The sequence below is a fragment of the Bacillus sp. FSL M7-1345 genome (assembly GCF_038006985.1).
GTDB lineage: Bacteria > Bacillota > Bacilli > Bacillales > Bacillaceae_G > Bacillus_A > Bacillus_A cereus_U.
Window position 1 is genome coordinate 2785045 of sequence record NZ_JBBOWG010000001.1, and the last position, 230686, is coordinate 3015730.

The following is a 230686-nucleotide window of genomic DNA, read 5'->3' on the forward strand; positions in this document are numbered from 1 at the left end:
TAAAGCAATCGTTAAATCCTCTGACGTATCCTTAAAAGGGTTTTTAGTATAATCTGGGGTAATAATTTGATAACACTCTTCATAGTTACATAAACTAAAAACAGACCATCCAACTTGTATTGAAAATCCATCTGCTAATTTATCTTCTACTTTAGATAACAAATTAAATAAGGTTTCTACTTGAAAACTTAAAGGTTCTTCTACTTTAGCTTTTATATTTTTATTACCTATATTTTTAATCATTGTTTTCAAATAAACGTTCCCCACTTCTATTGAATTTCCTCACTCAATCTCTATTCCTCAACTCGCCTTAAATAAACCTAGCAGCAGGATGACTTTCGCTATTAACACGAATAAAATTCCTAATATTAAAACTCTTCTTCCCATGATTCTTTTGCATCTATTAACCTTTGTGATAAAAATTCATAAAAGTTCTTTGCGGTATTGTAGTCATCAAGTCTCCCTTGTCTATTCCAGGCTATTATTGGACACTCATTATTTTCCATATTACTAACATCTAAACAATACGCATATTCCCCAGCATCTTCAATAACTACTAAATTCTCACTCATTTCTAAATCCCTATAACTCTCCGTTACAATAACAACAGAAGCTATATTCGACTTACCAACTCCTAAAATATCAACGCCAAATAATCCACCGGAACCATATGTATTTAAAAACCACTTATAGCTATCTGGTAATTCTACACCTAGCCTATTTTGAACAACATAAATTTGACTTTCATTTACTCCGCCTGTAAAGTCGTCTATTTCCTTATGTGCTTTAATAAAATTTGTTAATTCCTCTTTATTCATTAACTACTACTCCTTATTTTGCAGCTTCTATTTACATTCCCGTTATAAAAATCCATTAACTTACCTTCACATAAGCATTTCACTTCACATAGAAACTCATAACAAAATATGTACATCGTTTCAAATATCGTTTTCCTTTTATATCACGTCAAAGTTTATCTTTAACCTTCTCTTCTTTATCATAAGCATCTCCAAGTGATTCAAAATTTGTTTTTAGCCAATACCAATATTGCCCTTGATTGTTAATGAGGTTTTTAAGTAAATCAGTAAATGAATTTGCGATAATTTTTGACTCTCCAACTATACCGTGTCGATCGAAGAAACTATCATAACATCTACCTAATCTCTCTTCACTTAAATCTATCGTTACATACCCATCCATACGATCATTACCTATAATATACCAATTTGATGAAATATCCTCCGCACATAACTCTCCTATAATTATAGGATTAGCTAAAACAAACTCCTCTGGCTTCACAATATGAATAGCGTATTCCTCATTTTCAAATAAAATAAGCCCTCCACAAAGACTATAAAATTCTTTTACATCACTTGGAAGCATATGCTTATCCTTATCAAATTCCGGGAATTTTGTAGGCTCATGAACCCGACAATTTGGTAATGTTTTTATTATTTCAATCAACCGCTTCATACTATATTTATATTCTCCTTCCATTTATTTAATTATTTCGAAATTTATTCACACATATCCCTCTGCTACTCTCCATTCCTTAAAACAGCAGTATGTAGGTCACAATTTTCATAAAAGGTTTTTACTTTCTTCTCATTAATTTTATTCCAAGGTTTTTTTGTAAATTAGACCACTTATCACAATAATAATTTTCCATTATTTATACGACTTTCCTTTAATATCACAAATAACACACCCTTTTTCATTAGCCTCGTCACTAATTTTTTGAGGAACTGTTTTTGTGTACAGAGATTTCCAAATTCAATTCTCCCTTTAGTTGATCACCTTTTAAAGCCAATATTTCTTCTCTATTGTAATCAACTATTGCCAAGAAATACTCTTCAAAATTCTCAAACCTATCTATTTTTTCTCCTGCAAACCAAATTATCTCACCTGGTCTACGTGAATTTGGTAAACATAAAACAAATAAGTCCTTATCCAATTCAGAGACCGCTATTGGTAATAACTCCTGTCTTAAAACACCATTTTCTTTTAAAACATCGTCATCAATTACTGTTAATAACATTTGAGCGTGATCCATTATAGCGGATTTCTTCAGTTGTTCTATACTAAATAAGTCCACAGTTTGATAAAAACCTTTCCAACCATTAGCATGTTGTAGAAAATCTCGATATATTAAATCAAGTTTATAACCCAATTCTTGTTCAAGAGCATACACATACTCTTCGCTTGCTCCTACTTCAGGAAAGTGATGTGGCCATATTTGCTCTACATCTTGTTTCATTAACTCTTGCTTCACTAAAACCAAAGTTGCTATCTTATCTTTCCAGTTAATCATCTTTTAGTCCTCCTCTACAAATTTAAGTTCAGTAGGTTTATAACCCATTATTTATCTATTAGCCCACCCATCAAGATTTAACCAACTATGAGGATTCAGTTTTCCCATCTAAGTTGTATTAAACACAAGACCAATATGCTCTTTATATGATTTTTCGTTTTCCGGAAAATTTTCAACACTCTACTTAAATTACATAGCCGTATGCAAATACAAAAATAGTGACAGTCTGATTCCACAAACTACCACTATTTATAACCTCTTACTTCATTAAATTCTATACACTCTTGATGTACTGGTTATTGAACTTCCTCTACATCGACACTCTCTATCTTCACTTCATACATATTTGGGATATTTGCTTCTTTTGGTACCCATGCATAATAATTTTGATCATTCTCCAAAATAAATTGAATTAACTTTGTTTCTGATCCATTCCAGAAATTTTTAAGATTATCAATGTAGTCCTCTAAATCCTCTTTATAATCCAATTGTAATATATAATCTCTTACCGTCAAGGCAAACACAATTAAACTTCCTAATAGATTTTTTTGCTCATTTTCTTCTTCATACTCTTGTGGTAAGTACCACACTTGACCTATTCCTATCGTTTTTTTGTATTTCTCATAAAAACTACTATCATCCATATTCTTATAATCATGTATTAATTCATTGACCAATGAATGCCATTTTGGAGGAATAATATTTTCCAATGCAGGATTATTTTCAATTCCTTTTACTATTTCTTCATTTTCTTCTGTCTCATCTTCATAGTGATATTCACTTTGGTCTATATGCTTAAATTTCATTTCATTTTTATAATGTGCCAAATCATATGGATAATGGTTATTATCTTTTAAACTTGTATCATCAAGTTCGAGTATCTTTACTAGTGCAGCTGTCTCAAAGCTCCAGTACCCTACATATCCAGGTTCTTTATGCGCATTTTTCCATTCATAATCATAATGGCCTTTAAACCATTCTTTCTCCATATACGTTTGTAATCTTTTAGATGCTTCTTTTTTATCTGTTTGTGCAAGTTCTATAAATTCTCTCGTTTTTGCATATGGATTTTCTTTAAAATAAACATTCGTCATTTTTGTGTATCCGATATCACTAGCGCATAAGAGGAAATCGATTACTGCATCATTCACATTTTTTTTATCAACTATCTTTTTTAATCTTTCTATATTTTTTTTATCCGTTTCTAACAAAATTCCTAAAGAAATTATCCAAAGCATATATATATAACCCACTTTGCTAGTCCCTGTATGCTCTAAATCATCCATTGCATTATAAAAATATACTTCCATTGTGCTAATGTCTTCTCCTAAAGAATACATTGCTCTAATGTCGTTCATCTCATGTATAAAATTCCTTAAATATCTTCCTTCTATAATACTTATATTATCTTTAGGCTTTCTTTGTATACCATTCTTTTCATCTTCTTCTAAACTTCTAATCTCCTCTCTATTATCTTCAATAAACTTTTTATGGAGTTCTATTCCTTTTTTACATTTTTCTTCTATGCACAATTGATCTCTCATTCTATTTAATTCCTCCTAGCTTCTAAATTATGGCCATTCTCCAATGTTGTTTCCTTCTTCATCTAACCTATATGTTTTTACGTTTCCACTACTATCGACTTTTGATAATACTCTTTCAACTTCACTATCTTCCAATGCATTCGCAATCTTTTCTGCTAATACTTCATCTCCATCAACAGCTTTCAATATTCTACTTTTTCCAGTTTCAGAACCGTTCAACCAATCATTTGACATTTGTGGTCCATCTTTAGTTTTCCCTAATTTTGAACTACCAAACTTCGCTTCATCAATAACATATTTAATATTTGAATTTGGATTTGCATTTTCGTATAATCCATCAATCCCTTTTACTATTTTATCATTTATGCTTGATGGTGTACTTTTGCCGACTAGTTTCAAATCAAATCCAGCATCTTTTAAACTTTGATTATTCAATAAATTGTCACTAGATTTTATTTCACCATAATTACCTTTTTGCTTATTTGTAGCTGTTTTCGCATCAAAATTATCTACATTTGTATTTTTGCTACTGCTAGGTTTACCATTACCACCATCTTTAGACTTCGCAAACTTATAATAAGCTTCTATCAATTCACCTTGAGGTATTTTGGTTATGATAGTTCCACCAACACTAGAGAATGCATAGGAAGCCTCTCTCTTAAATGATTGTAACATTTCAAGCGTAGGCTTCAATTCTTTTGCTAGTGTTACTGCATTAGCAAATGTACTTACTCCACTTGATGCTTTTGCTCCTTTTGCGATATGGCCTACTTTATTTAGTGCCTTATCGCCTAATATTGTGGTAGCTATTTGTGTTAATCCATAGGTAGTCAATTCTGTACGACTCTCTGCATCTCCCTCTATCATATCTCGTTTTATTTTATTTGAAAATGCATGCCACATATTTTTTGCAGTTTCATCCAAATGGAAAAGTGCATAGGTTACATTAATAAAAGTTCCTATGTCCATATTACTTAAAGCTATTGCGGACTCGATTTCATCACCAACAGCTTTCCCAGAGCCTCTTTTAATAGCTTCCCACATCTTTTTCACTGTTTCAAACGTGCCAACTATACTGTCTGCCGCATCGTCCCAAGCATTTCTAACCGGAGATTTCTCCTCAATTATGTTATTTGTTTCTATATCCCTAATTGACTGGCCGTTTTTTCGGGCTGTTTCTTCTATAATCCCCTGAATAGAACTCACCCAATCCATATTCAACCCTTGTGTACTAAACGTCCCACTCACAGGACTAAATCCTTTCCCGCTTTGCACTTCAGCGAGTCCGGCTGTGATGCTAGCTGCTAATTGGAGGGCGGTGCTGTAATTGTTGCTGGACGAATGATTGAATTCATATAGACGCTCTAGTTTTTCTTCTAGTTTTTTTCTCATTGCAACTAAGACCGCAACAATTGCGTCTACTCCAGGCATTGGTGTAAGTACTTCTATTGCTTCTATACTTGCAATTGATTGATTGATTTCTTGTATTTGTTGTCTTATTTCATGTTCGATCACATCTGTCGAAGCAACTTTTGCTTGGAACTCACTTGGAAATGCCTCATTTTGGCGAATTAATTCTTCACATAAACATATGATTCCTTGCGCTAATGGCCGAAATGTTTGAACAAGGTAGGCTTTTGCACTACTGTATGTTTGTCCTTGTAATACTGTATCTATCGCAAATGCATCAATAGATTGAATGGCTTGTTCCATACTTTGAATCGTAGCATTACATATAGCGTTCATACTTTGAGTTTGACTTTGCACTTCTCCCAAATACATGTTTAAACTCATGTATTGGCCTCCCTTTGTAGTTGCTGCTGTTCATAGGAAAGGTCGTTTTCTTTCTCACTGAGATGCGGTTTTTCTTTAAGCAACGTCTCTTTTTCGTTTTCTAATTCGAATGTAAGTTTTCTTTCATACTGTCCGATCTCTTGCCGCATATTCGTAAAAAGGCGGAATACTTCTTTGTCACCATGCCAAGTTTCTAGTATTCGGTTAAATAAACGATTGCTTCGATTTTTCCATTCATGAAAACTAGCCTCAGCTCGTTCTTGATTTTGCAGCTCAATTCGGTTTTCATTTTGTTCTTCAAATATATTTCGTAATTTTTGATTACATTGACTTATTCTCGTTTCAATTTCTTGACTCATCTTTTCTCCCTACCTTTTCCCCTTTACGTAGGCTGTTACATTATTGAAAAGTCTTTTGAAGTCCGGTATCCATTTTCTCAAATTCATTTGCTACGGAATGGATATTATCAATCGTCTGTTGAAAAGCAGCGCAAAATTGTTTCGTAATGTGTAAATTTTGCTGATTTGCTTCTTGTGCTTTGAAGTTCACAGATAGTGTAGTACGCGTTGCCTTATTTATAGTGCGACTAGTAGCACTTTGCATTCTATCTGAAGCATTTCTCATTTTCGTTGCAAGTTGCGTTGCCGTATGCAAATTACTTTGAAATTCTCCCATCACTTACTCCCCTCTACCTTTTATTTTCTAGAAAATTATACCATGGAAAAATATCCTAATAAACTGAATGTTCGAATTTAACATTCAATTCACCACTGTCATTGAAGATAAGAGCAAAACTTCTATTTCAACATAACTGTACCGAAATTAGATTCTACTTATACAAAAAAAATGACCTCAGCTTTTTGGTCTTACCCCTGTCAAGTAGACAGTAATAGATTAGGTGCCTTTTCATTAAGCAGCCTTAGTTCCAAATTCAATAGGACTAAGGTTGTTTAATCTTTTTTGAAATCTTTTGTTATTGTAATAGCTTATATATCTTTTAGTGGCCTTAAAAACTTCTGCCTTTTCATAAAAGGTATGTCTATAAAAGCATTCTGCCTTAAAATGACTAAAAAAGCTCTCTATACATGCATTATCGTAACAATTTCCCTTCCTAGACATACTCACAGTTATTTTGTGCTTTTTAAGTAATTGGTTATATTTTTTTGACGTATACTGATAACCTCGGTCGCTATGTAATACTGTTTCGCAGGCTTTTCTTTTTCTTAAGGCTTTATTGACTGTATCTGTAACTAATTTTAAATTGTTGTATTCGCTCATTTGGTAGGCCACAACTTCGTTATTGTAAAGATCTAGTATCACTGAAAGATATATGCGCTTATTATTAAAGGTAAGATAAGTTATATCTGTAACCCATTTTTCATTTGGTCTTGTAGTTGAAAACTCTCTGTTTAACAGATTTTCCGACACGACGCATTGTTCTTTTAAACCAAAATGCCGCCACTTTTTCTTTCGAATCTTAGCTTGTAGCCCCATTCTCCTCATTAAACGATATACTCTTTTGTGATTTACCTGTAAACCATAATACTTTTTGAGCCATATACAAATTCTTCGGTAACCATAGCTGCCATTTATATCTGGATCTCGTTCGCATTCTCCTATTTTAGACATGATAAATTGGTCCTCTTTCATCTTTTCAGAGGGATTGTTGATTCTTTTTTTCCACTTATAATATCCACTTCTTGAAACACCTGCAATTTCACAAAGCAATACAATTGAAAAATTTTGTTTTAAGGTATGAATGACCTCATATTCTACTGATTTACTTTTTTTGATCTCATCCCCCTTTTCGTATCTAATAGCTTTTTTAAGTATGCATTTTCCGCTTCTAATCGTTGTATTCTAGCATCTTGACTTATTTCATTTGTTTGTTTAGATCTTCCACGTTTTTCTTGTAGGCCCAGAATACCCTCATTTTTATATTTTTTAATCCATCTATCTACAACTGAATATGTAACTCCTAATTCCTTTCCAATTAGCTTACTTCCAATTCCTCTATGTAAGTACAATTCAATAGCTTTCATTTTAAAATCAATTGAAAAAGTTCTTCTAATTTTCCCCATAAAAAATCCCCTCCATAATAAACAGTAAAGTAACTTTCTTTCAACTGTCTACTATAAGGGGATCATATCATTTTGCTAAAGTCATCTTTTTCACCATATTATTTTACTAACGTTCCATTATAAGCTTTTATATCAAGCGGAGCAGTTAAAAATTGTGCTGCTTTACTAACGAAAGATGTGAAGTGTTCACTCGTATTATGACTCGCAACTGCTTCTTCATCTTTCCATACTTCTACCATCGTATAAACATTTTCTTTTTCTGTATCTTTATATAAGTCATAAGATACATTTCCACTTTCTTCTCTTGAACCATGGATGAGTGGCTGAATTTGTTCTAAAAATGATTGTTGTTTTTCTGGATTCACTTGAAATATTGCGTGAATAATAATCATGGTGTTTCCCCTCTCATATCTCACTTATTTCTATTTGTATAAAATTACTTCCACTCAGCAACTTTTTCAATTGGAAGACGTACTGATGGATAACCACTGTCAGCAGCTTTTCCGATTGAAATTAACATAACTGGTACGTGGCGTTCTTTATCTAATCCGAATGCTTCTGCGATTTGGTCTTTTTCAAATCCACCAATTGGGCAAGTGTCATAACCGTGAGCACGAGCTGCTAGCATAAATTGCATTGCTACAAGACCACCATCAATTAAAACAGTATCTTTCATTACTTCTGGCGTAACCATTGAGAAGTAACCTGAAAGTTTTTGCATTTGATCTTCTTTTACTTCAGCTGGCATTAAACCACGCTCTACTGCTGTACCGTAAATTTCTTCTGCGTTATCAAAGTTGTTTAAGTCACCAAATACAGCGATCATTGCTGAAGATGTTTCTACTTGAGATTGATTGAATTTCGCAAGTGGCGCAAGTGTTGCTTTTGCTTCGTCACTTTCAATAACTAAGAATCTCCATGGTTGCATGTTTACAGAAGATGGTGCAAGTGTTGCTTCTGTAAGAATTTCAGTCATCTCTTCTTTACTAATTTTCACTGAAGGATCGTACTTACGAATTGAACGACGTCCTGTTAAAATTTCGTTAAAATCATTTGTTTTTACTGAGTTAGTCATAGTTGTATTCTCCCTTTTTTAAAGTTCTTTTATATTTTCTTGAATGCGGTCTAACATCGTTAAAAGATTGTCGCGCTCTTCTTCACTTAATCCTTTAAATGCTGAAGTAGCGAAACGCTCTTTTTCCTCTTGATACACTTGAATTTTATTTCGCCCCTCTTCTGTAAGAGAAACTAACGTAATTCTGTTATCATCTGGATTTTTACGTCTTGTAATCATTCCGTTTGCTTCCAGCTGTTTTAAATGCCTCGTAATCGCGGCATTATCAATATTCACTTCTTGCTGAAGTGCTTTTTGACTAATTTCATCTACTTCATATAACTGAAGTATAAGCTCTAGTCTAGATTGACTCATACCCGTACAACCTTCAAACTTCGAACTTACTTCTTTATTGAGGAAGTGTAATTTATATAAAATTATTGCTTCTTTTGAGCATGAACTTGTCAAATTACCCCTCCTTTACATCCAAACCAAAAACGTTTGATGCATCAATAGTTGATATGTCAATTAATATAATCTATATCGATTTATAATGCAAGCATTTTGTTTTTCCTGTTTATTTTTTTAATGTTCGCCTATTAATATTTTTCAAAAACAAGGGACTTTATCACATTACAAAAAATGTTAATTGCATTATAATAGTACTAATTTAAGTGACTGGAGAGTGATCGTAATGCGGCAATACACAAATAGAAATGAGGAAATAAAAATGGAAAATGAAATGAGGATATTTATATATGACAACAATAAATATAGGGATTGTCGCGCACGTAGATGCTGGCAAGACGAGTTTGACTGAGCGTATTCTTTATGAAACGAATGTGATTAAAGAAGTTGGCCGAGTAGATAGTGGTAATACGCAAACTGACTCAATGGAATTAGAAAGACAACGCGGAATTACAATTAAAGCATCTGTCGTTTCTTTCTTTATTGATGATTTAAAAGTAAATGTCATTGATACACCTGGACACGCTGATTTTATCGCTGAAGTGGAACGATCATTCCGCGTTTTAGACGGTGCCATTTTAGTTATATCTGCCGTTGAAGGTGTGCAAGCACAAACGAAGATTTTAATGCGAACACTACAGAAACTAAACATACCGACTGTTTTATTTGTAAATAAAATAGACCGTAGTGGCGCAAATACTGAAAAAGTTGTGAAACAAATAAAAGCAATTCTTTCAAAGGATGCATTCCCCTTCTACTCTGTAGAGAACGAAGGAACAAAGGAAGCTCGTATTATTGAATATAAGTCATATGACGATTGTATTGAACGATTAGCACCATATAAGGAATCATTGCTTGCATCATATGTAAATAACGAAATAGTACCGGACGCACTATTAAGAAAAGAACTCGAAAAGCAAATACAGCAAGCAAATGTGTTTCCTATCTTTTTTGGTTCAGCAATGACAGGTATTGGAGTAACTGAATTACTTGAAAATATTTCAGCCTTAATTCCAGCTACTAAATCGGCACAAGATGAAACATTATCCAGTGTTGTTTTTAAAATTGAACGCGAATCTTCTGGGGAAAAGATTGCTTATGTAAGAGTTTTTTCTGGTTTTTTACACGTTAGAAAATATGTTGATATTCAGCGCAGTGAGTCTCTGTCACATAAAGAAAAGATTAAAAAAATGTGCATATTTCATAATGGAAATGCAGTTCAAGCTTCTACTGTTCAAAGTGGAGAGTTTTGCAAAGTGTGGGGACTTACGAATGTTAAAATTGGTGATATTATCGGTGAACGGACAGATTATATTAAAGACATTTACTTTGCCGAACCGCAAATGGAAGCAGCAATCGAGGCAGTTCCTAAAGAGCAAATTCATGATTTATATGCTGCACTTATGGAACTATGCGAAGAAGATCCACTCATTAAAGTGTGGAAAGACGATGTTCATAATGAACTATACATTCGCCTTTTCGGTGAAGTACAAAAAGAAGTTATCGAAACAACACTTTATGAAAAATACAATTTACAAGTTACTTTTTCAAATACGCGAGTTGTATGTATTGAAAAACCAATTGGCATAGGGAATAGCGTTGAAGTAATGAGTGAAAAAGAGAATCCTTTTTACGCAACAATCGGCTTCAAAGTGGAACGTGGTGTGCTTAACTCTGGTATTACGTATAACTTAGGCGTTGAACTTGGATCACTACCTTTAGCATTTCATAAAGCGATTGAAGATACAGTATTTCAAACGTTAAAACAAGGTTTATTTGGATGGGAAGTTACTGATATTATCGTCACGTTAACACATACTGGTTATGCAAGCCCTGTTACAACAGCGAGTGACTTTAGAAACTTAACACCGCTCGTATTAATGGCTGCTTTAAAGCAAGCTGAAACATGTGTATATGAACCATTAAACGAATTTGAATTAACTGTTCCAGAGCACGCAATTAGTACCGCAATGTATAAACTAGCTGCCATTCCAGCAACTTTCGCAGAGCCTATATTCTATAATGACTCTTACCATTTAACAGGATCATTACCTGTTGCGAAAACAGAGAATTTTAAACGAATGCTCCATTCATTTACTGAAGGAGAAGGTATCTTTATAACAAAGCCAACTGGTTTCACAAAACTGATGGCTCCCTTCCCTACTCGAAAACGTGTTGACTTTAATCCGTTGAATCGGAAGGATTATTTGCTTCATGTTTTGAAGGCTTATTAAATTAAAAAAGAGGTGCAATTCGCGCCTCTTTTTGCATGTATTGAAAACTTAAATTAGTTTGTCCTCACAACTTCTTTAAGTCTCTCTATTACTTTCGCTATAGCTTCAATCGAATTTTCTGTTTCAAATTCCCCAACATTTAAAGAATGGTTTGCATTTTTGACAATTTCAATCTTTAACTTGGATTGTTCTAATTGATCCATTTGATTTGCATTGTATTGATGATCTTTGTCTCCAATAACTAATAGCCCTTCATGATGACTATGTAAGATGGAATCAAAAATCGCATCAAACGTCAGTAAAGGTGTAAGTAATATCATCTTTGACTGTACGTATTCTTCTCTCTTCATTAAATCATTCGCAATTGGGATTGTTCCGAGTGATTTTCCTAAAAACATCGAATTGCTATATTGCCCACTTTTTAGCACTTCAATAATGACAGGATTAATATCATCCATCATTACTTTCGTTATTTCTTCCATTGGTTTTTCCATTAATTGTCCATCGTAGGAATAATGAATATGTACTACATCTATTTTATTTTCAAGCATAAGCATCGTTGCATAATAGAATAACGGTTTATCATAATTGTAGCCTGAACCTGAGAACATAAAACAAATTGTATTAGCACCTTTTTCGATATGTGTGTAACGAATGACTTTATCATCTATATGTATCTCTTTTTTAGTCCCCTTCACCGTTTTCCCCTCCGAATACGTTTACTTTTGTAAAACGATATGTTCTGTATGAACTGATACATCCTTTACTTTATCTTTTATAAATGCCGGCTGTAAGTTATATGCATGTAATTCTTCTACTGGTACCCACTTAAACATATATGTTCTACCCTCTTCATTCAGAATATATTGGTCGGCTCCATTCGCGGGTAATTCATGCAGCTCTACTTCATAGTAAAAGCTAATTTCATGAAACTTTCGCTCAGAAAGTGTAAAGAAATTTTCTACTGACCATATTAACCTCTTTACTTCAATTGGAACAGCTAGTTCTTCTGCAAGCTCTCGTTTTAACGCATCTTCACTATTTTCTAGCATTTTCACTCTTCCGCCTGGTACATACCAAAAATCTTCACCGTCACCTTGCAGAATGAGTATTTTATTATCCTGTTTACAAATTGCTCCGACGCGGTAATTAAAACATGTTTCCTCTACTTTAAACGTAAGATCCACACCGATTTCCCCCTATATTTTATTTAAATATTGAATCATTACAAAACTATTATGTATGTGCTGTACAAATAAGATTACTAAATTTTTCTATTCCATTCAATAATTTTCGAACTTTCCAAAAACTACACTCGCCTTTTTGTCATTACAGGTATTTATACATATGATACAATCACAATGCACACTAGAAAAGCAATATGGGGGTACGAATGGAAACGTTATTAATCCAGCAAAATGAAAAATCAAATAAGTTTTGGAAAATCGTTGTGAAAGATAAAGATTATGTTGTGTTTTACGGAAAAATCGGCACAGCTGGTAGTATAAAAGCGAAAGAGTTTGAAGCAGAAGAAGAATGTATAAAAGAAGCTAACAGACTAGTTGCTTCCAAACGTAAAAAAGGATATACAGACCCTCTCCTAGGAGAAGAGTACATAAAAGAAAAAACGATAACAGAAGAAGAATTTTGGGAACTGCTCGCTCGTGCGAAAACGAAAGGCGAAGATCAAGAAGAACAAATAGAATGGCTTACCTCTCACCTTGCTAAACGTACAGTACATGAAATTGTAGCTTTTGATACGCATATGCATCGTATTTTAAAAGATTCCTATACTTCTCGTTTATGGGGAGCGGCCTATATTATTATGGGTGGTTGTTCGGATGATTCTTTTGATTACTTCCGTGGATGGTTATTGTTCCAAGGAAAAGAAGTTTATGAAGCGTGTATTGAAGATCCAGAACTGTTAATTCCTGTATTAGAAAATTTGAGTGAGTATGACGTACCAAATATTGAAGAACTTTCTTTATACTTCGGTTACACTGTATATGTAGAAAAAACCGGGGATGAAGATGATACTTACTTTACACTTTATCATGTCTTATCTAATCAAGAATTCGACGAGATAGATATTGAGTTTGACTGGAATGAAGATGACGAAGAAGGATTGAAAAAGATGTTTCCTAGACTGTGGGAGATGTACGGGGAAGAACCGATTGAGTGGTAGATTTACATACGAAAAACGCCTTGTTTCTTTAGTAACAAGGCGTTTTTTCTTCATACTATGTTTAAATTGTTATCTTTCCACTCCCCCACCACTTCATAAAAGTTTTTAAGGAAGGAGCAAACCACGTCCTACTATCATTTTCATGATTCCATACATATATATCATCTCTTTGCACTATTCCATTCAAAATGGAATAGCCAAACAAATCACCATTTCCGCCATCAGCAAAAAATAATAAACAGTCAAAAGGCATGTACAAATCCTTGAATACAACTGTATTTCTCATATTCATATTTTCCGTTTTAATTCTTGAAGCATCCCAAATAAAGTCCCCATATTCACCTTCTATACCGTTTGTTTCCTGTAATAAATGTGATAAATCATTCGGTAACTCCACGTGCAAATATTTTTGTACTTCAGTAAGTTCATCCTTCGTAGCTGGATTTTTCAATCTTAAGTCTAAAGAAATACTTCGAATGATATTTTTCCACATAACCTTTTATCCTTCCTATAGTCCCTCATGTTCAATCAAGTTTATACCAATAATCAAATTGGGTATGCACTTGAATCACATATGTTATCGTCTCTGGATCACTAGGTTGCTTTTCCTTCTTTATAGCTCTAATATCATATTCACTTACATAACGAATTCCTCCCATTTTATCTCGGTAATAATTTCCTTTATCAGTTTCTATTTCCACACTATCCTCAAAAAAGTATATCTGAATTTCTACACCGACCACGTTAGAATTAGGATATTTTAACTTTCCTATTTTTTGATAGAATGAGATTACTTCTGCCCTCGATTGCTTCGTTTCTATAACTCGATTCGCTACTACTTCCCAATAACCGCCATTTGCTAATTCAATCCAATTCTTCTCATCCACCTCATAATCCTTAATTGCTTTACTATCCAATGGCATCGGCAATTGAAAAAATTCAGAAGAAAAGGAACGAGAGATATACCACGTACTATTTCTTACGAGAATGACAGTTAGCAAGAGGATTATAACCGTTAAAATTATCGTCCTTTTTCTAACCTTTTTTAATTGATCTATCATATTTCTCTCCATCCCTATTATCTATAAAAACTATCCATTCCACTTTTCTAACAATTCTTTCTCCCTTTCAACTGAAATACCTGCTTTTAATTCCCATTCGTCCATACTCTTCATCCAGTCATGCACGTCTGTAACAGTATCTTCTAATCTTCTAAAAATAAGCCCCTCTTTAACTGCGCTCTCTATATTAATAGAGAATCCACCTTTCCACGGATCTGTTTCACCTTCTAATGCAAAAGTTTCGGGAAGCCATAATGGCATCTCTGTCCAAGGCTGCACTTTATGTTCCTTCATAAATGATTCATCTACCCAAATGAATTCAGCATCGCTATTCGTAACTTCTTTACACGTATTTAATAACTCTTCCATCGTCAATTCATCTTTCGGACCCGTTACATTAAATGTACCTACTTTATTATTTTCTGCCATTTTTAGTCCAAAGCTTGCAACATCTTTTATATCAACGAACTGTACTGGGCGGTCTTTCCTTCCTGGCACTAACACTTTTCCGCCCTTTGCTACGCGCTGAATCCAGTATGGAAGCCGATCTGTATAATCAAACATTCCTGAAAGAAGTCCTGCTCTTACGTGTAAAACGCGACCTGGCCAATACTTCTCTGCCTCTTTTTCACATAATACTTTAAGCGCACCATAATGCTCGTAAGGCGATATTTCACCATTCTCTACAGCCTTTATCTGATCACTCGTCGGTTCGGGTTGTAATATATAGTCTTCTTTTATGTGATGAGGGATCCAATCTTTATATACGGAAATGCTTGAGATAAATATATAGTGTTCAATATTATCTTTTATCACTTCCCCTATTTTCTTAATGTGATGCGGAGAAAATCCACACGTATCCACTACAACATCCCATTTTCGATTTTCTAAACTTGATACATCGCCATTTCTATCTCCAACTAACTGCTCTACTTCAGGAAAAATTTCTTTATTAGTTCCGCGATTGAATAATGTAACTTCATGTCCTCTCTTTAAAGCCTCTTCTACGAAAGCTCTTCCTAAAAATCGTGTACCACCTAGTATTAGAATCTTCATGTTTTTCCTCCATTCATCATTAAAAATCTTTTCTTTAGTTTAACGATTTTTTATTGTGAAAAGTTACGGGTGAATGATTTATTTTCCCACTACACTTTCAAATCCATATACTAAAAAGAAACCATTTTAAAAAGTTTATCCTCATGGTTTCTTAAATAATAAGTAATTGTAGTTATATATACCTTAGCTGAATGGTTCACATTCATGCTGTTCTTTAGTTCTTTAATTCTTTAATTCTTTAACCCCGCACAACTTCCCCATCAACTAACTCAATAATTCTATTACACTGATTCGCTACTTCAATATCATGCGTTACAATAATACTCGTTCTTCATTGAGTTGCATACGAATTTCAAGACAGGAATTTACCACCCACAGTGGAACCCGAAGTACGGTGAATCGAAACCTGTTCCGGTAAAAGAACGGAAGGTTTTTATTACCGATGTCAAGATTGGAAACGAGCAGGTCTACCAGGATACGGTGATTAAAGATGATTCCTCAAAAAAGGAAAAACAGGCATCCGGAATAAGTAAGTGATGCAGAAGATTTGCGATTTTAACACAAACTTATTAATTTCATGAAGAGTATAATGATATAAAAAGTAAAACGGGTCATTTTAATTATCCTAAATGAACTTCCATTCCCCTTAACAAATCAATCTCAACAACGAAAAAATAAGTCCGATGCAAAAGCATCGAACTTATTTTTTAAACTTGATAGCTAATAGGTATGAATTAAAATTAATATGAAGTCCAGCCGCCGTCTACAGAAATCACTTGTCCGTTTACGAAACTAGCTTCGTCTGAACCTAAGAAGATAGCCAGTTGTGCAACTTCTTCTGGTTGTCCAGCACGTGGATTAATTGCCATACCTAATGCTTGGCGGCTCGCACCAAATTCGCTCACATTTGTCATTGTAGAAGCAATGTTTGTTATGACTGCTCCAGGAGCGATACCGTTACAACGGATGTTGTTGTTCGCATACATAAAGGCAGTGTTTTTTGTTAGGCCAACGACCGCATGTTTAGATGCTGTGTAAGCGGCACCAGCACGTGCACCATATAATCCACCTGCAGAAATATTATTGACGATCGTACCGTGTCCTTGTTCCAAGAATAGATTCACTGCAATACGCATTGTTTTCATTACAGATACTGTATTCACAGAGAAAACCTTCTCCCAGCGTTCGTCTGAAACTTCACCAACAGGCTCCATTCCATCCATGATACCTGCATTATTAACAAGAATATCTAATTTCCCATAAGCTTGTTTTGTTTCATCGAAAAGACGTTGGACATCTTCATCGGAGGTAACGTTTGTTTGAACAGCAATGGCCTCTGCACCTGTAGCTTTAATTCCTTGTACTACATGTTGAGCCCCTTCTAAGTTTAAGTCTGATACAACGACTTTTGCTCCTTCTTTTGCATAACCTTCTGCAATTGCTTTCCCCATGCCTGACGCAGCACCAGTGACAATTGCTACTTTACCTTTTAATCTCATCTGAAACGGCCCCCTTTGTCTTTTATTGCACAGTTGTTCAATAAAAATTATAATAATATAAAAGAACGCTTACAATGAGCAAAAAAACGATAAATGTTCAATAATTAACAAATCGTATGAAATGTGTTCAATAAGAGGTGAAAAAAATGATGCGTACAGATATGCGTATTGTGAAAACAAAAGAGGCGTTACATAACGCATTGTTAGAATTATTAAATGAAAAAACTTTAGAAGTCATCTCCATCTCGGAAATTTGCAGAAAGGCAAAAATAAATCGTGGTACATTTTACTTGCATTATAAACAAGTAGAAGATTTATTTGAGGAGTATTTTAAAGAAATTACAACAGATTTGACACGTTCTTATCAAGAACCTTATCGCTACGTATCAGTATTGAAAACTAGTAAATTAGATCCTTCTACAATTCGGATTTTTCATCATATCGAAAAATATAAAACTTTCTATAGAATTGTTTTTTCCAAAAAGGTTCCTTTAATGTACTATTATTTATTTTTTGAGGAAATAAAGCATTTGTTACTTCAAGATAAAGAGGCTTTGCTTAAAGAAAGAGTGAACCATTCACTTTATTGTTCCTACCAAGCGAATGCAATTATTGGCATCATTATTGAGTGGTATCAAAATGATTTTTCTTATAGTACCAGTTATTTAAATGATCAACTTGTTCAATTTTTAAATATGGGAGTAGACGGTTAATTTAAAACAAAATTGTTTTATGAAATTTTTCATTCCGTCTATTTTCATTTCATATATAATTAAAATATCGGATATTCGATTAACAACTTATATATACTTAGGTAGGTGAACAATATTAATAGAAGCATAGTTTATCATTCAACATTATGTATTTATTGTCTCACATCGATTGTATATATCATCTTGCTGAACATAGAAAATGGTCGTAATTATTTGGGATTTACGATGGTTGTTCCGCTTTTAGCAGTTATTTTGTATCAAAAATTATATAAGAAACAAAAAATAGTTCATACATTGGGAATTTCACGTCCAAAAATAAAAACACTAATCTTCTCCATTTTATTTCCACTACTTCTAGGACTATGTCTCCATTTTTATTTTTATATTTATGATATTAAGTTCTTATATAATCATTGGAATGAATTAGGATTTCTCTTACTCGTTGGTCTTACAGTCGGATCTTTATCTGCATTATTAGAAGAGATTATATGGCGCGGAAATTTTCATTACTATTTACGAAAAAAATATTCATTCATACACACAGCTATTATTACAGCTTTTCTCTGGTCTTTATGGCATATACCAGTAGCAATCTTTTATAAAAATTATGAGTTTTGGTTTGTAGGAATATTAAGTTATTTCTCGTTATTATTCATGTTATCTATAATTTTGACGTACACGAGAGAGTATGGTCATTCTGTAGTACCACCCGCAATTTTACATGGTATGTTTAATGTATTTTATTTAACAGATGGATTGCAAAACAAGTGGGATGCCAGCCTAATAGAATTTATTAAATTTATCTTGCTAGCAATTGTGCTCGGCATGATGTACCTTATACCTCGAAAAGTTAAAGGATAGTTAACAATTACAGAAAAAAGGTATCACGGGGATGTTTTATTTTTCACTACAATTTCTAAGTTCCCTCTTTCGCATCTTTTAATTTTTCATTTTTAATTCCTAATGTAGCGAGAGCTAAAAAAGAAACCCTTTTGAAAAATTAATCAAAAGGGTTTCTTTTTATATTAACTTTTCATTTTATTAAAAGAGATATAAATAAATTATACTACTCTATTGTAATGCTCCAATCACCATCTGCTTTTACCGCAAAGCTATACATCCCTGAATTCTTGAAAACTTGAGAAGATGACCCTTCATACGTACCAATTTTATTTACTAACAAATTCTGATCGTTCACTTTAATAATAAAATTCCTTGAACCTGTATGTTTTAATTTAACAATGTGGTTTCCACTTGGAACATCGATGAAAACTACGTCATCACCATGACCATTAATCGTACCTGGAACCTTTTCAGATACAGGTGGTGTTTCTTGTGTTACAGTAGCATTCCAGTTGCTACTTGATTTTACTTCTAAATAATATTCTCCACTTACCGGAATAGCAGTAGATACTTTTCCTGAATAATTTCCGATAGTGTTTACTAGCAATTCTATCGTATTACCACTACTATCTTTTAGATGTACAATAAAGTTTCTTGAACCCGTATTATTAAAATCAAAGAATACTAATCCTGAATTTAGTTGCATTTTATTTGTGACTGAGTCTCCAGAACCTTCCATTTTATTCTTTTTACTTTCATATAATTCCTTTAATTGCTTATTCGCTTCTTCATTTGCAATTCTTTTTTCTTCGTTCATCCTATTTTCTTCATCTTTAATGAAATTCCCTAATAATTCTTGATTATTTAATGTTTCAACTTTAATTACTTCCTTTGCATTTAATACTACTGCTACAATTTGTCCCTCTTTAGTATCAAATGTGTATAATCCAGCTGGATTATAGTTATTATAATTTCGTACTTTTATTTTACTCTCTTCTTTTTTATCATCAAATTCCTTAGTACTCATACCAGTAATAAACAAAGATTTTATTTCTTCTGTACTATACTCTTTATATATAGGCTCTTTATCTTTCTTTACTTCATCCGACGAAGTTACTTCTTCTTTTTTTGAATCCTCTTCACTTGTCGTTTTCTCACTTACTTTCGATTCATTTACCGTAAAAGTGTCCTTTTTCGGAACAAATACAATACAAATGAATGCAACTGAAAAACATCCGAGACATGCTACAATTGCTTTCATTCTTTTTTGCCAGTCCATTCTCTTATGAAATCTAACAATGAATAACCCACTGATTATCATTCCTAATACTAATAAAAACATAAAAATACCATACATACCTAAATACCTTCCTTTTCCCTTCTTACAACAAAACACCCTATTTATTCATGCGGAAAATGCACATACCTTTCTCCATTCCAGCTATGATATTAACATATTATACTTATACATGAAATGTTTTTATTATACAAATATAATTATATTTGCATTAACAGCTAAACTAGTAGGCTAGAATTAGTAGCAAATATACAAAATAAACAAAAAAGGATTTTTTAAATTTTAATTTTCAAATAAACTTTAGTAAAAGAAAAAATCCTCCTGCAGTGTAGGAGGATTTTTAAAGTTAACTATAGGCATCGCTTAATTAATTCCCATATATCCTTCGCTTCATGTACAATTTCTGATGCAATCGCCACCACCAATTCCTTCTCCGGTATACAACAAATCACATTCCCGCCATCGCCCATGGCACAATATGAAAAGATACCATCTTCTTCTCGTAACCACCATAAGTACCCATATAGATTTTCGTTCATTATTGTCGATTCTTTTACCCATGATTTTGAAAGAATTTGCTTTCCACCATAAATACCTTTATTCAAATACAATCGTCCAAACTTAGCCATATCTCTAGCTGTTAATGTAAGTCCCCATCCGCCTGCCGAAATACCGTTTGGATCGTGTACCCATCCTTTCACATCTTTTCCGAATAAGTCATGGAATCCAAATGCTTTCATATTGTAGTTTGGAATTTCTCTCATACCGATAGGCTGAAATAGATGGTCGTTCGCAAATTCACGAGCACTTTTCCCTGTTACACTCGTAATAATTGCTGATAGTAAATGAGCTCCTGCAGATGAATATTTAAAAGTTCCAACTTGCCCGCCGTTCCCAATTCTATTAAGTGTATACTGCACCCAATCCTTTTGTGTGCATAATTCTTCTAACGGTTCCTGCCAGTCCACATAAGGATATGGAGCTGTCATTGTAAGTAGATGCCGAACTGTTACTTCAGATTCCTTAAGATTATATTCAGGAAAAAACTCTATTACTTTTTGATTAACACTTTTGATATATCCTTTATCTATACACATCCCAATTAACGCAGAAATAATCGTTTTTGTGACCGATGCCACATGAAATGTATCATCTAGACCGTAACCATTATAATAATTTTCAAAAGTAACATTACCTTTTTGCATTACTAACATACCATTAATATTTTTATATTCTTCTTTTACAACACAATCTAACTGTTCAGCCGTTTTCATTGCTCTTCCCCCTTAATCTATGATTAAAAAGGTTCGATAGGTACATATATATCGACTATATGTTTATTTTCCGGGTGCTGCCTTGGATCATTTCTATATACTTCAAAAGGATACGAATCTCTCGGTTTATATCCGCTATTCGGGAGCCATTCACCATATAAAAAGTTCCATGCTCCTTTGTATTCATCTTGGAATATTTCAAAGTGGCCTACTGCATATTTCCCTGATGGTATTGTCATTAGTCCCACTTCACTATTTCCTTCTTCTACTCCATTTGGAATTGTTATGCATAGACTTGTTCTTAAATGATAGTCCTCAGTAAACTCATGATGATCATGATAAATTGTTAATATCTTCGTATCCTCAAATACATGATAGTTTTGCTCCGCTGCGTAATGAAATAGCTTTCCTATCATTTTTGGAAAATCTATAGCTAAATCCTTATATGTACCTACGTGTCTTATGTATGCGACGTTTACTTTGTCCGCTGTTACAATTTCGACCTCTCCTCGAACCTTCTTACACTCATTGTATTGAGAACCTTCGCTAACGTCTTTGCAATTCTTGCTATTGTGATTTCTATAGTGAGACGGACTTACTCCGTACTGACTTTTAAATGTCCGGGAGAAAACTGCTGAATCCGTAAAACCATAATGATAAGCAATATCTGTAACCGTCATATCCATACGATATGTAAGTAAATGTGTTGCCCTCTCTAATTTCAAACGATTCACATACCGAGATAACGGCTCTTCCATCATCCCTTTAAAAATTCTATGAAAATGAAATTTTGAAAAGCCTGCAACATTCGCTAAATCTTCAATGGAAAGCGAATCATTTATATTTGATTCTATATAGTCTTGCACTTTATAAATACGTCGTAAATACTCATTTCTACTTTGAGAACTCTCCATGTTCTTTCCTCCTCACAACAAAAAGGCTAACTTCACGTTAGCCTACTTTACACATGTTTTAAAAATAAAACTCTACTCCCGCCGTTCCCATCATAATTTGTATGTACGGATACACCTTCTATTTCATCATCCCCAGCTTCAATTTCAAAGCCAATTTCTTGATGAAATTGTATCGATTTTTTATTAACTGGTGACGTGATTGCTTTTACAACTTTACGGTTATTTGCACGAGCGACATCGAAGAAATAAGAATATAACGTTGATGCAATTCCTTTTCTTCTAAACTTCGGATTTACACCAATAAAGTGAACGTATGCTTCATCTTTATGCGTTTGTGAAAAAAATCCACATAAGAAACCTAACATTTCTCCCTCTTCTTCAATGATAAAACTTGTTTCTTGAAAGTGGACAAAAAACAACTTCGGCAACATGTCAGCCATATTTCTTCCGCCCCACCAATCATTTAAAACAGAATGAATCTTTACATAATCTTCCCCTTGAATGTTTCTTACTCGCATGTATTCTCCCTCTCACTCACTTCATTTTTTCATAGATTTTAATGACCGTTTCTACTAAAAGAATGAATACCCATATTCCGCAAAATACAAGAATAGATTGGAATATAGACCCTAGTATGATAATACCAACTACACCTGTACCTGACCCTGAAAATGATACCTCACCAAACCCTGGATCATGTATAAGCGAGCCAGCAGAAAAGGCCATTAAAATAGACCCTATTAAATAAATAACACTCATTATTTTTAATATCTTTATAGAAAGATACGAAGTTTGTTCTTTCTCCACTTGTGATAATTCGATTTCCCCGCTCGCAATTCCTTTTTGCAGACAATCTTCGCATAAAAATTCTTCATTCATTTTTTTACCACCATGTATTGTCCCTGTTATTTCTTTACACCTTGAACATTTTCGATTTATCATTTTGTTATCACTCCAATCAACTATGATTATCTTAATATAATTCAACATTTACCTTATTATCCCTTTTATGTATTTTATAGAGAAAGGTCGTGTTTTATGATTTCGAAACTCACATTTGGTTCTAAAATAACTACTGTTCAGTATGTATTATGGCCGAGCTGTTATGCGGTTATTTTTGATCCAACTACTTCAAACATAGCTATCATTCAAAAAGGAGAACGTTATTTTTTACCAGGTGGCGGTATGGAAGGTAATGAAACAAAAGAAGAATGTTTGCATCGTGAATTACTCGAGGAATTAGGATGGACAATTGAAATCGAACAGTATATCGGTAATGCAGCGCGATATTTTTATGTGGAAAAGGAAGATACATATTATTTAAACGATGGGTTCTTTTACATTGCGAACATGGTACATAAGCAAACCGAAAATTGTGAGGAGGATCATATTTTAAGGTGGATGTCTCCATCGCTTGCTATAGAACATTTACTTCACGATCATCAAAAATGGGCTGTTGAACAAGCGCTTTTATCGCATAAACAAAAAGGATCTCCTTCTACTTGAAAGAGATCCTTCTCACTATTAACTTGCTTTTTTTAAATTGAAAGCTGGCTTCTTCACTCCGCCTTTTTTTACAACATATAATCCGATGAAGATAATAAACCCGCCAACTAATTGCATCATGTTGATTTGCTCTCCAATTGTTACAGCCGCAAAGATAACTGCGAACAATGGTACGAGATACATATAAACCATTACTTTCGTTGAGCCGATTTTACTAATACCGACATACCACATTGCAAGTCCGAAAATTGTCGCAAAGACGATTGAATATGCTAGAGAACCCCAGCTTGGCATATCTACTGGCCACGTTAATGTATTTATGTTGAATAAACAATATACAACGAGTGGTACAATTCCAATTAAAGTAGACCATGATGTGACTCTCATTGCGGAGTATTTTGTAATAAGAGGTTGCGCTAAAATTGGATACCATCCCCACGCAACTGCTGCGACTAATCCAATTACATTTCCGAGCCACGCATACTCATAAGTTGCTCCTCCTGAATGCCCTGTTAATAAAACGAATGCTGCGCCAACAAAGGCTACTATTGAACCAATTTGTACTTTCATCGAAAAACGTTCTTGTTTGTGCAATACTGCTAATATCCCTGTAAATATAGGTGACATCGCAATTAATAATGAGGCGTTCGTTGCTGAAGTATATTTCACAGATAGCATAAACATCGTTTGATACATTGTCGTACCAACGATACCGACTGCTAATAGTCGTAACCAATCTTTTCTTTCAATACGTAATGAGCGTTCCATTAAAAATGTAATAAGTAATAATACCGGTGATGCTACTAAAAATCGTAAACTATTAAATTGAATGGATGACATAAATGCCACGCCATACTTTCCAATTGTATAATTTGCTCCCCATACTAACGCTACTGATACTAGGAGCCATTCCATTTGCCATCGTTTCATCCGAATCTCCCCTTCCCTATTTAGCATAGTAAAATTGGCTGGATATAACACCGTCCAATTGGCTGTTTTTTTACCCAGCCAATTTGTTATACTTGATGTAGTTAAGAGATGCGGAGGCGTTTTTATGGAATGGAAGCTAGATAACGACAGCAAAATCCCAATTTATCAGCAAGTTGTTGACTTTATTGAAAGACGCATTACATATGGAGAGCTTCCCCCAGGTAGCTTCCTCCCTTCAGAACGGAAATTAGCTACGCAGTTAAATGTAAACCGAAGTACGGTAACGACTGCTTATAATGAGCTACGTGCTATGGGAATTGTAGAAAGTACGACTGGTAAAGGTACACGTGTGAGTACACATATGTGGGGTGTTTCTCCAACATTAACGCCGAACTGGAGAGGTTTCGTAGAAGGCGGGACTTTCTTACCAAATTTACCGTTACTTCGCCATATTCGGGCAGAAGTACAGCAAAATGAAAACATTATAGATTTCGCAAACGGAGAGCTCGGTTGTAACCTCTATCCTCACGATCAACTACAAATGATTTTACGAGAACAACCGTTAACACAATCATTAAGTTACGATCATCCCCAGGGGTATCTCCCGCTAAGACAAGCGGTGGTAAAATATATGAAGGATTATTTAAAAATTGAAGCGACCGAACAGTCGATTATGATTACATCTGGCGCGCAGCAAGCACTTCACCTTATTGTACAATGTTTATTAAATCCAGGTGATGCAGTCGCTTTCGAAAGTCCTTCTCACTGCTATTCATTACCGCTATTCCAATCAGCAGGTATTCGTATTTTCCCTTTGCCTGTCGATGAACACGGTATTAATCCAGACGATGTGCAAGAGTTATATAGAAAGCATCGTATTAAAATGATCTTTTTAAATCCAAATTTCCAAAATCCTACTGGAACGATGCTGCATCCAAATCGGAGAAAAAAACTGCTATCACTTTGTGCGGACTTACGAATTGCAATCGTTGAAGATGATCCGTCTAGTTTACTTACGCTAGAAAATAAACAACCTTGCCCTACTTTGAAATCAATTGATGAAAATGGAACTGTCATTTATGTACATTCTTTATCAAAAATGATTGCGCCAGGGTTACGAGTTGGTTGGCTTGTCGCCCCGCAGTCTGTAGTCGAGCGATTATCAGACGCGCGTCACCAAATGGAATTAGGAATGAGTATATTCCCGCAGTGGCTTATGCAGCAATTTTTCGAAACTGTACCATTTCAGTCTCATATAGTTCCTTTACGAAAACAACTAGCAGAAAAAAGAGACATTATCGTCCGTGCCCTAAACGAACAACTTCACGATAAAATCTCTTTTTCCAATCCGACCGGTGGTATATACATATGGGGGAAATTAAACGAACCGATAAACGAAAAACAACTCATTATGCAAAGCTTAAAACAAGAAATCGCCTTTATGCCAGGTAGTATTTTCGGCGCGAAAGATGGTTATATACGTTTGTCTTATGGAAAAGTAAATATTGATCAAATTGAGGAAGGTATTTCTCGTTTGCGTGAGGCTATTTTGGTTTGTGAAAAATAACATGAGGTAAAGAGATCTCGTTTGACAAAAGATAAATCTACCATTATTATCAACACGAACCTATTTATAGGAGTGATTACAATGAAAATTTACGTTGATGCAGATGCTTGTCCTGTAAAAGATGTGATTATTTTTGAAGCTACGAATGCCGAAATCCCTGTTACGCTCGTTACTAGCTTTTCTCATTATTCTAATGCCCAGCAGCCAAAAGGTGTGGAAACAATTTATGTTGATTCCGGAGCAGATGCTGCGGATTACCGGATTATGCAGTTAGCAAAAAAAGAAGATTTAATCGTTACGCAAGATTACGGTCTTGCTTCGCTCGCTTTAGCAAAAGGCTGTATCGTTCTACACCATAAAGGCTATAAGTATACGAATGAAAACATTGACCAACTATTACAAACACGTTATTTAAGTGCAATGGTTCGAAAAAACGGCAAGCGTACAAAGGGGCCAAAACCATTTACAGCAGAAGATAGAGAGAAATTTAGAGAGCTGTTTAAAAAAGAGATCTCACTCTAGAAATGAACATTCTATTTGTAGGGAAAACTTAGCAAAGAAAAGAAGAGAATATCCAAATGAACATTCTCTTCTTGAGGTTTACCCGTTTAAAAAGAAGGTAAATTATCTAAGTTATTTTCTTTCATACCATCAGGTTCACTACGTATAATATCCCTGCCATACTTATGAAATACATCCACATGAGCTAACTTTCCTGATTTTGCTTCACTAAGAGCAGTAATATAATCTAACTCTCTCCCGCTACTTGTTTTAAAAGCAATTAAATCCCCATCATCATTTTTACGAACTGCAACTATTTGTTCTGCCCCTGAATCGACTTCCTGGGCTACTTCCAATTGAGCCTGCTCTTCTCCTTGATGTAAGTAATCATTATAAACTTTTTGAAAGTCTTTTTTATCCAATAAACTCACCTCCAAAACATTTTATTAGTATGTTTGGAAGGTAGTGGTTTTATGTACTTCTTCCATCAAGTTCACAAAAATACACTCCCTCAAAGAGATAACCCGAATCATAATTTTTTCAATCTAATACAAATTCATTTTAGAATCCTATAGAGTATCTCTCAATTTAAGCTTAATTAAAGTGTTAATATTTTCCTGATAATATTATAATTTATTTATATCGAAAAAAAATATGAAATGGAGAATGATTATGTTGAATATAGATATTAATCGTTTAACTGATATTTGTTTAGACTATCAGCAGTCTAGATTTTATGTTACTAGAATACCTAAAGATTTCTTATCAATTGCAAATACACGTTTTTCTATACCAACAGATGACCAAATTATCGCTTTTTTAAGTTGTAATTTGTTTGGATCAGGAAAATATGGCGTTTACTTTACAAGTTCAGGTCTATACTGGAAAAATTGGCTGTTAGGTAAAGGAAATATAAAATGGGATCAATTAAATAAAGTGCAACAAATTGAAATTGATAAAGATAGCTTTTTATCTTTTAATGCACAAAAAAGCTTTAATATTAACGGAAGTGATTATCCTCCGCTGTTATTTAAAGAATTACTTATAACTCTTACAAATTCATTCCAAAATTCAAAGCAAAATGATATACATCCAGTTATAAAAGTTGATGAGATAAAATCAATCTGTTCTTTGTTTGAGACGTACGATGAATTATTAGAACCTGATAATGGATTATTTGTAGACACTCATATTTCACACAAAAAATCAAAGGAAATTGGGGCACGATACATTGTTTCAAAAGAAGAAGAAATCATTGCTTTTTTAGATACATCTGTCCTTGGTAATTTGAGTAAAGGATCCGATGGAGTATTAATTTGTCAATCAGGTATATATTTTAGAGAAACTTTTGTACACTTGTATTTTCCATGGCATGTCTTTAGGAATATCCCTATTACTTTGACTTCAAATGAATTAGAAATCGGAAAAGGAAACATATTTCATCTTCAACATGCTAGAATGCCTAGTCAAGAGATTCTATTATTCATCAAGAATTTAAAACAATATGTTAATACTTTATATGAAGAAAATCCGCAACTACATATGTAATAAACTAGTTATTACATATAATTTTTTACATAGTTGAGTCTAAAATTCCAATTCAACTAAAAAACGATCATTTTTGTAGGGAAGCCACAGCAATGATCGTTTTCTAAATCTTATTCTTTGCTAAAATACTCATTTATGATGGAATCGGGTGATGAACCCCACGCTCTAATTCGAAGACATTTTTTAATATCTACGTAATTTTTTCAAAGTCTCCAATATATCATCTGTAAAGGCCGTACTACCCTCTGTCTCTAAAACTCTGAAATATAAACTTCTTAAGAAAGCTCTAATATTTTGTACTAAAATATCATGCTGGGGATGCGGAATGTCTTCAACAATTGCTATACTATGTAGCCAGTTGCTCCATTCTTCTTCAGTTAAAAGATTTTGGTTCCGTAACGACATAATTGGCGTTACTAATCTCTCATCCTCAAAGTGTATGTATACGTAGTCATTCATACGAACCTTCTGACGAACGGCAGCAAGGATTGCATATGAAAACTCACGATTTCGTATTGTACGTGCTAAAGCATCTAGTGCATCAGCCGCATGTGCAGTTGAGTGTGCCCAACCTTTTCCTTCTACGTAACCCCTTACATCTTCTTCTAAATAGACATATTCCAGCACTTGTTCTGCTACACTGTACAGTTGTTCTTCAGATAGCAATGGTTCTCTTTCATGAACAGATAATATAAGTGGTGGAATTAATACGGAGAACGCACGTTTAAAAACAGAGTCTGTTCCCTTTTCACCAATTTTATAAAATAAATAATCAGGACTAATTGCTTGTAACATTAATCCTCGTAATTCTTTTTGTCTAAACACATCATTTGTAATCCATGTGTGAAGTGTACTATAAATTAATTCATCACGTAATTCAGCATCAGGTGATCCGATATAATCTAGCATCCACTGTGCATATGGATATGCATCTACATCTTCTGGTACAGCATAATTATTATTTTTAATTTGTTGTAGTTCTTCTTTTAGTTCTTGTACTTCTGTCATTATATTTCCTGTCCCCTTTTAAAGATTTTTTTATATTTCCCCTTTTACCTTATCTCCCTGCAATTCATTTCATAAAATTAAGTAGATTTCTAAAATCGTTTTCACTAAGTACCTATCCTTCTATGAAATTGATTCAATTATATAAAATTTCTCTCGAGAAATAAAAGGAAATACATTGGAACACCAAAGCTTCTCATTTTGTTTACATGCATTTCATGTAAGTTTAGGTTATAAAATAAATTATGTTTTTTCATTTGTATTCAAACGTAGTTACAATCAAAATTTGAATCATTTTAGAACTTGTTTAATAAATTCTGTTTTAGCTTTTGTGTGCGCTTCTCTATCTTGGTTAAATCTTTTAGCTAACTCTTGCTTAAGAATTGAATACTCATAAACTAATTGTGGATTTTCTTGTAAACGTTTACGAAATAAAAGTTGTTGCTCCCATCGCTCATTTCCTTTAACCATCAAATGCAGATGAGCTACACGCCTATTATTCTTAACCTTCACAAAGAACCTTCTCCAAGGTCTTTCATCTAATTCAGGGCTTACATAATGCCAATCATATATAGTCAATTCAGCTGCAATATCTATTACTCTATCAAATGAGTCTGTTTCAGCCATTAGATCAATTATAGGTTTTGCAGGTAAACCAGGTATGGATGTACTTCCTATATGTATTACCTTACTTATACCGAGAGGAGTAAGCAGTTCATAAAGTTGCTGTTCTTCACATCTTCCTTTATCTTGCCAATCAGGATTTGCATTAACTATCTCTACTGACTCATTCGCCCATAAAGGCCAATCATTTGGATTATTTTTTTTATCCATCCAAAACATCTCCTTTCACAAATTATAACACTATTTTTTATGTTGAAATTCCATATTTATAGAGACAAATTATTTCAATTCATTATTTTAACTCATTCAAAACTGCAATAACTTTTATTACATCTATATTTGGTAGAGTTTAAACCATAGATAGCTACACCTTTTCTACCTTATTATTCTGCTATATAAACGATTTTATATTCCTTTAAATACAACTACCGGTTCATCAAAATTATTATTCTGAAATACAACATCCGCACACTCTTTCGGATTATGCTCATCTATATACATCTTACAAGCTTCATGATACCTGTTCAAAAATATTTTCTCGGCTTCTTCATAACTTCCAAACGCTTCGGTTTCTCGCTTTGCACCACGTTTTCTCGCAATCTCGAAATCAGTATCTACAAAAATTTTATAATCAAATAGATGCTCAATGTCTTTTTTCAATAGAAATGTTCCATCTACTATTAGCACCATATTTGACAAGGTCACTAGCGGCTCATTATGTACAGAGACATCCGTTATTAAGTTATGAGAAATCGTTTCATACTGTAAATTCCCGCTAGGTCCTAAAGGCTTTAATAATCTTTCTTTGAAAGCTGTATAATCGTGTGCATCTTCGTAATACCCTCTTGCTGATTCTTTACCTTGTGTATAGCGAATTGCTCTCGGGTTATGAAAATCATCAATGCTTGCACGTGTTACTGGTACTCCGCACTGTTTCAATTCCTCCGCTAGTTCATTTGCAAATGTTGTCTTTCCTGAGGCTGTAATACCACTCACTCCAACTCTTATTGGATGAGTTAAGTTTAACGTTAAAATATGATTAGCAATTTCTTTCATTCGTTTTTGGCGATGCACGATATGACCTCCTCATTTTTGTTTACATAACAAAATTATGATAAATAAAAATGTCGCTACTTGTCGGTATATTTTTATTGATATACATATTCCTTATTTCCCTTTAAACCCTCGATATAAAGCAGTCCGTAACTCTTGCTTGTATTCCTCAATTTCTGGCATATCGAGCTCTTCTGCTAATCGAATTGCTAATTCAATATCATACGGTACACGTACGAGTTGAATGGAAAAGCTCGCTGCTTCCTTTTCATTGTAAGTTCCTTCAAAGATTAAATAGGATGCTTGTGTAATCTCAAGAGGGTTTCCTACGCTACCAGCATTACATAACGTTTTCCCTCTAAAATTTTGAACATACGCTTGGTGAACGTCACCGTAGCAAACGACATCTGGTTTTCTTTCCCCTTCTATATTTTCCGTCAAATCGCTATTTTCGAACATACTAACACGCTCTTCTCTTGAAGCGTGTGGTTGAATTCTTTCATACAAACTTCTCGGTGAAGCGTGGAACATACGAATGAGTTTCCCGCTCATATAAAACTCGATGGAAAATGGTAAACTCCTTAAATATTCATTTTGTTCTTCTGACAGTTGTTTTTGATGCCATTTTAACGCTTCAAATTCAGTTGGCTTTGTAATGAAATCATCCCAGTTCCCCATTACAACTCCTTCACATTCTTTACGAATGATTTCAATCACTTCGCTAGAATGAGGACCTTTTCCTACTAAATCTCCAAGACAAATAATGCGTTCGATTCCTCTTAATTTAATATCTTGCAGTACTGATTCTAAAGCCGGAATATTACCATGAATATCTGAAATTATCGCTATTTTATCCAAATGAACCCCTCCGTTATTTATTGTTTATTATATCCATATGATATGATTGATACCATTTCGGAATATAGGATAAAAAATGATTATGGTCTTCTAAAATTCGGTTTAATCTCTCCTTCATATCATCTACTAAATGCGGTGTGCTTCGGTTCGTCCACACAATATCCGCCGGGAATGTCATCGCTGCATACAATGAGTACAGTTTCCAAAAATAGAGCGACGGATCACCTCCGCAATAACCGTGAACTTGTCCAACCGCAAATGGTTTGCTTATTCTTGTAGTAAAAATCGCTACATTATAAAAATCGTGTATTGGATCGCCAAAATCATATCCACCAAAATCGATAACGATAAATTCATTATTATGAATCATACTATTTGCTGGATGGAAGTCATCGTGTAAAAAGGTGATTGGACGATTTTTCAATAAATCTTTATGATTTTTTACAAAGGTTAATACGGGCTTCAAATCCAGAAAGTTCACCTCATAATCTGCTAATGCTTCTATATATCTTTCGTACTTATTCCATCTAATTGTTTCCCATTTATTACTTGCACTTTCTCTTTCAATTGAGTGAATCCTCTTTAGTACTTCTCCTGCTTTTCTTCCTGCATTATACTGTTCTTCCGCCGATAGCTTACTTAAGCCCTCTTCACCATTTACACCTCGGGTCCATTCAAATACTTGAACACATTTATTTAATTCCTCAAGTTTTATGAAATGAATTAACTTCGGCGTTGGAATATGTAATGATTCTAATTGTTTCATATACGTATATTCTTCTTGTTTTCGTTCAAAGTTAACAGCATCACATACTTTTATAAAATACGTTACTCTGTTTTCTAATTCCACTTTATATTTCTCTTCATGTGAAAACCCTTTTGAAATAACTGTACATTTTACAATTCGAGGCCACCCTAGTTTTCTCTCTATCTCTCTTAACATTTCTTCCACAAAACTCACCTCTATTAATATACGTACATACTACCTAACACTTCATACTCTCGTTTATTTTTCCCTTTAAATTCCACTGCAAATGGATTTTCACCATTCTTATTCAAATGTTCTAGCACTAGACCTCCCCCTACTGGTTCACAAAACTGCACACTAATACCACCAAACAATACACTTTGACACTCCGCATTCCATTCTTCATTTTTCATGACTGAGCTTGCAGTTAGCTCCATTACTTCTTCCCATTTCCGCACTGTTTCTCGAACATTTTTCACTGCGTAATGAATCGTTTCAATTTGTTGTACTTTGTTTTTATGTTCAGTGATTGTTCCTATGTTACGTAAATCGTTTCTTCTTTCTTCGTCCGTTTCATTCCATTGTATAAAGAAAGGTAATTTCGGTCCGTTCTCTTCTTGCTTTACAAATAACATTTTCCATTCTAAAAGACGGCCATCTTTCCTCATACGTTTTCCTTCAAATGGTCCTATCGTATGTAAGCCGTGCTTGTTAAGCTTAACTGCTAGTTCTTCAATTTCATCTGTTCGAATTGCGATTTGTAGCATCCCTTCTCCATTTTGCAATTTAACAACCGTTTCCTGTACTAATGGATTTTCTGCTTCTTTCGCTTTTTCTTCATGCTTAACTGCTAAAAATTCTATATATGATAAATCAAAGTAACATAAACTATTCCAAGTCCCCCAGTTTGTATGCTCACCGCCTAACGCAGTATGAAAACCTAGTGCCTGCATTTGTTTTGTCGCCTCCTCAGGCGTACAATGAACTGCGTGAACGAGATGATCAAATGTTAACATTTTCTTTCTCCCCTTTCTCTCCATCCTTTTATTGTATATTTTCTTTTTATTTCATTCAATTCAAAAAAATTTAAAACCTAGTTGATTTATATGATTAATATGTATTATAATAAAACAAATTTAAATATTGCTGATTGGAAAAACCAAAGGCACTTTTCTCATACGGGAAAAGTGCCTTTTTATTTATTATTACAGGGGGATTATTTATGCAGAAATTAATTATCTTTGCTATTATCGGATTTTTCGCTCAATTGATTGATGGAGCACTTGGAATGGCGTACGGGGTAACGTCTTCCTCTTTATTATTAATGTTTGGTATCGCACCGGCTGTTGCATCTGCATCGGTTCATTTAGCTGAAGTCGTTACAACTGCGGCTTCTGGTGCATCTCACATCCGATTTGGAAACGTTGATAAATATACAGTTTCCAGACTTACATTACCTGGAGCAATTGGTGCATTTGTTGGGGCATGTTTTTTAAGTAATTTACCTGGCGATGTAATTAAACCGTATATTTCCTTATTTTTATTTACTTTAGGGGTTTATATTTTATTACGATTCATCATTCAAAAACAAATTGTCACTTCGAATAAGCGTATGTCTGCTAAACAACTTGTACCGCTCGGTCTGTTCGCTGGATTCGTTGATTCAACTGGCGGTGGTGGCTGGGGACCTATTACGACACCTGTTCTTCTTGCAAAAGGAAATGATGCTAGAAAAGTTATTGGATCTGTAGATACGAGCGAATTTCCTGTTTCACTCGCTGCAACAATCGGCTTTTTCATCTCACTTGGTTGGGAACAAATAAGCTGGGTTTGGGTATTTGCCCTAATGCTCGGTGGTATTGTTGCCGCACCAATCGCAGCATGGTTAGTACGCATCGTTCCTTCGCATTTACTTGGCGTACTCGTTGGTGGACTTATTATCTTTACGAATATACGTACATTACTTACATCATTTAAAGTTGATCCAACTATTATTACACTTTCTTACGTTGCAGTTGGTCTCGTCGTTATCATTTCCCTTTTCATCGCTGTCCGTAATCACTCAAATCGTTCTAACACATCGACAGTTGGTTATCCGAAAGATCAAAAACAAATGCTACCGTAATTACGCAAAATACCGCCCGATTTACTTCGAGCGGTATTCTTTATTTTTCAATCTTCCAATTTATCATTGTTTCAGTACTATTTACTCTTTTCATATGTAATTTCTCTAATACACGAATAGAGCTATAGTTATCAAGGAGTGTCTCCGCTATAATCGTTTCCACTTCTCCTGTTTGAAAAGCCCATTTCATTAATTCACTAACTGCTTCTGTTGCATACCCTTTATTCCAATATTTCTCAATAAATCCGTAACCAATTTCTACTGTATGTTGCTCGTTCGGTTTCCCTTTAAATCCTATATCACCTAGAACAACATCATCCTCTTTCCGAATAACATACCACGCGCCCCACGGTAATAAAGCCGCATCTTGTTTCACATTTTCTATATGCCCTAAAATATGCGGGCCACTATTGTATCCTTGATTATTCGCAATTTGAACCCATTCTTCCGCACATGGGATAATATGTAATCTTTCAGTTTCTAATTTCATAACGACGTCCCCTTTTCAATTAAACAATACTTCAATTTTACTATAAATATATAGAATATTCATTCTTTTTCGTATACATATATATTTATTCTTTGAAACAAAATAAAAAACTAATCCCCTTTTGATATTTATGTCGAATTATATTTCCTGAATTTTCTTTTAATTTTAAAGGGTTTTTCAATATTTTTTGCGAAACATTTGTATAACAATTTTTTCTTTGCTTATTGTTACATAACAGTAGGTTCGGGTGGAGTTTTGCAAGCGTTTCCTATACAATAACCGATAATTTTTGACTTTTCCTAACAAAATCCCTTGCAATATATTCAGAAAATCATTACAATTGCCATATATTAAAAATCATAGCAATATATAAATCCTCATCAATCCGATGAGGTAGAGGTTGCGACTTTTAAAAGTAAAATGGACGAGACACAGCGAATGTCACTGACTCCGTTTGAAAGGAAAAGTTGCCGAAGTTTATATTTCTTCTCTGGAAATATGAGCTGGGGCTGTCTCCGAAAGGAACAGAACTGTCACGTTTACAAAATTACCGTGTAAACGTGGTGTGCTATCTTAACGGAAGGGTATGATGGGGTGGTTATTTGTGAAACGTTCCGCCTAATTCCTTTGGCGGTTTTTTGTATTTTTCTCCCCCGCTCCTTCCTAACCTACAAGAAAAGGAGTGTTGAACATGAATAGCGCAACAAATCAATCTACCTCTAAAACGCAAACTACACAAGGACAAGGTGAATTAAAACGTGGATTAAAATCTCGTCACCTTACGATGATTTCTCTCGGTGGTACAATCGGTACCGGACTATTTCTTGCTAGCGGTGGTGTTATCCATTCCGCTGGTCCTGGCGGTGCATTAATCGCATACGCTGCAATTGGAATTATGGTTTATTTCTTAATGACAAGCTTAGCAGAACTCGCGGCTTACATGCCTGTTACTGGATCTTTTAGTACTTATGCAACAAAATTTGTTGATCCATCACTTGGTTTTGCACTTGGATGGAACTATTGGTATAACTGGGCGATTACGATTGCAGCTGAACTAGCGGCCGTAACATTAATTATGAAATTTTGGTTCCCAGATACCCCTTCTCTTATTTGGAGTGGACTTTGTTTAGCTATTATTTTTCTCTTAAACTATTTATCTGTTAAAGGTTTTGGTGAATCTGAATATTGGTTCGCACTTATTAAAGTAGTTACTATTATTATCTTTTTAATTGTCGGTTTTATGATGATTTTTGGAATTATGGGCGGCGAATCTGTCGGCTTTAAAAACTTCACTGTTGCAGATGCACCATTTAATGGCGGCATCATGGCAATTATCGGTGTATTTATGGCTGCTGGTTTCTCATTCCAAGGAACTGAATTATTAGGAGTAGCTGCTGGTGAAACTGCTGATCCAGAACGCAATATTCCAAAAGCAATTCGTTCTATCTTTTGGCGTATTTTATTATTCTACATTTTAGCAATTCTCGTTATCGGTTTATTAATTCCTTATACGACTGAAAGCCTTGCAGCGAGTGATGTTACAGTAAGTCCATTTACACTTGTATTTGAAAAAGCGGGCGTTGCCTTCGCTGCTTCTGTTATGAACGCTGTTATTTTAACTGCAGTTCTATCTGCTGGTAACTCTGGAATGTATGCATCAACTCGTATGCTTTGGGATTTAGCTCGCCAAGGAAAAGCACCAAAGTTCTTAGGCAAATTAGATAGCCGCGGTGTACCTGTTAACGCATTAATCGCAACATCAGTAGTTGGTAGCGTCGCTTTCATCGCTTCTTTATTCGGTGACGGTGTTGTATACATTTGGTTATTAAATGCTTCTGGGATGTCAGGATTTATTGCTTGGGTAGGGATTGCTATTAGTCATTACCGTTTCCGTAAAGCTTATATTGCACAAGGGAAAGATTTAAAAGATTTACCATATCAAGCGAAATGGTTCCCGTTCGGTCCAATCTTTGCATTTACACTTTGTGTTATCGTTATTTTAGGTCAAAACTACGGAGCATTTACGGGAGCAGCTATCGACTGGAACGGTGTACTTGTTTCTTACATCGGTTTACCACTCTTCTTAGTACTATGGTTAGGTTATAAATTTATTAAGAAAACGAAAGTCATTCCACTTGATAAATGTGAACTGAAATAGAATAAAATATAGTAAAACGAGCAAACAAATTTGTTTGCTCGTTTTTTCATTACAATTCATCTCCCTTCCCTATTGCCACTGTTTTTGCAATAATAGAGGAAATATAAATAAAGGTTGGGATTACATGAACATTCGTATTACTGATGAAGCAATAGCAGCTATACATAGACTAGAACGTGAAGACAAAAAGATTATTCGCATTAGAGGAACAATGACAAACTCTTGCAGCATTTTCGTTGATGTTGATTTAATTTGGGATACATATAATACGGATGATGTTGTATATGAAGATGAACAGCTTATTGTACAAATGGACTCATTCACAAAAGACTACACTGGTGATACGGTGAAACTTGATTATAAGACGACAGGTTTTAGTATAACGACTCCTAGTGAGACGTTGGTGTATGGGTTGTCGATTAAAAAATAAAAATTGTTTTTATCTGACCAATGAGGTGAAAAAATGGGTAAATACGTTCCATTAAAATTTTTATTCAATAAAGAATTAGCAGAAAAAATGGCTGATTCTATTTGTAAACACGAGTCTAATTTCTCTAAAAAAAACTTTGTAGATTCTGTAACATGTAAAGTTGAAAATTTAGAGTTAAAGCAACGTGTCGAAGTAATAGCAGATGAATTACACAATGCATTACAAAAAGATTTTAATGAAGCAATACATATATTACTGAAAACATTAGGACCAGAAAACACAACAGAAGTAGGCACATTTACAAACGGATACATGTACATGCCTATCGCAAAATACGTTGAAAAATATGGACTTAACGATTTTGACTCCTCATTCAACGCAATGTATGAAATAACTAAAAGAAATACTGCTGAATATGCCATTCGTCCTTATCTTGAAAAATACCATGAAGAAACCTTAGACATATTACAACAGTGGTTACGTGACGAAAACAGCCACATTAGGAGATTAGTTTCAGAAGGTACTAGACCAAGACTTCCTTGGGCAAAAAAAATAGGAGCTCTGAAAGGTGACTTCAGAAATAATTTAAAGCTTCTTGAGCCATTAATGAATGACCCTTCTAAGTATGTTCAAAAATCAGTAGCCAATCACATTAATGATATTACGAAAGAAGATAACGAACTCGTTTTTCAATGGTTGCAACAATTACTCGATAAAAACCATCCTGTTAATCCTTGGATTATGAAACATGGATTAAGAACGATGATAAAAAATGGCACTTTACCAAAAGATTTTTGTTTTTAAGTATTTTAAACAAAAACGCTTATACTTCAAAAATGAAGTATAAGCGTTTTTTCCTTTTGAATAAAGCAATTATAAACGTAAAAAGTGCTTTAAAATTCTTCTTTATACCTTTATTTTACTAGCTCTTCTATGTTATTATTTTTCTTGATTTTTTCTGATGATAGCCAGAGTGAATAACTTGTTCCATCCTTGTTCCTTAAAAATATGTTAAACTCCTTATTGTATAGTTCTTCTTTAAGAATAGTGACTACCTTTCTCAAATCCTCTATTACATATGAATCATTTCTATATTTTATCTCACTGTCATTGAAAACTAAAGTCAATTCATACTCTAGACAATTGCCGTCTTTCGGGTGTGAACAAGTAATATCTTCAATTCCAAAACGATCATTTTGAATTTCATTTAACCTTTCGCCTACTTTTGTTTCAGTTTGAATCAAATATGTCCAATAACCGCTTACGGTGTTTTTCATTGTCAAAAGCAGTTCTTCTTTCGTTATAGCTTTTTGCACATTATAAAAAGGTAAGCCTATAGATTCACCATTATAATCCTCAATTTCAAGTTTTGTTATCTTTCTATTACTCTTCTGAATGAATTGGATTAGAGCATATAAACGATCTAATTCTTTTGATTCAAATTGACTGTAATCAATCTTGTCACTCGTTTTTAAAGTTAATAATAACTTATCAGTTGGTTTCTCCTCTATATAATCATCATCCACTATATATTGAAAAACATTTTTATTTTCAGGTTCCACGTAACCTAATTTTTCAATTTCTTCTAGCATTGGTTTAAATTCCTTATATTCCTCATATGTTTTTTTCCCGTATTGATATTCATCACCTTTTATTGTTGAATATAAGATGCCATCTACCTCTACTCTAAATTGAATATTTTTGTTATTTTTCGCTTGAACAGTATGGTATGTATGTCCCATATTCCCTTCATGTATAGCACCCCAATCTGTTACAACCACATCAATTCCGTGCTTTTTTTTCACATATTTTTTCACCTGATCTTCATCTTCATAATTACAACCACTTAAACATAAGAAACACAACACTAGCAACATTACATTTTTCATTCTTTTCATCTAGCCCCTTACCCTTTTTTCCTAAAAATAAAATATTCCATATATAAACAATACTAAATTATCGAATGTTTTCAAACAATTAAAACGTTTTTATATTCAGTTTATATATCTATTTCTTGTATTAATAAAAATATCCCCATAGATAAGTACATCCAAAGGGATAAAACGGTTCCACTTTTTTATAAACAGTACGACTTTATTGTTATGTAACAGAAATGTGAAATATCATATTTCACAAAATATCTTGGCAAAATGCAGTTTCACTGTATAACCCCATCCAAAATTTGATCGTACTTTCACCTTCCCTAATAACTTCAAAGGATTTTCACTCGATACTCCCGAATATATAAATAACCATTCTCGCAAGGAGCTAATTTATATGAATCTATTCGAACACGAAACATAAAACCGTTCCACTTTAATAAGAGGTCCTCCCTTTTTCTTTTCTTACTATATCATTTATTAACGAAATAGGAGGACAACAATATGAAACGTGATCCATTATTTTCAGCACTATTAGAAAGTGCAAAGACTAACTTTAGCGGCTGGGATTTTTCTTTCATTTCAGAAACTGGCCGTATGAATAGCGAGCCCCTATCATGGTCATACGGTAGCACTGCTTTCCAGCTTATGCAACGTGCAAAATCAATGCTAGATATGGGGACTGGTGGCGGAGAGTTTTTATCTATGTTACAACCGTTCCCGTCAACTATTTATGCGACTGAGGGCTATGCTCCGAATGTCCCAATTGCACGAAAGAAATTAGAACCTTTAGGAGTTATAGTCGTAGAAGTGACTGATGATACTGCTTTACCATTTCAAGATGGTCAGTTTGATTTAATTGTGAATCAACATGAATCCTATTCTGCTTCTGAAGTGAAAAGAAGTCTTTCCATCAATGGAACATTTCTTACACAACAAGTCGGTGGTCTTGATTGTGCGGAACTTAATGAGCAGTTTGGCACACCGCTGAATAGCGAATTTTCAAGTTGGTCACTCAAAACGGCATGTAGTGAATTAGAACAAAATGGATTTACTATTTTAGAAGCGAAAGAAGAATTCCCTCTTCAGCGTTTTTATGATGTCGGTGCTGTTGTCTATTACTTACAAGCAATTCCGTGGCAAATTCCTGATTTTACAGTAGAAAGCTATAATGAGGAATTGTATCGCATACATGAAATCATCTTGCAAAAAGGATATTTTGATGTGAAGCAACATCGTTTTATTATAAAAGCGAATTATGTAGAGTAAAACTTGAATTAGCATTCCTTGCAAAAAAGCCAAATTCTTTATTGGAATTTGGCTTTTTCTTAGTATTTTAACGCATCTTATCCTATTGAGAAATGAGATGTTTTTCATATCGTTTTTTCGTATCATCTTCTGCCAAAACAGCAGTTGTGTACTCAATAATATTCCGATTATCATACGTAAATATATGATCTAAATTGTTGTCCTCTTTTAATAATATCGGTAAATATCTTTGCAAATTGCTAACTACACCTCTATTATCACCATCTAATATCCAATCAATTGACTTCCATTCTAATATACCTTCATCAGTGCTTACTGGCGTATCAATATGTACTTCATCACGTAAATCAGCAAGGAATACATACATTCCCTCTCTATCCTGAGGCTCGTCTTTAACTTTAAAAATAACATTCCCTTTATACGTTGCACTATGAAGCTCTATACCCGTTTCCTCAAACGTTTCTCTAATTATTCCTTCATATGGCGTTTCATTATCCTCGATTTTCCCTCCAACGCCATTCCACATTCCCATTGTTGGCTTTTTGTTTCTATTTAAAAGGAGTATGTTATCCCCTTTTCTAATGAAGCATATTGTGTACTTATACATATCGTCATATCCTTTCTATTTCCTAACCGTTAACTTGAAAATATCATCCTCTTTATAGGAGCACCTGCGGATTAAAAGTTACTTCTAATTCATTGATTGTTTTTTGATGAAAATAAAATAAAAATACTAAACTAGTCTAGTATTTTCATTTTCGAAAAAGGATAATATATAAATTCCACCTTGCCAATAACGTTATCTTCTTCAATATAACCTAAACCATTTCGACTATCCTTACTATGTTCACGATTGTCTCCCATTACAAATAACTTATTTGGCGGAATCTTTGTCTTTTGAAAGTTGTAAAACACTTGTGTATTATCATATAAATCTTTATTTATATAAGGTTCATCTTGCTTTTTGTCATTTACGTATACTGTTCCATTCGTTATGTTAATTACGTCACCAGGAAGTCCTATTACGCGTTTCACATAATATTTCGACTCATCCTCTTCCTTAATAATGACGATTTCTCCGTGCTGTAAGCTAGAAAAATGTACAGCGGCTTTATTTACAAATACGTAGTCTTCTTCATGTAAAGTTGGCTGCATTGATTTTCCTTCCACTTTACATAGAGTGAAAGACTGGTACGTTACTACTAGGACAAATATAAATAGTATGTACTTTCCCCAACCTCTCTTAATCTTCTCTTTCATATCCATTCCCACCTTATCAAAACACTTTTCAACTCAAAAATATATCACTGCACAATATGCTTTCATTTGCGCAGTGATATACTACAATTTGAAGTTTTTTACTGTTCCTTACTCGGCTATTGTGCTACTGGGACTGGACTTGCACCCGATCTCTGCGTTTTTAAGTCAAAATATGCATCCAAAACCTCTTTACCAATTGCAGAATTAATACCTGATTTATCATTATTTACCCATGGCACAACAACAGAAAAAGCAACTTCCGGATCAGCATCATATGGCGCATACCCGGCGAGAGTTAAATTATAACATTTTTTTCGATAGTTGTTTTCATCTCTTCCAATATCACTTTCTCCACCGTACACTGTTTCTGCTGTTCCTGTTTTCCCAGCCGGTTTATAAGGTAATCCTTTAAAAGTTCCAGTACCTGTCCCATCAGCCTCTTGGAAAACCCTTCTAAATCCTTCTTTCACATGATTTATATATGACAGATCCATATCCACTCGATTTAACACAACTGGTTCCATCGATTGCATAACTTTCCCGACTTCCTCTGGTCTATTCGGTTGCTCTCTAATTTCTTGTACAATTTGTGGTTTCATTCGGTAACCACCATTTGCAATCGTTGACATATATTGAGCAAGCTGCAGCGGCGTATATGTATCATATTGCCCAATCGCATAATCAAGTAAAAAACCAGGTATATTATCGGTTCTACCCATTTGACCAATCGATTCATTTGGAAGGTCAATACCAGTTGGCACTCCTAGACCAAATTGTCTAAAATAATAGCGCATTTTATTAAACGCTTCTTGTTTAATATCTAGCGGATTGTTTGGTACATAATCAATCCCCGCAATCTTTAACGCCGTATTAAACATGTAGACATTGGATGAAACTTGCAATGCTCTTAAATCATCAATATCTCCAAAGTCTTTCCAAGATTTCTTCGGCTTCAAACTTCCTTTAAAGTACATTGGTGCATCAAAGAAATGCGTATATGGCTTAATCGCTCCTGTTTGATATCCCGCTAATACCGTAGCTCCTTTCACCGTCGATCCTAACTCATAAGAGCTTATCATCGTTCCTAAAGCGTAGTCTTCTATTTGCATCCCGCCGTCTTTATTTACAATTTTTTTTCCTGCTAATGATAGAATTTGACCATTTTTCGGATTCATCATAACGACGAATGCACGATCCATCATCGGTTCAGAAGAATGAAATGCCCTTAAATTCCTTTCAAGACTTTCCTCCACTTTCTTCTGTAAATCCATATCAACTGTTAACATTAAATTATTTCCACTTTTTCCTTTTGTCACTTTTTCAGTTCGAATAATATTTCCAGCTTTATCAGTAATATTTTTAGACTGTTCTTTCGTTCCATGTAACATATCTTCGTATTGTTTTTCGATGTAACTCTTACCAATACGATCATTTCTGTTATAATCTCGTACTAAATAATAGTCTAATTGCTCCCTTGGTAATCCCTCATTCTCAGTAGAAACACTACCAAGTACAGAACGTAGTATTTTATCATTTGGATATTCTCGCTCCCAATCCACAGTCGTATCTACGCCTGGCAAGATTGATAATCTTTCACTCACTACTGCATATTCATTTTGACTTACATCTTTTTTGACGATTTGTGGCGTCATTTTATATCCCGCATTCATTTTGCTTTTAATTGCTAGTACTTCTATATCCTCTTTCGAAAGCTCGTTTAATTCTTCTTGTGTAATTCTTTCTCGTCTCAACTCTTCTACTTTCTTATCTAAGTCTTTCCCTTCTATTTCCTGCTTCCTAAATTTACTCTCATCTTCTTTTGTTACTTTTGTTGCTGCGCGTTTTTCATTTAACTGCATCCAAAAGTCTTTTTTATCTGTCTCTGTTAACTTGTCCATATCTTCTTGCGGCATTTCAATGAGCTTCGCTAAATTTCTTGCCACTATTAAAACCTCTTTTGAGTCCACTCCTTTCATCTTCGTATATGTAACAGTTCGTAACGGTTTATTATTTACAATAACTTTCCCTTCCCGATCAAACATCTTCCCTCTCGGAACTGGAGTACTCACCGTTACATCTTCCTTTTTATTCACTTCATTTCGATACGTTTCTCCGTCAATGATTTGTACTTTACCTAATTGAATAATAATAGCTGAAAATAAAAGAAACACGATAAAAAATAGTACATTTAACCGAAACGGAATATGAGTCTTTTTCTTTTTCGACTGTTTCTGCTTCTCCTTTTTCTGTCTCATTTTGCTCCCTCGCTTCATTCTATTAACATTTCTCTACATAAAACATACGTTCACTACAGTGCAATCAAATACATCATTATGTATCAAATTTAATTTTATGATATATATAGAATTTTATATTAATTACAAAAGAAATAAAAGATTTAATTTTCAGTTTTTGTATTTTATATCCTATTTATTACCATTCCCCTTAATACGCAATAACATGAATGATATTCAAAAAGAAAGAGATTATAAAACTGGTTTTTCATACCATTCGTTTACATTTCTTTGTATACTAAAGAAATGAATCAATAAAAGACATTACGAAGGAGCAAATGAAAATGCCTGATTCGTTTACAATACATACTAATACGTCACATTGTTTAAACTTTATGATTTATATTCAAAATATTTATCTCAATCAAAAAGAGAACAAAGGGAATTTACGGTTTCCTTACATAGCAAGAAAATTAAATTTTTCTAATGATTTTGAAGCAAATTTCACAGAATTATGGCATACACTTCGCAAACAAATTGCTAATGGGAGCTATGATTTACAGATTTTCCATGAGGAGAATCATATATTTTATGAGAAGCTTTTTGACATCCATTTATGTAATGAAGAATCATTCAAAGAATTGATATGTAGTTTTAAAGTATGGTGGACTAGCATAGCAGGTCAGCTTTCACTAGAACATTCTGTAAGTGAGTATAGTGAGCAACTTTATAATGACTTAGTTTTATATCTTAAGCAAAATCAAATAGAACCTTTACACCAGCTACATATTAGCTTACTTTATGATGATTGTGTATTCGTTAAAGAAAATATTACTTCTTACTCTGCCATTTTACCTACCAAACACTTTTTTATAAATTATAGAGATGTGGTTACTACATTATCGACATGTTTTCAGGTGACTTAAAACAGCGATTCCTCAAATAAAAAACTGAAGTGGTCTCAATACACCTCAGTTTTTTTACGAAAAGATCAATTTATTTAATTGAAGATAATCCTTCAACAAATTCACCAATCTTTTGTCGAAAAACAAAATCAAAGTTATATTCCTGTCCTGTTAATTCTTCATTTACTAAAATCGTTGTTGCTGCTATTTCCCTCTTTGCGATTTCTGGGAATGACGCGACAGGCTGTACTTTGAGTGACGTCCCCATTACGAGAAGTACATCTGTTTCATATAAACGTTTGATCGCATTTTGATATTGAGGTAACGTATCTCCGTATAAAACAACATCTGGATTTAGTATGAAATTACACTTCTCACAACGCGGCACTTCATGATCAATCATATATTGTAAATCATATCCCGTTTTACACTTTGGACAATGCGCTGTTTGCAGTGTTCCGTGTAAATCAATTACATGTTTACTACCACCTACTTGATGTAAACCATCAATATTTTGCGTTAAAATCGTTATGTCTTTCCCTTGTTCTTCTAGTTCCGCTAAAAAGCGATGCCCACGATTTGGTTTATATTGATGAAACGTATTAATTTGAAAGATTTCTTTATAATGCTTCCAAAACTCTTTCGGATTTCTATTATAATAGCCTCTCGACAAATACATCTCTACATTCGCATCAGCATATAATCCATTTGCTGAACGAAAATCAGGGATTCCACTTTCCGTACTTGCACCAGCACCTGTTAACACTGTAATTTTCTTCGCTTTTTCTAATATCGAACGTACTTCTTCAAATTGCTGCACAAAAATCACCTCTATGTATTTTCCTATACTTATTATACCAGTTGTTTACAGTAGGTGTTGTACAATTCGGTTTACTTACTACGTTGCATTATCTAAACCCAAACCAATTTAATGGTGTAAGAAAGTTATCTTGGGATCAACCATCCTACACTATCACTTCTCATATTGCAAAGGATGGTAGAGAGTTTATTCATCCGCAAAAAAATAGAAGGTTAACCGTTCTAGAATGCTTAAGATTAATGAGTGTTCCAGATACATACGTTATTCCGCCTCATATACCATTAAGTCAACAATATACACTTGTTGGTAATCGCCGTAGCATTCTTAGTAGCTAAAGCACTCTCACAATCAATTCTGGATTGTTTAGAGGTAGATTCAGTGAAAGGTGTGTCTAATGAGTAAATGACGATTTTTTCAATTCATTTAGAAAGCAGCCAGAAGGCTGCTTTTCTTCATCGATGGGCTTAGATAGTTATGGACTACTGGGAGCCTCTTAAGTTATACTTGTATAATATAAAAAATTAATAAGGGGTAATATTAACATTATGAAAGAAAAAAACGAACTTGTTCAAAATATTCCTCAAACAGGATTTTTTGGGCATCCAAAAGGATTATTCTCTTTATTCTTCACTGAGTTTTGGGAAAGGTTTTCTCATTATGGAATGAGAGCTATTTTACTGTATTATATGTACTATTCGGTCGCAAAAGGTGGATTAGGAATTGATCAATCTACCGCAACCTCGATAATGGCAATTTACGGTTCCTTACTGTTCATGTCTAGTATTATCGGTGGATGGATATCGGATCGTTTATTTGGTCCAAGTAAAACCGTATTCTTTGGTGGCGTTTTAATTATGATTGGCCATCTTATTTTAGCTTTACCGGGTAGTAAAAGTGCGTTATTTATCTCTATGGTCTTCTTAGTTCTAGGAACAGGGTTGTTAAAGCCTAACATATCGAACATCGTAGGAAGTTTATACAGTGAAACAGATGCGCGTCGTGACTCAGGGTTCAGTATATTCTACATGGGTATTAACTTAGGTGCCTTACTTGCACCTTTAGTTGTCGGAACATTAGGTCAGCAATATAATTTCCACCTTGGTTTTGGAGTTGCGGCAATTGGTATGGCAATTGGGTTAGGGGTATTTGTTGGAACAAAACAGAAAAACCTTGGTCTAGTCGGTACGCAAGTACCTAATCCATTATCAGATTCGGAAAGAAAAAAGACTATTAAGTATTTCAGTGTTGGTCTGGTTGTATTAACATTGCTAGGTGTGGTTACAATTCCAACTGGGTTGTTAACTATAAATCGTTTTACATTCTTGATTAGTATCTTAGGGATTGTTATTCCAGCCTATTATTTCATTTATATGTATCGTAGTCCTAAAACAACAAAAGTAGAGCAATCTCGTCTTCTTGCGTATATACCACTCTTTATTGCAGCTACAATATTTTGGTCTATACAAGAACAAGGTGCTATTATCTTAGCGACATACGCGGATCAACGAACTCAATTACAGTTCAATGGAATTACATTACATTCCGCTTGGTTCCAATCATTAAGTCCAATTTTCATCGTAACGCTTGCCCCGATTTTTGCATGGGTTTGGATAAAGTTAGGCAAGAAGCAGCCTTCAACGGCAAAAAAATTCGCTATTGGATTGCTATTTGCAGGTTTCTCATTCTTAGTTATGATTATTCCGGCTTTAATCAACGGTACTCACTCTTTAGTGAATCCTATGTGGTTAGTCCTTAGCTTCTTTTTAATTGTAATTGGAGAAGTTTGTTTATCTCCTTCAGGGTTATCAATAACGACGAAGCTGGCTCCAGCTGCTTTCTCTTCGCAAACCATGAGCTTATGGTTCTTATCAACTGCGTCTGCGCAAGCAATAAATGCCCAAGTTGTTAAACTGTATAATCCTGCAACAGAAGCAATTTACTTTGGTGTTATTGGTACTATCTCCATTTTAGTTAGCATCCTGCTGTTTGCATTATCATCAAAAATCCAAAGTTTCATGAAGGGACTTCAATAACGGTCTCTTATTGAAATGAACAAATACAAGTTTCTATGTGAAGAGTAGCCAAACGGGTTACTCTTTTTTTTGTATAACCATAGCAATCTCCACACAAACGCAATATAATGTATGCTGGAGCAATGATATTTCTAGAAAAACAAAACATACCTAATAGACTAATGCAACTTTGTAAGAGAGCTGACTATTTATCTAAAGAGGAGCTTCTTAAACATAAAGACTGCGTCATCGATTTACTCGATGAACGGGAAATTTGCGAATAAAAGACCAAAACTCCAACTCATTCATGGTTTAAAATACTGATGAGCTGGAGTTTTCTCATTGCTATATATACAAATAAAATAAAGATTACTAAAGGGCTATATGTGAAAAAACTATTTCTTTTGGAGGATTTCAATAAAAGAAATAGTTTTTTGGTTGTTGCAGTAAATGAAGTCATGTAGAGGGCTACTAAAATACTATATATCCAAATTATTCTAATAATTTCATCTAAGTTGGAATCCCTTTACTTTGTATGTCTTTGAGTTTATCAGAACTTAACTTTTTATCCATTCATATAGACGAAAATTCTACATCATTAAGAAACTATTTAAAAAGTTTCCTTTTATTTGGAACAATTCCATATTTGTTAGAATACTCCCATTGCAACCTTTCCCTTTATATTCTATACTGCATCTTCAATTACAAAATACAAACACACAAAGAGGGCTGCATCAGCCCTCTTTAATTAACATGCTTTTTACTTAATGCGTCGCACCGCCGCACGCTACAATATCTACTTCCACTTCCGTCGTTACCTCGATTGCTAATTCTATCCCTTTATTAATAGTAGAAAGTGACATACTCGGTTGACCTGGATAGTTAGTAGCTTGTTCTGGTAAGAACGGAATATGAACAAATCCACCTTTTATTTTCTTATCATGTTTTTCTAGTTCATGCATGAGACCATAGAATAAGTGATTACAAACAAATGTACCTGCCGTTTGTGAAACAGAAGCTGGTATACCTTCTTCGCGAAGTTTTTTCACGATTGCTTTCATCGGAAGTGTAGACCAATACGCAATAGGACCCTCTTCTACAACCGGCATATCCACTGGCTGATTTCCTTCATTATCAGCAATTCTTGCATCATCAACATTAATTGCTATTCGCTCTATCGTAACATCTGGTCTGCCCCCAGCTTGTCCAATACATATAATAATGTCAGGCGACAACTCTTCTATATACGCTTTTAATACTTGTATCGATTTATGAAATACCGTTGGAACTTGTTTACTTATAATCTTGTATTCTCCAATTGTTTTTTCATGTAAACTTTTTGCGACTTCCCAAGCTGGGTTGATGCTTTCTCCTCCAAACGGATCAAATCCTGTTACTAATACTGTTTTCATAGTTTCACTCTCCTAATTAGAAACGATATACAAGGCCGTACATGATAAACATATTGATAATGAAAATGGAAAGAGCAATTGGTACTTGCGCCTTAATAACAGCATTCTTATCTTTCAATTCTAAAAGCATCGCTGGAACAATATTAAAGTTTGCCGCCATTGGCGTAATAAGCGTTCCGCAATATCCAGCAAACATACCGAGTGCTGCCATAATTGCTGGGTTCCCGCCGTGCATTTGAACAATTAAAGGCAAGCCAATTCCGCCAGTAATAACCGCAAACGCAGCGAAAGCATTTCCCATTACAACTGTGAATAGCATCATTCCTAAACAGTACGCCATAACAGCAACGAATGGATACTCTGTTGGTAACACTTGTCCGACTAAATCAGAAACGACCTGGCCAACACCAGATTTTGCGAAAATACCGCCAAGCGCTGCTAACATTTGTGGTAAAATAACAGCCCAGCCGACAGCCTGTAGTAGTCTGCTTCCTTCTTGAACAGGCGTTGTTATTTTCGCTTTTGTAATACGCATCGCTGCAACGAATGCGAGTAGTGCTCCTAATGCTAATGCAACTAACGTTACTTTATCTGGATCAACAAGTGCGACATTTCCCCATTTTATTTTTCCTAACGTTAATGTACCGATAATCGTAAAAATAGGTATTAACAGTGCAGGCATAAAAATTTTATTCTTTAATTTCTCAGCATGTTTCACACGTTCTTGCACTGGTACTTCTTTCTCCTCGGATTTTGTTACTTTATTTAATGAAGCTAACACGACCATAGCGAGTACGATACAGCCAACGTAAAACGAAGGTATTACATTTCCAAATAAAAATGTAACTGCAAACAATGCCCAAAATAAGCTAGAACCGAATCGGTTTGGATGTTCACGATCAAATGCAATACGAACAGCGATAAATGCAACGATTATTCCTAATACATAATAAATTGTATCCATTGTTATGATGTTCATCTTATATAGCCTCCTTCTCTTGTTTTTCTTCTGCCTTCATTGTTTTCTCTATATACTTATCAAACCTTCTAAACCTAATCCAGCTCACAATTAGTGCGGATATCGCAGTTGGAATACCCCAAAGCGCCATATCCCATACACCGACATGCATACCTACTGAATCGAAGAATCCCTTCATTAATAAAATGGCACCAGTTGCGATAAAAATATCTTCTCCGAAAAACCAAGCTGTATTTTCCGCAGCTGCTGCGTTTGCTTTAATCTTTTCTCTCAATTTTTCAGGGAGTTTACCGTATCTTCCTTGCGCAGCTCCTTCTGCCATCGGTGCAACAAGCGGTCTCACCGTTTGTGCATGACCACCGATATTAAGTCCAAGTGCTGCTGATGATTCTCTTATCGTAAAATATGACATTAATACTCTTCCAGTTGTTGCTCCTTTTGATTTCGTTATAAGTGCTTCTGCTCTTTCTTTTAAACCGTAACGCTCTAAAATTCCGATTACCGGTAAAGTTAATATGATTGGCATAGACATATATCTGTTTTCTATGAAAAATTTACCGAACATGCTAATCACATCATAAAAGCTTAAGCCTGAAACCATACCAGTAACAATACCCGCAACCATTACTACTAACAGTGTATTTAATCTAAATAAAAACCCAACTGCAACAAGTAGTATCCCAATTAATTTAATCATTTCCAGCACTTCCCCTCATTTATTATTTCGGTGCACTTATAGAAACACCGTTAAGTTCGAATGTTCTGTATATTTTTTTCGCAAATTGGACTGCTTTCTCTCCATCCCCGTGTAAACATATCGTTTGCGCCTGAACTGCTACTTTCTCTCCATTAACCGATTCTACATACCCTTCCTTCACCATTTGAAGTACTTGTTTTATTGCTTCCTCTTCATTTTTTATAAGAGCATTTTCTTCTGTACGGCTCGTTAAAGTTCCATCCTGCTTATACGTGCGATCAGCAAAAGCTTCTTGTACGAGAGTTATATTATATTTTTCTGTTGCCTTTATAAATGCCTCACTATTCGCTAATCCGTAAAGTAATAATCCAGGGTTAATATGATAAATTGCTTTTGCGATTGCATCCGCAATTTCCGAATCAGTTGCCGCCATATTATATAAGGCACCGTGCGGTTTTACATGTTGCATTTTCCCTCCGGCAGCTCTAACAAATCCTTCTAATGCGCCAATTTGATATAAAACATAATCGTACACTTCACTTGCTGAAACGTGCATATTCCTTCTCCCAAATCCAATTAAATCAGGAAATCCAGGATGTGCCCCTATTGCTACGTTATGCTGCAGAGCTTTTTCAACCGTTTGCCGCATAACGGTCGGATCACCCGCATGAAAACCACAAGCAACGTTTATAGAGGAAACGAACGGAAGAATTTCATCATCATTCCCCATTTTATAAGCTCCAAAACTTTCTCCTAAATCACAGTTTAAATCGATTGTAGTCACGATGTTTTCCTCCTAATCTCAGCTTCGTAAAGCGATGAATTTCTTTAATAGACTCATACTTGTTTCCTGTTCTATATATAAGTGTGCAGCTTCTTCCATAGTTATTTTTTCAAAAGTTACATAGTCTCCTGGTTTCAGCTGCGCTAGAAGAGGTAAATCTACTGAAACTACATTTCCAATTCTCGGATAACCACCTGTCGTTTGTCTATCCGCCATTAATATAATAGGCTGTCCACCATTCGGTACTTGAATTGTTCCGAATGTAACTGGGCTCGATAAAATTTCTATCTCTTCAACTCTATTTAAAACATCTCCGTCAAGCCTATATCCCATGCGATCAGCATAATTGGATACTTTATACTCTTTCGAAAAAAACGACTTTATACTTTCTTCTGTAAATTGATCATATTCAAAGTCTGTTATGACGCGAAGAATAGGCTGCTTCTTATATTTTGGTAAAGTATTGTTACAAATTGCCCACTTCGTTTTTATACGCTCTTCTTCTTGTAAATTTCGAATGAAACGACTCCCAACTTCTGCCCCTGTACCAATTTGAAAATAATCTCCTTTTTTCAGCATTCTCCCTTCAATACCGCCAAGAGCAGCACGTATGTAAGTACTTTTACTTCCCATCGTACGATCAATATTTATACCACCCGCAAAAGTCACATACGCCCTGCAACCGCTTTTCGCTTTTCCGAGACAAAGCATGCTTCCTTCTTCAGCTAATACGGGACGCCATAATGGAATGCGTTCTCCATTTAACAACGGTTCCATATCTGCTCCACCAATCGCGAGCAAAGTCGTTTTCTTGATTAACAATTTAGGTCCCATTATTGTAATTTCGAGTCCAGCCTCATTCTCCTCATTACCTACTAACATATTAATCATCCTGAGCGCGTTTTTATCCATAGCCCCGCCAACAGGTACACCGTATTGTTGATAATGAGATCGTCCTAAATCTTGGACTGTTGTAAACATTCCTGCATGCAAAACCTCTACATCCATTCTTTAGCCCCCTCAAGCGATACGTACTCTTCCTTTGTTATTGGTATAAATCGTAAATACATACCACTTTGAATATATGTTGGTGTTTCTTCTTTTGGATTAAATAGAGAAATAGGTGTTCGGCCGATAATATTCCAGCCTCCTGGTGTTTCAAGCGGATAAATACCTGTTTGATTTCCGCCAATACCTACTGAACCAGGAGCAATTTGTAACCGCGGCGTTTCTTTTCTAGGTGTTTCTAGTTCTTTCGGTAATCCGCCTAAATATGGGAACCCAGGTGTAAAACCTAACATATACACGAAATATGTTGTTTCACTATGTATTCGAATAACATCCTCTACTTGTAATCCTTGATAATATGCAACCTCTTCTAAATCAGGTCCATATTCTCCCCCGTAACACACCGGTATAGAAATATGTTTCACATCTCGGTTCACTTCTTCTTTATAAGAATCACACAGCCCCTGTATATACTGGCAAACGTGATCATATGGCCTTTCACTTCTCTCGTTTTGCTTCCATACTTCGTACAAATTGTAGTACACCGCTAATGAAGTAAACGACGGAACGCATTCAACCATTCCTGCAAACGGATGCCGCCTCAGCGCTTGAAATAATCGTTGTACTTTTTCGTATATATCCATCCCAATTTCTTCACCAAATGTAACAATAATTGCTTGATCCCCTAACGCAGAAAATTTCATCCCACTCCCTCTTTCTATGCCCAAAAGCCGAGTTCTTTCGAAATGCGGTATGCTGTTTCTTTCACTTTCGCAGTAAAATATGAAATGTTACTTTCGCTATACTCAATTGCTAATCCCGAAATACTAATGCCAGCTACAACCGTTCCATCACTTGCAAAAATTGGTGCTGCTATAGCCGCTGTATGATTTTCTAATTCAGAGTAGCTAATTGTGTACCCTTCTTTTTTCGCCATATGTAATACTTCTAACAAATTCTCCTTATTCACGATCGTTCCATCCGCAAACTGCTTTAAATCTGTTTCCTCTACGTACTTTCTTTTCTCTTCCTCAGAAAAATACGATAGCAAAATTCTCGGACATGCACCCGCATAAAGCGGTGCCCTTCTTCCAACCGCCGTATAAACACGTACCGGCTGAGCTCCTTCCATTTTTTCAACATAAATTGCATCATTACCATCTTGAATAATTAAATTTACTGCTTGCCCTAAACTATCTCTAAGCTCTTTCATATAAGGTATCGCAATATTTCTTACGGATAACCTTTGTGAAACAAGTTGACCAAATCGTAAAAAAACGACTCCGAGACGATACTTTCCCTTTTCTGTTTTTTGTAAAAAGTCCATTTCTTCTAACGAGCCAATTAAACGATAAACAGATGTTTTCGGCATATTCGTAAGCTGAACCATCTCTGTTAAACTTAGCTCCTCATGCTCATAAAACAACTCCAAAATATCCATTGTCTTAACTGCCGTTTTATTTATACTCATCCTATCTCCTTTAAGTTCCGAATTTCGGAACTTAAATTCCGTTTTTCGAAACAAACCTATAATTTAAAATTATAAAATATTCTTTCAATTCTATCAATATATTTTTCACAAACAAAAAAGTATGGAAGAATATTTCTCCCATACTTTTGCTTTACTTTATAACGCTCTCACTTGTTTCAATGGCCAGAAAACAGCTTGTCCTTTTCCGACAATTTCATCTTCTGAAATAAACCCAAACATACGACCGTCTTTAGATACTTCACGATTATCTCCTAAAACAAACACTTGGCCTTCTGGCACTTTCGTTTTTCCTGTGATTTGTTCTAACGTAAAATCAGGAGTTAATACACGGCCAGCTGCCTTTTCTTTAAATTCTTTTAAATACGGTTCTTCCATCGCTTTTCCGTTTACATATAAAACATCATCTTTATACTCAACTGTATCACCTGGTAAACCAATTACTCGTTTTACTAAATCGTACCCTTCTTTTCCGTGGAAGACGATAACGTCAAAACGGTCTAACCCGCTTATACTATAACCAATCTTATTCACGAGAACTCGCTCATTATTTTCTAAAGTTGGCATCATCGACTCACCTTGTACTAATGACGGCGTAAATAGCACCCCACGAACGATAAAGGCAATCGCAAGGGTAATACCTATCGTTTTAATCCATGAGATCAATTCTTTCTTCGTATTTGTCTTCATCGTCTCTCCTCTTTCTTAAATACTTACTTTATTATTCCAACTAACTCTTGTACTAACTTTAGGTCAATTTCAGAAAAACATGACTTACCTTCTCTAACCGCTGTACCTACATGCGCCTGCCTAATTCCAGTTTCATCTAGTAATTGTTTTACATTCTCTTTCGTTACTCCGCTTCCGACAACAAGCTGTATATTCCCTTCACTTTCCTTTTGCATCTCTCTGAGCACCGGAATATTATCTACTACATTTCCTTGTCCGCCTGAAGTTAACACGTGAGTAACTTTATTGAATTTCTTCAAAGCTTTCATCGCTTCTACTGGATTTTCTGTATCATCTATCGCACGGTGATACGTTACATTTATTCCATCTACAACAGATAATAAATCTGCTAATTTCTCTTCATCAACTTCATTTTGTTCATTTAACACACCTAATACAATACCAGCAGCTCCAAGATTTTGAGCAACTACAATATCTTCTTTCATCATTTCAATTTCTTCTTCCGTATATGTAAAAGACTTTGCATGCGGACGAATCATAACATGAACTGGTATTTGCACTGCTTCTACTGCTTTTTTTATAAAAGCATAACTCGGTGTTAAACCACCTTCTGTATACGATGAAATGAGTTCAATTCGATTTCCACCAGCATTTTCAATTCGCTTCACATCTTCTAAACAAGTTGCAATAACCTCTAGCATGAGATAACCTCTTTTCGTACTTTTTTCTTATTATACAGTAGGTGAAATAAGAAAAATAGCATTCCACTATAAAACTACAAAAAGAAGAATGAAAAGAAAGATTTATCAAATTTATAATAAATGGAATATATGTTATGTTTTTCTAGTGATTATACATTCTTATATTCTTATAAAGGGAGAAAATATATGATTCTTACAAAAAAGCGGTTCGTTATCTCTAGTTCATTTATTCTCATTGCCTCACTTTGCACGATTACTTTATTAACAAAGCAAAATACAAAACTAGATTCCTCACCTTCAAATATAGAAAAAGAAACTATTACAGAATTTATGATGCGGGAAAGCCCACGCAAGACTTTAGTCCGTCTTTAGACGTGGGATGAAAGCATCGTTTTTGCATAGCAAAACATGGTATACTTTATTTATAGTCATGCAAAAGACGTAAAAACATTTGAGAACCAACAATCTGTACGGTATGGTCACAGTACCGTAGCCCACGAACCTATATGGTCTGTTGTGGGAGTGGTGATGGCACACCGCAATCTTGCACGTCAGCGATACCAGAAATGGACTTCGCCTTTGGTAGCAAGAATCCCACTGACGTTAGTCAGCTTGCCCCTTTAGGGGTGGGAGTGTCAATTATTCAATTAAATTCAAAGAAGATCGTTTAGTCAAACACACGTTACAGCCAAATGAAAGTAAATCCTTTACTTTACGTTCACTCATCGCCAATCCTTTACCAGGTGATTATTCGTTATTTTCACATAATCAAGACGGTTCTGAAGGTAGTATGAATCTTGAAGTACAACCACAATAGAACAAATTAAAAAGGCTATCCTCTTATAAAAAGGATAGCCTTTTTAATTTGTAAAACGAGAATTCCCTATTCTTTGAACAATGACATAATACATGGAATTATATCAACGATTTTTCAAATATATCTATCACAACTCTAAATATATCAACGATTCAACATAGAATACTGATTCACCGACAACGAAAAGTCTGTTCCAGAACGGAACAAACTTTATATTTCTTCATTACGACCGAAACGCCGCATCCGCCAGCATAGATAGCGTTGCATCATCCATCGGCGGATTGTGTAGTCCTGCTCTGACGTTTAAATAATAGCGATGAAGCGAATTTTTTTCTGATAAACTTTTCGCTCCTACGATGCGCATTGCTTTATCTACAATAGATATTGCCGCATTCGTCACAACATACTTCGCAGCTGCTAGTTCAGCTTGCAATGATAATTTATCTTCTGCCTCATCGTATTTTTTCGCAATTTGATATAAAAAGACGCGAGCTTGCATAAGCTCAAGTTCTAATTCTCCAACTAATCTTCTAACATTCGGTAATAAACTAATAGAATGATTTAAACTATTTGGCTTGTATGATTCCGCAAACTGAACCGCATAATTTCTTGCCGATTGTGCGATTCCTAAATAACATGCTGGTATATGAAGTAACCAGCCAATCCCCTTAGCTTTAACCTTTGAACCCTTTATATCAGTGAAAAAGCGATCTGGTATCTCTACATTTTGTAAAACGAGATCATGGCTCGCAGTTCCTCGCATTGCGATACTATCCCACGTTTCTTCAATTATTACGCCTATCGTATTCTTTGGAATGACAAACTCTCCGATTTCTTCCTGGCCTTCAATACTTGCTGAAATGATAAAATAATCAAGTACTGGCGCCATTGTCGTAAACGTTTTTCTTCCATTTATAATCCACTTCTCACCTTTTTTGACAGCTAACGTCTCTGGTTTCCCGCCGCGCGTAGGACTCCCCGTATTCGGTTCTGTGGCAGCTCTATTAAAAAGCGCACCATTACGTACTTCTTCACAAAACCAAGTAAACATTTCCTCATTCCAAGAGCGATTTTCAGCTAATTCCTTTACAATGCCAAGGTGCCATCCAATTGATAATGCGGTAGCACCGCAGCCTTCTGCTATTTTCTCTTGAAATAAAACGAAGTCATATAAAGAAATCGCATTGCCTCCCAATTCTTTTGGCAACGTTAATTTCGTATATCCGATATCTTTCAAATTATTAATATTTTCATACGGAAATGATCCTAATTCACTTAGTTGATGCTCCCTTTCCATGAACTTCGGAATCAATTTATTTATTTTCTCAATAACTAAAGATTGTTCTTCTGTTTCAACAAATGAGAGTGCCATACATAATCTCCTTTATGTTCGATTCATAAACCGTTCATTTTGTCATTATGATTATATGAAGTTACTTCTCTATTGTTTCACTATTCCGATAAAAATACAATGCTTTTGAACAATAAGAAAAGTTCCTATATGAAAGGATAGGTTCTTTTCTTATATTAATCCCCTTTCAATGCCTTTAATGGCAAAGAGGTTACATATCCAATATACGAGCATAATTCTTTAAAAAAGAAAGGGATTTCTGTATCTAACGTTTTATACGCTGACGTTGGAGTTGGTGATGCATACGCTTCAATTTTAAGATGTTTTGCAATTTTCATCGCACGTTTCATATGAAGTGGATCACTCACGATCGTATATGTGTGTATTCCGTTCTCTATTCCAACTTGCTTTGCATTCTTTAAATTCTCTTCTGTGAAAAGAGATTTTGTTTCAATTAAAATATCCTCATCTTTTACACCATGTTTCAGTGCATACACTCTAGCAGTACGCGCTTCCTCAAGCTCTGCCTCAAACTTTGTACCACCTGTGAAAATAATCTTTTTAATATTACCGTTCTTATATAAAGAAATTGCATGATTAATTCTTTCTTTAAATACAGGAGATGGTTTTCCGTTCCATGAAGCTGCTCCCAGCACAATACCAGCATCTGTCTTCACACCATCATCTGTTTTAAAGCGATAACTCCAAATATCGTAAGCTGCATAACTTACATATAAAATAATAGAACAAATCATAAGCAAGAATACTTGCAAGATTCTTCTTTTCTTACTTTTCTTATTTTCTTTCATTTATAACTGCCTCCGTACATCATCCATACTTCTATATAAAAACGTATATATCAAATCATTTTGTTTGAATTTGTTTAAAAGAAGGAATTTTTCTTGTCATATATATTCATTAAAGGGTTTTCATTTAAAATTGAGGATTATCAATTCATTTTTCGTTTGCGGTTTCATTACATTTGTATAATTTATAAGTTTATTACCATACAACTACATTGTAACGAATTTTTTATCATAATGGAATGATGAAACAAAAGAAGTAACTGTTTTGTAAGAAAAAAGGTATATTTTTCATCTTGACGATCAATACACCTTTCTTAATATGAATTATCGTTTTTCTTTATACGACTCTAATTTTTCTAATAACCGTTCTTTTACAGCTGGCCATTCACTTGCAATAATACTGTATACAACTGCATCTCTAACATGTCCACTCGGCAATTTTCTTTCGTTTCTAAGTACACCCTCTTTTACTGCGCCGAGTCTTTCAATTGCTCTTTGTGCTTTTTCATTTCGGGCATCCGTCTTAATTTGTACTCTCCGCATATGCAACTTTTCAAAAGCATATTGTAATAACATATACTTACATTCTGTATTCATACTCGTACGTTGTACACTCGGGTCATACCACGTTTTTCCTAACTCAACAGTCTTATCTTCCACTGAAATGTTATATAAGCGTGTACTTCCTACTATTTCATTCGTCTTTTGATCAACAACAACAAATGGCAAATCCTTACCTGCCCCATAAGCTTTTATCGCCTTTTGAACATATTGCTGCATATCTTGAACAGTATCCATTTTAGAGATTAAATACGCCCAAATATCTCGATTTCCTTCCACGATTGAAAACATTTTTTCGACATCATTGCTATCCATTAACCGTAACTTTGCTCTTTCGTGAATAATTTCCATTTATTACCCCTCCTCTCTTGTAACTATATCATACAAAAATAATAACGTATTATTAATATATAATAAATTAAATAGAGTGAAAAACTCGCTTTTCTTTAAAGCGAGTTCATTCGTTATAGAAGTATGTATGCAATCGGCGTAATAATAAGCAACGTTAAAATCGTTCTTTGCACATATAGAATAATAAGTTCAGATACTTTTAACGGAATATCTGTCGATAATATACAAGGGATTGATGCGGAGAAAAACAAAATAGATGATACCGAAACAACTGCAATGACAAACTTTGTCACGAGTGGTGCACTTACAACTAATAACGATGGTAAAAACATCTCTGCAATACCAACTGATACAGCTTTAGCAGCTAAGTCTGCTTCTGGCAATCGTAATAACCACGTAAATGGATAGAAAATATAACTGACCCAATCAAATATTGGTGTAAACTTTGCTAAGACGATACCGATTAATCCTACTGACATAATCGATGGTAAAATCCCCATCGTCATAATAAACCCGTCTTTTAAATTCACTGCAATATTTTTCATAACGCTCGGTGCAGACTTCGATACTTCTAATGCATCTTCCCAAGCACGTTCTAGCATTTTTTCTTTATAGACAGGCTCTGGGAACCCTTCTTTCGTAATATATGTATCTGGTTTTCTACTAAGTGGCGGGATTCTTACGGTGATAGCAGTCACGATGAATGTTACAACAAGCGTAGTCCAAAAGTACATATTCCATAAATGCATAATGTCTAATGTTTTTGCGATGATGATCATAAATGTTGCGGATACTGTTGAGAAACCTGTGGCGATGATTGCTGCTTCTTTTGTCGTATACTTTCCTTCTTTATACACCCGGTTAGTAATAAGAAGTGCAAGTGAATAACTTCCAACGAAGGAGGCAACCGCATCGATTGCTGATCGTCCTGGCGTATTCCATAACGGTCTCATAATCGGACGGCAAAATGTACCGATAAATTCAAGCAATCCATATCCGACTAATAACGCTAAAAACGCCGAACCAATTGGAACGAGTAAACTTACTGATATTACTAGTTTCTCATACAAAAACGGGCCAACATCTGGCGCAAAGAACCAAGCTGGTCCTACTTTCAAACAATATAATACGCCAAAAACAACACCTACTACTTTTAAAATAGAAAAACAAATATCTACAATAGATGCATTCCATTTCTTCGTATAAAATGGATAAATCGCACCAATTATCATTACAAGTAGTGCGTAATATGGTACTACAGAAGGAATTGAAGTCCGGATCCACGATACGATATGATCAATCATAATTGACGAAGCACCGTTTATCGTAACTGGTACGAAAAACATAAACACACCTACTAAACTAGCGAGTATAAACTGAAGAATAATCCCCTTCTCTCGCCCTGTCTTAATTACATTACTTTTTAATTCAATTTCACTCAAAATTCGACACCTCCTATTATCTAAATATTCTGTATAATAATGTTAGATTCCTTCTTTTGATTTTGAATATTTAATCATGTAAAAAAGCCTATTTTGAAATATACAATCAAAATAAGCCTTTTTCTATTACCTCTCATAATCATCCACAATTACTTGAATCACACGATAAGATTCTTCTGCCACTCTTTTATTACTATTTTTATTCGCATCATATGTAATTAAAGCCTTCCAAAGCGCCCATCCTCTCGCTCTATTCCACGTTTCTTCATCCATACGTAGTACTTTTTTAAATATCTTTCTACTATTCTTATCAAAAAATGTCCATGCCATCGCTGCATCACAAGCAGGGTCTCCTACTCCTAAAATACCAAAATCAATTACGGCACAAAGCTTTCCATCTTTAACAAGTAAGTTACCCGGTGCAACATCTCCATGAACCCAAACTGATTTATGGTCCCATGTTGACCTAAGTGCTAAATCCCAAAAATGTTTTAATAATGTCTCATCAAAAACATCCTTATTATTTTCAATGGCTACTCTTGCCTCTTCATCGTATACAGATATAAACCCGCCTCGGTAAAAATTATGTTCTCCAGCCACTGGCCCGTTACTCGCATCAATTGATTGTAACTCTATTAAAAATGAGCCTAAGTCCGCCGCAAACTCATCTAAGTCACGAACATTTTCTTTCGTAACCGTTTCTCCCTCTATCCATTTATTAATAGACCAAGGCCACGGATACTCTTCAGAAGGATTTCCTTTTGCAATTGGTGCAGAAATTGGTAAAGAAAGTTCCTTACTTAATATAGGAAGCCACTTGTTTTCTTTCTCTACTTGCGGTGCATATGCTGCATCACTTGGCAACCTGACACTCATCCCGTCCCCTAAATGAAATGTTCTATTATCGTTCCCGCTAAGCTTTACAGGTTTCACTTCTAAATGTGCCCATTTAGGAAATTGCTCTTGTATTAACTTTTTAACTAAATCAGCAGTAATATGATTCATTTACTTCCCCCTTTATATACCTATCACACGGATAAACGAGTTCTTCCATCATTTTCATCTGTAACATATTCAACATAAAACCCTTGATCAATTGCGTTTTCATACATTATATAACACAATTAACTACTACATCTTAAATATTTCTTCTATGTTACCTAGCTTATATCTCAACATGAAAAAACCGCCCCACTACTAGTGAAACGGTTTTTCCTCTACTATTTTTCAAGCATTTACTTCAGTTTTATGTTCCTTTCCTACACTACGCTTTAAAGCTGTTCCAAGTATGATAACCATACTTACTACACCAATCCAAACGAGCACAGTAAGTGGCGTATTCCAAGCTAATCCTTTTCCGAAGAAGAATATTTCTCTTAGACCTTCTATCATGAATCGCATCGGTAACCAAGAGTAAATCCAGTCTTGATAAAATGGCGACATCATTTCAGGCGCTAGCGCCAATAGCGGTGCACCAAAGAAAAGTAACAGTGCAAATATACCTATTCCCTTTAATCCCATTAATGAAAGAACAACCGAAATCATTAAGAAGAAACTAAATGATGTAATGGATAAAAATAAAGCTGTATCCATGAAATTCGGGATATTTAATCCTACCATTCCGTCTGCGATCCACGTCAGTCCAAATCCAATTACAAGCGCCGCGATAGCTCCTGTTACTATTTGTTTTATTTTTAATATGAAGTTTTCTTTTCGTGTACTAATCGGCATTTTACTTATCGCAATAAAGATGATTGCTGAACTTGGATCAAATCCTTCTCCGACAACGCCGTTTGTACTTATCACTTCTATCCTTGAATTTTTAAACGAAAATAGTGATTTTATGAAAGCTGTACTAAGCACAAAAGGAGATTTATCTTTCCAAACAAAATTGAAAGACTTTATGTGGAAAACGCTATTTGAAGATACGAATGGTGCTCTCATTAATAAGAAGAATTTACTTGTCCCAAGCCAATACTTAGCTTCTTATATGGCATCTGCTCATATAGGTGTTATTCAACAATGGTTAAATAATGGACAAAAAGAAACACCGGAGGAAATTGCTCGTATTTTATCAACAATCGCAGTTCATGGTCCTTTCTATGCAGCTGGTTTAAAGAAATAAGCTTGCCCTGCATAGAAACATGCTTTAAATCAATCTGAACATCAACAACCTTCTAAATGAAATGTATGGCTGAGTAGTTACTATTATTATTAATAACTTGAAATTTATGTTCCTATGAAAAAAGCTGTTGAAAGGAATCCTCTTCAACAGCTTCTCCATTATTAACGATATAAACGAACTGCACCTGCAGTATTATCATCTGCTTGTCCAACTACTTCAAATTTCAATCCAAACTTCGGTACTTTACGTCCTGCATCTGGGATTAAATCGTTCATATACAATTTAGAATCATCAAACTTCGTTACACCTGGTAACCCTTTGTAATCATATGTTCCGCGTGTTGGAGATACAACTTTCCATGCTGGCGTTTGGTTAAAGGAGAACGCAGCATCTGCGATTTGGTATCGTGTACTATTTTTAACAGTTGGTTTGCCGTTTAGCGTTCCAACAATTGCCTCTGGGTGAGAGTCAACAACCCCTAAGAAACCTTCGCCTGGATGCATACCTACCCAATTATCTGTAAAGCTAGAGTCTGCATACCATACAACAAGACCTGTATTATACGGTACACCACCGCTATATTTTAACGCTTGATCAGCACCAGCGTAGTTTCTCCACTCTAAATAATAGTTATGTTTCTTCTTATCAAAACCGTTTGCTGTAACGAAACCATTTAATTTTAATTTCGCTTCGCCTTCTGCATCATCAGAGAACACAACATTTCCATCTACAGTTAATGTAGCGTTATCAAGAGTAAAACCGTTCGGTGCTAAACCACCATCTGTAATGTATTCGAATACCAGTTTTATTTTTTGTCCTTTAAATTGGCTTAAGTCATATGACTTATCTACCCATTTACCATCCGTTGTGTCTAGACCATTTTTCACATTCTTTTCGCCAATTCGATCCACTAACGTTTTCTTATCATCCTCTGTCACTGCATGTACTTCAAGGAAGTCATAATCTGTTTCAATTTCATACAATGATTTGTAATCAAACTTCGCCATTGTTGCATTTGTTAAATCAAACACTGGCGTTTCTATTGTTGTATGAAGATTATCACCTTTTGTACTATAGTAATATTTCTTACCGAATGCAGGCTGAATACCTTTTACATCTTTATCTGGTAAGTTAACGCGAATCAGACCAGGACGAGCTGATTTCGTTACACTTTGATCTAAGTACGTCGCAAGACCTATACCGCGATTTAATTTATCATAGTCAATCTCTACAATATTTGCCCAGTTTCCACCCATGTTCTTTTGAAAGAACTCTTTGTTTTGCGGAGAGAAACTCGGTGGCGTTGAACCTGCAATTTTACCAGCCCAGCTGCCGCCGCTCATAACAGACCAAGAATTAATTGGCTCACCTGATCCTGAGTACTTCGTATCATACTCATCAGGAAGACCTAAATCATGACCAAATTCATGTGCGAATACACCAACTGCTCCGTCTTCTGGCTCAATTGTGTAATCGTATGCTGCCATTTTTCCGCCCCAGTTATCAACTTTTGCTTTTGTTCCTTCAATTGGATATGGTGTTCCAAGGTTCCAGCGATGTGACCAAATTGCATCATCACCTAGTCTACCGCCGCCTCCATCTTGCCCAACTCCAGCGTGAATAACCATTAAGTGATCGATAAGACCATCTGATTCGTTTTTATTGCCATCACCATTATTGTCATATTGATCGTATTGGTCAAATTCTGATAAATCAATACCACTTTCTACAGCTGCATTTAATGCCTCTTTTACAAAATCACGAGGTCCTTTTGGTCCTTTATTATCATGACCGCCATCTCCTGCATCTGCACCATAATCCGCTGCTGTACCTGGAACTGTCAACCACTTTGTTACTGTCCCATCGACTGTATAACTACCACCAGATTGCTCTTCATAATATTGTTTAAATGTTGGGACTTTTGAACCATCAAAGAGTGTAAACGGCTCATTACCAAATAACATTTTTTGATAATGTTCTGGATTAAAATCATTTGAATACATATAACCTGGTACTTGATCAATATTGTTATGCTTAAAGTCAGCAAACTCTACTAGCAATACAAGAACTTTATCTTTACGGACATCACCGTTATATTGTTTTTGCTTCGCTGAAGTAGTTGGTACTTTGCCGTTTAATCCCCCTTTAACCGGCTCTTGTCCAGCTACCGGGCCACTAATAGGTTGATTTGCTTTTTCTTTCTCATCTGCTTTTGCATCTTTAACCTTTTTCAAAAAATCAGAAGCTTCTCTCGTAACACTGTCCCCCGCTGCTGGTTCTTTTCCAGCATTTTCGCCTTTTTTCTTCTCTACGTATTTTTCAACAGCTTTTAATGTGTCTTCTTTCGACGTAGATTCACTAATTACACCGCGTTTCTTGAGCGCATCTGCTAAACGCTCCTCTGGAATTAAATTTTCATCAATTGGACTTAAAGCTCCTACATTAGAAGGCGTTGCCGCATAAACAGATTGACTACCAAATCCAAATGTACAACTAAGCACAGCTGTCGCCGCAAGCGTAGACAGCACTTTAAAAGGCTTTTTCTTCATCCCCATTCCTCCCCAATATTAAATACGTTACAACGTTTATATAATAAAGAATATTCTAATAATTTGCAATATACTGTCTTAATTTGTAATATTTTTGAAAACATTCTTTGTTTTAGATTGGTATACATTCTGATTCATCGATATTTATGGTTGCTTCTTGCATGTGAATTAGAATCGTGGCATGTATGTTTTCTTCTACGACAAGGACATCCAAAGAAATCCAATCCATATGCTCATTTTTATTTTGATCTTCAGTTTCAGGTGATAGCAGTTGGCTTAAAATCATAAAGAAATCGTCCACTATATTTAGTGGACGATTTCTTTATTTATCTAAAATACAACTACAGTATCTCAATATACCCTTCTGTTCCATGTACCCGAATTCGTTGCCCGTCTTTTATTAGTTTTGTAGCATTCTCTACTCCGACGACTGCTGGTAATCCATATTCACGTGCAATAACTGCTCCATGTGTCATGAGTCCGCCAACTTCGGTGACTAACCCTTTTATAGATACAAACAATGGTGTCCAGCCAGGATCAGTAAATGCGGTAACTAATATATCTCCATCTTCTAAATTCGCATCTTCCATATTTAAAATAACGCGAGCTCTCCCCTCTATAACTCCTGAAGAAACAGGTAGACCTACGATGGCTTCCGTAGGGAGATTTTCTCGTTTGTACTTGCCTGTAATGATTTCTCCATCAGACGTAATAACACGTGGAGGTGTTAGTTTTTCATATAATTTGTGCTCATTTTTCCGATTATTGATGACTTTGTAATCTAGTTTATTTGTACAAACAACTTCGTGAAGCTCTTCAAAAGTTAGATAGTATATATCTTCTATTTCATGAATAACACTATTTTGCACGAGTTGCTCGGCTTCTTTTAATATTGCCTGCTTATATATGAAATAGCGATTAATCATGCCGTACTTTGGATATTCACGATAACCGATAAAATTCCGGATGTTACTAATCATTCGCTTCGTCTCTTCTATTTTTTGTTTACCATCCGGCAAGTGCTGCAATCGCTCTAATAACTCTTCTTCTTTTTTCAAAGCTTCCTGCAGCCCTGCTTCAAATTTCCGTTTACTAGCACCAGTTTCAAAATCTCTTATGTTATTTAAAATCATCGGGATAATTGTAGTTGGCTTTTCACTCCAGCGCGTTTTTGTGATATCGATTTCTCCGCTGCATCTCATTCCGTATTTATTCAGAAAAGCATAGATTGCATCTTGTGCTTTATCCCCGCCTTCAAACTTAACTAGCTCATCTAAAAAACTGTCATCTTCTATATGCTGTAAATACGCAATGACTTCTGGATATGGCCGAATCACATCTGCAACATCGAGTAATGCTAGACCCATTTCCGACGTAATATTGTTTTGTACAGATTGTGAAAGTGTGTCTGCTACGTTTTTTTCACCTAGCCATTGCTCCATCTTTTCATTGATCCATGATGAAGCATTCATACCTGCCATAAGGACAGCCATACTTTGCGGGTGAAATAATATTTTCTTTAATTGCTGGATATCTTCTAAAATAAAATCAAGTACATCCAGCCCTGATTTCGTTTGAATGTTTTGTTTTAACTCTTCGATCGATGCTTGACTATTCTTTATTAAATCCATAACGATTGCCGGATCGCTTTCGATTTGTGGTTGTGAACTTGCAGGTGGCATACTTTTACCAAGACTCTTTTCTTTTTCATCATCCGGTAACAATTTGATAAAATTATCTCGCTCTATTACAATCGTTAATGCATCTTTAATAAGCGGCTCCGAGTTCCCTATTGTATTTAATAAAAGTTCTCTACTAGCAGGCGACGCCAGTCTTTGTGCAACATCAACAAACAGCCTTCCTCCAGCTTGAAACCTCGGTCCAAAGGATGTTAACTGGAATAAAGACATTCCTAACGGCTTCAAAGGATCGGTCATCATTTGTTGGTGACCAACCGATACATACACATGATTTTCCTGATCATTTGCTTCTGGAATTGGATATAAAGTCGTTATCGGCCTGCTTTGAACAATATAAAATGTGTCATTAACTAAACACCATTCAATATCTTGTGGGCAGCCAAAATAAGCTTCGATCTGTCTTCCAATCTGTGCTAGTTGTAATATTTGTTGTTCCGTAAGCGTTTGAATCTTTTGCTGAGCGAGATTGATTTGTTTCGTCTCTGTTCCGCCCTCTTTTAAGGCATAGATAGCCAATTTTTTAGTTGCGATCATCTTCTCGGCGATTTCGCCTTCTTTTACTTTATAATTATCGGCAGAGACCAGTCCTGATACTAATGCCTCGCCAAGTCCAAAACTGGCATCGATCGATAACACCTTTCGGTTACAAGTAATCGGGTCAGCAGTAAATAAAATTCCCGAAGCCTGCGGGAAAACCATTCTTTGAACGACAACACATATAGAAACTTGGCTATGTTCAAAACCATTTTGCATGCGGTAAATGACTGCTCGATCTGTAAATAAAGAAGCCCAGCACTTTCTTACATGCTGCAAGATTGCTTCTTTTCCGATGATATTTAAATACGTATCTTGTTGACCAGCAAATGAGGCATATGGTAAATCTTCAGCAGTAGCGCTAGAACGCACTGCATAAGCATGTTCCTTTCCAAAACGAGAGAGATAATGAGCCACCGCTTCCACTACATCAGAAGGGATTTCTACTTCCATAATGGTTTCTCTAATCTTCTTACTGATTTCAGCAATTTGAGCCCGGTCTTCAATTTTTAACATTGCTAATTGACTCAACAAAGCTTGAAACGCTTCATTTTGTTCGATGGCTTTTTCATACCCTATCGTTGTAACACAAAACCCTTCTGGCACTTGTATCCCTTGAATATTTGATAATTCCCCTAAATTCAATCCTTTTCCGCCAACGAGCGAAAGCTGTGTTTTTTCTATTTCCTGAAAATCGAGAACGAAAGAACTCATTCGGCACCTCTCCTTACTGTTCATGTGCTATTGATTGTAGCAGTAGTAAATGAGAATAAACAGTCTATTTTGAACGTGATTTACATGATATAATTAAGTTAGGAAGAGATAATTATTTTTATTCCCCCTCTAATTCACTTCAATTACATCACCAAACTTAAACATTCTCTTATTACGAAAAACATCAGTACATATAATCGTCTTATTTAATGGAGGAATATCAACTACTGTTATGTAATTTTTATATAAGTAGCCACCTCTGTAATATGTAAACAGTGTGTATGTTCAATTTCACGACCATTACGACAAAAAAATCACCAACTTCTTTACGTACAGGAAATCGGTGATTTTTGTTTAAATAGTCTCTTAAGGAACTATCAGTTTTTTGTTATGTTCAGATTTTCCAAAACTAGTTTCTTATACTCATCACATATGGATACATTGGATCTCTTAATTCAAAGTCATACGTTTCTCCATTCACAATTCCTACCACCTTCTCACTATCATATAAATTGAGTAAGAAACCGGCCATTTGTTCAGCTGTATGGAACTTAGGAACAACATTATCATATTCAAAATTATCAACATCATAAGACCGTTTTGCAAATTCGGTCTCTGTAGCAGCAGGAGCTAAAACTTTTGCTTGCATTTCCGCTCCTTTTTCTTTTAATTCTTGTGCTAGACCTTCTGTAAATGCACTTACATAAAACTTTGTCGCGCAGTAAGTCACAGCATCGGCCACAATCCTATATCCTCCTCCTGAAGATATATTGATAATTTGAGTTCCTTCAACATCTGCATAATCACGTACATAAAGAGAGGACAGAACGGTTAAAGCCTCAATATTCAAGTGAAGCATCGTCTCAATTTTATTTAACTTTTGCTCCCCAATGGAAGCAAAGTTTCCAAATCCAGCATTATTAATCCAGGTGTCGATTTGATAAACCTGAAGACTTTCATAGAATTCATAAACATTTGCAGTAACAGATAAGTCAACGGTTCGAATGACAACATCCAGGTCTGGATTAATTTCAGCCACTTTTGACTTTAACTTTCCTAATTCCTCCGTTCTGCGTGCTGCTATAATTAAGTTTTTTCCACGAGTCGCAAAAGCAAGAGCGGTTTCATATCCAATTCCTGAGCTAGCCCCTGTAATAACTGTATATTTCATATAAATCCCTCCTGAATTTTATCCAATTGATTTAATTGTAAACGAACTATGAGTTGATTATAATGATTAGAGTAAACTCTAAGTCAAGAAAAATTTATATGGAGGTTTCTTATGTACACTATTGGTGAAGTGGCTAAAATGTTAGAGATAAGTACATATACATTACGGTATTACGAAAAAGAAAAAATTATAATTCCTGTTCGTAACATTAACGGAGACAGACGATATAACGATTCACATATTAAATGGCTGCAATTTGTTATCAAGTTAAAAGAAACACAAATGCCAATTGCGAAAATAAAGAAGTATGCTGCATTAGCTTTGGAAGGAGAACATACCACGACAGAGCGTTTAAATCTTTTAGAAGAACATAAACACTCTATTAAGGAACAAATTAGAACGTTAAAAGCTGCGGATGAGATGCTTGAATATAAAATTACCACTTACAAAGATTTCATCAATAAACGAGATTAAATACAGGTTTTATAAGGAAAATCGCCACAGATCTATGGAATAGAAAGAACCATAACCTTGCCGTTTCCCTCTTATTCCCCACTATTTTTGGGGATTGAACAGTTAAAGATATACGCTGGTGGTACATTTTTAAGTTCCCTTTTCACATCTATTCTATTAAAAAACTGATTAAGAAAATTCTTTTTAAATTTAGTATATTGAAAGGTAATAAAATTCCCACCTTCCTTTAAAATTTTGGTAGTAGTTAATAAAATTTTTTTTGAAACATTTGGGGGTAAACTAGAAAAAGGAAGACCAGAAACAATATAGTCTGCATAAGGAATGCAATAGCCCTGTAGATACTCGTCAATATTTTCCGCAGACCCTAATACAATGAATATATTTTTCTCTTTTTTATATTTTTCTTTCAATAATAAATAAAACTCTTTATTATTTTCCACTAATAAAAGAGTAGTATTCGAACTTCGTTTTTCAAGCAATTTATTCGTGAATACACCCGTACCTGGCCCATATTCAACAATATATTTAGCTTCCTTAAAATTGATGCTTTCCACCATTTTATCTGCAAGAAACTTTGAACTTGGAAGTACTGCACCAACGTTTCTTGGATTCGTTATATATTGAGATAAAAAAGACAGAGGCTTCATATTTAATCACTCCAATAGTTTGAATTTACTACTATAGTTTAAAATTCAAACCTGAAGAAACTATAGTGACATCCTTAAGAATCCTTAAGATTTGAATAAGCTCTCTAAAAATAGTTTTTCTTAAAGGACATACCTTATAAAAACTCCCTCTCTCCCCTTTACCATAGTTTTTTCAAACGTCAGATACAGAAAACCATATATTTCCCCTTCACTTTTCAAAGAAAACCTATAAGATTACCAGTAATTATACACATACTTGCGGTCATATCCATGAAAAATTCGTCGGTGCAACGTTTTGTAAGGCTAAACTTGTTACATAACTGGATTTACAATCATTATGTCCGTACATTTTCATATTTCGTACAACCTAATCATCTTTTCATCCATAGCACTTTTGAAGGTACTTCTCCTACTACAGCCCACTTTATATACCGCGAATCAAGTCTTTTTTTAATATATGAAACAATTACATAAAAGTTACGAAGATCTACACAAATAATAATCACACAAGGTCATCACTCAAAGTGACAAACATAATGACTCCCCTGCTCTATTCTCGTTAATCTGCATAAAAGGAATCCCATGCTCGCGTAAATAATGCGTAAGCCGTAATGTAACAAAAAGCCTTTATTTTGATCAAACTTTCTTTCAAATCTACAATTAGAAAAAACTCTGTAAAATTTTTTACAGAGTTTTTTTCTAATTATTTATTGTTTTACATATCGAATACGAACGTTATCGTCCATGTGATAAATTTGTAATGTATTACCATCGTAGTTTTGTAGTTTATACATTACACTGTCATTTGTTAGCTTCACTTCTTGACCGTCTTTAACTGTTTTTGTTATTTTTAAGGCTAACTGGAATGACGGAACATCTACTGTATATGTTCCTGTTAAGTAGTTATCCTTATTCGGATAAGAACCATTCGCATAAGACTCAAATGTCTTATCACCTTTTAGTACTAACGTAGTTTTCACGCCACTACCGTAATCAATACCCCAATTACCAATAATTTCAGTACCGTCTTTTATGTTCTTTTGCATGTTTCCATAACTAATTCCTAACTCTTCAGATGTACCAATTGTACCTACGAATACGCCAGTTTTAGCTTGACTTTTATCTGTCTGAGCCTGACTGCCAGTAGTTGGGTTTGCTGATATAGAACCACTAGAACTACTTGTTGTACTGGAAGGTTTATCTGTAGTTGTACCACCGCTTACTTCGGATCTTAACTTATCGAATGTAGGTTTCCAAATACGTTTTGCTTCCTCTAGTTTTGCATTTGCTTTATCTAAGATTTCCTTATCAGTCTCTAAGCTGAAACCTTTATCGTTGAATAACTTCTCTATTTCACCGAATGTTTCTCTTAATTTACCTGTAGCTCTTTCAATCTCTTTTTGATCTTCTTTATGTTTTGGCGGTGCGGCAATCTTCTCTATCTTATCAAATACTTTATAGACGTCTTTAATGCTATCTAATACCTCAGTGTTTGATTTACTTCCGTTTCTCAAATCTCTTACCGAAGCATCATAGTAATCAAATCGTCTTAACATATCCTGTTCAATGTCTAATAAATATTGTGCATAATCTTCATCTAAAACTCGAACCTTTTGAACATCTTTACTTTCTTCTTTCGAGTTAGTTGATTTTTCTTTTGTTTCAGAAGACTTATGTTTACTTGTTTCTTCTGTCTTTTCTTCTTTATTTGCCGATTCTTTTACTGTAACACAACCACTTAATAATAATGCAACTGGAACTGCAACACCTATTAGCTTCTTCACTTTCATACCTCATACCCCTTTGAGTAATATATTCTTAGTTGGTTTTACTAGCGATACTCTTTGCTGCTTCTTCAAACAGTTTTGAACCTTCTTGTGCTTTCGATACGGATTGATGCATTTTACTCTCGTCTTCTTGGTCTAATGCATCAAAGAGAAGTTGGAAACAATCCGCATACAGTTCCATTGACTGCTTTATCTTCGCCTGTTCTCCCTGTAACTCAGGAGGTGCTTGCAGATTCTTCAGTTTCGTTGCGGTTGCCTTTGCTCCACCTAAACTCAGTTGTACTTCACTTTTCTTTTGTTTGTATGACTTTACGTCTGAACCTGCTATTCCTTCAATTAATTTCATTGTATCTTCAATTTGAGTAGCACTGTTTATGATATCTGACTTATACCTTTCAACATCTGAACCAGTTACCTTACCAGTTGAAGAACTAGAAGAAGAACTTGGTTGACTACTTGATGAACTACTGTTTGTACCCTCACCTTTCGCTACAGATAAGCTATCCTCTTTCTTGCTATCAGTTGACTTACTCTCTTTCTCAGAAGTCTTACTCTCTTTCTCTACCTTTTGCGTTTCTTCTTTCTTTGGTTCAGCTTTCTTACCATCAGTTTCAATTGTAATACAACCACTCAATAACATAACTGGTAACGCTAAACTTACTAATTTCTTTGCTTTCATGCCCCTCATACCCCTTTATTTGTAAAATCCAGTGCAAACAAGTTAATATACTTAACTAATAAATTTTCCCCGAATAATTTATTAGAAACTATTATCCATAGATTGCCTGTATATTCACAATTTTTCTATATATATTATTTTACAAAAAATCACAAATATGGTCAAAGGTATTTATGTAGTTTTTTAAGAGTAATTTACTAGATGGGGTCACCATATTAAATCCTTGCGTTGGGTTTTCCACCTCTTTTAGGTTTAGAATCATTATAGCAATGTAAATTTTGTATTATTATTTTTCTAACAATCAAATTGAATAAAATCTATACATTGTATTCATTTCTTTAAGTCTATTAAAATATCAAAAACACCTGTTTTTTAATGTAAAACAAATGTTTTTCTATATTTAAGCACTACTATTGGATAGAGGAATCTTTACCGCAATAATTACAGCACAAACAAAAAGGCCGCGTTTGCGGCTCATGAATTTATAGGACTAATACATGCGTTAGTTGAATGACTTATCGTTTAATCGCATCAACAATTAGCGATGGAAAACCAAGTTTGTCTCCTTTATTTCTAGAATCATATCTTTTTGAACGGAAGATAACACCATCATTCGCATCCCATTCGATTGCCACAAGTACGTTTTTGACATAACACACCTGCTATCTGTAAACTTATCAACTTTGTCTTGTTAAATATATAATGAAAAAAGAGCCAATCCCCTATACAATAGAAGATTGACTCTTTACCTTATTTATTCGCCTATTTCAGAAAATCGTTTAATACGTTCTCCGATTTCATTACGAACACGTTGAAATTCAGACCACTCTTTTCCTGCCGGATCATCAAATCCCCAATGAACACGATGAACGTGCGGAGGTGTAGAAGGACAGACAGAATCTGCGTGGCTACAAAGAGTAACGACTAAATCAGCATTATTTAAAATGTTTGAATCAATCATATCCGATGTTTGATTTGTTATGTCGATATTTACTTCTTTCATCGCTTTAATAGCATTTGGATTTACTCCGTGTGCTTCGATTCCTGCAGAATATACATTCCACTTATCGCCTAAATATTGTTTGCCCCATGCTTCTGCCATTTGGCTTCGGCATGAATTTCCTGTGCATAAGAAATAGATTGTCTTTTTGTTTTTCATGTTGTTTTCCGCCTTTATTTTTAAATTATACTGGTTGATCATTAAAATATTTACGCTTAAACCAAAAAGCAACATTTACAAGTGCAATCATTACAGGTACTTCAACTAACGGTCCGATAACAGCTGCAAATGCTGCGCCTGAGTGAATACCAAAAACACCAACTGCTACAGCAATTGCTAACTCAAAGTTGTTGCTACCTGCTGTAAATGCTAACGTTGTAGTCACCGAATAATTTGCACCAATTTTTCTTCCCATAAAGAAAGAAACAAAGAACATCACAATAAAATAGATTAATAACGGAATCGCTATTCTTACTACATCAAATGGTACGCTAACAATCATTTCTCCTTTTAAAGAGAACATGATGATAATCGTAAATAGTAATGCAATTAATGTAAGTGGACTAATCTTAGGTATAAACACCTTTTCATACCACTGTCTTCCTTTTAGTTTCACTAATACAAATCGTGTTAACATACCGGCTATAAAAGGAATTCCCAAATAGATAAATACTGATTTCGCTACTTCTACCATTGTAATATCTACAATAGCCCCTTCAATTCCTAACCACTCTGGGATTACTGTTACAAACACGTATGCATAAACTGAGAATAATAACATTTGGAATACTGAATTAAAAGCAACTAAACCTGCTGCATATTCTTTATCACCATCAGCTAGATCGTTCCACACAATTACCATTGCAATACAACGTGCTAAACCAATCATAATGAGCCCGACCATGTATTCTGGCTTATCAGGAAGAAAAATAATTGCTAAAACAAACATAAGTACAGGCCCAATAATCCAGTTTTGTACTAAAGATAGAACCAACACTTTTACATCTTTAAATACCCGGCCCATTTCCTCATAGCGAACCTTCGCCAACGGTGGATACATCATTAAAATCAAACCAACAGCAAGCGGGACAGACGTCGTTCCAACTTGTAATGTATTAAGTCCGTCTACTACACTAGGAAACACAAATCCTAAACCAATTCCAACAGCCATAGCTAGAAAAATCCATAATGTTAAATATCGATTTAGAAAAGATAAACGTTTCATTTTATTTTCCATCTCCTATTAACAACAAGAATTTTTATCTACTACGTTAGAAGTCGTGCAACAAGATGGATCTTCAATTTTATGAACATCACTATCTGCTTTTGTATAAAAGAACTCCCACTCGTTACCATCAGGATCCGTTACCCAAAACTTATCTTGAACCGCATAACAACAAGTAGTATCCATCTCATCACGTGCAAAGAAACCTTCTTTTTCTAATCTTTCTTTATGAAATGTAATTTCTTCAGCTGTCTCTACTTGGAAACCAAAATGATTTACCTGATTTCCCTTCACTTCATCTCGTACATTCAGTGTAAAATTAAGCCCTGGGTTTTCTAATAAAAATTTTGCATAATCTGTTTTCACTTTAACGGGTGATACGCCAAATACCTTTTCGTAAAATTCAATAGACTTCTCTAAATTCGTAACATTTATACCGACGTGAACATATCTCATACCTTATTCCTCCTCTTTACATGTTGTTAATCAAGTTTTTTTGATTAATATTGCAAAATTTTAACAACAGCTACCTTTTCCTGTTTTTCTAAAGATACAGCACAATTCTTCTGATAATAAATTATTCACTTCCGCATCATTTAAATCATAATAACTCCACGTACCTTTTGTTTCTTTTACAATTAAACCTGCATCTAATAAAATCTTTAAATGATATGACAACTTAGATTGCGTCATTTCAAAAATCTCCGTTAAATCACATACACAAGTCTGACCTCGCTGGCAAAGTTCATACATAATCTCTAACCGTTTCTGATCAGCCAACGCTTTAAATTTTTTCTCATAGAGCTGAAAATCTTGTGCCACTGTAGTTCACTCTCCCTTCATCAACTTTTTTTGATATTTATAGTATATACGCTGTTTAGTTCTTTATGCAACTTATTAATCAATTTTTTTTGATTAAAATAACTCAACTTCCTCTCATCATATCCATGCCACCATTAAAAAAGGTCATAGCCTTTCCAAAAATGAAAAACTACGGTTCTTTTTACAACTTAATAGTTACAATATTTCCGAGGAATGGAGTCTCTATAACTGTTTTAAATTTTAATTTGACCATTATAGAGTAGTGCCCCATCACCATCAAGCTAAGAAAAACAAATACCCCCAAATGAAAAAAATCGATATAACTCTTCGGCAAATAAAGATAACTCTTGTTTTTGGTGCATATTCATAAAAAGCACGTCACCCTTTCTCATTAACATAAGAGAATAGTAATGTGCTTTTAATTTCAAAAATGGTCTAAATCCTTAAGTTGATGGTTGTGGGGCGGGACCCCAATAAGAACGGTATCTAAGGTTGTATGAGAGGTGTTAGTTCCATTCCAAAGGCCTCAGCCTACGATTAACTCAAGTACCGATTTCGGATGACCCCCATGTGATGAAGTTCGTGTCCTGCGATGCCGTACGCGAGGGCGCGCGCCGTAATGCTTAGGTTGTTGGCTGTGCCCTTGCGGGTCCACGCCTCCGCCGGTAGCCCGCGCAGCAATGTGATCGTTGATTGCCGTACGGCCCGGTAGTCTTCGGCCAATTGCGCGGTTGTCCACCTTCCGAAAGGAGGCATGAACAATTCCTGATCAAAACCAGTCAGAGGCGTCTGGTCCCCTCTTGCGAACCGGAGCAGGCGGTAGGTCATGACACGTTCCGAGTCTGCAATGTGGCCCACGACTTCTTTCAGCGTCCATTTTCCTTCAGCATACCGATACGCGTACTGGCTTTCGGTCAACGATGCCAGGAGCTCGGTCATTTGCTTTTCCTGGGCGAGCAGAATATCGATGATGTTACCGTCCGGTACCAAACGGATATATTCGCCGGAGTTCCCGGCGTATTCTTCTTCTGACGGTCTTTGATTCATGCGTAGTCACCTCTTATATGTAGATATAGAAAATTATAGCACTCGTCTATGTCTAATAAATTCGCGAAATGATGGAACTTTCCTTCTAATAATTGAGGATAAGCAACTATTTAGTTTGTCGGTCGCCACACTATCCTGATTCGTTAGCACAATAAGCAATGTTAATCAATAATGCATAAAAATTATCTGTTATACAATATTTCGAAGTTATTAATATATAAAGGTAACACCTTCTTTTTTAATTTAAAGATGGATTTTCAATTATATTTTGAAATGAATCGGAGTAAAACACACTAGTCTAACTACTTTTTTATAAACATCGTAACATTATTTCCCCCCCCATATTTCCATCAATTTGAGAAATGTATTCTTCTCAAAAATGAAAATCGACCTAAGATCCTATGGACAACTATGAAAGGATGAAATTTTCGTTTTGGGGATATTTCAGAAGTATAGCTTGATAGATATGGGGTGGGACCCCATACAGTACGATTTTATTTCAAAGACACAACGATCTTACTACACACTGTTTATTTATCCCACACTCTCATCTGCTAGTATTACTATTTTTTATTACTAATGTTGCCGTTTCACTCGGATGGCTAAGAGGAAAATGATGGCCATATGGAACAAAATCAACCTTACCAAGATGCGATGGAGCAGAATAGCCTCTGTCATAATCCCCCCAAATAATGTGAAGATTATACTTTGTTACTTCATTGAAATCACCTTGATCGTTTTTCAGTAGTAAACTGTTAAGCTGAACCGTAGTATTTAAAATTCTAGGAGAAGTAAAACTGTTACTTATTTTTTCGATATAATGTTCAGGGATGCTCTCCATACTTTCAAACAAACCATTACTTAATAAATAACGCCCTATCAAATTAGTAGTTGCCAATTTTAATGTCCATTTGTTCATAAATTGAGGAACATTTAGCGATTTAGCATTTTTTTTAGCAACAGGTGGCTGAAGTAAAGTGATTGAATACTTCTTATCTATGTACTCTTGTACCAATGCTTCCAGAAGAATAAACGCACCGAATGAATGGCCAATTAGATGTGCACCATTAGTAGCTTTCTCCAATAACTTTTTCACTACATTCAAATAGATATCTAGAATATTTTTCTCTCGTTTAAAAGGAGAACGTCCCAAACCTGGAAGATCCAAGATCCATACAGGTTGACCAGTTTTTTCATGAAGCTCTTGTGCTAAAGGAAATAAATCCTCTCCATCACTCAATAAACCATGTAATAAAATAAACGGTTTACCCTCTCCGTGTAATTGGTAAAGGGTAGTGTTATCGCATAATGTTCGTTTAAATAAATGATTATGCTGGCCATTTTGATACATCATTCGATAATCCAGATCAGCTACTACGGCAGGGAAAAATTTCATTACACTCGTCTTCTTAAACCAATCTCCTCCCATAATTTTTTTCGCTGAAACATTTGAAAATTTTCGTTTTGTAATAAAATTCAGTCCATCAGAAGGAATTTTTGTTATTTTACTTACTCCACTATTCATAATTGCTTTCATAAGTGGCATTGGGACAGAGATTTTTGGTACCCTCATATTCATACTTTCCGACATAATACTTAATAATTCAGCAATGTTCTGATCGTGCTGTTTGTCTTCAACAAGTGTATATGTTTGAATAGTCGGTTGCTCCAATCTGAAAACCTGCACAATAAACTTCGCAAGCTCATCGTTTGAAATAAGTGGTAACCTATATCCCTTACCTCCAGGAATCACTGGCATGAGCCCTCTTCGCATACTCATCACAAGCAAACCTAATCCTGCTATCTGCTCTGTACTTCCTGTTTTACTACTACCAACTACAGTTGGCGGATTAATTACAGAAAGCGGATAACCTACTGCTGATGCCTGGTGACGGATATAAAGATCTGCTAAAAATTTTGTTCTCTCATATGGATTTTTCATTTTCAAATAATTGTTTCCTTCTTTAAACACATCAATTGCAATCTTGCTATTTTTATCATCAAAGGGACTCATATAACCTACAACATGAATAAATTGTTGCAAGCCCTTCAATTGATGAATACTTTTAGCTAATTCACTAATATGTTTGGCGCCATTTAAAAATACGGAAGCTGCCTCTTTACTTGTCACTTGAATATCCATGGGGCCTCCTGCGTGAATAATCACATCCGTTTTCAATATCCTCTCCTTATCTTCAGCACTTAGACCTAAATCTATTTTCGTCAAATCACCTTCAATAAAGTGCATAACTGCCTTTTTTAAGATGCCTCTTTCTTGAAAAATGCGTGTTGCTTTACTTTTCGACCTCACTAATAGAAGAATTTTAACATCCTCTTTGGCTAATTCTTTCACTAATTGCTTTCCAATAAAGCCTGTTCCACCAATTAAAAATACTGTTCTCATATAAAATCTCCTTTTTAGTACTATTCAGTACTAATTTGATGTAAAAAAAAAGCTTCTTTTATCGAAGCAAGTTAAATAAATGATCTGCTGTTTTCGTGATTACAGTTGCATCCTTCAATGTTTCTGAAATAAATAACGCTCCTTCAAGATTTGTAATAAAAAGTGATGCTACCTCATCAATATTAATCGTATTTCTGAATTCTCCATTCTCTACCCCTTGTTTAAGTAATAGAGAAACTTTCTTTTGTAATTCTGTAAAAAAAAGACCTATTTTTTCTTTTATTTGCGTGGCCTGTGTAGGACTTTGAATATAAAGAGTAATAAATGGACAGCTCCCCTTATACTCTCTCGACTGAACTCCTTGTGATAATTGCTTTAAAAACAGTTGGATACGATCTTCAACTAAAAATTGGTTCTGAGAAAGTACGTCATCAATTGCAGATTGATACATTTCAATCCAATAATCAACGACCCCTTCTAATAATACTTCCTTATTAGAAAAGTGATAATACACATTAGACTTTGAAACTTTGCTTACACGTACTAATTCATCCATACTTGTATAAGCAAACCCTTTTTCTAAAAATAATGTTGCAGCTACTTCAATCACACGTTTTTGATTCATTAATTTTACCTTTGTCATAACTAGAACTATATAGTACTAATTTAAATGTTGCAAGTATTTATGTTAATTTAGAAAAAAGTTTGATTAAAAAAGTTCCACTAACATTGATTTTACTGCAAAAAAATCTTATTTTGAATAAAGTTGAACTGAACCCCGAAATTGTTAATTCACTATCGTCTAATAGGGGTCACCATACATACCCATCAACTTAAGAAAAAGAAATGCCCCCAAAACGAAAAAATGAGCGGCTTCTCAAAATAGCTATCTGTAGAGAAAGAAAATTTTAATTTAGGGGGATATGAAAATATTAGCTTGATGGGTATGAAGTAGTGCCCCTATAAACAAAATCCTCCAGAAACATCTAAAATTTGCCCTGTTACCCACCGACTATCAGAAGAAGCAAGGAATGCGACTGCATCTGCAATATCTTCAACTTGCCCTATTCGTCCGAACACAGATGAATTCGTAGCAAAATTTCGTATTTCCGGATTATCTAGCAATTTCGCATTTATATCTGTCTTCGTATATCCAGGCATAATTGTATTCACTGTTATACCTCTTTCTCCAAGATGTTTAGCTAGAGGAAGTGTCATCGTATTTAGTGCACCTTTACTTAAACCGTATGCAATGGACCCTGTAAAACCAAGTCTTACTTCAGCTGATGAAATGTTAATAACTCGCCCCTCCGCTCGTAATAACGGTAATGTTTGCTGAATTAAGAAGAACGGTGCTTTAATATTTACAGACATAATTTCATCAAAAACTTCTTCTGTCGTATTTTCAATTGTTCCTTGTGTACCTATCCCTGCATTGTTTACTAAAATATCAATCTCTGATGTACCAACTCTTATTTGTAATTCATTCTTCAATTGTTCTACTATCTTTTTGACACCATCAATTGAATTGAAATCCGCTTCAATTAAGAATGCCTTTCCTCCATTAGATTCAATCTCACTAATTGTTTCATCTGCAGCTGCTTTATTTCGGCCATAGTGAATTGCAACTAATGCACCGTCGTTTGCTAATCTCATCGCAATCGCACGGCCAATGCCGCGACTCGCTCCTGTTACTAACGCTACTTTCCCATCAAGATTTTTCATTTTTTCCATCCTTCCTAAATTTCCGTTTAATAAAGTGAAACTTTAATCAGCCCTCACCAATCGGGCGTTTACGGGCAGTTAATGTGAGATAAATTCTATACTTATATTTTCATGCAAAAACCAATCATTTTAAATATAGATTTATAGGTAATTTAGTTCGTTTACTTATGATATTATAGTTATAATTTGTAATTTACTTTAGAAAATATAACAAGGAGGCTACACAATGCAAAACGCAGTAAAACTGGATGAAATCGATCATAAAATTATGAACTTGTTATATGAAAATGCGAGAATTTCCGTTTCAGAAATAGGACGGATCATATCCATGACGCAGCCTGCTGTAAAAGAACGCATTAACAAACTTGAAGATCAAGGCGTTATAGCTGCATACCGAACGAAATTTGAGCCTTCCAAAATTAATAAAAACATCCAAGCATTTATTATGTTCAAAACGAGTCAATGCTCTGATTTCATCCAATATTGTAATGCCGCTCCTGAAATAACAGATTTATATCGAATTAGCGGGGAATTTAATTATATGATGAAAGTCATGAGCGATTCGATGGATTCTCTCGCTGCATTTTTAGACTCTTTAATGCAATTTGGATTATCATCTCCTTTAATTGTTTTAAAGAGTGAATTTGAAGAGAAATTGTCGTTCTGATAAGAGGGTACTAAGGTAGAAATATGAAGTGTATGTGGAAAAATTCTTTTATAATATAATAAAACCAGCCATAGGCTGGTTCTTTTTTCATTCAATTTCCTACTAAAAAATCCCGAGTATAATTCTCCTTCTTCCCTATCCTTGATTCTTCCGCGCCTCTCTAAACTCCTCCTTCACCTTCTCTAACAGCCCTTCTTCTGTAATTAATCGATACGCTGTATTCGCTAGTGCTTTTGCCGATGTAATTAATGCTTTGTCCCCGAGTTCTGAACGAGCTGCCTCTCTAAATTCATTCGTATGTGCAATTAAATCATCTGGTCCGATTTTAATGTACGGATGAATTGTCGGTACGACTTGGCTTACGTTTCCTGCATCTGTTGAGCCAATTCCTACTCTTTCTTTACGGTTTACATCTTCACCTAGTAGTTCTAACTCTTCGGCTACGACGTCATTAAATGTTTTTGTTACGAGCAATTCATCGATTTCATTTTGGAATTGATGAATTTTTACTTTTGTGCCTGTTGCTAACGCTGCACCCTGTGCAATATTTCTTACTTTCTCTGTTACTTCCGCACATCTTTTTCTCGTTGCAGCACGGATGAAGAACCTTGCCGAAGCGTAATCAGGAATAATATTAGGTGCTTTTCCGCCTTCTGTAATGACTCCATGAATTTTCACATCTGACGGCAGTTGTTGGCGAAGCGCATTAATACTGTTATAAAGCTGAATAATCGCATCTAATGCGTTTATTCCTTCTTCTGGTGACGCTGCTGCGTGAGCTGTTTTTCCGTAAAAATGAAAATCAAGTGGATCAACTGCTAGTGACGGACTCGTTGTCGCTGTTTTTCCGCTCGGATGAATCATAAGCGCCGCATCAATGTTTTTAAATAAACCAGCTTTTACATAACTCGATTTCGCGCTACCGTTTTGCCCTCCTTCTTCAGCTGGTGTCCCAAACACGACAACTTCTCCGCCGATTTCTTCCAGTATTTCTGATAATGCGATCGCTGCCGCAACGCTAATTGTGCCAATTAAATTATGACCACACGCATGACCGAGTCCTGGCAAAGCATCATACTCCGCTAAAAATGCGATAACTGGTCCTTGTTTTCCTGAGCTTTTTCGCGCGATAAATCCTGTTTCATGACCAGCTATATTATGTTGCAATTGAAATCCTGCACTACCTAGCAATAAACTTAACGTTCTTGATGCATAAAATTCTTGGTTACCAATCTCCGGATTCGCATGAATATCATGACTTGTTTTTATGTACTTTTCCTTATTTCTTTCTATACTCTCTTCAATTGTTTTTCTTTGTGACGTTACTCCTGTCGCTCCCATTTTTCTTCCCCCTTTATTTTTACGTAAAAAAGCCTCTTTCTAAAAGATCGAAAGAGGCTTTGGCATATACAGTCAAAATGAGCTTCTTTCTTATCTTTCAAGTTACCTTGCTGGAATTGGCACAGTATTCATAAAGAATCCGCTGCCGAGGTGTCATAGGGCCAGTCCCTCAACCTCTCGTGATAAGAATTTTCATAAAATTATATTAAATTATTTTTATTCTAAGTTTATTCCAAGTAAAAGTCAAGGAATTCCTATCCGAATTTACCGAATATCTAAAAACCCTTTTAATACACCAATTGTTTCAGGTGCTTGCATTCTTGCACATATGTACGGAAATTCCATACTACCTTCAAACATCATTTGAGATGTAAGAGGTGCTCCTGCCCAAAAGATTTCATCATCGATTAATATAAACGGGAATGCTTTATTTTGCCTTTGTAACTTTATATTTTTTAATGGAACTGGTCCATCACTATAAACTGTTATTTGCGCATTCGTACGCATTAACGCTTGCCATACTCGTTTATCAACTTGCCTTGTACTTGGAAGGGAAATGATAATTTTTCGTTTTGCCGCTAAAATATCTTTTAATAACCCTTTCGGTTCTTCAAGATTCATTTCCATAAACCAACGTAATCGTTTCGAGATTTTTCGCTCCCACACTTGTCTTGATGTCGTGCGATCATACACATCTCCGTGACGTTCTATATGAGCGGTTAATTGCGATAACGCTTGTTTTCTCGACAGATTTTTACGCATGTAGTGGCAATCTGATAATTGAATGAACTTTCCTCTCGCTCTCGTTACTGCTACATTGACGAGACGATGGTTTTTATGATCAAAGAATAACACACCAGGGCGTTCTTGTGGGTAACTATCAACCGTATCAAAGATCATCATATCTCTTTCAGAACCTTGAAACTTATGAACAGTCGCCGCTAAAACTGGTATGTGTTGATATTTCGTTTTCTGCAACATTTCTCTAATACAAGTTGATAAAAAACGTGACTGTGCCCTGTATGGCGTAACTACACCGATAGATTGAACACCGTCTAACAGTCCAATTAACATCATTTGCATCGCCACTAAACCAGACATAATATTAAAACGCGAACCAGACGCAGCATCTTTTAAAGAAAATGCTCCCATTAAGCTCGTATCAAATAAAACACTGGCTTCATTTGCGAACGGTTGTAGTTTTGCAAGTTCCTTACGCTCTGAAACAGATGCATGATCATACACTCTATTTTTATAAATAAATGAGTTTGTAAACTTCGATATATCCGCATGCATACGTCTTTGCTCCTGTAGCATAAAAAGGTTGGGATGTGCTTCTGATTTATTTACAGAATCAACAATCCCTGCATGATAAAACATATCTTCGCCGAGCCACTTTCGAACAAGTTCATGATTCGCCATCGCAATAGGAGGCAATTGTAAAAAGTCGCCACAAACGACAATACGTTTTCCAAGAGAAGCAGCTAATGCAATTTGCGGAACATATGCCATACTTACTTCATCTACGACAACTAAATCAAATGTGCGCTCATAAATAAGCGAATCAATTGCACATTTCGATAAAGTCGCACCGATTACTTGCGCATTTTCAATATATTCTTTTTCTACTTCTTTAATTTTCGCTTTTTGCTTTCGAAGATCACTTTCAATCTCTTGTATACGCTTCTTATCAGCAGAAGTCGCTTTATATGATAAAATCTTTTCACGAAGATCTTGTCGTGTCTCTTCTAAATAGAGTCTTTCTTCTCCCCAAGATCCGTTCGTCGTTTCAACTAACTTCGATGCAAGTAACGTTTCATGATTTCGTATATGTTCATGTTGGCTAAAACCGTAACGAACGATTTCACCAGGTGTCCATTTCTTTTTCTTCTCAATTTGCTTCGTTACTTCGCTCATTAATACGTCAACTGCCGCATTACTATGAGCTAACACAAGTACCGATTTTCCTTTTTGATAATGAGCCGAAATAATACGTGATAAATTGTACGACTTCCCTGTTCCAGGCGGTCCCCACACATACGTTGTCGGATTGTAAAAAGAACGGTAAGCCAATTCATTTTTCGTATTTTTCATCTTTTCAAGGTGTTTCGGACTGCTCGTCCCATCAACAAGACGCTTTATACGATTACGTTTCAGCTTATCTTTATGTGCTTCTTTCAATCTCTCTTGCAGTTGTTCTAACAATTGCCACGGTTCACTGTATAAAACGGCTTCTCGTATTTCGCCTTGTATATAATCATTTAACTTCAATTCGATTTCTAATCCATGTACAGACAATACTTCCCCCGTCGCTTCCTCACCATCGAACTCAATTCGAATTGGTGAACCTTCAGGTAAACTTACTTCCGATATAAGCTGAAATACGTATACTGTACTTTCATAATCTGTATATAAAAAACGACCGTTAATGATAGAAATTTTACTACCACCTATCGTTTTCCAATGTTTAATTTCATATGCTAATGCATAATGCCACTCTTTCATTGTTTCCGATAATGAAGGAGTTTGAGTAGTTGTATTCATAGTATAATCTCCTTCCTTCTCCCCAAACATACTTTCTCACTATACCATATAACACGCTAAAATTTGTAAGGTTTTTATCTTGCTTATTTTCTTAATTTTCAATAATATATTGTATATAATTTTCAGAAAGAAGGAGTGCACATGCCAGTTAGAAGAATCGAACACGTCGGACTTATGGTCACAAATTTAGAAACATCTATTTCATTTTATGAAAAAGTAGTTGGCTTACAACTTATTAAACGCATGGGACATCCAAACCCAAACTTAAAGCTCGCATTTTTAGGCGTAGAAGAATCAAAAGAAACGATACTTGAACTAATTGAAGGTTACAACTCTTCCCTTCCGGCAGAAGGAAAAGTACATCACATTTGCTTTAAAGTAGATTCATTAGAAGATGAAATCAAAAGACTAGAAAACCACAAAGTAACGTTTTTACTAGGAGAAGAAATCGAAACATTACCAGATGGAACACGTTACATATTCTTCGCTGGTCCTGATGGAGAGTGGATTGAGTTTTTTGAGACGGAGAGATAAAAAAGGGCCGGAATTTTGGCCCCTTTTTTCGCAAGTGCAGCAACGGTTTGAACACTAGTAACAATTAAACATACCTTCAACCTGAAAATTCACCAAGATTAAGAAACAATCATTTTGTTGGGAGTAGTGGATGATGAATACAGTCTATATTATTGTTTTTTGGGTGCTTATACTTTTTCCACTCCTTTATGTAATCAAGATAAAGAATTGGAATATAAAAGTAGCTGCCGTATTTATTGGAAGGATTCTATTAAGTATCGTCTTTTTCTTAAATGGAATGTATGTAGGACTGCAACGAAATTGGGTACAGCCTCCCTATGAAAAAGAATGGGATTTCTTTATAAAGTCTCTGCAACATGGAAAGACTGAAGCACTTATAGAATTATTACTTCTAATTATTATCATTACTTTCGACTTAATAAATGTATTTTATTATATAAATAAAAAGAAATAAGGTGTTTTTCCTATTTCTTTTCTTACTGGGGTACCGCCCCATCGCCATCAAGCTAATATTTTTAATTACCCCCATAACGAAAATTTTATACATTGTTGACTATTGATAATGATACGTTATGTTAACCTTACATGTATGGAATATACAGGGATTTATAACTTGATATAGAACATAAAAAAGAGGAGTTTATACTGTAAATAAGGGGACATACATATGGAATTAGAATCCGAGGTTAAAGCAATCGTTTTAGATTTAGATGGTACGTTATTAAATTCACAAAAGAAAGTGTCAGAAAGAAATAGAAAGGCTATACTGGAGTGTCTGAAGAAAGGATTAAAGGTTATTTTTGCTACAGCAAGGGCGCCACGATCAGTCAAAATTTTTCTTCCTCACGAACTTCAAGACATTGCAACTATGATTTACTACAATGGAGCTTTGGTAGTGGATAACGCATTAGGTTACAGACAACATTACCCGATTGAATCAGCAATCACAAATGAAATTATAGAATTTGTTATTACTCACCAGGCTGATGCATGCCTCTCAGTTGAATCGGAAGATACATGGTACAGTAATAAAACATTGGATTACAACAAAACCATGAATGCAGTTGTAAATCCAATTGTAGTTCCATTAAATGAATTAAAAAAAGTTAGTGCTTCAAAATTATTAATCTCACAATATACTCATTATGAAAAACTACAAAAACAGTTTGCACATAAAGTAAGTACTATATGTACCGATGCAGGAACTTTAACTCAAATCATGGCAAAAGGTGTTTCTAAAGAACGAGCCGTAAGGGAAATCTGCACCCAAAATAATATCTCTATGGGTAACATAATGGTCTTTGGAGACGATTGGAATGATTTAGAGCTATTCTATACATCTGGTTTTCCAATTGCTATGGGAAATGCAATACCTAAATTGAAGGATGCTGCATATTTTATTACCGATACCAATGATAAAGATGGTGTAGCTCAAGTATTAGAAAAGTTAATTTGTACTGTTAACAACAGTTAAAAGGGTAGAATAGTTACTTCCTATATCGAATTTTACGTCAACTAGTCCATTATGTATCCTTCATCAAAATAGAAAAGTAGAAGTGTATATTTTCCCTTTACTATTGTGCACTCTATATTGCTGTGAATCGTTGACCTTTACTTTTTCGTCAATTATAAACCCTTTACCTATATTTACAGTTCCAGCGACATCTTTCCCCTGCCCAGAAAGGTATTATTGAAACGTAGATTATTAACCTTAGCAACAACACGCTTACCTACAAAGGGACTCCACAGTAATTTCTCCTACTATATATATAAATCATACTTAGTTAAATTGGGTTTATTTTATACGGAGCCAAAAACCTCTAAATGTTTATTTTATAATTACATAAATAATCCTAACATCTCCAAAAATTGATATAATGATACAGTTATTAATAGCAATTAGGGAGATATGCAGCATGAACTATACACATATGCCAAAAGGAATAGGAATGGTTAAGCGGACTCCGTTCGCTCCGATACCGAAGAAATTCATCGGTATTGGTAAGATTGTTAAAAAACAAACAAAAGTGGAGCGCCCTACATTAACCCAAAACGAACAAGAAATTATTGAAAACAAGTTATTATGTTCATTTCTTTCTGAAGAGAAAATATTGATTATTTATTATAGAGATGGTCATTTGCTTACTAGATATGTGACTGTAACTGACATAAATCCGATAAAGAATTTAATAACTTGCACTGATGCATCTTATAACAGAATTTTCCTTAATTTTATAGATATAATTGATTTGAGATAAAAAACATACAGTTTTTCAAATATAGCCGGGAATAAAAATGAAAGAATCTTGTATTCTAGGTTAAATACAGATAGAGCAAAAGTGTAAGTTCTTGTGAGAATTAGCAAGATAAAGGCTGTTTGTTTATGTTTTGGACTGTCTGTTATGGTTATCGAATTTACAAATACAAAAGAGGAACAGAACTCAATAGAGAAAGCTAAGGAAGCATTTAGATAATAGTTGAAGACGCCCGATTAAGGACGGCTTCAACTATTATCTCACTTTGATATATTCATATCACCATTTACCACCTGGTCTAGTATCCATCCACCAAGTAATCGTATGATAAATCCGTTCACTCTTTTACGTCCGTATAGGGTAGACCTAAACAGGACATTTAACTATCTCTATTTTCGTTCGTTGTGTTCGTTTGTTTTGTTAGACATTAAATCGAATTGCAACTACATTCTTCGTATTTAATACGTATTAATTTAGAAAACCCATAAACAAAAAAAGAGTGCTGTGAAGAAGCACACTCATTCAAAGGAATTTACCAATCTCGACGATTATCGCGATCACAGTCACAGTCACGATCATGATTACGTCTGCGACGGCATTCATCACAATCGCAGTCACGGTCACGTCTACAACGACGGTCATCACAATCTCTATGTCTGCGTCTGCAAAACATTAAATCATCCCAAAATCTATTACAATCTCTGCAATGTCTGAAATTACAATTACATCCCATAAATATAATTACCTCCTCTCAACTCTAGGATTCCTCATATTCTATGCTAAAAAACAAAAACAGCTTGTTTACTAGTCTATTTTCTGCATTTTAAAGTAACAATATTATTATCTAATCTTTAAGTTTCAAATCTATTTCACCCCTTATCTTTCCTTAACAACAAACAAGACGCTACCCAGATTACGGCAGCGCCTAACATAACGAACTAATGATTCAAGTTTTCTTTTTCTATAACGACACCTTTATAGTATCGTTATCAATTTTTTCAAAAACCATACTTTTAAACCTAGTCTTGAAAATATTACTTTTAAATGGCATTTGCTGTGTACCAACTGCTAAAGGGCTTAAAATGCTATTTTCGTTTTTAAGAATATTAATTACACTTTGTTGCAGTTCAGAACTAAACTCTCTTATAAAGTGGTCATAATCATCCTTTGGTAATGCTCTCTCTAATTCAGTAAAGTCAAATTTCATTTTATTTTATTTTATTTTCCTTCTCTCGTCTATATAATTTTTCGACAAGAAAGAAGGTATTCCTACATATTATCCAAATGTCCATTTTGTACAAAATAAAGAGCACCTTACGATTGCAGGTGCTCAAATATATGAAGTGGGGCTATCCCATACTCCAATATATGCTTGTCCTTATTAAAAAGTGCAAAATAAAAAGAGTACCCGTCATTAGGTACCCTTCAACCAATAAGTATGGCGCTCCAAGTTTCACCTCATATGATAACTCGTCCCACGAATTCATCATATGCTTGTCTTTTTAGAATGTTCACTGGTTTAATGTATAATTTCTATATAACAAAGAAAAAAAGGGTTCTGGTGCAAAAATAAAACAAAAGAGAATAAAGCGCATATATTCCTAACAAAATCGTATCTTATGCTGAAAGTCCAAACAATTGATGGATGAATTCTTTCTGATTTTGGACAGACTGGTCCCGTAAATTAAGCTGTTCTTTTTTAATCATATGCATGGCTTCTACTCCAGAAAGAATGGATGTAGCTGTGTCAAAACATTTGAACCCTAGCATGGAACGGATTCGTTTGTCCAATTCAGGACCATACTGATGAACCCAACGCATAATCGTTGTATGAGAAATGGATAAACCCCGTTCTTCTAGCATTTCCACCAAATCACGAAAACTGAGGTTGTACCGTAGGTACCATCTTACCGTTAACAAAATAATATCAGGCTGATAATGCTTCCATTTGAATACATTTTCCTTTTCCATACCAATCACGCACCCTTTCTAAAGTAATAGTAACAGTATGTCCAAGATTTATAGATTCATTGCAATTGTCCTTAAGTTTTTGCACCAGAACCAATTACAACAATTACTAAGGATTGCATAAAATCCATCTGCAATCATACCAACTTATTATCTGTTAAAAAACTTTGCACCAGAACTCTCTGAATCATCTTTTTCACTGAACTTAGTGTCCAGTTTAGTGTACCATCTCCAATTGCTGCGTAATTTTTCTGTCTAACTTTTCGGATTCAGTTCATTATATTTTCTACTTTGTCTTTATATACAACATATTCTTTCCCATCCACTACTGCTATCACCGCAAATTCATCTTTTGGATTGAATGAAAGCCAGTCAGCCCACATATTTGTATTTGGTCCTCCACTCCACATATTATGAACAGTGTTTTTAGTTAAATTCATAACTTTATAAGACGCATTTGGTGCATTTGTTCCAGTCTTTATTTCAAATGTATATGCGTTATGAATTTTTTTATAAAAGTAGAAAACGTTTGATGGACGAAGCTGATTCATAAAATCCTGTTCTTTTTTCTCTGCAATTTTTATCCCTTCTTGTAATGTGACAACATCTGTTCTTAATGTTTTCCAACTGTCTTTAGCTGCATTCAAGTTAGGGTTTAAGAATTTATATCTATTTTGATCAGCTTTTTGATCAGCTTTATCAATATGTCCCAGTACGCCCGTATATTGAGAGTCTAAATCATCCCATTGCGTGGACATATAAGTAAGAGCAGTAATAGCATTATCAATCGCACTATGCATATCACTAATATTATGAAACGCAACTCCAACTACACGATTTAATGTTATTTTATAATCTACATTCTGACGTAATTTTGCTAATTCCGGCTCTAGCCAGCCTAACTTACCTCTTGCATCACCTATCATTATACCACCAGCAATCAATGTGGGAAGAAAGGGGATTTTCACCATGTCCAATCCCTTAGATTCTATGTCTTTCTGATAGTTTACTTGCCCTAAAAGGTCCTCTAGTCGCTTTTGATCATCCTCAACCGCAGCTCCTTGGCTTTTTAAAATAGACTGCAAGAGATCTTTATTACTTCCAAATGCTCTAACATCTTGTCCAATATTTTCATTTAAATTAGTTAATTCTTCTATTAATGCTTTTGCAGACTTTTGATTTTGTTGAATTTCCCCCCGTAAATCTGTAATCCCTTTTTTTAAAGTATCTCCATTCCCAGTATTGATCGCCTCTACTAATGTTTCATAATGATTTTCAAATTTTTTATCGTATTCAATAATGCCTGTCAATGTATCTAAAAGCTGTTTTTTTATTTGCGTATTCCATGTAACTGCATGTGCTCTTGCATTCTTTTGATCTTGTACAATTTTACTAGGTAAATCTTCATAGCCATTAATAGTAATTCCTTCAAAACTCACATCAGGATTATTGATTAACAAATAAGAATATTCATTCATAGATTTCAAAAATAAAACAGCATCTTGCAAAGATTTTTTCATCTGTTCTTCATTTGCTGAAAAAGACATATCTCCATTGTTAGTTTGTTCAATTTCACTTGCAAAAGCTGCTACTGGTGTGACCGCATAAGTAGTTGTCATAGTTAAAAACGTTGATACAGCGAGTATTTTGTAAGGGATTTTTTTCAGCATTTCATATTCCTCCTATATAGGGTTTGATTTCAAGTTCTATTCTTCTTTAAAAGCAATTTCTTTCGAAATGAGTTCTAGATCTTTAATGAGTATCATTCTAACTTTCTTTAGCAGCCTTTAAATCATCAAGTATTAAAGAGAATCTATATTGTTTCATAGAGTCGATATTACCAAGCAAATCTATATAATCTGTCCCCAATTAATCGCTTCTGTTGCAAAGTTTTAAAAAACAAGTAAAATTGCAAGGTTATCTTTTTATTTTGGATGAAACTTATATAAGTGAAAGGCGAAGTCATTAATGAGACTCCGCCTTTCTGGTGTATAAGGATTTATTAATTGTCGTATTACTATTTAACAACGTAATCATAGATTCTATATGTTTTAGGTGACTTTGCAACAGAATTAATATTTCCCTATTTTTGTGGAGTAACAGGTTCCACTTTTAATTCTTTTATCCCTTCTTTTAATGTGACTGCATCTGTTCGTAATGTTTTCCAACTGTCTTTCGCTGCATTCAAGTTAGGTTTTAAGAATTTAAATTTATTTTGATCCGCTTTTTGGGCTGCATTCTCAATATGTCCCAGCACCCCCGAATATTGAGAATCTAAATCATGCCACTGAGTGGACATATAAGTAAGAGCGTTAATAGCATCATCAAGTGCCTTATGCATCTCACTAATATTAATATACGCAACTCCAACTACACGATTTAATGTTACTTTATAATCTACGGTCTGACGTAATTCTGCTAATGTAGGCTCTAACTTAGATAAATTACCTTGTGCTCCGAGTACTATTAGACCACCAATTAACGGTAGGCCAAAAAGGGCACCCTTCATTACATTAAATCCATCAGATTCTAATTGTTTATAATAATTTACTGATCCTAAAATTTCATCTAGACGTTTTTGATCGGCCTCAACATCAGCTCCTTGGTTTTTTAAAATCGATTGCAAGAGATCTTTATTACTTCCAAATGCTCTAACATCTTGTCCAATAGCGTCTCTTAATTTAGTTAATTCTTGTATTAACTGTTGTGCAGACTTTTGGTTTTGTTGAATTTCACCTCGTAAATCTGTAATTCCTTCTTTTAAAGTTTCTCCATCCCCTGCATTAATCGCATCTACCATTGTTTCATAATAATTGTCAAATGTTGTGTCGTATTCAACAATGCCTGTCAATGTATCTAAAAGCTGTTTTTTCACTTGTGTATCCCATGTAAGAGCATGTGCTCTTGCATTCTTTTGATCTTGTACAATTCTACCAGGTAAATCTACATATCCATTAATAGTAATTCCTTCAAAGTTCACATCTGGATTTTTAATTAACATATAAGAATAGGCATTCATAGATTTTGCAAATAACCCAGCCTTTTGCAAAGTTTCTTTCATCTTCGTTTCATTTGCTGAAAGAGACGTATCTCCATTGTTAGTTTGTTCAATTCCACTTGCAAAAGTTGCTACTGGTGAAACAACAGAAGTTGTTGTCAAAGTTAAAAACGTCGATACAGCGAGTAGTTTATAAGGGATTTTCTTCATCATTTCATATTCCTCCTATATAGGTCTTAATTTTCAGTTCTATTCTTGTTTAAAAGCGATGTCTTTCGAAATGAATTCTGCATCTTTATGAATATCATTCCAGCTTTGTTTAGCAGCTTTTAAATCATCAGGTATTAAAGAAAATTTATGTTCTTGCATAGAGTCGATATTATCAAGTAAATCTGTATAGTTAGCCCCCATTGTATTCCATTGCTTTTGAATATTTGTTAGAGACAGTATCGCTTGATCCACTGTCTGATACAGATATGCCAATGTGTCTTTCGCGTTAGTAAGCGAAATAACTGCTTGGCTAGCAAGATCAGCTTTCGTACCTAATTCTCCGATTTTTTTAGAGATTTCGTTATAGGAGTTCATATGATTAGACGCCGTGACACCAGCTGCTGTTCCTAAACCGATACCAGCTGCACCAAGAGCCGACAGGCCACCAATAACAGCCGGTGTTGCTGTACCGCCAGTTACGACAATTACTACCGCTCCTCCAATAGCTGCAATAACTAAAATAGCTGCTCCCAATCCACCACCAATTGACCATGCTAATACATCATCAAAATGTTTTTTCTGAGTAGAACGGAGTTGCTCAATTTCAGCTTGAAGTTGTGGAATTGTTGCCTGCTGACCTGCTAATATTGCCGTTAATCCACCTTTACCATCTGGGCCACCAACATTATTTTTAAAATCTGTAGAATTTTGATATAGTTTCCCTTTGAAGTCTTGTAACATCTTAATTACATCTGTAACTTCTTTTGAATTTGTATTAATTGTAGTGATTAAATCATTTATGCCCTCTTTTAGGCCTGCCTTATCTTTCTTTTGTACAGTATCTACTAATGTGTCGTAATAATTTTGAAATTGTTCATCGTAATTTACAATATTACGTGCTGTTTTTTGAATCTGCGGTTTTGCTGTATCTAGCCAATAATTCGCATTTATTCGAGACAGTTCCTGATTAAGGTGAATATTTTTGATTAATTCTCCCCCTTCTGAACCTAAATCAATATTGGATAAATTTACATTCGGTTGCTTAATCATTGTTTTTGCGTACAAATCCATTACAAGAATATGAGATCCTGTTTCAGCCAATGCTTTCTTCAGTCCTTCAGGCCCTAATGCATAATTCCCTATTTTCTGTTCTTGAGCGGTCTGTTCTTGTGCAAATGCATGAATAGTATTACCGGTAGTAGAAGTTATAACCGTTGCCAGTGTGGCTAAAGTTAACACTTTAAATGGAAATTTCTTCATATCTATTTTCCTCCCTATTTTTCGATAGATTCTTATAACCTTCATATTTTTAAAAATTCCTAATATTAAAATTTATAAACCTGCTCTTCAAGATAACTTGTCATGTTTTTTAATCTTCTTAATGTATCTTTTTGAGACTCCTGGTTAGTAGTATCAACATTAGTAGATAAAGTTGTAATACTATTTTTTATTAGATTCAAATCTTCTTTATAGCGTTTCATTAGATCAAGTTCTACATCTACTTGATTTGCAAACGTATGCAAATCATTTTGCATAAGAAGAAGCATTGATTTTTGTAAATCTGCTATTGATAGTTTCGTTGTTAAATCATATAACTTTTGGTTTTGTTTCTCTAAATCATCTAAATGTGCTCGCTGTTCTGCTGTTAGTTTATTCATTTCAGCGAAGGCACCAAATGTTTTCTTGATTTTTTCAGTGTCAATGGCTTTCATCAGGTCATACTCTTGCGTTTTTGCGGCTGCAGCTGCAGCTATTTCACCTTGTTTGCTTTTCTCAATTGCTTCACGAGCTGCTTTTTTCGCTGATTCAATCTCTAAAGCAGTTTTACCCTTTTCTTTCGCTTCTTGCTCTGCTTTTGTCTCTGCTTCTAAAATAGTGTTATTAATTTCTTTTCCTTTGTTATACGCTGCCAACCCTGCTTGAGCAACCGGTTCAATGATTTCTTTTGAAAGACTATAGACTTCTTTGAATATAACAAATCCTTGTTCATTTAAAGCTCCTGGTACCAATGCTATTTGTTGTAAATCATTCTGAATTTCTTTTTTTGTATTTATTAATTCATTTTTTAGCTGGTCTATTTTCCCTGTTCCATCTGAACTTAGTACATCCTGTGCTTTTGTCACATCAGTATCGAGATCTTTAAGTTTTTTATCAAGCTGTAATTTAAGATCTGTTAATTCATTAATCTGACGTTGTACAATGTCTTTGTTCGTCATAGCCATTTCTTGAAGAACTTCAAGTCTATCCACAAAACCTTCTTTATCTTCTTTATTGTCTACAAACGCTTTTAATGTTGGATAATAGCTATTAAATTTAGTTACAAACCCTTTATTTTTTGAATTTAATAGAATTAAATGCGGATAAAGTTCTGATGACCATTCCTTCATATCTTGCTTGATTAGGAATTGATTTGTATTTAAAGCTGGGACTTCCTCAAGCTGTACATTAGGACTCATTAAAGCTTGATCAATATATGTTTGGATTAATTTAGATTGTGCACCTAATTTTCGTAAGGATGAGGAAATATCCGTATTCTCTTGTTGCGTTTCTGCCTGAACGATTGGCATTGCGAGAGTATTGATAGGAATAGTCGCCCCAGTTACTATTGATGTTATTAAAAAACCTTTAATTATTTTATTTTTCATTCCGTACACCTCTTCACTATTGTCTGTTTATAATCTTATACATACATCTTGAACGACCTAACGCTAGGCTCTTTTCTTGCACATACTTGAGGAAGGAGAATTCTTTCGGATAGAGAGTGTTAAACCCTCGTTATTATTTACTTTTTATAGAATGTAAGGACCTTACTTCCCCCTCATTTAAATACTATGTTTTTCACAAGTAAACAATAAAAGTTCATCACCTATATTTGAATTAGCTGTCAAATGAATAGTATAATATTGATTTTTCTCTGGAGTTGCTGCTTGACTTACAGGAGCCCAGATAGATAAACTCATTGTTCCTAAAGCTAACCCTGCCATGACCTTTTTGATAATAATTTCATAATATCTCCTAGTTTTGTCGGCAAGGCCCTACAAGATTACAAAAGATGAAATTATACTGTACATTGCTTATACTTTTATCACGGAATAAAATCATTTTTGCTATGTAGAAACTTAAAACACTTTTTTCAAATGTGATACTTTTGAGATTCTAGACCCTTTTAAAAATGAACGAATATTATGATAATTAATTTCGACATAATGTTACTTGCAACTTTAGTGCACATTTATTATTGTAATCTTCTCCCCCTCGAGTGGTCATACCAATTGCACCTTTATTAAAACATCAATTTTTTAATACGTAAATAGTAGAATTTTGTCGATTATATTCAATAATTCGACTATCGAGTATTAATGCGATTGAAAATGTTATACTTATAAAATGATTTTTTAATATAATTTAAGTAATTATAGCAGTTACAACTTGATATACTTAGTTAAAAAGGAGTTATTTTAACTATATAAAAAATAGCTAATATAATTTGAATTTTGTTTAATATAATTTAATCACACTCTGCATATCGATCCCCTTTATTTAGATATGCATAATTACATATTTCTCCATGACAAAAAACAACAAATAAACAACAAATAACAGACAAATAAACAACAAATAAAAGATAAATAAGCAACAAATAACAACATTTCTAAAAAACATGTCGTTATTTGTTATTTTTCGTTATAAGATTTATAACTTAATATAAAGATTTAATAAAATGCGGTTTAATGTCAGCTCTAAAAAACAGTAAAATTGGTACAAAGTTGAATACATTAATGATTACGGCTAGTATCGTATGGGTTCTATTGCAAAGTTTTCTAACTAGGGTACACTCTAGAAAAAGGAACGAGGAGAATCATACATGCAATATTTTAATGGGAAACAGTTCAAGAAAGATTTTATTTTGGTAGCCGCTGGCTACTACTGTCGTTTTTCTTTAAACTATCGGGATGTATCTGAGATTTTGAAAGAACGTGGGATTTCCGTACACCCTACAACTATCATGCGATGGGTTCATGAATATGGTAATTTTATTTATCAGATTTGGAAAAAGAAAAACAAATCTGCGCAACTCTCTTGGCATCTGGATGAAACCTAAATTAAAGTTAAAGGAGAATGGCGTTACCTGTATCGTGCAATTGATAAAGATGGACACACATTGGATATTCAATTTCGTAAAAAACGGGATCATCAGGCTGATAGTGTTTCCATTTGAACAAATTATTCTTTTCCATACCAATCACACACCTTTTTAGAGTAATAGTATCAGTATGTCCAAGTTTTATAGATTTTTTGCACCAGAACCACATCGCCATCAAGCTAAGATTTTGAAGTACCCCCTAAACGAAAATTTTCTTTCTCTACAGGTAGTTATTTTGAGAAGTCAGCTCATTTTTTTCGTTTTGGGGCGTTTATTTTTCTTAAGTTGATGGGCATGTGGCGGTACCCTATTTAGAAAGAGATGTTATCTTTCACCAGCACTTCTTGTTTAATAATTACATGAAAAAAAGCTTCCAATGTATTGGCTCAGTTACTAATACGTAAACTATTACAACATCATAAAGCCCTGTCAATATAAACAAGGCGAGAGATATTAAGATGTATATTCCTGCATATCCTCCCTTTTCCTCTGAACCATAATACGCAATCAGTCCGAATACAAAAGACATCACAAGGAATACCATCTGTAAAATATCAAGTACAATCGATATTCTCATCTCAGCAGGAGTAAAATTACTGCCAGCATCGTTAGCAGAATAGTTATAATTCCCATATAAAAATATTAATACCCAAGTAATAAAAAATAACATCATACAAAGTAATGCTAAGGTGTTATATTTGTTTGAACGCATTTCTTTTCCTCCTTGTATTTATGCTTAATATAACTAAAAGGTGTTCTAAAGATATAAATCTTCAAAACACCTTTTTATTATTTCAGCATTGAAAGTATTATTTTTTCCATTTCCGTTTTGTTTACATTCCTATCAAACACTGCTTTTCCCTGATTATCTAAACTATGATTTATGATAACTATCTGATATGCACTATTCTTTCCTTTTGCGGGAACAATCATCTTCATACCTTGTAAATTAGAAATGGAATGATTAGCAGAATAAAACACTTGATTCCCTTCTAACTCATACTTCTTTATATCTTCCTCCCGATTAAAAAGAGCATAAAATGGATCTTTACTCTCTTCAAGAATCTCGGATTGATAAATGGTATAACCATATTTCCCCTTTATATATTCTGATTTAATAACTAATTTTGGTGTTCTTTCAAGGAATGAATCCCCGATTTCTTTCTGCAACTTATACCCCTCAACTGTATAATTCGGTTTCTTAATTTGGAAATCAACATATTTTTGCGCTTCTTCTACGGTATATATTAAAGATTCAGTCACCTTATCTATAAATGGTTTTAATTGATTATAAAGCGCATTTAACCTTTCACGATCAGCTTGACTCAAACGCTCCTCCCTAAGTTCTTTTGTATCTCCGTCATAATCCTTAAAATTCTCATCTATCTTTCTTTTGACCATTGCTTTTTTATGAATAGCACGAGTTTCCTTGAACAGTTGTACGTACTGTTCAAACTCCTCTTTTGTTAAACATTTTTCTGCCAAATACAAAAAGTCTGCATCTCTTTTATATGACTTCTCTACCATCCCCCACTCTTTTTCCGCATTTTCTGGTGTACCTAATATTATTTCTACAGCATTTTGAAAAGCATCTTTAGATTTCTGCTTTTTTTCTACCACTTGTCCCTTCTGCCTTTCATCTCCTTCTACTGCACGTGCATTGAATAAGGAAATAGATGCAACAGCAACTATTGCAATAATTCCAAGCGCAGACCAGCGATATGATTTCTTTTGGAATTTCTTAATCATAAGAATTCTCCTTTTTAGCGTTCGTTTATTTCTACTTAAATTGGCTAGATTCGGTGCTTGATAATAACTTGAATAATGTTCTAAAAGAGTAATAATTGTATGTCCATATGCAATTTGTTCCTCTGATTCTATAAAGGTAAGCGCAAATGCATCACAGGCTAGTTCTTGATCTTCTCGCATACATGAATAGGCATACCAAAGAATCGGATTAAACCAATTTAAGATGATTAAACTATACAAAACCCAATTTACAGCTATATCTCTTCGTTTCATATGAGATAGCTCATGGTAAAAAATATATTGTAGTTGTTGCTCATTCAATACTTTCATATGTCTGCTTGATAATAATACTCTCGGGCGAAAAAGCCCAAAAACAGTCGGACTTGAGATTTTTCCAGCCAACCGTAATGGAATTTGCTTCTTAATTCCCATAGATTGTTTACAGTTTTCAAAAATCCCAACAATTTTTTCATCCGTAATATTGGGTTGCTTTTTTATGTAAGAATATAATCGTCTATTCGTAATACAAGTTATCGTTGCTAGAATAACAACTCCAAAAAGCCAAATATATAACGTAACTTTATAAACGGAAAGTGTAGTATCTTCTTTCTTTTTATTACTATCTATTTGGTCACTCTCTTTCATTACATTTACGGAGTTAGATTTGTAACTATCTCCTTTTGTAGTTACTGAATGATTCGTTTTATCTTCTGACACGCTTTTTTGTTGTATAGCTGGAGTAGTATCCTTTTGAAAAATCTCAGACACGCCAGAGCTATATGAAAGAAGAGAATAAATACTGTAGGAACTATCTGGTGACCATGGTAATAGAAGTCTTACAATTAAAATCATCCATAACATGTACTGCCATCGCGGAGTTATCTTATTTCTAAGCAAGATTTTGACACATAAGATTAAGCCGACTAATATACTTGCCATAATGGATGTTTCTATCACCCAATCAAAAAATCGAGGTAGATAGACGTTTACAAACATATCTATCATCATCTATCCTTCCTCTGACTTTCCTCAGTCTTCTCATCCAGAATACGTTTGAGTTCGTTAATATCTTCTGAAGAAAGTTTTTCTTCTTTTAAGAAATTCACAAGTAAAGGTTTAAATGCTGCACCACAGAAACGTTTGAGGAACGATTTGGTTTCTACTTGTAGATAACTATCTTGCGACACTAAAGGATAATATGCATACATACGCCCTTTATCCTGATGGTAAGAAACAGCCTCTTTTTGGACTAATCGATTAATAAGCGTTCGAATCGTTTTCGGTTTCCAATTCATCGTTTCCTCAAGTGCTTCAATTACTTCATTGGCTGTTTGAGGCGACCTTGACCAAAGAACTTTCATGATTTCAAATTCAGCTTCCGATATTTTAGGTAATTCTTTCATTTTATAAAATTCCACCCCTTGTATTACACTTGTAATCTATAATCCAATATTACAAATGTAATCCCAGAATGTCAACCATATTTTGGATTTGCAAATACATTTCCATGAAACTTAAGAAATTAATCCCAAAAACAATGAAAATACGCTATTCTTTCTATAGAATCATAGGAAGGAATGGCGTATTTTTTCATTTTAGGGGCATTTCTTTTTATTAGCTTGATAGCGATAGGGTCTCGCCAACAAAACGCGAATTTCATACGCTAAGAAAAAAACTTTGCTACATATATAATGTAGCAAAGTTTTTAAATTGTTTAATTCTCGCTCCACTATCGGCTTTGTTAACTAACACTTTAATTGTTTTAACAGCCTTTTGTTTAATTCCCATAATGCTGTTTTGTTGCTATCCCATTTCAAAAGCTTTACTGCTTCCTCAAAGCACAACCATTTATAATTTAAGTGTTCTTTAGACAATGAAATGTTTTTTGTAGGGACTTTAACTCCAAAAGAAAATTCTTTTATTACATAAACATCTTCTCCCCAAAGGAATCCTCCAACTACATCCTCTACTGGTAGTGAAGACACAGAATCTAATTTTATATATGGACATTCTCTTATAATACCAGCCTCTTCAAACGCTTCCCGTTTTGCTGATTCAATAGGAGTCTCACCATCTTCTCCACCACCAGCTATTCCTTGCCAATAACCATAATCACTTCGTTTAAAAATAGCATATTGAATAGAATTATTGGTTATTATATAAGGAAATATCAATACTTGATATGGCGCTCTCATTGCTTAACCTCCTTGTACAAAGATAATGAAGTTGTTTAAAAATATATAATTTCTGCAAATTTATTTATAAAAATGATAATAAAGTACTTTAATTTCATTGAACTAAAAGCACCTGCAAGTTAAATAAGTTTTAGATTAAAAACTGAAGCCACTTATGTTCTGGTTCGTGTACTTCTAAAGCATATCGCAGCCATTTTTTCTTCTCATTATCAAGATAATCCTTTATAGCGATAAAGTCTTGATGGTCTTTTTCCCTTGTATTCTTCGCCTTATATAAAAGTACAATTTCTGGATTTAGGTATGGAATACCTGTTTTAGTAGTACTCCAAACGGAATTGTGTGGATAAGAAATCCTAAAGTCTCTTCTGAATATCCAATCACTTCCGTTTGTTTCATTAAGAAGAATTTCTATTTTATCTCCGTTTAACATATTCGAAGCATGTATTTCATGAATTGGCAAATCTAAAAATTCATTTTCCCAAGTATGAAACTTACCCTTAATTACCTTTTTGAACTCCCATTCATTAAGATACTCTTTCAGATATTGTTGATCTTTTCGAAAAACAGCAAACTCTATATCTTTATGTTCTCTTGTCTCTTCACCAATAAAAAGGTCAATCGCCCACCCTCCAGCAAAAAACCACGTTCTATCAAAGCTTGACATTAATGAATTGATACTCTGACATTGTTCAAACGACATATAACTCCCCCAAAGAAAAAGGTTATCTGAAATCTATTCTCTTTTTGTTTATCGTAAATTAGTTATTTAATATAAAAACAATAAATGCAAATAAAATCAAGCCTATGATTCGTTTTTACACGTATCTCAGCTGAATCCCATTTTCGCCTATATACATTCTAAGTGATTCGTATCGTTGATAAAATGAATTACCTTTTCTTTATCCGTAAGTTCAATCATACTAATCCCTGTATCCCCTACTTTAAAATAGTAATCCATGTTAATTGGCATTTGGAAAAAGGCGCGTAATATACTAATAATTACCCCGCCATGAGCTACAATCGCAATCCGTTCATATTTATTTTCTGTCACAATTTTAGAAAATCTCGTTTCAATTCTCATTCGAAACTCTATGAATGATTCTCCATTTTCAAAACGATCATGAAGAAATTTTGGCTCCGGATACTTTTTCGCTTCTTCAAAAGACATGCCAGCCTGTATACCATTATTAAATTCCATTAATTCTTCTTCAAATTTCACTGGACAACCAATAGCTTTCGCTAATGTTTCAGCAGTTTCTCGCGCCCTCTTTAATGTACTTGCCCATATAAAATCTGGTGGAAAGTCATTTTTCACTTTATGTACTAAACCTCCCACTTGTCTTCTACCCATTTCCGTTAATTCAAAATCTGCTCTTCCTTCATGCACGTTTAAAATATCTGCTTCCGATTCCCCGTGCCTAATTAATAGTATTTGCATACCGTTTCCCCCCTTACATCTTTTAAACCGGATGGATATATTATCATATTTTACCGATTTATTCAAATGAATAAGAAAGCCTTACTTTTAATAACATATTCTTTTACTTTAGAAAATCTATTTTCTCTTCATACTACCAGTACTCTTTCCTCAACAAAAATAATACAAATTTGGGATTTGATTCATTATCACACTTACGTAATGGGGTAGTACCACATTGCCATTAACCTAAGAAAAAAGGTCACCTCCAAAACGATAAATAAGCTTTTTCGTTACAAGAAAGCCTAAAAATTTCGTTCTGGGGGTTTAATAAAACTTTAGCTTGATGGGCATGTGGTTCTACCCCACATCCATCAACTTAAGGATTTAGACTATTCTTAAACTTGAAAGCACGTTACTATTCTCTTATGTTAATGAGAAAGGGTGACGTGCTTTTTATGAATATGCATCAAAAACAAGAGCTGTCTTTATTTGCCGAAGAGTTATATCGATATATGTCTCCCGCTACACTTAATCAATTAGCTATAGAAGCAGGTGGAATGAAACGAAAACGTAAGTGCCATGGGCACCATTTTTTATCTTTGTGTGTATGGTTAAATCAACAAATCGCTACAACCTCTCTTACTCAACTTTGTAGTCAATTAGAAACTTCAACAGGAATTTTATTAAGTCCTGAGGGACTGAATCGACGATTTAACTCGGCTTCTGTAGCCTTCTTTCGAAATGTATTTACTACACTTCTACAAGCTAAAATTGGAGGATCATCTACAATTTCTCATTCTCTTTCTGCTTACTTTGAGCGGATTCGCATCCTTGATTCTACAACCTTTCAAGTTCCAGATCGATTCGCAGCTACTTATCCTGGTGCCGGAGGCTGTAGTCATACAGCTGGTGTGAAAATTCAATTAGAGTATGACTTGTTGAGTGGAGAGTTTTCTGATGTGAAAATTGAACCAGGAAAACGAAGTGATCAGGCATATGGGGCGACTCGAATGGACATGACACAAAAGAATGAACTATATATTCGTGACTTAGGGTATTTTCGTTTACAAGACTTTAAATCGATCCAAGATAAGGAAGGGTATTATTTATCGCGTCTTAAATTACCAACTAAAATATATAGAAAAGAATTCGAAACAGTGGTATTTAAAACAAAACCTGCTCAATTGAGACCGGTATATATACAAATTCATTTGGAAGACATCATGAACCAATTACAACCTGGCCAAGTGTATGAATTACATGATGTATATGTAGGGAGCAAAGACAAACTACCCACTCGCATTGTGGTTTATAGATGTACAGAGGAGCAAAAACAGAAACGTCTACATGATCGAGCTATTCGTGAAAAGAAAAAAGGGATTACATATACAGAGCGTACGAAACTTTTACAAGGAATTACGGTATATATGACAAACATTCCTACGGAATGGGTACCGAAAGAGAAAATCTATGATTTATATTCACTGCGTTGGCAAATTGAGCTGTTATTTAAAATATGGAAATCTTGGTTTCGAATTCATCGTTGTAAATCTATTAAACAAGAGCGATTAGAATGCCACCTTTATGGACAACTCATTAGTATCCTATTATGTTCTTCTACTATGTTTAAAATGAGAGAACTCCTGTTACGTAAGAAACAGAAAGAACTAAGTGAATATAAAGCGATGTACATAATTAAAGATTATTTCTTACTTTTTCATCAAGCACTACATAAAAACACCCAAGAATTATCAAAGATTCTCCTTCGTCTGTTTAACCTCCTACAGCGAAACGGACGAAAATCTCACAGATATGAGAAAAAAACAGTCTTTGATATTTTAGGTGTTGTGTATGAGTATACCACTTCTGCCCATCAGGTAGCATAGCGGAAAATTTGAAACCCGTCAGGGTTTATTTGATGTGCCTACTTTTATGCTATCTATAAAAGATAATAAAAGACTACGTGAAAAAACCACATTTTGTATAAAAAGATACCTTAAGTTGATGGATGTGGGGTATCGCCACATACCCATCAAGCTAAGATTTTAAAATATCTCCAAAACGAAAAATTTATACCTCTACAGTTATTTATGAGAATTCAGCTCATTTTTTCGTTTTTCAGATGAGTGTATTTCTTAACTTGATAGCGATATAGCGGCTCCCCTTTTAGAATAGTAGAGTATAAACGTGAAAAAACTCCTAACAAATTTTGTTAGGAGTTTTTAAAATACGTGATATTTTATTTGTTAATATTTTTTCAATCTTCATTATTGATTTCTATTGTGCCTGTTCTAGCACTAACCTTTAAAATATTTAATAGATTATCAGGTGTCTTGATTTCCAATTCATATTCAAATTTAGATTGTGCTAAGTTGTCATCTTCTAATTCGAATTCTTTTTTCACATTAATAATTTCTCCATTTGTATGAGCTAAAGAAATTTCACGAACTTGTTTCTCTGTGTAGTTTTCATTCTTTTTTGCATAATTGTAACCCATACCATAATATCCACCAACAATAACAATACCGCTTACTAAAATAGCAATTACACTTATAATTATTTTCTTTTTATGTTTTAACATTTTCATCCACTCCTTAATGATTAATCATCTATTCCAAATCTTGCTTCAAGTGCATTTTCTGCTTGCTCTAATTGATCTTCAAGTATATCGTGTTCTCTTTCTTGTATTTGATATTGTTCAACAGTTATCGTTCCAGCATAATAATCTGCTTCTAGCTGATCATCAGATAGATCTATCTTGTCATCTAATTGGTCAATTTCTTTTTTTGCTGCTAAGTACGTATTTAAGTTATCTTCTTTTGCTCCAACTGGTTTCGTGTTATTTGCCTTTTCTACAATAGATGTAACTTCGTTTTTGAAATCTTGTGTTTGCTTAGTATCATTCATAGCAGGCCCTGTTTCGTGTGGTTCTTGTTGTAGTTGAGCACCTTCCTTTTGTGATTTATCATTTTCTACTTTCAGTTGTTGCACTTCTGTATCGTTATCAGCTTGAGTAGAACAAGCTGTTAAAAATAAACAAGACATTGCTCCAATCATCATCCATTTTCCCATTATGTTCTCCTCCCTTTACATGTGCACCTTATCCTTGTCTTTATATTACTGAACAAACATTAAAGGAAGATTAATGTGCAAAAAATAAAATGATATAATTAAATAGTTTCTAATCTTTCTTTAATGTTTTGGAATTATAGTGATACATATAAATAAGAAGAAAAGGAGAATGTTAATGCGAGTTCTTATTGTCGAAGATGAACAAGACTTACAAAATATATTGGTAAAACGATTAAATGCAGAATATTATAGTGTCGATGGATGTGGGAATGGAGAAGATGCTTTGGATTATATAAGCATGGCTACCTACGATTTGATTGTGCTTGACATTATGATTCCCGGAATAGATGGTTTACAAGTATTACAAAGATTACGCGCGGACAATAATACAACACCTGTCTTGCTTCTTACAGCTAAAGATACAATTGATGATCGCGTAACAGGACTCGACTTAGGTGCGGACGATTATTTAGTAAAGCCCTTTGCTTTTGACGAACTGTTAGCAAGAATTCGAGTGTTGATGCGAAGAAAAACAGGAAATACATCTAATGTGTTTGAAATCGCTGACCTAGTGGTGGATTGCAATATGCATAAAGTAACAAGGGGCGACCGAGTTATCAATCTTTCCAGTAAAGAATTTGCTATTTTAGAATATATGATTCGTAATAAAGAAGTTGTGTTGACACGAGATAAAATTGAGCAACATGTGTGGAATTACGACTATGAAGGTGGCTCGAATATTATTGATGTTTACGTCCGATACCTTCGTAAAAAAATTGATAGCCAGTTTGAAACGAAGTTAATTCATACGGTACGAGGTACTGGTTACGTATTGCGAGTAGAATCATGAAAAGACTATCAATAAAAATGAAAGTGACCCTGTGGTATACGGGGCTAATTGTAATTATTATGGCACTCGTGTTATCTTTTATTTTAACTTCTTCAGATAAAGTTGTGCTCTTTAATATGAAAAATCAATTGAAGAGCACAGTAAAAGAAAGCATTGAAGATATCGAATATAAGCATGGACAGTTAAAGATGGACGATGATTTTGAAACCTTAGAAGATGGAGTAAATATCTTCATTTATAGTAAGCAAGGTGAGCTACTGGCAGGACATAGTCCAACAGGATTTAATAAAAAGGTATCGCTTAAATCCGATGAAATACAAACCATTAAAGACGGTAATAAAGAATGGATAGTATATGATTTCCTCCATAATGTAGGCGGCGATGAGCAAGTCTGGGTTCGTGGAATAATGACCATGAATCAATTATCATCGACCATGAATACGCTTATTGTGGTAACACTCATCTCATTTCCATTACTTATTCTCATTGCGGCAGTGGGTGGATATTTTATTACGCAAAGAGCGTTTCGACCTGTGCAACAAATGAGTGATTCAGCCAGTGAAATTGGTGATGGTAAAGACCTTTCGAAGAGAATTAATTTACAAGGTTCATCGAAAGACGAAATGTATCATTTAGCACAAACCTTTGACAAAATGTTTGAGCGATTGGAGACATCATTCGAAAGTGAAAAACAATTTACATCTGACGCATCTCATGAATTAAGAACACCAACATCTGTTATTATTTCGCAATGCGAATACGCTTTATCGCAGAGGAATAATCCGAAAGAAATGGAAGAATCGTTAGAAGTAATTTTAAGGCAATCACGTAAAATGTCCGCGTTAATCTCGCAACTCTTATTATTAGCAAGAGTTGACCAAGAAAAGCATAATACTTTTCAATTCGAATGTATCAATATGAGTGAATTAACGGAAATCGTTGTAGAAGAGCTTTCATTAATGGTTCAAGAAGCTTCGATTAATATAACAACTAATATAGAGGAAGACCTGTTTATTAAAGCAGATCAAACATTGATGATGCGTTTATTAATGAATTTACTAACGAATGCGATTGCTTATAGCAAAGCGAACGGCACTGTGAATATGCAACTGTTCCGGGATGAAACCAACATAATAGGTAAAGTCTCCGATAATGGCATAGGCATCAGCGAGCAACATATTGCGAAAATATGGGACCGCTTCTATCGAGTTGACGCAGCACGAACATCTTCAAACATCGGAAACACAGGTTTAGGATTGTCGATGGTAAAATGGATTGTCGGACTACACGGAGGAGAAATTACCGTTGAAAGTAAATTAGGAGAAGGCAGTACTTTTACATTTAAACTACCAATTGAAAAACGAGCATAATGTATGCTCGTCTGTAGCTTCAGAATAAAGATTGATTAAAAAGCTCTCTTCAACCCTTATTTAAAAGTAATTACAAAAACTCCATTTTGAAAAAGAGTGATCAAAATGGAGTTACTCTTTTTAGCTATATATGAGATTTTATAAAACCATCCACTTAAATCTATTTTCCAAATATACCATTCAACACTCTGAAATATTCTAATCAACATAATCACTCAATTAACTAAAAAAGTCGGTTAATTGCATAACGCTCTTCTAACTTTTCTTGCGAAAGTTAGTGGATCATCAACGTCTTCGATATTAACGTAAATCAAATTTGGATTATCACATAACCACTCATTGTGTATAGACGAAACTATTATTCCTTGTTTAATAATTGTAGCAACAAATTCAGTAACTTCCTTTTGCAAGAGTGCTATCCGGCCTAAGCATAATGCCCGTCCAGTTTTATTATCTCTTGATTCAAATGAGAAGGAAGTTGTTACTCTAAAACGTTTTCCCAAGATTGTTGCGCGTATTTCATCCCGGTTTATTGTTGCCACGCATTTCCCACCGGCGAATCCTTCTTGGCCACCGATAATTCTTGCAAACTGTTGACAAATTGATTCCTCATTAATCGCCATACCTTTAATCATCCCCCCTTTTACTGTTAGGTTATGAATGAATACATAGGTCTGAAACGGTAATGAATCTATTCTATTATAAAAAAGATGATGGCAATCTAACGAAATCTGTTAGCTCAAGTATTCTTGATCACATGAATTGTTACCCGAGTTTAAATGGTGCAGAATTTTTTGTTTTATGAACTATAAATTTTTATAAGTAAAACCCCAGAAATCCAAAGGTCTCTGGGGCTTCATTATATATTTAGCTCTTTTTGTTTTTTATTTTGCTTATGTCTATACAGCAATTTTCGACTTATGAGAGAAATCAGTAATAAGATCAGTATTAGTACGAAAAGTTGCATAAATGATAAATCAAAATATTTAGCACCTGTAACTATTAAAAGTGTAGAAATCGTACCTTTTACAATGAAAAAAATAATAATCCATAATCCGCCTTTTTTCCAGTTCATTTTTATTTTACCCTTTCCTACGTATAAATTCTTAAATGTGACACCTTAATAGAAATCTATTATATTAATAAAAAAGTAAACTTTTTCACAAAAATCATATCCAATTACATGTGACGATTCCATAATAAATGAAAATGATATTCAGTGTCAATTTTATTGACTATTTGAATACCTATTTTTCACCTCAATCTCTTTCCACTTCTTTTTTTACAGGCAATGAACTCTTGTCTTCAAACAAAAAACACCTCCATTGAATTTGCACACTAAATATGCGAATTCAAGAGGTGTTTTTTCATGTATCATCAGGTAAAATTTCCTGCTTTGTTTATTCGTTTAAGTTTTTGATAGTAGCTATTTTCTAGTACACGATAACTGGATCATAAGTGTTCAAACTATCATACACAGTTTTTGCAACATTAGGAAGAAGGTTAACACACCCGCCTGATCCCCCTGTTAAATAGGCATTATTTGCCCAGTTTGTTCGCCAGCCGGCATCATGGAACCCTTGACCGCTATTTGTGAATGGAACCCAGTAATCTACCTTAACTGCATAATCAGCTTTACCTACTGCGCTTCCTTTCAGCGTGTATGGTGTTCGTTTATATAAGACGTACCACACACCTGGTGATGTATCTTCACTCGTGCTATGTTTACCAGTTACTACATTTGTTGTAACTACTAATTTTCCATCTTTGTAAATCCAAATTTGTTGCTCTGCAATTGAAATTTCCGCATACGTGTCTCCGATACCATTATTCGCTGTTGTTTTATAACCGATACCTTCCTTCTCCCAACCATTTCCATGAATATTAGAAGCAGATAGCGATTTTTCACCCTTTTCAAAAGCTTGTTGAACTTGTTTTGTTTCTTTTTCAACATCTAGTGCCCAGCCATAGCCTTGCCCTTTTACTGATATGACCGAACCAGAATGAGTTTTAAATGCGAAATCTTTATTTAACGTTGATTTAGCATTATTAATTTCAGCAATCTTATTCTTAATGTCGCTCGCATCGATTGTAACTTTCATATCCTTTGACATAGAGGCATTTTGAATTAAATCTTTTGCTTTTAAAGGATAAACTTCATTCTGCACTTTATACTCAACGGACTGTTGAAGAAGATTTTGTAGTGCTTCCTCCTCTTTTTTGACAATCGGATCGTCTTCTTTAATAGGCTTTATGTATGTAGACTTCAGATGAATTTCACTTTTATACTTCTGCTTGTCGTAATCTTTCAGTAGACTAGTAACGTCATACTGTTTTCCATCAACGCTCTTCGAAATAACAACTTTTCCTTGTTCAAGCTTCGCCATAGCATCTTGAGGCGCTTTTAATTTTTCATTCATAGAGATGAGCTTTTCTTCTACAAGTTTTTTCATCGTTTCACTACGATACTGATCCGCCTCGTCCGGTAGCAATGAATAATTTTTTTCCTTTGCGGAAGGGAAAAATGTCCACTGGCTTTTTAATAGTTTCTTAACTTGAGGCACATCTTTTTCCGTAAGTTCCGTTTTTGTATCTTTTTCATCTAAAATTTGTTGTTGATCGACATAGACTTTGTTTGCTAATCCAGATGTTTTTAATTTCTGTATTGCCTGATCAGCGCTCAGACCACCGACTTTTGTGTCGTTAATCGTAACATTCGAATTGAAGTGAGTTGCCTGATAATAACTCATTCCCCCAATGAGAAGTGCAATTATACCAACACCCGCTGCGATAAACTTCCAATTTGTAAAACGTTTGCTTGATCTTACTCGTTTTCTATCAACTTCTTCAACTGATTCATTTACTGTATTGTTGTTCATCAATCTTTCCCCCGTATACATTAACGTCCATCGATTTTAAACCAAAACCATTGACTAGTGTACCTTATTTTTCCTGAAATTTCATTATTTTTGACCAAATTTTATCGCATTTAATTGATCAAATTTGACTTTTCAATAGAACGACACATCAAGATGGTAGATAAAGTGAAACTTTAAATCGTGTTACTATTCATCTATTAACAAAAGAACAAACAAAGAAAAGGTTGAAGGAACACGCAAAAGAAGAAAAAAGGTATTACTAGCAAAGAACGAATTGTTACTATTCCCAATTTACGGAAAATTTGATATGATATTTTTATAAATAGAATATTTTACATTTTAGGAGGATGAAATGGAGAAAAAAACAGATTTTTCGTTGTCACTTTTGTTTTTTTGGATTAAAGGGTTTGTTTCAGTTGATTCAAGATTTGTAAAAGTATCAACAGGAAACACTATATTAGGATTTATTCCTGCTGGAAAAGATAATCAAAGCATTCCTTTGAAAAATATTAGTTCTACAATGATTTCTTCTCAGTATAGAATAAAACCTATTATATTAGGATTGATTATTCTTCTTATTTCCTTTAATACCCTAGGAAATAACTTTATATTCGGACTCATTTTACTATTAATCGGAATTGGTATTTTAGGTAGTGGTATGCAAAATGTATTGATTATTCAAAGGGCTGGATCGGATTATATTTTTTCAGTGCCATTCTTTGAAAAAGCTAAATTGGAAACTATTCAAGATTGTATTGCTGAAGCATTAGCTTATGATACAGATAAAACTGATTTAAATTTATTTTTCAATAAAAAATAAAAAAGACGATAGGATTTCCTATCGTCTTTTTTCACACTTACGCAAACAGAGACGTATTCGCATATAAAGCTGGTGAGCCACCTGAATGTACGAATAAAATGTTGTCTTCTTTATTAAATTTACCTTTTCTAATTAAGTCAATTAGTCCTGCTACTGCTTTACCTGTATAAACTGGATCAAGTAAAATACCTTCTGTTTTCGCAAGTAACTGAACTGCTTCTACCATTTCCGCTGTCGGTAACGCGTAACCTGGTCCTACATATTCATCAAAACATGTAACAGCTTCATGCGAAATAGAGTTTGGAATACCAACGTGAGCTGAAGTTTCATCTACAAGTTTTGCTACTTTCTCTTCTTGCTCCGCTTTTCCTCTACTTACGTTGATTCCGATTACAGGAATTTTGCTTTGCGTTCCGGAAAAACCAGTAATTAAACCAGCATGCATACCAGCGCTACCACTTACGCAAACAACTGAACTGAAATCAATTCCTTGCTCAAATGACTGAGCCATAATTTCTTGCGCACAAGCAATATATCCCATTGCGCCAGTAGGGTTCGATCCACCAACTGGAATGACATATGGTGTATTTCCTTTTTCACTTACTTCTTTCGCTACTTTATGCATTTCCTCCATAAGATCTGTTCCGTTTGGCACAACAATTACGTTTTCAGCGCCTAATAAATGATATAAGAAATAGTTTCCGTTAAAGTCTGGCTTTTCTTCTGGCTCAAGCCCTTCTTCTAACACAAGAATACATTTCATTTTTTCTTTTACCGCAGCTGCAAGCGTTAGACGGCAATGATTTGACTGAATACCACCAGCTGTAATTAACGTATCTGCACCTTTTGCCTGTGCATCCGCAACTAGAAACTCTAACTTTCTCGTCTTATTACCACCAGCTGTTAAACCAAGTAAATCATCTCGCTTAAAATAAATAGTTGGCCCACCAAGTGCCTCAGAAAAATTGTTTAACTTTTCAATTGGTGTATATGATTCTGTATATTTTTTTCTCGGAAATTTAGCTAAATTCATCAAAAACGCTCCTTTTATACTCTTTTACAGTAAATGTAACCATACTATTATTACATGGAAAAATGATGAAGTCACCTTTCTGGATTAAAAATGTATTGAAATTCGGTAAATGAAATTATATCGGCGATTTTTCAAATTTATCGACCGATTCTTAACTTTTATCGGCGATTCGACATAGAATATCGACTTACCGACAAGAAACGACATATAAAACCCAATTCTCATCAATCAAAAAAAGAGCCCACGTATTTAAATGCGGGCTCTCTCCAATCACTTATTTGCTGAAAAACGAAGAAGCTGTGTTAATCCCGGCTCTAAATTCATTTCTCCTTTATGACGAACATATACGATTTTATCTCCATCAAATTTTGGAGTGTCCCCTGGATTATACGTATGCCACTCATTCGTTCCTTCTATAGAGTACTCCATATATTCAGTTGCACCGGCAATTACGTTTTTACTATCATCAGCTGTTACATTTGGTGCCATTTGCGCAATTTTTGAATCACTAATTAATAATTTCTTAATATCCTTATCACGTTTATAATCGTAAGCCGTTACGACAACATCGTTACCGTATGCTTTCACTTGCAGTCCTTGTTTAAATGAATATCCATCTGGAGCATTCTTCTCGCCACCATTTGGTCCAGCTGACATCCAGCCTGTTTCAATTCCGCCCGTATTTACAACCGTAAATCCTTTTTCATCTCCGCCTTCAATTTTCTTTTTACCAGCCCAATCTGGTAAGTTTAAATCCCAATGCGTATGACTTGTGAAGAAAACAACTTGCGGATAGTCCTTTAATATATCGTACAATTTATCAATGTTTAAATAATCTTGTAAATACGGATTTTGTCTTGATCCAGATACCGTATCCGGTAAAACGTGATGAGAGAAAATGAAAATTGGTTTATTTTTATCTTTTTGACTATACTCTTCTAAATTTTGTTTTAACCATCCTAATTGCTCATCACTCATATATACTTCATCCCACATTTTCGAATCGTGGTATTTCATATATTTTTCAGTTCCTAAAAATAAAAGCGGATAACCGTCTAACTCTTTTTTATGATATACCTTATCTTGTCCGCTAAATTTTAAATATCGATTAAACAATGTCTCTTCCGTTACACCATTTGGCCATGTATTTTGAGAGAGTTTTCCATCAGCTGTCCATTTACCAGCGTAAAACTCATGATTCCCAACCGTTGACCATACATTCTCCGGGTGCTTATTTTTGTTTAACACACGCTTCACATCATCATATTGTGACTGCTGTCCAGTTGGCGTTATATCCCCATTCATAATAAGCGCTCTAGAAAGTGGCGTCACTTTGTTCATATCTTTTAACACGTGATCAAAATCCCCTAAATCACCTTGAATGTCACTAATAACATTAAACATCGTAGCTGTTTTTCTTACTCGCTCTTTCTCTTCCGCGTGCATTGTAAATGTCGGTAATAATACCGCCATAACAGCTAATGAAGCAACTGCCTTTTTCATACAATTTCTCCCCCTAATAATAGAATGTATAAACTGACACGCTCTACTTTCTCTTAGGTGCTTGTCCAATTCATATTATAAGGAGGGATTGTAAAGATAGATGGAGTAAAAATTTAAGTGTTTTTTAAGAGATTTTGTCTTTTTTACACTATCCATTTAACAATTGGCGTCAATTTTTCTATTTACCTATTAATATTAAATGAGTGTAAAATTATGCGATCAATCGCTTAGTTTGATATGTTGTGTTTTAATCTACTTTACACAAACTCAATAAAAAACTTTACCTTTTCAAGTTTTCTTCATTTAATTCGAACAACTCTGGTAAAATAAAACGCCCATCTTTTCTAATTAGTACATCATCGAACCAAACTTCACCCCCGCCATACTCCGGTCTTTGAATGTTTACTAAATCCCAATGTATCGCTGATTTATTCCCGTTGTCTGCACCTTGTAATGAATCTCCAATCGCTAGGTGAAAACTACCATTTATTTTTTCATCAAATAACGTATTATTCATCGGATGTAGTATGTAGGGGTTAAAAGCCAGCGCAAACTCTCCAATATATCTTGCTCCCTCATCCGTATCAAGAATTCGATTCATTCGCTCTGTATCATTTGCATATGCCTCTATTATTTTCCCCTGTTTAACATGTAACTTTACATTTTGAAACGCATAACCTTGTTGAACAGATACTGTGTTAAACGTTATTACTCCATTTACAGAATCTTTAACAGGTGCTGTATATATTTCGCCATCCGGGATATTATCCGTACCATCCCCCTTTAAAACACCTATTCCTTCAATAGAAAACTCCAAATCCGTTCCTTCTCCAATAATCCTCACTCGTTTTGTCTTTTCCATTAATTCTTTTAATGGCTCCATTGCTTTCGACATTTTCTTGCAATCTAACGTACATACATCATAATAAAATTTTTCATAAGCCTCCGTGCTCATATTTGCTTCTTGCGCAGAAGCCGCATTCGGAATGCGAGTTGTCACCCATCTCGTTTTATACACTGCTTCACTATGTGCTTTTCCAAATATCTTTTGATATAACTTCATTTTTTCTGCCGGTACATCTGCTAATTCATATGCATTTCTAGGACTACGGAGATTAATATAAACTTGCATTTTACTTAATCGATAACTCTCCCAATCTGCAAATAACTTAAATTGTTCTTCAGATCCTGATAGAATTAATTGCCTTGTAACAGAAACATCGCGCATTGATACATGCGCATATCCCCCTGCTTTTTCCACAGACTTAATAATTTCACGAACTACTGCGGGATCTATTTCAGTAACACTTTGAATTAACACATGATCACCAGGCTGCACTTTAGTTGAATGATTGACTAGTACATCCGCTAATTTCGATAGTTCTCGCTTCATTACGCTCTCGTCCCTTCACTATCGTTTCAATAGCTTAATAAAAAATAAAAGGCTCTTTTCGTAAAGATTGTTGCTTATAATTAAAATAAAGGTTAATTTTCTTAATACGGTATAGTATTTACAGCAGATTATTCAGCAAACGGGCAGGATTGTGAAAGTATTGAGTTCGAGATATCTTCCTAAAAACCATTACTATAATAAAAGGATGACAAAATTTTTATGGTTAGTATGATAATTTGGAAACAGAAGTCAGCTTAATCTATGAAAACCTTATCTGAGGAGTGATGTAGGTGAAACAAAATATTTACGATAATCCGAATTTCTTCAAAAACTACACAGCATTGCGTGAAAGTGGAATAAACGCTAATGACTTCATAGAACAGCCAGCAATCAAATCATTAATTCTGTGTTTGAAAGGAAAATCGGTATTAGACTTGGGTTGCGGTGATGGTCATTTTTCAAAGTATTGTATAGAAAATGGTGCAAAAAACGTAATAGGTGTAGACATATCCAAAAATATGATTGAACGTGCTAAAAAGTTAAATCAGGATGATAACATAGAATTTATGTGTCTTCCTATGGAGGATATGGGACTAACCAATCAAAAGTTCGACCTGATTATAAGTTCCCTCTCTATACATTACATTGAAGATTACTCGGCAATGATTCAAAAGATTAATGAACTATTAAAAAGCAGTGGTGAATTTATCTTTTCAACCGAACATCCAATAGCAACAGCTCGCAAAGGAAGCAACCATTGGATAAAAACTGAGGATGGTAATACATCACACTGGGCATTAGATAATTATCAAGAAGAAGGAATCAGAGTACACAACTGGTTTGTTGACGATAGTGTGGTTATTTATCATAGAACTGTTGCCACATTAATAAATACTTTGATTGAACACGGGCTTTCGCTGGATAAAATAATCGAACCACAATCAACTTTGGCAGGGATAGAGAAAATGCCAGATTTAATAAACGAATCGCGAAGTCCATCTTTTATTATAATCAAGTCAAAAAAAACAAAATAATATTTAAAAATATCTACCGCAATCTGGGAGCTTTTATTGAATTACGAAAACAGCCGTTTCACTAAGGAATGGCTGTTTTTTATACTTCACGCAGAAAATTCACAGTGATTTGATTACTGTAAGGATTAAAATAAAGGAAAACTATAGAAAGAATAAAAATGCTTATAGCCGCTGCTACCCCATGCCCATCAACTTAAGAATTTAGAATTCCCCCAAAAATTATGAGTTTTTTGTTGTAAGTTGTCACAAAATTTCGTTTTTATGGTAGTTTTATTTTCTTAGCTTGATTGCGATGAGCGGTACCCCATAAAGGCCCCTGATACATAATTGATGTTCTGCCATTTGTAGAAAACAATCCACTTATACCATTTTAACAAGAAGAAATATCTCGTCCATGTTGTAATATTGGCTTACGTTAAGCTTGTGAAAAAATCATATTCATGTATAATACAATTGATGTATGATACATTAGTTGTAGGAGGGTGACCTTTTTGAAAAGAGAAGATGCCTTAAAACTAAGAACAGATATTAAGAAAATGATTATAATAACTGGGGTTTTTGAATCTCAAAATTTGCCCAATGGACCATTTGAAAAACCTTTACCAACTTCTCAAATGATGGCGTTAGAGGAACTAGAGGTGGAAAAATTAACTGTTTGGCAACTATCCAATAAACTTAGATTAGAGACTTCAACTGTAAGTAGATTGGTAGATAAGTTAGTAAAAAAGGGGCTTGTTTATCGTGAAGTAAATGAAAAAAATAGAAGAGAACTTTTTCTGCACCTCACAGAAAAAGGTCACATAACTGTTAATTGCTTAAGAGAGCAATCCATTACATTTTATCAAAGTATTCTCAATAATTTATCAGAATCAGAACAAAAAATAGTTGTGGATGGTTTTGAATTATTTATTGATTCTATTTCTAAGCCTTTTGATTAGAGTGAGGTAAATCATAACATTTGGAGGATAAAATGAGTTTGGATTTCGAACGTCCTATTATTGAATTAAAAGAGAAATTTGATGAATTAAAGAAAATTATGAAAGAAAATAATGTAGATTTATCGTCAGAAATTCATGTATTAGAAAAACGTTTAAATAAAATGCAAGATAAAATTTATTCTAATATTACACCTTTTCAACGAGTTCAAATTGCAAGGCTACGTAACCGGCCCACGACATTGGACTATATACCTTTATTGTTTACAAACTTTCTCGAACTTCATGGTGATCGATTATATGGTGATGATAAAGCAATGATAGGTGGTATTGCAAAATTTAAAGGGATGCCCGTTACGGTTATTGGTCATCAAAGAGGTAGAAATACAAAGGAAAGTATAGAAAGAAATTTTGGAATGGCACATCCAGAAGGTTATAGAAAAGCGCTAAGACTTATGAAACAAGCTGATAAATTTAATCGCCCTATTATTACATTTATTGATACAATAGGCGCCTATCCAGGGAAAGGGTCTGAAGAACGTGGAATTTCTGAAGCGATAGCTCGAAATCTATTTGAAATGGCTACACTTAAAGTGCCAATTGTTTGTATTGTAATTGGAGAGGCATCAAGTGGTGGAGCTCTTGGCCTTAGTGTCGGTAACCATATCCATATGTTAGAGTATTCATGGTACTCGGTAATTTCGCCAGAAGGAGCAGCATCTATCCTATGGAAGGACGCTAAGTATGCTCCAGAAGCTGCTGAACATATGAAAATTTCAGCAAAAGATTTAAAACATTTAGGAATTATTGATGAAATCATTCCTGAAATTAAAGGTGGAGCACAAAATGATATAAAATCACAGGCAAAAATGATTGAATCTGTAATCGAATCATCTCTAAAAAAATTGATACTATTATCCTCGGAAGAGCTTATACAACAGCGATATGAAAAGTATAGACAAATAGAGAATTATAAATGAAAATATTTAAAGTCTGTATTATATTTCGGAGGATTCTCACGAAAAATTCTAAATATTTTGTAAGTAACCTCTTAAACTGGGATATGCTGATACTATTACTCTACAAAAGATGTGTGATCGGTATGGAAAAGGAAAATTTGTTCAAATGGAAGCATTATCAGCAAGATATTATTTTGTTAACTGTACGTTGGTACGGTACAACTTAATTTTTCGTAATTTAGTAGAAATGATGAGGAACCAGGATTATCCTACCATTATGCTAGAAATATATATGTTATATTTTCTTTTCCATTACCTTTGCACCAGAACCAAAAAATACGCTATTCTTTCTGTAGAATCATAGGAAAGGATGGCGTTTTTGTATGTATCTATCAATTTCTGACGAATTACAATTATTTGCTGAAGAATTATATGAACATCTTACCCCTTCATTTTTGGAAAATCTCGCTAGAGAGCTAGGTTTTGTAAAGCGAAAACGTAAATTTTCAGGGTATGATTTAGCTACTATATGTGTCTGGATTAGTCAACGAGTAGCGAGTGATTCATTAGTCCGATTGTGTAGTCAGCTACATGCATCAACAGGAACTCTTATGAGTCCTGAAGGACTAAATAAGCGCTTTAATAAAAAGGCAGTGTTCTTTTTGAAACATATTTTCTCCACATTATTAAAAAATAAAGTTTGTGGAAAGTCAGCAATTCCAAGTGCTTCACTTACCTATTTTCAGCGAATTCGTATTTTAGATGCAACCATTTTTCACGTACCAAAACACTTGGCCAATGTATATCCTGGATCAGGTGGTTGTGCACAAACAGCGGGTATAAAAATCCAGTTAGAATATGATTTACATAGTGGTCAGTTTTTAAATTTCCAAGTGGAACCAGGGAAAAATAATGATAAAACCTTTGGAACAGAGTGTTTATCAACATTACGCCCTGGTGACCTATGTATCCGGGATTTAGGCTATTATTCACTGGATGATTTAGATCAAATGGATCAACGTGGTGTGTACTATATATCGCGACTCAAATTAAACAATAGGGTATATGTCAAAAATGAATTTCCTGAATACTTTCGAAACGGAACAATAAAAAAACAATCTCAGTACATCAAAGTTGATTTAGAGCACATCATGGATACCTTAAAACCAGGACAGTCCTATGAAATAAAAGAAGCTTATATTGGAAAGGATAAAAAACTATTCACTCGGGTGATTATGTATCGATTAACAGAAAAACAACTTCGTAAGCGTATGAAAAAACAAGTGTACACAGAAAGTAAAAAAGGGATTACATATTCGGAAAAAAGCAAACGATTAGCTGGCATGAACCTATATGTTACCAATACACCTTGGGAGATTGCTCCGATGGAACAAATCCATAATTTTTACTCTCTCCGCTGGCAAATTGAAATCATTTTTAAAACTTGGAAATCCTTATTTCAAATTCATCATTGGCAACATATTAAACAAGAGCGATTAGAATGCCATGTTTATGGAAAACTCATTGCCATTTTTCTATGTTCTTCTACTATATTTAAGATGCGACAATTAATTTTACAAAAGAAGAAACAAGAATTAAGTGAATATAAAGCAATTGGAATGATTCAAGATCACTTATCAAGTTTGTATCAAGCCATACAACAAAACATCCAAGAAATAACAAAGATCCTAATCAGCCTGTTCCACCTCCTACAGAAGAACGGGAGAAAATCTCATCGATATGAGAAGAAGACTGTTTTTGATATTATGGGTGTTGTTTATGAGTATAATGGGTTGAAAAAACAAAAGAAAGTTGCATAATTTAAAAAAGGAAACCCGTTAGGGTTTATTTGGTATGCATATTATTAAGAGTATGCTTCTATTTTAGGAATGCTTTACCTCCACAAAATGAAAGTACACTTTGTTTTCATTTTTAAGTTGATGGGCATGCGCTGCTACCCCTATATAAACATTTACATTATTTTTCATAATCCTCCTACTCTACTCCCAATAGTAATATACTGACCACTTTCCAATACTATATTTCATTACAATACACGTTACTCATCTTTTAATTAGCCTTAAAATTATAAATCGGCTTAATAATATGTTTAATATCAATTGTTTCTTTTGTATTCTCAACAATTTCATCCAACGGCTTATATACCATTGGGGCTTCGTCTAAAGTACTTTCTGCAACAGATGTAGTCCAAACTGCTGTCATTGTATTTTGAAAATCCTCTAAGTTAAGTACTTCTTTAGCCTTCTTACGACTCATAATGCGCCCCGCTCCATGCGGTCCAGAAAAGTTCCAATCTGGATTTCCTTTACCAAATGCAATAATTGAACCGTCTCTCATGTTAATTGGAATGATTACTCGTTCATCTTTCTGAGCTGAAATAGCACCTTTTCGTAAAATCATATTTTCCATATCGATGTAGTTATGGATTGTAGTGAATTGATCTGTTACTTTCCACTCCATTCTAGTGATGATTTCATCCATCATTGCTTTACGATTTAACTCCGCATATTTTTGAGCGATTTTCATATCATTCATGTAATCTTTAAATCCTTGTCCTTCTAAATAAGCTAACTCTTTGCGAATCGTCGGTTTGTTAATTCCACGTATAGCTTCATGTATTTCTTTTTGTCTGCCTTCTCTTGTTAAACGTTCAATGATTTCCTCTTTAATAGATTTAACGTTGATAAGTTGCTCATAAGCAAGGTTTTGATAATACTCTGCTATTTGTTTACCTAAATTACGAGAACCACTATGAATGACAATGAATACATTCCCTTTATCATCCTCATTCAGTTCGACAAAATGATTTCCACCACCAAGCGTACCAATACTCTTTTGAGCACGTTGTAATGTAAATGGAGCTCTTACACTAGCAAAATCAATCATTTTTGTAAATCGATGTTCCTTATCTCGAATACGAAAACCACTTGGGACAAATTGACGAATCGTTTCGTCTAAGTGGTCGAAGTTGATTTCCTCTTTCTTCTTATTAATCTTAACAACTTCCATGCCACAACCAATATCGTACTTACCTCCCAGTTTCCTGAAAGAGTGGACTATACCTTCTCTACAGTCATCGAGATACGCAGTCTCTACCGTAGGCTCACCGTATTAATTATTCCTCTTCACCTCAAAATGGATGAGGAATAATTCTGTATCTTAGTCTGCTAACCTGATACAAGTCTCTGAACCATTCGATTATGTCACCATAACCACTGGCTGCTGATTGCCCTCGCCTTTTATCGTTAGGGTTCCCAGTCAATTGAGTGAGTAGTTTAAAGTCTGAGCCGATTAGTTAACCCCGACTAAATTAGGAACGATTTTATCTTGAATTGTCATTGTTGTCCCAATAGTGCAACCTGCGCCCGCATGTGTATCTGGCATAATACGAATCTTGCTATCCTTTACGAACTCTTGATTACAAAGATCAATAATTTGACCTGCTGCAGTTTCTTCAACATTAGTAGTAAATACTTTCGCTTCATTGTATTTCCCTTGTAGTTTCAACATCTTTTATTTCCCCTTCCCTTTAGTTTCTAGAAGACAGTGCTTAATATATAATTGAATTATTGGAGCTTTAAGTGGTGACACAAATGACTGATATATTCAGATGAAATATAAATTATTCAACAATATATTTATAATTATATTTTCCATCACTAAATTTAATTTCCTTGTTTTTCATAAAAAAGTCCAATAAATCTACCACTATGCCCTATAGTACTTTCCATGCCTACTATTCGTATCTTCCCTTCCATACAATACTCTCTTTGGATTTATAACAATCATAAAAACTGCTACTACTAAATAAAAAATTGCGTTATACATGATTAAATCAATTAAGTTTCCGTTTATTATGCCAATAAAAAAATTAAAGAATTGGTGGATGATGATTGGGATGATTAAATTTTGATTTAAGTTATAAAATGCTGTCATGACAATTTTAATGGATATGATAGAAATCATAAAAAATAAGATATATTTGAATAAATCAATTCCCATAAATCCTGTAGTAAACCATATAGGTAAATGCCACATCCCCCACCAAAATCCTATGATTATCGAAGCTTTTAATGGTGAATGCTTCTTTTGGAGCTCAATTTGGGCGAAACCTCTCCAACCTATTTCTTCTCCTAGTGGCCCTGCAAGAAAGTTTTTAACAAAGAAATAGATTAGCATTCCCCATGAAGATACAGTAAAAATAGAGTCTACTTCACTGTTTTTAGATATCAGAAACATAATCATTAAAAATATGAAAGCTTGAATCATACTGACAGTAAGAATCACAGATAATTTAAGTTTATTCTTGAATTTATCTTTTACAAATTGGATAAAACTCTGCCCGGGATAGATTTTTTTAAATAGCACTGCAAAAGCAAAGGTCGAGGACCAAGATGATATACAAAATATTACATCAAAAACCCACGCCGGAAATCCCAACATACTTATAGCTCCTACAAGACAAAAAAGTGGTAAAAAAATGATATTGGTTAGTAGAATAAAACTTGCTACTGGTTTTTTTAGTTTCTTTTCTCTATTCATGCGTAATCCCCATTTCAAACTAAGTATTTCGTAAACATAATAGTATTTATATTTACGAATACCTTCAGCTTAAACCTGGGGGTTACTCACAGGTCAATACATGTCTGCATTATTTGATAGGTGCATAAATTTCTAAAAATATACGTTCAAGCCCCTCTTCATACGTGGTAAGTAAAAGATTTATATAAACTAGTCCCAAAAGTTCATACCCTTTTTCTATTGCTACTTTTCTTAAACTAGCTTCCACTTTATGATCAATACTTTTCCCACCAGTTGCCCATCTTCCATCTTCGATAACTGTATAAATACATTTTGGGTGAGATAGAATTTCACCTTCTATTTCGTTATCAAAGTTCTCTACTTTTTTTACAATTATAAATTTATCTTCTATAATAGCTTCTTCATTGAAACTTATAACTCTTCGTAAAGATGTTAGAGTAACTGCCTTTTTTAAGCTGTCTGTATTCTTTTTTAAAGACTCATATTCATCATACGCAGTAAAATGTTCTATCTCTCCTTTTATTTCTAAAGACTTCATTTCTTTTACTATGTATTTCCCTACAAATCGATTGATTTTTTCACAATCTTCTTTTACTATTTGAAGCTTTTTTAAAAGAAGTTTTTTATATTCTATTTCCTCTAACACTTCTTGTTCTTTCTCTTCTAACAACGATTTTAATCCCTCTATACTCTTACTTTTTCTTAATACCTGGATTTTTTTTATTTCAATATCCATTTCTCTATAAAAATTTACCGTTGTTATATCATATATATCAAAATGATTATATTTTCTATACCCATTCTCAATATTTTGCTTTGGCTTGACCAAATCCTTTTCCTCATAAAATTTCAAAGTATCCCTAGATACACCTAAAAATTTAGCAACTTGTCCAATTGTGTACATTATGTTCTCCTTTAGCATTGCTATTTAATCTTTTACATTCATACTGCATATTCTTTAAGCTATCGAATTCTCCTTCCAATAGCCGCATACTCAATACTTTCCATCACTAAATCTCATTTCCTTGTTTTTCATAAAAAAGAGACACAGAGATCTCTCCCCATGCCTACTAATTATCTATTTCTTCACCGCATGAGCATCTACTTACTCGAACCATCCTGCATGCAGCCACAACAACCACGTTCGGTCAGAACAATGCTTTTCCCTCTCGTTGAAAAAAGACACACTACTCGTTCTTGCAAACGCCATTCTCGCAAACTGGACCGGCTTCGTCTGAAGTAGTATTCAGCACGGCCAGTGACTGTGATTCAGCCCATGTTTTCTCAAGCGCTTCGAGAAACACATTCGCCGGCTGCGCACCAGAAACAGCATATTTGCGATCGATAACGTAAAACGGTACGCCACTTACACCCAAACGAATGCCCTCGAGATGATCCGCTCGCACTTCATCGGTGAACTGCTCGCTTTTCAGCATCTCCTCTGTAGCTTTCGGATCAAGTCCTACTTCAGCGGCAATCGCAATCAACGTTTCATGACGGCCGATATGCTTACATTCGGTAAAATAAACTTTGAACAACAGCTCAGCTACCTCATTATTTTTGCCATGCTGCGCCGCAAAGTGAAGCAGACGGTGAGCGTCTAACGTATTTGTCATCTGAAGCGTATCAAATCTAAGTTCCAAACCATCTTCTTCAGCCTGTTTGGCAAGCTTCTCGTGTATCTCCTTTGCTGCTTCACGGCTCATTCCAGACCTAGTGGAAAGCGCATCGTACGCATCATATTCCGTATCTTTCTTCGCATTTTCATTCAGTTGAAAGCTTTTATAAACAATTTGCACTTGATCTTTATGAGCAAACTGCTCAAGCCCTGCTTCAATACGACGTTTCCCAATATAACAGAATGGACAAGCAATGTCTGACCACACTTCTACTTTCATTTAAAAACCCCCTTTATACTGCAACCACGTCACAACCTGGTTGACTATATTATGCATAGTACAATAACCTCTTGAATAAAGTCAACTTAGTTGACTTTATTCAAGGGGTTATTATGGATTTTGGTGCGACTAATTAAAAAAAGATATATAAAGACGTGAATTTTTCGTTTCACTATATTTTATATTCTCCATTTTTATCACTCGAACTTTAGCTCTGTAACTGAATATAGAGCTGTTTTTCAACAAAAACCGAAATTCGCCGAAAGCCTACCCTTCGTCCGTTGATAATTGTAAAGTGGACTTTTATCCCCTACTCCATAGCTACAAAAGGTTATTTAATAGTCATAGATTATTATGAAAATAATTCCTCCAAGCACCCAGATGGTATATAATGATATAATAATCTGCTTTTATATGCTCAATTTTACACAATAGAGGTTATTCATAGGAAAGAGGTACAAAAACATGAAAACAAAACAAACAATCGCTGCGTCTACACTAGCTTTAGCAATGATTGCGGGATCTACCCCTACTCATGCAGAAGTAAATGATGCTACTGCTGGGCAAAGCACTGGGGATCGATTAGCTGAAATTAAGCAACATAGACAAGAGTTAGATGCGAAATTGCAGCAGCACAAAGAAAACGTGGATCAAACATTGAATGAACTTAACCAAGTTAAGGAAAATGTTGATACAAAGGTGAATGAACTACATGAACGTAAACAAGTTGCTGATGAAAAAATTAGTGAGATTAAACAGCAGAAACAAGAGTTAGATGCAAAACTTCAGCAAGACAAACAAATCGCCGAGGATAAAATCGCTGAAATTAAAGAGCATAAAAAACAAGTAGATGAAAAAGTTGCTGAAATTAAAGAGCATAAGCAAACTGTTGATGAAAAGGTTAACGAGATTAAAGAGCATAAACAAACTGTCGATGAAAAAGTGAATGAAATTAAGCAACATAAAGAGAAGATCGATCAAAAGGTTAATGAACTTAAGGAAGTTAAAAAACAGGTAGATGAAAAATTAGCTGAGTTAAAGAAAGCGAAACAAACTGCTGAGGACAAACTTGCTGAGCTAAAAGAAAATAAGCCGAATACTGGGAACACGTTAGAGGAACTTAAGAAAATTAAAGGCAATTTAGATAGTCTTTCCGCTAACTTAGAACTAGCTAAACAAGATATAAAAAACAAACTAGCTGAATTAAAAGAAGCTAGACAAGATTTACTAAATAAAATAAACGAAATGAAACAATCGAAACAAATTGTTTCAGATGATTTAACAAAGAAAAAACAAGACTTAGATATTAAAATCAACGACTTTAAACATACTGAGAAAAAAATTGATGACAAATTAGCTGAGATACATACAACGCAGCAAAATGTAGATAACAAGATTAATGAAGTATCACAACCTAAACAAACGAAAGTGGATAATAACACTACCGCTACTGTTCCTGCAAAAGATAATGCTAGAGAACTTCCTAACGCTGGTAGTGAGCAATCAAATAACGTGCCACTCGGAATGTTATCAATTATAGGCGGACTTTTATTAGTTACGCGCAACAAAATTAAAATGCTTTTCTCAAAATAATGCTATTATAACTATCTTAATATATTCTATAAAAAGGACAACCGCACTGGACTTATCCCCGTCAAGTAGACAACTGTAAAAAAGACTATGCAGCCATCGAAATTCGATATTCGATCGGAGCTCGATGATTGAGTCGTTTTTGGAATCGTTTGTAGTTATAATGATAGATGTATGTTTCAATTGCTTGAATTAGTTCTCCCTTTGTTTGATAGTCATTAAGATAAAACATTTCAGATTTAAAATGAGAGAAGAATGATTCAATGCAAGCATTGTCATGGCAGTTTCCTTTGCGGGAATGGCTGCCGATGGCGCCTAGCTGTTGAAGCATACGCCAATAAGTAGGAGATGTATATTGGAATCCTTGATCTGAGTGGATGATGGTTCCATACACATCTCTTTTTTGTGTTGCTAAATCTAATGTTTTTAGAACAAGTTGTAAATCATTGCGATGTGAGAGTTTCCAAGCAACGATTTCATTATTGTAAAGGTCTTGAACGACCGATAAATAGAGAAATTTATCTTTGAATGGCAAATAAGTGATATCTGTGACAAGTACCTCATTTTGTTTGCGGTTTTGGAATTGTCGTTCTACTACATTTGGGAAAATCTTTGAGGATTTCCCTTTGAAAAAGCGTCGCTTTTTACGGATAATCGATTGAATGTGAAGCTCTCGCATAAGTCTATATACTTTTTTGTGGTTCACGAAAAATCCAGCCTCTCGTAAGGCGATTGTCATGCGAGGATAACCGTATTCCTTGTGTTTTATGTGAATTGCTTGAATCTGTTCATGCAATGTATTATCCTTTGAAAGGCGTAATTGCCTTTGACTACATGTTGAACGCCACTTATAGTAGCTAGAGCGATTTAACTGCGCAATGACGACAAGCCAGGTTACTTTGTACCGAGAACGTAGTTCCTCAATAATCTCGTACTTAGCCGTTTGAGCAAGAACACCTCCTATAGATTTGGATACTGCTTTTTTAAGTAAGCCACTTGCGCCTTGTAATATTCCAATTCTTCTTCCATACTATCGAACTTCGTACGAGGACGACCTTTTAAGAGGTTTTTTAAGCCGTTATTACCACCATTTTGCCCCCGCAAGTCTGAAATATCACCTGTTTCTTGATATTTCCGGACCCAATTCATTAACTGTGTTCTACTTCTAAGCTTATATTTTTTCGCTATAGCTGATTGGCTACCCTCACCATTTAAATAACTTTTTACAACTTGTATCTTTAATTTATCTGAATAAGTTTGAAATTTATCCCCTTTTTTAACCATAATAAAATCCCCTCCAAGAAAAAGTGTAACATCCATGTGTATTCATGGTCTTTTTACACTGTCTACCTTAAGGGGATAATATCACACATATGTGTACGGTTGTCTTTTTTCTTTATATTAACTTCCCATCTCTAAGCGTCAATATACGATCACATACATCAAGCATTCTTTCATCATGTGTAATCATAATTGCTGCTTTTTGACTTTCTTTCACTTCACGTTTCATCATCTCAACTACTTCACGTGCGCGTTTTGAGTCTAAGCTTGCAGTTGGTTCATCAGCTAATATTAAATCTGGATTGTTCATGAAAGCACGAGCGATTGCGACCCTTTGTTTTTCCCCACCAGATAGTTGATTTGGATAATGAGTTTTTCTTTCGCCTAATCCAAATGCCGCTAATAAGTGATCCGCACGTTTTTCAGATTCTTGTTTGTTGTCTTTTTTTAGCTTTGCAATGTAAAGCAATTGTTCTTTTACATTTAAATATGGAACAAGATTTGCGAACTGGAAAATGAAGCCAATTTTTTTCAAACGAATGTCTGTCATTTCCTTTTCTGATAACTTCGTAATATTTTTCTCACGAATGTAAATATCCCCTTTTGACGGTGATAGTAAAGCACCCGCGATTGATAATAACGTACTTTTCCCTGATCCAGAAGGACCGACGATTCCGATAAACTCTCCAGCTTTCACATCAAGCGACATCGGATGAAGGGCTGTTACTTCAGTATTCCCTTCTCCGTACACTTTACTTACTTTGTCTAATTTTAATAATGAAGTCATTACATCCCGCCTCCAATTGCTTCTAACGCATCAACTTTTAATACTTGGTATAACGAAATAAGTGTTCCTAAAATACTAATTACGATAAAGATTGCTGCATATTGTGCAATCATCGGTGTTGTTAATAAGAACGGCATACCCGCTGGTAAAATCTGTTCTAATCCTTGTACAAGAACAATACTGATTACCATCGCAACGACTGATAAGAATAACGCCTGCACGACTAAGCTATTTGCTAAATAAGAATTTTTCGTACCGATTGCTTTTAGTACACCTAATTGCTGTGTTTTTTGCAACGTAATTACGTAGAAGAATACACCGATTAGTAATGCAGCGATAACAAGTAAGAACGCAATGATCATCGTTAATGTTCCTTGCTCTTCTTTAAATCCTGGAATACTTTGCAGTACTTCTTTTTTGTCAATTACATGTGCATTTTTAATTTCTTTATCTGTATTAAGCGCAATTGCACTATAATCTTTTTGGTTTGGTTGTGAAATAGCGCCCCATACGTCTTCATTTACATAAACGACTGGTGTATGGCTAAACATTTGATTTTTCGTAAATCCAACGATTTTAAATTCTTTCTTTGAAACAGGATCAATAATTGTATCCCCAATATCGATTCCTTTTTCTTTAATTGATTCATCAGCAACCATTTCATTGTTTGCTGTACCTAACTTCTCACCTTCTACAATTTTCGGTTCTAAAAATGAATCGCGTTCACTTGAGAAAATAGCGACATCAACTTTTTTCGAACTACCTTTCTTTTCATAAGTTGAATTTTTCACACGAAACGGAACGGCCTCTTTCTCGCCTACTTGATTTACTACGTTATCTACATCATCTTGCTTAATTTGTGAACGAAGTAATTTATTTTCCGCATCATCCGCTAATACAAATTTATTTGCCTCCATATTTTGAATCGATGAAGCATTATCATATGATAATCCATTTGCTAATCCTGAAATTACAAGGACTAAAAATGATAATAACACCATAATAAGTCCGATTAATCCATATCTTAATTTTGATTGTTTTAATTCACGCAGAGCTAAAAACATTTCGCTCGCTCCTTCCTATTACTTTCTATGCACTTATCATAAAAAAGAATTATGAACGGAATATGAACGGAAGATTACAGAACGAAAATTAAATTTTCAGAAAGTATTGAAAATAACTAAAATCCTTGATACAATTCAGTCAAATAATCTTGACCGAGTAATTTAATTTGAGGAGTTGATCATTTTGAAGCCCATGTTAACACTAACTACTTATAGCCAACTAAAAGCAATGAGCGATCCACTACGTGTCGAAATGATGATGCGTCTATGCGAACGTCCTTATACAGGACAACTACTATCTGAGAAATTCGGCATTTCAAGGGCGAAAATTCATTATCATTTAAAAGAATTAGAGAAGAATGGTTTTATAGAGATCGTTTATACAGAAGAAAAGAATGGCATCGTTCAAAAGTTTTATCAATCTGTCGCTAAAGGCTTCACCCCTGCCGCAGACCTATTACCTCATTTAGAAATATTAAGCGAATCAGGTCGCCAAATCTTTTTACAAATGACGGAAAGAACGAAAAGCCATATTCTCGCTGCACCAGAAGAAGCTTTTACATTACGAAAAGTAAGCGAAGACCCAGCTGAATGGAATTACGTTTCATCCTGCTGGGAGTTTGATGCCACGCCAGAACAATTTCAAGTGTGGGTGAAAAAGTTTTATGACGTGATGGCTGAATTAAACGAGATCACAAAAGATGCGGATAAGGATCCAAATAGTAAAGCTTATTACATTTCTACTACTGCACTGCAAATCGATGAGCGAGCAATGCAGCGATTTGTTAAAAAAGAAGAAAAATAAACTTGTCGATGTTTGTCGACAAGTCGATATAATTTCATTTACAAAAAAATCGTAATATGATTTTTTTTACACCAACGGTCAATTTTATTTTACCGAATAATTTTTTCATAAAGGAGTAGATTAAATGGACGTATTAAAAAACCGGAATTTCCTCTTATTATTTTTAGGGAGAATTTTTACAAACATAGGAGATAGTTTGTATTATGTAGCAGCGATGTGGCTCGTATATGAACTTAGTGGTAATCCTTTTTATTCTGGATTGGCTGGTTTCCTTACATTATTACCTTCTGCATTACAATTTCTTACTGGTCCATTCGTTGATAGATGGTCAATCAAAAACACCCTCGTCATCACACAAGTTCTGCAATGCATTCTTATATTAATCATTCCTATTACACACTACTTCGATCTATTAACAGTTCAACTACTACTCATCATTATGCCCATCGTAGCCTTTATCGAACAATTCGCCTATCCCGCACAATCAAAAGCTTTACCACTTCTACTGAATAAAACACAATTATTAAAAGGAAACTCACTCTTTTCATTTGCATATCAAGGCATTGATTTAATTTGCACGACTCTTTCTGGAATATTAGTAGCACTACTTGGCGCAATCACTTTATATGTAATTGACTCCTTTACATTCGCGATTACTGCCCTTTTGTTCTTTTCATTAAAAATGCCAAAACAAGCAGAAGCCAATACATCGCTTTCCACTAAACAATATTTCTCTGAATTAAAAGAAGGCTTTTCAATCGTCTTTCGTTCATTAATGGGCGTCTTCTTAATCGGTTCAGTTGTCGCTAATTTTTCAATTGGTATGACGATGGCGATACTTCCTTCTTTCGCTGATTCTTTAGGAGGCGTGAAATTATATGGCTTCTTTTTAGCCGCTATATCAGCCGGCAGTTTAATCGGAGCACTATTCAGTTCATGGGTTGGCAAACGTAATGTTGGCCGTGTCTCCATTATTAGCTTTGCGGCTGGCGCTGTCTTTTGGTTTCTCTCTACGATTGTACCGTTTCAATGGCTGTCTATTTTCTTATTCGGCTTAGCTTGGATTCCAATTGGTGCTACCAACATATTATTTGCGACGATCAGTCAAATGGCTATTCCAAATCAATATCTTGGACGCATCAATTCAGTCATGCGAAGTATGGGCACAATTGCTATGCCGTTCGGCTCTTTAATTGGCGGATATACTGCAAATGTATTTAGTAGCCAACTCATTTTTGCGCTCGCTAGTATCGGGATTTTATTTATTTCTCTCGTATGGCTACTTCATCCGAAATTACGTTCACTGCCGAAAGCTGATGAAATTACAGCGGATACTTTTGGGGTTCGGTTTAAGGAAGAACATGGGAAAGGTGCGGCTTTATAGTAAAAATAAAGTATTATCTAATCCGTAATGTGTAGAGATAATAAAGTTATTTAATTTTAAAATCTCAAACAAGCATAACCCCATTCTAAATTTAGGACGGGGTTAAAAATATAGTTGCTTAATTTTGTATGTAAGATACTTCACTACACTAAAAATAAAACAATAAAGTCGTTTAAAAATCTAAGTTTTATTCAACAATAACGCCTTTAATGGAATAACTAGAACGCTCAGTCAACGATTTGATGGCCATGCCCCCTGCATTTTCCTTAATTGAATAATTTGGCCTGTATGATAAGCATCATGAAGCATGATGTCCAGTAATTTACCCTCAAGTGAGTTTTGTTCAAGCTCTTTTTCGGAAATTGCACTCAATACCTGTCTTAAATTACGTTGAGCATTTGCAGAACGTTCAACGACTTTCTTCCATTCCTTATCACCATTAGATTGATTGGTAAGATAAAAGGTTTCATCACCGTCGAGATTATGTGTCCATTCACGGCCTTCCAAGTTTGCAGCAAGTCTCTCTTTGTAATAAATGAGATGATTAATGTTCTCCCAAATGGTTTTCATTCCCTCTCCAGGTGGTTTCCAGATAGCCTGTTCGGCTGTAAGTCCTTCTATAGCATGTTTAAACGGTGCATACCAACTCTCTTTATCGAATGTTGAATCTAGTACGTTTAAAAACAAGTCAATTCGTTTCAAATTAATCTCCTCCCTAAATAGTTAAAGTTTCAATAAAATCCTTATAACTCTGTAGGGATTCTACATTTTCAAATAAACTTCCTGCTAATTTTATTCCACAAACTGACCCAATTGTGGAATAGAATGACTCGCATTTTTCAAACAACTCTTTTTCACTTTACACGTAAGTGAAAATATATCGGTGATTTTTCAAATATATCGACCAATCAACAAAAAGAAGAGGCTGTTCCAAAACAACCTCTTCCCTTACAGTTATTTCGGAAGTTCAACCTGAACAGTCGTCCCTTCCCCTTTCGTGCTATATACCGAAACGGTTCCTTGATGCAGTTCAACAATTTTCTGTACGATGGATAACCCTAAACCGCTACCTTCTACGTTTCTTGCCCTTGCTGTATCCACTTTGTAAAAACGATCAAATATACGATCCATTTCTTCTTTTTCCATGCCGATTCCGCTGTCTGATATAGAGATCATAACGCTAGATTCTAATTCTTCTACAACAAATTCAATTGTCCCACCATCGTTTGAAAACTTAATGCTATTCGTAAAAATATTACTCCATACTTGATGAAGTAAGTTTTCATCACCTTTTATGACGATGTCCGGCACATCAAATTCGACGGCGATATCTTTTTCACGCCATTTCCATTCGAGCATAAAAATGACGTCCTTAATTTGCTTTTGTAGATGGAATTCTTTTATTCGCAAAACCTTCTCTTCTTTATCTAATGAAGCGAGCGTAAGTAACTGTTTACATAAACTAGACATTCGCTTACTTTCGCCCTCAATAATTTTCAAGTAATGTTTTCTTTCCTCTTCACTCATACTCTCTGACTGTAATGTTTTCGAAAAGCCTTGTATAGAAGAAAGTGGCGATTGAAATTCATGAGAAACGTTAGAAACGAACTCTTGTCTCATTTGATCTAATTCTTTTATACTCTTTGTCATCTTTTGAAAATTAGTTGCTAGCGTACCGATTTCATCTTTTCGATTTTCATCTAATTCGATATCATATTCACCACTTGCAATCTTTTGAGTCGCTTTCGTAAATGTTCGAATAGGACGAACGATATAACCTGCTGCAATCGCTATAAAAATAATACTTAATAAAACGATAAACCCAAGTAATACCGCTAAGAAAATTCTCATCTCGCCAAACTGTTGCTGAATGTCAGGACGAATAAATAAAGCGTACTGTTTATCACCATGTTTTAACGGGACACCGACACTATTAATTAATTCATTATCGAAAAACCCTGTAATGAACAAGCGGGTTGGATATGTAGAAACGCCATTAAACGTTTCACCTTGCAATACTTTATGAACTGTATCATCACTAATTGTTATCTTACGAAACGCATTCCCAATACGCTTTCCATGATTTTCGTCATCTACAATATAAATTTCATATCCTAATTTCGCAATAGACTGTAAGTATGCCTCTTTATTCTCTTCACTTTGCTTTTCATATAATGATTTTACTTCCTCAGCATACATTAAAATCTTTTCACTATTGTACGGTTTTAACTTCACTTGATAATATACATTCGTTAATAAAAAGCCAATTATACTACTAAGTAGCATAATCCCGACCGTCATAAAAACAAATCTAGAATACAATGATTTCATCTTATTTCAACTCCAACTTATAACCGAGTCCACGTACTGTTGTAATTTGAAAATCATCTGTTCGTTTTGAAAAACGATCTCTCAGCCGCTTCACATGAACATCAACCGTTCGTTCATCCCCTTCAAAATCCATTCCCCATACTAATTCAATTAATTCTTCTCTTGAAAATGTTCTTCCAGGATAACTAGCAAGCTGTGATAATAATTCAAATTCCTTTAAAGGAAGCAAAATCGTTTGACCGTTACACTTTACTTCGACACCTTTTCGATCAATTGTCGTTCCGTGTAGTGTTATAATGTCAGCACTCAGCATTTGATAACGACGCAATAATGCTTTCATACGAAAAATCACTTCAGCTGGCTCAAATGGTTTTACAATATAATCGTCCGTTCCAGAAATGAACCCTTTTTCTTTATCAACTAACTGATCTTTCGCCGTTAATAAAATAACAGGAATATCATGATACTTCCGGATTTCTTCACATAACGTATAACCATCAACAAACGGCATCATAATGTCTACGATTGCAAGATGAATATTTTCTTCCTCTAATACACCTTGCGCTACCTTTCCATCTTCAGCCTCAAAAACTTTAAACCCCTCTTTTTGTAAATGGTAATGTAATAACTCTCTAATATGCTTGTCATCATCAGCTAATAAAATATGTATCATCTTCATTAAACCCTCTCTTGTTCATCCTTCTACATCCTTACATTAAGAAACAATTGGATTTTTTGCAAGAAAAAGAAAAACAATTACAGCATTAATTTTTTCATGGCAATGAGCTAAATTTTAAAATCCATTACGTGAAATTATTGAGGTTATCCAAGATACTACGCATTAGAACCGCAATACAGTACAACAGATTGTATGATAATGTAGCTTTGGAATAAAGGTTCATAAATAATACCTACAAGCCAATATTTTACGATAAATAAAAAGAATCCATTTTGAAATAGATTTTAAATAGACTAAACTAAGAAGAGGATATTACGTTCAATATATGAGTATATATCCTCTTTTCTTATAAACATTAGATTACTTATACAGATAATAAAAATAAAACTCTATATGTATACTAAATTCAGAAAAGTTTGTATAATCTAGGTGGCTAACGTATCTCATAACGGAAAGCGTTTTGAGGTCTTTAGACTGAGCGTTAATTTTTTTAGGGGTGAAGTGCTATGAGAGTACAAGAGGTTCTCATAGAGAATAACAACAAAGGATACATATTACTGGATCAAAAAGGATTCCCTGTAATAAATCATTTAGGAGGTGACAATTATTAATGAAACAACAAGAACGTATTATCTTTCGTGAGGTTCAGCGACCACAACAAATTTGGGTATGGATACTCATATTTGGGATCGCAGCACTGATGTGGTATGGATTCATTCAACAAATTATCCTTGATACCCCGTTTGGAGATAAACCAGCTCCCAATGGTGTGTTAATTGCTTTGTGGTTGTTTTTTGGGATTGCCTTTCCTGTATTAATGCTTGGGGTATTGAAACTGATTATAGAAGTCCGTGAAAAAGGTCTTTATGTTCGTTTTGTTCCTTTTCATTTTCAATATAAACAGTACCTTTTCAAAAATATATGTCACTATGAAAGCATTACTTACAGTCCACTAAAAAGATTCGGAGGATGGGGAATTCGTTTTAACCTTAAGGGTGAAACGGCCTATAACATGAATGGAAAGAAAGGTATAGAGTTAAAGTTGAAATATAACACAGTGGTAATCGGCACTCAAAAACCGGACGAATTAAAAAAAGCATTGGACTCGGCACAAAAAGCATAATGAAAATTAATCGTCAACAAACGGGTATCATTGTGGAATAAGAAAGGACATTACATATTAGTCATATAAAATATATAATGTCCTTGAATTTATTTGTTTTTTTAAAATTTAGGTCTTGATAATTAAGTGATCAAAATAGATTCTCATATTTTCGCATTAAGATTATTTCAATAAAAAATATTGCTCATTTTCTGCCTTTTTAAAAACTAATTCTAACTCTTATTAAGCCTTAGAAATATCAACAAATCCTTCTCCAAACACATCACGAACATCGTGTATAGCGATGAACGCAGCCGGATCCGTAGTTTGAACAATCCGCTTTAGCTTCACTACTTCTTGCTTATTAATAACAATATAAAGAATTTCCTTCGGAGTTTTTGTGTAATAGCCATGACCTGAATACACAGTAACCCCTCTGCCCATTAAAGTAGTCACCTTCCCGGCAATTTCATTCGGGTTATCAGAAATAATCGTAATAGCCTTTTTCGGATTTAAACCTTCAATTACAAATTCCATCACTTTCGTTCCTACGTATAGCATAATAATTGTCAGCATCAGTTTTTCTGCACCAATGATGAAATAAGATGAAAACGCAACGATTAAATCGAAGAACAGTAGACCATAGCTAATGCTCCAACCTAAATACTTATGTGTCATCCTCGCTAAAATGGTAGTACCTGCTGTTGTTCCGCCAACACGAATAATTAGACCAATCCCGCATCCTATAAATATTCCTCCGAAAATGGCATTTACCAGCATTTCATCCGAAGTAATATACCAGCCCTCTGTCAAATGAAGAAATAGCGAGTTAGTAACTACAGCAATGATCGTATAAATTGTTGTTATCTTATTCAAAAATTTATAGCCAGCTATTAACAAAAACGCGTTTAGAATTAAGTTGACTAAGCCTGGTGACCATTCAAATAAATAGTAGGTAATAATCGTGATACCCGTTACTCCACCCTCACCAAACTCGTTCGGGATAACAAACAAATTCACACCTAACGCAAAAAGAAATGCACCAATAATAATAAAAATAATGTCTGTCGTTCTTTTTTTCATACAGTACCTCACTTCTTATGTAAATATTTATTCTGCCATAAACTCTCACCATTATATCGTGGAATATTCAAATCGAACAGTGGTTTGTTTTTATTTTAATATAGGATGACAAACAAATTTTCCCTAAATCCGTATGTAATTAAAAAAGTAAAATAACTGTATTTATTATGTACTACAAATAAAGTTTTGATTTCACATACAATTCACGCTAAAAAATGTATATGAACACTCTCACTCGCACAAACTTCGAATACAAAACAAATAGGCGAAGCTATAGAATAGACTTCGCATCAAGCATTTGATCACAGAGATTTATATGAGATTTTATATTCATACACTCCAGAAATAAATTTACTTATCTTTCTCCATATATTCTTTAATCTTTCGTTCTTCCCACTCTTTTCCGAATATCCCAATTGGAAAAGTTGTCAAACCGTGTATAACGATACCGATTCCCCAACCTCCAAGTGGATATAAAAACCATAATTTACTTGAATCAGAGCTTATATTTATAAAAAAAAGCATCAAATTAACTAGTATATAGACCGTTAAATGAATGTAAAACGCTTTTAAATTCTCCATCCTTTTTTTAGCTCGTAAATAAACCTCATCTCGCTCCACCCTTAAACACCTCTTTCATTATTGTATTTTTTAAACTCGCTCCGATTTAAACATCATATTCTAATCGAAAATCCCTTATTCTCAAAAATTTACAAAATAAAAAAGATCGTCTTCGTTGCAGAAAAATTGCAGGTACCAGTAGACACCCTCCTTTTTGTTCGTAGTACGATACTTTACGAAAAAAATGAAAAATCAAATTTTATAATAGAAATAAAATCTTTAAATCTGTATAATAAAATAGAAAGTGACATTTTAATACAGAAAGGTTTTGATAACATGCTAGGTATCGATGTCAAAAAAACAGATAAAGAATTAATTATTTCATGGCAACTAGCTAAGATTCGAATTCCATTAAGTGAAATTATTGAAGTTACGGAAGATGAAACCTATGCTGGTGTAGAAGAAGAGAATGTAATCCGAATTGGAACAGCATACGCCACAACAGATCGGATTCTAATCAAAACAATAAAACAAAATTATCTATTATTTACAACGAATAGAGTCACAATTTTGAATAAAATCAATGCATAAGCAGTACGCTAAAACACTTTTCTGTATGGGTTTATCCGATTCAACTGTATACCCGTATTTTAAAAATTATTATAGATACAATGATGTACCTTAGCCCCAAATATAAAATAAAGAAAAAGTACCCATCCAATTGTCATACACATGATAATTAGATGGGTACTGCATGATACATATTATTTTACATTTATTGTTCGAAGTAATTTACAAATAACAACTTACACTCGCCTTGTTAAGACCAAATCCAAACATCATCATTATTTTCAACGTTGCTCTTTACCTCATAAACCTTTTCAATATGATCCGTTGTGTTGTAGTTAATAGAAATTCCGCCCCAACCTACATACTTCATATCAATTTTTACTTTCTCACCCGAATTAAATACTTGTCCCTTTGTTAAGAAAACATCAATAATAACTTTCTTCCCGTTTAGCGATGGATACTCAACTACGACATATTTAGTAGAAACGTCTCCCTCATCTTCCGTCGTTACTACTTTTGATACTTCCCCTATCACATAATCAGGAGAGCCGTCTTCTTTCATGTGCATACCTAATTTATTTGACGTATTTTCAACTGTATTTGCAATCATATATTCCGTGAAATTACGCATCATAGATCCAGTAGCTTTTACTTCATCTCCTACTTTCACATTTGAGAGGGAATCTATATAAACACTAACAGGTTCTTCATATTGCTTAGATTTTACGACAATTACACCTTTATCTACTTCTATTACTCGTCCTTCTAACGTCGAGAAATTCGACTCAATAGAAGCCGCACTCGCTTTTGACAGTTCTAATCCTGGTAAATTCGTTCCTGATAATGCTGCGATCCCTAAAGCACCTGCTAAAATTAATTTTTTCATACCCATTATGAAACATCTCCATTCATGATGATTTTATTTTTTCGATTGGATACGACCAACCTGTAACTATTATAGTTACAGACAATAAGGAATAGCAACCATCTTTCTCATGCAATGTTGCATACTGTAATTTTTAAATTTAAATCGATTATTCCTATATTCAACACGAATGCCAAATCCTTGAATAACAGCAGGTAAACTGATTGATGATGAAGAAACTAATGTCATGCATCATATTTTTTCAATGCTACATTTTGTATAATCGTAGTCCATTAAATTATGTAGGAGCGGAATTAAAATGTTAATGAAACCAAAAAGATTACAGTCGGGAGATATTGTGGCAACAGTAAGCCCTTCGTGGGGAGGATCAGGTGATTCTGAGCTAAGATGGCGTTATGAGCAAGGAGTAAAAAGATTAGAAAAAGTTTTCGGTCTTAAGGTTGTCCCAATGCCAAATAGTTTAAAAGGTAGCGAATTCATTTATAACAACCCAGAGGCTCGTGCGAAAGATTTAATGACAGCATTTAAAGATACGCGCGTGAAAGCAATCATTGCGAATATTGGCGGAGAAGATAGCATCCGTTTACTTCCTTATATAGATTTTAATGTGATACGTGAAAACCCGAAAATTTTTATGGGGTACTCTGACGTTACCGTTTCACATTTATTTTGTCATAAAGCAGGAATTTCTTCTTTTTACGGTCCAGCAATTTTAACCGATTTTGCCGAAAATGTAGAGATGGATCCATATACAATTGAAATGGTGAATCGAACTCTCTTTTCAAATGAGAATATTAGCGAGATTCAACCAGCCCATGAATGGACGAGTGAGCGTTTAGAATGGATAGAGGCGAATAAGGATCAACGGCGTACGATGCAGCAAAACAATGGATATGAGCTACTTCAAGGCTCTACCACTGTACAAGGGCGTTTAATTGGTGGTTGTATGGAAGTACTGGAGTTTGCAAAAGGAACGGAGCTTTGGCCTGAGAAAAAGTATTGGGAAAATAGTATCCTTTTCTTTGAAACCTCTGAAGATCATCCAGAACCAAGTTATATAAAGTATTGGTTACGAAACTATGCTGCGCAAGGCATTCTGCAAAAAGCAAAAGGAATCATTTTTGGTAAACCGAAAGACGAAATGTATTATGAAGAATATAAACATGAAATACTGAAAGTTATGAGGGAATATAACTTAGAAGATTTGCCAGTTCTTTATAATTTAAATTTCGGGCATACTGAACCGAAGTTTATTTTACCTTACGGTGCGATGGCAGAAATTGATTGTGAAAATAGATCTTTCTCTATTTTAGAAAGTGGCGTGGAATAAAATAAGTGTGGGGTTTCCCCCCACACTTATTTCATTTCCTTTGCCTACTGATTAAAGAATAATCCCCGAAAAACTCCCCTTCATTACTTCCTTTTCAAGTTGATTCCTACATATAAACATCGCAATAATCTTTGTGCGATTTTTTTCATCTGGTTCAAATTGTTCAATGGTTACGTCACAACGAATCGTATCACCGCTAAAAACAGGACGTAAAAATTCAAAATCCATTTTGCGAGCTAGTACGTTATAATCACCACCCATTTTTGTAGGCAGCGTTGCTGTTAAAAGTCCTTGTACAACAAATCTCCCCTGCTCATCTGGTGTAACATGATGAACGCCCTCATCTTTAGATACTTCCGTAAATAACGCAACATCCTCTTTCGTAAAAGTTCGCTCAAAAGTGATTTTCTCCCCTACTTGCAATTCCATCCATACCCCTCCTCAAAAACACTTTTAAAATAAGAAAAACCGAAACTAAAAATCATTTCGGTTTTTCAAACTAAAGAAGTTTATTTTAACGAATGTACAAACAACCCACTACGAAGTTTCGGTTCAAACCATGTTGATTTCGGCGGCATTACTTCTCCAGCGTCTGCGATTGTTAATAAATCTTCCATTGATGTCGGATATAACGCGAACGCTGCTTTGTATTCACCGCTATTCACAAGACGTTCTAGTTCTTCTAATCCGCGGATTCCGCCGACGAAATCAATGCGTGAATCAGAGCGCGGATCATGTATTTCAAGCACCTGACTTACTAAATGATCTTGTAAAATAGATACATCTAAACGTCTAACAAGATCATTCGCATCAAATGTTTCCTCTTTCACTGTGAGCTTATACCACTTTTCGTTTACATACATTCCAAATGATTTTGGCTCATTTGGTTTATACGGTGAAACACCTGCTTCTTCCACATAAAAATATTGCGCCACTTGCTTTAAAAATTGCTCTACTGATAAGCCATTTAAATCTTTCACAACCCGGTTATAATCCCAAATTGATAATTCATCATGAGGGAATAAAACAGATAGGAAGAAATTGAATTCCTCTTCTCCTGTGTAATTCGGATATTGCTCTCTTCGCATAACTCCTACTTTTGCAGCTGATGCAGAGCGGTGATGTCCATCTGCAATGTACAAGTTAGGGATATCTTCAAATGCATTTACTAAAGTCGTAATCACTTCTTCATCTGCAATCTTCCACGCAACATGCTCGACTCCGTCTTCTGCCGTAAATTTATAAATTGGCGCATGTTCTTCTTTCCAGCTTGCAATTAAACGTTTCACTTCTTCTTTTGTACGATAAGTTAAAAAGATAGGACCCGTATTTGCATCGCACACATCTACGTGACGAATGCGATCTAGTTCTTTTTCATGACGCGTTCTTTCATGTTTTTTAATTGTATCATCTTCATACTCGTCAATCGATGTACAAACGACAAGGCCTGACTGCGTTCTTCCTTGCATCGTCAGTTCATAAATATAAAGCGCTGGCTCTTCATCTTGAACGAACACTTCTTCTTGTATAAATTGCTTTAAATTTTCACCCGCTTTTTCATATACGCGATCATCATACGGTGAAAGTGCTGGATCTAAATCAATTTCAGCTTTATCAACATGTAAGAAAGAATATGGATTCCCTTTTACAACTTCTCTTGCCTCTTCACTATTTAATACATCGTAAGGTAAAGCTGCCACTTGCACAGCTTTTTCTTCTACTGGACGGATGGCCCGAAACGGTCGGATATTTGCCAAGTTCCTCTCTCCTTTACACAATCATTCGAACGGCTACAACACCTGTAATTTTGCTTATATTTTCCACAATATTCTCTTTAATTATATCATCAATACCATTATCAATATCAATCATTGTGTACGCCCAAGAATGTTTACTACGATTAATCATATCCGCAATATTAATATGATGTTCTGCTAAACATCCTGTAATTTGCCCTACCATGTTCGGAACGTTTTGATGCATAATCGTAATTCGTTTTTTTCCAATGTACGGAAGTTCTACGTTTGGATAGTTTACTGAATTACGAATATTTCCTGTCTCTAAATATTCACGTAATTGACGAGCTGCCATTACCGCACAATTTTCTTCAGACTCAGACGTAGATGCACCTAGGTGAGGCGTCGCTGTTACATTTTTCATCTTTATAACATTTTCATTCGGGAAATCTGTTACGTAATGTGTAATAATATCTTCTTCTAACGCTTTTTGAAGAGCTGTTTCATCTACAAGTTCTCCTCTTGAGAAATTGAATAGACGCATTCCTTTTTTCATCGTCTCTATAGCGTGTTCACCAACAATCCCCTTCGTTTGGTTCGTAAGAGGAATGTGTAATGTAATATAATCACAAGTTGCAAAAATTTCATCTAAACTAAATGCTCTCTGCACTTGCGTAGAAAGACGCCATGCTGTTTCAACAGATATATATGGGTCGTATCCGACAACGTCCATTCCTAAAGCTAACGCATCGTTCGCAACTAAAGCACCGATTGCACCAAGACCGATAACACCTAGACGTTTCCCTGCTATCTCTGATCCAACGAATTGCTTCTTCCCAGCTTCAACAAGCTGTGGTACTTCTTCTCCATCCAACTCTTTCGTCCAGCTCACTCCATTTATAATATTACGGGAAGACATAATAAGACTTGCGATAATAAGTTCCTTCACTGCATTCGCATTAGCCCCTGGCGTATTAAATACTACAATCCCTTTTTCCGTACAACGCTCAACAGGAATATTATTTACACCGGCACCAGCTCTTGCAATCGCCTTTAAATCTTCTGAAAACTCTTCTTGATGTAAAGAATAGCTGCGAAGTAAAATACCGTCAGGATGACCTACTTTGTCTCCAATTTCATAGCGATTCCCATCAAAAATTTGCAAACCCTTTTCCGCAATTTGATTTAACGTCTGAACACGAAACATATCCCCATCTCCCTATCTATTCTCAAGCTCGAATTCCTTCATATAGTCTACTAATTCTTGTACACCTTGGGTTGGCATCGCATTGTAAATACTAGCGCGCATACCGCCGACTGAACGATGTCCCTTTAGCGTAACGAAACCGCGTTCTTTCGCTTTTTGTAAAAACTGATTGTTAAGCTCTTCTGACTGTGTTGTAAACGGAATATTCATAAGTGATCGATACGTGGGATCAACTGGTGAAGTAAACAATTTAGATTCATCTAAAAAATTGTAAAGAAGTGAAGATTTCATTCTATTTTGTGCTTCAATCGCAGATACCCCGCCTTGTTCTTTCAACCACTCTAGTACAAGTTTCGTCACATAAATACTAAAGGATGGCGGTGTATTATATAGGGAGTTATTTTTACTGTAAGTTTCATAGTTTAGCATCGTAGGACAAGCACTACTTGCACTGCCAATTAAATCTCTTTTTATAATTACAATCGTTAAACCCGCTGGCCCTAAATTCTTTTGCGCACCCGCATATATGAGACCAAACTTCGTAACATCATATTGTTCTGATAAAATATTTGAGGACGTATCCGCAACAAGCGGCACTCTTTCTACATGTGGAATATCCACATATTTTGTCCCCTCAATTGTATTATTTGTTGTAATATGTATATAATCTAGTTCTTCATCATTTGGTAAATCATCCATTTTAGGAATCGTAGTAAATTTCTCTTTTTCAGAAGAAGCAATCACTTGCACTTCCCCTACTTTTCCGGCTTCTTGCTGCGCCTTTTTAGACCATGAACCTGTCAGTACGTACCCAGCTTTTTTATACGTACTCATTAAATTTAACGGTATCATAGAAAATTGTAATGACGCACCGCCTTGTAAAAATAAAACTTCATAATCATCAGGAATGTTCATTAATTCACGAAGTAAGCTGCTGGCTTCATCAATAATACTTTGGAAATAAGAAGATCTATGGCTCATTTCCATAACAGACATGCCTGTCCCGTTATAATTTACAAGCTCCTTTTGCACTTTCTCTAAAACCGGCAAAGGGAGTATAGATGGTCCTGCTGAAAAATTATACACTCTCTCCATCACCCAGATAACCTCCCTATTTCTCATTTTTATTATTTTTTAAACTTTCTGAATTATAACCTATATACAATACACGGTCAATTTGTTTTCCGTTATTACGGCGTAAGACGCAATGGAATCGCTTGCATGTGCAAATATTTTTTTATATAAAGTGAGCAGAAAACATATCAACAAAACAACAGCCTAGATGCATAGTGCTCTCCTTTCAAATTTGATAGGTTCTTCTCTTATCTATTTTACTTTTTATACATTAGAAAAAGAGCGAATCTACATTCGCTCTTTTCCACATATTTATGGGCCAAAGCTTATCATCCAACCTAACATAAATCCAAATATAGAAAACAGCAGCATAAAAATAAATAAACTACATGCCCACAATGCATATTTTCGACTTTTGCTTTTTGTGATCATACCTATGACTGAGCACACCACTCCAATACCAACTATTTGCAGAAAACTTTTACCTATAAATGTTTCTTGAATAAGCAATATAATGTTCAAATACAATAACGCTAGAAAGGCAATAATTAATGAAATAGTCCCCATCCACGTTTCCTGTTTATACATATGATTCTTTCCTTTTTTTAAGAATGCCAATTCCATAACCTCGCTTCACCTACTTTCAATTTTCTAACTTTTTCGTGGCTCATCAATTTTTCAACTTCTACTTTAGGACCAGTTACAACTGCCCCGTATGTTTTTATCCCATTTTTTTCAAGGAAAGAAATACGCTTTGACAACTCTAATACTTTCGCTCTAGATAGCTTCACTGCTAAATTTTCATGCTTCTGTAATGACTTTAACACATCAATAAATTGTTCCTCATGAGGTAAATCACTTACAAAAGCACCACTTGGACTTGAAATCATTTCTGCTGGAAAGCCAATCGGGGCTACATACATACCCTCTTCATTCGTTTGCTTCTCCTCTAATCCTGTATTAACGGCATACCACACAATATCAATAGTAGGAAACATATTCGTTACCTCTTGTACACTTAATAATTCTCTAAAAGATACAAATGCTTCTACAACAGATTCTTGCGGAAGACCCTTTAATACCTGCGCTTCTTCGCTACTATTATAGGACGCATTATAATTATTAGGATGAGACAACACCTCGTTATCTATATATGGGACTTCTGGAATTTTTTCATCTGTTGTATATTCACGGCTTACTTTCGTTGCTCTACTTAATACATAATCTGTTTTCTCTTCTCCTATTCGAATATCTTTCTTTCCTACCCTTTTATACAAATCAAAATGCAATTGCAAACTAAGCGGTAGCAATGTTTGCTCCATGTCCCTATCTTTCAAAAATACATTTGGTTCTGTTACACTTAACGTTTGATTTACTACATTCCGTATCTCCATTGCGTTTGTAGGTGCCACTGTATAATATAAGAGTGTAGATATATATAAAATAGGTTGAATAAGTAGTAAAAAAGTAAATACAATCAAAACATTCGTAATACGCGCTCTTTTTTTACCTATTTTCAACACTTGCTCCTGTTTTCCATCAGGAAGTGAAGCCGGTCTTTGATCAAGAGCTTCTTGTAACAATTCTTTATAATCATCTTGTTCAGAATGAGGTTTATCATTTGTCATTTTGACTCTTTTCCTCCTTTAACAATTCTTTTAATCTCTTTCTCCCGCGAAATATGTGACTTTTATACGTGTTTACCTTTAAATCTAATACAGTAGCACCCTCTTCGTACGTTAATTGATGTACGTCACATAATAAAATAGATTGTGCCTCTACCAATGGTAAAGTATGAATAATCTGAATTAATTTTTCATAACTATTTTTTGCGACTACATACTCTTCTGTAGATTCCCCTGCTTGTATTGTCTCTAATTCTTCCGTTCCTACAAAAGTTACTTTTTTCTCTTTCCTAACAAAATCAATAAACGTATGATATGCCACTTTAAATAGCCATGATTTTACCTTTTGGTTTTCATAGTCTTCTAGATAAAGATACGCCCGATAAAAAGTCTCCTGCATCAAGTCCTCCGCTACGTGATGGCTACGAGAAAGGGAAAATAAATACCGGTACACATCGTTTATATAAACTTTATATATTTCTTCAATTTCCATCCCCCTCCTCCTTTCATATATAACACGAATAAGCGCGTTAAAAAGTTGCATTATTTTTCCTTTTTATATTTTTTATTTATTAAAAAAGAAATAACATTTATAGATTTCAATAACTATTTACAATTATAAACAAAATATGAGATGTTATAACTGTAAATTCCTAAAAAAACTCCACATGTAGTATGTACGGAGATTATCTCATGGGTTATTTACAAATTATAGGTGGGGAATATTTGACGCTTATTTCATAAACATACAAAAAAGTGTTAAGTACATAATCATACTTAACACTCTAGTAATAAAGTATAATAGCTACTTACTCGTAAAGAACCGATCAAAAATTTGATAAATAGCTGAAAGACCAAAGAGCCAATAAATAGTATCCACAAGCGCCGGCATAGAACCAAACCATTTCTCAACTACATTATAATCTAACGCTACAAACAACCAATTCAAACCGCCAAGAATCACCAAAATTACTGTAAGGTATGACAAAAATTTCATTATGATTGCCCCCTAGGTGATAAGATGGTGAAAGGCCTTTCACTAAAATATATGTAATGGATTCTAAAACTTACCTATTTTATAAAATTTATTTTCGATACCATCCATTAATAACTGCCTCTGCTTCTTTACTATGTATTTGATATGAATGATTACTATCATTAGAGCCAATAAACCAAATTGAAAAACCTTTAAAATACGGCTTCGGTTCTAATACATCTCGGTAAGCGCGCCATCCATTCAATTGTACATCTTTTGAAAATACATTTGAAACATCTGGATTCCATGGATTTTGTAGTCCTAGTTCACGCGCTGGTACGTTAAATCCACCAAAATAAACTGGCTTTCCTGTTGCATTATGTAATTGTTCCAGTTGTTGAACAACATTTTGTCCACGATTATATACTGTTGTCGCAAATAAACTTTGCTTCACTTCTTCGTATGATGGATTCCTTTTTCCTGAAACTTCAAACCAACTATCGATACTAACAATATCCACCTTTTTTAAATACGGACGATTTATTTTCTCTTTAAACTTCGCTTCATACGATGGATCCCAACTTGCTGTTAACCACCAGTTCATTTGATACAAAATATTTCCTTTATACTGCTGACGGACAAAATTAATCGTATCGTTCCAATATCCTTCTGCATATTCCATATTAACGAAATTAGAAGCAATCTTTAGTCCATACACATTGTATTTACTTGTAATAGAATTAAAAATATCTTGTAGAATAACCGTTTTCCAATTCCAGAAGAAATCATTAATATTACTTGGATTCCATTCTGTTTCTCCAACATTCCCCTGCTGAATATATGGGAACGGTTCCACTATAACTTGAATATTACGCTTTAATAATTCTTGAATTAAAATAATAGCTTGTTTCTTTTGTGCCTGATTAATTACCATATTAGCCGAATTCACATTCGGAATATCAACTTGGATCGGTACATTCACCGTATTCAAATTCAAGCGCTCTACATCAGCTAACACTTTCGCTACATTTTCTACTTCCCATACTGTTACGTTTCCTGATTTTATTTTTCCAGATTGAACAGTATTTACATCTGCCTGTACATTTCCTTGGAAACAAAAAGAAAACAACATGATACACACTCCTAAAATACTTACTAAACTCTTACTTTTCTTCACAAGTTTCCCCCTATAATTTTTGACTTTCTTGATTATTTTATACAATGTTTCACATATATTCCAGAAAAAATTACATGAAGTTTTCATTAATAAAAGTGTTATTCATATAATTCTCCTAAAAATAGTAAGATAAATAAAAAAGAGCGGATTTCCGCTCTTTTTTATCCTTTTACGATTGAAATTATTGAATTCCTTCTGGTAACTTAATTGAATCAAACTTTTCATATGAATCAATCTTTATACTCACAACTGCATCCAATTTTTCCTTATCTGTACTAGCTTTTTTATCTGAGTTACTTTCACTCACTTTTATAGTTGTTCGCATCTCTTCAAATTTATAATCTCTTGTTATTATATATTCAATGTTAAACGCATCCATATTAAATCCTTCCGTTAATTTCTTCATATCTCCATTAATTTTTTGTAACGTATCTACCGCTTCTTTTCCCTTTAATTCAAGTGTAAGTTTATATGTGTCCCCATCCTTCTTCGCTTTCATTTTCTTAGCCAAAGCTTCCGGTAAATCTAACTCATTAAGTAAATTTTTACTGACCATTACATCATTTACATTAAATTGATCATTAGGTATCGTAACTAACTCTCCTGTATCAGGGTTTTTCACTTGAGCAGCGACCTTTCCATCTACTTCATACGTTACAATATCTGTACCACTTATTTTCATTTCAGCTCTAGAATTCTTCAGTTTCGGCTCCATCTGTATTTTCATTTTAATCTCTTCTGATTGGCTGCTCCCCTTCATTGACATAAGAGATGTCAATGTAAGATATTCCTCTTGTTTTAATCCGTCAGCTGCTTTTTTAAAAATATCTTTCGCTACTAACTCTTTTTCTTTTTTTACAGATACTGTTTTAGGTCCACTTATTTTTTCACTGCTACAACCAGTTGTTAAACCTACTATTAGCGCCAAACTAGATATTACAACCATTTTCTTCATAATGATCCTCCCCATTTCCCGCTTAAAAATATTTTCATCTCATGTATAGTAAATCAACTGAAATAAATATATATACAATAATTATTTAACCTCTAAACTAAACCAGTTATTCACTCCGTATACTAACGTAACTAATGCTCCTATTACACCAAAAACAACAATATTTATACCAATTGACGAACCGAATAAAACAGCCATCATTGACACCATCAGTAATAGCATGGCGATACTATTTATCTTAATTTCTACTATTTCGCCATCCTTTACTTTCTTTTCTTTACTTCCAAAAAAGAATTGTTTTACTTTAATATTCGCTTCATCTAATTCAAAAGGAAGCGTATATTCTTCGTTATTCTCAAGTTTCATTACTACTTCGTTATCTACCTTTACAGCAACTCTTGTTGCTCCGCCCATCATACCCGTTGCCCTTATTACTTTAATGCTCATATTAAATCCCCCTATTAGATTTCACTGCAACTATTAAGAAATTCCCCTTGTTGCACAATACTTCATCCTCAGTTCAATAAACATAATATTCCAAAAGATATTATAACAAGTCCCCGTCCAATATTTTGTCAAAATTTGTCGCGTTTCTACAAAAAGAATATTTTATCCATTATCATAGTAAAAAGACTCTTACAATAGTAAGAGTCTCTTTTATAAAGTAAAACCTTCATTAGCGGAAGGATTATTACTTCATAAAGCTGGGCCATCTGCAAATAGGAACATACTATCACTTCGGCTGTAAAGTTAATACTTTCCCTTCAATCCCATCTGTATTTAAAGTAGTCGTATGATACTCACCATTCACCCAATCATCTATTTGATCATGATACCAATCGCTTCTAAAATGTCCTGACTGTCCCGGCCCCACTATATGATAACCGTTTGACATATCTTTCGTATCAATGACAAATCTCCATGAAGCACCGTGATTTACAATACCGTTATCTCCGTAATTCGCTGCTTGAACCGTAACTTGACTTCCTCCAATTGGAACTGGTTTCTCACGATTAAATGCGAGTAGTGCTAATATACTAGATGATCTCGAAATTGGATGTGTAAAAGCAAGTTGATGGTAATCGCCCCACTTCCACTCTGTTACATTCGATCCATACTCCTTCTGTAATTTCTTCATTACATTCTCGTACGATGTATGCACAACTTCTGTGAAGCCTCCGTACTTCGTAAACCAAGCACTATTTTCACCGTTTACTTCTTTACGAATTAGTTCATCGACAACTTGTTGTTTCCCTTCAAATAACTCCATTACATCTTTCGGTACTTCTTTTGAAAATAACGTATTCGAAATCTCTTTCATTAACAAATGGAATATTAATGGTGCCGCTTCATCTTTACTATCGTAAAAGTTCCACTTTGTTAATTGTTTGACGCCTTCTTTCTCCACTTCATTTAAATCTGTTTTATTTAACTCTTTTAAAAATATAGGAGCAAATTCTTTCCCGTATAAATTCTTTTGATCCATCTGTAACTTTTGTAAATCTTTCACCGTATATTTTTCCTTCTCTTGTAAAAACTCTTGAATGCGCATTTGCCTATATGGCTGTGCCCACGTATTACTAATATGGTACGGATAATTATCATCAACAATTTTATTATTCGCAGTTGAAATGAACCCTTGTTTTGGATTTATTACTTTTGGAAGCTGATCAAATGGGATATACCCTTCCCATTCATATTCATCTGTCCATCCTGGAACTGGCAAACTACCATCGCCTTTTTTACGCACTGGTATATTTCCATTCGCTTTATAAGCAATTGTGCCGTCATTTGATGCAAACACAAAGTTTTGAGTTGGTGTATGAAAATCTTGAAGTGCAGTTTCAAACTCATTCCAGTCTTTCGCTTTATTCATATTTAATACAGCCTTTAATTCAGCGGAAGGCTCCAAAGCAGTCCATTTCAAAGCGAATACTGTTTTCGTTTTCTCTTTCCCCTTATCCGCAAACTCTGAAATTACTGGACCATGCCTCGTAACCGTAACGTTATACGGAATTGTTTTCCCGCCTTTTACTTTAATAGATTCATCAACAACCGTAGCCTTTTCCCATTTATCGTTATACAAAAATTCATTTTCATTATTAGGATTTCTCTTTTCAATATATAAATCTTGTACATCAGGACCAGTATTCGTAACACCCCATGCTATTTTGTCATTGTGACCTAATATAACACCTGGTACTCCAGCAAAAATAACGCCACTCACATGTAAATCTTTCATGTCAAGTCTCGTTTGATACCATATAGAAGGTGTCGCAAGCGATAAATGAGGATCATCCGCTAAAATCGGTTTACCAGACACACTCTTCTCACCGCTTATCACCCAGTTATTACTACCGTTAAACTCCGGCGGAATTACTGTCTTTGAAAAACTTTGTGCTACATTCACATTTGTATTTTTCAGTTCAGCTAGCAATCTAGGAGCATCTTTCGGATAAGCCGGAAATAGTTCAGCTGCTTGCTTTTCCGGAAGATTTTTCAACGCCCAATATCGAAATGCTTGTCCATGCCAATGTCCTCCTAAATCAAACGCCATATACTTTCCGATCGTTAAAGAGTCCACAATTGACCATTCAGCAGGTTCATAACCTAATAGAGTAAACTCCACTGGCAATTTCTTTTCGGCCTTCGCCTCACGTATAAAAGCATTCACCCCATCAGCAAATGACTGCAGGGCATATTTCGCTTCTCCATCATATTGATTTAAAGATGCTTCTGCCGCTCGCCGTAAACCGAGCGTTCGAAACAACTTATCTCTATCAACAGCTGCTTCCCCTACAACTTCACTTAACATACCAGAAGCTTGCCTTCTACTTAAATCCATTTGAAACAAACGATCTTGCGCTTGTACATACCCTTGCGAAAAATATAAATCATGTGCATTTCCCGCTTTAATATGCGGTACTCCTTTACTATCCCGCTTCACCGTAACAGCGTGTTGTAAATCCTCTAGCTTTATCGTTCCATCTATCTTTGGCATAGAACTAAGCGTATATATGTTCAAAAAAATCATAACGCAAATAAACAAAAAAAGAACGATACTACTAGACCAAATAAAAATTCTTTTTCCCCTATTTCGTTTCTTTTTTATGACGACTTCCATACAATCCCTCCTCTCTCAATCTATTCGCTTCTATTGTAAAAGAACCTTTTAGAAAAGAAGAAATCATTACTTGCTCATGCTATGGATCATACAAACTGAACACTTCTCTCTTACGCACTATTTCCTTTCCTTTACTGAATCTTACTCGTCCTTTCTTACACCAATTCCTCAAAATCCCATTTACATAAGCAAGTGTTCCCTTATTATTTTCAAACGCGATTTTAAGCGCCTCTAGTACTGTCTCTCCTGAAACTTTTTGTATCCACCCCTTCAATTCCTTCACGATATATGGAGATAGACTACTTATATTTTGTTCGTAAAACTTATAAACTTTACTATGCGAAGTAGCCTCTTCTACCGTTTCTACCTCTTTCATATCTTCTTTCTCTTCAATAACTGCTTGTGAACCCTCTTCTTTCGGCATACCAAAATACTGTAGTAATAATGGAATCTTGTATTCTTCTTCAAGACATTTACGTAAAAACATATGTATGAACTCGTTACTTTTCACAGTCTTTAACTCACGTAACACACACTTCTCTACATTCGTATTTAAAATAGGGTTATAATGTAGCCAATTTATTATGAATAACTCTTTTGTTTCTGTATCATATAAAATCTTCCCGTATTCCACAAACCGGTTCAATAACTTCTCAACAGTCTCCATACTGTAACCAGTTTCAAGCTCTGCCAAACGCTTTGGCAATATGTAAATACCACATTGCTTCGTTTTCGTACCAGTTAACAAATATATGTAAAAATAACGCTCTTCTGGCGTTAAATCTAATATGAATTCATCTTGCCAAAAGTTCACCTGCACATTACGGTACACCGCCATCAGTTTCCCTCCACTCTTTGCTAGCAAATAGGAAAATTCCAATCCTTCAATATAAATATAAGAATGAGGTAACGGTTTTGGCATTCGAATTTCAAATTTTTTTACTACTACTACACCGGTTTTATTTTTTCGCGCTTTTTTGTTCTTGTAGTTGTTTTTGTTTTTGTTTTTTCTTTTTCTTTTTCTTAGTGATTTATTACTTGGTAGGTGCTTATGAGGGGCTTTGAAGGGGCTTATATAGTGTTTGCATTCCCCTCTTATCTGATGTCTAATTACAAATGTCTCCAACAATCTTCATACATTGCAGACAGCCATTATGATTCACCTGCTCATATTTACCCGAAAACAAAAAGCACTTGTTGCCTTCGTAGACAATTCAGTGCTTTAAGGTTGAAAGTTTATAAATAAAAGTGTCTATAATCGACATAGTTGATTGAAATACAATTCTGTTACATTTATTTTAGTAACGATAATATGATACATACCGAATTATCTATAACTGAACGTTCTGGGCGAGATTTCATTAACACTGTTAATCCAATTAATGAAGTGACTAGCGTTTGTGCCAATGCTTTAGCATTCACATCACTTTGCAGTTCTCCAGACTGAATACCTTTGGCGATTAATTCTTGAAATATAACTGAAAGATACATTTGATGTTCTCTAGTCAACACTTCAAATTTTTCATTATGAGGGGCAATCTCAACCATTGTGTTAATACAAAAACAGCCTTTATTTGATTCTCTTTTATATTCCTCTTCCACCATATTTTCAAAAAACATACGAATTGATTCTTTGACAGATTGTTCTTTTTGAAGTTTTGTTCGAATGCTAGCTGCGTGTAAATTCGTGTATCTCCGTAATGTAGCTTCAAACAGCCCTTCTTTATCACCAAATGCCGCATATAAACTCGGTCTTTGTATTTCCATTTTAGCAGTTAGATCACTTAATGAAGTAGCAGCGTATCCTTTCTCCCAAAAAAGTTGCATAGCAGCATCCAAAGCTTTTTCTTTATCAAATTCACGTAGTCGGGCCATTTAATCCCTCCTCTTTTTTCACCTGTTTTCTAAATTATGAATCACGTTTTTATGTACTAATCAGTATATTATATATCGTATTAAATTATAAATGATATGTCAAAAGAAACTGAATTTATTTTACAATTCACTTGACATAGCAACTTATCCCTGATTATATTTGACTTACGAAATAACATACCGTTCAGTACATTATTTTAAAAACAAAAGGAGATGATATTATGGATACTAAAGAAAAAATGACAACTGCTCTTACACAGAATAATGATAAGTTCCAATCACCTATCAATACAATCATGCCCCGCTATATAACTCTATTATTTTCAATAGCTTGCGGGATGGCTGTGGCGAATATATACTTCGCTCATCCTCTACTTGATTCTTTATCAAATGAGTTTAAGATCAACCATTCAACTATTGGTGTCGTTATTACGATTACTCAAGTTTTTTATGCACTCGGATTACTTTTATTAGTTCCACTTGGTGATTTATTAAACCAAAAAAGACTTATTATTGTTCAAATGCTTTTATCCGTTTTCGCTTTAATTGTGGTCGGAGTCGCTCCTTCAAGTACCGTACTTTTTATAGGTATGGCCTTAGTCGGAATTCTTGCGACTGTTACGCAGACACTCGTCGCATACGCATCCATTTTAGCTAACCCAAAAGACCGTGGGCGAATAGTAGGTTTCGTCACGAGTGGTGTCGTAATAGGAATTCTACTTGCACGTACATTTGCCGGAACATTAACAGATCTAGCGGGATGGCGTTCCGTTTATCTTACCTCTGCTGTACTTATGCTCTTCGTAATTGGTTTGTTATATCGTAATTTACCTAATCTTGAACATAAAAAAACGGCTATGACCTATCGTAAACTATTACGTTCTGTTCTCTTATTATTTGTAGAAGAAAGGATCTTACGTATTCGCGGAATATTAGCATTGCTTATTTTTACTTCCTTCAGTATTTTATGGACTTCATTAGTTTTACCTCTAAGTGCTGCACCATATAATCTATCACATACAGCTATCGGAGCATTTGGTCTTGCTGGAGTTGCTGGTGCATTAGCTGCCACTAAGGCCGGACAACTCGCTGATCGCGGATTCGGAGAAAGAACTACTGGCATAGCCTTATCCTTATTATTACTTTCATGGCTCCTAATTAAATTAATGAACCATTCTCTATTCCTACTAGTTATCGGCGTTATCCTTTTAGATTTAGCTGTGCAAGCTGTACATGTCACGAACCAAAGTATACTTTTCACAGTGCGTCCTGAAGCAAGAAGTCGGCTCACTGCTAGTTATATGATTTTCTATTCTATCGGCAGTGCTACAGGTGCAATTCTTTCCACAAACATTTATGCAAGCTACGGATGGAACGGAGTTTGTATATTAGGTGCATCCGTTAGTGCTTGTGCTCTTTTATTTTGGGCAATGACCTTACGGCGATCGTCATAAATAAAGGCTGTTTTCTCAAAGATTGTTACTGCTAAAACTAAAAGGCAGATTTAATCTACAAAACGTGTAGAATACTTTGCTATAATCAACCCAGGATATATAATTATGGTTAATCGAAAGGAGGGATAATAATGAAACAAGTAGCTCTCCATCAATTGCACAAAGAGCATAATAAACGAATAGCAGAATTTCATAAAAAACACGAAATTGAAATTCAACGTGGTGAAAATGGGAACGGTTTGTTAGCTAAATGGGAAAGATTTTTTTATAACAAGGTAATTTTCCCTCTAAAGAATGTGAAATAATACCTACCTATTAAATGAATTGTCATCCTTGTACAGTTCATTTTTGTATCGCATTTTAAGTCAAATACGCATTACTCTTTTTTTCTTATTCAACTAAACTACTCCATTAGTTAAATAACAATAAACCACTGAATCTACCTAAAAAGCATCTGATTAATGATGCTTTTTATCTTTTCTTAATGCTTCAACTGTGAAATATTTAGATTTTTGGCAAGCTGAAATAAGTATTTGCTCTATCCAATTTTCAAATGCTAAGTTTTTATGTAACTCAAGCCAACGATATCAGTAGAGGTGACTATCCAAATAATACGTACAAACGCCTTGAAATCGTTCCATCCATCTTTTCAAGCGGCGATGAAAGTTATTAACGTGTTGTATGTGGAATATCCCTTTTTTTACTCGTTGATAGAGAGCAACAATCTATACGAAAACAGCCTAAATAAAAGGAGAATAATTTATTAGTGCATTTTTTAATATACTTTTTTTCAAAACTATAAAATTGTGAAAAATACGATTCAGGATTCTCCAGAACGAACAAAATCCGCTATGGATAATCTTCTAAACACTGTGCGGATTTCATATGCGCCACTACATGAAAAGGCAGTCGAGACTGCAAAAGAAGTTGGTATAGTTGAAGTAAAACGTAACAAGAAAAAAGCAGTTTTCTAAATGCTTACGAAAATATGCATTTAGAACTTGATAGAGAAAGACTCGGTTTCAAACGTAAATATGTAAGATGTAAAAAAACAAAAAGGGGTATCAATCTTTCTTGATTGATACCCCTTTTTACTTTGGTTACTGAACTAGCTCCGTAGAAAACATTCATTTAATTCTGGACAACTTATATGTTAAAAATTTCTTCATTCAATTTATAAACCCTATCTCTTTTCTCATCATTTTTGATAAAAGTAAGCTTTCCTTCTGTAACAAACCCTTCTAATATTAAGCATACTTGTCCAAAGGCTTTAGGCTTATTCGTTGTAAATCTTTCATCTGATATTTTACCAGATCGTATTAATTGTTCGCATAGCTCAAGTGCACTTATTTCTTCAGAATTAAATAATCCCAAAATATCTTTTTGCAAGGGCGATAAAGGTGCTGGGATCTCAGCTACCTCCACTTTTTCTTTTTCTTCTTCAAATAAATCTTCAAATGAAATTTGATTCATTACATCTTTTCCTTTCTAACAACTGATTTGTATAACATGAACTGAATCCTATAGGTACGAGAACTTTAAATATTAGTTATTGTTATGTAGTACTTACCTTATTACATGAATTTCAAACTCATGTACATCATTTCATATAGTATGTTTTGATTATACCAAATATACGTTCTGCCTTCTATTGTAGAATTTTTTATAACAGGAATAAAGGTAATAGTGAACATTTATCTCCTCGTTAGTTGTATATACTATGTGAAAAAAACGGAAATAGTTTACATAATAAAATTATAGTTCTCTGTTGAATTTCTACGCTAAAACGCAAAAAAAGCACTTGTTGCTTTTAGTTGACAATCAAGTGGCTTTAAGTTCATCTGTTTTTAAGTAACATTAAATTTGTCAGTTTTATAATAACAGTAGGACACCTTTTGTATATCATGACAACTACTACGTTAAAACTTACGAGTTTGTACGAGTTCGCTAGTTTTTTGTCCATTCCATGTGTTTATATTCATCACCCAGTAAAATGTCATCTCGCCTAAGCTCGTACTTCGTTTTCTATTCTATCATTGCACATAACACTCTATGATGGTACAACCATCATGGAGTATCTATTTTCAAACAACCTATTATTTTTTCTATCCACTTCACATAAACTTTGTTTTTCATTGATTTATATATGTGTTAATGTGTTTCGTTATCATATTCGCTTGTAAAATATAAATTAAGTAGTAAGTCTAATTCATTTGAACGAATCCTATATCTCTATTTACCTAGTGATAAAATATCTACTTATTCTATTATTATACTGGCCCCATAAAACTAGTAATAATAAGAATATGTTCCTTTAATTTGACCTTTTTTAAGTTCTCTACTTTTTCTGCTCCACCTAAACCTAATAGAGGTGTATAACCAAAACACTCCTCGTAATCTAACTCATTATATTGTTTAAGCGCTTCGGGATAAGGTTGCCAAGATAAATCTTCATCTCTAAATTCTAAATCAGCAATATTTTGAAAGAAAAATTCAAATGTAAACATAATGGTCTTTACTATACCATACCTGTAATTAAGTAATCTAACATATCCATCTGACCAAATAACCAAGTCTCCCATACCCGTAGCAAATAATACTATTGAATCCTTATATCTTTGACTACTCTCCTCCAAAATCTCTTTAAATCCCTCTGGATTTACACTTTTAAAATACCCTTGCATAAATGTACCAAATCCATAATTACTCCATAAATTTATTATTTCATTAGGTACTACATGTTTATACTTTTCAATGATTTCACTCGGAACTTTATTATGCAACTTAAAATCTTTTAAATATTGTTCCGTCTAAACTCCTCCTCTAATGTGTTAATTTTACATTCAAATAAGTACTTTTTAGTTGTTCTGGTGTCATGTTTTTGGCTAATTCCTTAATTTATTCATCAACAATATCAATTCTATACCGCCATTGACTACCTATAGAAGAATTAATCCTTTTATCTCCCATACCTCCTATTATTTCTGCCTTTCCACCTGCTATCTGGTCAGGGTTGTGAAGTGCAGCTTGAGTATCTAGCCATTCCTTGGCTTTTTTCTTGGCATTTGATAACGTTAATCCTTCTCTTTGTAGTTCATTTACCTTTTGTACATAAGCTTCTTCTCTAGCAGCTTGTTGAGCAGCATTACCTTCAATAGCTCGCCCCTGTGCTATGTATCTTTCACGATTTTTTAAATACTCATCCACTGTAAGCTCATTCATACCTTTTTCTTGGTCTTTTAATTGTCTCGCAAACTCTTCTGAATCATGTTTTACATTTCTATTAAAGTTCACTTCAATTTCTTTTATTTTAGGTACATCATTTAAATGCTTACCATTACCCGTACCCTTAGTAGGTACTTAAACACAAATTTAAAAAATCCACAGTGTAAAAGTTTATCACTGTGGATTCTTACATTTATTTTTCTTGGTAATGCACCATATCATAGGGGGGAGTATGAAGTATCTTTCAAAGTTGAGTCATCTAATTTTTAAATTTTTGCGATTGCTCCACTTTCAAAACTCCAGTAACCACTATAAATTTCATGTTTATTTTCATGTGCATCGTACCATGTTTCCGAATAAGTTCTCAAGAAACTTTCAATATAATAATTGGCTTTGAATTATCTCGACCGCTTTCTAGTTTAACATGCCCATCATTTGCTTTAGCCATTTCACTTTATTCTTTAAAAATCTTTCTCCTTCGCTCATAGAATCTAGTGAAATAGCACATACTATCTTAATTTTAATTTAAGTTGCTGTTTTAACAACTTCAATAATATCATGAAAATCTCGTGATAATTCTTCATTTCTACCATCTTTATACATGGAATATCCTTCCAATCCTCTATGGATAATAGCAAACATAGTAGGATGGAAATTTTTATCTGTGGAATTAATAAGAAACTGGCTAAATTGAACAGCAGACTCTAAAGAATAATTTAGTTTTTCGTTTAAAATCTGAATCATAGCACCTTGTATGTCAACAGGTTTAATATTTTTTTCGTGTCCTAATCCATTAAACATTCCAAAAAGGTATGCACCTAAGATTTGCTTTTCTTGTTCATCATTGATGTCTATTTTAAAAACCTTATATATGGTAGTGTTTATAATATTCATACATTCATTAAGGAAATCTTTATTTTCTTCCAAAAAAATTCACTCCTTATCATATAACTTTTATATTTCCTTTAGGATATTCTCCAGTCCACCCACATGGAATATAACCATTTATATATATTTCGTATAAACAATTATAAAATTCAGACTCGCATACTAAAGAATAACTTTTATATAGTGCGATATTCATTATATCAAATAAAATTTGACTTTTCATGTTTTCTAAAAGTTGTCCTTCACTAATCAGAACAGACAATTTTTTATCAACAATGGGAATAATTTCTTTTTTTATATCCATCGCTAAATTATTCCAATTTTTATTATACATTTCTTTATAATTCTTTGATAAATGTGAAGTAACATCTCCTATTCTATCTAAACAAAGGTTCTCCCACTTTAATTGATTAATACTTTTACTAGCCAATTTTAAAGTTGGTACTATCTCAAAATCAATTTCTAATTTCCTAGTGTGTGATAAAAAATCAATTCTACATAAAGACTTCACGACTTCATTTTCTAATCTCACTTTACTTCCTCCATCAAGGTTTTGGTTTAGGTAAATTAATTCTCCCCGGTATTCTAGGTACGAAATCATCAGCCAAAAGACCAGCATTTATTTGTTGCTTGATCGCTTCTGAAACTGCTTTGTTTGCTTGTGTTTCTGATAACCCTGCATTAATTAAAGAATCTCTCAATGTATTGTTATAGTCTGTTAAATTAGGTTTAAGCCCTGCTAGATCTCCATTTTTCCTGTAAACATTCCAAAAATCTTCTAAACTTTTATGAGCATTGTAATGGGGGCTATCTATATCTTTAAATATATTTCCTTCCAATTTTACAGAAAGTCCGTCATTTCTTGGAATATAGTCTCTAAAAGCAGCATCTTGATTCAAATGATGTGCTTGACCTGAAATTTCTTTATTTTTCCTCAGATTTTTGTATGAATCAACTAAGATATCATCGAATTCATTAGTCCCACTGGCTCCCTTACCAACATCACCCGTACCCTTAACCCCACCACTCTCCAAATTCGAGATCCTACTCTGAATACTCGCCTTTGAGGCAGCATGGGCTTCTTTGACTTTTCCGCTAAAGTTCGTTCCAGTTCTAACGACACTTCCATCTGGCAGTATTTCTACACCTTTAAAGATTGGGGATACGGAGTCCACACCTTTTGCTAATGTATTTTCAATTATATAATAATAGTAATTTTCATTAGCCTGAATTCATAAAAAATAATTTCTAAAAATTTATAGCATGTCTATCTATTAAAAAAGCACTCGTTGCCTTTAGTTGACAATCAAGTGCTTTAAACTTATATGTTTTCTAAATGTATAAATCTCTTTAAGTTTGTAAGTTTTATAACTTTATAGTGAAAGTATGACGCCTCTTATACGCTTTGAAATGTAATGTATTTTAACATAGGAGCTTGTAAGAGTTCGTTAGTTTATTGTCTTCCACATGTCATTATAGTTGTATCCTAATACGTATAGAATACACTATTTTATCCTTCCATTAACTTCTTCCTCATTTTATGTGTTTCTAAATCTGCTAATCTAACTGGAATAGGTAATCGACTTTCATTATTTATGCAGTTCATTACAACTTCAGTACTTGTATCTAAATCAATCCAGTTCCCACATGAAACAAAGATTGGCTTTACACAATACGAAGTCCTCAAAACTCTACCATATATATCACCATGAATTACAATGTCAGTGTAAGAACCTACTTCCTCTTTAGGCATCGTAGCGTCGACATTTTCTATTTTCAAATAGCTCTTTGCCACGCCAATTGTTGGTTTGTTTAAATACATTGCAGCATGGGTAGCAATTCCCATATGACGATAATGTAAATACCCATTTCCATCAAACATATATAAATCAGGTTCATTAGATAATTTCTTCGCGGCTTCAAGTATTAAAGGCAACTCACGAAAAGCAAGAAAGCCTGATATATAAGGAATACTTATTTCTCCATAACTATATACCTTTTCAACAACTTCCTTTGTATAATAATCAATCATTACGATACAACATGTACCATACGTTTTATTATTTACATCCCAGTAAGCTAAATCTATCCCTGCAATGTTTTTGATTTCATTAACGTCAAATCTATTCTCAAGATTTACTTTGGATAACAATTCATTCTGAATGTCGGTAAATTCATTTATCAATTTCATATTATTTAAATCTAAATTCTTCATTAGGTATCACTTTTAGAAACAGATTCAATCAATTTTAAATCTGTTTCTGCAGGGGAAATTTTTTGTTTTATGATACGACCTTTTTCATCCCATTCTGTATAATGGAGAGCTATCCCAAATTTATATTCTCCTTCAAATTTTAATTCTCCACTTTCATACCAGATTCTTTCGGTACCATTACTTTGTCCATGAATTAACTTTTTCACTGATTTTAAATTTCCATTTTTATAAAATTCTATTAACTCGCCCTCTATAAAACCTTTCACATAATTTGTATAATATATTAAATTACCATTATCATATAATTCGTAAGCTAACCCGGTAAAAGGTTTACCATTCTCGTCTTCCGGATTATCTAAAACTTCATCACTATAAGATGTAAACCATAAATCTTCGTCAAAGTCAGTTCCATGTTCTATAACATATTCTTTACTTAATATATCAATTTGATTTTCCAATCTTCTTCACCTCTGAGCTAAATTCAAATCCTTCAGTAATAAAATTACAATGTGGACAGGTTGGCATCATCATACCAGCCGGTTTTAATTTTTTACCAGAACGTACTACATGAGTGATAAAATTCGAAACACTTGCTTGTGAATTTGCAAGTAACGCTTGATTTAATGAATAAACTTCTGCGTGAGATCCCGCCCCATACGTAAATGTATATCCCTCTTTAATATTTTTGGGCATATTGGTAATCCGTTGTTCTATTAATGGATGTAACTCTTCTGGAATCTTACCTAAAGTATTATTGATTCCAAAGTAATACTTACCTGTTGTTTTGTCAAAAGTTCCAGCAACCGCAGGCCCCATCTCCCTTTTAGAAAGGCCTAGATTATTTAATCTTTCAACTTCTTTCGCTACAGCATCACGCAAATTAATCCTATCGTTTAATTCCTGGTGAGTAAACCGACCATATTTATTACGCAAATATTCTATTCTACTTAAACTTTCACCACTATTAGAAACTTTACCCGTACCCTTAACCCCACCACTCTCCAAATTCGAGATCCTACTCTGAATACTCGCCTTTGAGGCATCATGGGCTTCTTTGACTTTTCCGCTAAAGTTCGTTCCAGATCTAACGACACTTCCATCTGGCATTATTTCTACACCTTTAACGAATGGGGATACGGAGTCCACACCTTTTGCTAATGTAGTTCTAGTTATATAATACTAGTAATTTGTGTTAGCTTTAATTTATAAAAATAATTTCTTTAAATTTATAGTATACCTTTCAATTAAAAAAGCACTTATTGCCTCAAATAGACAACCAAGTGCTTTAAGTTCATATGTTTTTAAGTAGCATAAATTTGTAAGTTTTGTAGTAACAGTATGACACCTTTTATATGTCGTGACAACGACTACGTTAAAACTTGCGAGTTCGTTAGTTTCATGCCCATTGCATTTTTATATTCATCGCCCAATAAAATGCTATCTCGCCTAAGCTTGTACTTTATTTTCTATTCTATCATTGCACGTAATACTCTATGATGGTACAACCATCATAGAGTATATACTTTTTAACAGCCTATTCTTTTTCTGTCAACTTCAAAAATAAGTACTTTTTCGTTTGCTTGTCTTATGTGCCAGTGTATATTTAACTTTAGCATCACGAACTTTGTCATTCTCTTGTGTAAAGTATACATTGAGTAGTATGTGACTATAATACTTATAAAGCTACTATAACCAATCTCGTTTGTTTACTTATTACTGAAGACTTTTAATCTATACTATAGAGTATTAATCAACCATATCCACAAAGTATTCAGTATCCTGATTAATTTTTCGTATAAATTCCTCCAATGAATCAGCTATTTGAGTCTCAAAAAAATATACAGGAGTTTGTTGAGGAGTATTCAAATCCAGTGTTAAATATACACCCTCGTTTACTTCATAAAAAACCAATTTATCTTCTTCCTCGTATATTCCCTCTAAATCTGGATCAAACTCGTAAATACCTTCTCTCAATGTAATATCCGCTATAGTATCTGGATCCATTATTCTATTTATTGCATCCACATTATTTCCTTTTATAAAACCATAGCCAACTTCTAAGTAAAAATTTCTAAGTTCATTAGGAAATGCAAATCCAAGTCTCTCTTCTGCCACTATAAGTTCATTTTCTTGTAATTTAAAAAACTTATGATGACTATTTTTTATAAAATCAAATGTAGCCATAAAAACTACCTCCTTGGAAATAATTGATTTGATGGTGACCCTTTACCATGAATTCCTGCCTGATGTACATCAGGAAACTTAGCTCGATGTATATTCCACCATTCATGAGGCCCACCAAAATCATTCTCTATAATATGATGCGCATCATAGGGTTGCCCAATATCCCTTGCTACTCTACCTTTTTTATCATAAACTTCCTCAGTATATCTTGGCCATGTTTGCCCTGTTTTTTCTTCCCATTCACTTATTAATTTGTTTTTCACACTGTTAAATTTATTTCTGTATTTTAACGTTTCCAATGGCGTCATTTTTTCATACTTATGTTCCCTTAGAGCAGCCTTTAATTGTTCTATTTGGCTTTTATGAAGCTTCAATCCTGTTTTTGACTCTACATCTCTAATATAATCTTTAGCTAAATCGTAATCGATTTTAACCGTACCCTTAACCCCCCCACTCTCCAAATTCGAGATCCTACTCTGAATACTCGCCTTAGGGGCATCATGAGCTTCTTTTTATCCTTCCATTAAGTATTACTTCTTCACCTTTAATGAAGAGGAATAGTTCACATCTTTTGCTAATGTATTTTCAATTATATAATACTAGTAATTTCTGTTAGCCCTAATTCATAAAAATAATTTTTATACACTCAAAGCATACCTATCTATTAAAAAAACACTTGTTGCCTTTAGTCGACAATCAAGTGCTTTCAGTTCATATGTTTTTAAGTAGCATAGATTTGTAAGATTTATAAGATCTGTAAGTTTTGTAGTAACAGTACGACACCTTTTACATGCCATGACAACTACTAAGTTAAAATTGACGAGTTTGTACGAGTTCTTAGTTTAATATACTTTCCATGTGATTATATTCATCACCCAGTAAAATGTCATCTCGCCTAAGCTCGTACTGCTTTTTCTATACTAGAATTGCACATAGTAGCCCCTGATGGTACAACCATCGTGAGTCATTATTTTCAAACTCCTTATTGTTTTCCTGTATCATTCAAAAATCTTTTTGGAGTTCCTTTATCTAGTTTTAATCATGTGATTTATCTAGATAGATGTATTAGTGAAGCATACCCATAAATTCATCGAATGTATCTGCCACATGATGACTTACTGGTTCAAGTTCAGCAGAATTCTCATGATCCCACACACAAACTTTCGGGTTATTTCTTGATTCTCTAAAATCTAAACATAAAAAATCACCGGCAAATAATACAGCAATTGGTAATAAAGCTACTCCCAGTAAATCTCCATCATCTGTAAGTCTCTCATCTAGCTGGGTCCATGTTACATCAATATCAAACATACCTATTTCAATATTTTCTGGGGCTTCAAGAATACATAAAAACCTAATAACTGCATAGCTATGGTTATTACACACAAAAGATTTCTTTTCTGGGGAACCACCATTATTAAATTTTATGAAATTCTTATAATCTACCGGTAGTTGAACTCTCCAAAATTCTTCTTTCTTTAATATTAAACTATCAGACGGTAACGGATAAATTATAGATTCTTTTTTAATTTCCATTCAAAACACTCCTTTTTTTATTATCTTGGCGCATCTGACCACATTCCTTTAGTCCTTCCACCATTATGAACAGTAATACCATGGATTCCATAAGGAACTAGTTGCATTTTCCCTGGTACTTCAGTATGATGCCACGTATAAGAACCATTTTCCACCATAGCCCTTATATCTTCTGGAAGCCTGTTGTTCAACCAGTCAAATTGCTCCACATCTCTTTTTAACCATAAATCTTTTGGAAGTTCATCTTTATGTACTACTAGACCAAGTCCTTCAAAATCAGCAAATCCATAGCGCATACCTTCTACTTTTTTCACTTCAACTTTCGGGATAAGATCTAGTTCTTCAGCTCGTTGTTTTATCATTTTCCTTTTATTACTTGTTAATTTGTTTCCACCTTTAATATTATTGGCCCAAGACCAGTTTTTAATATCTATTACCTCAATATAATGTCGAGCATAATCATCTAATACATCATCAAAATTCTTAGTTCCGTTAATAAAATCATCTATATTATTTAAATTAACTTCACTTGCTGTCTTACTTCTATTACCCGTACCCTATGTTGTAATCTTAAACTCTCACAATAAAAAAACAAACCATGTAAAACCTTATTAAATTACTTCTTTCTCTTGTACTACCGGCAATTCATATGCCGTTTTATGTTTCATCATCCCATATATAATATTTACAAGCCTTCTCATAATACATACCAACGCTTGTCCTTTTGTTTTTCCTTCTTTTAGTTTCTTTTGATAATAAGCGTGAAACACTGGATTTCGTGGCATCTTACTTCCTTTTGCTACTTGCACTTGCTGTACAGCTAAATTATAAAATAAAGCGTGTAGCGCCCTGTTTCCTTGTTTGCTTTTATGTGTCTTACCTTTCCCACCAGAACCAAAGTAAACAGGCGCAATCCCCGCAAATCGTGCTAATTTATTGGCATTTGGAAATCGCCTTACATCCCCAATTTCTGCAATTAATGCTGATGCAGTCACAAGTTCTATTCCCGGCATCGTCTCTAATTGATAATCTAGTAGATTTACTAGCTGTTTTAATTCTCTTTCGATGTATTTCATTTCTTTCTTTTTAAACTCAATCTCCCGTACAATAATTCTTACTAAAAAGTTTCGCATTTCTTGATACTCTTTCATTGTTTGTCCATCTTCTTTCACAAGCCTTAATATTTCACTTGCTTTCTTTACTGAACATGTATTGTTACTAACATCTAATAAAAAAGCTGTTAATCGCTTTATATTCGTCCCCTCTAAACAAGAGGGTGACGGATATTGCTCCCAAAATGCTAATGCTGTTTTTCCATCTAACTCTGAGAAAAACTTTTTATAACTTGGATAATGGTGGTTTAATTGAATATGTAATTGGTTCTTTAATGCACTTTGTGCTTTTACTAATGCATTCCGTCTTGAAACCAGTTGTTGTATTGACCATAATAAATCGTTTGGCTTTGCATCTGGTAATTGATTAAATTTGTTTATCAATATGCGTGCTACACATTCTGCATCCCAACTATCATTTTTTTGTATCATCACTTGGCTTTTTCGTTCTAAAAATGATAAAGCTGGATTTACTTCTTTTACTACCTGTTCGTGATCTACTAAATATTTCGCTAACGCTCTTCCATAACCACCAACATCTTCTAAACCAAATACAACAGTTATCCCATCACACACATATGTCTCTACTTCTAATAAGAACTTCGAAAATGCAGATGGTTTATTATCAAATTGTATTTCTCCTAATTTCTCTTGCCAGCAATTAATAATAACAGCCGTATGCTGCTCTTTATGTAAATCTACTCCTACATACAAATAGTTCTGCCTATTATGCATAACGCATCCCTCTATTCAATTATTTAGTCATATAAAAATGTCGGCAACCTTAGTTCGAGCGTTCATCTTCCGATGCGCATAGGTACGCAAGCCTATCCATTTTTCATAACTCTAGTAGTATGTATAGTAAAATGAGCTAATTTTTTAAGTGAATTTACAAAATAATTGCTGCATGTTTTCCATTTGTTTGTATTTCCCCGTATTTATACATGCCACGATAAAAATTCTCTCTATCTAACATGCGTTTCACTTGTACTTTCGTAAATTGTTTACCTTTCGCTGTGCAGTAGCCTTCCACATTCAATTGTTCTGCCAATTGCGTAAGTGACCAATGTTTAAAAAAATGTCGTAATTCAAATAGTCTACGTACAACTACTGCTTTCTCACCATCTACTTCTAACACCTTTTGTCCTTTTGTTGCCTTGTAGCCAAACAATACACCACCACCTGCATATCCACCTTGTTCAGCCTTCTTCTTTCTACCTCTACTTAGCTTCAATGCAATTTCAAGTCGTTGGTATTGGTCTAATAGCTCTAACATGCCATTCACCAAAAAGTCATTTGGCTCATGTGTGTAAATACTATAACTTGATTGTTCAATTGCCTTCACATCTACTTCGTGTTTCTTTAGTTCTCGTTGTATCAATACTTTCGCCATATCAGAGCGCCACAATCGTGATGTATTCAACACAACAACATAGCTTACTTGTTTATACGCCATATCCGACAATAGCTCTTGTAATCCATCACGTTCAACTGTTAATCCATCTTCATCAACAGTCGCTCCGCTTAATCCTCTATCTTCATACACATGAAGTAGTTCTAAATTATTTTCTTTACAGTAACGTTCAATCTCTTCTACTTGATACGCTAAACTATACCCATCACGTACTTGTCCTTCCGTTGAAACTCGTACGTAACCAACTACTTTCTCTCCCATCATAAATCCCCTCCCGTTACAGTAATTTGAGTCCCTGTAACGTTTACCCGTTTTTTTGCGGATAACGTGTTCGTAACGTAAATCCGTTAAAACGTACTTTACGATGACTTCAAAAAATAATACAACCCTTTATTTTTTCTTCTACTCTCGTTATACACTGTACAAAGCCATTACAATCTATAAAAATTTAATACTTCGTGCACTTATAAAATTATTATGTGTCTACCTATTTCTATCCTAAAACGCAAAAAAGCACTTGTTGCCTTTAGTTGACAATCAAGCGCTTTAAGTTCATATATTTTTAAGTAGCATAAATTTGTAAGTTTTTTAGTAACAGTATGACACCTTTTGTACATCATGACAAATACTATATTAAAACTTACGAGTTTGTACGAGTTCGTTAGTTTAATATACATTCCATGTGTTTATATTTATCGCCCGGTAAATTGTCATCTCGCCTAAGCTCGTACTTTGTTTTCTTATTCTATCATTGCACATAGTACTCTATGATGGTACAACCATCATAGAGTACATACTTTCAAAAAACCTTTTATTTTTTCTATCTACTTCACATATACTTTATTTTTTATTCATATATACTTATGCGTATTTAAATTTAGCACCACGAACTTTATCATATCCGTACATAAAATATAATTTAGTATAGTAAGCTTTATAAAATCACTATAACTAAACTCATTTATTTACTGTAATGAGTTTTTAATGTTTATTTATATTTTAGGAATATCAATTATATTTCCTGGTGACTCATTAATAAGAATATCTGAAATACTTGGGTTCCTTTTTTTCAACTTGAATATTTGAATTTTTGTTAATTCAGGGCTAAATGATATATTTTGTGTTTTAAACTCCAAATTCATAATTTTATTTTGAAGTTTTAATATAAAAACCTTCCATTCTTGTAATGGAGAATTCGAAACTTCCTCCGGACTTTCTAATAGTCGATATCCGTCTGCATAATGAAACATTAGTAATCCCGTTCCTAAGTCACAATCTTTGTTTTCAAGAATTGCATTTGGTATATCAAATCCACTATTCCAATTATAATTTGCTGCAAAACAATGAAGGAGTATTGGATTATCTATATTCTTTATTCGGCTAATTGTATCCTCTTTATTTGTATTATAAAGTAATTCTTCAAGCAAACTAATATCTTTATTTTCCATTACACCTTACCACCTTACTGATATTTACTTATTTTGTATTTCCAATTGTTTTAGCTTTCTTTCCCAAAGTTCTACTGTTGCACCTTGGCTTGGGTACAATGGTAAACCATTCCCCTGTAATTTTCTTAAATTTTTTTGCAAATCATATACCTGCTTTTGTAAACTATCAATACTTTGGTTAATATCCATTTTATTTAATGCTCTTGCAACTACTTCATTGTAAACAGAATGATATCCTCTGTGTCTAGCCATTGTACTTATATTATCATCTGGTACTCTTAGAAAAATACCATTTGATGAGTCATCAAAGTTCATACCTATCTTTTTAATTACAGGATTATCTGCCATTTCAGAAGGAATAATATGCTGTGCTTGATATCCACTCCATTTAGTTGAACGTTTAAGCCCCATTTCTGTCATCATATTTTTTCCTAATTTAGTAGAATTCCCTCCTGTTACAATACCCGGAGTACCAGGAATAATCCTACTACCTTCACCCGTACCCTTTGTTGTAATTTTAAAATAAAAAGCACTTGTTGCCTATCATAGACAATCAAGTGCTTTAAGTTCATCTGTTTTTAAGTAGCTTTAATCTATAAGTTTTATAATAATAGTATGACACCTTATATATATCGTGACAAATATTACTTTAAAACTAACGAGCTTGTACGAGTTCGTTAGTTTTATGTCTCTTCCATGCGTTTATATTCATCTTCTGGTAAAATGTCATCTCGCCTAAGCTCGCACCTCATTTTCTGTTCTATCATTGTACGTAATACTCTATGATGGTACAACCATCATGAGTCTCTACTTTTAAACCACTTATTGTTTTTCTTTCCACTGCAAATATACTTTATTTTTTATCTGGTGAATATACAATTATTCTCCCTTCTGGATATTCACCTTCCCATCCACATGGCCATCCCCCAAGCTTATAAACCTCAAAGATTCTTTCATAAAAATTATCAACTTTTCCATTTACTAAACGATTTAGTGCACACATATGTAAATCTCCAATTATTTCTTCAAAAATATCAATATATTGTAATACAAAATCACCTGGATAGTTCTCGGATGATTGAATAATCTCCCTTATAGGACGCTCCATAGAGTTTAAATCATGCTCATATAATTGTCCTATTATTTCCCCACCTTCTGAGGATTTAATATCTTCCCAAACGTTTTCAACCTCATCCAAATCTTGAGACCATGCTAATTCTTGTGCTCTTTCATACTCATTAACCATAACAACATCACGATTTAGAAGGTTTTCATTATGAAAAAGTTGTAAATTTGTAATAAAATTAATAACCTCTTCGACTAATTGAGTGTTTTTTCCGTACTGCATTTATTTATCCACCTTTCCCAAAGTTCTTCAGTAGCACCGCCACCTCTTTGCCAAATCTTTATTTCTTCATTTAATTTTGTCTTGTAAAACTTCTCAATACCAATTTCTAATACCTTTGATTTGTATAATGGCAAGCCACTTTCTGTACCTTTTTTTAATTTTTGTTGCAATTCAAATACTTGTTGTTCCAACTCCTTAATACTTTGATTGATATTTAATTTATCTAACTGATCTTTAACCACATTATTATATACACTATGAAATCCTCTATGCCTAGACAAAGCACTTGGATCTTTTGCTGGTATCGGTAAAAATATCCCGTTATAAGCATGATCCATATCCATTCCAATTTTCTTTAATACCGGATGATTTCTTAAGTTTTTAGGTATTATATGTTGCGCCTGATATCCTTTCCGTGATGCAGAACGTGGAAGCCCCATGGATTCCAATAAATTTTGCCCTAATTTTGTAGAACTACCTCCTGTAACCTTTCCAGGGGTACCTGGAATAAGTCTAGTAGCTTCACCCGTACCCTTAATCCCTCCACTACCCTTAGCAAGTTGATAAGCGTCATCCTTAGCTGCCATACTTGCCTTTGAAAGCTTTCCAGTTACTTCTCCAACAGTTGAATATTCTATATAAGGAAGCTTCACTCCCATTCCAGTATCTGCTACCCTAACTGCTACTGGAATGTTTGTGTTTTTCATAGCATCTAGTGCATTCTTTAAAGTCTTATTTTCCTTAAGCGATTGTACCACATTTTTACCCAAATTTGGATTGAAACCAGGCATTCCTTCTTTGAATTTTAATAATTTCGCTAAATCAGCTAATTCATTCGTGCCTTTGAATGCTTTTACTCCTTTTCCTACCGCTCCAACAACTGGGATTGCATCTAATCCGCCAAAAATGATGTTTCCTACCCGCTCTTCTTGGCTCAATTTCCTGTGTGTTCCCCAGTCTTCTCCGTCAATACCACTTTTTATTTGTACAGCGCCGTATACAACTGCGGCAGCGGCCCCGAGTGGTGGGCAAAGGATTGTTGCGATGATGATTCCTCCGCCTATTGCTAGGTCACGTATTGTTTCTAGTTTTTTCTGTTCATCTTCTATCGATTTGTATTCAAATCCTCGTGTGGATGGGACTACTTTCTTGTATTCTTCATAATTTAGTTTTGCATCTGGATTTTGTTTTTTTAGTTCTTTGTATTCTGCTCTAAGTACGTTATCAAATGCAGGTGAATCTTTAAAAATATCTTCTACTGTTATTTTATCTTTTTTTGTTTGTATTGTTTGTGGTACACTTCCGTATCCCGCGTGCGCATCTGGTAATACTGTCGTTGTTGTAGAGCCAATTCGGTTATTTGTTTCGAAACTAAGAATAGATGTATCTCTCATTTTTTGAGCGAATTTATCCATTTCTACTAAAAAAGGTTTATCTATATGTTCAGATACCAATCGCCCTGCTTCTCCGCAATATTTTTGTAATGTCGAATAGCTCTCGAGTAACTCCCCGATTTTTCGCGATTGATCTTTTGGGTTAAAATGTATACTACCATCTGAGTCTAAATCTCGTATTCTTCCATCAATTTTTTTTAATGATTCATTTGCGTCCCGTAATTTTATGAGTGCATCTTTTGTAATTCGATTCATACCATCTCCCATGTCTTGCCATGGTTCTGGTCTATATTTCACATCCATTTCGTTTTCATCCCCCAGCCGTATGGTGATTTCTACAACTTACTTAATCTTTCACGTAATTGTTCGTCCTTTTTAAGCATTTCTACACATACGTTCCCTACAACTGTCGCCGACCTCGAATAGTGTTCAGCCAATTCAAGTGTTTTGTGTAATATATCAGGATATTTTTCAATTACTCTCATCGCTTCACCTTTTTGATAAAAATCACTGCTTAATAAACTCTCAATATTCGTTCCAATGACGTCTACATGGATTTTATATATATCTTCTAATTTCATTACTATATCAAGTAGTTCTTGAAAATTAACTAATACTTCTTCTCCACCACCAGAACCACCATCTCCCATTGATACTTGCATTATTCAATACCTCCTAACGAAAATTGTCTCGGATCAACTAATTTTTTATATGGCATTTTTAACACGTCATACAATTTCTTATTCACCGCATAGAGGCTCACCCAGTCATATCGATTACGTTCTACATCTATTTGAACGTAATCTTCTCCTTCAGTGAAATATAAGAAACATTCCCATTTTCCTCCTCTATTACTCCGAGGCCTCGTATACGTTTCCATCGCTATAACGTCTTTATTTGATAAATCTTTTTCCTCAAATGTTTGTTGTTCTGTTTCGGTCATTCTCTTTGAGAAAAATGTATCTTCTATTTCCCTCGGTTCTCTCAATAAGAAAGGAATGCGTGTTAATAAGGAAAAATATACGTCTGGTTTTGGTATGTAGTCGATCTCGTATTTTTTATTTGGCTCTATTTCTGTTAATACAGCCACTCGGTCTTTATCCTCTTTTAAAAAGCCAATTAATACATTATTAATTCTCGTGTATTCATGACAATTTTCATATTCTTTTAATAGCTCAATCATTTGAAAAGCAGCACGGGTAATTCCATTTTCACTTGTAAGTAAGTCTTTTTCTTTTAAACTCGCAGTTGCTTTCGTGACACATTCTTCATCAAGTAAAGTTATTGCGTCACGGTTTGGCAATCCAAATATATCCGTAACCCCAGCTGCACCTGCGAGAACATATAATTCAGCAGGTGTAAAATTCATTTCTTTTCCCATTCTTTTATCCCTCATTTCTCCATCACAACTGTTTTATCGCCCTTACTTCCGGTCTATCTCCGTACGTTTGAATACTTTTATCTAACTCTTTCAAAGCTTTCGTATGTCCTTCAAATGCCTCTACCATTTCTGAATTATATTGAATGATTAAATCAAGATAACTTAAAAAGGCATCTCTCGTTTTTCCATTCCAGTTCGCACATGTAACGTATGCTTTTAAATTTTTCGCTTGATTTAAAGAATCCTTCATGCCGTTCTCTATATTTTGCGCGTAAGAAATGGCACTGGCAGTGTTACTTCCTATAATTTCAACCTCTTTACCACTCATGTTGATCCCCCCATTCTTTGTATGCTTAATGGATAAGTTTTTCAATTTCCTTTTTCTTTTCTTCAAAAGCTTTGGTCGCTGCAGCGTATGCTGACGCTTTCTCCGCTTCTGCTTTCGCTTTATATTCCAAATACTTTGCATAAGCTGTACCTATCGCAGATCCAACATCGCTTAATGCACTTTTAAAATAGGATAATACTGTATTTAAGTCTTCATCCTTTTCATGACGTTTTTGTTCAAATTCAACTGCCGGAATTTTATTAGCTTCTAAGCCATTACTTTTACTCTCATAATCTCTCTTCGCTGATTCAGCATCTTGAATGAATCGTTTTAACTCTCTTTCTTGATCTTTTAAATAATCATGTAATTTATCATACTGGTCTCGTTTCCTCGCGCTTTCTGTAAAACCCGATGCATTTAAAAAAGCATTGTACAATTCATCTAACATCTTTCTCCCCCTTTATTACAATAACTATGTAGTTAAATCCGTATATTTAAACATGAATATTCATTACATTGAGAATTTATAAATAATTATTTTTGCATATTGCTATTTTATCAAAGGGATTTTAACATTTCCATATTTTATAAAAAGCTTTCGCATTTTTCTTCAATTAAATAGCAATGGATATTTATCATCTAAAAATTATAGTTTTATATAGATTATTGGAATTTTATCCACATTAAGTGAATTAATGACAAATAATCATCATTTACATGTTATAATTACGATGTGTACATTTAGCTGCATTAGATGTATATGTGTAATACGTATATTTAATAAAGTTAAATTAAACTGGGGAGGCTTTCTCAAATGGGCAAGAAAACAAGCAAAGCTAAAAAAATTTTGGGATTCGTGATCACCACAGCACTAGCAACTACAATGATGGCAGGCACAGCAAACGCACAAACAACTACGAATAACTATAAAGTAGCTGGCAATGCGAACACTGTATTTACAGATGTACCAAAGGACCACTGGTCAAAAGATGCTATTGATTACTTAGCGTCAGCAGGACTTTTTAACGGATATGGAAACGGAAAATTTGGTTTTGGGGATAATATTACTAGAGGCCAGGTAACTTCTTTAATCGCTCGTCATTTAGGTTTAACAGCAAACAATGAACAGAGCAATATGTTTAACGATATTAAAAATCATATGTTTGAAAAGGATATTAAAGCTATTGTACAGGCTGGAATTATGACAGGTGATGGAACAGGTGCTTTTCGTCCAGATGATGCATTAACTCGGTATGAAATGGCAGTAGTATTACAAAAAGCATTTCAATTACAATCAAAAGGACAAAGTAACTTTAAAGATGTACCTCAAGATCATTGGGCCTATGAATTTGTAAATACGCTACGTAGTAACCGAATATCCCACGGTGATGAGGCAGGTAATTACAATGGCAACATGCTTGTGAAACGTGAGGAGTATGCACAATTTTTATATAGTACATTAGCAAAAAACAGAGATTATAATTTCAACATCAATACAAAAGAGGAAATGAAACAAATGTTAACAACAGCTTTACAGGATGGGACGTTTGGTCCATTTAAATTAAATGCATTGGGTAAAGATATATCTGAGGTGAAAAAAGAATTTGGAGTACCTGATGTTTGGAAGCAAGCACCATGTACAGAATGTGATGCACCTAATACAGCAGTATACGGAGATTATAATATTGACATGTACCCTTCGGACGCTAGATATATATGGGTAAAAATGGATATCACTATTAATGAATTAAAAGAGTGGTTTGGTGAGCCAGATGGAATCGGAGAGGATATGACTAGTGAAGGCTTCATATATAATCGAGGAAGCTATTCTCTTTATTTCAGCTTCTCTGATGGTTATATTCAACGCGCTGAAATATCTAAAAGTGAACATCATTAATACGTTACAAGCAATATAAAATATATAAAGCATAAAAAAATCCTTCAAGAACGTGCTTTTTCTTGAGGGATTTTATTTTTCCCTATCTATTTAACAAAATACAAAGCTATAAAACTCCTACTGATTAAAGTTTCACTTTATTTTTCTTAGTGCTCCGCATTCCATTCACTTAAATAAGTAGCATATTCTAGTTCATCTGGATCATCATATAACATAGAAATAAACTCTAATTTATTTCCATCACAATCTAGAAAATATACGCTTGCAGCTGGCATCCACCTTTGGACAATCGGCTCTTGGTTTCCTTTCCCCTGACTCCCTACTACCTCTATTCCACGCTCCTCTAACCATAATTTAGAAATCTTTAAAAACTCTAAATCTACACGAAAAGCGAAGTGTTTCGTCTCAAGCTCTTCATTCGTATGTACTTCCCATAATCCGAGCATTTGCTCTTTACTTTCTCCTACCCAAAAGAACGCAACTCGTCTTTTCGATAATTTTTTTGCTAATGCTAAACCTAACTTATTTTGATAGAAATCTATTGCCTTTTCTAAATTTCTGACATGTGAATGAGTTTCATATATGCTTTGTATCATTATATATTTCTCCCTCCTTTCTAATTTTTTTAAAATATGTTTTGTTTTTATCATACAAATTAATATATTTTTAAACATCCTACTTTTGTATAATTGTTCTTTCCTTCAAATGTATGGGTATCCAGCTCTATAACTGATGTCCCAATCCTAAAATTCAATACATTCAGCATCCTTAAATTTACATTTTTATGTAGTTAGTTTCTCTCTATACTACCTTCACTAACAAAGATCTCTAGCTAAGCCTTTCATTGTTCAGTAAAAAAACAAGCCATCCAACTCAAATGAATTGGATGGCTATTTGTTATGAGATTACTTCAATTTCCCCTCAAAAACAATTTTTCTACCGCATGGTTCAACTTCTGTTTTGCCGTTTTTCTTCACTTCATGAAAGATTGGTTCTTCCATGCGACGAGACGGTGCATAGCCTTCTTGTTCCATACGTGCTAAGCAGTCTGTAATTGTTTCGTTTTCGAGTACTTCAAATTTCTTTTTATTAGGTTGTTTTGTCATGCCCTAACCTACTTTCTATTTTTCTTGATGCGAATTGATTCTTCATGTAGACCATATATACCATTGCGAGAATTCCCATTATAATCATAACCGCAATAAAAAAGCTTGTATACTGTATTTTTTCTATAAATACGCCCCCTAATACAGGTCCCATAATACTTCCTAAACTAAAGGCGATTCCGGATAATATATTACCTGCTGGTAGTAAGTGTCTCGGTAATAAATCTGTCATAAATCCAAGCCCTAATGAGAAGCACGAGCCAATGACCATACCTGCTATAAGCATACATGCAAAGACGATCCAGTAATATTGATCAAATACTGCCGCAAGTAGGAAAATGCCCGTACTTACGCTGAACGTCCACGTTAAAATACGATCTCTTCCGTATTTATCACTTAATATACCGAGTGGAATTTGTGTAATAATGCCCCCAACTGCGAATGCTGGTAATAAGAAGGAAACTTCCGATACAGACCATCCTTTGCGAAGTGCGTATACTGGTAAGTTACTATTTAACATCGCTTCAAGTACGCCGTATGCGAGCGGACCAATTAGCGCAATCCAAGCTAATCCAACGACTTGTTTATAACGAGAAAAGGATGATTCACTTTCAGTTTTTGCCTCATCTTGTGCTGGAAATGCATTTTTCGTTGGTAGTAGTAAAAGCCATCCTATTAAGCAAAGTATAGTAGATACGATAAATGGTGTGGCAAGACCGTACTGAACAGTGCTTGCTAAATACGGGCCAACTGCGAAACCAATTCCGAAGAATACACCGTATATCGATACTTGTCTACCTATTTTACTCGGGTCTGATGTTGTCGTAATCCATGTTTGTGTTCCGACATGAAGCATATGATCTCCGACTCCAACTAGAAATCTAAGAACGAACCATACCCAAAATGAAAAAGTTTGTGTAAAAAAGAATAATGAAATAATAACGAGAAACCCACCAATTACGATAATTGGTTTCATTCCAAACTTTTGCATCGGTTTTTCAAGAAACGGTGAAATAAATAATATCCCGATGTATAATGCCGTTGCATGAATACCGTTAATACTTGAACTAACCCCTTCTTGTTCAAAAATCATTGCAATGGCAGGTAAGAGCATACCTTGTGATAAACCTGAGATTGCCACAATCCCAACCATAATCCAAAAAGTAAAACGCATCGACATCCTTTTCCCTCTCTTTCTCACGCTTTCCACTTTTCATTATAAACGGTTTCTTTACATGCGTGTACGAATATCGGCAATAAAAAAGAAGCTAAAAGAATCAACCTTTTAGCTTCTTATCCTTCCCAAACTTGTGCTTTCACATGGTAATGAAAATGTTTAAAATATGGATTTTCATAAAATGATGGTCCATATAAGTAGTAATGTGCATGGGCGATTGGTAGTTGCTGCACTTGCATATACATCGGATCAATAATAATTTTTATATATTGATGATCATTATATGGCGAATGATACATTAAAAATGGATTATGCATTGACTCTCTCCCCTTATACATACAAATGCTATAGTATATGCAAGTTTTATATTTTGGGAATTATTTATTGTCTAACCAATCCTCTACATGCTGTATAAACACATCTAAACAATCAATAAACGGTGAATGCCCGCAGTCTTCTAACACCTTCAACTCCGCATTTGGCAAATGTTTCGCTAATTCCTCACCAACTACTTGTGGTACGACATAATCGCGGTCACCTTGTATGACGAGTGTTGGGGCTTGAATACGGTGAATATGTCCATTTCCTCGTACAACACCATTATGTTCATCTGAAATATTAAATGTAACTAATGAATAGTTCACATCAACGAAATTGCGCTGCGTTAACATATCATCTAAATACTTTTCATAACGATCCGGTTCAGGTTGATTATGTGTATATATTAATAGATTCCATACTGTACGGTAATATACTTTATTCATATTTTTTATTGCATCTAGTACGGGGGCAATTTGCACTGGATCTTGCCCAATTTCTTCTTTCGTTTTTAATAAACTCGATACGATTGGTTGCCCGTTAATATCTTTTTTAAATATCGGGTACCCTTTCATTCCAACCGATTCTACTAATATTAGTTTTTCTACAAAAGTTGGGTGGCTCGCTGTAAACTCCATCGCAACACCGCCGCCCATTGACCATCCCATTAATGAAAATTTCTTTAGTTTTAATTTATCTATAAAAAGTTTCACATCTTCCGTAAAGTCTTGCAAAGAATCTATCGGCTTATTATACGTTGATTGTCCAAATCCTCTTAAATCAATTGCGTAAATATGATATTGATTTTGTAGTTTCTCAATAACTAAATCAAAGTGTTGTGACGATGTCATATTTCCATGAATGAGCACGAGTATTTCTTCATTTTGCCTTCCAACTTCTTGATATGCAATCGTTTCTCCGTTCGATAGTGAAACATACTCCATTGTTGCAGGCTTAATCATCACAAGTTCCCCCATTCTTTTAATAGAAAGAAAATTCTTTACTTAATTAAAGAATACCACACAGAATGTATGTTCTCAATATAAAATCTATACGAAATTTCCACATAAAACTGCATGTCTATTACTAGACAGTTATTATAAAAAAGTATATAGTTAGCTAGGTAACTAATTTGAAAGGATCCAAATACATGGACGAAAAACAACATTTTTTCCACATTGTCAGTCAAACTTCTCGTAAGTTTACGAAGAAATTTAATGAACGTGTATCTCCAACAGGATTATTTAGTGCGCAATGGGCTGTTATTTTCCGCATTAATCAAACTGGATCTTGTACCCAAACAGAATTATGTCAGTATTTAAATGTTGAATCACCAACGATGACCCGCACGTTAACACGTATGGAAACGATGGGCTGGATTATTCGTACGGAAGGAAAAGATCGCCGTGAGAAGCTCATTTCCTTATCGGAAACAGCGATAGAAATGATTCCAGTATGGCAAGAAGAAGTTGATTCCTTTGAAGAAAAGACGCTAGAAGGTATTAAAGAAGAAGACTTACATGAAGCTTTTCAATTGTTACAACAAATTATCAAAAATTTAGATCATTAATATGGAGGGATGACGATGCAAAGTGAAAAACTTTGGACGAAGGATTTCCTCGGAACTTGTTTTAGTAGTCTGTTTCTCTTTTTAACATTTTACATGCTTATGACTACTCTGCCTGTCTATGTTATAGACAGCCTAAAAGGAAAACCTGAGGAAATTGGTTTAGTTGCAACTGTTTTTCTTATTTCATCTGTTTTATGTAGACCATTCACAGGAAAATGGCTCGATGATTTAGGAAGAAAGAAAATATTATTCATTTCACTTTCACTATTTTTAGCCGCTACTGTTATGTATTTCGGTACGCAAAGTTTATTTTTATTACTTGCCCTTCGCTTCTTACATGGTATTGGATTCGGAATGGCAACAACAGCAACTGGAACAATTGTAACTGATGTAGCACCAGCTCATAGACGCGGTGAAGCACTTGCTTATTACGGGGTATTTATGAGTCTACCGATGGTAATTGGTCCTTTTTTAGGTTTAACAATTATTTCTCATTTTTCATTTACTGTACTATTTATCGTTTGTTCAGTATTTTCATTACTCGCATTTTTATTAGGATTACTAGTCAATATTCCGCATGAAGCACCAGTAAACAAACAAAAACGAGAAAAAATGAAATGGAAAGACTTAATTGAACCATCTTCTATTCCAATCGCTCTGACAGGATTTGTTTTAGCCTTTTCTTATAGTGGCATTTTATCCTTTATTCCTATTTATGCGAAAGAGCTCGGTTTAAGCGAAATTGCAAGTTACTTCTTTATTTTATACGCACTTGTTGTGGTCATTTCTCGTCCATTTACAGGGAAAATATTTGATCGTTTCGGTGAAAATGTACTTATTTATCCCGCTATTATTATTTTCACAATTGGGATGTTCATTTTAAGCCAAGCGCAAACTTCATTTTGGTTCCTTGGCGCAGGTATGTTAATCGGTTTAGGATACGGAACATTAATTCCAAGTTTCCAAACGATTGCAATTTCTGCCGCTCCAAACCATCGACGTGGTTCTGCGACAGCTACTTACTACTCGTTCTTTGATAGTGGCATTGGCTTCGGTTCTTTCATTTTAGGTATAGTCGCTGCCAAATCAAGTTATCATAATATGTATTTTATCGCAGCTATTATCGTTGCGTTCACTTTACTTCTATATTATGGATTACACGGACGAAAACAAAAATTCAAGAAACAAAGTACAGACGGACAAATATCTGCTTAACGTTCATAAGGAAAGTAAACTTACCCGTTTACTTTCCTTATTTTGTATTTATTTTAAGACGAGCGTATACTTATAATAGAAACTAAAGGAGGTACCTATATGAATGTAAAGAAATCTCCCCTGCTATTACTGTTACTAGTATTAATATTCGTAGTTACAGGGCTTGGGTTTACTTTTTTTAAAAATAATAAAACGACCCCCACTAAAGCAAATGTCACAAAAGAAAACTGGTTGGACGATCCTTACTTACGCTGGTCGTATACACATATGAAAGAATTTACTTTAATTAATGAAGTAAAAAACAATCCTGACCAAGTTACTCCCTTCCCTACCGCGTTACAAAACTTAGACGATTTTGCTGTGGAGCGTAGATTTGGAAATACAACTCCTCTAAAAAAACTTTTAGACGAAAACAAAACAGACGCTTTTGTCGTTGTACATAATGGACAACTTGTTTATGAGCGATATTTCAATGGATATAACGGGAGTGAACCTCATGGCATGGCATCATTAGCAAAGGTGTTTACTGGTGCAATCATACAATCTCTCGCTGAAGAAAATCTTATTGATGTAGAGAAAACAGCTGACACTTACATAAAAGAATTAAAAAATACACCGTTTGGTAAAGCAACACTTCAGCAATTACTGGACATGCAAGTTTCTGCTGAATACCCTACTCACGGATATATGCAGCTAGGACTAGAAAATCAAGATGCACAACTATATTTAGCTAGTAATATTTTACCCCGAGGTAAAAATTACGAGGGGCCTATGAAAATTTATGATATGTTACTAGAGGCAGAAGAAACCGCACCGCCTGGCTCCGCTTTTTCTTACAATAACGGCTCAAGTGAAACACTCGCTTGGATTATCCGAACAATCACTGAAAAATCATTAGCTGAAAATGTAAGCGAGCAAATTTGGTCTCAAATTGGTATGGAAGAAGACGCTTATTACGTTACAGATGAAACAAAAGTAGAACAAGCAAGCGCTGGTTTAAATGCAACTGCTAGAGATATGGCGAAGTTCGGGCAATTACTTTTAAATAATGGTCAATATAACGGAAAACAAATCGTCCCTTCTTCTATTACAGAAGGTGTAAAAAATGTACAAGAAGGCGAACTCGCAATTGGCAGCGGCGCTTCCATTTCTTATCATAATCAATGGTGGATTCCGCATAATGAACAAGATGCTTTCGAAGTGTTAGGCAGTTACGGACAAACTCTTTACATCGATCCGACAGCAAATATGGTAATCGTCCACTTCTCTTCTAACGCTGCGCCTAGTAATGAAATCCATTCGGTTTATTCCGATATGTATGTTGATATTGCACATCATTTGGAGAAGCTTCCGCGGTAGTGGAGGCTTTTTTATTTACACAAATCCTATTCCAGTTATCACTTGGTTATTAGAAGTTGCCGAAAGGATTACTATTTGAACCACGCCTAAACCCTATTTATAGTGATAATATTTTATAAATTTGAAAAGACTAGTGCTTAGGAAAGGAGGGATTGTGAATGTCTGTGAAAAAGCTATTAACTGGATTAATCATTTCACTTGCGATGATTGTAGTTATTACTACTTTAGGATCACTCCGCGTATTGGCCGAATCCGACGTTGTGAGGCAGCCTATTGAGGTTGAATTGAATGATGATTACTTTAATCCGAATGTCATCACTGTTCCGATTGGGAAAACGACAACGTTGCTATTAAAAAACAAAGGAAATAGAGATCACACCTTTACGGTGAAAAAGCTCGGAATCGACGCTGAGGTCCCGCCAGGAAAAGAAAAAACAATTACCGTAAAACCTGAAACCCCCGGTACATATGAACTAATATGTCGGTTCCACTACTTGAAAGGAATGGATGGAAAAGTAATAGTCAAATAACAAGCAGTACCGACCCTTACTTTTTTATAAAGTGAAACTTAAATTCGCGGGGGTGTCTATCCCCCGTGGATTATGAGCTCTCACTAATCAGTTTTTTACGTGCAGCATAAAATCGTTACGTTGTCGTAGCATACGAAATTTGTGTTTTGTTGGTGCTAGCCCATACCCCAAAGAGTATAATTCCTTTAACGTACAAGGAGTTCCATATATCATTGTAAAAGATCATGAAAATAACACCCAAAAAAGAAACGAACAAAAATGTTCGTTTCTTTTTTGGGTGTTCAATGCTCAAGAAAACTTATAACCGCATAAATATATAGAACGACTAGAGCAAAGGCACATATTCCCATAATTATAATCGCTAGTGCGCTTTTCTCTTGTCTAAACCCTATAATTCCAAGAATAAATGCACTCCACATTGTTACCTTAACCATTGTAGAAAGGTTGGGAATTGAATATCCACTCAACCAGGTAGAGAAACTTACAATTGCTAAAAAAGAGAACAAAGTTAGAACAATAGATAATATATTAATGTGCTTCCCATACTTCAGTTGCATTTCGCTACCCCCTTTTCTTTTCATTAGTGAATAATAGGTAGATTACTATTTTTATTTTATTCTAAATTTTCTTGAAAGTATACAACAAAAAGAAGAGGTTGTCCCAAAAGTCGCTGAATAGTTACTTTTGGGCAACCTCTTTTCTTTATTTTTTACTTTCCTCTAGTTTAGAGATACTTGCTTCTTTTTCAGGTAACGTATCAACAAAATCCTTTTGAGATTTTAATAGGTCAGATTGTTGTATCCAAGCCTTAAGATCATCTAAAGATTTACGGGCTTCTCTTACATCGCCAGTAATATCATTCATGTTCAACTTATTAAATGTAGCTAAAAATTCTTGTTAAATCTCACCTTGCAATGCATTGGCTTGCTTTGTTAATTCTTTATTTTCATCACTTTTTACCTTTTGAACATTATTCATAGCTTTCCCGATTTCATGTTTATCAAAAGCATCTTGCGCTTTCTTTAAATTTTCGGTTTGTTCTAACTTACTTTTAATCTTCTTATCATCCTTCAACTTCAAAGGAATTACTACTACAAGCTGCCAGTAGCAAGATGAATGCTAGAATTAACCCATAAAACTTAACATTTTTCATAGAACCTATGCCTCCCCTTCTATATGCATATACTTACATCATTACAATTTCTGTAAAAAACGAAAGGAATACATGTGTTATCAATTTGATAAATATTCTGTTGGAGGCATTATGTATCATTTATTATCTTTTTCGATAGACTGAATATATTCAAAGAAATCCGGTGGTTCTTCCATTGCTTCTTTTTTAAATTTTTCAAGTTCTTCACGTTCACGCGGAGACAATTTTTCTAGTAGGGGTACCACCCCATTATGCAAAAGATAAAAATTGGAAGCCAATAGATGAAAAATAATAATTCCTTATTCAACTAACGAATGCATTAGTTGAACAACCTAAGGCTGCTTCGGTAGCCATTTTTTGTACCAATTGGCAGTTTAGTTTTCAATATGTGAAAAGGGATTTCTAAGTGATTAATTGAATATATATTTATTGTTTACTAATTTTTGGGAGGTCCCTTTATGGGAGATAAGCTTTACTGTATTGCCACATATCAAATTCTTAATGAAGAAAGACTAGGAGCTTCGCACGGTTCTATAATAACTTATAGTGATGCTGTGACAGGATCTCCTGTTAGTGAGCTAGGGTATTTTTTAATTTACTTATTATAGTAACGTAACCGAAGAGGTTGATATGGTGACATATCAACAAACTGAGGTGGTACACTCTCGTCCTCAAGAATTATTTCTTTGGGGTGAAAGTTTTTTTATTATGTCATAATTTAAAGTTTTTGAGAGGAGAAATGATATGAATCCTATTTTATTAGATGTTCCGTTACAAATAGAAACAGACAGACTAATTCTTCGAGCACCACTTCAAGCTGGTGACGGGAATGTAGTATACCAAGCTATTAAGGATTCAATTAATGAGTTAAAACAATGGTTGCTTTTATTCCAGTCAATTCCTACTGTTGAAGAAACGGAAATTATCCTGAGAAATGCCCATATAGATTTTTTGAAAAGAGAAAGCTTTCGCTATCTTATCTATCATAAGGATACTAATGATTTTATTGGAACTGCTAGCCTTCACGGAATTAATTGGAAGATTTCTAAATGTGAAATTGGATACTGGATTAACACTCAATTTAGTGGCAAGGGATATATGACAGAAGCAGTAAGTGAGTTAACAAACCTTGGATTTCAGTTACTCAAATTTAGAAGGATTGAAATACGATGTGAATCTAATAACACTAAAAGTCGTACGATCCCTGAAAAACTAGGTTTTGAGCTGGAAGGGATATTACGTAATGAAGATCTTTCAGCTGACAGTAAAAAACTAACTGATACCTGCATCTATGCAAAGGTAAATTAGATTAAAATTTTAATAATCAATTGAGTCTGTGTACATAGTTTATTCCCCTTCTAATCCGTTATTGTGATTTGTTTAGAACTATAGTACATCAATATGTTTAAAATGAAATGTACTGAAATGGTATATTCTATTAAAACAAGAAGATTTACTTCTCATAATAATAATGTCAGTATTATATACAAATGTTACAATCATTTTATAAATAAATTACTTTATGAAGTTATAAAATTAGGACCGTACATATTAGACATATCTAAAATGTACGGTCCTTTTGTTTACTAGTGGTTCACTTATCTAACCTAAAGATAAGTATGTGGTCCTTTTACAATTTGAATTTCTTTTTAAGCTTCTTATATTTTCTATATGAACGTCTAACAATGTTTAACATGAAATACGGTATTTTAACAGGGAAAGGCAATTTATAAATGAAAGGCAAGTAAAATGTAAAATATGCCTTTTCTAAGTCTCTCCACTTACTATCTTCTTTTGTTTTTAAGAAATCAGATACATCGACTACATATCCCCTTCCGTTTTCCATCATCACATTTTTCCCGTGAACATCACAAGGAGTTAATCCTTGTTCCCTTGCATACTCTATAGCTTCATTGATATCAAGGATTACCTGCTTAGGAATTTTAATCCCCTTATGAATAGCATCGTATAAGGTAATTTCTTTTAAACGTTTCAATACTATGAAATTTCCCCCTTTATATATAAGATTCGAATAAGAAGGATGATTTCCGATTCTTCGGTATACTTCTGACTCTTTTTCAATTCCTTCTCCTTCTCGCGCGTAAACTTTCACTACCCAATCTTTGTATTCTTTGTGCATAAATACTGCTGCATAATTACCTGTCCCTAAACACTTCCAAAGTCTAGGAATATCTTTAACTACTACAGGCTCGAATTCATCCTCACTTCTTATGCTTACCTCTTTTAATAATTCGTCCTTTATCAATCCCACAAAACTATTTATACTCATCATTCCCACTCCGGTTTTGCTAAAAGGGGTTCCACCCCATACCCATCAAGTTAAAAAGTACATTCTTCCCTAATACGAAAAAATGAGCAGACTTCACTAAGTAACTAACTTTAGAGAAATAAATTTTTCATTTAGGGGGGTACTTCAAAACCTTACAATGGATATTCTACGCAAATATATACTATTGATACAATAAGTTATGTTAACTTCACATGATTATATTATACAAAAACTCAGCAAATACCGTTACAAAAAGTGTACAATCCATATCTACTCTCTCTAAATAGTTTATTGCGAATCTATTTTAAGGAGATCAGTAAATGGCATATTATGTAGGCTTAAATATATTTGTTGCCCCAAGTGCTAATAGTAGTAATGATAGACTTGCTCAAATGTTTATAGGAGCTCAAGACTATTGGAGTCAACATGGAATAAATCTAAATTCCCGTTGGCATTTTTCCCCAGATGTTAATCCTCAAAACTATTGATTTACCTATACCAATGAAGAGTATTCCGCAGATAAAATTGACTGTTTTAATCCAGATACTTTAAATAATTTACTCCCATATACTCAAGGAGTTAACGAATGGATTGGATTATTTTTTGTCGGAGGAAATAGATTAGCAGATGGAGAAAACACTGGGTGCACTTCGTATGTACCGATTGTTCAGAATGGTGAAATAACGAGCGGTGCCGACCCTTACTTTTTTATAAAGTGAAACTTAAATTCGCGTGGGTGCCCATCCCCCGCAGATTATGAGCTCTCACTAATCAGTTTTTTACGGGCAGTATAAGATCTTTACGTTGTCGTAGCGTACTAAATTTGTGTTTTGTTGGTGCTACCCCCTCGCTATCAACCTAAGAAAAGTAAATATCCCCAGAACGAAATTTTTTGCTAACTTGTAGCAAAAAAACTCATTTTTTCGTTTTGGGGTAATTCTGAATGCTTAAGTTGATGAGCATGTGTAAAGAAGGCCATTTTGATTAATCTTTATTCGAGATGCCTTCTTTTTGTTTGTAAAGAATCCCTTCATAAATTGTTTTTATTTTCATATAGTGAAAATAAGTTTTGTAAAAGTATGAAAATAACAAATTAATAAAAAACATTTTTATTAATTTGTAAATACGAAAGTAAACTTTTAAATAAAAATTTACTTTCAATGTCATATAAGAAGAACAAAAGATAAGTCGTCTTTTGTTCTTAACAGGATCTTACCAGCAGCATCCGTTACTTTAGAAACACTCCTATGAGATATAATTATTGATGGTGCTTTTTAGGTGATATACTGGAGGTAGATTACTCATCTAATGATGAAGGGAGGTTTACGCGTATGGAAGTAACATTTACAGTAAGTAAATGGGATGAAAAGCCAGTCAATGACACTAGAAAAGATTTCCCTATTAATATTGCCCATGTCGAATATGATATTGACGGTGAATTAAAAGGAAAAGCTTTTGTTGAATATTTATTATATTATTTAGAATCAACTATAGATGATGGTCACTTGGCTACCGCTAAAATTTCCGGATTTTTACATTTTGAAGGAATTTATAAAGGAAAACGAGGGACATTTACAGCTATAGAGCAAGGGATATTTGATAAAGGAAATCTAGATTCCCCTGCAACAATCATCAAAGCTACTGGTGAATTAGAAAGCCTGAAAGGGTCCTATAATTATAAGTTTACAGGTCAAACCAGTAAAATGATTCTAGACTTTGAATTCTAACAAAATATCTTATAATTTAGCAAAAAGGGCATCCACTGTAATACTAGGAATGTCCTTTTTAAAACTAAATTATACCGAAAAACAAGACTCAAAATTTTCAATGGGAGGAAATGATATGAGGATCACGATACAAGAATATGTGGTCAATGAAATAGATTCAGGACCATATGGAATAACCGTAGGAAAAGACGGAGCATTGTGGTTTACAGAACAGAAAGGGAATCGAATTGGTAGAATAAATGCTACTGGTGAAATAAATTCTTTTCCCATTCCGACAGCAAATGCAGGAGCTATGTCAATTATCTCGGACCAGAACGGTGACTTATGGTTTACGGAATATAACTCAAGCAAGATCGGGAAAATGTCGATGAACGGTCTTTTTGAAGAATATGTACTCCCTACAACGAACGCTGCACCTTTTGGCATAACGGAAGGCCCAGATGGAGCAATATGGTTTACAGAAATGAATAATGGTAGGATCGGAAGAATAACAAAGTCAGGGGAAATCACCGAGTTTGAATTGCCTAACTCCAAATCATCCCCCTCTTTTATTACTCTGGGATCAGACGGTGCATTATGGTTTACACAGAATCAGAACAATAGGATTGGGAGAATAACCACTAAAGGTGAGGTCAAAGAATATCCAATCCCAACACCCAACTCCGGGCCAGTTGGAATTGCGAGCGGACCAGATGGAGCAATATGGTTTGTGCAAATCATGGGCAATAAAATTGGTAGAATTACGTTCGAAGGTGAGGTCAAAGAATTTGTTATACCGACGCCGAACGCTCGTCCTCATGCCATAATACCCGGGAAGAACAGAGATCTTTGGTTCACAGAATGGGGAGGTAACCAAATCAGCCGTATTACAGTTGAAGGAGTTATTACGGAATATACGATACCTACAAATAATGCAGAGCCACATGGTATCACGATTTGTCCGGATGGCGATCTTTGGTTCGCTGAAGAGTGTAATCAAATTGGACGTCTAACAATCATTACGTAATAGGGATATCGTCCATCGCCATCAAGGTAAAATGACATCATATTTCAAAAATAAAAAAGACCAATTACGGTCCTTTTTTCTATCTCTCTTATACAAGCACTATGACTGTGTAACTTTATTAGAAACAAGTAATTTTTCAATACATATAGGTAACATATCTAATAGCGTTTCAAATGCGTAATTTACGTCCAGACGCTCCGTCCATTGATGTGCATCTTTTCCTACCGGCCCCATATTTAATACTGGAACGTCAAACTCTTCTAATTCCTGAAGTGGAATTGAATAACCTTTATCCCATAATGGCATATTGTCTACAAGAGAACTCATTGAGTCCAATGGGTACTGCAAGCCCACATAGCTCAAGTCTGAAATTCCTCCAAAATAATTTTGATTTTCAAATGTAATGCTATGATTATAGTGGGCATACTTTTCCATTTCTACAACTACCTCTTTAATTAAAGGATTGTTGCGTGAACTCACAGCTGGATAGTATGGCGGAGCAAAGAAAAGTACAATCATCGGAGCCTTTTCTTTACATAAGATAGATAATTTGTCTACTAAATCAATGGTTACCGCACGATCATCTTTATCTTCTCTATTTTTTATAATATTAGATTGAATTTCATCTATTTTTTCTCTTCCATGTTGTTCAATTGCATAAGTGATAAGCTCTTCATACGTTAATACATTTACTTTGAGATTAGGTGGTATGAACGGATTATGCTTAGAAAAATGATACGCTCGCTCCTCATACGATTCTTCGATTTTCTCTGCTACTTTCGTTACTTTTTGACGTAATAATGAAACTACATCTGTCATCGTTTTTTCTAGTAAAAACAAGTTAAATAATGTGACAGCACGATGAGGAATTTGTACAGAATAATCCTCCTTTAAGTCTCTTTGAAGCAAGTTAGTTGGTGGTGGACTCGCTTCACCATCTACAATATCACAAAGGTCCGTATTCAACTCTAATTCTGCTGTTAATAATGCAGCCATATAACTCCCATTTAATCCTGCAAAAGGTTCGCCTACATGTGTCTCTTTTCCATAGCAAAGGAAACCAGGTAACACCTTACCAATAGAACCAGTATAAATATACTTATTTTGGTCACCAGGATGCCTTGAAAACATAGGCTCTGAATTTAGAACCGTTTTATACTCTAAGTCATGTTCTCTTGCTAAGTCTAATAATCTCGGAACAGCAGCCCTCATCCCTACAGAGTTCACTTCTTCATCTGGAACAGCTAATAAAATAACATTCCCATCAAATCTTCCTTCACAAGCTTGCTCAACCATTGCCATTTGTAAAGCTAGACCACATTTCATATCCATTGTTCCTCTACCAAATAGCCAATCTCCTTGTTCTATATCTTCACGTACGTGATCTGGTAGCTCATCTTTATGAGAATAAAACATAGATGTTAACTTTTTAGGGTTAAATGCATCTTCTTTCCACACTCCGTAATCTTGTACATCTACAACATCAAAGTGACTAACAAGAATTACGGTATTTTTCGTACTATCACTTTTCTTTACTAGCGCTGTAACAAAATATCTTCCATCCCCGGTCGGATTTTTTTGCAAATGATGCGGATTTTGTTTGAAATACTGTAAGTCTGATAATTGTCCTACAACAAAGTCTGGTAATATAACTTCAGCTTCTGAACCTGTAATACTAGGAATTTCAACAAGATTGCTTAATAATTGCACTAATTGTTCTTTTGATTGCCACTTTGACATATAAATCCCCCTATTTTTCCGCATTATGAAAATCAATTCCAATATATGAATAAAAAATGACGACAGCTATCAAAATTATAATTCTGATGTACTGCCGATTTTTATTGATATTTCATGAGCTGCTTGTTTTACCTTACTAATAAGAAAAGATAGTCGATCATCATTAATTCGATGACTAATTAACCCAACACTTAATGCTCCTACTACTTTATGATTAAATCCGATAATAGGTGCAGCTACTGATGCTGTCCCTTCTGTTTTTTCACCATAACTGACAGCATATCCTTCATTTCTTATTTGCTTTATTTGATCGAAAAGAATTTGCTTTTGTTCTGGTAAAGAAGAAAGTAAATGTTCTACAATGTGTTCCATTTCATTCGTGTTCATATTGGCAAGCATCGTTTTATTTGCGGCGCCAATTGAAAGTGGAATCTGTTCCCCTAAGTTATCGATAACTCGAATTTTTAAAGGGCTATCAATTCTTTCAATGATAATAGAATGTGTTCCATTTGGAATGTTCAAATAAACACTTTCTTCAACTTCAGAGGCCAAACGCTTCATTACTTCTCTTGCAACAGATCTGTAGTCTACCTTCTCCAATTGACGTAATCCTATTTCCATCCACATTGGCCCAATCTTGTACTGTTTTGTTTCTGAAATTTGCGTAACTAACCCATGCTCCATCAAAGAGTTCAGTAACCTATGTACTGTACTAACCGGGAGATGTGTTCTATCAGCTATATCAGAAATAGCCCAATACTCTTTTTCATTTGTAGAATTCAGTAACTTAATAATACCTATCGCTCGATCAATGGACTGTACCATAACTCGCCTCAACTTTACTTATAGTATGTTTAGCCTAATTAACTATCAATTTAACAAAAATTCAAACTGAAATCAATTAATTTATTTAATTTTCTAAAAATAGAGATATAACACTATCAAAAAAATGAAAACGCAAACAAAAAAAATATTGACTTTTCTTTTTAATTATCTGAAAATTAGAACAAGATTTCACATCACGGAATACATTCCATAATACGGAAAAATATCAATCTTCATACTACCAATTATGAAAGTGAGGAAAACAATGACGCAAGTAAACAATACAAACAATGAATTAAAGCGCACGATGAAAGGTAGACATTTATTCATGATTGCACTCGGTGGTGTGATTGGAACGGGGTTATTTAACGGATCTGGTTTTATTATAAGTCAAGCTGGACCTGGTGGATCCGTACTTGCCTTTATGGCCGGTGGATTATTAATGTATCTCGTTATGCTATGTCTTGGTGAGCTTGCTGTAGCAATGCCAGTTTCAGGTTCCTTCCAGGAATATGCCACTAAGTTCATCAATCCCGCAACTGGATTTACCATCGGATGGTTGTATTGGCTAAGCTGGGCGAATACGACTGGTCTTGAATTTACAACTGCTGGTATTACAATGCAGCGATGGTTTCCTGATATTCCTGTCTGGGTTTGGTGTTTAATATTTGGTGTTACAATATTCACTATTAACGCATTATCCGCTCGTAGTTATGCAGAAACAGAATTTTGGTTTTCAAGTATAAAAGTATCTGCCATTATCGCTTTCATTATTCTTGGCGGCGCCGCTATGTTCGGTTTTATTGATTTAAAAGGAAACGAACCCGCTCCGCTTCTTTCAAATTTCGTAAATCATGGTGGTTTATTCCCAAATGGACTTGCCGCTATCTTATTAACAATGGTTACAGTCAATTATTCCTTCCAAGGTACAGAACTTGTTGGAATCGCAGCAGGTGAAAGTGAAGATCCAGCAAAGACTTTACCTCGTTCTATTAGAAATATAATATGGCGCACAATGTTTTTCTTCGTCTTAGCAATCTTTGTTCTCGTGGCTTTAATTCCTTGGGAAGAGGCAGGATTAACAAAAAGTCCGTTTGTTGCTGTATTTGATAATATAGGTATTCCATATGCAGCTGATATTATGAACTTTGTTATTCTTACTGCTGTTCTTTCTGTCGCAAACTCAGGACTGTACGCCGCAACTCGAATGCTTTGGTCATTATCAAAAAATGATATGGCTCCAGCCTTTTTAAAGAAATTATCATCACGAGGGATACCTCTAAACGCTTTACTCTTGACGATAGCTATTTCTGCTTTTTCTCTTTTGACAAGCGTTGTAGCTGCTGAAACGGTTTACTTATGGCTGATTTCAATTTCTGGAGTCATTACAATTATTGTTTGGATGTCAATTTGTGTTTCTCAATTCTTTTTCCGTAAACATTATTTAGCCGAAGGTGGAAAATTAGAAGACTTAAAATTTAAAACTCCACTTTATCCACTTGTACCAATTCTTGGTTTTGGATTGTATGGCATTATATTAATAAGTCTTATCTTTATCCCAAGTCAAAGACTAGGAATCTATTGCACTGTACCATTTATCATCTTTTGCTACACCTACTATCACTTTAAGATAAAGAAAAGAATTGCTACTAACACTCATACAGAGACTAAAATTAGCGAAACTTCTTAATACTATACTTAAAAACCCGCACATTGCTTTTACTTCATGTGCGGGCTTTTCTCATTGCTTTATTCATTTTTCCAGGTCCCCTATTTCCCCCTTACTATTGCAAGGATTATTTAGGCGAACTATAAGTTGAAGAGTTATCCTCAAACGAGTCAGTATTGCTATACCCTTTAGCTCAGATTTCAATTGTATCTTGCTTTTGTTTCCCAAGTTCTGCGAAGAATGATGTCGGTATCGTTAATGTAGTAAATGCTACACCAGCAATTATGATGTTTTACTGTTCATAAGTTGCTGATTTTCCTTACTATTACTCTTTTGTTTTGATATATTAAATACATACTACGTCACATTAAAAATTAAAAGACAGACAGGAGTTAGATACGATGATAAAAGGTTTCGGAGGAATATTTTGGAGAACTAAGAATCTTGATGTTATAAAAAAATGGTACAGTGAAGTGTTGAAGATTGAAATAGAAAATTGGAATGGGACTGTGATTAAACCCGAATTAGGAACTGAGACTATCTTTTCTTTCTTTGCCGAGAATGACAGTTATTTTCCTACAGAACAACAAGTGATGTTAAATTTCCAAGTACATAATCTAAACGAGACTATTCAGCATCTTGAACAAATTGGTGTACCTCTTGAAAAGAAAGAAGAGATTAGTGAATTTGGAAAGTTTATTTGGATTAAAGATCCTGAAGGTCGATTGATCGAACTTTGGGAGAAATAGCCGGTTGTAATCATTTGCTATTAAGCTAACAGGTGCTTTAGTTCAATAAAAAAGTTGATTCCTTTGAAGTGCACCTTCGTTTATTAGACACAGTCTAACAATCGGAGGTGCACTTTTTTAATCTAAATTAATACTTTTAATAAAATCAAAATGATTTTCATCAGCTAATTTATCGATATAACCTGTTATATACAGATTTGCTTTAGATACTTCTGTATTCTTAAACTCAGAATAAAAATCAGGAGAAAATGATACTTCTAAAACAATACTATCCCCAGGTTTAATGTTTAACTTATTACCTTTAGCTAACACTCTAAATGGATTTGTTGTTTGTCCAGAAACAGTAGGTGATTTAGGAAATGAAAACATAACATTATTTTGTGCAATAACATAATCGGTATTATTAGTCATTTTTATTTTATAAGATATTTCAGTGTTCATATTAATATTTTTAGAAATTAATTCATACACTATTCCATTTTCAATATCTGCTTGTTTAAAAGTAATATTATTTTTACTAGAACAAGCACTCAAAATAAAAAACAAAACCAATATGATTATTCCACATTCTTTTTTCATTGATTTATTACCACCTATCAGTAAACACTATATTCTCTTTGGATTGTCATACCATTTGAAACGTACGTAACACTAGTAGTACTCTAAAAGCTAGAATTAGAGCCGATAATGACAGTAGCATCCAGTTCCTTGTTTCTAGCCACTTTCGTGGTAAGCCCAGCACCAGCAAAGATTTCAAAGGCCTGGGGTGCCTGAAATTCGCTCGTCTCTATCAAAAGATGTCCATCCAAAGCTAACCAGAGTAAAGCTTCTTCTACCACTCTTCGCAGAATGTTAAGACCATCCTCACCTCCGTCAAGCGTCACATTTGGTTCATGTAGGCGTGCCTCCCTGGGGAGAAACTTTATTATTTCGGTAGGAACGTAAGGTACGTTCGCAACTAGGATATTTACATGGCCCTTAAGTGAGTGGGGTAGAGCTTTATACAAGTCACCTTCAAATGCATGACCGCCAAAATTCGTTACATTGCGGCTAGCGCATTGCACTGCGATAGGGTCAATGTCAACAGAATACAATTCCACTCGTCCCAAAGCTGCTGCCAGTGCGGCACCCACAGCACCTGATCCACAACATAGATCAACAATGATATCGCTAGAACGTGACAGAGCCTCTGTTTGATGAACAAGGAACTCGGTACGTTTACGCGGTACAAAAACGCCTCGATCCACTTCTATTCGTAGACCACAAAACTCCGTGTATCCAACAACGTATTCCAGAGGTAAACCGTTGACTCGCATTTCTACCATTTTCATAAGGTCCTCTGGAGTTAGTGCCTCTGACATAAGTAACCGGGTCTCATCTTCTGCGAAAACACAACCAGCGCTCCGAAGCTTGCTAACTATACATTTTTCCATTTTAATATCCAAAAAGAAATTTGTTTTATTCTCTATATTATCTCACCACTTTTGATAAAGTTTGTTTGTAATTCAGAGTTCGTTAAAAATAGCTAATATCCTTCTTCAATAATCTGGATCTTACATACAGTGAAACTTTAATCAGTGGGGGTTTTGTCCATCCCCCACTGATTATTAGCCCTCACCAATCGGGCGTTTACGGGCAGTTATCTCCCACCTAACTTCCTAGCATTCGCCGAATTTCGAGGTGGGAGTTTTACGCCCGTTAATGCGGGGTAAACTGTCATTTGATGGACATATTCGTCTACGACCACCTCTTTCCCTTCTATATAGAGCATTCTTTTCAATTTCTGTTTAAGTCAAATTTAATTAACAGAGGTATAAACGAAAACACATATTTTTACACTATTTCGATTTATATATACAAACTATAATTTTAACGTTTTGGGCTATTTGCTTTGCTTAAGTTGATTTGCATGGGTACTACCCCCTGCCCATCAAGTAAAGAAATACATTCTTCCCCAATACGAAAAAAATGAGTTGACTTCTCTAAGTAACTAACTTTAGAGAAAGAAAATTTTCATTTAGGGGGTACTTCAAAACCTTAGCTTGATGGGCATGTGGTGCTCCCCCATGCCCATCAACTTAAGGATTTAGACTATTCTTAAACTTGAAAGCACGTTACTATTCTCTTATGTTAATGAGAAAGGGTGACGTGCTTTTTATGAATATGCATCAAAAACAAGAGCTGTCTTTATTTGCCGAAGAGTTATATCGATATATGTCTCCCGCTACACTTAATCAATTAGCTATAGAAGCAGGTGGAATGAAACGAAAACGTAAGTGCCATGGGCACCATTTTTTATCTTTGTGTGTATGGTTAAATCAACAAATCGCTACAACCTCTCTTACTCAACTTTGTAGTCAATTAGAAACTTCAACAGGAATTTTATTAAGTCCTGAGGGACTGAATCGACGATTTAACTCGGCTTCTGTAGCCTTCTTTCGAAATGTATTTACTACACTTCTACAAGCTAAAATTGGAGGATCATCTACAATTTCTCATTCTCTTTCTGCTTACTTTGAGCGGATTCGCATCCTTGATTCTACAACCTTTCAAGTTCCAGATCGATTCGCAGCTACTTATCCTGGTGCCGGAGGCTGTAGTCATACAGCTGGTGTGAAAATTCAATTAGAGTATGACTTGTTGAGTGGAGAGTTTTCTGATGTGAAAATTGAACCAGGAAAACGAAGTGATCAGGCATATGGGGCGACTCGAATGGACATGACACAAAAGAATGAACTATATATTCGTGACTTAGGGTATTTTCGTTTACAAGACTTTAAATCGATCCAAGATAAGGAAGGGTATTATTTATCGCGTCTTAAATTACCAACTAAAATATATAGAAAAGAATTCGAAACAGTGGTATTTAAAACAAAACCTGCTCAATTGAGACCGGTATATATACAAATTCATTTGGAAGACATCATGAACCAATTACAACCTGGCCAAGTGTATGAATTACATGATGTATATGTAGGGAGCAAAGACAAACTACCCACTCGCATTGTGGTTTATAGATGTACAGAGGAGCAAAAACAGAAACGTCTACATGATCGAGCTATTCGTGAAAAGAAAAAAGGGATTACATATACAGAGCGTACGAAACTTTTACAAGGAATTACGGTATATATGACAAACATTCCTACGGAATGGGTACCGAAAGAGAAAATCTATGATTTATATTCACTGCGTTGGCAAATTGAGCTGTTATTTAAAATATGGAAATCTTGGTTTCGAATTCATCGTTGTAAATCTATTAAACAAGAGCGATTAGAATGCCACCTTTATGGACAACTCATTAGTATCCTATTATGTTCTTCTACTATGTTTAAAATGAGAGAACTCCTGTTACGTAAGAAACAGAAAGAACTAAGTGAATATAAAGCGATGTACATAATTAAAGATTATTTCTTACTTTTTCATCAAGCACTACATAAAAACACCCAAGAATTATCAAAGATTCTCCTTCGTCTGTTTAACCTCCTACAGCGAAACGGACGAAAATCTCACAGATATGAGAAAAAAACAGTCTTTGATATTTTAGGTGTTGTGTATGAGTATACCACTTCTGCCCATCAGGTAGCATAGCGAAAAATTTGAAACCCGTCAGGGTTTATTTGATGTGCCTACTTTTATAACATCTATAAAAGATAATAAAAAACTACGTGGAAAGACCGCATTTTGTATAAAAATATACGTTAAGTTGATGGATGTGTGGTGCTCCCCCTAAATACAACATAATTTTGATTTTATTTTATTAATTGATGAAGCCCATGGAGTTTTTCCATGGGCTTTTATTTCCGGTATATTAACTTTTCACTATCAAGAGGATAAATAAAAATTTAGAATATAAGTAGTTTACATATTTTCAATGTTTTCCACTAACATGTAGTACCCACCTTCTACTCCTCCAATTAAGTGTTTAATCTTGTTTAAGTGTTCAGAGAAGTCATTTTTTCCTAACCAATTTTTATGATATTCAATACTCATCATAATTGCCTTGTTATTATCAATAGAACGATGTCAACGACTGCTAATCCAACCAAGAATACCTTTTCTCTTAAAGTTAAGTAGTTCTTCAGCTGGGATAACAACTAATTCATCTAATTTACCTGGTTTGGCAGTAAATACATTAATCCACACTATGGCTTTACTAGATTCCATCTAAAAAACCTCCTTGAAATAAAAATCGCCTTCCTACATGGAATAACATAGATATCCGGAAAGTTGATACTGAAACCTACGGTGTTCATAAATACTTCGTCTGTACTTCTAGATCCGTTTTACTTTCATTTTAATGGTATTTTAAGCCCTTGACTTGATAGTGATGCGTATTCCTATGAAAGCTAATATACAAATAACATCAATAAACTTGTAACAATCCCGACCCAAATGCAGAGAATGAAACAATAACCCATGATATCTTTAATTTTCAATCCCAGCACCCCTAAAAGAGGTAGTGCCCAGAACGGCTGAATCAAATTTGTCCATGCGTCTCCCCAGCCTACCGCCATAGCGATAGTAGCCGGATCTACACCTAGCTTCAACCCTGCCGGAACCTGCAGTGGCCCTTGTAAAGCCCATTGTCCCCCGCCAGATGGCGCCAATAAGTTCACCAATCCCGCTGACCAATATGTAAATATATCAAATGTATCCTTTGACGCAATGGATGCCATCCATTCAATGATTGAGCTTCCCAATCCTGAACTACCTAAAACAGCGATAATCCCCGCATAAAACGGAAACTGTAGGATAATTGGAGAAATGGATTGCGCAGATTCTTTGAATCCTTGTGCAAAGTTGCCAAGAGAACCATGCAGGAGCAAACCAAGTGACAAGAAAAACAAATTAATGATATTTAAATCTAAACTATGACCGTTCATGAATTCATAAACACAATACAACGTGCCGATTGCACCTAATACTATTCCTAGGACCGGTGTCCATTCCAGTTTTTCCGCAGTAGTTAAATTCTTTTGAGGAGGTTTTACAAAAGAATTTGTATCTGTTTCGAGTGCTTTATACCTGATAATCCCGCTTTTTGGAGCCATAAGTACAATAATAATTGGCATCGTGATGAATAGAGTGAAAAAAATAATTAGAGTAGAGTAACTAAAGATTGTTTGTGAGGTAGGAATAATTCCAATCATATCTACAAGAAAATGATCCTTTGTGGCAATTGTCAAGCCAATAGAACTAGAGAGACCTGCGCTATATAAGGCTGTCGGAGCATAAGCAGCTGCTACAAGTAATGGAAAATGTGCATTCGGATTCTTTTTCGCTACTTCCTTCGCAATGATCGCTCCCACAACTACCGCTAGTCCCCAATTGATATAGTATGCAATTGCACTGATCAAAAATGTCATTGTATAAGCCTTTTGAGGTGTATCGGCTAACTTTGCAACTGACTGCAAGCCTCTATTAACAAACGGGACAGAAGCTAACGTCATCCCTGTAACCATTAGCAATACCATTTGCATTGTAAACGTTAAATAAGTCCAAAACCCATCCCCCCAAGATTTTACGATTTTGTACGGATTTGAGGGATTCATCAACAAAGCTATAATGAAAGTAAATAAAGTGAGCAGCACAGCAATAACAAAGGCATCTGGGACATATTTCTGAGACCATCTCGAAAATACATTTGCACACCGTGTAAGCAATGATTCTTTCTTTCCTGGATCTGTATTTGTCTCCAATAAGGAATACTTCATAAATATTCTCCTTTCTAAATTTTAATAAGCTAAATATAAATAACATTCCACAAAAGAAAATAAAATCCTTTTGCACTTACAAATTCTTCCCCCCACTCGAATTAAGGAAACTTTTTATCTCTAGCTGCTATTTCCACCTCATAATTCACTTCTATATTTATACAAGAATAATTTATTGTTTATACATTTTTATACATTCTTTATGTATTCCTGTCCTCTAATGTTAAAGCTTCTTTATGTTTAAATGTAAGTGAAATTATATTTTCACCCCTTCATCATGACTATAATTATCCAACCTTAATGTTTCCCTTATAATTCTTTAACTTTTCCCCTAGTTAACTATTAATTTTCACACTAGTAATATCGATATACAAGGAGGATCGCTGGTTCTGGTGTAAACAACGACAGTATTTTTTTGCACCAGAAGTTCCTTTTCCATACCGATCACACACTTTTTTAGAATAATGCTATCATTATGTCCAAGTTTAAGAGAATACTTGCAATTATCTTGAAGTTTTTGCACCAGAACCAAAAATAAGCCCAAAGAATTAAATAATTCTTTGGGCTTATTTTTAAAGTTAGGAAGTTACATTCTTTCTTCCTATAAATAATCTCACAGAACAGGACCATCGTCATGTAAAGCGACAGACACTTTTCCAAATCCGCAGGAATTCAAAACATCCGTCATGCCTCACGTATAGTAAAAGGCATCGAAACCATTCATGCCCTGTATAAAAAAGACGGAGTCTTCAACCAAACTTCGCTTTTCCGACGTATAATGAATTACAGAAGTTATTGATGACTGCAAAAAAATTGTCTTCCTCAACCATAGATCTTTTACATTTCAGTTAATTTTGCAAAAGAAATTAATAAAACATATCTAATTATTGATTCACCGCTTTGGCTACAAGTGCTGCGTATGCTTCTGCACCTACTTTGGTTAAATGCACACCATCAGGTGCAAAGTAGTCTCCCTTTCCAGCACTTGCTGCATACCAATCAACTAGAGTTATATTAGGATATTCAGATACTGTCACTTTCAATCTCTCATTCACGATTGATTCCCACGGACGTGGTACCCTCGTATTAATAAAAATCATTTTACGTTCATTCCCAATTAATTTTATTAATGATACAAGTTGCTCAGTAGTAAAGGCTCCATTTGTACCTAATCCAATAATGACATAGTTTCCTAAATTCCCTTCATTCTTTAACTGTTCAACTACAGGAATCGCTTTTGACAGCTGGCGACCAATTTGTGCATCAATCCTAATATCAGGAAAAGTATTTTTTAAATACGGAGCAATATCAATCAGAACGGAATCACCTATCGCTGTAACGGTGAGAGAATTTTTAGGTTGCGCAGAATTTACTTCTTTTGATTCTTCTTGATTTTGAGGCGTCTCTTGAGTTGGATTTTCCCGAACTGCAACTGGATGTTTCGCCGGTTGTGTTTGTACTGCTTCCACCTTATCTAGTTGAGGATTCTCCTTATCCTTACTAACTAACCCTAAGACGGCTATCGACGAAACGAATAATGCACAAATTAAAGCTAACTTAACACCTAAAGCGACATTTTGAAGTCTTAAATTCTTAAACTGAATGTTTCGGAGCGCACCTTGTCGGATTGGTTTTTCAATAAACTTCCATGAAATTTGCGCAATCATTATAATCAGAAGAAATTGAAGAGTTGCTCTTATTAGTGAAAAATCTCCAGCATTTACTTTTGGAGTTGTCAATGTAAGAATTGGATAATGCCAGAGGTATATGCCATACGACCTTATTCCTATCCAACGTAAAGGTCTAAATCGTAAAAATTGAGCGATGTGGCTCGCTGGATGAGCAAGATTTGCCACTAACAATGCTGTTGCAATTGATAAGAGAACCATTCCCCCATTGTATAGAAACGGATCATATTGATTAGTCTTCCAAAACATAAGCAAAATAATAATAAGAGCAGTTCCTCCCACTACATCAAGAATGAGACGCGCCTTTGGAATAATTTTATTTGCAAGCCTATCGCTTGGCCAAATTAAGGCAAGTGCCGCTCCAATAAGTAAAGAAAAGGCCCTCGTATCTGTGCCATAATAAATTCTGCTCGGATCAGCTCCAGGTTCATACAAAATTGCCATCGCTAAAGCTGAAGCAACAGCTCCCAGACAAATCAATAAAATCATACGGGATTGTTTTTTTATGTGGTAAAGTCCTAAACTAATGATAAACGGCCAGACAACATAGAATTGTTCCTCAACTGCTAACGACCAAAAATGATTCAATGGAGAAAGCTGGTTAAAATTATCAAAGTACGATAATTTATGATAAATATACCACCAGTTACTAACATAAAATAACGCCGCTAATGAATCTCCACGCATTGTTTCAAGTAAAGAGCTATGAAAAATCGTAATCCATGCCAACGTTATAACGAGCATGACAAACATTCCTGGAAGTAATCTCCTTGCTCTACTAAGCCAGAATTTCTTCAAATCAATTCTCTTATTTCTCTTCCACTCCATCGCTAGAATATCTGTAATTAAATAACCTGAGAGTACAAAAAATACAGTAACCCCTAAAAACCCTCCAGGCATCCAACTAAAATTAATATGATACAAAATAACACCTAGTATAGCTAGGCCTCTTAGACTATCTAATCCAACCATATAACGACTATTTTTTTTAAAAGGTTTAGTCACCTACGATCACCTCTATTTCTTGGAAATTAGGTAAACAATAGCGGTATACAATGCTATTAATTTCCTAAAATCGTATAAGCTAAACTATTAAATACACCATTTGGGAAGGCTCTTTTATTATAATTACATGCACAGTAATTAATACTTTATCACGTTATCTGTTTCTGTTGTAAAAATTTTTAAATTAGGTGTTTTTGCTCATCCCCCCGAAAAAGGAACATATGCTTAATTAATTAAAAAGTACACTTTTTGATACGTTTTTACAGACGTATCAAGGACTGAAATTGTGAATATGATCTATAATGAATATATAAAAGATTTCCTATAAAGAAACGTTATAAAAAAAGCTCTACTCATTACGAGCAGGCTCTCTATTTTCCTCACCCAGCCTACTTTATTTAAAGCTTCGGCTGCTTCTGTAAACGTTGGTGCATAAGTAGAAAATAATAAAAATAATGATACTATAAGTCCTATGATTTTCTTCATACTCGCATCTCCTTATCAATCCATTAAAAAACCTTTTAATTATATATTAAGTTTTGATACTATCGAGATAATAAAAAAAGATATGCATAATTACATATTTCTCTTATTGATAGAATGTATGGTTCTGGTGTGAAAAATGATAAGTAAAAAAGAATCAAGGATTCCTAACGGAATCACCTGTTAAGCAGTTAGTCCAAACAGCCGGTTCATAAAAATATTCTGATTTTAGACAGGCTGGTCCTGCAAATCAATTTGTTCTTTTTTGAGCATATGCATGGCTTCAACGCCACTCAATATAGAAGCTGATGTTTTGTATGATTTAAATCCCAACATAGAGCGTATACGTTTTTTAATAAAACGATGATCTTGTTCTACTATGTTTTTTAAATATTTTATCCTTCGGATTTTGGTGCCCATTGGTATCCTTTTTCTTCCTCCAACTGTTCGATAGCAATTGGATAAGCAGAATTCTTATCGACTGTTATAACACGAGACTTTGAAACATGAAAAGACTGCAAAGCTTTCTTAAAAAAGCACTTTGCAGCCTTATGATTTCTAGATTTACTCAAATAAAAGTCAATCGTGTTTCCTTCAGAATCAACGGCACGATATAAATACATCCATTGTCCTTTTATTTTTATGTATGTTTCGTCCACTCTCCATGAGTTATTCATTTGTTTGAGATGACGCCGAATTCATGCTATCGGTAAAATGATATGTGTCGTCAAGAACAAGACGCTAAACATCTGAACACGAACCTGTACGGTATGGTGGATAGTACCGTAGCTCCCGAACCTATACGGTCTGTCGTGAGAGTGGTGATGACACACCGCAACCTTGCACGTCAGCGATACCAGAAATGGACTTCGCCTTTGGTAGCAAGAACGCCACTGATGTTAGTCAGCTTGCCCCTTTAGGGGTGGGAGTGTCAAATAATTCAAACATCATATAGAACCAAGTTTATCTTATCTAGACTATAATAGCTTAGTCGCTCACAACAAGAGAGGATAGCAATTACATTTTTCTTATTTATTTTACCACTTGAACAGATACTGGTTTCCAGCCCTGATTCTCTACCCAATCAATATCAACCTTATATTTTTTATTACTTTGCTTATCTCGTACCTTACCGTAGGCTTTATTATTACCATTATTCCCAATAAAATCAAAAATCAATTGACTCTCTGGAACATCAACAGCATAAGAAATTGCTTTTTTCATCTCATTCCAATCTACTGTTCCTTCTTTAAATTGCATTGCAGGTTTTGCTCCTTGCTCTGTACCAATTGCCTTCCAGGAAGGATTAGTTTGAGAACCCTTTTCTTGAGATATCGTTTTTTCTCCCTCTTTATTTTCATTTTCGTTCGTTTTTACAGGCTCTTCTACTTTTTGTTTCTCTTCTAAATGTGCTGTTTCTTTATCTTTGTTTTTCTTTTCTTCTATCTTTGCTGCTTCTTTATCTTCGTTTTTCTTTTCTTCTATCTTTGCTGCTTCTTTATCCTCGTTTTTCTTTTCTTCTATCTTTGCCGCCTTTTTATCTTCGTTTTTTTTCTCTTCTATCTTTGTTGCTTTCTTTTCTTGAGCAATTGCTTTCTTTGATGTATCAGAAGTGAAAAACAACTGATATGTCACTATGCCAACTGTTACTAATACCACACTAAATGCGATATTAAATATCCCCTTATTACGACGATTTTGTTGTTTTTCTTGAAACCTGCTTCCTTGTCCCATTTTTCAAACCTCCGTATTTATTTTCGCCACTAATCTTTACGTATTGTTCCTAAGAATCTTAATATTTTTATTAAATAATAAAAATGAACTACACTTCCCATACAGAATTCCATATAAAAATAATAAAATTTATGCTTTTTCAAGTATCTGACATATGTTATTCAAAAATAGTTTAATAAATTAAAGATTGATAAGTTTCCGTACTTAAGTATACTTTTTAACAATTAAGCCTCTTCTTCACCGATTTATAATTTTTAAAATCAAATGCCCTCTTTAATTTGCGCTTTCCAATGGATATGCCGTAAAATCAAAAGAGATTTTACCTCTTTTACCTTCTTTTCAGAATAACTTTTGCCAATAGGAAATTCTATTATTCCTAATCTAACCTTTAATTCGCTTTCATGACAAAACGAATCTTTATGAAGTCCCCTTATCTTTTGTATAAAGCGCCTTTATTTTTTCTATATAGAGCATTATTTCTTTGTTTATAACCTTCTTAAAAGCTTCTTCTCTACTGTAAAAGTCATTTAAACTATACAATCCATACCATTTAATATGTAATGTCTCTATTAATTCCACCTCGTTTTCCAGACAATACTATTATTTCTGAATATTTTATTTATTACGAATACACATTCCCGCTTACTTGAATTAAAAATTGCGCTTTTCTATAATACATTTTATTGTTAATAACTTCAATAATGAATATGTACATATGTAGCATTGAATGGATGCAAAAAAACATAGAAATTTAATCTTTCTACGTTTTTCCTAACTTCAGATTATTTTACTATTTAAAAATCTTCCTTCCATTTCACTTTGTGATCGAATTCAAAACTATTTTTTGACAGCTCCTTGTTTATGAACCAATATAACAACAGTACCACATTTACCTTATGGTGGGCTAAATGATGAATAAAAACAACAGGTCTCAAAGACTCTTAGAACTTCTTGAAGCAAATAGAAAAAAGCATAAACCCACTCATGGTGCTTTATATGACGAATGCGTCTGCGTGTTAGGTACTGAAACTAAAGAATTATCTCCTGAAAGAGGATCAGAAATATACAAATTATTAAATGACTCTTACCCTTTTGAATGGTGGGGGTCAGCCGAGATTTATTTACTTTATCAAGGTAATAAAAAGGCTAGTTAGCCCCTATAATAGACTAACTAGCCTTTTTATTATTTTTTCCTTTTCACATATGTTCCTCATGCAATTTTCGTTCAGAGAATTCGATAAATTCTTCTAGCTTTTGTTTTTCTAAAACCGATACGAAAATATACACTAACTAAATTTCGACAAAAGAGAATGGAATTGATTCTATTTTTGGCAAATATTTTTATAAATATTACAATACACGAAATTACTATATTAATTTTAATAAAAGCCCCTGAAAGGAGCCACTTATTTTACAAGGTACTGTTCTACTTCTTTTATTAATAGTTCTGCACCTTCTGGACTTAATGTTATCTTACCGTTTGCTAATGACATGTTACGATTTGATACCTCTCCTGTTAATGCACAAACACCACCGGGCTGATATTTCTGTAAAACAATGTCTTCACCTTCTACAAAGATCTCTAATGGTGATTTTTCTTTAATACCTAGCGTATTTCTAAGTTCCTTTGGAATTACCACACGCCCTAAATCATCTACTTTTCTAGTCACTCCGGTTGCTTTCATCTAGCATCTTTCCCCATTTCATTATCAATTGTACCCAAGTTATTCTTTACTATTGTAACAAGCTTTTACCATATATGAAAATTCATTTACATTTACAAAAGAGCAAGTGGAACAAATAGAAAATTATTGGCATGAAAATAGGCTAAGAATCAAAATGAAGCAATTCGTCAGCTCGTAGAGAAAGGGTTAAGTCGTAAATAATGACTACCCTTTTTATTTTTCCTAAAAACCCTAAAAACGTATGTAAAGCCTGTATCCATCTTTACATGCGTTTTTATAATAAATAAGACCTATTGTATTAACTTCTTCATTAAAACGCAAAATAAACCAATTTGGAAAGCCGTTTTCAAATCAAACCTCATTTTTATACAATTCAGTCTTATTTACCGCTTCCCAGCGATTTTTCTGTCTTATATAATTGAATTAACAAATATTGGGGGGTAAAATGAATAAACAAAACGTATCATCAGCACTCGACAACCCTAGATTGTAAAGATGTTTTATCTTCCTTTGTGTATTGCATTTCTAAGATTTTCATTGCCCTTTATCCCTTTATACTTTACTTGTACCAATAACCCATTACTTCACCTTTTCTAAAACCATAAAGAACGTACTATCCGGTAGCGCAACTGCATTCCCAGACTCATCTTTAAACTCAATTTTCTCGTTTAGATGATTTATATATCCATCCTGCAAATAGTTCATAGCTTGAATGATGTTTACTTGATCTCCAAAGATACCCTTTACGAAATCCTTATAGTCGTTTGGTGTAAAGATTCCAAACTGCTCCTGCACCTCATGAACGAAGGAATCCTCGCCCCAGGTATACGTATATAAGAACTCCATCGCATCGTTAACAGGCATTTTGACTGTATTGTCTGCAAGTACCTCATACTGGATTATACGCCCCTTAAATTCATGGACATACTGCTCTAAGAACTTCATTCCGCCCGCATCTTTAAAACGAATCACACGCATTAACGTTTTATCTTCGGTCATGATGCCATCACGAATGATAATACGACCTCCTGGCTTTAACACCTCATAAGCACTTTGCAGACCCTTTTTAATTACTTCATGATTGAATTTCTTACCTTCATACTCGATATAAGAGAACAGCTCATGAAGGATAGAAGAATATACAATCGTATCAACCGATTCTTTGTCAAACGAGCTGCTTAAGTTGATTGCATCCCCTTTAATGACGTCCCAAGAACGACCCTCGTTCTGCTTCTTCTTTTTCAACGTATCAATCACGTTTTCGGAAATATCGATACCGTAGATTCGTTTATCCTCGGTCTCTTCTTCAATCATGTCTAGCATGACACCACCACCGGCTCCGACATCTACAACCGTATCTCCCTTTATATAATCAAGAATAATTCGTTTATCATCAGCCGAACTATTCATATGCTCCAGATACACTTCTTCGTTATGGAATCTATCATACGCATCCTTACGTAACCCGAAGAAATCAAACAGCAGCACATTTGCCCGAGCATGCATCATATCTATCTTTTCTGCCTCTACACAGAAGGTAATTAACGCCTCACCTACAGCAGAAAACTGAAACGACACATACGCAGTCTTCATATTTTCATCGACTTTAGCCTCAAAAGAAACATGCGTTGTATCCGGCTTCTCGTTCTCACGGTACTCCCGTAGATACTTCTCAATAACCCGCTTACGATACACGTTGTCCTTCTTCTCGCCTTTGAAATCATAGTGCAACTGCTGCATCAATTTCTCGAAATGGATATGCTGAACCTTTCCAGTGCCTATCTCGTTCTTTAACATAACAAAAACTGTCCAGATATCCTCGAAGCTAAGAGCATGCATAGACGGTTCTACATACCACAAATCCTTATCAGATAAGAAGGTTTGAACACCACTCTTCTCGCTCCCCATAATTATATCTTTTTCAAATGCTGACTCCTTATGTTTTGGCGTGAGTCTATGTATGCGAGAAGTAAATGGCTCCACATAACCATCAAACAGACCATCAATTGTAATCTTCACATCGTTCTTTACTTCACTCCACAAGGATTTTGATACGCCCTCAATAATACATTGGTTAAGATAGTATAGAATCTCCTTTAACCTAGCGTCTCCGTACTCTTCTTTATACGTGTTAATCAAATCAACATGAGAATCTAAACGAGCCTCCCCGCGGATATACTGCCCGATTAATCCATGTGTTCTAATTAAATCTCGAACAAATAAATACTCTGTAGAGTTTAAGTTTGTCTCTATACGTTCGATAAACTGAATATTACTAAAGATATCAGCAGAACCCTCGTTATGTACCAATAGGTTAATCCCGTTTTTCTTCCATTGCTCCCGCTGTTTTAAAGAGCCTACCTTTGCAAGCTCACTATACGTTAGTACCTTTTCAATAATATGATACGCTTCTTCATCTAAAGACAACCCATCTAACACTTGCAGCGTACGGTGTACATAGTACAACACCGCATCTGTCTTTAATGCACCAAGTACCTGTACATTCTCATAGTTTTGATGTATCTCCTCTGCCTCGATTAGATGCTTTAACCACGTAGGGAGAGCATCAGAAAACCCTTCAATGTATTTTTTTAGAACTTCAATGTTTTTCAGCTTATTTACCCCCATATATAATCAATATCCTCGCATTACCCTAACGCCCGTAACACATTAAGTCCATTCTCTGTTAGCTTTACCGCACCGTTTGGACAACCCTCACAACCTGTACTTTGCAATTAACCGTTTATTAAGCAGCGATTGTACCGTCCGTTTGTTGGGACCCCATAGCTCAGCAGGGAGAGCGCCACCTTGACAGGGTAGAGATCATGAGCCCGAGCCACCGGAGTCATACAACTACTTTCAAAATAGTTTATAACTTATAAAAATCTGTCTCATTAGTTCTTATTTCAGACCTTAATTTTTAAACTTCAAACATAAAACTCCTACGGTTGGAAAATCCGCCGGGGCCCACTTTAACTCCGATAAATTATTAACATGAACCCATATCAACTCGGCATGCTTTTTTGATTACATTTCTATAAAATCATACATTAAGCATAATTCCAATCTTTTCCGATATCACAATCCCCATATGGATTTATTCCATTAAATGCTCCAACATACATAACTTTCCCACTGCGAATGATCCATTCCATACCATGTTCCTCTTCCCATGTGCAATTTAATTCTAAATCAATGACAGGTTCAGATTTATTTTCAGGATTCGGAATACATATAGTATTTGGTGTAATATGAGGTAGAACATCTGTCAGTTTAGAAAATTCTATAATATCTTCACCTATATCATCAAGAAATTCATTACAGTATCTAATAGATGCTTTACAAAGTTTATTTATCAGTTCTTCACTTAAAGAATTTAAGTATGTTATACATAGCTCTGCGTATTTGATATCTGCATCTTGGTCTATGTATACCAGAATATTTTGATCAAATAATTCGAAATAGGCTTCTCCTTCTAATTCGGAATTTTCATTGGTTTTAAGGTTTTTAATAGCCATTTCATTTAATACCTCCTTTAAATTGAATTTTTCTATTATAAGTAGTCTCTATTTTTTTAAGGTTATTAACTAACTATATTTAAACTAATCGGAACAATGTCCCCTATTTTAGATACTGTTAGATTATTAAGAGTTTGATGGATACCAAGAAAATTTTATATCGCTATCAAGTGGTTTACCGTGTATTTCCTTGTTAATTAGGCTATACCATTCGTTTAATATTTGAGCCTTTGGTAATTGAGAGGCTGGGTCATCTTCCCAGATAATGTGTGAAAACCAAGCTTTTGTTTCCCATTCAAATTGTAATTCTGCAAACGAAATTGTAGGATGATCTGCTTCGATAAAGTGTTGGTTTACAGCATCTGAAACTTCCGAAGCTTGTGGTAATAACTCATTTTTAATTCTATTTTTTATTTCCTGATTTTCTATTTGATCCCAAAAATACAATTGTCCGTTTATTTGATAAAAAATATCAAATGAAGCCTCTCCCTTTTTCATATTAAGCAATAAAAAAGCACGCTCCACATTATTTCCAGCGGCTTTTACAGTATTAATAAGTAAATTTTGTGCCATTGAGACCCAATAGCTATTGGCTTCTTCTAGTGGGGATTCAATATACAATTCTTCATCTAATTCATGGATAGTGGCCTCTTTATTGTTTACTTGTTCCACCTTTTTAAAAAATCTACTGAAAAAACCCATGATTTCTCCTCCTCTTTGTGATTTCCTTGTAATATATTTTAGTAATTAGATAATATTGACAATGTAATCATATCATTTTCACATGAGTTATGAAACCAAGCTAATGAATGGAGTTTGTTCTTGTATTTCTTACATTCATTTGAGAAACTGAATGTAAGAAAGAGTTTGTTTTAAGTTGTAACGGATAGCACAGCTTCAATTTTGCAAAGATGGTGGGGAAATGGAAGAGAAAAACTTAAAAAGTAAGAAGTATTATAGAATTGCTTTTCTTGTATCAACAAGTTACATTTGGTTTTTGATTTTAGCAGTATACAGTATAGGTATTCCGCGATATATCGAGTTACTCGGGGGGATTTTTCTAATTACAGCCTTTACATTTTACTTTTCAGTACCTATTTTTTATATCACTTTACCTTTAGTATATATTCGTGTTGTACTTTCCTGTTTCCGTATATATACTACAGAGCGAATGTTGGCTTATTATGCACTTTCTTGTTTCGTTTTAGGGCTTGCTTTATTTGTTCCTTTAGCAATGTATCATTTGTATGAGGAGAACTACATTTTCGCGAAACAGGTTCAGGAACAACGTATTGAAGAAAAAGTAAAACATGAGGTTGAAAAAACTAATGGTCCCATAAAGATTACATATGTGACAAAGGCAAGTAGGGTGCAAGCGAATGAAGGTACAGGAAGTCCGGAATATTCCAAAATAAATATTCATTTTGAGTTAGTTAGCTGTGATGCACAAAATGAAGGAAAGAGCGGATTTTCATGCAAATCCTCTGTCGAAGCGTACTACAAAGATAAAAAGTGGCTGGTAGATTATAATTCAGAAGAAAATACAGGTGTTCTAAATCTATCTAAAGATAACCAACATGCTGTAGAGTTAGAAAAGCAGTTGGCTCTTACACCAGAGGAAGAAATGAATATCCGTAATATTTCTGAATCGAAAGCGATTCAGTATATGAAAAATGAGTATAACTTTGATTTAACAATTGTTGAACAAGTCTTTGACAAGCATACGAGTTCCTATAAAAAAGAAAATAGATCATCAAATGCAATTCATGCCCTAACGATTGAAGGATATGTAAACACAGATGCTCAAAAGAATGTCACAGTTAGGGTAGAATATGATCCGATTACAAAAAAATATTGGACTCATATCATTGAAATGAGTGATGAAGCTAAAAAGTAGATAGAAAACTTTTTTACAGAGTTTGAAAATGTAATTAGGGACATGGCCAGCAATATTACTCCAATTCTTTGGGCGAGCTGGCATATTGCAATTCATGGCTCTGGTCATTGTGGTGTTGATATAGCAGCTATTATAACAAACCTTGGTATCGTAGGTCTATTCCTTGGATACATATTGGCGCGTTATTGGAATGTATGGCTTATCATTATTATCCATGGATTAATGCAATATCTCGTTCAGTCCTTATTCCATTGAATGAGTTATCGGTAATATTTTGCAATTTCTATTTGGATATATTTTATGATATCACATCTCATGTTTTACAAAGAATTGCTGCCTATCAAGGATAAGAACTGAAAAAGAGTGTGTTTTAATCGAAGAATTTTCGAAAAACACACTCTTACTCTGGAACTATTATTTGAATTACTTTATAGCTTTTTACTTATACTTACTATAGAGAATCCCTAACTTTTAATCTATTACCTTCTGTTATTGTTTATCTAACGGGATCGAATTTCAATTCCACAAATGAACAATAGTCAACTGCTAAAGTTGAGTCTGTCAGTTACTCGGCATTGATATTATCTCGCTATTTTATCATTTGCTTTTGAAATTATTTGATTTGAGTCAATGTTTTATGATCTAAACTCTAACTAACAAACCCGTAGGGCTTGTTATTAAAATTCTCTAATATTGATTGCAAAGTGTGGCCTGAATCTCAGTTCAATAGCTTTTTTTCTTCTGTACATTGAATATTCAGCTTATCATTATAAGAATAGACTCGTTCTACAGAACTCCATATTAACATCAAACACACATCCTTCATTACTCTTACAATACATCGTTAATATTTTTCAAACGTAATATATTATTGTTTTTTATTAACAGACATAAAAATGATTCGTTTGTTTTTTGTTGATGATACCTAAGCATTATTTTTCACTTATTTATCAATCTTTGCAAAAAGACACCCAAGAATTAACAAAGATATTGTTTCTTCTGTTCAATCTTTTACAGAAAAACGGACGAAAATCCCATAGGTATGAGAAGAAAACAGTCTTTGATATCTTAGGCATTGTATATGATTGTACGTTGTTACAGAGTTTCAAAGTTGCATAATATTTTTCAAAACGCCTATTTGATAGGTTTATTTGTTATGCACATCTTTAGTGTAGTCTTAGAAATCCCAAAAAATCACACTCACATATACCCTCTTGATCCCCTTAGCTTGATGGTGATGTGGCGGTACCCCCACAAGTGTGACATATTAAAATTTGAACTTTATTTTAAAGCTACAAAACATCAAAAAAGAGAGTGAACAATTAGTTCCCTCTCTTTTTTGATGTTAATCATTATATAGATTAGATAACAATAGTTTCGTCATCCGTCACATTTTTATTTGCTAATTTCAAATAGAAATGCGATACAGTCGTTGTGTAATATGGGGAAATCCAAAGATACGGAAGATTTAATGTAAATATTCCTACCAATGAACCTAAAATAAACCAACCAATAAAACTTAACCAAGTGATGAATAAGTCTAACTTATGTCCTTTCATCATCGCTTTACTTTTTTTAATCGCTTCGCTTGCTGTACATTCTGGATCCTCTAACATAATGTAGTAAGCCATAGAATAAGAGAAAAATTTAATAATACCTGGAATAATGAACAAAAGACTCCATAAGAAAATGAATATTGTTTGTAAGATACCTAATTTCATAGCTCTAAATATATTATTTGACTTAAATCCAGCAAATAAATCACCAATTGTAGTAGATTCATTTTTTGCTAAACCTAAAGTGATGTTGTAATAACCGTAACTCATAACACTTTGCACAACGATATAAAGAATAAAAATAATAGCCCATATAATAATTTGAGATAAAATAACTCCAAAATTAAGTTTAGGTTCGCCATACGAATAATATACAAGGTTCTCAGGTCCTATAACATCTACAAATAAACCAAAAATTAAAAATACTACTATACCAATGAGATACATACTTGCTGCGGGAATGAGATAATTTAGGAATGTTGAACCTACTCCTAATCCCCAACGGCCCTTCAATGAAGATAAAGCCCCTTTTTTCAAATCACTAATCACCTTAGTTCCACCCTTCAATTTATTATATAAAAAGAATCCGCCCTAAAACTTCCACTTATAGGCAGTTCTTTTATTTAATCATATAAAAGCATAGATTAATAGTAAAATTATATTTTTAAGTGTTTATGCTCTTTTGCAACTCTTCCTTCTCCTACATAAACATGCAGGGACTTCCCACTCAATAGGTCATACTCTAATTGAATTTTGACTCCTGCCGTATGACTACTTCCACCTGAGCCTTGATAATGTGAAGAAAACTTGAATTTGAAATGTTGTAGAATCTAGAATCCGAATTCGCTTAAAAATCGTGGTGTATTGATGAATTATTTCTTTTACAGAATGAAATTTCCTGTTAATTGGAAGGAATGTTTGTAAATTAAAGAAATTTAAAAACTAGGGAATAAATATTTTTGTTTTTTCTGAATTTTAACTTTTAAGTTAGAAGGGATGTCCCTCTACCTTTTTGTTTGTTATGTTTTTAAAATATAGAGGAAATTGCTACTATATGTTTCTAACTAACATTTTAGCACTAGATGAAACTTTGAAATAAAGTCGTACTGTTTATAAAGGTTCCCGACTAATGCGAGTTGATTATCAGATGTTGTTTTCTTAACTTGATAAACATGTATGGTGACCCCTATATTATAATTACCTATATGATATAACCGATATCAAAAAAGGAGTGTCTCTAATATGTACAAACTCAAAACAATAGAAACTAACAATAGTGTACTTGAGTTTATTGAAAGTGTTGAAAATCTTAACAAACGAGAAAGTGCCTATCAATTATTAGATATATTTACTGAAACAACAGGATATACAGCAAAGATGTGGGGACCTAGCATTATCGGATTTGGTACATACCACTATAAATATGAATCTGGTCATGAAGGCGATGCCCCATTAGTTGGTTTTTCTCCTAGAAAAGCCAAAATTAGTTTATATTTTACAACCGGTGACCCAAGACGAGAAGAACTATTGAAAAAATTTGGAAAGTACACGTCTGGAAAATCATGTATATATATTAATAAAGTAGCAGACATTGATATTCATGTTCTAAAAGCGCTAATCGAACAATCTGTAAGTTTTTTAAAAGAGACGTATCCAAATAAATAGAAGGGATGGAGAAATACGTTGGAAATAGACAAAATAAAGAAGATCCTAAGAAAACAAGCAACTATATTTCAAACAGGTGGAAAAAGACCCGATTTATCAATAAATGAAAGTTGGATTGGAAAGGTCCCCTATTCCTTACCAAATGAAACTTATCCAATCGACCGTTATCAAGACAAAATGTATGCGATCATGATGATTAATTTAACTCAGGTCCCTTTTGTTCCAGAAGCATTAAAAGATGTAAAAGCCATAGCAATATTTCTTTCTCCAAACTTTGATAAAAATTTATCCAACCTATCAGAAAATTTTTGTATTAGAGAATATGATTCGTTAGAGGAATTAGTATCGAATGACATGTCACTTACATTTCAAAATCTAAAACCTTTTCCGTTAATACCAAATTTAGTAACCGATGAATTTCCCCTATGGGATACAGATGATTTTCCTCACACAATCCAAGATAAAATTTTAGAACTTGAAGACACGACTAGAATGGAATACTACGATGATATTTTTGAAGAAAATCGTTACATACACAAATTAGGCGGTTATGCTAGCTTTGCGCAATCAGGTATCCAATGGCCTCCGGATTATGAATTTATTTTTCAATTAACAGAAGATCCAAAAGCACATTTAAAGATTATTCATGGCGGTGGAATTTTCTTTGCCAAAAATATGAAAACAAATGATTGGATCGCACATTGTGATTTTTTTTAGGAATATAATGTTAATTTTCACTAAATTTTTAAAAAGAGGTGATTATTATTGAAGAAATTTTTAATGCCGTTACGTATATAGCGTATTAAGTCTATTAATTTCAATGAAGCTAGTTTTATACTAGCTTTTTTATATAATAAATCACTCGTCATCTATACAGCTTATTACCTTCCTCCACTCTACCTCTGCATGATTTAATGCTTCATATGTAAACAAATCTTCACACACTTTTTCAATCATATGAGGATTGTTCTTAAGGAAATTCCACTGCAATACTTTAGGAAGAAAATATGTTTCATATTCTTTACTTCCCTTTATTACCTCATCAACTTCTCTTTCACAAATCCCTCTTATTAAATAATCATTTCTTAATTGTATTTGAATTTGTTGAAACGTTTCGCTGTATTTCTTCAATTGGACTAAACAATTAATATACGTACGCAAAAGTTCGTCATCACAATTGCAACACTTTATAATACGATCTATTTCATTCATAATGTACGAGCCTTTTCTTCTATTTGTAATAGCCATTTTTCACGCTTCTCTAGTTTACTCGTTTTCACAGATTGAAAAACTGACCGTTTTATATCGCGAATACCACAAAAACGTAAAACCCCTCGTTTCATCATAATCCAATCCGCTGATCGATATAATAGGGCCACATACCATAACGGTGAGTCTAACGTATTAATAACCCACGCCTTCTTTCCTTTCAATAACCCTTTCGGTAATGACCCCTCATATTTATAAGCAAATCCAGCTACAAAAATACGATCGATAAATCCTTTTAAAATAGCAGGCATGCCCCACCACCATATCGGATATATGAAAAGAAGAATATCCGCCGCTTTCACTAATTCTCTATATCGCTTCGTCTCTTCTTCATTTAGTAAATCACGTCTTTTCTTCTCTTCATTAAATACAAGCACTGGATCAAATTGTTCTTTATGTAAATCAAGTAGCGTAACAGAATGATTTGTTTCCCCAAGTCCTTTTTGCACATGCTCTAAAATTGCCCCGTTTAAGCTTGAAGGATTAGGATGAGCATATATAATTAGTACGTTCACTACAAAACAACTCCCTCTTTAGTTAATCTTTCCCCTTCTTTAACATCTTCTCTACAATTCGCACATTTTTCGAACTTTGTAACAAACGATTTAATACTGTTAGTAACTCTTCTTTTTCTAAACCGTTCAGTTTCTCTTTAACCGTACTCTCACCAGCACCTTGAATATCATACACAACCGCCGCCATATGTTTACAATAATTTTCGTACGGACACTCGCAGCTACTTTCTGCAAAATCTTCAAGATCAATAACTACTTCATAATTTCCTGCATTACCAGTCACAAAAGCAAATACTTTATTATCATGTACTTCAACATCTTCTACATGTCCCTCTTCATAATATTCATATCCTCTATCTATAATGTACTTTGGAATCCATTTCATTATATCTTTTAATAAGTACGCATACATCACAATACCTCTTCCTCTAATTCCCTTTTGACTTCCAAAATCCTGCATGTTATTCTAATAACTGTCAAGTAGCGAGTCTACGTGACAAAACGACTGACACCTATTCGGCGGAGGTGTCTCTTTTCATTTGCAGCCGATATGAAGTGCCTCTTTCAGGCACATTCAATCTTTGACACTACACACTCAACACCATTCCCTTGTATCAGGCTGCTTCAGCAGTCTTTTACTTTACATACTTCAAAAAAAAGAGAGCCTAGCTCCCTTTTCCCGCTTTATAAAATACCCCTTTTTCAGCATAGCGATATTCATCATCAGCTAAAGTAATTTTCCCATCCAGTTTGAGTTCATCTAATAGTCTTGATAAATAAAATTGATGTAACATTTTTTTAGTGAATTTTCCTTCATGATGCGAAACGATATGTTCTTGAATATCTAACAATGATATTGGCTTATCTTGCTCTATCATATATTCATAAACTGTACTACGCAGTTTTACGTATTTTTCGAGTGTCACAGTACTTCGCAACCCCTTTCTTCTTATTATATGTTTTCGTAATCGGTTTTTTTGCAACAAAAAAACCTCTCCGATAAGAAGAAGTTACGTATATCTTCGTCTTATCTCCCAGAACAAAAATGTTCTGCTGGAATTAGCACCTGCATCGCGGTTGCTGGGTTTCATCGGGCCAGTCCCTCCACCTCTCTGGATAAGAAAATATTCACTTTAAATTTAACTATACGTAATTTTATTATAATTGTCAAATAAATATAAAAAATCATATTTTCTTCTTTATTGTTCATACTACAAAAAGATGTACAAAAGGAGGCTACTACGTTGCAAAAGAATGCTCGTGGATACGTACAAGATTCTTTTCAATCATTACAAGAAGCAAAACATTGTTTAGAAGATGCATTACAAACTGTTGAAGAAGATTTTAATCGTGCACGTATTGAACAATCCCTTTACGCTGTAGAACAAGCATTACAAAGATGCGATTATACCGTTCATATTTTAGAACAAGAATGAAAACTTCCCATCAAAAGATGGGAAGTTTTTTTTCAAATGGCATACTTCATCATTATTACCGTTATGATTAAAAAATATACAGAATTAACAATTTCTAAAATCCCTACTTTTAATATAGAAATCTTTTTGCCATACAACATAATGGCCCGAATTACACTTGGTACAAATATGAGTGAACACCACGGATTTATAGTAAATACGATTACCGTTAATATAATATGATATCCCCAAGATATAAAACGATACTTCGGATTATTTTTTTCACGAATCATCGTTTTCACATAAAACGTACTTCCTAAAAAATATAGAAATGAAATAAGCGCAATGAATAATGCGGTTCTATCAATAAATTTCATTGAGAAATAATAACTTATCAAGCCACCTATACAAAACACAATAATCGCGCAAATATCATTTAGTAATGCTCGTTCATTTTTTTGACGAGCGTAATACATATTTACAATAAACAATGGAATCATTAATACTGCGAATAAAAGAATTCGCCATTCATATAATAAAGAAATCATCCCAAATACAAATGCAATGATAAAATAAACAATTGCAGCGTGTAGAAATTCTTTTTTTCGTCTTTGCCTTATGTACATGAGAAATGGATAAGTAGCTAAATAGATAAAGAACCAGGCTAAAAACAATGGGATATGATAAAAAGTAGGTTTACCAAGTAATACACTTAATAGAAATGGTATGACAAGCATCGCCCATGCTCCATGTTGCTTCGGAATAACTAACTTCATTAACTATACACCTCCCTCTTGAAAATAGTTCTCACCTACTATTATACAAATAATTTCATATAATAACGGATATATATTAGATCTATTTTCTGACAATAAAAAATGCTCCTTACACTATGTAAGAAGCATGAAAGAGGCAAACGAATATGTAAGTCGCGACCCTACCTTATATGAGTATGCTTTTCTATGTCACGTTATGCTCATCTAATATACCGTATTTCTTTTTAAATCTTGTGAGGATCGTAATCCATGACGTGCTAAATAACAGAAGGAAAATAACATTCGATATCGCATGACTCAGATCAAAGTAAAAACTTGCGACATAGTAGGAAATAACTGTTTCCCACGTTGCTTCTTGTATAAAACCAAGAAGACCCCACAAATTCATAATCCAGCCAAATAGAAATCCAACGGCAAATCCATATATGAGTCGTCCCCATAGTTTTTTCATCAAAAATGTATTTCGGAGTAATCCTGCTATAAAACCGATCATGCCCCAAGAGAACATTTGCCACGGAGTCCACGGACCTTGTCCTAAAAAAATGTTAGATACAATAGCCGCCGTTGCCCCAATCATAAAGCCAGTTTCACTCCCAAAAACAATTGCAGCAACGATAATGACAAAAGAAGTCGGTTGTACACTCGGTAAAATAGAAAATGGTACCCGGCTAACCGCTGCAATCGCCGCTAACACAGCAACGATAACAATTTCACGTGAAACAAACGCCTTCCTTTCAAAACGGACATAGAAAGGTAACATAATGATAGCTAATAAAAACAAACTACTTACCATGTAATACCCTTCCATAATAAGAGTCGTAAAGAGTAGTGTACATATTACAACGGCAAAAATAAATATTATAAATGCAACATATCGTTTGGACACGCTTCGTACACATCCTCCCACGTTAATGCAAATGGCAACTCTTTACGGATGAATCGATTAATAGATGTTGTATAAAAGAAGTTACCACTAAAGAACTCTTTCGGTGCATCATTCATAATGACTTTCCCGTCAAATAACATCATACATTGATCAACGTATTTCGCTGCAAACTCAATATCGTGCGTTGCCATTACAATTGTTGTACCTTCTTTTTGCAACTGTTTAAATAGCTCTCCTACTCTTTCCTTTTTCCATGGATCTAGTCCCTTTGTCGGCTCATCCAGTAATAATAACGTTGGCTTTGACAATAACGTTGTACATAATGCAAGTAGTTGCTGCTCTCCGCCGCTACAATCATGTGGATGGCGCTCTTTAAGTGAATCTAACCAGAACTTTTTCAACATTTCTTCTGCTATTACTTTTCCCTCTTCGCCATATAATTCACGCGCACGCTCATAAATCTCTTCCCATACTGTATCAAATGTAAAATGATAGTACGGATGTTGCGATACGTACCCTATACTTTTAAATCGTTCTTTCGAATCAATTTTATGTATCACTTTTCCATTCCACTTTACCTTACCTCTTCTAGCTTTTTGCAGTCCTGCTAAAATCGTTAACAATGTAGACTTCCCGGTTCCATTTTTCCCAACTAGAGCTGTCCATTTTCCCTTTTCGATGTTCACTGTTAAATCTCGTAAAATAAGCGGACTATTTTTTTCATATTGAAAAGATATATGTTCTGCACTTAAAATTACTTCTTGCTTTTCACATTGTTCTACTTGCCCATTCCTATATGATATCGCTGAAAAATCATTCATTTTCATTTGCGCTTCTCGCACTGTAAATGGAATCTCTTTCACATTCCACTCTAAAAACAATCTTGGAATTTGCGGAATGAATGGACGGAACTTTTCTACTTCCCACATGTTCGCTATAACCGTTTTAGGGCTACCATCATAAACGATTCGGCCCTTATCCATACAAACGACACGAGTCGCTAGCGACATCACCTCATCTAAACGATGTTCACTTAAAATAATCGTAATTCCAAGTTCTTCATTAATACGCTTTAACAATCCTAAAAACTCTTTCGCTGCAATCGGATCTAGTTGTGCTGTCGGTTCATCCAGTAATAGTAACTTCGGCTGCATGACTAATACCGCCGCTAAATTTACTAGTTGTTTTTGACCACCAGATAAAGTATGAACAGATTGATGTAACAAATCTTGAAATCCTAAAAAGCTAATGAGTTCCGCTATTCTTTGTTGAATAATATGTGATGGTAGCCCGATATTTTCTAAAGAGAATGCTAATTCTTGAATAACTGTATCCATTACGAGCTGATTTTCTGGATTTTGAAATACCATACCAATTTCTTGTGCAGATAATAAATCAGGTACTTCTTCTAATAAAGCACCACCATAATATGTATGTCCAGAACGCGTGCCAATTGGAAGTAACTCCTTTTTGAAATGCTTTAATAAAGTTGTCTTCCCAGAACCTGAACCACCAGCAAGTACTATAAATTCTCCTTTTTGAACAGAAAGAGAAATATGCTGTAACGCTTCTTCATTTTCATCAGCATATATAAATGATAAATTCTTTATTTCTGCATGCGCCACCATATCCATTCCCTTCCTTCCATTACAATAGGTAAACTAATAAACATCATAAATAGGAAAAACATCATTCCATCGTATTGCTTGAACAGTATTGATTCCACTTTCGGATAAATGATTAACTTTCCTCCGCCGTAATAACTAAATATGAATGAGGCTATAAATAGAATACTTAAATAACTTAGCGTGTACCAATCGCGTCTTTCCATTCTATATCGAATATAAGTCGTACGTTTCGTTACACCAAATCCGCGAGCTTGCATAGAATCTGCTGTTTGTAGTGCATCTTCTAACGAACAAACTAATAACACTTGCAGTAACTTCATCCCATTTCTTATACGCTCAATGAGTGAACCTGAATCTAATTGTACACCTTTCGTTTTTTGGACGAGTGTAATTTTCTTTAACCGCCTAATAAACAAAGGAACAAATCGCACTGTAATCATCGTTAACAATGCAACTTTCGGTGAAATTCTTGAAAACAAATATAAAAATTTATGACTCGAAATAATATCGTTATAAGAAGCAAACGTAAACATAATCGTAACTAATAATAGCCCCATAACAAGCCCAAACATAACTGCCTCAAGCTTAATCCGGCTATCTCCTAACCAAAATAACGTAGTCGCCCCTCTATGTGTTAATAAAGAATTAAATAAAATTACCATTAGAAAGAATACGATAGTACTAGGCAGCATGTTTCTTATTTTCTCGCCATTTCCTTGTACTATATTTAAGATTACTATTAGTATAATCGCTCCAATTAAAAAAAGAGGATGAAGACACATCATACATAGTATCATCACCCCAATATAATAGAAAAAATTCACAAAAGGATGTAAAGAAGAAAAGCTTATTTTCATAGTCCTTTACCGAAGGTCCTTTCTTATTTTAATACATACACCCATTCAATTGTATCTCCTGGTTTTACTGTAACTACACCAGCACTACGATTCGGAAATGCACCGTTCACACGGTATTTCCAACCACTTGTATCACTTATATCTTTTTCGTATAAATCATTAATCCCTTTTACGTAAACATCACCTTTAGATCCACTTGCATCAACATCTAATCCTGTACTATTTAGTACACTATATACAGTAGCACCTTCTTGTACATCAACCTTTTTCGCACCTAATAAGTACCCTTCATGTCCCTTTACCGAGATTGTAACTTGTTTTGCTTGCGGTTTCGGTGGTTCTGGCGTGCTAGGTGGCACTTGTTTCGATGGAGGTGGAGCCGGTTGTTGCCCTTTATTTGGATCTTCTTTTTGCTCCTGCTTCGGTGTTTCTTTCGGCTGATTAACAACCTTCGCTTCTTCTTTTACTTCTGGTGCTTTCTGCTGCTGAGGTTTCTCTTCTTGTACTTTTTGTTGTTCCGGTTGTTTATTTGCAGCAGGCTGTTCCTTTGGTTTCTCTTCCTTCTTTACTTCAGGTTGTTCCTGCACCTTTTCTTCTTTTTGTTTCTCTTCTACTTTTTGTTCTTGTTTATCTTTCTGCTCTTCTTGTGGTTTCTGTTCCGGTTTAGCTTGTGTCTCTTCCGGTTTCGGTACATCTTTTTGTTCTTCCTGTTTCGCTACTTCTTTTTGCTCTTCTTGCTTCGGTTCTGCCTTCTTCTCAGGTTTTACAGCCGTTTCTTCACATCCAACTAATAATCCCAATGAAAGAACTAAAGAAATGAACCATTTCATCTTACTCATGCTGCCCCTCACCTTTCATAATAAAGTGAAACTTTAATGAGTGGAGATTTTGTTCATCTCCACTCATTATTAGCCCTCACCTTTTATAATAAAATTAGGAGCAAATGATTGCTCCTAATTTTTGTTAAGCTGCTTTACGTCTCCATAATACATATGCAGAAGCGATACATAATACACCCATACCTACTTGTGGAGCTGCACTATGAGAAGATGCTCCTGTTTGTGGTAATTGATTCTTATTCTTATTTGTTTCTTTATTAACTCGTTCGTTATCTACAACAACTTTTAGATTTTCATCTTTTGGTTGTTTTTGTAACTCTTCTTGTTGTTTCGGTTGTTCTACAACTTCTTTTTCTTCTACAGTTGGTTCTGGTTCTACAATTGGTTTCGTATCGATTTCATTCTCTACTACATTTGACCAATCATAAATCGATTTTCCAAGCTCTTTAAACTGAAGTAAAGCTAAAAATGCTTGCTCTGTAGCCATTCCGCTACCCTTTTGATCACTTGGTAACCATTTGAACTCACCATTTGGAAGCTGATATGACATTAAATTTTGTACTGCTTTATTAAGACGATTGTGATCTACATCTTTAACTAGCGATAGTCCAATAATTGCTTGTGCAGTACTATTAGAATTCTCTTGTCCATCAGCAGCAAAACCACCATTACCTAACTGCTGCTTGTATAAGTAATCCACAGCTTTTTGAATAGCTGGCTTAACGTCTTGTTGTTCTTGATAAGGAGCTAATGCTGCTAATACCATACTTGTTACATCAACGTTACTAGCACTTTCTTTACTACTTGAACTATCATACGTCCAGCCACCGTCTGTATGCTGCGCCTGTAAAAGTGCTTGTACTAAAGTAGCTCGATTCCATTTCGCTTCAACTGGAACCTCATATTTCTTTGTATCTAATGCAAGTAATGTAAATGCGTATCCTGTAACGGAATTCACTTTATCTGATTCAAATAAATTTTGCACTAAATTTTGTCCCTCTACCTTTGTAGGATCTACGTTCATTGCATTCATCATAATAATCGTTCTAGCTAAATCTGTTGCTGAAAAACGATTTAAACGCTTCTTAACTTTTTCAGCTACTGGCTTAACATAGTTTATTTTCGTTTCAAGTGGAACATTTACACCTGAACGAGCAAGTCCAATCGCAACCCAATCACTACCAATTCCATCTTGTAACATCTTTTCTGACGTTTTAGAAATCGCTTCGTTTAATTGTGCGGCTGGGATTTCGATTTTCTCTTGCTTTGGTTGTTCTGTTGTTTTATCTTCTAGTTTTGGTTCTTCTGTTTTACCATCTGGTTTCGGTTCCTCTGTTTTACCATCTGGTTTTGGTTCCTCTGTTTTACCATCTGGTTTTTCTGGTTTCGGTTCCTCTGTCTTTGGCTCTTCTACAGTTTTACAAGTGCCAAATTTATCTAACGTTTGTTGCAATGTTTCTTGACTCATATTGCTCCAGTCTGCGATGTAACGAAATGCAACAACATCCCCAGACTCTAATTTATAACTATCCGCCCCAACTTCTGCAGATTTGTCATTTACATCATACAACCAACCGCTCGTTGCTCCGGCCATTAATCCATCGATGCCCTTTATATAAGTTCCAAATGACATACTTTCAGATGTTACTTTGTCACCCATGACTTTTTGTAGCAAACTAAAAGCTGTTTCTCCATCTTCAATGGAAACTTCTTTCGGACATAACATAATTCCTTTTTGTGATTCACCAATAATTGCAAGTTTCGCTGTCTTTCCTTCAGCAAACGTAATATGTACTGTATTCGAAAAAGAAACAAATACAAGTGCCACTGTCATTAATGATGTAAGCAGCCATTTCTTTAACATTGCCATCCCAAAATTCCCTCCCTTTACTAACATTCACACAAAAAAAGACCCTTTAAGGGTATGCGGTTGACACTCTCTTTTTGTAAGTGTCGAACAAAAATGTACAACACCTCCTACCCGCATTATTCGCGGCTATATTTGTATAGGAAAAATAATTTCGTTTATGAACGCACCATTGTGATAACATTCACTTTTCTAGGCAAAATTTACTCCCTTTTCAAGTTATCCCGCATTAACGAGCAGTAAAACCCCCGCCTCAAATTCAGCGAAAGCAAAGAAGTTAGGTGGGGATCAACTGCCCGTAAATGCCCGATTGGTGAAGGCTAATAATCAGTGGGGATGAACAAAATCCCCACTGATTAAAGTTTCACTTTATCGTAAAACGATAAACCTATACATTCTGCAAATTTTGATTTTCTGTATTATTTTACTATTGACAAAGAATTTTGTCCATGCTTTATCGGATTTATTTTCTAAGAATAATAGCTTAATAGCCTTCCATTAATAGAAGTCATCCCTCACTATGTAAGCTTTTATCACTAACAATAATTCCATCTTCATCTACATAAACATATTCATTCGGTTTCCATTCAACTTCACCAAATTGCAATGGAATATTTTTTTCTCCTTTTCCTTCTTTTACACTTCTATTTGGCATCGTCCCCAATGCTAAAATACCTATATTAATATTTTTTAGCTCCATAGAATCACGAACATATCCATTTACAATAATTCCTGCTAAGTTTCTTTCTTCCGCAATAGCTGCTAAATTATCACCAAGTAACGCACAATTTTTAGAAGCTCCACCATCAACCACTAATACCGTTCCTTCTGGCAGTGTTTGTAACCCCTCTTTTACTAGTACATTATCATCCTTCACTTTTACTGTTGCGATTTTCCCATAGAATTGTTCTTTCTTTCCATAAGATTGAAAAGACTGGCGACATATTTGTAATTCTTGTTCAAATTCATCACATAGATCGGTAGTTTTCCACATCTCTTTCCCTCTTTTCCTTTTATATTACATATTCTTGGATTTTTTTCGTTTCCCTGTCTAATGTTGCAATAATTTGTATGTGCGGTGAAAGTCATATATAAATGAAGTAAAATAAAGCTTACCACTTGAAACTATTGCTTTAAGTAAAAAGCTTTATTATAATCTATTGCACTCCTATGAAAAACATTTATTCTAGCATAAACATAAGAAGGGATGGATCATAATGATCCATCCCTTCTGTCAAAGTATAATGTCACTAAAAATTCTTTAAAAATCTTAGTTCCAAATTTTATTTACCCATTCAGGATGATCAATAAAAGGATTACGATTATGTTGATATTTTGTAAAAATCACTTCATTACGCTTTCGCTCTAAATCATCGACAGGGTCTTGTTCATTCCATTTTAGTAAAACAGATAGTTTCCCCATGTATGGATCTTTGTTGTTATTCACCTTTTCATTTAGTTCTAAGTCTATTTCGCCGTTGTCTCCTTCGTAACGAACAGCCATGTAAAACAGCATTCTAGCGATATCTCCTTTTACACTATCACGAGGTTCCCAAGAATCACTATCATATTTACATTCTGTCGCTTCCGAATGATTCATACCACCATTATCAAAATCCAGATTTCCACGTGAACTATTTACAGACACATCTGTCGCTCTTAAATGATGCAGATCTGTTCCTGGTCCTGCAGCCGTTCCAAAATCACCGTGTGATTTTGCCCAAACATGCTCTCGGTTCCAGTTATCAACTCCTGAACCATTCGTAAATTTCTCTTGCGAACGCCCAGTATATAAGAGCAACACATTATTTTTATTATTTGGATCTTCATCAGTATCTCTTAGCGCTTCCCAAACCGCACTGTATGATATCTTTGTATGATTATCAATAACATTATGAAGTTCCTTCTTTAATTCTAAACCCGTTTTTCCTATAGCGTTATTATAATATGTATCGTCATAGTTTTTTACAGTAATCTCTTGTGCTGAAAACGTATCTACTTGTGGAGATGCAGAAACTACTTCACCATGTATGATATCTGTGAATGATAGAGATGCAGAACCTAAAATAAAAAATGAAGATAGTGTAACCATAGCAAGTTTTGTGTTTCGGAACTTCATATACCCATTTCCCCTTTAAAATATAATTTGAATTGATTAATCAAAAAAGCCTATGTACATAGTTTCTTTTTCATACTGTTCTCCTAAATTTTAGTTTCTTCAATTACATAAACAATTTTTATTTTCACAAAGAATATTCTTCTCTAGTAAAGACTATTAAAATATTCTCTTACAGTAAAAAGTAGTTTAATGATAACTTATAAACTTCAATTTTTTTATGCAATTATACATATTTATTGAATAGTTCATAAAAAAAATTTACATAAAAAAGCTCATTTCTTATCTTTTCAAATAAGAAACAAGCTTTTCTTTTCCAACTACTAATCCTAATATAGGTCTATCTGTCTCGAAAACTTTTGAAGTTACTTGATGTTTATGTTGAGAATAGAACTACCTTTATTTACTTATTTATTTGGCATCGAATCTATATACTTTTTAACTACTTCATATACATATTCTTGATTTGCCGCTGCTGTATTCGGGTTGTATTTTCCGCCGTTTGTTTTATTGTTAGATAATACTCGAATTCCTAAGAATGGTACGTCATAAGCTTTTGCGATTTGCGCTGCTGCAGCGCCTTCCATTTCTTCTACAGATGTACCGTATTTTGTATGGAACCACTTAATTCGATCAACTTCATTATTCCAAACGTCTGCTGAACCTATAGTACCTTCTACCACTTTACCTTTTGTATACTTGTCTTTTACTGCATTAGCTGCTGCAAGTAAATCCTTATCTCCCTCGTAGTATCGGATTTTCTCAGCATTTGGATCTTCTCCTGCACTTCCTTCAGAAGCCATTAAATCCATAGATATCCATTTTGCCGGCTCAATTCCTTGGTTCTCATCCATATTTGTTGTTTTTAATGAACCTATATTCGCGACTTTTTTTCCTAAAACAATATCAAATACGTTTAAATTAGGATCATGCCCGCCTGATGTTCCTTGGTTAATAATCGCTATAGGCTTATATTTTTCAATAGCCACTGCTGTAGCGGCTGCTGTATTTTCCATTCCTTTACCTGTTTTCGCAACGATTACAGGATAATTGTCTACAGTACCTTTATAAAATACAAAAGTTCCAGATTTTTCTTCTTTCACATTTTTTAACCTTTTTGCAAATTTTTCAGCTTCTATTGGCATTGGGCCTTGAATTAAGATAGGATTTTGAGTACTTTTCGCCTCTGCTGCTTGTTTTGGACTAGCATTACATCCTGCAAGTATTGAGAATGATAATGCGATAGTAGTTGCTAGAGCACCATATTTTTTCAACAGGTTTTTCTTCATAAATAATCTCTCCTCTTTCTCTTGTTGTTTTCTATACTCGATGTTTTGGTCCAAAGAAAAAAGCTCTAGAAATTGTAGAAGAATCTCTACTTTCTAGAACTACGGTAGTCAAAGTTAATTAAGCAAAAGATGAGACCATTGCTAAATTATAGATCGGTAGCGGCTCAATACAGAAAGCGACCGAATACTTTAACCCGTAGTCCAGTTCTTTCATTGGGAACTAGGTAGAAACGCTCGGACCATATTACCGAGTATATACGAGTGATGTTATTTAAAATTATTATATTGTTAATATAACAAACTATTTGTGAATACACAACAAAAATATGAACATTTTTATTTAAATGGATTAAAATGTTCGTTTTTTTAAAGCACAACAGATGAAATACATTGTTTTTAAATGGATTGACCCGTTAAAACCCAAAATTCATATACTGAACTAGAATTAGTTCAGTATATGAATTTCAATGAGTTCTCTTTGAAGTTATATAAAGGTATATTTATCTTTCCCCTTCAGTACACGTTACTTTAAAAATAATGAAGTTGTT

General features: G+C 34.4%; 234 protein-coding genes, 21 pseudogenes and 4 riboswitches (1 of these 259 cut by a window edge). Of the genes and pseudogenes, 64 read left to right on the top strand and 191 right to left on the bottom strand.

Translation table 11 applies throughout. The features are described 5' to 3' along the window. The 13 genes from MHB76_RS14460 to MHB76_RS14520 all read right to left on the bottom strand — a co-directional run. A protein-coding gene (locus MHB76_RS14460) for an immunity protein Imm33 domain-containing protein (protein WP_078174252.1) crosses the window boundary here: on the bottom strand, positions 1 to 252 show its start. 354 nt of this gene lie to the left of the window's left edge; the window shows 252 of its 606 coding nt (coding positions 1-252); its start codon is at positions 250 to 252; its stop codon lies off the left edge, out of view. A gap of 116 nt (positions 253 to 368) precedes the next feature. Continuing rightward, positions 369 to 818 carry an SMI1/KNR4 family protein gene (locus tag MHB76_RS14465; RefSeq protein WP_078174251.1) on the bottom strand — a complete coding sequence of 150 codons (450 nt, stop codon included), beginning with the start codon at positions 816 to 818 and terminating at the stop codon, positions 369 to 371. A gap of 148 nt (positions 819 to 966) precedes the next feature. Continuing rightward, on the bottom strand, positions 967 to 1473 hold the full coding sequence (locus MHB76_RS14470) for an SMI1/KNR4 family protein (RefSeq protein ID WP_016105236.1): 507 nt from the start codon (positions 1471 to 1473) through the stop codon (positions 967 to 969). 256 nt (positions 1474 to 1729) lie between these two features. Then, positions 1730 to 2311, bottom strand: a complete 582-nt coding sequence (locus MHB76_RS14475) for an SMI1/KNR4 family protein (protein ID WP_016105237.1) — start codon at positions 2309 to 2311, stop codon at positions 1730 to 1732. Between the two features lie 296 nt (positions 2312 to 2607). Then, on the bottom strand, positions 2608 to 3855 hold the full coding sequence (locus tag MHB76_RS14480) for a PoNi-like cognate immunity protein (protein WP_340986923.1): 1248 nt from the start codon (positions 3853 to 3855) through the stop codon (positions 2608 to 2610). A 27-nt stretch (positions 3856 to 3882) separates the two neighbouring features. Further along, positions 3883 to 5649: a T7SS effector LXG polymorphic toxin gene (locus tag MHB76_RS14485; protein ID WP_340986927.1), complete on the bottom strand. Its 1767-nt coding sequence runs from the start codon at positions 5647 to 5649 to the stop codon at positions 3883 to 3885. Then, on the bottom strand, positions 5646 to 6008 hold the full coding sequence (locus tag MHB76_RS14490; protein ID WP_199710240.1) for a DUF3958 family protein: 363 nt from the start codon (positions 6006 to 6008) through the stop codon (positions 5646 to 5648). Before MHB76_RS14490 ends, MHB76_RS14485 begins: the two co-directional genes overlap by 4 nt. A 40-nt stretch (positions 6009 to 6048) precedes the next feature. Continuing rightward, positions 6049 to 6324, bottom strand: a complete 276-nt coding sequence (locus tag MHB76_RS14495) for a TIGR04197 family type VII secretion effector (protein WP_199660930.1) — start codon at positions 6322 to 6324, stop codon at positions 6049 to 6051. Positions 6325 to 6558: 234 nt separating this feature from the next. After that, entirely contained in the window at positions 6559 to 7500 is a 942-nt protein-coding gene (locus MHB76_RS14500; protein WP_139358357.1) for an IS3 family transposase, read from the bottom strand. Next, entirely contained in the window at positions 7422 to 7730 is a 309-nt protein-coding gene (locus MHB76_RS14505; RefSeq protein WP_078175295.1) for a helix-turn-helix domain-containing protein, read from the bottom strand. Before MHB76_RS14505 ends, MHB76_RS14500 begins: the two co-directional genes overlap by 79 nt. 98 nt (positions 7731 to 7828) lie before the next feature. Then, positions 7829 to 8122, bottom strand: a complete 294-nt coding sequence (locus MHB76_RS14510; RefSeq protein ID WP_002200057.1) for a putative quinol monooxygenase — start codon at positions 8120 to 8122, stop codon at positions 7829 to 7831. Between the two features lie 44 nt (positions 8123 to 8166). Beyond that, positions 8167 to 8805, bottom strand: a complete 639-nt coding sequence (locus MHB76_RS14515; protein ID WP_002110573.1) for a nitroreductase family protein — start codon at positions 8803 to 8805, stop codon at positions 8167 to 8169. 18 nt (positions 8806 to 8823) lie between these two features. Next, positions 8824 to 9252, bottom strand: a complete 429-nt coding sequence (locus tag MHB76_RS14520; RefSeq protein ID WP_000204168.1) for a MarR family winged helix-turn-helix transcriptional regulator — start codon at positions 9250 to 9252, stop codon at positions 8824 to 8826. Positions 9253 to 9542: 290 nt separating this feature from the next. Between MHB76_RS14520 and MHB76_RS14525 the strand changes: the two genes are divergently transcribed. Then, positions 9543 to 11486 carry a GTP-binding protein gene (locus MHB76_RS14525; protein WP_199709720.1) on the top strand — a complete coding sequence of 648 codons (1944 nt, stop codon included), beginning with the start codon at positions 9543 to 9545 and terminating at the stop codon, positions 11484 to 11486. 53 nt (positions 11487 to 11539) lie between these two features. Here the strand turns inward: MHB76_RS14525 and MHB76_RS14530 are convergent, their stop codons facing one another. Together MHB76_RS14530 and MHB76_RS14535 are read right to left on the bottom strand one after the other, a co-directional pair. Further along, on the bottom strand, positions 11540 to 12184 hold the full coding sequence (locus tag MHB76_RS14530) for an alpha/beta hydrolase (protein ID WP_078174721.1): 645 nt from the start codon (positions 12182 to 12184) through the stop codon (positions 11540 to 11542). Between the two features lie 21 nt (positions 12185 to 12205). Continuing rightward, complete coding sequence (locus MHB76_RS14535) at positions 12206 to 12673, bottom strand: NUDIX hydrolase (RefSeq protein ID WP_078174722.1); 468 nt, start codon at positions 12671 to 12673, stop codon at positions 12206 to 12208. Positions 12674 to 12879: 206 nt separating this feature from the next. On the opposite strand from MHB76_RS14535, the gene MHB76_RS14540 reads away from it, so the two are divergent. Beyond that, a complete protein-coding gene (locus tag MHB76_RS14540) occupies positions 12880 to 13671 on the top strand; it encodes a DUF4240 domain-containing protein (protein ID WP_078174723.1) in 792 nt (263 codons plus the stop codon). A gap of 61 nt (positions 13672 to 13732) precedes the next feature. Here the strand turns inward: MHB76_RS14540 and MHB76_RS14545 are convergent, their stop codons facing one another. From MHB76_RS14545 to MHB76_RS14565, 5 genes and pseudogenes are all read right to left on the bottom strand, one after another. Next, positions 13733 to 14164 (bottom strand): SMI1/KNR4 family protein, encoded by a 432-nt coding sequence (locus tag MHB76_RS14545; RefSeq protein WP_078174724.1) that lies wholly within the window; start codon positions 14162 to 14164, stop codon positions 13733 to 13735. A gap of 31 nt (positions 14165 to 14195) precedes the next feature. Then, positions 14196 to 14732 carry a hypothetical protein gene (locus MHB76_RS14550; protein WP_078174725.1) on the bottom strand — a complete coding sequence of 179 codons (537 nt, stop codon included), beginning with the start codon at positions 14730 to 14732 and terminating at the stop codon, positions 14196 to 14198. 30 nt (positions 14733 to 14762) lie between these two features. Continuing rightward, positions 14763 to 15788, bottom strand: a complete 1026-nt coding sequence (locus MHB76_RS14555) for an SDR family oxidoreductase (protein WP_078174726.1) — start codon at positions 15786 to 15788, stop codon at positions 14763 to 14765. A 238-nt stretch (positions 15789 to 16026) separates the two neighbouring features. Next, a pseudogene (locus MHB76_RS14560) lies at positions 16027 to 16119 on the bottom strand (ABC transporter ATP-binding protein); the annotation flags it as partial. Positions 16120 to 16528: 409 nt separating this feature from the next. After that, a complete protein-coding gene (locus MHB76_RS14565; protein ID WP_002200050.1) occupies positions 16529 to 17287 on the bottom strand; it encodes an SDR family oxidoreductase in 759 nt (252 codons plus the stop codon). A gap of 146 nt (positions 17288 to 17433) precedes the next feature. On the opposite strand from MHB76_RS14565, the gene MHB76_RS14570 reads away from it, so the two are divergent. Next, the gene (locus MHB76_RS14570) at positions 17434 to 18000 is read left to right on the top strand and encodes a TetR/AcrR family transcriptional regulator (RefSeq protein WP_078174727.1); all 567 of its coding nucleotides are present in this window, start codon (positions 17434 to 17436) and stop codon (positions 17998 to 18000) included. Between the two features lie 225 nt (positions 18001 to 18225). Then, entirely contained in the window at positions 18226 to 18861 is a 636-nt protein-coding gene (locus MHB76_RS14575; RefSeq protein ID WP_206775145.1) for a CPBP family intramembrane glutamic endopeptidase, read from the top strand. A 205-nt stretch (positions 18862 to 19066) separates the two neighbouring features. Here the strand turns inward: MHB76_RS14575 and MHB76_RS14580 are convergent, their stop codons facing one another. From MHB76_RS14580 to MHB76_RS14600, 5 genes are all read right to left on the bottom strand, one after another. Next, on the bottom strand, positions 19067 to 20200 hold the full coding sequence (locus tag MHB76_RS14580) for a tripartite tricarboxylate transporter TctB family protein (protein WP_199709719.1): 1134 nt from the start codon (positions 20198 to 20200) through the stop codon (positions 19067 to 19069). A gap of 290 nt (positions 20201 to 20490) precedes the next feature. Further along, complete coding sequence (locus MHB76_RS14585) at positions 20491 to 21414, bottom strand: serine hydrolase domain-containing protein (protein WP_078174730.1); 924 nt, start codon at positions 21412 to 21414, stop codon at positions 20491 to 20493. Positions 21415 to 21437: 23 nt separating this feature from the next. After that, positions 21438 to 22328, bottom strand: coding sequence for an AraC family transcriptional regulator (locus MHB76_RS14590; protein ID WP_002161292.1), 891 nt, complete (start codon positions 22326 to 22328; stop codon positions 21438 to 21440). A gap of 47 nt (positions 22329 to 22375) precedes the next feature. Beyond that, positions 22376 to 22846: a GNAT family N-acetyltransferase gene (locus tag MHB76_RS14595; RefSeq protein WP_002161291.1), complete on the bottom strand. Its 471-nt coding sequence runs from the start codon at positions 22844 to 22846 to the stop codon at positions 22376 to 22378. A gap of 16 nt (positions 22847 to 22862) precedes the next feature. Next, the gene (locus tag MHB76_RS14600) at positions 22863 to 23270 is read right to left on the bottom strand and encodes a DUF3980 domain-containing protein (RefSeq protein ID WP_078174782.1); all 408 of its coding nucleotides are present in this window, start codon (positions 23268 to 23270) and stop codon (positions 22863 to 22865) included. Positions 23271 to 23366: 96 nt separating this feature from the next. On the opposite strand from MHB76_RS14600, the gene MHB76_RS14605 reads away from it, so the two are divergent. Continuing rightward, a complete protein-coding gene (locus tag MHB76_RS14605) occupies positions 23367 to 23834 on the top strand; it encodes an NUDIX hydrolase (protein WP_078174731.1) in 468 nt (155 codons plus the stop codon). A gap of 18 nt (positions 23835 to 23852) precedes the next feature. On the opposite strand, the gene MHB76_RS14610 is transcribed toward MHB76_RS14605, so the two are convergent. Continuing rightward, positions 23853 to 24764 (bottom strand): EamA family transporter, encoded by a 912-nt coding sequence (locus MHB76_RS14610; protein ID WP_199709718.1) that lies wholly within the window; start codon positions 24762 to 24764, stop codon positions 23853 to 23855. A gap of 124 nt (positions 24765 to 24888) precedes the next feature. On the opposite strand from MHB76_RS14610, the gene pdxR reads away from it, so the two are divergent. Further along, the gene (pdxR, locus tag MHB76_RS14615) at positions 24889 to 26331 is read left to right on the top strand and encodes a MocR-like pyridoxine biosynthesis transcription factor PdxR (RefSeq protein WP_078174733.1); all 1443 of its coding nucleotides are present in this window, start codon (positions 24889 to 24891) and stop codon (positions 26329 to 26331) included. Positions 26332 to 26412: 81 nt separating this feature from the next. After that, positions 26413 to 26853, top strand: a complete 441-nt coding sequence (locus MHB76_RS14620) for a YaiI/YqxD family protein (protein WP_340986939.1) — start codon at positions 26413 to 26415, stop codon at positions 26851 to 26853. Between the two features lie 86 nt (positions 26854 to 26939). Here the strand turns inward: MHB76_RS14620 and MHB76_RS14625 are convergent, their stop codons facing one another. Next, the gene (locus MHB76_RS14625; protein ID WP_078174735.1) at positions 26940 to 27254 is read right to left on the bottom strand and encodes a DUF3892 domain-containing protein; all 315 of its coding nucleotides are present in this window, start codon (positions 27252 to 27254) and stop codon (positions 26940 to 26942) included. 250 nt (positions 27255 to 27504) lie between these two features. Between MHB76_RS14625 and MHB76_RS14630 the strand changes: the two genes are divergently transcribed. Further along, positions 27505 to 28380, top strand: a complete 876-nt coding sequence (locus MHB76_RS14630; protein WP_078174736.1) for a hypothetical protein — start codon at positions 27505 to 27507, stop codon at positions 28378 to 28380. A 183-nt stretch (positions 28381 to 28563) separates the two neighbouring features. On the opposite strand, the gene MHB76_RS14635 is transcribed toward MHB76_RS14630, so the two are convergent. From MHB76_RS14635 to MHB76_RS14660, 6 genes are all read right to left on the bottom strand, one after another. Further along, positions 28564 to 29388, bottom strand: coding sequence for a DUF2785 domain-containing protein (locus MHB76_RS14635; protein ID WP_340986942.1), 825 nt, complete (start codon positions 29386 to 29388; stop codon positions 28564 to 28566). A gap of 288 nt (positions 29389 to 29676) precedes the next feature. Then, a complete protein-coding gene (locus tag MHB76_RS14640) occupies positions 29677 to 30219 on the bottom strand; it encodes a GrpB family protein (RefSeq protein WP_340986944.1) in 543 nt (180 codons plus the stop codon). Between the two features lie 195 nt (positions 30220 to 30414). Further along, positions 30415 to 31083, bottom strand: a complete 669-nt coding sequence (locus tag MHB76_RS14645; protein WP_340986946.1) for an AAA family ATPase — start codon at positions 31081 to 31083, stop codon at positions 30415 to 30417. A gap of 93 nt (positions 31084 to 31176) precedes the next feature. Further along, positions 31177 to 31920, bottom strand: a complete 744-nt coding sequence (locus MHB76_RS14650) for a metallophosphoesterase family protein (protein ID WP_078174740.1) — start codon at positions 31918 to 31920, stop codon at positions 31177 to 31179. Positions 31921 to 31933: 13 nt separating this feature from the next. Further along, positions 31934 to 32872 carry an aminoglycoside phosphotransferase family protein gene (locus MHB76_RS14655; RefSeq protein ID WP_078174741.1) on the bottom strand — a complete coding sequence of 313 codons (939 nt, stop codon included), beginning with the start codon at positions 32870 to 32872 and terminating at the stop codon, positions 31934 to 31936. 14 nt (positions 32873 to 32886) lie between these two features. Further along, positions 32887 to 33684: a VOC family protein gene (locus tag MHB76_RS14660; RefSeq protein ID WP_078174742.1), complete on the bottom strand. Its 798-nt coding sequence runs from the start codon at positions 33682 to 33684 to the stop codon at positions 32887 to 32889. 206 nt (positions 33685 to 33890) lie between these two features. Between MHB76_RS14660 and MHB76_RS14665 the strand changes: the two genes are divergently transcribed. Beyond that, positions 33891 to 34793: a sulfite exporter TauE/SafE family protein gene (locus MHB76_RS14665; protein ID WP_078174743.1), complete on the top strand. Its 903-nt coding sequence runs from the start codon at positions 33891 to 33893 to the stop codon at positions 34791 to 34793. Positions 34794 to 34833: 40 nt separating this feature from the next. Here MHB76_RS14665 and MHB76_RS14670 read toward each other — a convergent pair whose 3' ends face one another. Further along, complete coding sequence (locus tag MHB76_RS14670; RefSeq protein WP_016105306.1) at positions 34834 to 35283, bottom strand: GNAT family N-acetyltransferase; 450 nt, start codon at positions 35281 to 35283, stop codon at positions 34834 to 34836. A gap of 386 nt (positions 35284 to 35669) precedes the next feature. Next, positions 35670 to 35862: riboswitch (Lysine riboswitch) on the top strand. Positions 35863 to 35974: 112 nt separating this feature from the next. Between MHB76_RS14670 and MHB76_RS14675 the strand changes: the two genes are divergently transcribed. The 3 genes from MHB76_RS14675 to MHB76_RS14685 all read left to right on the top strand — a co-directional run bounded on the left by MHB76_RS14675 (position 35975) and on the right by MHB76_RS14685 (position 38675). Further along, on the top strand, positions 35975 to 37441 hold the full coding sequence (locus MHB76_RS14675; protein WP_078174744.1) for an amino acid permease: 1467 nt from the start codon (positions 35975 to 35977) through the stop codon (positions 37439 to 37441). Positions 37442 to 37565: 124 nt separating this feature from the next. After that, a complete protein-coding gene (locus MHB76_RS14680; protein WP_002161275.1) occupies positions 37566 to 37871 on the top strand; it encodes an iron-sulfur cluster biosynthesis family protein in 306 nt (101 codons plus the stop codon). Between the two features lie 33 nt (positions 37872 to 37904). Beyond that, positions 37905 to 38675, top strand: a complete 771-nt coding sequence (locus MHB76_RS14685) for a DNA alkylation repair protein (protein WP_078174745.1) — start codon at positions 37905 to 37907, stop codon at positions 38673 to 38675. Positions 38676 to 38785: 110 nt separating this feature from the next. On the opposite strand, the gene MHB76_RS14690 is transcribed toward MHB76_RS14685, so the two are convergent. After that, positions 38786 to 39769, bottom strand: coding sequence for a hypothetical protein (locus tag MHB76_RS14690; RefSeq protein ID WP_002200025.1), 984 nt, complete (start codon positions 39767 to 39769; stop codon positions 38786 to 38788). Between the two features lie 486 nt (positions 39770 to 40255). On the opposite strand from MHB76_RS14690, the gene MHB76_RS14695 reads away from it, so the two are divergent. After that, positions 40256 to 41020 (top strand): class I SAM-dependent methyltransferase, encoded by a 765-nt coding sequence (locus MHB76_RS14695; protein WP_016105309.1) that lies wholly within the window; start codon positions 40256 to 40258, stop codon positions 41018 to 41020. 82 nt (positions 41021 to 41102) lie between these two features. Here MHB76_RS14695 and MHB76_RS14700 read toward each other — a convergent pair whose 3' ends face one another. From MHB76_RS14700 to MHB76_RS14710, 3 genes are all read right to left on the bottom strand, one after another. Beyond that, complete coding sequence (locus MHB76_RS14700) at positions 41103 to 41627, bottom strand: NUDIX hydrolase (protein WP_016095735.1); 525 nt, start codon at positions 41625 to 41627, stop codon at positions 41103 to 41105. A gap of 131 nt (positions 41628 to 41758) precedes the next feature. Next, the gene (lepB, locus tag MHB76_RS14705) at positions 41759 to 42280 is read right to left on the bottom strand and encodes a signal peptidase I (RefSeq protein ID WP_199709708.1); all 522 of its coding nucleotides are present in this window, start codon (positions 42278 to 42280) and stop codon (positions 41759 to 41761) included. A gap of 116 nt (positions 42281 to 42396) precedes the next feature. Then, positions 42397 to 44553 carry a peptidoglycan D,D-transpeptidase FtsI family protein gene (locus tag MHB76_RS14710; protein ID WP_176108029.1) on the bottom strand — a complete coding sequence of 719 codons (2157 nt, stop codon included), beginning with the start codon at positions 44551 to 44553 and terminating at the stop codon, positions 42397 to 42399. 305 nt (positions 44554 to 44858) lie between these two features. Between MHB76_RS14710 and MHB76_RS14715 the strand changes: the two genes are divergently transcribed. Beyond that, positions 44859 to 45440, top strand: coding sequence for a hypothetical protein (locus MHB76_RS14715; RefSeq protein ID WP_078174748.1), 582 nt, complete (start codon positions 44859 to 44861; stop codon positions 45438 to 45440). A 70-nt stretch (positions 45441 to 45510) separates the two neighbouring features. On the opposite strand, the gene MHB76_RS14720 is transcribed toward MHB76_RS14715, so the two are convergent. Continuing rightward, entirely contained in the window at positions 45511 to 46239 is a 729-nt protein-coding gene (locus MHB76_RS14720) for an NAD-dependent protein deacylase (RefSeq protein WP_078174749.1), read from the bottom strand. 83 nt (positions 46240 to 46322) lie between these two features. Here MHB76_RS14720 and MHB76_RS14725 point away from each other — a divergent pair, with 83 nt between their 5' ends. Both MHB76_RS14725 and MHB76_RS14730 read left to right on the top strand, forming a co-directional pair. Further along, positions 46323 to 46574, top strand: coding sequence for a DNA cytosine methyltransferase (locus tag MHB76_RS14725; protein WP_242476365.1), 252 nt, complete (start codon positions 46323 to 46325; stop codon positions 46572 to 46574). Between the two features lie 210 nt (positions 46575 to 46784). Next, positions 46785 to 48272, top strand: coding sequence for a peptide MFS transporter (locus MHB76_RS14730; RefSeq protein ID WP_078174751.1), 1488 nt, complete (start codon positions 46785 to 46787; stop codon positions 48270 to 48272). A gap of 743 nt (positions 48273 to 49015) precedes the next feature. Here the strand turns inward: MHB76_RS14730 and pcp are convergent. The 9 genes from pcp to MHB76_RS14775 all read right to left on the bottom strand — a co-directional run bounded on the left by pcp (position 49016) and on the right by MHB76_RS14775 (position 56011). Beyond that, positions 49016 to 49663 carry a pyroglutamyl-peptidase I gene (gene pcp, locus MHB76_RS14735; protein WP_078174752.1) on the bottom strand — a complete coding sequence of 216 codons (648 nt, stop codon included), beginning with the start codon at positions 49661 to 49663 and terminating at the stop codon, positions 49016 to 49018. Between the two features lie 16 nt (positions 49664 to 49679). After that, on the bottom strand, positions 49680 to 50642 hold the full coding sequence (locus tag MHB76_RS14740) for a DUF979 domain-containing protein (protein WP_070146699.1): 963 nt from the start codon (positions 50640 to 50642) through the stop codon (positions 49680 to 49682). Between the two features lies 1 nt (position 50643). Then, positions 50644 to 51339, bottom strand: a complete 696-nt coding sequence (locus tag MHB76_RS14745) for a DUF969 domain-containing protein (protein ID WP_002110619.1) — start codon at positions 51337 to 51339, stop codon at positions 50644 to 50646. Positions 51340 to 51361: 22 nt separating this feature from the next. Next, entirely contained in the window at positions 51362 to 52123 is a 762-nt protein-coding gene (gene pxpA, locus MHB76_RS14750) for a 5-oxoprolinase subunit PxpA (RefSeq protein ID WP_078181195.1), read from the bottom strand. 18 nt (positions 52124 to 52141) lie between these two features. Next, positions 52142 to 53131 (bottom strand): 5-oxoprolinase subunit C family protein, encoded by a 990-nt coding sequence (locus MHB76_RS14755; RefSeq protein WP_070139603.1) that lies wholly within the window; start codon positions 53129 to 53131, stop codon positions 52142 to 52144. Continuing rightward, the gene (pxpB, locus tag MHB76_RS14760; protein WP_078174754.1) at positions 53122 to 53835 is read right to left on the bottom strand and encodes a 5-oxoprolinase subunit PxpB; all 714 of its coding nucleotides are present in this window, start codon (positions 53833 to 53835) and stop codon (positions 53122 to 53124) included. The genes MHB76_RS14755 and pxpB overlap by 10 nt, the downstream gene beginning before the upstream one ends. Positions 53836 to 53849: 14 nt before the next feature. Next, positions 53850 to 54602, bottom strand: a complete 753-nt coding sequence (locus MHB76_RS14765) for an IclR family transcriptional regulator (protein ID WP_078174755.1) — start codon at positions 54600 to 54602, stop codon at positions 53850 to 53852. A 156-nt stretch (positions 54603 to 54758) separates the two neighbouring features. Then, a complete protein-coding gene (lepB, locus tag MHB76_RS14770; RefSeq protein ID WP_002110627.1) occupies positions 54759 to 55310 on the bottom strand; it encodes a signal peptidase I in 552 nt (183 codons plus the stop codon). Between the two features lie 23 nt (positions 55311 to 55333). Beyond that, positions 55334 to 56011 (bottom strand): copper homeostasis protein CutC, encoded by a 678-nt coding sequence (locus MHB76_RS14775; RefSeq protein WP_078174756.1) that lies wholly within the window; start codon positions 56009 to 56011, stop codon positions 55334 to 55336. Between the two features lie 186 nt (positions 56012 to 56197). On the opposite strand from MHB76_RS14775, the gene MHB76_RS14780 reads away from it, so the two are divergent. After that, the gene (locus MHB76_RS14780) at positions 56198 to 56383 is read left to right on the top strand and encodes a hypothetical protein (protein ID WP_078174757.1); all 186 of its coding nucleotides are present in this window, start codon (positions 56198 to 56200) and stop codon (positions 56381 to 56383) included. A 668-nt stretch (positions 56384 to 57051) separates the two neighbouring features. Here MHB76_RS14780 and MHB76_RS14785 read toward each other — a convergent pair. The 7 genes and pseudogenes from MHB76_RS14785 to MHB76_RS14815 all read right to left on the bottom strand — a co-directional run. Next, positions 57052 to 58200, bottom strand: coding sequence for an acyl-CoA dehydrogenase family protein (locus tag MHB76_RS14785; RefSeq protein WP_340986962.1), 1149 nt, complete (start codon positions 58198 to 58200; stop codon positions 57052 to 57054). A 155-nt stretch (positions 58201 to 58355) separates the two neighbouring features. Next, positions 58356 to 58988, bottom strand: coding sequence for a YdcF family protein (locus MHB76_RS14790; protein ID WP_002161257.1), 633 nt, complete (start codon positions 58986 to 58988; stop codon positions 58356 to 58358). 321 nt (positions 58989 to 59309) lie between these two features. Continuing rightward, on the bottom strand, positions 59310 to 59897 hold the full coding sequence (locus MHB76_RS14795) for a GNAT family N-acetyltransferase (protein WP_078174759.1): 588 nt from the start codon (positions 59895 to 59897) through the stop codon (positions 59310 to 59312). A 113-nt stretch (positions 59898 to 60010) separates the two neighbouring features. Continuing rightward, complete coding sequence (locus tag MHB76_RS14800) at positions 60011 to 61339, bottom strand: YjiH family protein (protein WP_078174760.1); 1329 nt, start codon at positions 61337 to 61339, stop codon at positions 60011 to 60013. 126 nt (positions 61340 to 61465) lie between these two features. Next, on the bottom strand, positions 61466 to 62344 hold the full coding sequence (locus MHB76_RS14805; protein WP_078174761.1) for an aminoglycoside phosphotransferase family protein: 879 nt from the start codon (positions 62342 to 62344) through the stop codon (positions 61466 to 61468). A 23-nt stretch (positions 62345 to 62367) separates the two neighbouring features. Then, positions 62368 to 62454, bottom strand: a pseudogene (locus MHB76_RS14810) (DUF2691 family protein); the annotation flags it as partial. A gap of 112 nt (positions 62455 to 62566) precedes the next feature. Next, positions 62567 to 63103: pseudogene (locus MHB76_RS14815) on the bottom strand (phage infection protein); the annotation flags it as partial. On the opposite strand from MHB76_RS14815, the pseudogene MHB76_RS14820 reads away from it, so the two are divergent. Beyond that, positions 63087 to 63464: pseudogene (locus MHB76_RS14820) on the top strand (TetR-like C-terminal domain-containing protein); the annotation flags it as partial. The pseudogenes MHB76_RS14815 and MHB76_RS14820 overlap by 17 nt on opposite strands. 161 nt (positions 63465 to 63625) lie before the next feature. Here the strand turns inward: MHB76_RS14820 and MHB76_RS14825 are convergent. The 5 genes and pseudogenes from MHB76_RS14825 to MHB76_RS14845 form a co-directional block, all read right to left on the bottom strand. Then, on the bottom strand, positions 63626 to 66013 hold the full coding sequence (locus tag MHB76_RS14825; protein WP_078174763.1) for an immune inhibitor A domain-containing protein: 2388 nt from the start codon (positions 66011 to 66013) through the stop codon (positions 63626 to 63628). Positions 66014 to 66125: 112 nt separating this feature from the next. Beyond that, positions 66126 to 66299, bottom strand: a complete 174-nt coding sequence (locus tag MHB76_RS14830; RefSeq protein WP_016105326.1) for a hypothetical protein — start codon at positions 66297 to 66299, stop codon at positions 66126 to 66128. 55 nt (positions 66300 to 66354) lie between these two features. Further along, entirely contained in the window at positions 66355 to 68961 is a 2607-nt protein-coding gene (gene ppsA / locus MHB76_RS14835; protein WP_078174764.1) for a phosphoenolpyruvate synthase, read from the bottom strand. A 129-nt stretch (positions 68962 to 69090) separates the two neighbouring features. Beyond that, positions 69091 to 69237 (bottom strand): annotated as a pseudogene (locus MHB76_RS14840) (YolD-like family protein); the annotation flags it as partial. A gap of 133 nt (positions 69238 to 69370) precedes the next feature. Next, on the bottom strand, positions 69371 to 70132 hold the full coding sequence (locus MHB76_RS14845; RefSeq protein ID WP_078174765.1) for an SDR family NAD(P)-dependent oxidoreductase: 762 nt from the start codon (positions 70130 to 70132) through the stop codon (positions 69371 to 69373). A gap of 111 nt (positions 70133 to 70243) precedes the next feature. On the opposite strand from MHB76_RS14845, the gene MHB76_RS14850 reads away from it, so the two are divergent. Then, positions 70244 to 70606, top strand: coding sequence for a MerR family transcriptional regulator (locus tag MHB76_RS14850; RefSeq protein ID WP_002110648.1), 363 nt, complete (start codon positions 70244 to 70246; stop codon positions 70604 to 70606). A gap of 71 nt (positions 70607 to 70677) precedes the next feature. Here the strand turns inward: MHB76_RS14850 and MHB76_RS14855 are convergent, their stop codons facing one another. From MHB76_RS14855 to MHB76_RS14915, 12 genes and pseudogenes are all read right to left on the bottom strand, one after another. Beyond that, complete coding sequence (locus tag MHB76_RS14855; protein WP_078174766.1) at positions 70678 to 71253, bottom strand: class I SAM-dependent methyltransferase; 576 nt, start codon at positions 71251 to 71253, stop codon at positions 70678 to 70680. A 707-nt stretch (positions 71254 to 71960) separates the two neighbouring features. After that, complete coding sequence (locus MHB76_RS14865) at positions 71961 to 73043, bottom strand: DUF3994 domain-containing protein (protein WP_078174767.1); 1083 nt, start codon at positions 73041 to 73043, stop codon at positions 71961 to 71963. Between the two features lie 28 nt (positions 73044 to 73071). Continuing rightward, complete coding sequence (locus tag MHB76_RS14870; RefSeq protein WP_215596709.1) at positions 73072 to 73719, bottom strand: DUF7018 domain-containing (lipo)protein; 648 nt, start codon at positions 73717 to 73719, stop codon at positions 73072 to 73074. Between the two features lie 515 nt (positions 73720 to 74234). Then, positions 74235 to 74345 (bottom strand): annotated as a pseudogene (locus MHB76_RS14875) (SAM-dependent methyltransferase); the annotation flags it as partial. A gap of 128 nt (positions 74346 to 74473) precedes the next feature. Continuing rightward, positions 74474 to 74878 carry an arsenate reductase (thioredoxin) gene (gene arsC / locus MHB76_RS14880; protein WP_078174769.1) on the bottom strand — a complete coding sequence of 135 codons (405 nt, stop codon included), beginning with the start codon at positions 74876 to 74878 and terminating at the stop codon, positions 74474 to 74476. A gap of 25 nt (positions 74879 to 74903) precedes the next feature. Next, a complete protein-coding gene (gene arsB / locus MHB76_RS14885; protein WP_139358338.1) occupies positions 74904 to 75944 on the bottom strand; it encodes an ACR3 family arsenite efflux transporter in 1041 nt (346 codons plus the stop codon). 18 nt (positions 75945 to 75962) lie between these two features. Further along, positions 75963 to 76400, bottom strand: coding sequence for an ArsI/CadI family heavy metal resistance metalloenzyme (locus MHB76_RS14890; RefSeq protein ID WP_078174771.1), 438 nt, complete (start codon positions 76398 to 76400; stop codon positions 75963 to 75965). Positions 76401 to 76460: 60 nt separating this feature from the next. Next, complete coding sequence (gene arsR / locus MHB76_RS14895) at positions 76461 to 76766, bottom strand: arsenical resistance operon transcriptional regulator ArsR (RefSeq protein WP_000046014.1); 306 nt, start codon at positions 76764 to 76766, stop codon at positions 76461 to 76463. Positions 76767 to 77303: 537 nt separating this feature from the next. Next, positions 77304 to 77813, bottom strand: a complete 510-nt coding sequence (locus MHB76_RS14900) for a DinB family protein (RefSeq protein ID WP_016105340.1) — start codon at positions 77811 to 77813, stop codon at positions 77304 to 77306. A 547-nt stretch (positions 77814 to 78360) separates the two neighbouring features. Further along, positions 78361 to 80217 (bottom strand): alpha/beta fold hydrolase, encoded by a 1857-nt coding sequence (locus MHB76_RS14905; protein ID WP_078174773.1) that lies wholly within the window; start codon positions 80215 to 80217, stop codon positions 78361 to 78363. 58 nt (positions 80218 to 80275) lie between these two features. Beyond that, positions 80276 to 80842, bottom strand: coding sequence for a TetR/AcrR family transcriptional regulator (locus MHB76_RS14910; protein ID WP_016105342.1), 567 nt, complete (start codon positions 80840 to 80842; stop codon positions 80276 to 80278). Positions 80843 to 81177: 335 nt separating this feature from the next. Continuing rightward, positions 81178 to 81942, bottom strand: coding sequence for an SDR family oxidoreductase (locus MHB76_RS14915; protein ID WP_078174774.1), 765 nt, complete (start codon positions 81940 to 81942; stop codon positions 81178 to 81180). A 226-nt stretch (positions 81943 to 82168) separates the two neighbouring features. Here MHB76_RS14915 and MHB76_RS14920 point away from each other — a divergent pair, with 226 nt between their 5' ends. Continuing rightward, entirely contained in the window at positions 82169 to 82609 is a 441-nt protein-coding gene (locus MHB76_RS14920; RefSeq protein ID WP_078174775.1) for an Lrp/AsnC family transcriptional regulator, read from the top strand. 135 nt (positions 82610 to 82744) lie between these two features. Here the strand turns inward: MHB76_RS14920 and MHB76_RS14925 are convergent, their stop codons facing one another. Beyond that, positions 82745 to 83950, bottom strand: coding sequence for a M20 family metallopeptidase (locus MHB76_RS14925; RefSeq protein ID WP_078174776.1), 1206 nt, complete (start codon positions 83948 to 83950; stop codon positions 82745 to 82747). Positions 83951 to 84037: 87 nt separating this feature from the next. Beyond that, positions 84038 to 84139, bottom strand: a riboswitch (SAM riboswitch). A gap of 75 nt (positions 84140 to 84214) precedes the next feature. Continuing rightward, positions 84215 to 86524: an AAA domain-containing protein gene (locus MHB76_RS14930; RefSeq protein ID WP_078174777.1), complete on the bottom strand. Its 2310-nt coding sequence runs from the start codon at positions 86522 to 86524 to the stop codon at positions 84215 to 84217. Positions 86525 to 86635: 111 nt separating this feature from the next. Between MHB76_RS14930 and MHB76_RS14935 the strand changes: the two genes are divergently transcribed. The 3 genes from MHB76_RS14935 (at position 86636) to MHB76_RS14945 (ending at position 88502) form a co-directional block, all read left to right on the top strand. Further along, entirely contained in the window at positions 86636 to 87028 is a 393-nt protein-coding gene (locus MHB76_RS14935; protein WP_078174778.1) for a VOC family protein, read from the top strand. Positions 87029 to 87158: 130 nt separating this feature from the next. Further along, positions 87159 to 87482 (top strand): hypothetical protein, encoded by a 324-nt coding sequence (locus MHB76_RS14940; protein ID WP_078174779.1) that lies wholly within the window; start codon positions 87159 to 87161, stop codon positions 87480 to 87482. Between the two features lie 213 nt (positions 87483 to 87695). Beyond that, the gene (locus tag MHB76_RS14945) at positions 87696 to 88502 is read left to right on the top strand and encodes a Cof-type HAD-IIB family hydrolase (RefSeq protein ID WP_078174780.1); all 807 of its coding nucleotides are present in this window, start codon (positions 87696 to 87698) and stop codon (positions 88500 to 88502) included. A gap of 63 nt (positions 88503 to 88565) precedes the next feature. Here the strand turns inward: MHB76_RS14945 and MHB76_RS14950 are convergent. After that, positions 88566 to 88771 (bottom strand): annotated as a pseudogene (locus tag MHB76_RS14950) (N-acetylmuramoyl-L-alanine amidase); the annotation flags it as partial. A 173-nt stretch (positions 88772 to 88944) separates the two neighbouring features. Between MHB76_RS14950 and MHB76_RS14955 the strand changes: the two are divergent. Next, a complete protein-coding gene (locus tag MHB76_RS14955) occupies positions 88945 to 89286 on the top strand; it encodes a YolD-like family protein (RefSeq protein WP_002161228.1) in 342 nt (113 codons plus the stop codon). A gap of 529 nt (positions 89287 to 89815) precedes the next feature. Here MHB76_RS14955 and MHB76_RS14960 read toward each other — a convergent pair. The 7 genes from MHB76_RS14960 to MHB76_RS14990 form a co-directional block, all read right to left on the bottom strand. Beyond that, on the bottom strand, positions 89816 to 90016 hold the full coding sequence (locus MHB76_RS14960) for a hypothetical protein (RefSeq protein ID WP_071772484.1): 201 nt from the start codon (positions 90014 to 90016) through the stop codon (positions 89816 to 89818). Between the two features lie 884 nt (positions 90017 to 90900). Then, complete coding sequence (locus MHB76_RS14965) at positions 90901 to 91254, bottom strand: hypothetical protein (RefSeq protein ID WP_078214341.1); 354 nt, start codon at positions 91252 to 91254, stop codon at positions 90901 to 90903. Between the two features lie 266 nt (positions 91255 to 91520). Continuing rightward, positions 91521 to 92921, bottom strand: coding sequence for a hemolysin BL regulatory component HblB (hblB, locus tag MHB76_RS14970; protein ID WP_078175167.1), 1401 nt, complete (start codon positions 92919 to 92921; stop codon positions 91521 to 91523). Positions 92922 to 93334: 413 nt separating this feature from the next. Next, positions 93335 to 94462 (bottom strand): hemolysin BL binding component B, encoded by a 1128-nt coding sequence (hblA, locus tag MHB76_RS14975; protein ID WP_002161212.1) that lies wholly within the window; start codon positions 94460 to 94462, stop codon positions 93335 to 93337. A 36-nt stretch (positions 94463 to 94498) separates the two neighbouring features. Next, on the bottom strand, positions 94499 to 95719 hold the full coding sequence (gene hblD, locus MHB76_RS14980) for a hemolytic enterotoxin HBL lytic component L1 (protein ID WP_002120795.1): 1221 nt from the start codon (positions 95717 to 95719) through the stop codon (positions 94499 to 94501). A gap of 65 nt (positions 95720 to 95784) precedes the next feature. Continuing rightward, positions 95785 to 97104: a hemolysin BL lytic component L2 gene (gene hblC / locus MHB76_RS14985; protein WP_078175168.1), complete on the bottom strand. Its 1320-nt coding sequence runs from the start codon at positions 97102 to 97104 to the stop codon at positions 95785 to 95787. 177 nt (positions 97105 to 97281) lie between these two features. Continuing rightward, a complete protein-coding gene (locus tag MHB76_RS14990) occupies positions 97282 to 97443 on the bottom strand; it encodes a hypothetical protein (protein WP_154214316.1) in 162 nt (53 codons plus the stop codon). 881 nt (positions 97444 to 98324) lie between these two features. Between MHB76_RS14990 and MHB76_RS14995 the strand changes: the two are divergent. Beyond that, a pseudogene (locus MHB76_RS14995) lies at positions 98325 to 98660 on the top strand (IS6 family transposase); the annotation flags it as partial. A 298-nt stretch (positions 98661 to 98958) separates the two neighbouring features. Here MHB76_RS14995 and MHB76_RS15000 read toward each other — a convergent pair. From MHB76_RS15000 to MHB76_RS15025, 6 genes are all read right to left on the bottom strand, one after another. After that, positions 98959 to 99315 (bottom strand): hypothetical protein, encoded by a 357-nt coding sequence (locus MHB76_RS15000; protein ID WP_078175169.1) that lies wholly within the window; start codon positions 99313 to 99315, stop codon positions 98959 to 98961. 77 nt (positions 99316 to 99392) lie between these two features. Beyond that, on the bottom strand, positions 99393 to 101357 hold the full coding sequence (locus MHB76_RS15005) for a M56 family metallopeptidase (protein ID WP_340988186.1): 1965 nt from the start codon (positions 101355 to 101357) through the stop codon (positions 99393 to 99395). Next, positions 101357 to 101755 carry a BlaI/MecI/CopY family transcriptional regulator gene (locus MHB76_RS15010; RefSeq protein WP_078175171.1) on the bottom strand — a complete coding sequence of 133 codons (399 nt, stop codon included), beginning with the start codon at positions 101753 to 101755 and terminating at the stop codon, positions 101357 to 101359. Before MHB76_RS15010 ends, MHB76_RS15005 begins: the two co-directional genes overlap by 1 nt. Positions 101756 to 102097: 342 nt before the next feature. Then, positions 102098 to 102547: an NUDIX hydrolase gene (locus MHB76_RS15015; RefSeq protein WP_078175172.1), complete on the bottom strand. Its 450-nt coding sequence runs from the start codon at positions 102545 to 102547 to the stop codon at positions 102098 to 102100. Positions 102548 to 102677: 130 nt separating this feature from the next. After that, the gene (locus MHB76_RS15020; RefSeq protein WP_078175173.1) at positions 102678 to 103247 is read right to left on the bottom strand and encodes a nucleotidyltransferase domain-containing protein; all 570 of its coding nucleotides are present in this window, start codon (positions 103245 to 103247) and stop codon (positions 102678 to 102680) included. A 147-nt stretch (positions 103248 to 103394) separates the two neighbouring features. Beyond that, the gene (locus MHB76_RS15025; protein WP_078175174.1) at positions 103395 to 103985 is read right to left on the bottom strand and encodes a histidine phosphatase family protein; all 591 of its coding nucleotides are present in this window, start codon (positions 103983 to 103985) and stop codon (positions 103395 to 103397) included. Positions 103986 to 104422: 437 nt separating this feature from the next. On the opposite strand from MHB76_RS15025, the gene MHB76_RS15030 reads away from it, so the two are divergent. Continuing rightward, positions 104423 to 105853, top strand: coding sequence for an IS4-like element ISBce2 family transposase (locus MHB76_RS15030; protein ID WP_080019313.1), 1431 nt, complete (start codon positions 104423 to 104425; stop codon positions 105851 to 105853). 371 nt (positions 105854 to 106224) lie between these two features. Here MHB76_RS15030 and MHB76_RS15035 read toward each other — a convergent pair whose 3' ends face one another. Further along, positions 106225 to 106548: a PepSY domain-containing protein gene (locus tag MHB76_RS15035; RefSeq protein WP_078174891.1), complete on the bottom strand. Its 324-nt coding sequence runs from the start codon at positions 106546 to 106548 to the stop codon at positions 106225 to 106227. A gap of 20 nt (positions 106549 to 106568) precedes the next feature. Then, the gene (locus tag MHB76_RS15040; protein ID WP_078174893.1) at positions 106569 to 107039 is read right to left on the bottom strand and encodes a hypothetical protein; all 471 of its coding nucleotides are present in this window, start codon (positions 107037 to 107039) and stop codon (positions 106569 to 106571) included. Between the two features lie 175 nt (positions 107040 to 107214). On the opposite strand from MHB76_RS15040, the gene MHB76_RS15045 reads away from it, so the two are divergent. Both MHB76_RS15045 and MHB76_RS15050 read left to right on the top strand, forming a co-directional pair. Then, positions 107215 to 107889, top strand: coding sequence for a response regulator transcription factor (locus tag MHB76_RS15045; protein ID WP_002161191.1), 675 nt, complete (start codon positions 107215 to 107217; stop codon positions 107887 to 107889). Then, positions 107886 to 109259 carry a sensor histidine kinase gene (locus MHB76_RS15050; protein WP_078174895.1) on the top strand — a complete coding sequence of 458 codons (1374 nt, stop codon included), beginning with the start codon at positions 107886 to 107888 and terminating at the stop codon, positions 109257 to 109259. Before MHB76_RS15045 ends, MHB76_RS15050 begins: the two co-directional genes overlap by 4 nt. Positions 109260 to 109495: 236 nt before the next feature. Here MHB76_RS15050 and MHB76_RS15055 read toward each other — a convergent pair whose 3' ends face one another. The 3 genes from MHB76_RS15055 to MHB76_RS15065 all read right to left on the bottom strand — a co-directional run bounded on the left by MHB76_RS15055 (position 109496) and on the right by MHB76_RS15065 (position 112138). Continuing rightward, on the bottom strand, positions 109496 to 109882 hold the full coding sequence (locus MHB76_RS15055) for a DUF1259 domain-containing protein (protein ID WP_078174941.1): 387 nt from the start codon (positions 109880 to 109882) through the stop codon (positions 109496 to 109498). 236 nt (positions 109883 to 110118) lie between these two features. Further along, positions 110119 to 110334, bottom strand: a complete 216-nt coding sequence (locus MHB76_RS15060; RefSeq protein ID WP_002161189.1) for a hypothetical protein — start codon at positions 110332 to 110334, stop codon at positions 110119 to 110121. A gap of 358 nt (positions 110335 to 110692) precedes the next feature. Continuing rightward, the gene (locus MHB76_RS15065; RefSeq protein WP_078174897.1) at positions 110693 to 112138 is read right to left on the bottom strand and encodes a L,D-transpeptidase family protein; all 1446 of its coding nucleotides are present in this window, start codon (positions 112136 to 112138) and stop codon (positions 110693 to 110695) included. 352 nt (positions 112139 to 112490) lie between these two features. Here MHB76_RS15065 and MHB76_RS15070 point away from each other — a divergent pair, with 352 nt between their 5' ends. Further along, a complete protein-coding gene (locus tag MHB76_RS15070) occupies positions 112491 to 112958 on the top strand; it encodes a hypothetical protein (protein WP_002110683.1) in 468 nt (155 codons plus the stop codon). 37 nt (positions 112959 to 112995) lie between these two features. On the opposite strand, the gene MHB76_RS15075 is transcribed toward MHB76_RS15070, so the two are convergent. The 3 genes from MHB76_RS15075 to MHB76_RS15085 form a co-directional block, all read right to left on the bottom strand. Beyond that, a complete protein-coding gene (locus MHB76_RS15075; RefSeq protein WP_078174899.1) occupies positions 112996 to 113991 on the bottom strand; it encodes a D-cysteine desulfhydrase in 996 nt (331 codons plus the stop codon). Positions 113992 to 114261: 270 nt separating this feature from the next. Then, positions 114262 to 115494 carry a DUF4073 domain-containing protein gene (locus MHB76_RS15080; RefSeq protein WP_078174901.1) on the bottom strand — a complete coding sequence of 411 codons (1233 nt, stop codon included), beginning with the start codon at positions 115492 to 115494 and terminating at the stop codon, positions 114262 to 114264. A 280-nt stretch (positions 115495 to 115774) separates the two neighbouring features. After that, positions 115775 to 116887 (bottom strand): aminopeptidase, encoded by a 1113-nt coding sequence (locus tag MHB76_RS15085; RefSeq protein ID WP_078174903.1) that lies wholly within the window; start codon positions 116885 to 116887, stop codon positions 115775 to 115777. A gap of 290 nt (positions 116888 to 117177) precedes the next feature. Here MHB76_RS15085 and MHB76_RS15090 point away from each other — a divergent pair, with 290 nt between their 5' ends. From MHB76_RS15090 to MHB76_RS15110, 5 genes and pseudogenes are all read left to right on the top strand, one after another. After that, entirely contained in the window at positions 117178 to 117921 is a 744-nt protein-coding gene (locus MHB76_RS15090; protein WP_002066207.1) for a class I SAM-dependent methyltransferase, read from the top strand. Between the two features lie 491 nt (positions 117922 to 118412). After that, entirely contained in the window at positions 118413 to 118859 is a 447-nt protein-coding gene (locus tag MHB76_RS15095; RefSeq protein ID WP_002095873.1) for a MarR family winged helix-turn-helix transcriptional regulator, read from the top strand. A 32-nt stretch (positions 118860 to 118891) separates the two neighbouring features. Further along, a complete protein-coding gene (locus MHB76_RS15100) occupies positions 118892 to 119836 on the top strand; it encodes an acetyl-CoA carboxylase carboxyltransferase subunit alpha (RefSeq protein WP_002162311.1) in 945 nt (314 codons plus the stop codon). Positions 119837 to 119958: 122 nt separating this feature from the next. Further along, positions 119959 to 120077: pseudogene (locus MHB76_RS15105) on the top strand (IS6 family transposase); the annotation flags it as partial. A 121-nt stretch (positions 120078 to 120198) separates the two neighbouring features. Continuing rightward, a complete protein-coding gene (locus tag MHB76_RS15110) occupies positions 120199 to 121635 on the top strand; it encodes an IS4 family transposase (protein WP_078174905.1) in 1437 nt (478 codons plus the stop codon). Positions 121636 to 121885: 250 nt separating this feature from the next. On the opposite strand, the gene MHB76_RS15115 is transcribed toward MHB76_RS15110, so the two are convergent. The 5 genes from MHB76_RS15115 to MHB76_RS15135 form a co-directional block, all read right to left on the bottom strand. After that, positions 121886 to 122845 carry an RNA-splicing ligase RtcB gene (locus MHB76_RS15115; RefSeq protein WP_002110692.1) on the bottom strand — a complete coding sequence of 320 codons (960 nt, stop codon included), beginning with the start codon at positions 122843 to 122845 and terminating at the stop codon, positions 121886 to 121888. 282 nt (positions 122846 to 123127) lie between these two features. After that, positions 123128 to 123346, bottom strand: a complete 219-nt coding sequence (locus tag MHB76_RS15120) for an RtcB family protein (protein WP_002110694.1) — start codon at positions 123344 to 123346, stop codon at positions 123128 to 123130. 198 nt (positions 123347 to 123544) lie between these two features. Continuing rightward, on the bottom strand, positions 123545 to 124378 hold the full coding sequence (locus MHB76_RS15125) for a CPBP family intramembrane glutamic endopeptidase (RefSeq protein ID WP_078174907.1): 834 nt from the start codon (positions 124376 to 124378) through the stop codon (positions 123545 to 123547). Positions 124379 to 124487: 109 nt separating this feature from the next. After that, on the bottom strand, positions 124488 to 125282 hold the full coding sequence (locus MHB76_RS15130) for a MerR family transcriptional regulator (RefSeq protein ID WP_002110696.1): 795 nt from the start codon (positions 125280 to 125282) through the stop codon (positions 124488 to 124490). Between the two features lie 283 nt (positions 125283 to 125565). Next, positions 125566 to 126276: a DsbA family oxidoreductase gene (locus MHB76_RS15135; protein ID WP_002110697.1), complete on the bottom strand. Its 711-nt coding sequence runs from the start codon at positions 126274 to 126276 to the stop codon at positions 125566 to 125568. A gap of 465 nt (positions 126277 to 126741) precedes the next feature. Between MHB76_RS15135 and MHB76_RS15140 the strand changes: the two genes are divergently transcribed. Then, positions 126742 to 127869 carry an LPXTG cell wall anchor domain-containing protein gene (locus MHB76_RS15140; RefSeq protein ID WP_078174909.1) on the top strand — a complete coding sequence of 376 codons (1128 nt, stop codon included), beginning with the start codon at positions 126742 to 126744 and terminating at the stop codon, positions 127867 to 127869. Positions 127870 to 127954: 85 nt separating this feature from the next. On the opposite strand, the gene MHB76_RS15145 is transcribed toward MHB76_RS15140, so the two are convergent. From MHB76_RS15145 to MHB76_RS15160, 4 genes are all read right to left on the bottom strand, one after another. Then, positions 127955 to 128884: an IS3 family transposase gene (locus tag MHB76_RS15145; RefSeq protein WP_340988188.1), complete on the bottom strand. Its 930-nt coding sequence runs from the start codon at positions 128882 to 128884 to the stop codon at positions 127955 to 127957. Next, positions 128827 to 129150, bottom strand: a complete 324-nt coding sequence (locus tag MHB76_RS15150) for a helix-turn-helix domain-containing protein (RefSeq protein ID WP_078177554.1) — start codon at positions 129148 to 129150, stop codon at positions 128827 to 128829. Before MHB76_RS15150 ends, MHB76_RS15145 begins: the two co-directional genes overlap by 58 nt. Before the next feature lie 112 nt (positions 129151 to 129262). Further along, entirely contained in the window at positions 129263 to 129934 is a 672-nt protein-coding gene (locus tag MHB76_RS15155) for an ABC transporter ATP-binding protein (protein WP_002161172.1), read from the bottom strand. Beyond that, positions 129934 to 130998 carry an ABC transporter permease gene (locus MHB76_RS15160; RefSeq protein ID WP_078174913.1) on the bottom strand — a complete coding sequence of 355 codons (1065 nt, stop codon included), beginning with the start codon at positions 130996 to 130998 and terminating at the stop codon, positions 129934 to 129936. Before MHB76_RS15160 ends, MHB76_RS15155 begins: the two co-directional genes overlap by 1 nt. A 184-nt stretch (positions 130999 to 131182) precedes the next feature. On the opposite strand from MHB76_RS15160, the gene MHB76_RS15165 reads away from it, so the two are divergent. Together MHB76_RS15165 and MHB76_RS15170 are read left to right on the top strand one after the other, a co-directional pair. Further along, positions 131183 to 131803: an ArsR/SmtB family transcription factor gene (locus MHB76_RS15165; protein ID WP_002161170.1), complete on the top strand. Its 621-nt coding sequence runs from the start codon at positions 131183 to 131185 to the stop codon at positions 131801 to 131803. Between the two features lie 124 nt (positions 131804 to 131927). After that, positions 131928 to 133187, top strand: coding sequence for an MFS transporter (locus tag MHB76_RS15170; protein ID WP_078174915.1), 1260 nt, complete (start codon positions 131928 to 131930; stop codon positions 133185 to 133187). A gap of 231 nt (positions 133188 to 133418) precedes the next feature. Here MHB76_RS15170 and MHB76_RS15175 read toward each other — a convergent pair whose 3' ends face one another. The 3 genes from MHB76_RS15175 to MHB76_RS15185 form a co-directional block, all read right to left on the bottom strand. Beyond that, on the bottom strand, positions 133419 to 133889 hold the full coding sequence (locus tag MHB76_RS15175; RefSeq protein ID WP_078174917.1) for a DinB family protein: 471 nt from the start codon (positions 133887 to 133889) through the stop codon (positions 133419 to 133421). 252 nt (positions 133890 to 134141) lie between these two features. Next, complete coding sequence (locus MHB76_RS15180; RefSeq protein WP_340987006.1) at positions 134142 to 135518, bottom strand: sensor histidine kinase; 1377 nt, start codon at positions 135516 to 135518, stop codon at positions 134142 to 134144. A gap of 1 nt (position 135519) precedes the next feature. Next, the gene (locus MHB76_RS15185; RefSeq protein WP_176108039.1) at positions 135520 to 136197 is read right to left on the bottom strand and encodes a response regulator transcription factor; all 678 of its coding nucleotides are present in this window, start codon (positions 136195 to 136197) and stop codon (positions 135520 to 135522) included. Positions 136198 to 136807: 610 nt separating this feature from the next. On the opposite strand from MHB76_RS15185, the gene MHB76_RS15190 reads away from it, so the two are divergent. After that, the gene (locus MHB76_RS15190; protein WP_002033084.1) at positions 136808 to 137320 is read left to right on the top strand and encodes a DUF6141 family protein; all 513 of its coding nucleotides are present in this window, start codon (positions 136808 to 136810) and stop codon (positions 137318 to 137320) included. 222 nt (positions 137321 to 137542) lie between these two features. On the opposite strand, the gene MHB76_RS15195 is transcribed toward MHB76_RS15190, so the two are convergent. Together MHB76_RS15195 and MHB76_RS15200 are read right to left on the bottom strand one after the other, a co-directional pair. Further along, a complete protein-coding gene (locus MHB76_RS15195) occupies positions 137543 to 138382 on the bottom strand; it encodes a YitT family protein (RefSeq protein ID WP_016105375.1) in 840 nt (279 codons plus the stop codon). Positions 138383 to 138733: 351 nt separating this feature from the next. Further along, positions 138734 to 139003, bottom strand: coding sequence for a 2TM domain-containing protein (locus MHB76_RS15200; RefSeq protein ID WP_078174921.1), 270 nt, complete (start codon positions 139001 to 139003; stop codon positions 138734 to 138736). A 276-nt stretch (positions 139004 to 139279) separates the two neighbouring features. On the opposite strand from MHB76_RS15200, the gene MHB76_RS15205 reads away from it, so the two are divergent. Continuing rightward, a complete protein-coding gene (locus MHB76_RS15205) occupies positions 139280 to 139534 on the top strand; it encodes a SunI/YnzG family protein (RefSeq protein ID WP_078174923.1) in 255 nt (84 codons plus the stop codon). 229 nt (positions 139535 to 139763) lie between these two features. On the opposite strand, the gene MHB76_RS15210 is transcribed toward MHB76_RS15205, so the two are convergent. Beyond that, complete coding sequence (locus MHB76_RS15210) at positions 139764 to 140405, bottom strand: ATP F0F1 synthase subunit alpha (RefSeq protein ID WP_078174925.1); 642 nt, start codon at positions 140403 to 140405, stop codon at positions 139764 to 139766. Between the two features lie 292 nt (positions 140406 to 140697). Between MHB76_RS15210 and MHB76_RS15215 the strand changes: the two genes are divergently transcribed. Next, complete coding sequence (locus MHB76_RS15215; RefSeq protein ID WP_078174927.1) at positions 140698 to 141729, top strand: S66 family peptidase; 1032 nt, start codon at positions 140698 to 140700, stop codon at positions 141727 to 141729. 51 nt (positions 141730 to 141780) lie between these two features. On the opposite strand, the gene MHB76_RS15220 is transcribed toward MHB76_RS15215, so the two are convergent. The 14 genes from MHB76_RS15220 to MHB76_RS15285 all read right to left on the bottom strand — a co-directional run bounded on the left by MHB76_RS15220 (position 141781) and on the right by MHB76_RS15285 (position 155478). Further along, complete coding sequence (locus MHB76_RS15220; RefSeq protein WP_078174928.1) at positions 141781 to 142158, bottom strand: enoyl-CoA hydratase; 378 nt, start codon at positions 142156 to 142158, stop codon at positions 141781 to 141783. 80 nt (positions 142159 to 142238) lie between these two features. Continuing rightward, the gene (locus tag MHB76_RS15225; RefSeq protein WP_016105380.1) at positions 142239 to 143486 is read right to left on the bottom strand and encodes a DUF1015 domain-containing protein; all 1248 of its coding nucleotides are present in this window, start codon (positions 143484 to 143486) and stop codon (positions 142239 to 142241) included. Between the two features lie 13 nt (positions 143487 to 143499). After that, positions 143500 to 144672, bottom strand: a complete 1173-nt coding sequence (locus MHB76_RS15230) for a 3-phosphoglycerate dehydrogenase family protein (RefSeq protein WP_016105381.1) — start codon at positions 144670 to 144672, stop codon at positions 143500 to 143502. Between the two features lie 12 nt (positions 144673 to 144684). After that, complete coding sequence (gene serC / locus MHB76_RS15235) at positions 144685 to 145767, bottom strand: 3-phosphoserine/phosphohydroxythreonine transaminase (RefSeq protein WP_078174943.1); 1083 nt, start codon at positions 145765 to 145767, stop codon at positions 144685 to 144687. Between the two features lie 291 nt (positions 145768 to 146058). Then, the gene (locus tag MHB76_RS15240) at positions 146059 to 146370 is read right to left on the bottom strand and encodes a hypothetical protein (RefSeq protein WP_002110719.1); all 312 of its coding nucleotides are present in this window, start codon (positions 146368 to 146370) and stop codon (positions 146059 to 146061) included. Next, positions 146352 to 147374 (bottom strand): anti-sigma factor, encoded by a 1023-nt coding sequence (locus MHB76_RS15245; protein ID WP_002110720.1) that lies wholly within the window; start codon positions 147372 to 147374, stop codon positions 146352 to 146354. The genes MHB76_RS15240 and MHB76_RS15245 overlap by 19 nt, the downstream gene beginning before the upstream one ends. Beyond that, positions 147364 to 147864 (bottom strand): sigma-70 family RNA polymerase sigma factor, encoded by a 501-nt coding sequence (locus tag MHB76_RS15250; RefSeq protein WP_199710077.1) that lies wholly within the window; start codon positions 147862 to 147864, stop codon positions 147364 to 147366. Before MHB76_RS15250 ends, MHB76_RS15245 begins: the two co-directional genes overlap by 11 nt. A gap of 312 nt (positions 147865 to 148176) precedes the next feature. Then, positions 148177 to 148368 carry a DUF378 domain-containing protein gene (locus MHB76_RS15255; protein WP_002084566.1) on the bottom strand — a complete coding sequence of 64 codons (192 nt, stop codon included), beginning with the start codon at positions 148366 to 148368 and terminating at the stop codon, positions 148177 to 148179. A gap of 88 nt (positions 148369 to 148456) precedes the next feature. Further along, positions 148457 to 149524, bottom strand: a complete 1068-nt coding sequence (locus MHB76_RS15260; protein WP_199710078.1) for a glycoside hydrolase family 113 — start codon at positions 149522 to 149524, stop codon at positions 148457 to 148459. Between the two features lie 181 nt (positions 149525 to 149705). Further along, positions 149706 to 150479, bottom strand: coding sequence for a DUF6612 family protein (locus MHB76_RS15265; protein ID WP_002199938.1), 774 nt, complete (start codon positions 150477 to 150479; stop codon positions 149706 to 149708). An 81-nt stretch (positions 150480 to 150560) separates the two neighbouring features. Next, the gene (locus tag MHB76_RS15270) at positions 150561 to 150926 is read right to left on the bottom strand and encodes a hypothetical protein (protein ID WP_002199937.1); all 366 of its coding nucleotides are present in this window, start codon (positions 150924 to 150926) and stop codon (positions 150561 to 150563) included. 286 nt (positions 150927 to 151212) lie between these two features. Further along, positions 151213 to 153603, bottom strand: coding sequence for a penicillin acylase family protein (locus MHB76_RS15275; RefSeq protein WP_340987016.1), 2391 nt, complete (start codon positions 153601 to 153603; stop codon positions 151213 to 151215). Between the two features lie 79 nt (positions 153604 to 153682). Beyond that, positions 153683 to 154525, bottom strand: coding sequence for a DnaD domain-containing protein (locus MHB76_RS15280; protein ID WP_340987018.1), 843 nt, complete (start codon positions 154523 to 154525; stop codon positions 153683 to 153685). Positions 154526 to 154896: 371 nt separating this feature from the next. Next, the gene (locus MHB76_RS15285; protein ID WP_340987020.1) at positions 154897 to 155478 is read right to left on the bottom strand and encodes a TetR/AcrR family transcriptional regulator; all 582 of its coding nucleotides are present in this window, start codon (positions 155476 to 155478) and stop codon (positions 154897 to 154899) included. A gap of 221 nt (positions 155479 to 155699) precedes the next feature. On the opposite strand from MHB76_RS15285, the gene MHB76_RS15290 reads away from it, so the two are divergent. Both MHB76_RS15290 and MHB76_RS15295 read left to right on the top strand, forming a co-directional pair. Then, positions 155700 to 156932 carry an MFS transporter gene (locus MHB76_RS15290; protein WP_340987022.1) on the top strand — a complete coding sequence of 411 codons (1233 nt, stop codon included), beginning with the start codon at positions 155700 to 155702 and terminating at the stop codon, positions 156930 to 156932. A 131-nt stretch (positions 156933 to 157063) separates the two neighbouring features. Continuing rightward, entirely contained in the window at positions 157064 to 157237 is a 174-nt protein-coding gene (locus MHB76_RS15295; protein ID WP_002013769.1) for a hypothetical protein, read from the top strand. 153 nt (positions 157238 to 157390) lie between these two features. On the opposite strand, the pseudogene MHB76_RS15300 reads toward MHB76_RS15295, so the two are convergent. After that, a pseudogene (locus MHB76_RS15300) lies at positions 157391 to 157642 on the bottom strand (IS1595 family transposase); the annotation flags it as partial. Positions 157643 to 157732: 90 nt separating this feature from the next. On the opposite strand from MHB76_RS15300, the pseudogene MHB76_RS15305 reads away from it, so the two are divergent. Further along, positions 157733 to 158010, top strand: a pseudogene (locus tag MHB76_RS15305) (hypothetical protein); the annotation flags it as partial. Positions 158011 to 158078: 68 nt separating this feature from the next. Here the strand turns inward: MHB76_RS15305 and MHB76_RS15310 are convergent. From MHB76_RS15310 to MHB76_RS15435, 26 genes and pseudogenes are all read right to left on the bottom strand, one after another. Further along, positions 158079 to 158405 (bottom strand): DUF3895 domain-containing protein, encoded by a 327-nt coding sequence (locus MHB76_RS15310; RefSeq protein WP_002013774.1) that lies wholly within the window; start codon positions 158403 to 158405, stop codon positions 158079 to 158081. 797 nt (positions 158406 to 159202) lie between these two features. Beyond that, entirely contained in the window at positions 159203 to 159715 is a 513-nt protein-coding gene (locus MHB76_RS15315; RefSeq protein ID WP_340987025.1) for a T6SS immunity protein Tdi1 domain-containing protein, read from the bottom strand. 40 nt (positions 159716 to 159755) lie between these two features. Then, positions 159756 to 160226 (bottom strand): annotated as a pseudogene (locus tag MHB76_RS15320) (polymorphic toxin type 15 domain-containing protein). A gap of 124 nt (positions 160227 to 160350) precedes the next feature. Then, positions 160351 to 160510: pseudogene (locus tag MHB76_RS15325) on the bottom strand (PoNe immunity protein domain-containing protein); the annotation flags it as partial. 172 nt (positions 160511 to 160682) lie between these two features. Next, entirely contained in the window at positions 160683 to 161084 is a 402-nt protein-coding gene (gene imm48 / locus MHB76_RS15330; RefSeq protein WP_002128141.1) for an Imm48 family immunity protein, read from the bottom strand. A gap of 16 nt (positions 161085 to 161100) precedes the next feature. After that, positions 161101 to 161577 carry a hypothetical protein gene (locus tag MHB76_RS15335; protein ID WP_002128144.1) on the bottom strand — a complete coding sequence of 159 codons (477 nt, stop codon included), beginning with the start codon at positions 161575 to 161577 and terminating at the stop codon, positions 161101 to 161103. A gap of 13 nt (positions 161578 to 161590) precedes the next feature. Beyond that, the gene (locus MHB76_RS15340; protein ID WP_445661354.1) at positions 161591 to 162220 is read right to left on the bottom strand and encodes a type IV secretion protein Rhs; all 630 of its coding nucleotides are present in this window, start codon (positions 162218 to 162220) and stop codon (positions 161591 to 161593) included. Between the two features lie 335 nt (positions 162221 to 162555). Next, positions 162556 to 163260 (bottom strand): endonuclease V, encoded by a 705-nt coding sequence (locus tag MHB76_RS15345; RefSeq protein ID WP_002128135.1) that lies wholly within the window; start codon positions 163258 to 163260, stop codon positions 162556 to 162558. Continuing rightward, positions 163260 to 163718 (bottom strand): toxin-antitoxin system YwqK family antitoxin, encoded by a 459-nt coding sequence (locus MHB76_RS15350; protein WP_340987027.1) that lies wholly within the window; start codon positions 163716 to 163718, stop codon positions 163260 to 163262. Before MHB76_RS15350 ends, MHB76_RS15345 begins: the two co-directional genes overlap by 1 nt. Further along, complete coding sequence (locus tag MHB76_RS15355) at positions 163702 to 164367, bottom strand: YwqJ-related putative deaminase (RefSeq protein WP_445661355.1); 666 nt, start codon at positions 164365 to 164367, stop codon at positions 163702 to 163704. The genes MHB76_RS15350 and MHB76_RS15355 overlap by 17 nt, the downstream gene beginning before the upstream one ends. 96 nt (positions 164368 to 164463) lie before the next feature. Then, positions 164464 to 164649 (bottom strand): annotated as a pseudogene (locus MHB76_RS15360) (hypothetical protein); the annotation flags it as partial. A gap of 357 nt (positions 164650 to 165006) precedes the next feature. Then, complete coding sequence (locus MHB76_RS15365; protein ID WP_078204167.1) at positions 165007 to 165444, bottom strand: SMI1/KNR4 family protein; 438 nt, start codon at positions 165442 to 165444, stop codon at positions 165007 to 165009. A gap of 5 nt (positions 165445 to 165449) precedes the next feature. Further along, positions 165450 to 165944: pseudogene (locus tag MHB76_RS15370) on the bottom strand (WXG100 family type VII secretion target); the annotation flags it as partial. A gap of 565 nt (positions 165945 to 166509) precedes the next feature. Next, positions 166510 to 166980 carry an SMI1/KNR4 family protein gene (locus MHB76_RS15375; protein ID WP_016105434.1) on the bottom strand — a complete coding sequence of 157 codons (471 nt, stop codon included), beginning with the start codon at positions 166978 to 166980 and terminating at the stop codon, positions 166510 to 166512. Positions 166981 to 167000: 20 nt separating this feature from the next. Continuing rightward, a complete protein-coding gene (locus MHB76_RS15380; RefSeq protein ID WP_016108799.1) occupies positions 167001 to 167342 on the bottom strand; it encodes an HNH endonuclease signature motif containing protein in 342 nt (113 codons plus the stop codon). Positions 167343 to 167591: 249 nt separating this feature from the next. After that, positions 167592 to 168827: an IS110 family transposase gene (locus tag MHB76_RS15385; protein WP_340987030.1), complete on the bottom strand. Its 1236-nt coding sequence runs from the start codon at positions 168825 to 168827 to the stop codon at positions 167592 to 167594. Positions 168828 to 168981: 154 nt separating this feature from the next. Beyond that, positions 168982 to 169767, bottom strand: a complete 786-nt coding sequence (locus tag MHB76_RS15390) for a recombinase family protein (RefSeq protein ID WP_340988193.1) — start codon at positions 169765 to 169767, stop codon at positions 168982 to 168984. Positions 169768 to 169970: 203 nt separating this feature from the next. Beyond that, positions 169971 to 170177 (bottom strand): hypothetical protein, encoded by a 207-nt coding sequence (locus tag MHB76_RS15395; protein WP_340988194.1) that lies wholly within the window; start codon positions 170175 to 170177, stop codon positions 169971 to 169973. Positions 170178 to 170498: 321 nt separating this feature from the next. Continuing rightward, positions 170499 to 170954: a DUF4274 domain-containing protein gene (locus tag MHB76_RS15400; RefSeq protein WP_000428102.1), complete on the bottom strand. Its 456-nt coding sequence runs from the start codon at positions 170952 to 170954 to the stop codon at positions 170499 to 170501. Positions 170955 to 170978: 24 nt separating this feature from the next. Next, positions 170979 to 171377 carry an AHH domain-containing protein gene (locus tag MHB76_RS15405; RefSeq protein WP_098492213.1) on the bottom strand — a complete coding sequence of 133 codons (399 nt, stop codon included), beginning with the start codon at positions 171375 to 171377 and terminating at the stop codon, positions 170979 to 170981. Between the two features lie 430 nt (positions 171378 to 171807). Continuing rightward, entirely contained in the window at positions 171808 to 172302 is a 495-nt protein-coding gene (locus tag MHB76_RS15410; RefSeq protein WP_340987040.1) for a cytoplasmic protein, read from the bottom strand. Beyond that, positions 172275 to 173999, bottom strand: a complete 1725-nt coding sequence (locus MHB76_RS15415) for an AHH domain-containing protein (protein WP_340987042.1) — start codon at positions 173997 to 173999, stop codon at positions 172275 to 172277. The genes MHB76_RS15410 and MHB76_RS15415 overlap by 28 nt, the downstream gene beginning before the upstream one ends. Before the next feature lie 32 nt (positions 174000 to 174031). Next, positions 174032 to 174358 carry an MFS transporter gene (locus MHB76_RS15420; protein WP_199710523.1) on the bottom strand — a complete coding sequence of 109 codons (327 nt, stop codon included), beginning with the start codon at positions 174356 to 174358 and terminating at the stop codon, positions 174032 to 174034. After that, positions 174358 to 175077, bottom strand: a complete 720-nt coding sequence (locus MHB76_RS15425; protein WP_340987045.1) for a DUF5081 family protein — start codon at positions 175075 to 175077, stop codon at positions 174358 to 174360. Before MHB76_RS15425 ends, MHB76_RS15420 begins: the two co-directional genes overlap by 1 nt. A 22-nt stretch (positions 175078 to 175099) precedes the next feature. Continuing rightward, positions 175100 to 175405 carry a WXG100 family type VII secretion target gene (locus MHB76_RS15430; RefSeq protein ID WP_002110836.1) on the bottom strand — a complete coding sequence of 102 codons (306 nt, stop codon included), beginning with the start codon at positions 175403 to 175405 and terminating at the stop codon, positions 175100 to 175102. A 25-nt stretch (positions 175406 to 175430) separates the two neighbouring features. After that, positions 175431 to 175853 (bottom strand): hypothetical protein, encoded by a 423-nt coding sequence (locus MHB76_RS15435; RefSeq protein WP_328011417.1) that lies wholly within the window; start codon positions 175851 to 175853, stop codon positions 175431 to 175433. A gap of 366 nt (positions 175854 to 176219) precedes the next feature. Between MHB76_RS15435 and MHB76_RS15440 the strand changes: the two genes are divergently transcribed. Continuing rightward, positions 176220 to 177302, top strand: a complete 1083-nt coding sequence (locus MHB76_RS15440; protein WP_340987050.1) for an S-layer homology domain-containing protein — start codon at positions 176220 to 176222, stop codon at positions 177300 to 177302. 146 nt (positions 177303 to 177448) lie between these two features. Here MHB76_RS15440 and MHB76_RS15445 read toward each other — a convergent pair whose 3' ends face one another. The 5 genes from MHB76_RS15445 to phaZ all read right to left on the bottom strand — a co-directional run bounded on the left by MHB76_RS15445 (position 177449) and on the right by phaZ (position 180865). Then, entirely contained in the window at positions 177449 to 177898 is a 450-nt protein-coding gene (locus MHB76_RS15445) for a VOC family protein (protein WP_078174459.1), read from the bottom strand. Positions 177899 to 178207: 309 nt separating this feature from the next. Continuing rightward, on the bottom strand, positions 178208 to 178408 hold the full coding sequence (locus tag MHB76_RS15450) for an NETI motif-containing protein (RefSeq protein WP_000166305.1): 201 nt from the start codon (positions 178406 to 178408) through the stop codon (positions 178208 to 178210). Continuing rightward, positions 178392 to 179588: an MFS transporter gene (locus tag MHB76_RS15455; protein ID WP_078174460.1), complete on the bottom strand. Its 1197-nt coding sequence runs from the start codon at positions 179586 to 179588 to the stop codon at positions 178392 to 178394. Before MHB76_RS15455 ends, MHB76_RS15450 begins: the two co-directional genes overlap by 17 nt. Positions 179589 to 179701: 113 nt before the next feature. Next, on the bottom strand, positions 179702 to 179902 hold the full coding sequence (locus tag MHB76_RS15460; RefSeq protein WP_016105448.1) for a hypothetical protein: 201 nt from the start codon (positions 179900 to 179902) through the stop codon (positions 179702 to 179704). 60 nt (positions 179903 to 179962) lie between these two features. Next, on the bottom strand, positions 179963 to 180865 hold the full coding sequence (gene phaZ / locus MHB76_RS15465) for an intracellular short-chain-length polyhydroxyalkanoate depolymerase (RefSeq protein ID WP_078174461.1): 903 nt from the start codon (positions 180863 to 180865) through the stop codon (positions 179963 to 179965). Between the two features lie 188 nt (positions 180866 to 181053). Here phaZ and MHB76_RS15470 point away from each other — a divergent pair, with 188 nt between their 5' ends. From MHB76_RS15470 to MHB76_RS15485, 4 genes are all read left to right on the top strand, one after another. Further along, on the top strand, positions 181054 to 181473 hold the full coding sequence (locus MHB76_RS15470; protein ID WP_002013810.1) for a MarR family winged helix-turn-helix transcriptional regulator: 420 nt from the start codon (positions 181054 to 181056) through the stop codon (positions 181471 to 181473). A gap of 15 nt (positions 181474 to 181488) precedes the next feature. Then, positions 181489 to 182688 carry an MFS transporter gene (locus tag MHB76_RS15475; RefSeq protein WP_002128166.1) on the top strand — a complete coding sequence of 400 codons (1200 nt, stop codon included), beginning with the start codon at positions 181489 to 181491 and terminating at the stop codon, positions 182686 to 182688. Positions 182689 to 182787: 99 nt separating this feature from the next. Next, positions 182788 to 184047: a serine hydrolase domain-containing protein gene (locus MHB76_RS15480; RefSeq protein WP_340987055.1), complete on the top strand. Its 1260-nt coding sequence runs from the start codon at positions 182788 to 182790 to the stop codon at positions 184045 to 184047. Positions 184048 to 184205: 158 nt separating this feature from the next. Further along, complete coding sequence (locus MHB76_RS15485) at positions 184206 to 184577, top strand: cupredoxin domain-containing protein (RefSeq protein ID WP_340987057.1); 372 nt, start codon at positions 184206 to 184208, stop codon at positions 184575 to 184577. A gap of 281 nt (positions 184578 to 184858) precedes the next feature. Here the strand turns inward: MHB76_RS15485 and MHB76_RS15490 are convergent, their stop codons facing one another. From MHB76_RS15490 to MHB76_RS15500, 3 genes are all read right to left on the bottom strand, one after another. Then, positions 184859 to 185134, bottom strand: a complete 276-nt coding sequence (locus tag MHB76_RS15490) for a hypothetical protein (protein ID WP_002199882.1) — start codon at positions 185132 to 185134, stop codon at positions 184859 to 184861. Positions 185135 to 185279: 145 nt separating this feature from the next. Next, entirely contained in the window at positions 185280 to 185441 is a 162-nt protein-coding gene (locus tag MHB76_RS15495; protein ID WP_016105454.1) for a hypothetical protein, read from the bottom strand. Between the two features lie 33 nt (positions 185442 to 185474). Beyond that, a complete protein-coding gene (locus tag MHB76_RS15500; RefSeq protein WP_016105455.1) occupies positions 185475 to 185657 on the bottom strand; it encodes a hypothetical protein in 183 nt (60 codons plus the stop codon). A 531-nt stretch (positions 185658 to 186188) separates the two neighbouring features. On the opposite strand from MHB76_RS15500, the gene MHB76_RS15505 reads away from it, so the two are divergent. Continuing rightward, complete coding sequence (locus MHB76_RS15505) at positions 186189 to 186338, top strand: hypothetical protein (RefSeq protein WP_199710399.1); 150 nt, start codon at positions 186189 to 186191, stop codon at positions 186336 to 186338. 136 nt (positions 186339 to 186474) lie between these two features. After that, on the top strand, positions 186475 to 187038 hold the full coding sequence (locus MHB76_RS15510) for a GNAT family N-acetyltransferase (RefSeq protein ID WP_078174464.1): 564 nt from the start codon (positions 186475 to 186477) through the stop codon (positions 187036 to 187038). Positions 187039 to 187360: 322 nt separating this feature from the next. Here the strand turns inward: MHB76_RS15510 and MHB76_RS15515 are convergent, their stop codons facing one another. Further along, complete coding sequence (locus tag MHB76_RS15515) at positions 187361 to 188020, bottom strand: serine/threonine protein kinase (RefSeq protein ID WP_033710909.1); 660 nt, start codon at positions 188018 to 188020, stop codon at positions 187361 to 187363. 320 nt (positions 188021 to 188340) lie between these two features. On the opposite strand from MHB76_RS15515, the gene MHB76_RS15520 reads away from it, so the two are divergent. The 3 genes from MHB76_RS15520 (at position 188341) to MHB76_RS15530 (ending at position 190753) form a co-directional block, all read left to right on the top strand. Next, positions 188341 to 188508 (top strand): hypothetical protein, encoded by a 168-nt coding sequence (locus tag MHB76_RS15520; RefSeq protein WP_165762892.1) that lies wholly within the window; start codon positions 188341 to 188343, stop codon positions 188506 to 188508. An 843-nt stretch (positions 188509 to 189351) separates the two neighbouring features. Further along, positions 189352 to 189747 carry a DUF3224 domain-containing protein gene (locus tag MHB76_RS15525; RefSeq protein WP_078174465.1) on the top strand — a complete coding sequence of 132 codons (396 nt, stop codon included), beginning with the start codon at positions 189352 to 189354 and terminating at the stop codon, positions 189745 to 189747. 115 nt (positions 189748 to 189862) lie between these two features. Beyond that, a complete protein-coding gene (locus MHB76_RS15530) occupies positions 189863 to 190753 on the top strand; it encodes a Vgb family protein (protein ID WP_078174466.1) in 891 nt (296 codons plus the stop codon). 99 nt (positions 190754 to 190852) lie between these two features. On the opposite strand, the gene MHB76_RS15535 is transcribed toward MHB76_RS15530, so the two are convergent. After that, on the bottom strand, positions 190853 to 192493 hold the full coding sequence (locus tag MHB76_RS15535) for a M20 family metallopeptidase (protein ID WP_340987066.1): 1641 nt from the start codon (positions 192491 to 192493) through the stop codon (positions 190853 to 190855). A gap of 75 nt (positions 192494 to 192568) precedes the next feature. Next, positions 192569 to 193318, bottom strand: coding sequence for an IclR family transcriptional regulator (locus MHB76_RS15540; RefSeq protein ID WP_002120836.1), 750 nt, complete (start codon positions 193316 to 193318; stop codon positions 192569 to 192571). A gap of 265 nt (positions 193319 to 193583) precedes the next feature. On the opposite strand from MHB76_RS15540, the gene MHB76_RS15545 reads away from it, so the two are divergent. Continuing rightward, positions 193584 to 195008, top strand: a complete 1425-nt coding sequence (locus tag MHB76_RS15545; RefSeq protein ID WP_002161112.1) for an amino acid permease — start codon at positions 193584 to 193586, stop codon at positions 195006 to 195008. Positions 195009 to 195388: 380 nt separating this feature from the next. Beyond that, the gene (locus MHB76_RS15550) at positions 195389 to 195736 is read left to right on the top strand and encodes a VOC family protein (RefSeq protein WP_002033235.1); all 348 of its coding nucleotides are present in this window, start codon (positions 195389 to 195391) and stop codon (positions 195734 to 195736) included. A 117-nt stretch (positions 195737 to 195853) separates the two neighbouring features. On the opposite strand, the gene MHB76_RS15555 is transcribed toward MHB76_RS15550, so the two are convergent. Further along, the gene (locus MHB76_RS15555; RefSeq protein ID WP_078174469.1) at positions 195854 to 196315 is read right to left on the bottom strand and encodes a hypothetical protein; all 462 of its coding nucleotides are present in this window, start codon (positions 196313 to 196315) and stop codon (positions 195854 to 195856) included. Between the two features lie 83 nt (positions 196316 to 196398). After that, positions 196399 to 197169 carry a putative protein N(5)-glutamine methyltransferase gene (locus tag MHB76_RS15560; RefSeq protein ID WP_078174470.1) on the bottom strand — a complete coding sequence of 257 codons (771 nt, stop codon included), beginning with the start codon at positions 197167 to 197169 and terminating at the stop codon, positions 196399 to 196401. A gap of 724 nt (positions 197170 to 197893) precedes the next feature. Between MHB76_RS15560 and MHB76_RS15565 the strand changes: the two genes are divergently transcribed. Continuing rightward, on the top strand, positions 197894 to 199324 hold the full coding sequence (locus MHB76_RS15565) for an IS4-like element ISBce2 family transposase (protein WP_080019313.1): 1431 nt from the start codon (positions 197894 to 197896) through the stop codon (positions 199322 to 199324). A 435-nt stretch (positions 199325 to 199759) separates the two neighbouring features. Here the strand turns inward: MHB76_RS15565 and MHB76_RS15570 are convergent, their stop codons facing one another. Next, positions 199760 to 199900 (bottom strand): hypothetical protein, encoded by a 141-nt coding sequence (locus MHB76_RS15570; RefSeq protein ID WP_016105466.1) that lies wholly within the window; start codon positions 199898 to 199900, stop codon positions 199760 to 199762. A 182-nt stretch (positions 199901 to 200082) separates the two neighbouring features. Next, entirely contained in the window at positions 200083 to 201450 is a 1368-nt protein-coding gene (locus tag MHB76_RS15575; protein WP_016105467.1) for a short-chain fatty acid transporter, read from the bottom strand. A gap of 603 nt (positions 201451 to 202053) precedes the next feature. On the opposite strand from MHB76_RS15575, the pseudogene MHB76_RS15580 reads away from it, so the two are divergent. After that, a pseudogene (locus MHB76_RS15580) lies at positions 202054 to 202302 on the top strand (hypothetical protein); the annotation flags it as partial. 32 nt (positions 202303 to 202334) lie between these two features. Here MHB76_RS15580 and MHB76_RS15585 read toward each other — a convergent pair. The 5 genes and pseudogenes from MHB76_RS15585 to MHB76_RS15605 all read right to left on the bottom strand — a co-directional run bounded on the left by MHB76_RS15585 (position 202335) and on the right by MHB76_RS15605 (position 206939). Beyond that, entirely contained in the window at positions 202335 to 204143 is a 1809-nt protein-coding gene (locus MHB76_RS15585) for an acyltransferase family protein (RefSeq protein ID WP_078174472.1), read from the bottom strand. A gap of 297 nt (positions 204144 to 204440) precedes the next feature. Beyond that, positions 204441 to 204629, bottom strand: a complete 189-nt coding sequence (locus tag MHB76_RS15590) for a hypothetical protein (protein ID WP_016105469.1) — start codon at positions 204627 to 204629, stop codon at positions 204441 to 204443. Positions 204630 to 204854: 225 nt separating this feature from the next. Next, a pseudogene (locus MHB76_RS15595) lies at positions 204855 to 205324 on the bottom strand (IS6 family transposase); the annotation flags it as partial. Between the two features lie 334 nt (positions 205325 to 205658). Beyond that, entirely contained in the window at positions 205659 to 206360 is a 702-nt protein-coding gene (locus MHB76_RS15600; protein ID WP_016105472.1) for a YrrS family protein, read from the bottom strand. A 237-nt stretch (positions 206361 to 206597) separates the two neighbouring features. Beyond that, positions 206598 to 206939: pseudogene (locus MHB76_RS15605) on the bottom strand (sodium:proton symporter). Between the two features lie 329 nt (positions 206940 to 207268). Between MHB76_RS15605 and MHB76_RS15610 the strand changes: the two are divergent. Continuing rightward, on the top strand, positions 207269 to 207514 hold the full coding sequence (locus tag MHB76_RS15610) for a hypothetical protein (protein WP_016105473.1): 246 nt from the start codon (positions 207269 to 207271) through the stop codon (positions 207512 to 207514). Positions 207515 to 207766: 252 nt separating this feature from the next. Here the strand turns inward: MHB76_RS15610 and MHB76_RS15615 are convergent, their stop codons facing one another. From MHB76_RS15615 to MHB76_RS15630, 4 genes are all read right to left on the bottom strand, one after another. Continuing rightward, positions 207767 to 208045, bottom strand: coding sequence for an AbrB/MazE/SpoVT family DNA-binding domain-containing protein (locus MHB76_RS15615; protein WP_016105474.1), 279 nt, complete (start codon positions 208043 to 208045; stop codon positions 207767 to 207769). Between the two features lie 579 nt (positions 208046 to 208624). Beyond that, positions 208625 to 210673, bottom strand: a complete 2049-nt coding sequence (locus tag MHB76_RS15620) for a class I SAM-dependent methyltransferase (RefSeq protein ID WP_078174473.1) — start codon at positions 210671 to 210673, stop codon at positions 208625 to 208627. Between the two features lie 422 nt (positions 210674 to 211095). Next, positions 211096 to 211563: a DUF6985 domain-containing protein gene (locus tag MHB76_RS15625; protein ID WP_078174474.1), complete on the bottom strand. Its 468-nt coding sequence runs from the start codon at positions 211561 to 211563 to the stop codon at positions 211096 to 211098. Between the two features lie 126 nt (positions 211564 to 211689). Then, complete coding sequence (locus MHB76_RS15630; protein WP_078174475.1) at positions 211690 to 212265, bottom strand: hypothetical protein; 576 nt, start codon at positions 212263 to 212265, stop codon at positions 211690 to 211692. A 220-nt stretch (positions 212266 to 212485) separates the two neighbouring features. Here MHB76_RS15630 and MHB76_RS15635 point away from each other — a divergent pair, with 220 nt between their 5' ends. From MHB76_RS15635 to MHB76_RS15645, 3 genes and pseudogenes are all read left to right on the top strand, one after another. After that, entirely contained in the window at positions 212486 to 213460 is a 975-nt protein-coding gene (locus MHB76_RS15635) for a hypothetical protein (RefSeq protein WP_078174476.1), read from the top strand. A 34-nt stretch (positions 213461 to 213494) separates the two neighbouring features. After that, positions 213495 to 213715, top strand: a pseudogene (locus MHB76_RS15640) (CPBP family glutamic-type intramembrane protease); the annotation flags it as partial. 672 nt (positions 213716 to 214387) lie between these two features. Further along, positions 214388 to 214579 (top strand): annotated as a pseudogene (locus tag MHB76_RS15645) (IS4 family transposase); the annotation flags it as partial. Positions 214580 to 214821: 242 nt separating this feature from the next. Here the strand turns inward: MHB76_RS15645 and MHB76_RS15650 are convergent. After that, entirely contained in the window at positions 214822 to 215565 is a 744-nt protein-coding gene (locus MHB76_RS15650) for a DUF975 family protein (RefSeq protein ID WP_016105479.1), read from the bottom strand. A gap of 140 nt (positions 215566 to 215705) precedes the next feature. Further along, positions 215706 to 215898: pseudogene (locus MHB76_RS15655) on the bottom strand (IS4 family transposase); the annotation flags it as partial. A gap of 360 nt (positions 215899 to 216258) precedes the next feature. Here MHB76_RS15655 and MHB76_RS15660 point away from each other — a divergent pair. Further along, positions 216259 to 216681, top strand: coding sequence for a DUF1801 domain-containing protein (locus MHB76_RS15660; RefSeq protein ID WP_016105480.1), 423 nt, complete (start codon positions 216259 to 216261; stop codon positions 216679 to 216681). 18 nt (positions 216682 to 216699) lie between these two features. Next, a complete protein-coding gene (locus MHB76_RS15665; RefSeq protein ID WP_016105481.1) occupies positions 216700 to 217398 on the top strand; it encodes a DUF1963 domain-containing protein in 699 nt (232 codons plus the stop codon). 141 nt (positions 217399 to 217539) lie between these two features. Here the strand turns inward: MHB76_RS15665 and MHB76_RS15670 are convergent, their stop codons facing one another. The 4 genes from MHB76_RS15670 to MHB76_RS15685 all read right to left on the bottom strand — a co-directional run bounded on the left by MHB76_RS15670 (position 217540) and on the right by MHB76_RS15685 (position 219451). Continuing rightward, positions 217540 to 217893, bottom strand: a complete 354-nt coding sequence (locus MHB76_RS15670) for a hypothetical protein (RefSeq protein WP_016105482.1) — start codon at positions 217891 to 217893, stop codon at positions 217540 to 217542. Further along, complete coding sequence (locus tag MHB76_RS15675) at positions 217890 to 218465, bottom strand: NAD(P)H-dependent oxidoreductase (RefSeq protein ID WP_002161107.1); 576 nt, start codon at positions 218463 to 218465, stop codon at positions 217890 to 217892. The genes MHB76_RS15670 and MHB76_RS15675 overlap by 4 nt, the downstream gene beginning before the upstream one ends. Before the next feature lie 22 nt (positions 218466 to 218487). Next, entirely contained in the window at positions 218488 to 218877 is a 390-nt protein-coding gene (locus MHB76_RS15680) for an SWIM zinc finger family protein (protein WP_078174477.1), read from the bottom strand. 253 nt (positions 218878 to 219130) lie between these two features. Next, a complete protein-coding gene (locus MHB76_RS15685) occupies positions 219131 to 219451 on the bottom strand; it encodes a hypothetical protein (RefSeq protein WP_002110869.1) in 321 nt (106 codons plus the stop codon). Between the two features lie 38 nt (positions 219452 to 219489). Next, a riboswitch (SAM riboswitch) is annotated at positions 219490 to 219588 on the bottom strand. Positions 219589 to 219709: 121 nt separating this feature from the next. Here MHB76_RS15685 and MHB76_RS15690 point away from each other — a divergent pair. After that, positions 219710 to 219901, top strand: a complete 192-nt coding sequence (locus MHB76_RS15690) for a hypothetical protein (RefSeq protein ID WP_002110871.1) — start codon at positions 219710 to 219712, stop codon at positions 219899 to 219901. A 32-nt stretch (positions 219902 to 219933) separates the two neighbouring features. On the opposite strand, the gene MHB76_RS15695 is transcribed toward MHB76_RS15690, so the two are convergent. The 9 genes from MHB76_RS15695 to MHB76_RS15735 form a co-directional block, all read right to left on the bottom strand. Further along, entirely contained in the window at positions 219934 to 220656 is a 723-nt protein-coding gene (locus MHB76_RS15695) for a YwiC-like family protein (RefSeq protein WP_002110872.1), read from the bottom strand. Between the two features lie 184 nt (positions 220657 to 220840). Beyond that, positions 220841 to 221542 (bottom strand): ECF transporter S component, encoded by a 702-nt coding sequence (locus MHB76_RS15700; RefSeq protein WP_078174478.1) that lies wholly within the window; start codon positions 221540 to 221542, stop codon positions 220841 to 220843. Beyond that, entirely contained in the window at positions 221515 to 223176 is a 1662-nt protein-coding gene (locus MHB76_RS15705; protein WP_078174479.1) for an ABC transporter ATP-binding protein, read from the bottom strand. Before MHB76_RS15705 ends, MHB76_RS15700 begins: the two co-directional genes overlap by 28 nt. Next, positions 223149 to 224027, bottom strand: coding sequence for an energy-coupling factor transporter transmembrane component T (locus MHB76_RS15710; RefSeq protein ID WP_078174480.1), 879 nt, complete (start codon positions 224025 to 224027; stop codon positions 223149 to 223151). Before MHB76_RS15710 ends, MHB76_RS15705 begins: the two co-directional genes overlap by 28 nt. A 23-nt stretch (positions 224028 to 224050) precedes the next feature. Further along, positions 224051 to 224866: a DUF4430 domain-containing protein gene (locus MHB76_RS15715; RefSeq protein WP_078174481.1), complete on the bottom strand. Its 816-nt coding sequence runs from the start codon at positions 224864 to 224866 to the stop codon at positions 224051 to 224053. 124 nt (positions 224867 to 224990) lie between these two features. Then, complete coding sequence (locus MHB76_RS15720) at positions 224991 to 226736, bottom strand: DUF4430 domain-containing protein (protein ID WP_254866018.1); 1746 nt, start codon at positions 226734 to 226736, stop codon at positions 224991 to 224993. A gap of 505 nt (positions 226737 to 227241) precedes the next feature. Beyond that, on the bottom strand, positions 227242 to 227727 hold the full coding sequence (gene rraA / locus MHB76_RS15725) for a ribonuclease E activity regulator RraA (protein ID WP_078174483.1): 486 nt from the start codon (positions 227725 to 227727) through the stop codon (positions 227242 to 227244). A 276-nt stretch (positions 227728 to 228003) separates the two neighbouring features. Then, positions 228004 to 228852, bottom strand: coding sequence for an endonuclease I family protein (locus tag MHB76_RS15730; protein ID WP_078174484.1), 849 nt, complete (start codon positions 228850 to 228852; stop codon positions 228004 to 228006). A gap of 404 nt (positions 228853 to 229256) precedes the next feature. Continuing rightward, positions 229257 to 230138, bottom strand: coding sequence for a 5'-methylthioadenosine/S-adenosylhomocysteine nucleosidase (locus MHB76_RS15735; RefSeq protein WP_078174485.1), 882 nt, complete (start codon positions 230136 to 230138; stop codon positions 229257 to 229259). Between the two features lie 177 nt (positions 230139 to 230315). After that, positions 230316 to 230419, bottom strand: a riboswitch (purine riboswitch). Positions 230420 to 230686 lie beyond the last annotated feature (267 nt).

Bases quoted from the DNA above. Each gene is read 5' to 3' on its own strand.
- MHB76_RS14465 (WP_078174251.1), bottom strand. From the start codon at position 818: ATGAATAAAGAGGAATTAACAAATTTTATTAAAGCACATAAGGAAATA.
- MHB76_RS14470 (WP_016105236.1), bottom strand. From the start codon at position 1,473: ATGAAGCGGTTGATTGAAATAATAAAAACATTACCAAATTGTCGGGTT.
- MHB76_RS14475 (WP_016105237.1), bottom strand. From the start codon at position 2,311: ATGATTAACTGGAAAGATAAGATAGCAACTTTGGTTTTAGTGAAGCAA.
- MHB76_RS14480 (WP_340986923.1), bottom strand. From the start codon at position 3,855: ATGAGAGATCAATTGTGCATAGAAGAAAAATGTAAAAAAGGAATAGAA.
- MHB76_RS14485 (WP_340986927.1), bottom strand. From the start codon at position 5,649: ATGAGTTTAAACATGTATTTGGGAGAAGTGCAAAGTCAAACTCAAAGT.
- MHB76_RS14490 (WP_199710240.1), bottom strand. From the start codon at position 6,008: ATGAGTCAAGAAATTGAAACGAGAATAAGTCAATGTAATCAAAAATTA.
- MHB76_RS14495 (WP_199660930.1), bottom strand. From the start codon at position 6,324: ATGGGAGAATTTCAAAGTAATTTGCATACGGCAACGCAACTTGCAACG.
- MHB76_RS14505 (WP_078175295.1), bottom strand. From the start codon at position 7,730: ATGGGGAAAATTAGAAGAACTTTTTCAATTGATTTTAAAATGAAAGCT.
- MHB76_RS14510 (WP_002200057.1), bottom strand. From the start codon at position 8,122: ATGATTATTATTCACGCAATATTTCAAGTGAATCCAGAAAAACAACAA.
- MHB76_RS14515 (WP_002110573.1), bottom strand. From the start codon at position 8,805: ATGACTAACTCAGTAAAAACAAATGATTTTAACGAAATTTTAACAGGA.
- MHB76_RS14525 (WP_199709720.1), top strand. From the start codon at position 9,543: ATGACAACAATAAATATAGGGATTGTCGCGCACGTAGATGCTGGCAAG.
- MHB76_RS14540 (WP_078174723.1), top strand. From the start codon at position 12,880: ATGGAAACGTTATTAATCCAGCAAAATGAAAAATCAAATAAGTTTTGG.
- MHB76_RS14545 (WP_078174724.1), bottom strand. From the start codon at position 14,164: ATGTGGAAAAATATCATTCGAAGTATTTCTTTAGACTTAAGATTGAAA.
- MHB76_RS14550 (WP_078174725.1), bottom strand. From the start codon at position 14,732: ATGATAGATCAATTAAAAAAGGTTAGAAAAAGGACGATAATTTTAACG.
- MHB76_RS14555 (WP_078174726.1), bottom strand. From the start codon at position 15,788: ATGAAGATTCTAATACTAGGTGGTACACGATTTTTAGGAAGAGCTTTC.
- MHB76_RS14565 (WP_002200050.1), bottom strand. From the start codon at position 17,287: ATGAGATTAAAAGGTAAAGTAGCAATTGTCACTGGTGCTGCGTCAGGC.
- MHB76_RS14570 (WP_078174727.1), top strand. From the start codon at position 17,434: ATGATGCGTACAGATATGCGTATTGTGAAAACAAAAGAGGCGTTACAT.
- MHB76_RS14575 (WP_206775145.1), top strand. From the start codon at position 18,226: ATGGTTGTTCCGCTTTTAGCAGTTATTTTGTATCAAAAATTATATAAG.
- MHB76_RS14580 (WP_199709719.1), bottom strand. From the start codon at position 20,200: ATGTATGGTATTTTTATGTTTTTATTAGTATTAGGAATGATAATCAGT.
- MHB76_RS14585 (WP_078174730.1), bottom strand. From the start codon at position 21,414: ATGAAAACGGCTGAACAGTTAGATTGTGTTGTAAAAGAAGAATATAAA.
- MHB76_RS14590 (WP_002161292.1), bottom strand. From the start codon at position 22,328: ATGGAGAGTTCTCAAAGTAGAAATGAGTATTTACGACGTATTTATAAA.
- MHB76_RS14595 (WP_002161291.1), bottom strand. From the start codon at position 22,846: ATGCGAGTAAGAAACATTCAAGGGGAAGATTATGTAAAGATTCATTCT.
- MHB76_RS14600 (WP_078174782.1), bottom strand. From the start codon at position 23,270: ATGATAAATCGAAAATGTTCAAGGTGTAAAGAAATAACAGGGACAATA.
- MHB76_RS14605 (WP_078174731.1), top strand. From the start codon at position 23,367: ATGATTTCGAAACTCACATTTGGTTCTAAAATAACTACTGTTCAGTAT.
- MHB76_RS14610 (WP_199709718.1), bottom strand. From the start codon at position 24,764: ATGAAACGATGGCAAATGGAATGGCTCCTAGTATCAGTAGCGTTAGTA.
- pdxR (WP_078174733.1), top strand. From the start codon at position 24,889: ATGGAATGGAAGCTAGATAACGACAGCAAAATCCCAATTTATCAGCAA.
- MHB76_RS14620 (WP_340986939.1), top strand. From the start codon at position 26,413: ATGAAAATTTACGTTGATGCAGATGCTTGTCCTGTAAAAGATGTGATT.
- MHB76_RS14630 (WP_078174736.1), top strand. From the start codon at position 27,505: ATGTTGAATATAGATATTAATCGTTTAACTGATATTTGTTTAGACTAT.
- MHB76_RS14635 (WP_340986942.1), bottom strand. From the start codon at position 29,388: ATGACAGAAGTACAAGAACTAAAAGAAGAACTACAACAAATTAAAAAT.
- MHB76_RS14640 (WP_340986944.1), bottom strand. From the start codon at position 30,219: ATGGATAAAAAAAATAATCCAAATGATTGGCCTTTATGGGCGAATGAG.
- MHB76_RS14660 (WP_078174742.1), bottom strand. From the start codon at position 33,684: ATGTTAACATTTGATCATCTCGTTCACGCAGTTCATTGTACGCCTGAG.
- MHB76_RS14665 (WP_078174743.1), top strand. From the start codon at position 33,891: ATGCAGAAATTAATTATCTTTGCTATTATCGGATTTTTCGCTCAATTG.
- MHB76_RS14670 (WP_016105306.1), bottom strand. From the start codon at position 35,283: ATGAAATTAGAAACTGAAAGATTACATATTATCCCATGTGCGGAAGAA.
- MHB76_RS14675 (WP_078174744.1), top strand. From the start codon at position 35,975: ATGAATAGCGCAACAAATCAATCTACCTCTAAAACGCAAACTACACAA.
- MHB76_RS14680 (WP_002161275.1), top strand. From the start codon at position 37,566: ATGAACATTCGTATTACTGATGAAGCAATAGCAGCTATACATAGACTA.
- MHB76_RS14685 (WP_078174745.1), top strand. From the start codon at position 37,905: ATGGGTAAATACGTTCCATTAAAATTTTTATTCAATAAAGAATTAGCA.
- MHB76_RS14690 (WP_002200025.1), bottom strand. From the start codon at position 39,769: ATGAAAAGAATGAAAAATGTAATGTTGCTAGTGTTGTGTTTCTTATGT.
- MHB76_RS14695 (WP_016105309.1), top strand. From the start codon at position 40,256: ATGAAACGTGATCCATTATTTTCAGCACTATTAGAAAGTGCAAAGACT.
- MHB76_RS14700 (WP_016095735.1), bottom strand. From the start codon at position 41,627: ATGTATAAGTACACAATATGCTTCATTAGAAAAGGGGATAACATACTC.
- lepB (WP_199709708.1), bottom strand. From the start codon at position 42,280: ATGAAAGAGAAGATTAAGAGAGGTTGGGGAAAGTACATACTATTTATA.
- MHB76_RS14710 (WP_176108029.1), bottom strand. From the start codon at position 44,553: ATGAAGCGAGGGAGCAAAATGAGACAGAAAAAGGAGAAGCAGAAACAG.
- MHB76_RS14715 (WP_078174748.1), top strand. From the start codon at position 44,859: ATGCCTGATTCGTTTACAATACATACTAATACGTCACATTGTTTAAAC.
- MHB76_RS14730 (WP_078174751.1), top strand. From the start codon at position 46,785: ATGAAAGAAAAAAACGAACTTGTTCAAAATATTCCTCAAACAGGATTT.
- pcp (WP_078174752.1), bottom strand. From the start codon at position 49,663: ATGAAAACAGTATTAGTAACAGGATTTGATCCGTTTGGAGGAGAAAGC.
- MHB76_RS14740 (WP_070146699.1), bottom strand. From the start codon at position 50,642: ATGAACATCATAACAATGGATACAATTTATTATGTATTAGGAATAATC.
- MHB76_RS14745 (WP_002110619.1), bottom strand. From the start codon at position 51,339: ATGATTAAATTAATTGGGATACTACTTGTTGCAGTTGGGTTTTTATTT.
- MHB76_RS14755 (WP_070139603.1), bottom strand. From the start codon at position 53,131: ATGGATGTAGAGGTTTTGCATGCAGGAATGTTTACAACAGTCCAAGAT.
- pxpB (WP_078174754.1), bottom strand. From the start codon at position 53,835: ATGAAATTTTCTGCGTTAGGGGATCAAGCAATTATTGTTACATTTGGT.
- MHB76_RS14765 (WP_078174755.1), bottom strand. From the start codon at position 54,602: ATGAGTATAAATAAAACGGCAGTTAAGACAATGGATATTTTGGAGTTG.
- lepB (WP_002110627.1), bottom strand. From the start codon at position 55,310: ATGAAGACAAATACGAAGAAAGAATTGATCTCATGGATTAAAACGATA.
- MHB76_RS14775 (WP_078174756.1), bottom strand. From the start codon at position 56,011: ATGCTAGAGGTTATTGCAACTTGTTTAGAAGATGTGAAGCGAATTGAA.
- MHB76_RS14780 (WP_078174757.1), top strand. From the start codon at position 56,198: ATGATTCTTACAAAAAAGCGGTTCGTTATCTCTAGTTCATTTATTCTC.
- MHB76_RS14785 (WP_340986962.1), bottom strand. From the start codon at position 58,200: ATGGCACTCTCATTTGTTGAAACAGAAGAACAATCTTTAGTTATTGAG.
- MHB76_RS14790 (WP_002161257.1), bottom strand. From the start codon at position 58,988: ATGAAAGAAAATAAGAAAAGTAAGAAAAGAAGAATCTTGCAAGTATTC.
- MHB76_RS14795 (WP_078174759.1), bottom strand. From the start codon at position 59,897: ATGGAAATTATTCACGAAAGAGCAAAGTTACGGTTAATGGATAGCAAT.
- MHB76_RS14805 (WP_078174761.1), bottom strand. From the start codon at position 62,344: ATGAATCATATTACTGCTGATTTAGTTAAAAAGTTAATACAAGAGCAA.
- MHB76_RS14825 (WP_078174763.1), bottom strand. From the start codon at position 66,013: ATGAAGAAAAAGCCTTTTAAAGTGCTGTCTACGCTTGCGGCGACAGCT.
- MHB76_RS14830 (WP_016105326.1), bottom strand. From the start codon at position 66,299: ATGATTTTAAGCCAACTGCTATCACCTGAAACTGAAGATCAAAATAAA.
- ppsA (WP_078174764.1), bottom strand. From the start codon at position 68,961: ATGAGTTCTTTCGTTCTCGATTTTCAGGAAATAGAAAAAACACAGCTT.
- MHB76_RS14845 (WP_078174765.1), bottom strand. From the start codon at position 70,132: ATGAAATATACAGTTATTACAGGGGCTAGCTCAGGAATTGGATATGAA.
- MHB76_RS14850 (WP_002110648.1), top strand. From the start codon at position 70,244: ATGTACACTATTGGTGAAGTGGCTAAAATGTTAGAGATAAGTACATAT.
- MHB76_RS14855 (WP_078174766.1), bottom strand. From the start codon at position 71,253: ATGAAGCCTCTGTCTTTTTTATCTCAATATATAACGAATCCAAGAAAC.
- MHB76_RS14865 (WP_078174767.1), bottom strand. From the start codon at position 73,043: ATGAAAGTGAAGAAGCTAATAGGTGTTGCAGTTCCAGTTGCATTATTA.
- MHB76_RS14870 (WP_215596709.1), bottom strand. From the start codon at position 73,719: ATGAAAGCAAAGAAATTAGTAAGTTTAGCGTTACCAGTTATGTTATTG.
- arsC (WP_078174769.1), bottom strand. From the start codon at position 74,878: ATGAAAAACAAAAAGACAATCTATTTCTTATGCACAGGAAATTCATGC.
- arsB (WP_139358338.1), bottom strand. From the start codon at position 75,944: ATGAAACGTTTATCTTTTCTAAATCGATATTTAACATTATGGATTTTT.
- MHB76_RS14890 (WP_078174771.1), bottom strand. From the start codon at position 76,400: ATGAGATATGTTCACGTCGGTATAAATGTTACGAATTTAGAGAAGTCT.
- MHB76_RS14900 (WP_016105340.1), bottom strand. From the start codon at position 77,813: ATGAATCAAAGACCGTCAGAAGAAGAATACGCCGGGAACTCCGGCGAA.
- MHB76_RS14905 (WP_078174773.1), bottom strand. From the start codon at position 80,217: ATGAGAACAGTATTTTTAATTGGTGGAACAGGCTTTATTGGAAAGCAA.
- MHB76_RS14910 (WP_016105342.1), bottom strand. From the start codon at position 80,842: ATGAATCAAAAACGTGTGATTGAAGTAGCTGCAACATTATTTTTAGAA.
- MHB76_RS14915 (WP_078174774.1), bottom strand. From the start codon at position 81,942: ATGAAAAATCTTGATGGGAAAGTAGCGTTAGTAACAGGAGCGAGTCGC.
- MHB76_RS14920 (WP_078174775.1), top strand. From the start codon at position 82,169: ATGCAAAACGCAGTAAAACTGGATGAAATCGATCATAAAATTATGAAC.
- MHB76_RS14925 (WP_078174776.1), bottom strand. From the start codon at position 83,950: ATGGGAGCGACAGGAGTAACGTCACAAAGAAAAACAATTGAAGAGAGT.
- MHB76_RS14930 (WP_078174777.1), bottom strand. From the start codon at position 86,524: ATGTTTGGGGAGAAGGAAGGAGATTATACTATGAATACAACTACTCAA.
- MHB76_RS14935 (WP_078174778.1), top strand. From the start codon at position 86,636: ATGCCAGTTAGAAGAATCGAACACGTCGGACTTATGGTCACAAATTTA.
- MHB76_RS14940 (WP_078174779.1), top strand. From the start codon at position 87,159: ATGATGAATACAGTCTATATTATTGTTTTTTGGGTGCTTATACTTTTT.
- MHB76_RS14945 (WP_078174780.1), top strand. From the start codon at position 87,696: ATGGAATTAGAATCCGAGGTTAAAGCAATCGTTTTAGATTTAGATGGT.
- MHB76_RS14955 (WP_002161228.1), top strand. From the start codon at position 88,945: ATGAACTATACACATATGCCAAAAGGAATAGGAATGGTTAAGCGGACT.
- MHB76_RS14960 (WP_071772484.1), bottom strand. From the start codon at position 90,016: ATGGGATGTAATTGTAATTTCAGACATTGCAGAGATTGTAATAGATTT.
- MHB76_RS14965 (WP_078214341.1), bottom strand. From the start codon at position 91,254: ATGGAAAAGGAAAATGTATTCAAATGGAAGCATTATCAGCCTGATATT.
- hblB (WP_078175167.1), bottom strand. From the start codon at position 92,921: ATGCTGAAAAAAATCCCTTACAAAATACTCGCTGTATCAACGTTTTTA.
- hblA (WP_002161212.1), bottom strand. From the start codon at position 94,462: ATGATGAAGAAAATCCCTTATAAACTACTCGCTGTATCGACGTTTTTA.
- hblD (WP_002120795.1), bottom strand. From the start codon at position 95,719: ATGAAGAAATTTCCATTTAAAGTGTTAACTTTAGCCACACTGGCAACG.
- hblC (WP_078175168.1), bottom strand. From the start codon at position 97,104: ATGAAAAATAAAATAATTAAAGGTTTTTTAATAACATCAATAGTAACT.
- MHB76_RS14990 (WP_154214316.1), bottom strand. From the start codon at position 97,443: ATGGCAGGGTTAGCTTTAGGAACAATGAGTTTATCTATCTGGGCTCCT.
- MHB76_RS15000 (WP_078175169.1), bottom strand. From the start codon at position 99,315: ATGCGTTCAAACAAATATAACACCTTAGCATTACTTTGTATGATGTTA.
- MHB76_RS15005 (WP_340988186.1), bottom strand. From the start codon at position 101,357: ATGATAGATATGTTTGTAAACGTCTATCTACCTCGATTTTTTGATTGG.
- MHB76_RS15010 (WP_078175171.1), bottom strand. From the start codon at position 101,755: ATGAAAGAATTACCTAAAATATCGGAAGCTGAATTTGAAATCATGAAA.
- MHB76_RS15015 (WP_078175172.1), bottom strand. From the start codon at position 102,547: ATGAGAGCGCCATATCAAGTATTGATATTTCCTTATATAATAACCAAT.
- MHB76_RS15020 (WP_078175173.1), bottom strand. From the start codon at position 103,247: ATGTCGTTTGAACAATGTCAGAGTATCAATTCATTAATGTCAAGCTTT.
- MHB76_RS15025 (WP_078175174.1), bottom strand. From the start codon at position 103,985: ATGCAAATACTATTAATTAGGCACGGGGAATCGGAAGCAGATATTTTA.
- MHB76_RS15030 (WP_080019313.1), top strand. From the start codon at position 104,423: ATGAATATGCATCAAAAACAAGAGCTGTCTTTATTTGCCGAAGAGTTA.
- MHB76_RS15035 (WP_078174891.1), bottom strand. From the start codon at position 106,548: ATGTTAAAACATAAAAAGAAAATAATTATAAGTGTAATTGCTATTTTA.
- MHB76_RS15040 (WP_078174893.1), bottom strand. From the start codon at position 107,039: ATGGGAAAATGGATGATGATTGGAGCAATGTCTTGTTTATTTTTAACA.
- MHB76_RS15045 (WP_002161191.1), top strand. From the start codon at position 107,215: ATGCGAGTTCTTATTGTCGAAGATGAACAAGACTTACAAAATATATTG.
- MHB76_RS15050 (WP_078174895.1), top strand. From the start codon at position 107,886: ATGAAAAGACTATCAATAAAAATGAAAGTGACCCTGTGGTATACGGGG.
- MHB76_RS15055 (WP_078174941.1), bottom strand. From the start codon at position 109,882: ATGGCGATTAATGAGGAATCAATTTGTCAACAGTTTGCAAGAATTATC.
- MHB76_RS15060 (WP_002161189.1), bottom strand. From the start codon at position 110,334: ATGAACTGGAAAAAAGGCGGATTATGGATTATTATTTTTTTCATTGTA.
- MHB76_RS15065 (WP_078174897.1), bottom strand. From the start codon at position 112,138: ATGAACAACAATACAGTAAATGAATCAGTTGAAGAAGTTGATAGAAAA.
- MHB76_RS15070 (WP_002110683.1), top strand. From the start codon at position 112,491: ATGGAGAAAAAAACAGATTTTTCGTTGTCACTTTTGTTTTTTTGGATT.
- MHB76_RS15075 (WP_078174899.1), bottom strand. From the start codon at position 113,991: ATGAATTTAGCTAAATTTCCGAGAAAAAAATATACAGAATCATATACA.
- MHB76_RS15080 (WP_078174901.1), bottom strand. From the start codon at position 115,494: ATGAAAAAGGCAGTTGCTTCATTAGCTGTTATGGCGGTATTATTACCG.
- MHB76_RS15085 (WP_078174903.1), bottom strand. From the start codon at position 116,887: ATGAAGCGAGAACTATCGAAATTAGCGGATGTACTAGTCAATCATTCA.
- MHB76_RS15100 (WP_002162311.1), top strand. From the start codon at position 118,892: ATGAGTTTGGATTTCGAACGTCCTATTATTGAATTAAAAGAGAAATTT.
- MHB76_RS15110 (WP_078174905.1), top strand. From the start codon at position 120,199: ATGTATCTATCAATTTCTGACGAATTACAATTATTTGCTGAAGAATTA.
- MHB76_RS15115 (WP_002110692.1), bottom strand. From the start codon at position 122,845: ATGGAAGTTGTTAAGATTAATAAGAAGAAAGAGGAAATCAACTTCGAC.
- MHB76_RS15120 (WP_002110694.1), bottom strand. From the start codon at position 123,346: ATGTTGAAACTACAAGGGAAATACAATGAAGCGAAAGTATTTACTACT.
- MHB76_RS15125 (WP_078174907.1), bottom strand. From the start codon at position 124,378: ATGAATAGAGAAAAGAAACTAAAAAAACCAGTAGCAAGTTTTATTCTA.
- MHB76_RS15130 (WP_002110696.1), bottom strand. From the start codon at position 125,282: ATGTACACAATTGGACAAGTTGCTAAATTTTTAGGTGTATCTAGGGAT.
- MHB76_RS15135 (WP_002110697.1), bottom strand. From the start codon at position 126,276: ATGAAAGTAGAAGTGTGGTCAGACATTGCTTGTCCATTCTGTTATATT.
- MHB76_RS15140 (WP_078174909.1), top strand. From the start codon at position 126,742: ATGAAAACAAAACAAACAATCGCTGCGTCTACACTAGCTTTAGCAATG.
- MHB76_RS15150 (WP_078177554.1), bottom strand. From the start codon at position 129,150: ATGGTTAAAAAAGGGGATAAATTTCAAACTTATTCAGATAAATTAAAG.
- MHB76_RS15155 (WP_002161172.1), bottom strand. From the start codon at position 129,934: ATGACTTCATTATTAAAATTAGACAAAGTAAGTAAAGTGTACGGAGAA.
- MHB76_RS15160 (WP_078174913.1), bottom strand. From the start codon at position 130,998: ATGTTTTTAGCTCTGCGTGAATTAAAACAATCAAAATTAAGATATGGA.
- MHB76_RS15170 (WP_078174915.1), top strand. From the start codon at position 131,928: ATGGACGTATTAAAAAACCGGAATTTCCTCTTATTATTTTTAGGGAGA.
- MHB76_RS15180 (WP_340987006.1), bottom strand. From the start codon at position 135,518: ATGAAATCATTGTATTCTAGATTTGTTTTTATGACGGTCGGGATTATG.
- MHB76_RS15185 (WP_176108039.1), bottom strand. From the start codon at position 136,197: ATGAAGATGATACATATTTTATTAGCTGATGATGACAAGCATATTAGA.
- MHB76_RS15190 (WP_002033084.1), top strand. From the start codon at position 136,808: ATGAAACAACAAGAACGTATTATCTTTCGTGAGGTTCAGCGACCACAA.
- MHB76_RS15195 (WP_016105375.1), bottom strand. From the start codon at position 138,382: ATGAAAAAAAGAACGACAGACATTATTTTTATTATTATTGGTGCATTT.
- MHB76_RS15205 (WP_078174923.1), top strand. From the start codon at position 139,280: ATGCTAGGTATCGATGTCAAAAAAACAGATAAAGAATTAATTATTTCA.
- MHB76_RS15210 (WP_078174925.1), bottom strand. From the start codon at position 140,405: ATGGGTATGAAAAAATTAATTTTAGCAGGTGCTTTAGGGATCGCAGCA.
- MHB76_RS15215 (WP_078174927.1), top strand. From the start codon at position 140,698: ATGTTAATGAAACCAAAAAGATTACAGTCGGGAGATATTGTGGCAACA.
- MHB76_RS15220 (WP_078174928.1), bottom strand. From the start codon at position 142,158: ATGGAATTGCAAGTAGGGGAGAAAATCACTTTTGAGCGAACTTTTACG.
- MHB76_RS15230 (WP_016105381.1), bottom strand. From the start codon at position 144,672: ATGTTTCGTGTTCAGACGTTAAATCAAATTGCGGAAAAGGGTTTGCAA.
- serC (WP_078174943.1), bottom strand. From the start codon at position 145,767: ATGGAGAGAGTGTATAATTTTTCAGCAGGACCATCTATACTCCCTTTG.
- MHB76_RS15240 (WP_002110719.1), bottom strand. From the start codon at position 146,370: ATGGAATTGGCATTCTTAAAAAAAGGAAAGAATCATATGTATAAACAG.
- MHB76_RS15245 (WP_002110720.1), bottom strand. From the start codon at position 147,374: ATGACAAATGATAAACCTCATTCTGAACAAGATGATTATAAAGAATTG.
- MHB76_RS15250 (WP_199710077.1), bottom strand. From the start codon at position 147,864: ATGGAAATTGAAGAAATATATAAAGTTTATATAAACGATGTGTACCGG.
- MHB76_RS15255 (WP_002084566.1), bottom strand. From the start codon at position 148,368: ATGAAATTTTTGTCATACCTTACAGTAATTTTGGTGATTCTTGGCGGT.
- MHB76_RS15265 (WP_002199938.1), bottom strand. From the start codon at position 150,479: ATGAAGAAAATGGTTGTAATATCTAGTTTGGCGCTAATAGTAGGTTTA.
- MHB76_RS15270 (WP_002199937.1), bottom strand. From the start codon at position 150,926: ATGAGCATTAAAGTAATAAGGGCAACGGGTATGATGGGCGGAGCAACA.
- MHB76_RS15275 (WP_340987016.1), bottom strand. From the start codon at position 153,603: ATGGAAGTCGTCATAAAAAAGAAACGAAATAGGGGAAAAAGAATTTTT.
- MHB76_RS15280 (WP_340987018.1), bottom strand. From the start codon at position 154,525: ATGCCAAAACCGTTACCTCATTCTTATATTTATATTGAAGGATTGGAA.
- MHB76_RS15285 (WP_340987020.1), bottom strand. From the start codon at position 155,478: ATGGCCCGACTACGTGAATTTGATAAAGAAAAAGCTTTGGATGCTGCT.
- MHB76_RS15290 (WP_340987022.1), top strand. From the start codon at position 155,700: ATGGATACTAAAGAAAAAATGACAACTGCTCTTACACAGAATAATGAT.
- MHB76_RS15295 (WP_002013769.1), top strand. From the start codon at position 157,064: ATGAAACAAGTAGCTCTCCATCAATTGCACAAAGAGCATAATAAACGA.
- MHB76_RS15310 (WP_002013774.1), bottom strand. From the start codon at position 158,405: ATGAATCAAATTTCATTTGAAGATTTATTTGAAGAAGAAAAAGAAAAA.
- MHB76_RS15345 (WP_002128135.1), bottom strand. From the start codon at position 163,260: ATGAAGAATTTAGATTTAAATAATATGAAATTGATAAATGAATTTACC.
- MHB76_RS15355 (WP_445661355.1), bottom strand. From the start codon at position 164,367: ATGCCAGATGGAAGTGTCGTTAGATCTGGAACGAACTTTAGCGGAAAA.
- MHB76_RS15365 (WP_078204167.1), bottom strand. From the start codon at position 165,444: ATGGCTACATTTGATTTTATAAAAAATAGTCATCATAAGTTTTTTAAA.
- MHB76_RS15375 (WP_016105434.1), bottom strand. From the start codon at position 166,980: ATGGAAATTAAAAAAGAATCTATAATTTATCCGTTACCGTCTGATAGT.
- MHB76_RS15380 (WP_016108799.1), bottom strand. From the start codon at position 167,342: ATGATAAAACAACGAGCTGAAGAACTAGATCTTATCCCGAAAGTTGAA.
- MHB76_RS15385 (WP_340987030.1), bottom strand. From the start codon at position 168,827: ATGCATAATAGGCAGAACTATTTGTATGTAGGAGTAGATTTACATAAA.
- MHB76_RS15390 (WP_340988193.1), bottom strand. From the start codon at position 169,767: ATGGGAGAGAAAGTAGTTGGTTACGTACGAGTTTCAACGGAAGGACAA.
- MHB76_RS15400 (WP_000428102.1), bottom strand. From the start codon at position 170,954: ATGGAAAATAAAGATATTAGTTTGCTTGAAGAATTACTTTATAATACA.
- MHB76_RS15405 (WP_098492213.1), bottom strand. From the start codon at position 171,377: ATGATGACAGAAATGGGGCTTAAACGTTCAACTAAATGGAGTGGATAT.
- MHB76_RS15410 (WP_340987040.1), bottom strand. From the start codon at position 172,302: ATGCAGTACGGAAAAAACACTCAATTAGTCGAAGAGGTTATTAATTTT.
- MHB76_RS15415 (WP_340987042.1), bottom strand. From the start codon at position 173,999: ATGGATGTGAAATATAGACCAGAACCATGGCAAGACATGGGAGATGGT.
- MHB76_RS15420 (WP_199710523.1), bottom strand. From the start codon at position 174,358: ATGCAAGTATCAATGGGAGATGGTGGTTCTGGTGGTGGAGAAGAAGTA.
- MHB76_RS15425 (WP_340987045.1), bottom strand. From the start codon at position 175,077: ATGGGAAAAGAAATGAATTTTACACCTGCTGAATTATATGTTCTCGCA.
- MHB76_RS15430 (WP_002110836.1), bottom strand. From the start codon at position 175,405: ATGAGTGGTAAAGAGGTTGAAATTATAGGAAGTAACACTGCCAGTGCC.
- MHB76_RS15435 (WP_328011417.1), bottom strand. From the start codon at position 175,853: ATGTTAGATGAATTGTACAATGCTTTTTTAAATGCATCGGGTTTTACA.
- MHB76_RS15440 (WP_340987050.1), top strand. From the start codon at position 176,220: ATGGGCAAGAAAACAAGCAAAGCTAAAAAAATTTTGGGATTCGTGATC.
- MHB76_RS15445 (WP_078174459.1), bottom strand. From the start codon at position 177,898: ATGATACAAAGCATATATGAAACTCATTCACATGTCAGAAATTTAGAA.
- MHB76_RS15450 (WP_000166305.1), bottom strand. From the start codon at position 178,408: ATGACAAAACAACCTAATAAAAAGAAATTTGAAGTACTCGAAAACGAA.
- MHB76_RS15455 (WP_078174460.1), bottom strand. From the start codon at position 179,588: ATGTCGATGCGTTTTACTTTTTGGATTATGGTTGGGATTGTGGCAATC.
- MHB76_RS15460 (WP_016105448.1), bottom strand. From the start codon at position 179,902: ATGCATAATCCATTTTTAATGTATCATTCGCCATATAATGATCATCAA.
- phaZ (WP_078174461.1), bottom strand. From the start codon at position 180,865: ATGATTAAGCCTGCAACAATGGAGTATGTTTCACTATCGAACGGAGAA.
- MHB76_RS15470 (WP_002013810.1), top strand. From the start codon at position 181,054: ATGGACGAAAAACAACATTTTTTCCACATTGTCAGTCAAACTTCTCGT.
- MHB76_RS15475 (WP_002128166.1), top strand. From the start codon at position 181,489: ATGCAAAGTGAAAAACTTTGGACGAAGGATTTCCTCGGAACTTGTTTT.
- MHB76_RS15480 (WP_340987055.1), top strand. From the start codon at position 182,788: ATGAATGTAAAGAAATCTCCCCTGCTATTACTGTTACTAGTATTAATA.
- MHB76_RS15485 (WP_340987057.1), top strand. From the start codon at position 184,206: ATGTCTGTGAAAAAGCTATTAACTGGATTAATCATTTCACTTGCGATG.
- MHB76_RS15490 (WP_002199882.1), bottom strand. From the start codon at position 185,134: ATGCAACTGAAGTATGGGAAGCACATTAATATATTATCTATTGTTCTA.
- MHB76_RS15495 (WP_016105454.1), bottom strand. From the start codon at position 185,441: ATGAATGATATTACTGGCGATGTAAGAGAAGCCCGTAAATCTTTAGAT.
- MHB76_RS15505 (WP_199710399.1), top strand. From the start codon at position 186,189: ATGGGAGATAAGCTTTACTGTATTGCCACATATCAAATTCTTAATGAA.
- MHB76_RS15510 (WP_078174464.1), top strand. From the start codon at position 186,475: ATGAATCCTATTTTATTAGATGTTCCGTTACAAATAGAAACAGACAGA.
- MHB76_RS15515 (WP_033710909.1), bottom strand. From the start codon at position 188,020: ATGAGTATAAATAGTTTTGTGGGATTGATAAAGGACGAATTATTAAAA.
- MHB76_RS15520 (WP_165762892.1), top strand. From the start codon at position 188,341: ATGGCATATTATGTAGGCTTAAATATATTTGTTGCCCCAAGTGCTAAT.
- MHB76_RS15525 (WP_078174465.1), top strand. From the start codon at position 189,352: ATGGAAGTAACATTTACAGTAAGTAAATGGGATGAAAAGCCAGTCAAT.
- MHB76_RS15530 (WP_078174466.1), top strand. From the start codon at position 189,863: ATGAGGATCACGATACAAGAATATGTGGTCAATGAAATAGATTCAGGA.
- MHB76_RS15535 (WP_340987066.1), bottom strand. From the start codon at position 192,493: ATGTCAAAGTGGCAATCAAAAGAACAATTAGTGCAATTATTAAGCAAT.
- MHB76_RS15540 (WP_002120836.1), bottom strand. From the start codon at position 193,318: ATGGTACAGTCCATTGATCGAGCGATAGGTATTATTAAGTTACTGAAT.
- MHB76_RS15545 (WP_002161112.1), top strand. From the start codon at position 193,584: ATGACGCAAGTAAACAATACAAACAATGAATTAAAGCGCACGATGAAA.
- MHB76_RS15550 (WP_002033235.1), top strand. From the start codon at position 195,389: ATGATAAAAGGTTTCGGAGGAATATTTTGGAGAACTAAGAATCTTGAT.
- MHB76_RS15555 (WP_078174469.1), bottom strand. From the start codon at position 196,315: ATGAAAAAAGAATGTGGAATAATCATATTGGTTTTGTTTTTTATTTTG.
- MHB76_RS15560 (WP_078174470.1), bottom strand. From the start codon at position 197,169: ATGGAAAAATGTATAGTTAGCAAGCTTCGGAGCGCTGGTTGTGTTTTC.
- MHB76_RS15565 (WP_080019313.1), top strand. From the start codon at position 197,894: ATGAATATGCATCAAAAACAAGAGCTGTCTTTATTTGCCGAAGAGTTA.
- MHB76_RS15570 (WP_016105466.1), bottom strand. From the start codon at position 199,900: ATGGAATCTAGTAAAGCCATAGTGTGGATTAATGTATTTACTGCCAAA.
- MHB76_RS15575 (WP_016105467.1), bottom strand. From the start codon at position 201,450: ATGAAGTATTCCTTATTGGAGACAAATACAGATCCAGGAAAGAAAGAA.
- MHB76_RS15590 (WP_016105469.1), bottom strand. From the start codon at position 204,629: ATGAAGAAAATCATAGGACTTATAGTATCATTATTTTTATTATTTTCT.
- MHB76_RS15600 (WP_016105472.1), bottom strand. From the start codon at position 206,360: ATGGGACAAGGAAGCAGGTTTCAAGAAAAACAACAAAATCGTCGTAAT.
- MHB76_RS15610 (WP_016105473.1), top strand. From the start codon at position 207,269: ATGATGAATAAAAACAACAGGTCTCAAAGACTCTTAGAACTTCTTGAA.
- MHB76_RS15615 (WP_016105474.1), bottom strand. From the start codon at position 208,045: ATGAAAGCAACCGGAGTGACTAGAAAAGTAGATGATTTAGGGCGTGTG.
- MHB76_RS15620 (WP_078174473.1), bottom strand. From the start codon at position 210,673: ATGGGGGTAAATAAGCTGAAAAACATTGAAGTTCTAAAAAAATACATT.
- MHB76_RS15625 (WP_078174474.1), bottom strand. From the start codon at position 211,563: ATGGCTATTAAAAACCTTAAAACCAATGAAAATTCCGAATTAGAAGGA.
- MHB76_RS15630 (WP_078174475.1), bottom strand. From the start codon at position 212,265: ATGGGTTTTTTCAGTAGATTTTTTAAAAAGGTGGAACAAGTAAACAAT.
- MHB76_RS15635 (WP_078174476.1), top strand. From the start codon at position 212,486: ATGGAAGAGAAAAACTTAAAAAGTAAGAAGTATTATAGAATTGCTTTT.
- MHB76_RS15660 (WP_016105480.1), top strand. From the start codon at position 216,259: ATGTACAAACTCAAAACAATAGAAACTAACAATAGTGTACTTGAGTTT.
- MHB76_RS15670 (WP_016105482.1), bottom strand. From the start codon at position 217,893: ATGAATGAAATAGATCGTATTATAAAGTGTTGCAATTGTGATGACGAA.
- MHB76_RS15680 (WP_078174477.1), bottom strand. From the start codon at position 218,877: ATGTATGCGTACTTATTAAAAGATATAATGAAATGGATTCCAAAGTAC.
- MHB76_RS15695 (WP_002110872.1), bottom strand. From the start codon at position 220,656: ATGAAGTTAGTTATTCCGAAGCAACATGGAGCATGGGCGATGCTTGTC.
- MHB76_RS15705 (WP_078174479.1), bottom strand. From the start codon at position 223,176: ATGGATATGGTGGCGCATGCAGAAATAAAGAATTTATCATTTATATAT.
- MHB76_RS15710 (WP_078174480.1), bottom strand. From the start codon at position 224,027: ATGAAAATAAGCTTTTCTTCTTTACATCCTTTTGTGAATTTTTTCTAT.
- MHB76_RS15715 (WP_078174481.1), bottom strand. From the start codon at position 224,866: ATGAGTAAGATGAAATGGTTCATTTCTTTAGTTCTTTCATTGGGATTA.
- MHB76_RS15720 (WP_254866018.1), bottom strand. From the start codon at position 226,736: ATGGCAATGTTAAAGAAATGGCTGCTTACATCATTAATGACAGTGGCA.
- rraA (WP_078174483.1), bottom strand. From the start codon at position 227,727: ATGTGGAAAACTACCGATCTATGTGATGAATTTGAACAAGAATTACAA.
- MHB76_RS15730 (WP_078174484.1), bottom strand. From the start codon at position 228,852: ATGAAGTTCCGAAACACAAAACTTGCTATGGTTACACTATCTTCATTT.
- MHB76_RS15735 (WP_078174485.1), bottom strand. From the start codon at position 230,138: ATGAAGAAAAACCTGTTGAAAAAATATGGTGCTCTAGCAACTACTATC.